The sequence below is a fragment of the Pseudomonas moraviensis genome, from assembly GCF_900105805.1.
GTDB lineage: Bacteria > Pseudomonadota > Gammaproteobacteria > Pseudomonadales > Pseudomonadaceae > Aquipseudomonas > Aquipseudomonas moraviensis_A.
This window is the reverse complement of the sequence record NZ_LT629788.1, coordinates 1,475,840-1,706,525: the sequence shown is the minus strand read 5'-3', so window position 1 is coordinate 1,706,525 and position 230,686 is coordinate 1,475,840. Positions and strand designations below refer to the sequence as shown.

Here is a 230,686-nt window from a genome sequence, read left to right as displayed (position 1 = left end):
ACTGGATGAAACCGACTGCACTGCTGGTCAACACCGCGCGCGGGCCGATCGTCGATGAAGCTGCGCTGATCAAGGCATTGCAGAAACGGCGCATCGCCGGGGCGGCGCTGGATGTATTCGATCAAGAGCCTCTACCGGCCCTGCACCCGTTTCGCACGCTGGACAACGTCCTCGCCACGCCGCATGTGGGCTATGTCAGCCGGCAGAACTATGAGCAGTTTTTCCGGCAGATGATCGAGGATATTCAGGGTTGGGCGGAGGGAGAGCCGCTCCGTCTGTTGAACTGATATCAGCTCCAAGCCACCCGTGACTCGGCCGACGCCATCGCGAGCAGGCTCACTCCTACAATTTGAAATGCGTTCCCCTGTAGGAGTGAGCCTGCTCGCGATATCGTCCTCACTGCCCAAAGAATCAAACTGACTGCACCAGAACAGTGCAGGCACCCCATCCCCTAGCACAAAATCGTGACTACCCAGTCACCGTTTTAGCCCACTCCAGACGAAAAACATGCCCTTCGTCGGAGCATTCCCTCCGCTAAACCCTCACTTACATCCCGACACAACCGATTGTCGAACAATTTACCCATTTGCCCTTACCCGCTCTAGGATCTGGCCTAGACTGATTTTTCAGTGGTTAAACCACTCGGTCATACCGACGAAAAAAAGTCGAAACTTTTGCTTCACGCCACAGGTCATCAGAACAACTGGGCGAAAGCGACTGGTGTAATCCTTGCAACGGCCTCACCACCCATTCTGCTTGCGCGTGTTGGGTCAGCATTTGCTCACCGATGCGTGGCGCCTTTGCGCCCGGCCACAGGACTTGGCCACGAAACAGCTTGTTCGAGACAAGAATCAGATCACACACGGGAGATACATATGATCAGTGCGGCATTGGATATTCAGGGAGAGCGTGCTCACCAGTCGCTTGGAGAATCGAGCACCGTCAGTGTTCCCGGCAGCCGACAGATCAACGTACCCGGCACCAAAGCGCTTGCTCCGGTAGCAAGCCAGAACCCCAACAAGAAGAAAGTGTTGTTCGTCACGTCCGAAATCGCCGATCTGGTCAAGACCGGCGGTCTCGGTGACGTCTCCGCTGCCCTGCCCCGGGCCATGGCTCATCTGCATGACGTGCGTGTGCTGATCCCTGGTTACCCGCAGGTGGTGCACAGCGAAAACCCGATTCACATCATCGGCGAACTGGGTGGCCACGCCGCGCTGCCACCTTGCAAGATCGGGCGCATGGACATGCCCGATGGCCTGGTGATCTACGTGTTGATCTGCCCTGAATTGTACGAACGTGAAGGTGGCCCATACGGCGCCAACAACGGCCGCGACTGGCCGGACAACCATATTCGCTTCGCCCGTCTGGGTCTGGCCGCTGCCGACATCGCCGCCAACCTCGCACAAATCCACTGGCGCCCGGATCTGGTGCACGCCCACGACTGGCCTGCTGGCCTCGCGCCCGCTTACATGCACTGGCGCGGGCAGCGCACCCCGACCCTGTTCACTATTCACAACCTTGCCTATCAGGGCGTGACCAGCCTCGGTTCCTGCCCGGAGCTTGGGATTCCCGCCCACGCACTGCAACAGGAAGGCATGGAGTTCTACGGCAAGATGTCGTTCCTCAAGGCCGGCATGGCCTATTCGAGCCACATCACCACCGTCAGCGCCACGTATGCCCAGGAAATCACCACCCCGGACTTCGGCTGCGGCCTCGACGGTTTCCTCGCTGCCAAGACTCAGCAAGGTCTGCTCAGCGGCATTCCTAACGGCATTGACGAGAGCTGGGACTCGGCGACTGACCCGCACCTGTTCGCCCCGTTTGCCATCGGCGACTGGGAAGGCAAAGCGGTCAATGCCGCCCACGTCCGTGAGCTGTTTGGCCTGCACGATTCCACCGGTCCACTGTTCGCCGTGGTCTCGCGTCTGGTCTATCAGAAAGGCCTTGACCTCACCGAAGCGGTGTCCGAGTTCATCGTGCAGAACGGTGGCCAGATCGCGATCATCGGTCGCGGCGAGCCGGAAGAAGAACAAGCCATGCGCGAATTGGCCCTGCGTTTCCCAGGCCAGATCGGCGTGCGCATCGGCTTCAATGAAACCGATGCCCGGCGCATGTTCGCCGGCAGCGATTTCCTCCTGATGCCATCGCGTTACGAGCCGTGCGGCTTGAGCCAGATGTACGCCCAGCGTTTCGGCTCGTTGCCGGTCGCGCGCAACACTGGCGGTCTGGCCGACACCATTGAAAACGGCGTCACCGGCTTCCTTTTCGATGAATCCACGGTTGATAGCTATAAAGAAGCCCTGAGCCGCGCGTTCAAGGTCTTCGCCTTCCCGGAACTGCTCAATGCCATGCGTTGCCGGGCCATGGCCGCACCGTTCAACTGGAGCAAAGCAGTTGAACCCTACGCCGAACTTTACGAACAACTGGTCGCCAAGGCGTTGGGTAAAGCCGGCCACAAATAACCAGGGAGTTGCAGAAAATGCCGTCAAGGACCCAAGAAACCTGGCCCCACGGCGCGATCATGCTGGATGCCGAGCACACGCAATTTGCGTTGTGGGCGCCTGACGCGTTCTACGTCAGTGTGGAACTGGAAGATGGAAAATCGTTGCCGATGCTGCCACAGGGCGACGGTTGGTTTGTGATCAAGGCCAGCTGCCCGGCGGGCAACCGCTACCGCTACTGCATCGATGGCGAGCTGGAGGTGCCGGACCCGGCCTCCAGAGCGCAGGATGGTGACCTTGACCGCCACAGTGTGGTGGTCGACCCGCATGCCTATCAATGGCGGCACACGACCTGGAATGGTCGGCCATGGAGCGAAGCGGTGATCTACGAGTTGCACGTCGGTGCGCTCGGTGGTTTTGCCGAAGTCGAACAGCATCTCGCGCGGCTGGTGGCACTGGGTATTACCGCGATTGAACTGATGCCGCTGGCGCAATTCCCCGGTGATCGCAACTGGGGCTATGACGGGGTGCTGCCCTATGCGCCTCAAGCCTCCTATGGCACGCCCGAACAACTCAAACACCTGATCGACACCGCCCACGGCCATGGCCTGGCGGTGATTCTCGACGTCGTCTACAACCACTTCGGGCCTGACGGCAACTATCTGCATCGCTACGCCAAGAGCTTTTTCCGCGAGGACAAGCACACGCCCTGGGGTGCGGCGATCGACTTCCGCCGCCCGGAAGTGCGTGAGTTCTTTATTGAAAACGCCTTGATGTGGTTGCTCGAATACCGTTTCGACGGCCTGCGTCTGGACGCGGTGCACGCGATTGAAGACCCGGACTTTCTCAGCGATCTGGCCCGGCGTATTCGCCAGCAGATCGACCCGACCCGCCACGTCTGGCTGACCGTCGAGAACGAACTGAACCAGTCGAGCCTGTTGGAAACCGATTACGACGCGCAATGGAACGATGACGGTCATAACGCCTTGCACGTGCTACTGACCGGTGAAACCGATGCCTATTACGCCGACTATGCCGCGCAACCTACCGAGCAACTGGTTCGCTGCCTGAGTCAGGGCTTCGTATTCCAGGGCCACATCACCCGTCATGGCGAACCGCGCGGCGAGCCGAGCGAACATCTGCCCTCCACCGCGTTCGTGCTGTTTTTGCAGAACCATGACCAGATCGGCAATCGCGCTTTTGGCGAGCGTCTGCATCAACTCGCCGATCCGCGTGCGGTGCAAGCGGCCACCGTGTTGTTGCTGCTGTCGCCAATGATTCCGCTGATCTTCATGGGCGATGAATTCGCCGCCGAGCAACCGTTTCTGTTTTTCACCAGCCACCACGGTGAACTGGCGGAACTGGTGCGTGAAGGCCGGCGCAACGAATTCGCCGCGTTCAGCGCGTTTACCGATCCGCACAAGCGCGAGCAGATCCCCGATCCGAATGCCGAGAACACCTTCCACGCCTCGCAGCCGCGACTGGTCGGCAGCGGCACACCGTTACAACAGCAGACCCAGGAGCTTTACCGGCAACTGCTGAAGTTGCGTCACCAGTACATCATTCCAAATCTCTCCGGGACCCAGGCGCTGGGTGCGCAAATGCTCGGCTACGGCGCAGTAAGCGCACGCTGGCGGCTGGGCGATGGCAGTGAGCTGCGAATTGACCTGAACCTCAGCGATACGCCAGTGGTCAACCCTGCACAGACCGATACCGAGTGGTTGTTTCAACAGCCAGCCGCCATCGAACTGTCGGACCCGAACCAACTGCCGGCGTACACCGCGCTCGTCAGCCTCACGGCCGCACCCCCTTTGCCCCCCCTGAACGGAGAGCGCCTATGAGCGATGCGCAACTGGAAATACTCGCCAGCCGAGCCGGCCTCGCCGTCGACTGGATCGACGCCAACGGGCGTCAACAGAAAGTCGCTCCTGCTGTGCTGCGTAATGTCCTGATCGGACTCGGCCACCCGGCCAGCACTGCGCAAGAAATCGATGCCAGCCTGCTGGAATTGCAAGAGGTCCAGCAGGACCGCCATTTGCCGCCCCTGTTGACTTGCGACGTGGGCGTTGCCTTGAATCTGAGTCGCTATTTCTCACCGGAGACGCCCTGCGAGATTCATCTTGAAGATGGCTCGCAGATGAACCTCAAGCTGGATAACGAAGCGATGCTGCCCGGTCTGATTCCGGTCGGTTACCAGCAAGTGCACATCGGCGATCAGTATTTCACCCTGGCCGTGGCGCCCGAGCGTTGCTTCAGCGTCGGCGATGCCGTCGATAGTCCTATCCCCCGCGCCTGGGGTCTGAGCGCGCAGTTGTATGCCTTGCGTCGTCCCGGCGATGGTGGTTTCGGCGACACGCAGGCACTGGAAGAACTGGTGCGTGTGGCCGGCGAACGTGGTGCCGATGCCCTGGCGATCAGCCCGATGCATGCGATGTTCAGCGCCGATACTGGCCGCTACAGCCCCTACTCGCCCTCCAGTCGCCTGTTTCTCAATTCACTGTACGCCGCGCCGGGGAGCATTCTCGGCGAACGCGCCTTGCGTGACGCGATCGACGCCAGCGGCCTGGCCGCGCAGTTCGAGCAGCTTGAAAATCTCAAGCTGATCGACTGGCCCGCTGCCGCCGAAGCCAAGCAGAAGCTGCTGCAAGCCTTGTATGACGGTTTTGTCGCTGGGGAGCATCCGCTGCACGCCGACTTCGCCAGTTTTCGCCACGCCGGCGGCGAAGCGCTGGAAAACCATTGCCGCTTCGAAGCGATTCAGGAAATGCGCGCCGCCCGTGGCGAAAGCCTCGACTGGCGCGAATGGCCCGAGCACTGGCACGACCCGCGCGGCTCTGCGCTGGCAGCTTTCGCCGAGGAATACGCCGAGCGCATCGGCTATTTCGCGTTCTGCCAATGGCTGATCCATCGTTGTCTGGAACGCGCGCAAACGGCCGCGCGCAGTGCCGGCATGGGCATCGGCCTGATCGCCGACCTCGCTGTCGGTGCTGACGGCGCTGGCAGTCAGGCCTGGAGTTTTCAGGACGAACTGCTCGCCTCGCTGACCGTGGGGGCGCCGCCGGACATCCTCAATCGCAGCGGCCAGGGTTGGGGCATTTCCGCGTTTTCGCCCGAAGGCCTGATCCGTAACGGTTTCCGCGCCTTCATCGACATGCTGCGCGCCAACTTCGCCCACGCCGGTGGTCTGCGCATCGACCATGTCATGGGGCTGCAGCGTCTGTGGGTGATCCCCAACGGCGCTCATCCGGCCGACGGTGCCTATCTGTATTACCCGTTCGACGACATGCTGCGCCTGCTGACTCTCGAGTCGCATCGTCATCAGGCCATCGTGCTCGGCGAAGACCTTGGCACCGTGCCGGAAGGCCTGCGGGAAAAACTCGCCGCACGTTCGATTCTCGGCATGCGCGTGCTGTTGTTCGAACAGGACAACACTCGCTTCAAACCGATCCTCGACTGGCCGGATGACGCGCTGGCCACCACCAGCACCCATGACCTGCCGACGCTCAACGGCTGGTGGCATGGTCGCGATATCGACTGGAATGCGCGCCTTGGACTGGTCGATGCCAACGGCGAAATCGACTGGCGCCGGCACCGCGAGCGCGAACGCGAAGGCCTGCGCGATGCGCTGCGCCAGGACCCGCAGAATTTCCGCGAAGAGTCCCACGAAGCCGATCAAGTGGTCGATGCCAGCGTGCGTTTCCTCGGCCACACCCGCGCGCCGCTGGTGCTGTTGCCGCTGGAAGATGCCCTGGGGATCGATGAACAGGCGAATCTGCCCGGCACTACCGATTCACACCCGAACTGGTCGCGACGCTTGCCCGGTCCCAGCGAAGCGTTGCTGGACGGCCCCGATGCCGCCCGCCGCCTGGAACTGCTGGCCTGCGCGCGCCTTCAAGCCACTGAGCGTGACCAATGAATCAACAGCAAATCCAGCCCCTGCGCGCCACCTTGCGCCTGCAATTTCACAAAGGATTTACCCTCGAACAAGCGGTGCCACTGGTGCCGTACTTCGCCCGACTCGGCATCAGCCATATCTACGCTTCGCCGCTGCTGGCGGCGCGAGCCGGTTCGATGCACGGCTACGACGTGGTCGACCCGACCCAGGTCAACCCTGAGCTGGGCGGCGAGCCGGCATTGCGCCGACTGGTCAGCACCCTGCGCGAGCACAACATGGGGCTGATCCTCGACATCGTTTCCAACCACATGGCCGTGGGTGGCAACGACAACCCGTGGTGGCTCGACTTGCTGGAATGGGGACGCCTGAGCCCGTACGGCGAATTCTTCGACATCCAGTGGCACTCGCCGGATCCGTTGATGGAGGGCCAGTTGCTGTTGCCGTTCCTCGGTAGCGACTACGGCGTGGCGTTACAGGACGGCACGCTCAAGCTCAAATTCAACCCGCAGGCCGGCAGTTTCTACGTCGAACATTACGACCATCACTTCCCGATCTGCCCGAACAATTATGGCGAGTTGCTCAAATCCGACGACACGCTCAAGTCCCTGGCCGATCGCTTCAGTACGCTCAGTTACCAGACCGATGCCCACTCACTGGCGATCCCGCTGAAGCAGGAGCTGCGCGAGCTGGCAAGCGATCCGCGTGTTCTGGCCACCATCGAAAGCAACCTCGCTCAGTACGATTCCACCCGCGAAGAAGGCTTCCAGAAGCTTCACGAACTGCTTGAACGGCAAAGCTATCGCCTCGCCAGTTGGCGCACGGCGGCGGACGACATCAACTGGCGGCGTTTCTTCGACATCAATGAACTTGGCGGCCTGCGCGTCGAGCGTCCGGCGGTGTTCGAAGCGACCCACGGCAAAATCTTCCAATTGGTTGAAGAAGGTTTGGTCGACGGCTTGCGCATCGACCACATCGACGGCCTCGCCGACCCGCGCGGCTATTGCCGCAAATTGCGTCGGCGCCTTGATCATCTGGCACCGGGACGTCATCTGCCCATCTATGTCGAGAAGATCCTCGGCGAGGGCGAAACCCTGCGCCGGGACTGGAGCGTTGACGGCACCACCGGTTACGAGTTCATGAATCAGCTGTCGCTGCTGCAACACGACCCGGACGGCGAACATGTACTCGGCGAACTCTGGCAGCGCCGCACCGAGCGCCCCGCCGCGTTCATCGAAGAAGCGCAACTGGCCCGTCAGCAGATCCTCAACGGTTCGCTGGCCAGCGATTTCGAAAGTGTCGCCCAGGCGCTGCACCAGGTCGCCCGTGATGACTTGATGACTCGCGATCTGACCCTGGGCGCGATCCGCCGCGTGCTGCACGCACTGATCGTGCACTTCCCGGTTTACCGCACCTACATCAGCGCCCTCGGCCGCTCGGAACAGGACGAAGCGATTTTCCAGCACGCCATGGACGGTGCGCGGCAGACCCTCAGCGAGGCCGACTGGCCGGTGCTCGATTCGGTCGCCAGTTGGCTTGGCGGCACGCCGTGGCGGCGTAAGCCGCGCGGACGGTCGCGCAAGATCCTCAAGCATGCCTGCGTGCGCTTCCAGCAGTTGACCTCGCCGGCAGCGGCCAAGGCCGTGGAAGACACCGCGCTGTATCGCTCGGCGGTGCTGCTGTCGCGCAATGATGTCGGCTACAACACCGAACAATTCAGCGCGCCGGTCAGCGAGTTCCATGAAGTGAATCAGCAGCGCATGGCGGAGTTTCCCGACAACCTGCTGGCCACCGCCACTCACGACCACAAGCGCGGCGAAGACACTCGCGCGCGGCTCGCCGTGCTCAGCGAGCGCAGCCATTGGTACGCCGATCAGGTCGAACTGTGGCGCGCCCTCGCCCGTCCGGTACGTATCGAAGATGACGCGCCGTCCGCAGGCGACGAACTGATCCTCTATCAGGCATTGCTCGGCAGTTGGCCGCTGGATCTGCAGGACGATGACAAGGCAGGTTTCGCCGAGTACGCCAAGCGCATCTGGCAATGGCAACAGAAAGCACTGCGCGAAGCCAAGTTGCAAAGCAGCTGGAGCGCGCCGAACGAAGCCTATGAAAACGCCGCGCAAGCCTTCACGGAAAAACTGTTGACCGGCGACGAAGGCGAGTTGCTGCGCGCGGCGCTGAGCAAGACGGTCAACAGCATCGCCGCTGCCGGCGCGCTCAACGGGCTGGCGCAAACCTTGCTGCGCATGACCGTACCGGGGGTACCGGATCTGTATCAGGGCAACGAGTACTGGGATTTCAGTCTGGTCGATCCGGACAACCGTCGGCCGGTGGATTACGCCGCCCGTGAGCAGTCTTTGCAGGCATCAGTGCCGAATGCGCAACTGCTGAAAGAGTGGCGCGACGGACGCGTCAAGCAAGCCCTGATCGGCGAAGTACTGAACCTGCGCAGGGACCACAGCGAGCTGTTCCGCCGTGGCGACTACCAGCCACTGCAAGTGCTGGGCAGTCAGGCGCACAACGTGCTGGCGTTCGCGCGTGAGCACGAGGGCGTGCGGGCCATTGTAGTGGTGCCGGTGCGCTGCGCGACGTTGCTGGAAAACAGTGCCATCCCGCAGGTCGATGCGCTGCGCTGGGGCGATACGCGGGTGGTTTTACCGTCTGCCGCTCCGGATGCAAACCTGAAGGGACTTTTTGCCAGCAGCGTAGTCACACAAAACAGGGAGCTGAATGTCAGCGAAGCGCTGGGGGATGTCCCGGTCAATCTCTTTATCCAACACTTAACACAAGCATGAGTTCAGTTCAGGAGCATTGCGATGAGCACCGACGATAAACGCATTCGCGAATTCGCCTATCAGATCTGGGAGTCGGAAGGTAAGCCTGAAGGCCAGGAAGAACGTCATTGGGAGATGGCGCGCAAACTGGCCGAGGCCGAGGCGCTTGCACCGAAGAAGCCACCGAAAGCGGCTGGCAGCAAGGTTGCCGGCAAGACCCCAGCGGCGAAGAACACCGAGGCCAAAGCGCTCGACGGCAAAACGCCGGCTACCGCCAAAGCCAAACCAGCGGCGAAAGCCAAGTCTGCGGCGACGCCCAAGGTAGTCCCGCCGGGCGAAAAGGCTGCCGAGAAAAAGCCGCGAGTTGCGAAGAAGCCTCCGGCGAACTGACCTAGACCCGATTATTGAACTGAACAGCTGTGTGGCGAGCTTGCTCGCCATAAGGGGTCTTTGCGCCCCGAGAAAAGCCCCTCTGGGGAAACACAACACATAACCCTGTAGGAGTGAGCCTGCTCGCGATTGCGGTATGTCTGTCGACATCCATGTTTAATCCGAAATAGCAATCGCGAGCAGGCTCACTCCTACAGGGGAACGTAGCCCACCAGAATTCCCGTTTTTTTGCAGGAGCAATCATGACCCGTCCAAAGAAAGCCGAACCCGTTGCGCACGCCGAGCCGTCGAGAATCCGTGAAGGCCTGCCCTTCCCGCTCGGTGCGACCTGGGATGGTCTGGGGGTGAACTTTGCTCTGTTTTCCGCCAATGCCACCAAGGTCGAGCTGTGCATTTTCGACGACGCCGGCGAAGTCGAACTCGAGCGCATCGAGCTGCCGGAATACACCGATGAGATCTACCACGGCTACCTGCCGGACGCGCATCCGGGGCTGATCTATGGCTACCGCGTCTACGGGCCGTATGACCCGGCCAACGGCCATCGCTTCAACCACAACAAGCTGCTGATCGACCCGTATGCCAAGCAGTTGGTGGGTGAGCTGAAATGGTCCGAAGCGCTGTTCGGCTACACCATCGGCCACCCCGACGCCGACCTCAGTTTCGACGAACGCGACAGCGCGCCATTCGTGCCCAAGTGCAAGGTCATCGACCCGGCGCACACCTGGGGCAACGACCACCGGGTCAGCGTGCCGTGGGACAAGACCATCATTTATGAAACCCACGTGCGCGGCATCAGCATGCGTCACCCGTCGGTACCGGAAAACCTGCGCGGCACTTTCGGCGGCCTGATGGTCGATGACGTGCTTGAGCACATCCGCAAACTTGGCGTGTCCTCCGTCGAGCTGCTGCCGATCCATGCCTTCGTCAACGATCAGCACCTGCTGCAAAAAGGCATGACGAACTATTGGGGCTACAACAGCATCGCGTTCTTCGCTCCGGACCCACGCTATCTGGCCAGTGGCAAGATCGCCGAATTCAAGGAGATGGTCGCGCATCTGCACGATGCCAACCTCGAGGTCATTCTCGACGTGGTGTACAACCACACGGCCGAAGGCAACGAGCAAGGCCCGACCCTGTCGATGCGCGGTATCGACAACGCCTCGTACTACCGCTTGATGCCGGACGACAAGCGCTACTACATCAACGACTCCGGCACCGGTAACACCCTGGACCTGAGTCACCCGTGCGTACTGCAAATGGTCACCGACTCCCTGCGCTATTGGGCCAGTGAGATGCACGTCGACGGGTTCCGCTTCGACCTGGCGACCATTCTTGGCCGTTACCACGATGGCTTCGACGAACGCCACAGCTTCCTCGTCGCCTGCCGTCAGGACCCGGTGTTGCGTCAGGTGAAGATGATCGCCGAGCCGTGGGACTGCGGCCCCGGCGGCTATCAGGTAGGCAACTTCCCGCCGGGCTGGGTCGAGTGGAACGACAAGTTCCGTGACACCGTGCGCGCCTTCTGGAAGGGTGACGACGCCCAGCTCGCTGATTTCGCCAGCCGCATGACGGCCTCGGGAGAGATGTTCAACCAGCGCGGGCGCCGGCCGTATTCGTCGGTGAATTTCATCACTGCCCACGACGGTTTCACTCTCAACGATCTGGTCTCGTACAACGACAAGCACAACGAAGCCAACGACGAGAACAATCAGGACGGCAGCAACAACAACCTGTCGTGGAACCACGGCGTCGAAGGCCCGACCGACGACCCGGAAATCAATGCGCTGCGCCACCGGCAGATGCGCAACTTCTTCGCCACCCTGCTGCTCGCTCAGGGCACGCCGATGATCGTTGCCGGTGACGAGTTCGCGCGTACCCAAGACGGCAACAACAACGCCTATTGCCAGGACAGCGAAATCGGCTGGGTCAACTGGGATCTGAGCGAGGACGGCAAGGCCCTGCTCAAGTTCGTCAAGCGCCTGATCAAGCTGCGCCTGACTTATCCGATCCTGCGTCGCGGCCGCTTCCTGGTCGGCGAATACAACGAAGACATCGGCGTCAAGGACGTCACCTGGCTGGCACCGGACGCCACCGAGATGACCACCGAGCATTGGCACGACGCGCACAACCGTTGCCTCGGCATGCTCCTCGATGGCCGCGCGCAGGAAACCGGGATTCGTCGCAAGGGCGCTGATGCGACCCTGTTGCTGGTGGTCAACGCGCATCACGACATCGTCAACTTCACACTGCCGGAAGTGCCGGACGGCGGCTTCTGGACCTGCATGATCGACACCAATCAACCGTCGATTCGCGGCCAGGAACGCTTCGACTTCGGCCATGAATATTCGGTGACCGGGCGTTCGTTGCTGTTGTTCGAACTGCAACGTGACGAAGAAGATTGATATGGACTTTCAACATTATCTGGCCCGCCGTCCGCCAGATTACGCCGACACCAACGCCCTCGGCCGTTGCCTGAGGGCAATGGTCGAGGCCGGCCTCGACCGCTTGCCGTTACCCGGCAGCGGTCACACGCTGGAGCGTTTTCAGCGTCTGTCGGAAGTGGGCGGACACGATCTGGGGCTGTGCAAACTTTACGAGGGTCACACCGACGCGCTGGCGATCATCGAGCAATTGGGCGGAACGCCAACGCCCGGCAGCACGTGGGGAATGTGGGCTGCCGAACCGCCGCAAGCGCGGGTGAGAGTCACGCCGGCCGGGCATATGGTCGCGCTGAATGGGCGCAAGGCCTGGTGTTCTGGTGCGGCGGTGCTTAGTCACGCCTTGCTCACTGCGTGGGACGCTGATGATCAACAGCAACTGGTTGCAGTCGCGCTCGATCAACCGGGCGTGACAATTACCGATCAAGGCTGGCAAGCCGTGGGCATGGCAGCCACCGGCAGCGTCGAAGTGCTGTTCGACAACGCCGAAGCGCAGGCCATCGGCAATCCCGGTGATTACCTGCAACGGCCGGGTTTCTGGCAAGGCGGCATCGGCATCGCCGCGTGCTGGTATGGCGCTTCGCGACGGATTGCCGAAGCGCTGCGTCAGCATTGCGCCCAACGCGACGAACCCCATGCCCTCGCCCACCTCGGCGCCACTGACACAGCACTGCAAGCGGCTGCCGATGTGTTGCGCTTCAGCGCGCTGCAAATCGATGCGCAACCCGAGGCCGACGCTGAATTGCTTGCTCGTCGCGCCCGCGCGGTGGTCGAACAGTCTGCCGAACAGGTCATGCGCGAAGTCGGTCGGGCGCTGGGGGCCGGGCCGTTTTGTCAGGATCGGCATTTTGCGCGATTGAGTGCGGACTTGCCGGTGTTCTTGCGCCAGAGTCACGCCGAACGCGACCTTGCTGCGCTGGGCCAGCAGATTGCCGGTCAATCCCGCGAGGTCTGGGCGTTATGAAGGACAACCCGATCGTCGGCCAGGGCACTTCGCTGCAGCAATGGCAGGGTTCGCGGCGCCTGGCCGAGTTGCCCGCCATCGACATCCTTGACCTCGTACCGCTGGGATCGCGGGCGGTGATCGTCGCACCGCATCCGGATGACGAAGTGCTCGGTTGCGGCGGCATCATGCAGTTGCTGGCGGCAGCCGGACGTCCTTTGCAGTTGATCTCGGTCACCGATGGCAGCGCCAGTCACCCCGGCTCGCAACGCTGGCCGGTCGAGCGTTTGAGCGTTGTGCGTCCGCAGGAATCGGCCGAAGCCCTGCGTCGCCTCGGTTTGCCGATGCACAGTCTGAAATGGCTGCGCGGCGGTTTTACCGACACCCAAGTGGCGGCTCAGGAAACCGGATTGAGCGACTTCATCGCCAGTTATCTGCATGCCAGTGACGTGGTCTTCACCACCTGGCGCGAGGATGGCCACAGCGATCACGAGGCCGTAGGTCGCGCCAGTGTCGAAGCGGCGCGCCGCGTCGGGGCTGCCTGTCATGAACTGCCGGTCTGGACGTGGCACTGGGCGACCCCGGAGGACGCCTCGGTGCCTTGGGATCGGGCGCGCAAGATTCTGCTGTCACCGACGCACATCGCCCGCAAACGCCACGCGGCGCATGCGTTCGCCAGCCAGTTGGAAGGTGATCGCGACGTCGGGCTCGGGCCAGTGCTGGCGCCTTATGTGCTCGATCGTTTGTTGCAACCTTTTGAAGTGGTGTTCCTGTGAGCGTCGATGACCGCTATTTCGATGGACTGTTCGCCGGCAATGACGACCCTTGGGCATTCCGTCAGCGCTGGTACGAGCAGCGCAAACGCGCGATAACCCTCGCTGCCCTGCCCCGTCCGCGCTACCGGGCGGTGTTCGAACCGGGTTGCGCCAATGGCGAACTGAGTGCGGAACTGGCACCACGTTGCGACCGCCTGCTGTGCTGCGACACTGCAAGCGCGGCAGTGAAGCTCGCGCGTACTCGCTTGAGTGTCTTCGAGCATGCCGAAGTCCGCCTGGGCCGTCTTCCGGGTGACTGGCCGGAGGAAAAATTCGATCTGATTGTATTTAGCGAAATCGGCTACTACCTCGATGAGAACGATCTGACAGAAATGATCCGCCGCATCCGTGAATCGCTGACGGCCGACGGCCAATTGCTGGCCTGCCACTGGCGCCCGCCGATTGATGGCTGCCCGCTGAATGCGCGTCAGGTACACGATCAGATCCACGATCAATTGGCATTGCCGCGTCTGGTACTGCATCAGGAAGCGGATTTCATTCTCGAACTGTGGAGCCGCGAGCCACGCTCGGTGGCGGCGCTGGAGGGCTTGCGTTGATCGGTATTGTGATTCCCGCGCACAACGAAGAGGCGCTGCTCGATGAATGTCTGCGCGCCGCCCTGCGGGCTGGCGAACATGCGCAACTGGCCGGCGAGCCGGTGGAAATCCTCGTGGTGCTCGACAGTTGCAGCGATGGTTCGGCGCAGATCGTCAGTGCTTATCCGGTGCTGAGCCTGCAGATCGAAGCACGCAACGTTGGCGAAGCCCGGGCCGCCGGTGCGCGCCTGCTGCTTGAACGCGGTGCACGCTGGATCGCCTGCACCGACGCCGACAGCCGCGTCGCCGATGACTGGCTGGCGGCGCAACTGGGGCTGGAGGCTGACGCGGTGTGCGGCACGGTCACGGTCGAGCATTGGCATGAGTCGTTCGATGAAGCGGCGCAGATTCGCTACCACCGCCACTATCAGGCTCGCGATGGCCATCGACATATTCATGGAGCCAACCTCGGCGTCAGTGCCGAGGCCTATCGTCTGGTGGGTGGCTTCAAACCGCTGACCTGTGACGAGGACGTGCAACTGGTGCGCGCGCTGGAGCGCAGCGGTGCCAATATCGCCTGGAGTCACCGCCCACAGGTGCACACCAGCGCCCGTCTCGACAGTCGGGCCAAGGGCGGATTCGGTGACTTTCTGCGCAATCTGGCACAGCTGGAATAAAAAAATACGGTTCAGATTGATCTGTGACGCGACGAATCCGCTGTCTTGAGCAATACTCTGCCTCGCAGTAATCCAAGGGTTGGAGCACTGCACCGTTGCTATTCTTTTGCCTTCACGGGCCGCGACCAGCATTGGCTGCTCACGACTGAGGGCGAGACACTACAAGGACGTCGCACTCATGAAACCGTCATTGCTCAACGAACACGGGCTGCCAGCACAGATCTGGAACAGCGCCCCGCAACTCGACAATATTCCCGTCATCAATACCCACAGTCTGGTACCCGCCGGTGCCCGCGCCGTGGTCATCGCCCCGCATCCGGGTGATGAAGTCGTCACCTGCGGCGGTTTGCTGCAGTTACTCTCCAGTCTTGGCCACCCGCTGCAATTGCTCTCCATCACCGACGGCAGCGCCAGCCATCCCGGCTCGCGGCAATGGTCGGAACAACGCCTGAGCGTCTTCCGCCCGCAGGAAAGCGTCGAAGCCCTGCGCCGCCTCGGTTTGCCGATGCACAGCCTGAAGTGGGTGCGCGGCGGATTTACCGACAACGCGCTGAGTGATCAGCAAAGCCAGCTGACTGAATTCATCGGCCGCTACTTGCGGCCGGGCGACGTGGTGTTCAGCACCTGGCGCGAGGATGGTCCGGCGGATCATGAGGTGGTTGGCCGGGCCAGTTTCGACGCGGCACTCAAAGCCGGGGCGACCTATCACGACGTGCCGGTGTGGGCCTGGCACTGGCCGGAACGCGAGCAACGCATGATCCCGTGGGAGCGTGCACGCAAGCTGCGCCTCGACACCTGGACCGTGGCGCGCAAGAGCCACGCCACTCATGCCTATGCCAGCCAGCTCAAGGGCGAACCGGCCATCGGCATTGCGCCGCTGCTGCCGCCGGTGCTGCTGGAGCGGATGCGCTTGCCGTATGAAATCGTCTTTGTCTAGACACCACATCCCCCCTGTAGGAGTGAGCCTGCTCGCGATAGCAGTCTGTCAGTTGAAGCAGGGTTGACTGACACTGCGCCATCGCGAGCAGGCTCACTCCTACATTGCCTGGCGTCGCTCAGGAAACGGAACTGCCACCCCCTCCAACCAGTCGCATGAACAGGCATGGCCCAATTCAGAGGAGTGAACGTGTCCAGCGATCCCAAGCGTCAAGCGGTCGACGCGCCAGTCATTCATCGCCTGCGGGTACTCACGGTCAACACCCACAAAGGCTTCACCGCATTGAATAGGCGGTTCGTCCTCCCGGAGCTGCGCGAAGCGATGCGCAGTACCTCGGCCGACCTGGTGTTTCTGCAGGAAGTGGTGGGTGAACACGAACGTCATTCGAGTCGCTACAACGACTGGCCGCAGACCTCGCAATACGAATTCCTCGCCGACAGCATGTGGAGCGATTTTGCCTACGGGCGCAACGCCGTTTATCCCGATGGTCATCACGGCAATGCACTGCTGTCGAAATACCCGATCCGCGAATATCGCAATCTCGATGTCTCGATCACCGGCCCGGAACGTCGCGGGTTGTTGCACTGCATCCTCGATGTGCCCGGGCATGCCGAGGTGCATGCGATCTGTGTGCATTTGAGCTTGCTGGAAAGCCATCGGCAGTTGCAGTTGCAGCTGCTTTGCCAGTTGCTCGAATCACTGCCGGACGACGCGCCGGTGATCATTGCCGGCGATTTCAATGACTGGCAGTTGCAGGGCAACGCTGCCCTCGCCCGTCGCGACTATTTGCACGAAGCCTTCGAGCGTCATCATGGGCGTCCGGCGAAAACCTATCCCGCACGTTTTCCACTACTGCGCCTGGACCGGATTTATCTGCGCAATGCCAGCAGCCATGATCCAAGGATTCTCGGCAACAAACCATGGACGCATCTCTCGGATCACCTTCCTCTGGCGGTTGAAGTGCATCTTTAGGTGCGTTTTTGACAGCAGGAAACTGACAGTTCCTTCCGGCTATCCCCGGTCGGGATGACCTTTCGTCGGCGGCAGAAAACCGTCAGCCGACCACTTCGCAAGCGTTTTTCCATGCAAACAATCACTTAGTTATGTGCAGAAAAACAAACGCTTGCGAAGGCTGATTTATGCACGCCATTCATCGTGCATTTTCTTGACGCGCAGGCGTCACTCTTCTTATCTCTACCTTACTACCCCCGGAATCACTACTGGGGCTGACCTTCCGGCACTCGCGAAATCGAGCAGCCGCGGTTCGCCCCGCTCTATTCGGTCGCCCCTCGTTCGGGGTAGGAGAGACGCCAGACTCGAGATGACGCATGCGCTTGCAAGGTAGACCCCCATGAAAACTTCACTGACCCCACACGAATTGAAAATCACCTTTTGCACAGTGTCAGGTTCGCTGTTGCTGTGCTCGTCCATGGAGGCGCATGCGGGATCTGCGGCGGATGAAACCACGTGGTATCGCGCCGATATGCCTGTGATGACGTTGCCGGTAACCGTGATAACGCCCGGACCACTGCCGTTGCGTCAGCAAAGTTCACGCCTGATCACCGAAGATCTGGCGCCCTCCGCGTGGGATGAACTGTACGGCAGAAGCGCTCGCCGCGCGCAGACCGATGCGCTGGCCTCTGGCTACGCGATGCCCGGCGGCGAGTTCAAAGGTCCGGCGGTGATCACCTTGAAAAGCGCCAATGGCGCGACCCAGACCCTGGGCCTGATCGGCGGTGACGATCAGATTCAACTGACTGCCGGTGGTGCATTGAACCGCCGCGCCCTCGCGGACCGCAGCACCGACAGCCTGAGCCTGCAAGGTCAGAGCCTGGGCGCCTATTACAGTCTTGTGGGCGCGCAGGGTTGGCACGTCGACCTGTCGGCCAGCGGCGGTCGCGTCAGCGGTTTCAGTCGTACGCCGCAAGGTAATCGGCAGGCCGCCGAAGGCAGTGCGATGACGTTTTCGGTCGAGGGTGGCTATCCGATTGGTTTGAGTGAGAACTGGGTGGTAGAACCGCAGGCGCAATTGATCAACCAACGCATCAGCCTCGATGCTCCGTATGCAGGCGCGGGCAATGCCTCTTCGACCGACCTGACCGCGTGGAGTGGCCGCGTCGGTGCGCGATTGAAAGGCAGTTATGACTTGAATGGCTTACCGGTGGAGCCGTATGTGCGCACCAACCTTTGGCACACTGTGTACACCGGCAGCACGGTGACGCTGGACCAGGTCGACAAGATCAGCAGCAGCCGCAAGTCTTCAACAGTGGAATTGGGTTTGGGACTGGTGGCGCGGGTCACACCGGCAGTAAGCCTGTACATGAGCGCCGATTACAGCAGCGATGTGGATGACAATGACCTGAACGGCATCATCGGCAGCCTTGGGGTGCGGATGCGCTGGTGATCTGCTGATCACTGAAAAACCTTGTGGGAGCGAGCCTGCTCGCGAAAGCGGTGCCACCTTCAACATCATCGTTGACTGACATGGCGCCTTCGCGAGCAGGCTCGCTCCCACAGGTGCTAGCCCTGCGGCTTGAGGATCAACACCGCCAACGGTGGCAGATTCAGTTCCAGCGACAACGATTGACCATGGCTAGGCACTTCTTCGGTCAGTGCCCCGCCGCCATTGCCGTAGTTGGAACCGGCATAAATATCGGCGTCACTGTTGAACAACTCGGTCCAGCGCCCGGCAAACGGTACCCCGACACGATACGACTGGCGCGGTACCGGTGTGAAGTTGGCAACCACCAGCACTGGCGAGCCGTCCTTGCTCCAGCGCAGCCAGGCGTAGACGCTGTTGATCGCATCATCACCAATCAACCACTGGAAGCCCTGCGGCGCGTCGTCCTGATCGTGCAACGCCGGCTCTTCGCGATACAGCCGATTGAGATCGCCGACCAGTTTCTGCACACCTTTGTGCTCGGAGTACTGCAGCAGGTACCAGTCCAGCTGCTGATCGTGGTTCCACTCGCGCCATTGGCCAAACTCACAGCCCATGAACAACAACTTCTTGCCCGGATGAGTCCACATGAAGCTCAGATAGGCGCGCAGGTTGGCAAATTTCTGCCAGCGATCACCGGGCATCTTGTCGATCAGCGAGTGCTTGCCGTGCACCACTTCGTCGTGGGAGATCGGCAGGATGAAGCGTTCGGACCAGGCGTAGACCAGACCAAAGCTCAACTCGTTGTGGTGATGGGCGCGATACACAGGATCCTGCTGAATGTAGTGCAGCGAATCGTGCATCCAGCCCATGTTCCATTTGTAGGAGAAGCCGAGGCCGCCCTGCTGGGTGCTTTGGCTGACCCCGGGCCATGCGGTGGACTCTTCGGCAATCACCAGCGCACCGGGCGCTTCCAGCTCGACCACATCATTCAAATGACGCAGGAAGTCGATGGCTTCGAGGTTCTCGCGCCCACCGTGACGGTTCGGTACCCATTCGCCAGCCTTGCGCGAATAGTCGCGATACAGCATCGACGCCACCGCATCGACACGCAGGCCATCGATATGGAAGTGCTTCAGCCAGTGCAGCGCCGAGGCGAGCATGTAGCCGTGCACTTCAGTGCGACCGAGGTTGTAGATCAGCGTGTCCCAATCCTGGTGGAAGCCTTCCAGCGGGTTGCCGTACTCGTACAGCGCGGTGCCGTCGAACTGCGCCAGACCGTGGGTATCAGTCGGGAAATGCGCCGGCACCCAGTCGAGAATCACACCGATGTCGGCCTGGTGACAGGCATTGACGAAAGCGGCGAACTGATCCGGCGTGCCGTAACGCGCGCTCGGGGCAAATTGCGAGAGCAACTGATAGCCCCAGGAACCGCCGAACGGGTGCTCCATGATCGGCATCAATTCGATGTGAGTGAAGCCCAGCTCTTTGACGTAAGGAATCAGCCGCTCAGCCAGTTCCGGCCAGGTGTACTGACGCGCCACTTCACCCAGATCATCCAGTTCGCACTGCCAGGAACCGGCGTGCAACTCGTAGATCGACAGAGGCCTGGAGCGCTGCTGGCGATCCTGGCGGGCATTCATCCAGTCGTGATCCTGCCAGTCGATCTGCAGCGGCGCGGCGACTTTTGACGCGGTGTCCGGCGGCAGGCTGGTAGCCAGCGCCATCGGGTCGGCCTTGAGCGGCAGAATGCCGTGGGCACCGAGAATTTCGTACTTGTACAACTCCCCCGCTTGGAGGCGCGGGAGGAACAACTCCCAGACGCCGGAAGGATGGCGCAAGCGCATCGGGTGACGGCGCCCGTCCCAGACGTTGAAATCACCGACCACCGACACCCGGCGGGCATTCGGCGCCCACACGGCAAAACGCACACCGTCAACACCATCAATGGTTTTCAGTTGCGCACCGAGGCAGGCGCTGAGGTCGCGGTGATTGCCTTCGGCGAACAGATACAAATCCATCTCGCCGAGCAACTGGCCAAAGCTGTACGGATCTTCGGCAACCTGCTCGCCACCGGCCCAGCGCGTGCGCAACAGGTACCGGCGCGCCTTATCGAAATGGCCGACAAACAGCCCCGGCGTTTCGGTCATCTGCAGCGGACCGATTTCCTCCCCGCTGTCCTTGTCCAGCACCGCGACACTCAGCGCGCCCGGCAGATAAGCCCGGATGAACTGCCCGCCGGCGCCATCGCCGTGCGGGCCGAGGATCGAAAACGGGTCGTGATGTTCAGCGCGCACCAAGGCATCGATGTCGCGTGCCGAGGGTAACAATGCTTCCTTTACCACACCCTGTTCCTTGTTCGAGAAACTCATGACTACTCTCCACCAAGATCGGAAAAGGGTTTAAGCCCATTCAATAATCCATACAAGCCGTGCAACGGCACGGGCAGCCACGTTGGGCGGTTTTCCGCTTCGTAGGCCACTTCATAAGCGGCTTTTTCCAGGCCGAACAACGCCAGCGCGGCGTCGGCGCCTTGAGGATCCTGCCAGGCATGCTCAAGACTAGCTGCCGCCTCGCGATATGCCTGCACAAATGCCTCGCGTGCCTCGCGCAGATAACGCTCAGCGACGCGTTTGCGCGCTGTTTCAGCTTCAGTGCTGTTATCAACGTTGTGCACGTTGATGGTCATCGCCGCTGCATAATCGAACGAACGCAATACACCGCTGACGTCCTTGTATGGGCTGTGCTTGCCGCGACGCTCGCTCAACGGCCGCGCCGGTTCGCCCTCGAAGTCGATCAGGTAGGCATCGCCCTTGATCACCAGTACCTGACCCAAATGCAAGTCGCCGTGCACGCGAATGCGCAAACCACCGGTGGCTTTCTTCGCCAGGTCATGCACATGGGCAAGGATGGTTTTCTTCTCATCGAGCAGACGCTTGACCAGTTTCTGATCCGCGGCGTTCAACTCGCCTTGATGCTGCTTAAGCAATTTCAAGGCATGTTCAACCTGCGCGGTGACGTCCTTGCTTGTCGCGGCCATGTCCTTGCTCGACGACACCTGCGGAGCAAAGTCGGCGTTGTCGGTTGGTGCAGCAAGCACCTGATGCATCTCGCCAAGACGCTGGCCGAGCATGCCGGCGAAGTCCTTGAGCTCGCCCAGGGCGTTGTAATGCTGCTCCTGCTCGGACATGGCGTCGGCCAGTTCGTCGCGCAGCGCCCGCTCGAGGTTGTTTTGCGTCCATTCCCACGCGTCGCCCTGATTGCTCAAATAGCCCTGGGCGATCATCAGCAGGTTATCTTCGCCCTGTGCGTCACGGCGAATCACCGAACCGAGCAGTGGAGAGATATTGGCAAACCCGGCCTCGGTCAGGTAAGCGCTCATCTCCAGTTCCGGGTGTACGCCAGAAGCGACTTTGCGTATCAGCTTAAGCACCAGGCTGTTGCCGATCACCACCGAACTGTTCGATTGCTCGGCGGACAGGTAGCGCACATCCGACTCGGCGCCAAGGCCAAGTTTTTCCAGATGCGGGGTCTGTTCAAAGCGGATTTCGCCTTCGATCGACTCCAATACCGTGTTGTTCTGCATGCCTTGCAGCACCGCGCGGACAAAGGTTTCCAGACTGAATGCATCAGTGATCAAGCCAACCTGACGCACACGGCGTACACGCGACAGCGCCAATTGCTGCGGCAACGGCGGGCCGACGTGGTCTTCGGCAATGAAGCCGAACGGCAGTTGATAACGATTGGTCTGGCCGCCACTGGTGACCTCGATTTCGCTGAGCAGCACCGGATGCTGGGCGTCGCCGAAGCGCACACCGTAAGCCAGATTGACCTTTTCGATGGCCGCGTCCTTGCCGGCGAACCAGCGACGGTTCTGCAGCCAGCTCGGCAGGATGCTTTGCTCCAGCGTCGTACGCGACGGCGCTTCGAGCAGTTCTTCCATGCGTTTTTTCAGCACCAGCGTAGTGAAGTCCGGCAGGCTCTGCGCCGGCTCGACGTGCCAGCTCGGCATCTGGTTTTCCGCTGCCAGGGCGAACCAATAGAAGCCGTACGGCGCCAAGGTCAGGAGGAAATTCAACTGGCCGATCGGCGGGAACGCGTTACCGCCAAGCATTTCCACCGGCACCATGCCGACGTAAGCCGACAGATCCAGTTCGACCGCTTGCGCACTGCGCGAGACGTTGGCCACGCACAGAATGATCTCGTGCTTGCCGTCGGTGTCCGTGTATTCGCGGGTGTAAGCCAGCACGCGACGGTTGCTCGGCGAGAGCATTTTCAACGTGCCACGGCCGAACGCCTTCGACTGCTTGCGCACCGCCAGCAGACGTCGCGTCCAGTTCAACAGCGAATGCGGATCGCCGGACTGGGTTTCGACGTTGACTGACTGATAGCCATACTGCGGATCCATGATCGGCGGCAGCACCAGACTCGCCGGATCAGCGCGGGAGAAACCACCGTTGCGGTCGATCGACCATTGCATCGGCGTCCGCACACCGTCGCGGTCGCCGAGGTAGATGTTGTCGCCCATACCGATTTCGTCGCCGTAATACAGGGTCGGCGTGCCGGGCATCGACAGCAGCAGGCTGTTGAGCAGCTCAATACGGCGACGGTCGCGCTCCATCAACGGCGCGAGACGACGGCGAATGCCGAGGTTGATCCGCGCGCGACGGTCAGCCGCGTAGTAATTCCACAGATAATCGCGCTCGCGATCGGTGACCATTTCCAGGGTCAGCTCATCGTGGTTGCGCAGGAAAATCGCCCATTGGCAGTTCGCTGGGATTTCCGGGGTCTGGCGGAGGATGTCGGTGATCGGGAAACGGTCTTCCTGGGCCAGTGCCATGTACATGCGCGGCATCAGCGGGAAGTGGAACGCCATGTGGCATTCGTCGCCATTCAACCCAGCAGCATCGGTGTCACCGAAATACAGCTGAGTGTCTTCCGGCCATTGGTTGGCCTCGGCCAGCAGCATGCGATCGGGGTAGTTGGCGTCGATCTCGGCACGGATCTGCTTGAGGACGTCGTGGGTCTCGGGCAGGTTTTCGTTGTTGGTGCCGTCGCGCTCGATCAGGTACGGAATCGCGTCGAGGCGCAGACCGTCGATGCCCATGTCCAGCCAGTAACGCATCACCGACAGCACGGCTTTCATTACTTGCGGGTTGTCGAAGTTCAGATCCGGCTGGTGGGAATAGAAACGGTGCCAGAAATATTGGCCGGCTACCGGATCCCAGGTCCAGTTGGACTTCTCGGTGTCGAGGAAGATGATCCGCGTGCCGTCGTATTTCTGGTCGTCATCCGACCAGACATAGAAGTCCCGCGCCGCTGAACCGGGCTTGGCTTTGCGTGCACGCTGGAACCACGGGTGCTGGTCGGAAGTGTGGTTGATGACCAGCTCGGTGATCACCCGCAGCCCGCGCTTGTGCGCTTCGGCGATGAAACGCTTGGCGTCGGCCATCGTCCCGTAGTCGCTGTGCACACCACGGTATTCGGCGATGTCGTAGCCGTCGTCGCGGCGTGGCGAGGGATAGAACGGCAGCAACCAGATGGTGTTGACGCCGAGGTCGGCAATGTAATCGAGTTTGGCGATAAGCCCGGGAAAGTCGCCGATCCCGTCATTGTTGGAGTCGAAAAACGATTTGACGTGAACCTGATAGATCACCGCGTCCTTGTACCAGAGCGGGTCTTTGATGAAGGCGGCTGCCTTGGGTTTCTTCGCCATGTGGAACTCCTGTTGAATTCTGAAAGCCACAGCAGAAACCCTGTGGCGAGGGAGCTTGCTCCCGCTGGGTTGCGAAGCAACCCCCAATGCATTGATACGAACTTACGGCGCCTGCGGGCTTTGCGACTGCTGTGCAGTCGAGCGGGAGCAACTCCCTCGCCACAGGTGCGCCATTTACTACGTAGCGCTGATCCGCCAAATCCCGAACGGCTGATACGCCGGGTCGATGCGCATGAACTGGTACTTGCCGTGCCAGTCCCAGCGATGGCCGTTCATCAGGTCTTCGCCGTGGGTGGTGGCGTCGTCCGGCAGGCCCATTTCCCACAACGGCAGTTCGAAATTCGCTTCCTGCACGTTATGCGGGTCGAGGCTCACTGCGACCAGAATGAAGTTGCTGCCATCAGCGCTGCGCTTGCCGAAGTACAGAATGTTGTCGTTCCAGGCGTTGTAGATTTTCAGGCCCAGATGCGTATGCAGCGCCGGGTTCTGCCGACGAATACGGTTGAGCTGGGCGATCTCGGCAATGATGTTGCCCGGGGCGGTGAAATCGCGGACGCGGATTTCATACTTCTCCGAATCCAGATATTCCTCTTTGCCCGGCACCGGCGCCGATTCGCACAGCTCAAAACCCGAATACATACCCCACAGCCCCGAGCCCATCGTTGCCAAGGCCGCACGGATGAGGAAACCGGGACGGCCTGACTCGTGCAGGAACGCCGGGTTGATGTCCGGGGTGTTGACGAAGAAATTCGGCCGGTAGCATTCGCGCCACGGCGACTGATTCAGCTCGGTGAAATACTCCGCCAGTTCGGCCTTAGTATTGCGCCAGGTGAAATAGGTGTAGCTCTGCGAGTAACCGACCTTGCCCAGACGCGCCATCATCGCCGGCGTGGTGAAGGCCTCGGCGAGGAAGATCACTTCCGGATACAGCGTGCGCACATCGGCAATCAGCCATTGCCAGAACGGCAGCGGTTTGGTGTGCGGGTTGTCGACGCGGAAGATTTTTACGCCCTCCTTGACCCAGCCGACGACAATGTCGCGCAACTCGACCCACAGGCTCGGAATCGCATCCGGCGCGTAGAAGTCGACGTTGACGATGTCCTGGTATTTCTTCGGCGGGTTTTCGGCGTATTTGATCGTGCCGTCCGGGCGCCAGTTGAACCATCCCGGATGTTCCTTGAGCCACGGGTGATCCTGGGAACACTGGATGGCGAAGTCGAGAGCGATTTCCAGCCCATGATCGGCAGCAGCAGCCACCAACCGGCGGAAATCTTCACGGGTGCCGAGCTGCGAGTGAATCGCCTCGTGACCGCCCTCCTCGCTGCCGATCGCGTACGGGCTGCCTGGATCGTCCGGCCCGGCGGTGAGGGAGTTGTTGCGGCCCTTGCGGTGGGCGCGGCCGATGGGGTGGATAGGCGTGAAATAAAGCACGTCGAAGCCCATGTCCTGAATCATCGGCAGGCGCGAGTGGACGTCGTTGAACGTGCCGTGTCGCTTGGGATCGTCGGTAATCGAGCGCGGAAACAGCTCGTACCAACTAGCGAACTCGGCGAGTTCGCGCTCGACGTCCATGGGAAATTCTGCGCTGATGCTCAGATAGGCGCGGTGGTCGGCCTGAGCCATCAAATCCGCACTGCGCGAGTGCAGAAACAGCGCGACCTGCTCGGTTTCGAGCAGGCCGGACAATTCATGGTGCAGCGCCGCCAGCTGCTCGCTGAGCTGACCTTCGCTGCGCTCGGCGGCCTGTTGCACCATGGTCCGGCCTTCCTGCAGCTCCAGAGACACCGGCACCGCAGCGTTGTGCTTCTTCTCCAGTTCGTACTGGAAGCTGGCGAAATGGTCGATCCACGCTTCGATGCAATATAGATAGCGGCCCTGCTCCTCGGGACGGAACTGGCCTTGCCAGGTGTTGTTGCCCTGATCGGACATGACCTCGGTCTGCCAGGTTTCCTGGCCTTCCTCGCGCCAGCGGATGCGAACGGCGAGCTTGTCATGGCCGTCGGCAAACACCTTGCTGGTCACCACCACTTCGCGCCCGGCAATCGACTTGACGGCAAACTGGCCGCCGTCGAGGGTCGGCATGGTGTTTTCGATAACGATACGTGGCAGCAGTAATGCCTGCGACAGCGGCATGTGCGGGTTGTAACTCAGCTCTGAAGGTCTTTCAGCAGTCATTGAGCATCTCTCCTTAACGCCCCAAGGACGCTCTTGTGCCGGAACAGTATTCGCGACAAAGCGCCGGCCCTGTCATGAACTCACTTAGGTTCCGAGCAACCGGCGCGGGGAAAAGTTCAGATGAAATTAACAAGACAAAGCTGCGGATCGAATTTGCCGTGGCCGGGTCAACTCACTTAAGCACGTCTCACGCCATGTGCCATAAGGAGGTCACCAGATGAGCATCCCGATCCCGGCCCACACGCCCGATCCGAACATCGACAAACCCACCCTGCCCGAGACCGAGCCGCCACCGGTGCCCGAGCAAGAACCGCCCGGCACCACGCCACCGCCTAAGGAAGAACCGCCGAGCACCATGCCACCGGTGATCCTCTGACCCCTGCACGTCTCTCTGCCATCCCTGTAGGAGCTGCCGAAGGCTGCGATCTATTTTTGCCGCGCTGCAAATCAAAAGATCGCCGCCTTCGGCAGCTCCTACACGGGACCGAGCGATTGGCTAGAGGTGGTCGTTCTTGTCGACATCCTTTTCGAACACTCTCACCACGTGCGGCATCACATTGAAGATCGCCAGCGCCAGGATGGTGCTGAGCAATGCCGTCGCTTCCTTGCCCAGCCCCGCCGCCACGCCGATCGCCGCCGTCATCCATAAACCGGCAGCTGTGGTCAGGCCTTTGACATGAGCTTCATCGCCCTGCTGATTTTTCAGAATCGTGCCGGCGCCGAGGAAGCCGATCCCGGCAATCACACCCTGCAACACGCGACTCATCGCATCGGATTCCGCGCCCGAGGTCTGCGGCACCAGAACAAACAGCGCTGCCCCCAAGGCCACCAGCATGTGCGTGCGCACCCCGGCGGCCTTGCCTTTATGTTCACGCTCAAATCCGAGAATCCCACCGAGTAATGCCGCCATCACCAGACGTACGGTGATCCGCGTCAATTGCGAGGCATCACCGATGTCGGCAAATTCGGCTTGCATCGTTGCCCACACTTCATCCCACCAGTCTTCCATCGTGCTTCCCTTGTTATTGGTTCGATAAGCGATGGACAACGGCGACCATTAATCGGTTGCGCAGAACGATCGGCACGCTGCGCGTCCTAATGTGCAGACCTCCCTGCAAAAAAGGACTGCCGACATGCCCGTGCGAATCGATGAATCCAACCCTGAGCAGAAAGTGTGTTTTTTCACCGTCGAACACGGCGAGGAAATCCGCATCTGCGACACCCTCGAAGTCATGACCGATAGCGAAAAAGCCATGTCGTACGTGGACATCGAGGGTAAACGCACCTACATCACTGAAGCCGAGGCTGACGCCTTGACCGTCGCCGGGGCCAAGGACGGGCGCAAACACCTGAAGGCTGATGACACTGATTCGGTGGTTTGACTGATCTCGCTCAATACTCGGCGCAAATGCCTGCGTCAGGCGTTTGCGCCGCGCCCGGCCTGATGCTTCAAGTTGTCGCAGGCCTTGTACCAAAACTCATCTGATCCGCTTTTTATTGCCAGACCTGAATCTGTTCTGCGAACAGATCGGCGCCCATAGTGCATCGGCCTGATGGAGGCTGATGAGCGAACGACCATGAGCGAGCAAATCCCCGTCCGAACCGTAGAAGCATCGCCGACGATAAAAAACGTCCCCGCGCGCCCGCTGAGGGCAATTGCCCAATCCAGCGACAAGCAGATCCACACCCGCAGTTTCACCGGTCTGTTCCGCAACTTGCGCATCAGCGGCGCCGGGTTTCTGTTTGCGTTGTTCTTCGGCACTGTCTGGCTCAACTGGGGCGGCCGCCAGGCGGTGCTGTGGGATTTGTCGGAAAGCAAATTCCACATCTTCGGCGCGACATTCTGGCCGCAGGATTTCATTCTGCTTTCGGCGCTGCTGATCATCGCCGCGTTCGGTCTGTTCGCGATTACCGTGTTCGCCGGGCGGGTATGGTGCGGTTACACCTGCCCGCAGAGTTCGTGGACCTGGATCTTCATGTGGTGCGAGAAGATCACCGAAGGCGAGCGCAACCAGCGGATCAAACTGCAAGCCGCGCCGTGGGGTCTCAACAAACTGGCGCGCCGCGCGGCCAAGCACACGCTGTGGCTGGCAATCAGCGTGATGACCGGCCTGACCTTCGTGGGTTACTTCACTCCTATCCGGCCATTGGCCGAAGAACTGCTGACCCTGCAAATCGGTGGCGTCAGCCTGTTCTGGGTGCTGTTTTTCGCTGCCGCCACCTACATCAACGCCGGTTGGCTGCGCGAAGCGGTGTGCATGCACATGTGTCCGTATGCGCGATTCCAGAGTGTGATGTTCGACAAGGACACGCTGACCATTGCCTACGACGCCGCCCGTGGCGAAAACCGTGGCCCGCGCAAGCGTGACGTGCGCCCGGTGGAAGCAGGCCTGGGCGACTGCATCGACTGCCAGTTGTGCGTGCAGGTCTGCCCTACCGGCATCGACATCCGCGACGGTTTGCAAATGGAATGCATCGGCTGCGCGGCGTGCATCGATGCCTGCGACTCGATCATGGACAAAATGCATTACCCGCGCGGCTTGATCCGCTACAGTTCCGAGCGCGAACTGCAGGGCGGCAAGACCCATCTGCTGCGTCCGCGTCTGATTGGCTACACGGCGGTGCTGGTGGTGATGATTGGAGCGTTGGTGCTGGCCTTGATCGAGCGTCCGATGGTGTCACTGGACGTGACCAAGGATCGCGGGTTGTTTCGTGAGAATGCTCAGGGGCAGATCGAGAATATCTACTCGCTCAAGGTGATCAACAAGACTCAGCAGCGCCAGGAGTACCGGTTGAGTCTGGTGGATAGCGATGGGTTTGAATTGCAGGGCAAAACGCAACTGAGCCTGGCGCCGGGAGAGATTGTCGATGTGCCGGTGTCGGTGGCGATGACTTCAGAGCGCCCGTCCAGTAGTTCGCAGACGTTGAGTTTCAGGATTGAAGACAGTGACCAGCCGCAGGTTTACAGCGTGGCGAAGAGCCGGTTTGTGGCGCCGATGAATCGTTGAGGAGCCGGCATTGCTGCCCTCACCCCAGCCCTCTCCCGGAGGGAGAGGGAGCCGACCTAAGTGTCTGTCGCTATGCATCGACCTGAAAGACCGAGTCGATTATGGATTCGGCAAAGCACTGTCAGGTCTCGGCGTATTTCATCAGCATCCCCCAATCAGTCCCCTCTCCCTCTGGGAGAGGGCTAGGGTGAGGGCTCTTTCCCTGACACCCCACAAAATGAAGTCCACCAAGGCCCACCGATGAAACGCTACGAAAAATTCGCCGATGACATCGCTGAACTGATTCGCTCCGGCGTGCTCGGTCCCGGCCAGCGCGTACCGTCGGTGCGCTATGCCAGCCAGACTTACGGGGTCAGCCCGTCGACGGTGTTCCAGGCCTATTACCTGCTCGAACGCCGCGGCCTGATCCGCGCCCGGCCGCGTTCCGGGTACTTCGTCAACGCCCATACGCCGAACACGTTCTCCGAGCCGGTCATCAGCAGCCAGGTCAACGAATCCACCGAAGTCGACGTCAGCGAACTGGTGTTCTCGGTACTCGACTCGATCAAGGACCCGAATACCGTGCCGTTCGGCTCGGCATTCCCCAGTCCGACCCTGTTCCCGCTGCAGCGTCTGTCGCGCTCCCTGGCGAGCGCCGCGCGGGAGATGGATCCGCGCATGGTCGTCACCGATATGTCGCCGGGCAACCCGCAACTGCGCCGGCAGATTGCCCTGCGCTACATGGTCGGCGGGCTGATGCTGCCGATGGAAGAATTGCTCATCACCAACGGCGCGCTCGAAGCGCTGAACCTGTGCCTGCAAGCGGTGACCGAACCCGGTGATCTGGTGGCCATCGAGGCCCCGGCGTTCTACGCCAGCCTGCAAGTGCTCGAGCGTCTGAAGCTCAAAGCGGTGGAAATCCCCGTGCACCCGCGTGACGGCATCGACCTTGGCGTGCTCGCGCAAACCCTGGAACGTCATCCGATCAAGGCCTGCTGGTGCATGACCAGTTTCCAGAATCCGATGGGCGCGAGCATGCCCGAGGCGAAAAAACAGGAACTGGTCGAACTGCTGCGTCAGCATCAGGTGCCGTTGATCGAGGACGATGTCTACGCCGAACTCTATTACGGTCAGCAGGCGCCGAAACCGGCCAAGGCCTTCGACACCGAAGGACTGGTCATGCATTGCGGCTCGTTCGCCAAGAGCCTCGCCCCCGGCTATCGCGTTGGCTGGGTCGCCGCCGGGCGTTATGCGCAGAAAGTCGAACGGCTGAAGTTGATGACCTCGCTGTGCGCGTCGATGCCGGCGCAAGCGGCGATCGCCGACTATCTGCAACACGGCGGCTACGATCGGCACCTGCGCAAGCTGCGTTATGCCCTGGAAGAACAGCAGCGCGCGATGCTCGCAGCGATTGCCCGTTACTTCCCGGCGCAGACCCGTGTCAGCCAACCGGCGGGCGGCTATTTTCTGTGGCTGGAATTACCGGAGCAGATGGATTCGCTGAAATTGTTTCAAATGGCGTTGGCACAAGGCATCAGCATCGCGCCGGGGCCGATTTTCTCGCCGACCCAGCGCTTCAGGAATTGTATTCGCTTGAACTACGGCAGCCCGTGGACCGAGGAATCGGAGAAGGCCATGGAGACGTTGGGGCGGATTGTGCGGTCGTTTTGATGATTATGTGTTGGCCGGGCCATCGCTATCGCGAGCAGGCTCACTCCTACATTTGAAATGCGATTCCCTTGTAGGAGTGAGCCTGCTCGCGATGGCGCCAAACCAGACAACACAAACCCAAAGCCCTAGCGCCCACCCCCCAAATCAACAAACGTCCCGGTCGCATACGAAGCCTTGTCCGACAGCAACCAGACAATCGCCTCGGCCACTTCATCCGGCCGCCCGCCCCGGGCCATGGGAATCGCCGACTCAAGCTTGCTGACCCGATCCGGATCGCCGCTCAAGGCATGGAAGTCGGTATAGATGTAGCCCGGACGCACGGCATTAACGCGAATCCCCTCGCCGGCGACTTCCTTGGACAGACCCACCGTGAACGTGTCCAGCGCACCTTTGGACGCGGCGTAATCGACGTACTCGTTCGGCGAACCGAGCCGTGCGGCGACTGAGGAGACGTTGACGATACTCCCGCCCTGCCCGCCATGTTTGGGCGACATGCGCAGGATCGCGTGTTTGGCGCAGAGGATCGGCGCCAGGACGTTGGTTTTCATGATTTTGAGGATGCGGAATTCGGACATTTCGTCGACCCGCGACTTCTGGCCCACGGTGCCGGCGTTGTTGACCAGTGCGGTGACCCGGCCCAGCTCACTGTCGACGCGCTGAAACATCGCGATCACTTCGTCTTCGATACTGACATCGGCGCGAACCGCAATGGCCTGGGCACCCAAGGCTCGAACCTGCTCGAGCACGCTGTGTGCGGCCTGTTCATCCGACTGATAGTTGATGCAGATCCGGTAGCCCTGTGCGGCTGCCAACAAAGCCGTGGCAGCGCCGATTCCGCGCCCGCCACCGGTGATGACAATGACTTTATCCATGCTGGCCTTCTCCCACGTGCACACGTAACAGTCGAGGCCAAGAATAACTGCGAATGACGGGTTTTGCATGGGCTGTGCCAATGGACCGAATCTTGATCCCGTCTGCAGGTTCACGACATTGTGGCGAGGGAGCTTGCTCCCGCTTGAGTGCGCAGCGCTCACAAAATTCTGAGGGCGCTACGCACCCAGCGGGAGCAAGCTCCCCCGCCACAAACAGTCTTGTCGGCAGATCTGTCTGTGGTCTCAGACCACCGCCAGCCTTTGCCCGCGCACGACGTCCTGCATGAAGCGCTCCGCCGGCATCGGGTGGCCGAGCAGATAGCCCTGCAGCGAATCACAGCCCAATTTGGTCAGGAAATCCTGCTGCGCGCCGGTCTCGACGCCCTCGGCGACAATCCGCAAGTCCAAGGCCTGTCCCAGCGCGACGATCGCCGAAACGATCGCAGCGTCATCGCTGTCGTGCTCCAGATCCCGGACGAAACCACGGTCGATCTTCAACTCATTGGCTGGCAGGCGTTTGAGGTACATAAGGCTGGAATAACCGGTGCCGAAGTCGTCGATCGACAGGTCGACGCCCATGTCCGACAGCTCTTGCAGCACGGTCATGCTCGCGTCAGCGTCGCTCATGGCGGTGGTTTCAGTGATTTCCAGGGTCAGGCTGTTAGCCGGCAAATGGTGGGTCGCCAAGGCTTTGGCCACACTTTGCACCAGCCCGGCATGGCAGAACTGCAATGCCGAGAGGTTCACGGCAATGCGCCAGTCGGTGTAACCGAGCACGTACCACTCGCGCATCTGTCGGCAGGCTTCGTTGAGCACCCATTCGCCCATCGGGATGATCAGCCCGGTTTTCTCCGCCAGATCGATGAACTTGTCCGGCATCAACATGCCATGCAGTGGATGCGCCCAGCGCAGCAGCGCTTCGGCACCGACCGGGCGACCGTTGGCGGCGTCGAATTTCGGCTGGTAATGCAGGCAGAACTGGTTGTGCTCGATGGCCGCGCGCAGGTCCTGCAACAGTTGCAATTGTTTGCGCGCGTTGGTGTTCATCGACGCATCGAAGAAGCTGTAGCCGTTCTTGCCGCCGCCCTTGGCGTGGTACATCGCCGCGTCGGCGTTCATCAGCAACTCTTGAGCGTTGTCACCGTTGCCCGGATACAAAGCAATGCCGACACTGGCGGAAATCTGCAGGTCATGTTCGGCAACGCGGAACGTGCGGCCGATCAGGCCCACCTGGCGTGCGGCCAGACCCAGAGCATCGTTGCGCTCGCTCAGCCGCACGAGCAGGACAAATTCATCGCCACCGATCCGCGCCAAAGTGTCCTGGCTGCGCAAGTCTTCACGCAGGCGCACGCCGACTTCGCGCAGCAACTGGTCGCCCATGTGATGGCCGAACGCGTCGTTGACCGGTTTGAAGCCGTCGAGATCAATGAACATCAAGGCGAAGCAGCCGCCTTGTTCCTCGACTTTTCTGATCGCCTGATTGATCCGGTCATCGAGCAGCATGCGGTTCGGCAGGCCGGTGAGCGGATCGTGCAAGGCCAATTGGGTGAGTTCGCGGTTGGCTACGGTCAGGGAGTGCGCCAGATCAGCGGTGCGCGCTTCGAGACGGGCGTCGAGAATCGAGGTCAGCAAGGCAATCGACAGCACCGCCAGCGTAGTGACCACCACCAGACTGTCGAGACCGTTGCCCTTCAAACCATTGAGCGTCGCGCCGCAGAAACTGCCATCGGGAAATTGCGCCGCCGCCATGCCGGTGTAATGCATGCCGACAATCGCCACACCCATGATCACCGCCGCGCCGGCGCGAATCAGTCGCACATAGGGCGACTGCTGACGCAACCGAAAGGCAATCCACAACGCCGCTGCCGAAGCGCCGACGGCAATCAGCAAAGAGGCACTGAACAACGTCGGGTCGTAATCGATGCCCGGGGCCATGCGCAGCGCGGCCATGCCGGTGTAATGCATGGCGCTGATGCCCGCCCCCATGATCAAGGCGCCGAAAGCCAGTTGCGCCAGTGGCAGCTTCGGCTGGCTGACCAGCCATAAGGCAAAGCCGCAAGAGAGCACCGCAATCAATAACGACAACGCGGTCAGGGCGAAGTCATAGCCCAGGTCGATCGGTAATTTGAAGGCGAGCATGCCGATGAAATGCATCGACCACACGCCAACGCCCATCGCCAACGCCCCGCCCGCCGTCCAGAAATGCACGGCCCGGCCTTTCGCCGTGGCGATGCGCCCGGTGAGATCGAGCGCCGTGTAGGAAGCCAGAATGGCCACGCACAACGAGATGAGAACCAGAGTGAAGGAGTAACTGCCGATGAGCATGGACGTTCTCGTAACGAGCCGAAACCGTACTGCTTCCATTCTCGGTCGGGCAAATGCGGCGATTGTACTGATTGCGCAGAAGAACGCACTGACAAAGTAACCAAATTGCCATCAAGCCGATGAAACGCTTGTTCGATCGGCCTACAAGGCTCTGGGGTGGGCTTTAAGCTCACCCCTGTGGGAGCGAGCCTGCTCGCGAAGCCGGTGGGTCAGTCAATGATGTGCTGGCTGACTTACCGCTATCGCGAGCAGGCTCACTCCTACATTGGCCTGTGTTACCGGTAATCCCGCGCCAGGCACAGATCCCCTGTAGGAGCGAGCCTGCTCGCGATGACGTCAGCACATCCAACATCTCACTCGACTGACCCACCGCTTTCGCGAGCAGGCTCCCTCCTACACGTTCAGCGGTTGTCGCTGACGTCGAGTTGGCCGTCCCAACCGCCGCCGAGAGCGGCAATCAGTTGCACGCTGGCGATCAGTCGGTTCTGCAGGATATTCAGCACACTGCGTTCGTTGCTCAGCGCCGTGGCCTGCACCACCACCACGTCGATATAGGCGATCAGGCCGGCCTTGTACTGGTTTTCGGTGAGGCGCAGGGAATCGCGCGCGGCGTCCAGTGCTTCCTGGCGCACCGCTGCTTCGTCTTCATACACCTTGAGCTGGACCAGGTAGTTTTCCACCTCTCGGAAGCCGTCGAGCACGGTCTGGCGGTAGCGGGCGACCGTTTCGTCATAGGCCGCTTCGCTGCGGTCGACCTCGGCGGAACGAATGCCGCCGTCGAACAACGGCAACGACAGCTGCGGGCCGACCGACCAGAAACGGTTCGGCAGGCTGATCAGGTTTTTCGACGTGCTGCTGCTGTAGCCGCCGCTCAGACTCAGGGTCAGGTCCGGGTAATACGCAGCTTTCGCCACGCCGACGTTGGCGTTGGCGGCGATCACCGAGCGCTCGGCCGCAGCGATGTCGGGACGGCGTTCCAGCAGCTGCGAAGGCAGGCTCAGCGGTACTTGCGGCAGGTTCGGGATGCTCTGGCTTTCGGCGATGCTGAAGTTCGCTGGCGCTTCGCCGGTGAGCACCGCGATGGCGTTTTCAAACTGTGCGCGCTGCCAGATCAGATCGACCAGATCAGCCTGGGTGCTTTTCAACTGGGTTTGCGCCTGCGCCACCGCATCGCGCCCGGAAACCCCGGCGCGATACTGGTTCTGGGTCATTTTCAGCGAGCGTTCGTACGCGGCCACGGTGGCCTCGAGCAGGCGCTTCTGCTGATCGATGACCCGCAGTTGCAGGTAATTCTGCACCAGTTCCGATTGCTGGCTCAGACGCATCGCCGCCAGATCGGCAAAACTCGCCTGGGCATTGGCCTCATCGGCCTCCAGCCCACGGCGCAGCTTGCCCCACACGTCGGCTTCCCAACTGACGCCCAGTTGCGCGTTATAAGTGTCACGAATACCGCTTGAGGAACTGCTCAGGCTCGAACTGCTGCTGCCGGTGCCCTGACTCGAACGGTTCTTGCCCAGACTCAGGTCGACGCTCGGGTAAAACGCCCCGCGCGCACTGCGCACCAGAGCCTGCGCCTGACGGAACTGCGCTTCGGACTGGGCGACGGTCTGGTTGGCGCTGTTGAGTTTCTCGATCAAGGCGTTGAGCTGCTGATCGCCGTACAACTCCCACCAGGCACCGCGAGCCAGCGAGTCGCTCGGGTTGGCCTGACGCCAGCCTTCGGCTTCCTTGAACTGAGCGATTTCGGCGGTTTGCGGACGCTGGTAGTCCGGGCCGACGGCGCAAGCGCTGAGCAGCGCCACGCACAACGACAGGCTCAACAGGCGCGAGCCGCGTGCGGTGGCCAATTGGATAAGCGAACGGTCAGTCATAGCGGAGTTTCCAGAGCGGCATCAGTGCGCACGCCACGCCATTTGTTGAAGCGATGGCGCAGCTTGTCGAGATAGAGGTAAACCACCGGGGTGGTGTAAAGGGTCAGGACCTGGCTGAACACCAGGCCGCCAATGATGGTCAGGCCCAGCGGCTGGCGCATTTCCGCCCCCTCGGCGCGGCCGAGCAGCAGCGGCAAGGCGCCGAGGATCGCCGCCAGCGTAGTCATCAGGATCGGCCGCAGGCGTTGCAGGCAGGCGCTGCGAATCGAATCCAGGGGCGACAGGCCCTGATGCCGCTCCAGTTGCAGCGCGAGGTCGATCATCAGAATGGCGTTTTTCTTCACCACGCCGATCAGCAGGAATATTCCCAGCAGGGAAATCAGGCTGAACTCGCCACCGAGTGCATAGATAGACAGCAACGCGCCGACGCCGGCCGAGGGCAAGGTCGAGAGAATGGTCAGCGGATGAATGTAACTTTCATACAGCACACCGAGCACCAGATACACCGCCAGCAACGCACCAAGGATCATGAACGGCTGGCTCTTCTGTGTGGCCGCAAAGGCATCAGCGGTGCCGGCCATTTTCGCGATGACATCTTCCGGCAGGCCGACTTTGGCGATCGCACGTTCGATGGCAGCACTGCCCTGCTCCACGGTCACGCCTTCGGCCATATCAAAGGAAATGCTCTCGGAAGCAAACTGGCCTTCGTGGCTGACCCGGTCGTTTTCCAGACTGTTTTCGTAATGGGCGAACGTCGACAGCGGCACCCGCGCGCCGTCAGCGGTAATCACCTCGACCTGCTTGAGTGTCACCGGATCCTGGGCGTATTTCGGGTTGACCTCCATCACCACCTGATACTGGTTGAGGCTGTCGTAGATCGTCGAAATCTGCCGCTGGCTGTAGGCGTTGTTGAGCACGGCGGTGACCATGTTCATATCGACCCCGAGGCGTTTGGCCTGATCCCGGTCAACAATCAACGTCACCTGCTGCGCCCCGGCACCTTCGCGGGCATCGATGGCGGTCAGCTCGGGCAAGGCTCGCAACGCGGTGACTACTTTCGGAAACCACTTGCGCAGCTCGGCGAGGTCGCCGCTTTGCAGGATATAGGTGTACTGCGAACTGGTCTGCTCGCGGCCGCCGCCAAATTGCAGGTCCTGGTCGGCCATCAGCATCAACTGCGCCCCGGGCACCTTGGGCATTTCCTTGCGCAGACGCTCGATGACTTTCTGCGCCGACAGCTGGCGCTCCTTGATCGGTTTCAGGCGCACGATCATGAAAGCGTTGTTGGTGCCGTTGTTGCCGCCAATGAACCCGGCCACGCTTTCCACCGCTTCATCCTTGAGCACGGCGCGGCGGAAGGTTTCCATTTTTGGCTGCATGACGTTGAACGACAAACCGTCGTCGCCGCGCACAAATCCGATCAACTGGCCGGTGTCCTGCTGCGGCAGAAAGGTTTTCGGCACCACGATATAAAGCGCAACGTTGACGCCAACGGTGAGCAGCAGGCTGAGCAAGGTCAGACGCCGATGACGCAACACCCAGTCGAGGCTGGTGGCGTATTTGCCGACCATCCAGTCGTTGGTCTTCTGACTCCAGCGTTGCAGACGGTTTTCCTGCCCTGGCGTGTGTGGCTTGAGCCAGCGCGCGCAGAGCATCGGAGTCAGTGTGAGGGAAACCACCAGCGACACCACAATTGCCGCCGCCAGGGTGATGGAGAATTCGCGAAACAGGCTTTCGACCAGCCCGCCCATGAACAGGATCGACAGAAACACCGCCACCAGCGAGACGTTCATCGACAACAGGGTGAAGCCGACTTCCTTGGCGCCGAGATACGCGGCCTGCATCGGTTTCACGCCTTCGTCGATGTGCCGGGAAATGTTTTCCAGCACCACAATGGCGTCGTCCACCACCAGACCGGTGGCCAGAATCAGGGCCATCAGCGACAGGTTGTTCAGCGAGAAACCGTAGAGGTACATCACTGCAAACGTGCCGACCAGTGACACCGGCACCGCCAGGGTCGGGATCAGCGAGGCGCGGAAGTTACCGAGAAACAGGTACACCACCAACACCACCAGGGCGACGGCGATCAGCAAGGTCATCTCGGCTTCGTGCAGCGTGGCCTTGATCACCGGCGAGCGATCCATGGCCAGATTGAGTTTGACGCTGGCCGGCAGCACCGCTTGCAGGGCGGGCAATTGCGCCTTGATCTCGTTGACCGTCTCGATGATGTTGGCGCCGGCCTGACGGTTGATCACCAACAAAACCGCCGCGTCATCGTTGAAGAAACCGCTGTTGTAACGGTCTTCGACGCCATCGCTGACTTTCGCCACGTCCTTGAGACGCAGCGCGGCGCCGTCGGCGTAGTGAATGATCAGCGACTCGTAATCCTTGGCTTTCTCCAACTGGTCGTTGGCCTGGATCTGCCACAAACGCTGACCGTCCTCGACCGAGCCCTTGGGCCGGCGCACGTTGGCGTCAGCGATGGTCTTGCGCACATCGTCGAGGGCCACGCCGTACTGGTTCAGCGCCTGCGGCTCAAGTTCGATGCGCACCGCCGGCAGCGAACTGCCGCCGATCTGCACTTCACCGACACCCTGCACCTGTGAAAGGCTTTGCGAAAGAATGGTCGAGGCCAGGTCGTAGAGCTGGCCCTTTTCCAGCACATCCGAAGTCAGCGACAGCACCATGATTGGCGCCTGCGACGGGTTGACCTTTTTATAGGTCGGCATGCTGCGCATCCCGCTTGGCAGCAGATTGCGCGAGGCATTGATCGCCGCCTGCACTTCCCGCGCCGCGCCATTGATGTCGCGGTCGAGGTCGAATTGCAGAATGACCCGCGTCGAACCCTGACTGGAGCGGCTACTCATGGTGTTGACGCCGGCAATCGCACCGAACGACCGCTCCAGCGGCGTCGCCACCGTCGAAGCCATCACCTCGGGACTGGCGCCCGGCAGACTGGCCTGAACGACGATCACCGGGAAATCCATCTGCGGCAAAGGCGATACCGGCAAGAGACCGAAACTGACACCGCCGAGCAACATGATTGCCAGGGAGAGCAGCATGGTTGCCACGGGGCGTTTGATGAAAGGGCCTGAAAGATTCATCGAACGCGATCCCCAACTTCACGCGAATCCCCTGTAGGAGTGAGCCTGCTCGCGATAGCGGTGTGTCTGTCTACCGTGATGGTGCAGGTGCCGGCCTCATCGCGAGCAGGCTCACTCCTACACAAGTTTTGCGTTCCGCCAGTCATACCGCGACCTCTTCACCATCAGCCTTGGCCTTGCCAAAGCGCCTTCCGAGGCGGTCGAAGTACAGGTAGATCACTGGCGTGGTGAACAGCGTCAACACCTGGCTCACCAGCAAACCGCCAACCATCACCAGACCCAACGGCTGACGCAACTCAGCCCCGGAACCGGTGGCCAGCATCAGTGGCACCGCGCCAAACAACGCCGCCAGTGTGGTCATCAGGATTGGCCGGAAGCGCAGCAGCGCCGCTTGATAGATCGCCTCCGCCGGGGCCATGCCCTGGGTACGTTCGGCGTCGAGGGCGAAGTCGATCATCATGATCGCGTTCTTCTTGACGATACCGATCAGCAGGATGATGCCGATGATCGCGATCATCCCCAGATCGTTGCCGCTGAGCAGCAACGCCAGCAAGGCACCCACCGCGGCGGACGGCAAGGTCGAGAGAATGGTGATCGGATGGATATAGCTCTCGTAGAGCACGCCAAGCACGATGTACATGGTCACCACCGCCGCCAGAATCAGCAGCAAGGTGCTCGACAGCGACGCCTGGAACGCCTGCGCCGCGCCCTGAAACTGAGTCTGCACGCCGACCGGCATGCCGATGTCCTGCTGCACCTGCTCGATGATGTCTACGGCATGCCCCAACGCCACGCCGGGTGCGAGGTTGAACGACATCATCACCGCCGGGAACTGGCCGATGTGAGTGATCGCCAATTGCGCCTGACGCTCTTCGACGTGCGCCAGACTCGACAGGCGTACCTGCGCGCCATCGGTGGTCTTGACGTGAATCTGATCCAGCGCCTGCGGGCCGATCTTCTCCCCCGCCTGGGCTTGCAGCACCACGCGGTACTGGCTGGCCTGAGTGTAAATGGTCGAAATCTGTCGTTGGCCAAACGCGTCGTACAGCGCATCGGTGATGTTCGCCACCGACACGCCAAGGCGCGAAGCGGCGTCGCGGTCGATCACCAGATAGACCTGCAAGCCTTTGTCCTGCAGATCACTGGCAACGTCGGTCAACTCCGGCCGCTGCGCCAACGCCTCGACCAGACGACCGCTCCACTGGCTGAGCAGTTCGGAATCCGGCGACGACATGCTGAACTGGTACTGGGTGCGGCTGACCCGATCCTCGATGGTCAGGTCCTGTACCGGCTGCATGAACAGCCGAATGCCGACCAGTTTGTCCAGTTGCGGTTGCAGGCGCGTGATCACTTCACCGGCGCTCAGATCACGTTCGCTATGGGGCTTGAGGTTGATCAGCAAACGGCCGCTATTGAGCGTAGCGTTGTCGCCGTCGACACCAATGTAGGACGACAGACTCTGCACCGCAGGATCTTCGAGAATGATCTTCGCCAGTTGCTGCTGGCGCTCGCCCATCGCCGCGAAGGATATCGACTGCGGTGCTTCGGAAATGCCCTGAATCACCCCGGTGTCCTGCACCGGAAAAAAGCCCTTCGGCACGATCACATAAAGAAACACGGTCAACGCCAGTGTGCCGATCGCGACCAGCAAGGTCAGCGGCTGATGCTTGAGCACCCAGCGCAGCATCCGTCCGTATTCGTTGATCATCCAGTCGATGAACGCACCGCTGGCACGATAGAACCGGCCCTGCTCGTGTTCTTGCGGTTCACGCTTGAGCAGGCGCGCGCACATCATCGGCGTCAGGGTCAGCGACACGACCAGGGAGATCAGGATCGCCACGGCCAGGGTGATGGCGAATTCGCGGAACAGGCGCCCCACCACGTCGGCCATGAACAGCAGCGGAATCAGTACGGCGATCAGCGACAGGGTCAGGGAAATCAGAGTGAAACCGATCTGTTTCGCGCCCTTGAGCGCGGCCTGCATCGGACTGTCGCCCTCCTCGATGAAGCGCGAAATATTCTCGAGCATGACGATGGCGTCGTCGACCACGAAACCGGTGGCAATGGTCAGCGCCATCAGGGTCAGGTTGTTCACCGAGAACCCGGCGAGGTACATCACGCCGAAGGTGCCGATCAGCGACAGCGGCACGGCCACTGACGGGATGATCGTCGCACTGGCGCGGCGCAGAAACAGGAACGTGACCATGACCACCAGCGCGATGGCGATCAGCAGTTCGTGTTGCACATCGGTGACCGAGGCGCGGATGGTCTGGGTGCGATCCGTCAGCACAGTGACATCGAGGCCGGCCGGCAGGTTGTCGGTGATGCTCGGCAGCAAGGCCTTGATGCGGTCGACCACTTCGATGACGTTGGCACCGGGCTGACGCTGGATGTTCAGCAGCACCGCCTGATTCTGGTTGGCCCACGCGGCGAGACGTTCGTTTTCAGCACCATCGACGATTTCCGCGACGTCCTTGAGCCGCAACGGCGCGCCGTTTTTGTAGGTCAGGATCAGGTTGGCGTAGTCCTCGGGCGAGGTCAGCTGGTCGTTGGCATCGAGCATCGACACCCGGGTCGGGCCATCGAAGTTGCCTTTCGGCTGGTTGACGTTGGAAGCGCCGATCAGCGTGCGCACGTCCGACAGATTGAGGCTGTTGGCCGCCAGCGCTTCGGGGTTGACCTTGATCCGCACGGCCTGACGCTGACCGCCGGCAATGCTGACCATGCCGACGCCGCTGATCTGGGCGATTTTCTGCGCCATGCGCGTATCGACCAGATCGTTGAGCTTGGGCAGCAACATGGTTTTCGAGGTGATGGCCAGGGTCAGCACCGGGGTGTCCGCCGGGTTGACCTTGTTGTACACCGGCGGCGCCGGCAGGTCGGTCGGCAGCAGGTTGGTCGCAGCGTTGATCGCGGCCTGCACCTGCTGTTCGGCGACGTCCATGTTGATGTCGAGGCTGAAACGCAGGGTCAGCACCGAAGCGCCGCCGGAGCTGGTCGAAGCCATTTGCGTGAGACCGGGCATTTGCCCGAACTGGCGTTCAAGCGGCGCGGTGACGGCGCTGGTCATGACGTCAGGGCTGGCGCCCGGGTACAGGGTCATGACGCGGATGGTTGGGTAATCGACCTGCGGCAAGGCCGAAACCGGCAGCAGGCGATAAGCGATCAGGCCGGCCAGAACAATGGCCAGCATGCTCAGGGTGGTGGCTACCGGACGGAGGATGAACAGCCGCGAGATGTTCATGCGCCCTTCTTGGCCTTGTCAGCGCTGGTCGCGTCCGGATTGGCGGCGGACTTGCCTTGCAGGTGTTCGGTCGGCGAGGTCGGCACTTCGCTGCTGTCATTGACCACTTCGACTTCGCTGCCCTCCTTCAGGCGGTCGGTGCCTTCGAGCACCACGCGATCGCCAGCGGCGAGACCTTCGGTGACCACAGTATTGTCACCGTCGCTGGCACCGATTTTCAGTTGGCGAATGGTGACTTTCTTGTCGCCGTCCAGCGCATAGACAAAGGTGCCGTTGGTGCCGAACTGAATCGCTGCCGACGGTGCCAGCACCACGCCTTTCAGCGTGTCAGCGAGCAGGTGGACGTTGACGAACTGGTTGGGAAACAGCGACTGGTCGCGGTTATCGTAGCGGGCCTTGAACTTGAGCGTGCCGGTAGCCACGTCGATCTGGTTGTCGAGGCTTTGCAGCACGCCGGTGGCCTGCAACTTGGTGTCGCCACGGTCCCAGGCTTCGGCAGGCAGCCTGGCGCCGCTGCGGTAACGGGCCAGCACGGTGTCGAGGCTGTTTTCCGGCAAGGTGAAGGCAACGCTGATCGGTTGCGTCTGGGTGATCACTGCGAGGAAGGTGGTGTCGTTGGCCGCGACGAGGTTGCCGACGTCGACCTGACGCAGACCGACGCGGCCGGCAATCGGCGCGCGGATCTTGGTGAATTCGAGATTGAGCTTGGCGTCGTTGACCGCCGCCTGATTGGTCTTGACCGTGCCCAGGTACTGGCCGACCAGCGCTTCGGCGGTGTCGAGGGTCTGTTTGGCGATGCTGTCTTCTTTATACAGACCGCGATAGCGCTCGACGTCGACCTGAGCGTTTTTCAGCTGGGCCTGGTTCTGCAGCAGCGTGCCTTCAGCCTGGAGCAAGGCGTTCTGGTAAGGACGCGGATCGATCTCGGCCAGCAAGTCGCCCGCCTTGACCATCTGGCCTTCTTCGAAATGGATCTTGACCAGTTCACCGCCCACCCGGCTGCGAACATTGATGGTGTTCAGCGCCGTGACCGTGCCCAGCGCCTTGTAATACAGCGGAAAGTCGCCTTTCACCGCCGGCGCCACGCGCACTGGAATCGGCCCGGTACCCCCGCTGAAACCTGGGCGCGCCATCCCCGAGCGCCCGGTATGCCCGGCCGTCGCCTTGTCGCCGCCCGCCTTGTCAGCAGAGCCGGCGGGCCAGAATTTCCAGCACAGGACGGCGATCACCAACAGGACAAGCAGGCTGATCAGCCAGCGACGGGACTTGCGGGGGGACGATTGCATGGAGTTATTGACCATTGGGCGCGTGGGCTTCTATTACGGGAGGCTGAACGATAAGCACTGAGTGGATTTAAGCAAAGCAGCTTTACCGGCAATTTACCTTCCACTTACGTTTCAAGGTGTAAGGCAAAACCCTGATACACAAATGAAAACGGCCTGGACAGGGCCAGGCCGTTAACAATTGTAAAAGCCTTACTTGAGAACGGACAGTGCCGCTTCGTAGTTAGGCTCTTCAGCGATTTCCTTGACCAGCTCGCTGTGCAGGACGTTGTCGTTTTCATCCAGCACCACAACCGCGCGAGCGGTCAGGCCTTTCAGCGGGCCGTCAGCAATGGCGACGCCGTAGTTTTCGATGAACTCGCGGCCGCGCAGGGTCGACAGGTTCTGTACGTTTTCCAGACCCTCGGCGCCGCAGAAGCGTGCCTGGGCGAACGGCAGGTCAGCGGAAATGCACAGCACCACGGTGTTGCTGATGTCGTTGGCCTGAGCGTTGAACTTGCGCACGGAAGTGGCGCAGGTCGGGGTGTCGACGCTTGGGAAGATGTTGAGGATTTTGCGCTTGCCGGCGAAGTCTTGCAGGGTGACGTCGGACAGATTGCCGGCTACCAGGGAAAAGGCTGGCGCCTTGGAACCGGCTTGTGGCAACTGGCCGTTGACTTGAACCGGATTGCCTTTGAGGGTGACTTGAGCCATGACTTGAGTCCTTCTGATGGGTGATTGGAAAGCGTGCAAGAAGCGGAAGTTAACCACGAAATCGGCTGACGACCTATGCCCTGTTGGAAATTGTTGGGTGCTGGCCCACACGATTGTATACAACCCGCTAGAGATCCCCTGTAGGAGTGAGCCTGCTCGCGATAGCGGTCTATCAGTGCCATCTACATTGGCTGACACGACGCTATCGCGAGCAGGCTCACTCCTACAGAAAAGCGGATTTATATTTCGGCTGAGGATTTTGGCGAGTTACTGACGCCGGAGTTGCACGAGCAGGAAGATCGGATTCGCGAGCAGGCGAAAAAAAGCTGAAATGGTTGATGCATGACAAGCCTCCTTCGCGAGCAGGCTCGCTCCCACACTGTCCGGTGTCGTACCGATAGTCCCGACCCCGGCACCAATCCCTGTGGGAGTGAGCCTGCTCACGAAGAGGCCATCAGCCCCGCGGCATCATTTGGCTTCCGACTTCAGTTTCAAATACGACTGGTGCAGGTCGCTCGCCCAGCCATCGATCACCGCTTTCATGTCATCGGCTTTCATCACCTGGGAAGCGTTTTCCAGCGGTTTGCCGGTGCCCTTGCGCACCACCTGCGCGATGACCTGATTGGTCGCGCCGTCCATGAACACCGCCTCGGTCGCCAGCGTGGTTTCCTGGTCGCGGATACCGCTGGCCGTGCTCACCGCTGCGGCCACCAGTGCAATCGGGATCACCTCATAGACTTGCAGCCCCTCGGTCTTGCTGCTGACCGCGGTAATCGCCGGCCGTACCACGATCACACCCGGCCCGGGGCCTGCGGCCAACGGCAGCGACTCGCCGAGTTCGCGCTTGAGCGCCTGATCGTAATAACTCGTGATGCCATTGAGCGTCTGCTGGGGGATTTTCTCGGTGGCTTGCGGCTTTGGATACAGCTGGCTCGGTTCCACGTAAACGCTGGTGAATTTGTTGATGTCGAGTTTCGGGTCCATCCAGCGCATCACCTCGGCACCTGAAGGTGACTTGGCCTCCTTCAGTTGGCTGTAATCCTTGAGAAAGCCGGAATACTGGTCAGGCTCGACGGTTTTGCTGGAGCAACCCACCACGCCGAGGGTGGCAATGCACAGCGTGCCCATCATGACGGCTAGCTTCATGCTGTAATTCCTTTGAGAAGGCCAAGACATTTTGCATAGGGGAGATACAGGTATAGCCAAAACCCCGGCAAATGCGATGGCCAATTACAAAGTTCACATCCGACAGCGCGAGTGCCTCGCCAACCGGTATTACCAGGACGATGTCTCTCCACTGCGCAGCGCCATCTCCCGCCGGCTGTTGGCGCGCATCGCTTTGACCAGCGACACCGTCCCTGCCAGCAAAATCGCCGCACCGAACAGAAAGTCGATGTTGTACAGCTGGAAATCCTCCACCGGCCCGATCAGCAATGTGCGCACCACCGCAATTCCCACCAGCGTCGCGAGAAAGTCGATTCCCGGCTCATCGCGGTAGAACACCAGCATCAGCGGTAGGCACAGCACCAGCAGCAGCAACAACACCACGACCTTGAACGAACCTTTGCGCTCGACGCTGAACGCGCATTCGTGCGCCCCGTAAGGTTTGTAATCCTCGTCGCGGATCATCGAGTTTTTTTCGTTGATGTAATCGGCGCGGTTGTACTTCTGGATCGGCGTGAAGGTGTTGGACATCTCCATCAGGGTGGTGATGTTCTTGAAGCGCAGGTCGACGCGCTCGCTGCCCTTGAGGTAATACAGCACCGGTTTGTAACCGTAGCGATAGGTGTCGAACGGGAAGGCGGCGGTCTGGGCGTGCACGCCGATCGGCCGTGGCTCAAGCTCGGCGAATGCGCTTTTGTTGGTGGACGAGAGGTTGCGGCTCAGCGGCTGCACCTTGACCTGCTCAAGGAAGATTGGCGTGACGCCGAAGGACCATTGCAGCGGCTCCAGACGCAGGCGCAGTTCGTTGCGGCCCAGGTCGTAGCGGTTGAAGGTGCGTTCGGAGACCACCACCGAACCGCCGACCATGAATTCGCCACGCAGGTTGTTGGTGACGCGCAAGGTCAGTTGATCCTTGCCCAGCAACGCCGCTTCGCTGGTCGGAGGTGTGCCGCACCACGCGGTGCTTTCGCCGACACTGCCGAGCTGGCCGTTGCGGTTTTCCTTGAATACATAAAAGTAACTGGCCCACAGCGTCAGCAGCAAAAGCGACGCCGTGAGACCGAGGATTTTTTTGCCCGGACTCACTGATAAGACTCCCTTCTTCGGTTCCATCGTCCAGCCGAAAACCCGCTGGCGACGGCGACTCTACCAAAAGGCCATCAGTGACCCAAGGAGAAATGCCGCATTAGCAGCGAACCTAAGGGTTTCCCCGGTATTCGCGTCAATCCGTGTAGGAGTGAGCCTGCTCGCGAAAGCGGCGTCGGAGGAAGTGAAGCCGGGGTGGGTGAATCCGGATATGTGAGGTGTGTCAGTGGACTGCCCTCACCCTAGCCCTCTCCCAGAGGGAGAGGGGACTGACCCGGGTGTTTGTTCGAGTTACATCGACTTGGGATATCGCGTCGAACTCTGGTTTTGAACAGCACTCGGTCTGCCCCCTTTCCCCCTCGCCCCCTTGGGGGAGAGGGGGCGAGGGGGTAAAGCTCTTGATCTTAACCGCGATCCCGAGGAATCAACCCCTGCAATTGCTGGGCAAGGAAATTGGCGTCGAAGGCAAACGTATCCGGATCCTTGAGCCCATTGGTCTTGCGCCACTGCCACGCGCCATCCGCCAAACCGACCAGCGAAATACTCCCGTACCGCGCCGCCGTGAGCCCCATCACCGCCAGCGAAATCTGCCCGCCGCTGCCCATCACATCCGGCACGAACTCCACCGGCTTACCGGCAATCACGATGCTCAGCTTCTCTGTCATGAAGGTCGAGGTCTCCACTGGCACGCTCGGCCCGGACGCGACGTAGGTCTCGCGGCTCACCTCCAGCAGATTCGGCGCCTTGACCGGCTCAAGCCATTGCTCGATCTGGTCGAACAACGCACCAATCCGTGTGGCCCACGCGGCCGATTGCGTAGTGAACAGTTGCTTCTTGTGCGCTTCGCTCTCGGCATAGTGACGAAGCATTTCGCCCAGTTGCTGTACGTCGTTCATGGCGGTGTTCCTTGAAGAGTGCTGCGGACACCGAGCATGGCAGATGCGTGGCAACGGCAGGCGTAAATTTTTGATGGATCAAATTCCCGATCCAAACGACACTCACCGCAAAGCCCCATCAACACAGGAGCACCGCATGCGCACCATCGGCCTTATCGGCGGCATGAGCTGGGAATCCAGCGCCGAATATTATCGACTCATCAATCAGCAAGTCCGTGATCGTCTCGGCCCTTTGCGCTCTGCGCAGCTGTTGATGTACAGCGTCGACTTCGGCCCGGTCGAACAGGCCCAGCACGCCGGACGCTGGGACGATGCGGCAGCAATTCTGGTGGATGCCGCGCGCAGGCTTGAAGCCGGTGGCGCCGAATGCGTGGTGCTGTGTACCAACACCATGCACAAGGTCGCCGAGCAGATTCAGGCGGCGATCAGCATTCCGTTCCTGCACATCGCCGAACCGGCTGCACAGGCTGCACTCGAAATCGATGCGCGCACGGTCGGGCTGCTCGGCACCGCGTTCACCATGGAACAGGACTTCCTCAAGCAGCGTTTGATTGCCCAAGGCTTGACCGTTTTGGTGCCGGACGAAACAGAGCGCAAGGATGTGCACCGGATCATCTACGACGAACTCTGTGTTGGCGTGATCAATGAACAGTCGCGGCAAATCTATCAGCGGGTGATCGAATCCCTCACCAAGCGCGGTGCGCAGGCCATCATTCTCGGTTGCACGGAAATCGGCCTGTTGATTAAACCCGAACACAGCGCCCTGCCCCTGCTCGACACCACCGAACTGCATGCACAGTCGGCGGTGGCGTTCGCCTTGGGCGACTGAGTCAGTCTTTCGAACGACTGCGCAAACGGGCCATGCTCAGGGTGTCTACCCATTGCCCATCGCGCACGGCGTAGTCGCGGAACAGGCCTTCGGTCTCGAAACCGAATTTGCGGTAGAGACCGATGGCCGCTTCGTTGTCGGCATACACGGTCAGTTCGACGCGGTGCAGATTCATCCAGTTATCGGCAACATCCAGCGCCGCCGCCAACAGCTGCGAACCGACACCCTTGCCCTGCCATGCCACTGCGACGGCCATGCCGATGCTGCCGGCGTGGGCGCGGCGCATCCTTGAATAGGCCTCCAGGCCAAGATTGCCGATCACCACGCCCTGTTGCAGCGCCACCAGCTTCAGTGCGCGCTCGTTGTCGGCCTGCAATCGCTGGCGCCAGACCTCAACCGACTGAAACGGCATCTGCAGCACCTGCCGCGCGACGGCGGGGTCGTTGTAGAGCGCGGTGATGCCTTCGAGGTGGAAATCGCTGGAGCGTTCGAGGTGGACGGTGGGGGTCGGGTCTGCCATGGGATCGGTCCGTGATCAAGGTATGGCTGGTCACTCTAAACCGCTGATCCGGAATCTGGCGAGATGAAATTTTGGTAGCGAGCCTGCTCGCGATAGCGGCCTCACCACCAACGCCTCTTGCCCGGCAGAAACCGTCTGCCGTACGGTCGCCAATTTTTTCCTCTTAAACTCCGATGTTCAAAGACACCTGCCGACTCGCCTTTCAGGCTACACAACCTTGCTCGGGACAGGCGCCGAGTAAGTCGCTGCAACCGCCCATGCCTTCGCAGGCGAGCCTGCTCGATAAGTGCACCACCCGTCGGATTTCCGCCCGCACCTGTCAGATCTGACAGGTGCGCAATCTCCCTTTTAGCCGTTCAATCACTCCATCGCTCAAGTCCACGGAGTGGCCAGCATGTCCGACAACGACTCAATCAACGACGCTCCGCAGCTGCTACAGGAACTCAAAATCCCCGGCCGTACGGGTCCAGTGTCGTCGACGCCCCTGAGGTGGGGCATCAATCTCGCCGCGGCGAAGCTCAACTTCCCTCGTCAGGGCCTGCTCTGCCAGGCCGGGCCTTGGGGGACGATGGGTAACCGCGACTCGTTGCGCATCTTGCGGGACTCCGATCTGCAGATAGCGCTGGAAATCGTTGATGAGGATGCGGTCGGCACCGAGCTGCAAATGTTCGTGGAGGCCAGACACCTTACCGAAGGAATGCACACGCTCTCCTACACCGTCACCCGCCTCGGCGGTACGCCCGAACCCTCGGAAGTGATGCAGGTGCTGGTCAAACTCACCCTCCCCGGTGGTCCTGACCATAGCGAGGGGCCGGGGCATCCGGGACTGGTGATGAGCATTCCCGAGGATATTTTGAAGGACGGTGTCCACCAGGGTAACGTCGATGCTGGCGTATCGATCACTCTCGGAAAAGCTGATGGCTCGCCGCCTTATCCGTTCGCCGCCGCTGGCGATACGCCTCAGTTCAGCTGGGGCGGAATGTTCTTTTCTGGCCCTGCACTGACCCAGGAACAGGCTGACGGTGAGACGCCGGTTATCGTGACCATTCCAAAGGAAACCATCGTAGACGCCGGCGACTCTGGCGAGGCAGGGCTGGCCGTGGCCTTCGAAGTTTATGACCTGGTCGACAATCGCTCCGACGGCTGGAGCGTCGAGCAACGGGTAGTCGTGACGCTTGACAAAACCCGGCTGGGCGCGCCTTTGCTCAAGGAGGCTATCAACAACGTACTGGACGTCGACAACCTGGGCGACGCCGACGGTACGGTTCAAGTTATGGCCGTAAACCCTCCCCCACCTTCGCCCCCTCCAGTCCCTCCACAACCGATAGACTTCGAGGTAGGTGACACCATTTTTGTCCGAATCAAAGGCACCCCGAAAGAAGGTCCGCCGATCAACATTGAATTACCGGGAAAAGTCTTGATCAGCGTGCCCAGCATTCCTGAGATCATCGTGTCCAACGCCGTGCTGCGCCAGCTGGCTCAGGCTCAGATCGCCCTGTCTTATCGCCTGGAGAAGGCCGACGGCAGCGCACAACGGGATGCCAAAACCCAGTTCATCAGCGCCATCGGCGAGATTCACCGGCTCCCCGCTCCCGTGGCACTGGAGGCCAGACAAGGCGCCATCGATCCGCTGGATCCGGACCTGAAACAGGTCACCATCGAAATTGCCTTCGGCCCCTACTTCGCCGTCGGCCAAGCGATCGAGCTGTTTTGGCTCGGCACTCGCCCCGACCTGACCCCCTACCTGCCGAACCTGAACCTGCGACCGATTACCCAAGGCGATATGGACGCCCAACTTCCGCTGCAGATCATCGTCGACAAGCAGCACCTGACACCGATCATTGGGAAAGAGCTGGAGCTGTATTACCAGTTGCTGATCGAGGACTCGGTGCTCGGCACCATGAGCAAACTCAACCAGACCCACGCGATCCGCGAATCGATCCACGCCGATATCCTGCAGATCGGCGAACCACGCCAGGAATTGCCCGAGCCGGCAGTCGACGGCGTGGTCAGCGGCGTCCTGCCATCCGATACCAACGGCACCACGCTGACCGTGAACTACCTCAAGACCGTGAAGGGCGACATCGTCACGCGGGCCTGGGAAGGCTCCATTACCGGCGTAAACAGCGACCGGGTCGAACTGAGCTCCATCACCGCCGGCCAGCCTGTGGCGTTCCCGATCAAGGCCGAACTGATCAAGGGCAACGAAGGAGGAACGGTGAAGGCGTACTACGACATCAAGCGCGCAGCGGGTGGAACGAGTTATTCGGATACGCTGGCGTTCAGTGTCGGCGTGGCGCTGGATCTGAAAGAGCCGAAAATCAAGCAAGCCCCGAACGACACCAGCCTTGACCCGCTGGAGGCCCAGAACGCCCTGACCTCGGTGATCAACTATGATGGCATGCTCGTCGGCGACAAGATTATCGTCCGCTGGACCGGCGCCCCCGGAACGCCGGCTGCGGGTTCGCACACCACCGAGCCATGGCCCGTCACCACCGTCGGCCCGCAGGAAATACCGCTGGCTGTCTCGGTGATCGCCTTCAACCTCGCCAAGTCCATCACGCTGGATTACACGGTAACGCGCGGCACCCAGGATCCGAAAGAGTCGCGGATTCGTGCGCTGGCGGTGTCGCCCATTGCGCAAAGCGATTTGCCCAGGCCGCTGATCACGCAGGCCTCCGAACAAGGCGAAGGGCCGGAGTTGGACGTCAGTCAATTGACCACCAACGCCACCCTTCGCGCGAACAGTTATCCGCACATTGCGCTGAAACAATATGTCTGGCTGAAAGCGAAAGGGACATTGAAAGGCGGGGGCGACTACTTGAAAACCTTCTGGCAACCGCCGGGTTCGCAAACCAATGCGACGTGGATCGACCAGGGTTTTCACACCCACGACGGCTTTCCACTCCCCGACTTGCAAAGCCTGGAAGATGGCAGTGACCTGAAATTGGAGTTCAAGGCAGGCTTTGGCGGCAGTCAAGTCGAGACAGAGGCCGTGACGTTTGCCCTACGGACTTACAGGATCAAGGCCTACGAAAACGTTGTGCCGACCCTCGGCTCGGTAACAGGCTCACCCAGCGGGGAAGAAATCCCTCACGGCAGCTCTACCGTAGAAACAGCCGTCACGCTGAGTGGCAAAGCCACGCCCGACACAAAGATTGATCTGGCCAATAACGGCATACTAATGCCGAATACGGAAATTCAAGTAGATTTAAAGGGGGAATGGTCTTTCCAACTGACCGGACTGGTTACCGAGAACACCTACAAACTGAGCGCCCGACGCAAGGACGGCACACTCTCAAATGCCCGCGATGTAGTTGTGGTCGCACTGGTAGCGCCGACGCTGGACAGTGTATTTGACGACAAAGGGGTGGAGGTGCCAAAGAACACAAACACTCTTAGTACATCTCTAACACTCAAAGGCAGCGCCAGCATAGGTCAGAAAGTCGAAATATTTGACGATACATTTCCCAAGGGTGAAGTCACTGCTACATCGGGAACTTGGGAACGGTTGATGACGGGCCTGAGCTTAACTTCGCACAGTTTCACAGCCAAAGCATTGTATGGTACCGGGAGTTCTTCGAAGCCATATGAAATTAACATTGTAAATTATGATACTGAAGATTTTGAAACTTGCGCAGAGGGAGTCATTCCTCAAGACACTCCATATTCAACTGCGCTTATCAAGTTAACGTGGTCCGAACCAACCTACGTTACTAGCGCACGCATTTACACCGCCCTAGATCCTAAAATCAAAAAAGCCCTTCGCTTTGACTCGGAGGGAGACATCATGCAAACACCGTTTAAAGCCCAGGTATCACTCAGCAAACCTTATTCACAATTACAGATGTACATAAACTTTACCAACCCACGCTCTGGCAACGCACAAATTGATTTTTACAGCACCCAAGAAACTCACCTAGGCAACCGCGTGATACCGGACGGCCGCACAAACTTGGAATTTTCCAGTTTAGATATAAAACGATTTGAAATAAGCGCAAACTCTTTCGCAGCTATAACAATTGACAATATAAAAATGCACAACTAAATCACCAGACAAAAGAACCACAAGAATAACTATGTTTTTTATAGCGCGCTATTTTGACAGAAAAAAAGCGCATTGCCCGGGACAGACCACGTTTTACCCCTGATCTTCGCCCGACTTTTAGAAAAGGGGACTAGAGAATACTAGAAGTGGACAGATTCATTTAACCACTGATTTAAACAGCGAGGCTTGCCCGAGATTTTTCTGCTGGCCGGGCGATCGGGTTCGGCGAAGCTCTTCGATTTAAACGAAGGCGTTTAAAAGACACCTTCAGACACGCCTTTCAGGCTACAAATTCTTGCGCCATTGCCTACAGCCAAGCCAGAATCCGCCGGCTTGTGCGCCTTGGGGGCGGGTTCTATTGTGGTGCGGTCGCTGAATGTTCAGTGATCGGGTTTAGCAGCTCGGCAAATTTCAAGGCACGCGAGTACTGCCATCACGTTATGGCGGCTTTCCGTGGGGCACTTCGGTGCGCCGGGATCCTTGAGCCTGGTCTGCTAACCCGCGTAAAGCCGCCACCCTCTTCGTTTAGCAGCGAAGGCTGACGGCTCCATCTCTCAAGGAGCTTTACCATGATCAAACCCACACCCAACCCACCCGAAACCGACCCCACCTCCCCCTACGAATCCCTCGATTCCAAAAAACTCCACCAAGCCGCCGACCGCGCCCTCGACCATTACCTCTGCCCACCCGGCTCCACTCCACCGCCCTTTAGCCCCCGCGCCATGTACGCGTCACCGCCGACACCAAAAACGAAGACCTGCTGGCCAACGCCTGCGAAACCCTCGCCTCGGCCAAAACCATCGCCCAGGAATTCGCCGGGCTGGTCAAACCATCGCAGCGGCGGACGCTGATGGGCATCGCGCAGTTGATCATGCTCGGAGAACTGGCGGTGAATCGGGTGCTGGATAATCTGGAATTGCCGGGGTAATGCGGGCCGGCTGAGTTATGCGATGCCCGTGCCGGCCTCTTCGCGAGCAGGCTCGCTCCCACAGTTTGAGCGCATTTCCTCTGGGAGCGGGCCGGTTCGCGACGACAACCGCTCGTCGGATATCACCGCACACCTGTCAAGTCTGACAGGTGTGCAATCACGCCAGTGCGCGTTAACTCGTTCCGTCACTTCCCGTCGGAGCCGTTTCCATGTCCACCCCCCAAAAGCCCCTGCTACTCGCAGAACTCGGCATTCCTGGTCGCAGCAAGGACCCGGTGTCGAAGGATCCCGATGTCTGGGGTATCAACATCGCCGCCGCGTTGGACAACTTTCCGTATCACGGCCTGCGGTGCGAGGCGGGGCCGTGGGGAAATATGGCGAGTGGCGACAGGCTGACAATATTTTGGGGCACCGGGCACAACGTGCTGACCCAGACCGTCCTCAAGGATGAGGTCGATACGCAACTGCGCATGTTCGTGCCTTCGCGGCACATGGTCGACGGCGAGTTTGCGGTGTCCTATTCCGTCAAGCCGCTGGGCGGCACAGATCAACCGTCCGAAGTCATGCAGGTACTGGTCAAGCTGACGCGCCCGGGTGGCCACGATAACAACGGTGACGACGGCCATTCCAGGCTGATCATGATCATTGCGCAGGAGATTCTTGACGGCGGCATCCACGAGGGCAACGTGGCCGCTGGCGTGGACATCAGCATTGGCAAGGCCGACGGCACACCGCCCTATCCCTTCGCCGCGGCCGGCGATATTTGCCGCGTGAGTTGGGGTGGAATCTTCGTGCTCAGTGCTCCACTGACCCAGGACCAGGCCGAAGGCACGGCGCCGATCATCGTGAAAATCAAAGAAGATATCATCCGTGACGCGGGTGATGCCGGTGGTCCAGGGATCCCCGGAGTGGCCGTGGTGTTCGAGGTGTACGACAAGGTTTTCAACCGTTCCGAGGACTGGAGTCCTGAACAGCGTGTGGTGGTGGCCGTTCATGCGACCCGGCTGGGCGCGCCGTTGCTCAAGGAGGCAGTAAACGACGTGCTGGACGTCGACCAATTGGGCGACGCCGATGGCACCGTGCAAGTGGTCGCCACAGACAATGCCCACTTCAAAATCGGTGACATCCCGTTCATCAAGATCAAGGGCACGCCGGTCGAAGGTCCACCGATTGATCTGGAAATAGAAGGCCTCCCGTTGATCAGCGTGCCGAGCGTTGTTGAAACCAAGGCCCCCAATGCCGTGCTGCGTCAGTTGGCCAAGTCCCAGATCACCGTGTCTTACCGCCTGAAAAAAGCCGATGGCAGCGCCGACCTGATATCCAACGGCCAATTCATCCGCGCCATCGGCGAAGTCCAGCGCCTGGCCGAACCGATCATGCTGGACGAGGATTCCGGTGCCCTGAACCCACCGCTGGACGTGGTACTCATGGACATTCCATTCGATACCTCCTTCGTCGAAGGTTATGTCCTGCAGCCGATCATGCTCGGCACCACCTCCGGCCTGAAGCCGTACCTGCCTGCTCTGCCAACGCGCCCCATCACCCACAACGACATCGTCGCAGCCAAACCGCTGTCGTACAGCATTGACGGCAACCACCTGACCCCGGTCAACGGCGGCACGGCGGAGTTCTACTACCAACTCCTGATCCCGAGCGCGGCGTTCGCCAAGCTGGACGCGTACCAGGCCTCCCACGCCATTCGCGAGTCGATCCACACCGACATCCTGCGAGTCGGCAAACCACGCCGGGAACTGCCCGAACCGGTGGTGGCCGGCGTGGTGGACGGCGTCCTGCCCGCCGACACCCCCGGCACCACCGCGACGATCATCTACACGGAAACGGTCAAAGGCGATGAAGCGTTCATGTTCTGGGTCGGCTCGATCACCGGTGAGTATCCCGACTCGATCAAGCTGAACGAATTTACCGCCGGTAAGGAAATACCGTTCACCATCCCGGCCGCGATGATCAAGGACAACGAAGGCGGGACGGTGGTGGCCAGGTACGAAATCAAGCGTGCGGATGGGAGGACCAGTTATGCCGAGCCGCTGGAGTTTCGTGTCGGCGTGGCGCTGGATCTGAAAGAGCCGAAAATCAAGCAAGCCCCGAACGACACCAGCCTTGACCCACTGGAGGCCCAGAACGCACTGACCTCCGTGATCAACTATGACGGCATGCTGGTCGGCGACAGGATTATCGTCCGCTTGACCGGCGCCGCCGGAACGCCGGCTGCCGGTTCGCACACCACCGAGCCATGGCCCGTCACCACCGTCGGCCCGCAGGAAATACCGCTGGCTGTCTCGGTGATCGCCTTCAACCTCGCCAAGTCCATCACGCTGGATTACACGGTAACGCGCGGCACCCAGGATCCGAAAGAGTCGCGGATTCGTGCACTGGCGGTGTCGCCCATTGCGCAAAGCGATTTGCCCGGGCCGTTGATCACGCAGGCCTCCGAACAAGGCGAAGGGCCGGAATTGGACGTCAGTCAATTGACCACCAACGCCACCCTTCGCGCGAACAGTTACCCGCATATTGCGTTGAGACAATATGTCTGGCTGAAAGCGAAAGGGACATTAAAAGGCGGGGGCGACTACTCGAAAACCTTCTGGCAACCGCCGGGTTCGCAAACCAATGCGACGTGGATCAACCAGGGTTTTTACACCCACACATTTCCGCTGCCGGACTTGCAAAGCCTGGAAGATGGCAGAGACCTGGAACTGGAGTTCAAGGCAGGCTTTGGTGGTACTCAGGTTGAGAGTGAGGCCGTTACGTTTGCGCTACGGACTTACAGGATCAAGGCCTACGAAAACGTTGTGCCGACCCTCGGCTCGGTAACAGGCTCACCCAGCGGGGATGAAATCCCTCACGGCGGCCTTACGGTGGAAACTGCCGTGACCCTGAGCGGCGTCGCGGCCAAAGGCCAGAAGGTCGAAATCTTTGACGGCACGGTCTCCAAAGATCAGGCAACGGCACATGCCACAACCGGTGTCTGGACGCTGCTCATCAGTGCCCTGGCTGTGGCAGCGCACAGCTTTACCGTCAAGGCTTTGTACGGCTCCGGCGCCGTGTCGGCAGCCAGAACACTGACCGTCATAGCCGACACCGCCCCGACTTTGACATCGGTCAAAGGCTCACCCAGCGGGGATGAAATCCCTCACGGCGGCCTTACGGTGGAAACTGCCGTGACCCTGAGCGGCGTCGCGGCGAAAGGCCAGAAGGTCGAAATCTATGACGGCACGGTCTCCAAAGATCAGGCAACGGCACATGCCACAACCGGTGTCTGGACGCTGCTCGTCAGTGCCCTGGCTGTGGCAGCGCACAGCTTTACCGTCAAGGCTTTGTACGGCTCCGGCGCCGTGTCGGCAGCCAGAACACTGACCGTGACGGCGGTTGTCGTCCCTACGCTGAGCAACGTGCTTGACGACAAGAACGTTGAAATCCCCGAGGGACAAACTACCGTCAGCACCGCCCTGAAGCTCATAGGCACCGCGAGCAAGGGCCAGAGGGTCGAAATTTTTGAAGGAAACGGCTCGAACCACACCTCCAAAGGGGTGGCCACAGCCTCGACGACAACAGGCACATGGGAGTTGTCGATTACTGTTGCAGTGGGTGCCCGGAGGTTATACGCAGGATCGCTGTATACATCGTCCCCGCAATGGTCAAATGTGCGCACACTGACTGTGACGGCGGCTACCGCGCCAACGTTGACATCGGTCAAAGGCTCTCCCAGCGGGGATGAAATCCCTCAAGGCGGGAGCACAGTGGAAACGGCTGTCACCCTGAGCGGCGTTGCCGCCAAAGGCCAGAAGGTCGAAATCTTTGACGGCACGGTCTCCAAAGGTCAGGCAACGGCACATGCCACAACCGGTGTCTGGACGTTGCTCGTCAGTGCCCTGGCTGTGGCAGCGCACAGCTTTACCGTCAAGGCCTTGTACGGCTCCGGCGCCGTGTCGGCCACTCGCACCTTTACCGTAATTGCGGTAGGAGGGTATGAAAATTGGGATAGAGAACCCGCTCAACGCTTCCATGTAAACGTGACTAAAAAGTTAAATAGTGGACTGGAAGTAACCACTCTAGAAGATGATGAGCCAGGGGTATTGATAAGCGGGACCCCACCTGACTTTCCTGGCATTACTGGACAGATGATGAACATTAATTTTATTGCCAAGGTTCAATTCAAATGGGCAGGCACTGTAACTAGAGTTTCATTAAATGTTGGGTACATCACTGAGCATGTTCATAAAATCTGTTTTTTTGATCTCAGTGGAACTCTTATAGAAGAACGTAATCTTCCGTTAAGCGGCTTGAGCTCTACATCATTCACCTACCAGGCCTCTTCCGGTAGAAAAATCTCATATTTCGAAATATTGACCGGATTCGACTCAGCTACCGGACGGATGGTTATCGACGAAATAAAGTGGTTTAACTAACAGCGCAACTTGGGGACGACTAACTTGGGTGACGGATTATTTAATCAGTGGTTTAAACAGCGGGGCTTGGACCACCGGGGGGGGGGGGGGACAGATTTATTTAACCATTGATTTAAACAGTGAGGCTTGACCGGAATTTTTCTGCTGACCGGGATGGCCCCTTCGCGAGCAGGCTCGCTCCCACAGGGAAACGCATTCCAAATGTGGGAGCGAGCTTGCTCGCGAAGGGGCGGCTGAAGTCAGCGCAAATCGCCTTTTAAACTCAGGTGTTTAAAAGACACCTTCAGACACGCCTTTCAGGCTACAAATTCTTGCGCCATTGCCTACAGCTACGCCAGAATCCGCCGGCTTGTGCGCCTTGGGGTCGGGTTCTATTGTGGTGCGGTCGCTGCCGATCAGCGATCGGGTTTAGCGACCCGGATCTTAATTAGGTGCATCAGCGGTCCATGCTTCGTCGCAGGTTCAATTCTGCGACTGCGCTATGGTGGCTGTATGCGGGAGACCTTCGGGTCTGCCGGGTGCCTATAACCGGTTCGCTAACCTGCGTACAGCCGCCACCTACTGTTTAGCGACAGTGCCTGACGGCTCCACTTAATAGGAGCTTCACCATGATCAAACCAACACCCAATCCACCCGAAACCGACCCCACCTCCCCCTACGAATCCCTCGATTCCAAAAAACTCCACCAAGCCGCCGACCGCGCCCTCGATCACTACCTCTGCCCACCCGGCTCTACGCCACCACCCTTCAGCCCTCGCGCCATGTACGCGGTCACCGCCGACACCAAAAACGAAGACCTGCTGGCCAACGCTTGCGAAACCCTCGCCTCGGCCAAAACCATCGCCCAGGAATTCGCCGGGCTGGTCAAACCATCGCAGCGGCGGACGCTGATGGGCATCGCGCAGTTGATCATGCTCGGCGAATTGGCGGTGAATCGGGTGCTGGATAATCTGGAGTTGCCGCATTAGCACTGCGCCACGAAGATCGTTCCCACGCTCTGCGTGGGAACGATCAACCAAGCCGCCGATCGCGCCCTCGATAAGTAAAGGGGCCAGACTACGTTTCTCCGGCATTCAGAATCAAAAGATCGCAGCCTTCGGCAGCTCCTACGAATCGGTGGAGGAGCTGCCGAAGGCTGCGATCTTTTGCTTTTGAAAACTGGCGGAAGGCAGCCGGAGTCGAACCTGCCCGGGAACGGATGCCGTCCCCAACCGGGTTTGAAGCCCGGCCGCGCCACCGGGCGCGATTGCCTTCCTTGAACTCATTGCGCGTCGGCGTGAGCCAGCGCGTTGTCGCGGCGGATCTGGCGGGATTCGCCGAGGCGACGGGTCAGGCCGAGTCGGTCGAAATACTCCAGATACTGAATGCAGCGTTTGCGTCCCAAGCCTAGCGCATCGCGGAAGGTTGTCACCTGGATCGACGGATTTTCTTCAGCGAGTTTCAGCAACAACGCCGCCATTTGCCGCACGGCGATGTCGCTGATGAACAGGTCGCGCACCACTTGGTGCATCAGGCCCAGCCGTGCCAGTTTGCGCAGCAGCAGGCGGACGCTGGCGTCTTCTTCGCCGAGCATTTTCGCCGCGTCGCGCACCCATGGCGGGTCGAAACCGGCCTGTTCGAATAACGGTTGTAATTGCTGCCAGAGGACTTCGTCGTCGACATTCAGGCGCACCTGATGATCGGGCAGATGCAACCACGGACCACTGGCGAGGATCGAGCCGGCGCTAAGCAATTCATCCAGCAAACTGACAAACGTCGAGCGTTCCAGTGCCAGGGCGCTGAAGCGTCGCAGGCGATCGCGGTCAGGGCCCATTTGGTCGGGTTCTTGTTCGTGGAATCGCGCCAATTGTTCGAGCAAGTTGAATTTCAACTGGCCCCAGCGCTGGACGTTGAACAGCAGCGGCCCTTGGCGGGTGTCGATAAGGCGGATGTTTTCCGCCAGCGTCCACTGCGCGCGCGGGCGATTGAACTGGCGTTCGAGGCGCTGCGGGTCGAGGCCGCCGGGGCTGTGGTTGAGCAGCGCTGGCAAGGCTTGTTCGAGACCGACGCTGAGGGCGAGGGTTTGCAGTTGCGCCAGACGTTCGGGGCTGCGGCGTTGGCGGGCCGGGGCGAACGGGTCGAGGACGACGCCGCCGCCCAGGGTGCGCTGGGCACTGGCGTCGCGCAGGATCAATCGATCGCCCTTCACCGCGTGTACCGGCGCGTTGATCAGCAGTTGCGCGAACATGCGCTCGCCGGGGCTCAGGCGTGGGCCTTGCAACAAGGCGACGCGGGCGATGACGTCCTGGGTGCCGAGGTGCAGATGCACCGGGTGAAAGTGTTCAAAGGTGCGCTCGCCGGGCAACAGCTGAAAGTCGATGTCGATGCGCTGGGTCGGGGCGTGCAGCCAGTCCGCCAGCAGCCATTGACCACGGTGGATCTGCGCCAGCTCCAGACGATCGCCGCTGAGGTTCAACGCCACGCGTTGGCCGGCAAAGGCCCGTTCAGCGGCCTGGTTTTGCGCGTGCAGGCCCCGGATGCGCACCGATTTGCCGGCAGGCGCCAGAACCAGTCTGTCGCCTACCGCGACAGTCCCCGACAGCGCCGTGCCCGTGACCACAATCCCCGCGCCAGCCACGCTGAACGCGCGATCAATCGCCAAACGAAACCCGCCCTCACAACTGCGCGCCAGCACGTCTTTTTGCGCCTGCAACAAAGCCGCGCGCAGTTCGTCGACACCCTGCCCGCTCACACTCGACACGGTAAAGATCGGCGCATCAGCAAAAGGCCCGGGCGCGAGCAGGTCGAGTACCTGACGCTGCACCTCTTCCACCCTGCCTGTCCCGGCCCGGTCGCATTTTGTGATCGCCACTAACGCGCGGGGAATGCCGAGCAGCTCGACGATCGCCAGATGCTCGCAGGTCTGCGGCATCACGCCGTCGTCCGCCGCGACCACCAGCAACGCCAGATCGATGCCCTGCGCGCCGGCGAGCATGTTGTGGGTGAATTTCTCGTGGCCGGGGACGTCGATGAACCCGGTGAGCCCCGCGCCAGGTTCAAGTTCGGCATAGAGATACCCCAGGTCGATGGTCATGCCGCGTTCGCGCTCCTGCGGGCGGCGGTCGCCGGTCTGGCCGGTCAGCGCCTGCAACAGCGAGGTCTTGCCGTGGTCGATGTGCCCCGCCGTGCCGACGATCACCGGTCGACCTGCAATTGCGGCAACTGCGCCAGCCACGCCGGCTCATCGTCGAGCTGACGCAGATCGAGCCAAAGCGCATCGTCGTCGATACGCCCAAGCACCGGAATCGGCAACGCGCGCAACGCCGCTTCCAGATTCAACAGATAGCGCCCGCGCCAGCGCTTGGACACCTGCGGGCGGCAACACAGTGCCGCACTCGGCAGGCGCGCCACCGGTTGGCTGCCGCTGCCGATCATGCCCAGGGCCTCGACCGCGCTGACCTGCCAGACCGACCCCAGGATTTCAGCCAGCAAGGGCTGCAAACGTGACGCCTGAGCGCAGATGTCGGCCTGCGGACGGGTCAACAGGCGCAGACTCGGCAGACGTTCAGCGAGGCGATCCGGATCGCGATACAAACCCAGCACCGCCTCCAGCGCCGCCAAGGTCAACTTGTCGACGCGCAGCGCACGCTTCAATGGGTTCTTCTTGATCTTCGCGACCAGCTCTTTGCGCCCGACGATCAACCCGGCCTGCGGGCCGCCAAGCAATTTGTCGCCGCTAAAGGTGACGATATCCGCACCGTCCAGCAGCGCTTGGCGTACCGTCGGTTCTGCCGGCAAGCCCCAGCGGGTCAGGTCGAGCAGGCTGCCGCTACCCAGGTCCTCCAGCAATGGCAAGCCATGGGCGTGCGCCAACGCGGCCAATTCAGCGGTGGGCACCCGCGCGGTGAAACCTTCGATGCTGTAATTGCTGGCATGCACGCGCATGATCAAACCGCTGCGCGGGCCAATGGCGGCCTCGTAGTCACGGGCGTGGGTGCGATTGGTGGTGCCGACTTCGTGCAGGCGCACACCGGCGCGGGCCATGATGTCGGGGATGCGGAACGCGCCGCCGATCTCGATCAGTTCACCGCGGGAGATGATGCCTTCCTTGCGCGCGCCGAGGCTGTTGAGGGTCAGCAGCACCGCGGCGGCATTGTTGTTGACCACGGTAACGGCCTCGGCACCGGTCAGTTCGCGGATCAGGCCTTCGATCAGATCATCGCGATCACCGCGCTTGCCGCTGGCCAGATCGAACTCCAGATTGAGCGGATATCGTGCGGCCATTTGCACCGCTTCGATGGCCTCTTCGGGCAGCAAGGCGCGGCCGAGGTTGGTGTGCAGCACCGTGCCGGTGAGATTGAATACCCGGCGCACCTGACTGCGCTGCTGTTGCGCCAAGCGTTCGCCGACGCGACCGGCGAGGACTTCGGCACCGATTTCAACGGCGGACAATTGCCCGCTCAACACGCCGGGACGCAGCTCATCGAGCAACTGACGCAGCCCCGTCAGCAACGAATCCCGGCCGTAACGCTCGGCCAACGGCGCGCACGCCGGGTGACGCAATAACCCGTCAATGGACGGCAACCGCAGGGCAACGCTGGAAGACATCAGCCACTCCTGATTCGACTGAAACAGCCCCTTGGGGAACAAGCTCCCTCCCACAAGGGTTTCAGAAGTGTAGACGCACTGTGGGAGTGAGCCTGCTCGCGAATGCGGTGTGTCAGTTAGTGTGGAGGTGGCTGACCTGCTCGCGAAAACGGAGTGTCAGTTGTGTGGAGGTGGCTGACCTGACGCCTTCGCGAGCAGGCTCGCTCCCACAGGGGATTTGTGGCTGACCGGAATTTGTGGTCCGGCGCAACATCTGTGGGAGCTGGCAAGCCAGCTCCCACAGAGATTCGGCGTGGAATGAGGATAGTTGGTCTCCGTCAATCCCTGTAGGAGTGAGCCTGCTCGCGAAATCGGTGTGTCAGCTAGGGTGGATGTGGCTGACCTGACGCCTTCGCGAGCAGGCTCGCTCCTACGGGATTTGTGGCTGACCGGGCTTTGTGGTCCGGCACAACATCTGTGGGACCAGGCTTGAACTCCCACAGTTTCTGCACTCGTCATTCGTCTCCCGGCGCCAGCAGCAGATTGGGTGCCAGACGCTGATAACCGTCTTGGGCCAGACGCATGTCCAGCAGCAAACTGCCGAGATCCGCCGACAACGCCTCGGCTTCGGCGTCGTTCTCCAGATAAAGCAATTTCAGGTAGCTGTTGCAGCTCGGGCAGACTTCGGCGCGCAGTGGCGCCTGCTCGGCGCTGTGCCGGTCGTCTTCCTGGCTCAGGTACTCGAGGCCCTTGCTCTGCTCGCAATACACGCACTTGACCCGCACCACGTGCCATTCGCAGGCACACAGCGAACACACCAGATAACGCAAGCCGTTGTGCTTGCCGCGATGACGAATCACCCCGGCCATGGCCGGCGAACCGCAGGCCGGGCATTGGCTGAGGCTGTCGCCGGGTTTGAGTTGCAGATTCGGCACGCTGAGCAACCAGTGGCTCCACGCGGTTTGCAGGGCCGCGCCGAGAAACGGCACCAGCGCCGCCGGCACCAGCGAATACTGGCCGCTGACCAGCGCCACCGCCCACGCGCGCAACTGGCCGGGACTGGCGGCGCGCAGGCTGTCCAGCGCGTCGATCACCGCAGGCTGATCCGCGGGCGCGTAGCGCTGCAGTAAGGCGTTGAGCCACGGCTGCCAGGCCTCTTCGCGCACCAAGGTATCTGCCGCGAATGGTGGCAGACCGTGTTGCTGACAGGCTTCGAAACGCTGCGCATCAAACGGCGCGGTGAGCGGCGGATCGTCGAAGACCTGCTGCTGTGCCCGGCATAATCCGGCCATCAACCGCAGATAATCCGCCAACCCGTTGCCCTCGGCCAGACGCTCAAGGCGCTCAGCGCGCAGGGCAAACAGGTCACGCGGCGGCAGATACAGAAACGGCGGCGAACTGGCCGCCGCCTCGATTTCCCCAGGTTCAAGAATGCTTGGCAAAAGTCAGCCCTTTTTCGTCAGCGGTCGCTCGGGCAGGTCCCGAGGCTGTTCGTCGCGGGTCACCTCGCGGTACCACAGTTCATGGTGTTTTTTCGCCCACGGCCGGCTGACCCAGCCATGCAGCATGGCGTCGACCGAACCCTTGATCCACAAACCGGCGTAGATGTGCACGATGATGCTCAGCACCAGCACGAACCCGGCCAGCGCATGCAACAACATGGCCCAGCGGATCGTGGTGATGCCGAAATACGCACTGAACCACGCGCGCCAGATCACCAGGCCGGTGAACAACAACGCGAGCATGCACAACAGTAAAGTCCAGAACAGCAGCTTCTGCCCGGCGTTGTACTTGCCCACCGGCGGCACGCTTTCTTCGTCGTTGACCATCACCCGGTTGATCCGCCGCAGCCACCGGCGGTCATTGGCGATGAAGAAATTGCTGCGCCAGAAGCTGAACACCAGACCGAGGAACAGCACGAACATGGCGATGCCCATGTACGGGTGCAGGATCCGCGTCCAGGTGCCGCCGCCGAACAGATTACTCAGCCAGAACAGCGACGGATGAAACAACGCCAGCCCCGACAACCCGGCCAGGAAGAACAGGATCGCCACCAGCCAGTGATTCGTGCGCTGGTTGGCGCTGTAACGCAGGATAGTCTTGTTGCTCATGGCCGCTCCTCCCCGCGTGGATCGAAGGTGTGCACCGCCGGGTCGACCACGTGCACCGAGGTGTCAGGCGCTGGCGGCTGTTCATCTTCCTCGACACGATTCGGGCCGATGCGCACGTAGTGGAAGAACCCGGCCAGCACCGCCGCCCCCATCGCCAACAGACCGAGGGGTTTGCTGATGCCTTTCCACAAATCCACCAGCGGACTGATCGCCGGGTGATCAGGCAGGCCGGCATAGATTTTCGGCATGTCGGCGTGGTGCAGCACATACATCACATGGGTGCCGCCGACCCCGGCTGGATCATACAAACCAGCGTTTTCAAAACCACGGCTTTTCAGGTCGACGATGCGTTCAGCGGCGTGTTCCTTCATGTCTTCCTTGGTGCCGAAAACGATGGCGCCGGTCGGGCAGGTTTTCACGCAGGCCGGCTCCAGCCCCACCGCCACCCGGTCGGAACACAGCGTGCATTTGTAGGCCTTGTGATCTTTCTGCGAAATGCGCGGAATGTTGAACGGGCAACCGGTGATGCAATAGCCGCAACCGATGCAGTGATCCTGATCGAAATCGACGATGCCGTTGGCATGCTGAATGATCGCGCCGGGGCTCGGGCACGCGGCCAGACAACCGGGCTCGGCGCAGTGCATGCAGCCGTCCTTGCGGATCAGCCATTCAAGGTTGCCGGCGTCGGTTTCGTGCTCGGTGAAGCGCATCAGCGTCCATGAGTCCGCCGTCAGGTCCTGCGGATTGTCGTAGGTGCCGTGGTTGTGACCCACCTCGTCGCGCAGCTCGTTCCATTCCGAGCAGGCGACCTGGCAAGCCTTGCAGCCGATGCATTTGGTGGTGTCGATCAGCTTGGCAACGCCCTGCTGGGTTCTCACCGACGGCGGCACCGTGGTAGTGGCCGAGCGGGCAATGATGTCTTGGCTGGCCATTTACAGTTTCTCCACGTTGACCAGGAATGACTTGGATTCCGGGGTCTGAGTGTTGCCATCGCCGAGGAACGGCACCAGGGTGTTGGTCAGGTAGCCGTGACGCGTCAGGCCGGTGAATCCCCAGTGCAGCGGGATGCCGATCTGATGCACGACCTGGCCGTTGACCTGCAGCGGCCGGATGCGTTTGGTCACCACCGCGACCGCTTCGATAAAGCCGCGTTTGCAACTGACCCGCACACGATCACCGGCCGCAATACCCTTCTCGTTCGCCAGCACTTCGCCGATTTCCACGAACTGCTCGGGCTGGGCAATCGCGTTCAACTTGCAGTGCTTGCTCCAGAAGTGGAAATGTTCGGTGAGCCGGTAGCTGGTGCCGGCGTACGGGTAGTCCTTGGCCTCACCGAGGGTTTCCCAGACCGAATCGAAGATCCGCGCCGCCGGATTACTGGTGGCGTTCTTGTTCTGCGAATGCAGCGGGTTGATGCCAATCGGCGTCTCGAACGGCTCGTAGTGCTCGGGGAAAGGCCCTTCGTTCATCTTGTCGACGGCGAAGAACCGCGCCACGCCTTCGGGGTTCATGATGAACGGATTCATCCCGGCTTCCGGCGGCACGTCGGCCTTGTAGTCCGGCACGTCGGTGCCGGTCCAGGTCTTGCCGTTCCACCACACCAGACGCTTTTTCGGATCCCACGGCTTGCCCGCCGGGTCCGATGAGGCGCGGTTGTAGAGAATCCGCCGATTGGCCGGCCACGCCCAGGCCCAGCCCTGATGCTGGTGCATGCCGAACGGGTCGGCATTGTCGCGGCGGGCCATCTGGTTGCCAGCCTCGGTCCAGCTGCCGGCGAAGATCCAGCAACCGGACGCGGTGCTGCCGTCGTCCTTGAGCAAGCCGAAGCCGGCCAGTTGCGTGCCGGCCTTGACCGTGACGCCGCTGGCATCGGTGAAATCGCTGACGGCGGCGCCGTTGATTTCCCGCGCCAGTTCTTCCGGCGAAGGCTCGTCGGGAATCTTGTATGGCCACGACAGCTTGAGCAGCGGATCGGGAAACTTGCCGCCCTCGGTCTGATAGCGCTGGCGCAGACGCAGGAACAGTTCGCTCATGATGCGGATGTCGGTCTGCGCTTCGCCGGGGCCGTCGGCGCCTTTCCAGTGCCATTGCAGCCAGCGACTGCTGTTGACCAGCGAGCCATCCTCCTCGGCGAAGCAGGTGGTCGGCAGGCGAATCACTTCGGTCTGGATTTTCTCGGTTTTGACGTCGTTGTACGGCCCGACGTTTTGCCAGAACTCCGAGGTTTCCGTGGCCAGCGGGTCCATCACCACTAGCCATTTGAGCTTGGCCAGTGCGCCCATCACCCGGTTCTTGTCCGGCAGTGCGGCGATCGGGTTGAAGCCTTGGCAGAAGTAGCCGTTGACCTTGCCCTGGCTCATCAGGTCGAACATTTTCAGCACGTCGTAGTTGGGGATGTCGAGCTTCGGCAAATGGTCGAACAGCCAGTTGTTCTCGGCGGTGGCGTTGGCGCCGTACCAGGACTTCATCAGGCTGACGTGGAATTTGCTGTAGTTCTGCCAGTACGAGAGCTGCCCCGGTCTCAGCGGCACCTGCGTGCGTTTGAAGATGAACTGGCCGTAGTCCTGCTCACTGTCGCTGGCCAGAGTGAGGTAGCCGGGCAATGCGTTGGACAGCAGGCCGAGGTCGGTCAGGCCCTGAATGTTCGAATGCCCGCGCAAGGCATTGACTCCGCCGCCGGGCATGCCGACGTTGCCCAGCAACAGTTGCACCATCGCCGCGCTGCGGATGATCTGCGCGCCGATCGAGTGCTGCGTCCAGCCGAGCGCATAGAGAATCGTCATGGTCTTGCCCGGTGTCGAGCAGGTGGCGATTTCTTCCCAGATTTTCTGCATGGCGTCGACGGGCATGCCGCAGATCTGGCTCGCCAGATCGATGTTGTAGCGGCTGTAATGCTGCTTCATCAGCTGATAGACGCAGCGCGGGTCTTGCAGGGTCGGGTCGACGCGGACGAAACCGTCCTCGGCGAACTCGTAGCCCCAGCCGGACTTGTCGATATAGCTGCGCTTCTTCGCGTCATAACCGCTGAACAAGCCGTCTTCGAAGCCATAGCCGGCCTTGACGATGAACGACACGTCGGTGTAGTTGCGCACGTATTCGTGCTGGATCTTGTCCTCGGTCAGCAGGTAATTGATCAACCCGCCCATGAAGGCAATGTCGGTGCCGGTGCGGATCGGCGCGTAATAGTCGGCCACCGAAGCAGTCCGGGTAAAACGCGGATCGACCACGATCAGCCGCGCGGCGTTATGCGCCTTGGCCTCGGTCACCCATTTGAAGCCGCACGGATGCGCTTCTGCTGCGTTGCCACCCATCACCAGGATCAGATTCGCGTTGGCGATATCGGTCCAGGTATTGGTCATGGCGCCACGGCCGTACGTCGGGGCAAGACTTGCCACCGTCGGGCCGTGTCAGACACGCGCCTGGTTATCGAACCCCAGCAGGCCGAGGCTGCGAATCACCTTTTGGGTGATATAGCCGGCTTCGTTGGAGGCCGCCGACGCCGCGAGAAAACCGGTGGTCAGCCAGCGATTCACCGTTTGCCCGTCGGCATTTTTCTCGATGAAATTGGCGTCGCGGTCGGCCTTCATCAGGTCGGCGATACGATCAAGAGCTTCGTCCCAGCCGATGCGCGTCCATTCATTGCTGCCGGGCTTGCGCACCTGCGGGTACTGCAAGCGGCCGGGGCTGTGAATGAAGTCGAGCAGGCCCGCGCCTTTCGGGCACAGGGTGCCGCGATTGACCGGGTGGTCGGCGTCGCCTTCGATGTGAATGATGTTTTGCGCCACGTTCTTGCCGGCATCGCCCTGGCTGTACATGATCAAACCGCAACCGACCGAGCAATACGGGCAGGTGTTGCGGGTTTCACGGGTGTGGGCGAGCTTGAAGTGACGCACCTGCTCGGCGAAGGCCGCCGTCGGGGCCATGCCCAACGCGCCCAGGCTTGAGCCTGCAAGGCCGATACCGGCGACCTTGAAGAACTGACGACGGCTGAGATCCATCGTGCACTCCTGATCAGGTGGAACCCGGTACTTGCGCCGGGCTTTATCTGGACAATCACGGTTGCGACGCCTTGGCGCCGACATTTTCACTGTAGACAAAGACCTTGCCGATTGTGTGAAAACCGACCGTCGGGAGTCTGGCCCGGATTTCCAGCCAGTACACAACCCCTGTGGGAGCGAGCCTGCTCGCGAAAGCGGTGGGTCATTCAACTCGATCCTGCCTGACCCGACGTATTCGCGAGCAGGCTCGCTCCCACACAGATGGCGTTGCGCATAGAATGTCCGCCAGGACCAATCCCGCCTTGACGAGACCGCGCATGACTTTCGATTTTGATCAGCTGTTCGACCGCCACCACACCGGCAGCACCAAGTGGAGCCGCTACCCGGCCGATGTGTTGCCGATGTGGGTCGCTGATATGGATTTCGCCGCGCCACCGGTCATCATCGAAGCCTTGCAGCAGCGCCTGCTGCACCCGCTGCTCGGGTACAGCGTGGCGCAGGACAACCTGCGTGAAGCCATCGTCGCCGACCTCTGGAACAAGTACGCATGGCGGGTCAAACCGCAGGAACTGATTTTCCTGCCGGGCGTGGAGTCGGGCTTCAACATGGCGCTCAAGGCTCTTGTGCAGGCACAGCAGAATGTCGTCGTGCAAACGCCGAACTATCCGCCGCTGCGCCATGCGCCGGTACATTGGGGTCTGAACAAGGTCGAGCTGGAATTCGACGCCCAAGCCGATGGCACTTACGCCACGCCGCTGGAATCTTTGCGTGAGGCGCTCGAGGGCGGTGGCGCCCTGCTGCTGAGCAACCCGCACAACCCGATCGGCAAGGTCTTCGACCGCGCAGAGTTGCAGGCAGTGGCGGACATTTGTGCAGCGCAGAGCGCGTGGATCATCTCCGACGAAATCCACGCCGAACTGTGCTTCGACGGCCGCGTACACATTCCCACCGCGTCGCTGAGTCCGGAAATTTCCAAACGCACGATCACCCTGATGTCGGCGAGCAAGGCGTACAACATCGCCGGTCTCAAGACCTCGTTCATGATCATCCAGGACGCCACCCTGCGCGAACGCGTCAACCACGCCCGCTGTGGCATGGTCGACAGCGTCAATCCGCTGGGCATGGAAGCCACCCGTGTCGCCTACAGCGAAGCCGGGCCGTGGCTCGCTGAAATGAAAACCTACCTGCAGGCCAACCGCGACTGGCTGGTGGACGCCGTGCGCACGCGCCTGCCGGGCGTGACCATCAATGTGCCGCAGGGCACGTATCTGGCGTGGCTCGATTGCACGGCGCTGGACCTGCGGGATCCGCAGCGGTTCTTCCTTGAACAGGGCAAGGTCGGGCTGAGTGCCGGACTGGATTTTGGCGACGCTCATCAGCAGTTCGTACGCTTGAATTTCGGCTGCCCGCGGGCATTGCTCGAAGAAGGGATTGCGCGGATGGAGCGGGCGCTGTCCAACCGCAATCTCTGACTTCAAACAGATCCCCTGTAGGAGTGAGCCTGCTCGCGATAGCGGTCTGTCAGTCACCTAATCCTGGCTGACAGACCGCTATCGCGAGCAGGCTCACTCCTACAAGGGGACCGGTGTTCAGCAGAAATCCAGCGCAAATCCGATCGAACTCAAGGCAAACCCACCGGGTCAACCCGGAACACTGGCCTTGAAATCAGGAGACCCTGCGATGACTGACTATCCAAAACCACCCTTCCCGAAACAAGCCCAACCGGTGCCCGGCTCGCAACGCAAGATGGAACCGTATCCAGACTGCGGAGAGCAAAGCTACGTCGGTTCCGGCCGCCTCGCCGGCAAGATCGCGCTGATCACCGGCGCTGACAGCGGCATTGGTCGCGCGGTGGCGATTGCTTTTGCCCGTGAAGGTGCCGACGTCGCCGTGGCGTACTTGAATGAACACGAGGACGCCAAGGAAACCGCACGCTGGGTCGAACAGGCCGGGCGTCAGTGCATCCTTCTGCCGGGCGACATTGCCGAGAAGGCTCAATGCCAGGCGCTGGTCGACCAGACCGTCGAGCGCTTCGGTCGCATCGACATACTGGTCAACAACGCCGCATTCCAGATGACCCACGAGAACTTCGAAGAAATCCCCGATGACGAATGGGTGATGACCTTCGACGTCAACATCACTGCCATGTTCAGGATCTGCCAGGCGGCGATCAAACACATGCGTCCCGGCTCGTCGATCATCAACACCAGCTCGGTCAACTCAGATATGCCCAAGCCGACCCTGCTGGCCTATGCCACCACTAAAGGCGCTATCGCTAACTTCACCGGCGGCCTGGCGCAAATGCTCGGGCCCAAGGAAATTCGCGTCAACAGCGTCGCGCCCGGCCCGATCTGGACACCGCTGATCGTCTCGACCATGCCCGATGAAGAAGTACAGAACTTCGGCGGCAGCACCCCGCTCGGCCGTCCTGGCCAGCCGGTGGAAGTCGCACCGATCTACGTGCTGTTGGCCTCTGACGAAGCCAGCTACATCACCGGCCAGCGCTATGGCGTGACCGGCGGCAAACCGATGCTGTAACCGTGCAGCAGAAAAACTGAACCCGAGCGGCATGACATCCCTCCATACCTGTAAGCGCCTACGGGCCATCAGGAACAGGAGGTTGTCATGTCCGCCCCCCTTGTCAGACTCTTCACCCAACCCAACTTCGCCTGGACCGATATCCGCCGCGAAGAAGAAACCCATCCCCGCCATTACCTCGCCCATTTGCTGTTGCTCGCGTTGATACCGGCCGTGTGCCTGTTCATCGGCACGACCTATGTCGGCTGGAGCCTCGCCGTGGGTGAAAACGTGCGCCTGAGCACGGCCAGCGCCCTGCAATTGAGCGTGCTCCTGTACGTGACGATTGTTGCCGGCGTGGCGATCATGGGCGGCTTCATTCGCTGGATGTCGCGTTCATTCGATGCGCGCCCGACGCTGAATCAATGCATCGGTTTTGCGGCTTACACAGTGACGCCGTTTTTCATCGCCGGGATCGCCGGGCTGTACCCGAGTCGCTGGCTGGCGATTCTGGTGCTTGGCGCGGCTTCGATCTATTCGACGTTCCTGCTGTTCGTCGGCCTGCCGACGTTCATGCATGAGCGCAAGGAACAGGGCCTGTTGTATTCGGCGTGCGTGTGGGGCGTTGGCCTGCTGGTGCTGGTGACCATGCTGGTGTCGATGATCCTGCTGTGGTTCAACGTGCTCATCCCCGAGTACCTGCGCACGACCGTGAGCTGACCCGGTGCGCCTGTCCTTGAACACCCATTGCAGTGAGCGGTCATGAGTTTCGGCGTATGGGTTGCGGTGCTCGGCGCCGTGCTGCTGATGCTGGCCCTGACGTCGTCGTGGTTGCGCTGGATGCCGGTCACCACCTCAGCGGTGTGCCTGCTGCTGGGCATCGCCATCGGTCCGAGCGGCCTCGACCTGCTGAAACTGTCGCTGGAAGAATCGTCGTTGTGGATGGAGCACCTGACGGAAGTCGCGGTGCTCTTTTCCTTGTTCGTCTGCGGGCTGAAGCTGCGTTTGCCACTGACCAACAAAACCTGGCGCATTGCGTTCGGCCTGGCGGGTCCGGTGATGATCCTGACGATCATCGGCGTCTGCCTGTTGCTGCACTGGGGCCTGCAATTGGCATGGGGACCTTCGCTGCTGATCGGCGCGATGCTGGCGCCGACCGATCCGGTGCTAGCGGCGCTGGTGCAGGTCAACGATGCGCAGGACGTCGACAGCGTGCGTTTCGGCCTGTCCGGTGAGGCGGGTCTCAACGATGGCGTGGCCTTCCCTTTCGTGATTCTCGGCTTGCTGTTGCTCCATGGTGATGGCAGTGCCGGCGAGTGGCAGCACTGGGTGATCCGCAGTCTGTTGTGGGCGGTGCCGGCGGGTCTGCTCACCGGTTACTGGATGGGCCGCGGCATCGGCCGCATCGCGCTGTCACTGCGCATCCACAACGAGGACAGCACCCTCGGCCCCAACGATTACCTGACCCTCGCGCTGATCGCGCTGTCCTACGTGGTCGCCGATGCGATTGGCGGCTACGGCTTCCTTGCAGTGTTCGCCGCCGGCCTCGGCCTGCGTCAGGAAGAAGTGAAATCCACCGGCATTACCGAAGTACCGGCCGAACATCTGGTGCAGCCGGTGGTCGGCCATCAGAACGTCGAACCGGAGAACGCTGTGCATGGCGACACCGAACAGCTGGAAGACAGCCAGGTCGCGGCGGGGATCATGATGGGCGACATGCTCGCTTTTGGCAGTCTGGTCGAGCGGGCGATGGAGGTGTTTCTGGTGACCTTGCTCGGCGTCGTGCTGATTGCCCACTGGGACTGGCGGGCGCTGTGGATCGGCGCCGTGCTGTTTTGCCTGATCCGTCCGTTAAGCGTGGCGCTGATGCCGTGGGGCAAGCTGCTCAGCGGGCCGCAGCGTTTGTTGATCGGCTGGTTCGGCATACGTGGCATCGGCAGCCTGTTTTATCTGTTCTTCGCGCTGAACCATGGACTGGATTCCGACGTGGCCAAGGTCTGCACCGACCTCACCCTGTCGGTGGTGGCCTTGAGCATCCTGCTGCATGGCATCAGTACACAGCCGATGCTGGCGCGGTATGAAAGCTTGAAGCAACGAAAAAGCTGATTCTTCTGGCGCTGCGGTTTGCCGGAAATCATCGAAGATTTTTCTGCAAAAAAATGGATCGCCGAGCGCGCCCCAAGGGTCACAACTTTAACCGCGCCAATCATCCAGCGCGGCCCGCCAGGTTCGGTTCCCCTGCGGTGCATAGCCTGTCAACGGAACCCCGACACAAACAAGGTTACAGTCATGAACGAATGCTCGACTCCTGCGCAAATCAAGGCTTGCAGAGCACTGGCTCTGGAACGCAATCGTCAACTGTTCGAAGAAGCCCACGAACTGAACCGAGCGGCCAACGCGCTGCTGGAACAGACACCGACCGACTTCGAACGCTTTGAGCAATACCGGGCACTGCGCAAGAAAGCCGACGCGAAATTTGAAGATGCGATTGATCATCTGTGTGTGCTGAACGAGGATTTCCCGCCGATTCCGGCGGCGTTGCAGAATGCTGTTACTGCGCGGCGTGAGCTGGAAACGGCGTGATAAAAGTCAAAAGCCCCTCACCCTAGCCCTCTCTCGGAGGGAGAGGGGACTGACCGGGGTGTTCTTGCGTATTGCACCGACCTGAAATACCGCGTCGACTAGAAGTTTTGAAAAGCGTGAAAATCGGCTCCCTTTCCCCCTCGCCCCCCTGGGGGAGAGGGCTGGGGTTGTTCTGGTCAAACGATACTGGACACGGTTATAGGGTTTAGGTCATTTCTCATGCTGCCAAGGCTTCCATTGCTACCGGAGTCCGATATCCGTTGTGACTGTGCAGCCTGATCCGATTGTAATAATGGGTCAGGTAGCGCAACACATCGGTACTAGCCTCATCTTCGTTTCGGTAGCCAGCCTTGGGTATCCATTCAGATTTCAAACTGCCAAAGAAACGCTCCATCGGGGCGTTATCCCAGCAGTTTCCTCGTCGACTCATGCTTTGTTTTATGCGCATGTCCGCCAGCATTTCACGAAATACTTTACTGCTGTAATGACAGCCCTGATCCGAATGGAACATTAGGTTTTCAGGGCGTCCTCGCGACTCGAAAGCCATCTTTAACGCTCGACAGGTCAGAGCTGAATCCGGGCTTCTGGACATCGCCCAGCCGACGATACGCCGGGCATGCAGATCAAGTACAGCAGCCAGATAAACCCAGTAAGTACCGGCCCAAATGTAAGTCACGTCGCCACACCACACTCGATTGGGGATCTCGACATTGAATTTACGCTCCAAATGATTGGGGGCGTATTGCGCCTCCGCACCGCTGGGTTTGTAACGATGCCTGCGCCGTTGCTGACTCTTCAACCCGAGCTCGCGCATCAGGCTACGAGCCATGTAACGACCCACCGACTCTTTTTCGTTACATAGCGCCTTTGACAGGCTGCGCGCGCCCATTGAGCCGCGACTTTGCTCATGTAATTCAGCAGCTTTGATCTTTAGGCGATTGCGCCCGTCATCTACTTTCGCCCGCTGTTTCAGACGCTCGTAATAACTGCTGCGGTTGATTCCAAATACAACGCACAACTCGGATCTTGAATATTGCTCGCTTAACTCCTCGACCAGCCTTACCGATCGAGGGAATCCGACATCAAGAGAGCTGTAGCCTTTTTTAAAATTTCCTTCTCGCGCTCAATCCGTCGAATTGTTGCTTCCAGTTCCTGGATGCGTTGTTGGTCAACGGTCATGGCCTTGGACTTCTCAGGCGTCTTGCCGCTGCGCTCCGCACGCAGTTGCTCAACCCAGCGACGCAGAGCTGTAGGGCCCACGCCCATTGCTTCGCAGGCTTCACTCACCGAATAGTCTTTATCCAAAACCAGGCAAGCCGCATCCCGTTTGAAATCTGTCGAAAAATATCGTCTGGTCAAATCACACCTCGTCTATGGGCGTAGATTACCGCCCTTTAGGGGTGTCCAGAATCATTAAGCCAGATCAGGTGAGGGGGTAAGATCTCACAGACACCACAAAATCCAGCACCTGTCCCCTGCCCCCGACCAACCCACCTCAAGGATTGGTCACCTGAATAAACACCGCATACACCCCCAACATCACCCAGAACGTCGCAAAGATCCAAGGCGTGCGCACCGAGAACAGCAGCGACTTGCGATAGCCCTTGTGGCTCGATTCCATTTCACTGAATAGCGGTGATTCGTCATACGCCGCGCCCATCACCGGCTCGCTGTGCAGTAACTGGCTCTGCTTGAAGTGCCAGTGATCGATGATGTCGTACGCCGCGCGAATCCCCGGCCAGGCATTCAGTGAACTGAGCACGCCAAGCAGTGCCAGAAACGGCGGCACGACGAGGGTGAACATCTTGCCCCACTCCGGATTGAGGTTGGCCATGCACGAGGCGAAGGCGATCACCAGAAACGACTGCGCTGCCAGGTAGGCGTCGGTGCGGTTGGCGAGGATGCTGGTTTCGTACTGGATTTCCCGGCGATAGAAATCCAGCCGCTCCTTGGGTGAGCCAAACATCTTGGCGTCGTGTTCGGCCAAGGCTTCTTCAACAGCGCTTGGCTGGGTCAATATGCGAGGCAAGAGACGTGCCCTCCAAAAGTGAACAAGATCTTTTGGAAAGGCACGCGTCCAGACTAGTTCAGCCGGATCGACCAGCGCGTCACTTCATCGACTCGGCGATGATCTGCACCAGATTCAACTGGGTGAACGGTTTCGGCAGGCGCGGCAGTTCGGCGGCGAAACCTTCGAGGCGTTCGGCGTAACCGGTGGCGAGAATGATCGGCAGATCCGGCTTGAGCAGGCGCAACGCGTGGGCCAGTTGCGCGCCGCTCATGTGCGGCATGGCCATGTCGGTGATCACCAGATCGATCACCTCGCCTTGATCGAACATCGCCAGCGCCTTGGCACCGGAGGTCGCACCGATGACGCGATGGCCGAGGTCTTCGAGGAGCAGGCTGGTGCTGGTCAGCACCAGTGAGTCGTCGTCGACCACCAGCACACTGAGCCTTGGCACCGCAATGGGCGCCGCGTTGCTATAGACCGGTCGGCTGACTGGACGCTCAAGCGCCACCGGAATCCACAGCTCGGCGGAGGTGCCCCGACCCTTCTCGCTCTTGAGAATAAAGCGCCCGCCCAACTGCTCGATAAAGCCATGCACCATCGACAAGCCCAGCCCGGTGCCCTTACCCAAACCCTTGGTGGTGAAGAACGGGTCGCGGGCGCAGGCCAGCGTGGCTTCGTCCATGCCTTCGCCGCTGTCGATGAGGCTCAGGCAGACGTAACGGCCCGCCGCTAAAGTCGAATGAGTTTGCTCAAGCACCACTTCCGCCTGCGCCTGGATGACCACCGTGCCGCCATCGGGCATGGCGTCGCGGGCATTGGTCGCCAGATTGAGAATCGCCAGTTCCAGCTGATTGCTGTCGGCCAGCACGGGCTGAAGATCTGCGGGGAAGCGCGTTTCGATGCGAATCCCCGGCCCCAGCGAGCTGCGCAGGAGCCCGGTGATGCCTTGCACCAATTGCGGGATATCCACCGATTCGGTCTGCAGTTCCTGGCGGCGGGCAAAGGCCAGCATGCGCTGGGTCAGCGAGACACCGCGCAAGGCACCTTGGGTGGCGTTCTCCAGCAGTCGAGCGATTTTCGGCGCGTCGCCGATGCGCTTCTGCACGATCTCGAGGTTGCCGAGAATCACCGTCAGCAGGTTGTTGAAGTCATGGGCGATACCGCCGCTGAGTTGGCCGATCGCCTGCATCTTCTGCGCCTGGAACAACGCCTCGCGGGTCTTTTCCAGGGCTTGCTGCGCTTCGTGCGCCTCGGTCACATCGCGGGTGATCTTGGCAAAGCCGAGCAGCGTGCCGGTGTCGCCACGAATCGCATCGACCACCACGTGAGCGAGAAAGCGCGTGCCATCCTTGCGCATCCGCCAGCTGCGGTTCTCGAACCGGCCCTCGCGGGTGGCAATTGCCAATGAACGCTGGGGCTCGCCGAGTTCGCGGTCTTCGGGGGTGTAGAAAATCGAAAAATGCTGGCCGATGATTTCTTCCGGCAGGTAACCCTTGATGCGCTGCGCGCCCTGGTTCCAGTTACTGACGCAACCTTCAGGACTGAGCATATAGATCGCATAGTCGGTGACGCCCTGCACCAGCAGGCGGAACTGCTGTTCGCTTCGCTTGAGGGTTTCCTCGGCCATTTTACGGTCGGTGAGGTCGCGGGTGATCTTGGCGAACCCGAGCAATTTACCGCTGGGATCGATGATCGGGTCGATCACCACGTGCGACCAGAAATGCGTGCCGTCCTTGCGCACACGCCAGCCCTCGCCTTCGAAGCGTCCTTCATGGATCGCGGTGTCCAGCGCCCGTTGCGGCATGCCGTTGGCACGGTCTTCAGGGGTATAGAAGCGCGAAAAGTGTTCGCCGATGATTTCCGCTTCTTCGTAACCCTTGAAACGCTTGGCGCCGGAGTTCCAACTGGTGATGGTACCGTCGGGATCGATCATGTAGATCGCGTAGTCGACAACCGCATCGATCAGCAGCCGGAAACGGCTGTCGTCGATCGCTGCGGTTCTGTTGTTCTCACTCATCACACTCACCAGCCACTGTCATGGGCTGAAGTATGCGTGAATCCGCCGATTTGAAAAGTGCCGGCTCGCTTTTGATCGCCCACCAGCGCGGCAACAACTGCTTGATGCGGCTTTCGGCAAAGCGATCGTCGATGAGCATCACCGTGCCGCGATCCTCGCGGGTGCGAATCACCCGCCCGGCGGCCTGTACGACTTTCTGCATCCCCGGGTACAGATAGGTGTAGTCGTAACCGGCGCCAAAAATGGCGGCCATGCGCCGCTTCATCTGCTCGTTGACCGGGTTGAGCTGCGCCAGTCCCAGCGTGGCGATGAACGCACCGATCAGCCGCGCCCCAGGCAGATCGATGCCCTCGCCGAATGCCCCGCCCAGCACCGCAAACCCGACGCCCTGGCTGTCGGCGCTGAACTGGTCGAGAAACGCCTGCCGCGCGCCCTCGGCCATGCCCCGCGACTGCAGCCACTGAGTGATCTGCGGGTGGCGCTCAGCCAGTAATGTCGCCACCTGTTGCAGGTAATCGAAACTGCTGAAGAACGCCAGATAGTTGCCCGGGCGCTCGCTGAACTGGCGGGCGATCAACTCGACAATCGGTTCCAGCGAGGCTTGGCGATGGTTAAACCGGGTGGAGATCTGGCTGACGATGTGCACCTGCAACTGCTCGGCACTGAACGGCGATTCGACGTCGATGCACACCGTGTCGGCAGGCGTGCCGAGCAGGTCAGCGTAATAGTTGCGCGGGCTCAGCGTGGCCGAGAACAGCACGCTGCTGCGCGCCGCAGTCAGGCGCGGGCCGATGAACGCCGCCGGCACTACGTTGCGCAAGCACAGTTGCGACAGCGGACGCTTGCGGTCGAGGTCGCGTTTGCTGATATCGAACAGGTAATGCTCGTCGTACAGCTCGGCGACCCGGGCGAATTGCAGCAGATCGAAATAGAAGTTCTGCAAACCGCTGTCGAGGCCTTGCGGATGCTCGTTGAGGTAATCGCCGATGGCCGCGCAGCACAGGGAAATGGCTTGCAGGAGTTTGTCCGGGGCTTTGTCGTAGGCCTGATAAGCCGCCAATTGCGGCGCATGCAGCGCGTTCCATTCGCGGTTGACCCGTTGCAGGGAATTCTTCAGCGCTGCCGGCGCGGTTTTGCGCACGCTGGCGAGGGTGAACTGGTCGAGACTGGCGCTGTACATCTGCCGGCCACGCTCGACGAGGTTGTGGGCCTCGTCGGCGAGCACCGCGACTTTCCACTGATTGAGCTGGGCGAGACCGAACAGCAGCGCACTGAAATCGAAGTAATAGTTGTAGTCGGCAACCACGACGTCCGCCCAGCGGGCCATTTCCTGGCTCAGATAATAAGGACACACGCTGTGCTGCCCGGCGACTTCACGCATCGCTGCCTGATCCAGCAGGTTGATCTGGCTGGCGGCTTCGCGGGCGGCCGGCAAGCGATCATAAAAACCTTGGGCCAACGGACAGGATTCGCCATGACAGGCTTTGTCCGGGTGTTCGCAGGCCTTGTCGCGGGCGACCATTTCCATCACCCGCAACGGCAGATCAGGTGTTTGTCTGAACAACACCTGACTGGCATCCAGCGCCAGTTTGCGCCCCGGGGTCTTGGCGGTGAGAAAGAACACCTTGTCCAGCTGCTGCGGCGCCAGCGCCTTGAGCATCGGAAACAGCGTGCCGAGGGTTTTGCCAATGCCCGTCGGCGCCTGGGCCATCAGGCAGCGCCCGGTGCTGACGGCTTTGAACACCGACTCGGCCAGATGCCGCTGGCCAGGACGAAAATCCGCGTGCGGGAACGCCAGTTGCTGCGCGGCCAGATTGCGCGCCTCGCGGTGGGCCATTTCCTGCTCGGCCCATTGCAAAAACAAAGCGCACTGCTGCGCGAAAAACGTCTTCAACGCTTCAGCGCTGTGGGCTTCGACCAGGCAGGTTTCCTTTTCACTGACGATGTCGAAATACACCAGCGCCAGATTGATCTGCTCCAGTTGCAGTTTCTCGCACATCAACCAGCCGTAGACCTTCGCCTGCGCCCAGTGCAGCTGGCGATGATTGGCCGGTTGCTTGCTCAGGTCGCCGCGGTAGGTTTTGACTTCCTCCAGGCAGTTTTGCGCCGGGTCGTAGCCGTCCGCCCTGCCCTTGACCCGCAATTCGCCGAACTCGCCTTGCAGCGCCACTTCGCTCAGGTACTGCTCGCTGCGCCGCGAAGCCACGGTGCGATGCCCGACGATGCCTTCCAGCGCCGTCGGCGAGGGGGTGAAGCGCAGGTCGAGGTCGCCGGTCTTGGCGGTGAACTCGCAGAGGGCGCGGACGGCGACGCTGTAACTCAAGCGCTCTGCTCCGCCCATTGCACGTAACACACGGCCACCGGCATCTGGTGCTCGTGGCAGAACTCCAGCCAGCGTAGTTGATTGTCCTGCAAGCGGTCGCCGGGGCCTTTGACTTCGATCATCCGGTAGGTCTTGTGCTGCGGCCAGAACTGGATCAGGTCCGGCATGCCTGCGCGGTTGGCCTTGATGTCGAGCAGCAGGCGTTTGAACCAGTGCTTGAGGTGGTCAGCGGGAAGGCAGGCCAGCGCCTGTTCAAGCAATGCTTCATTGAGCGCGCCCCAGAACACGAACGGCGACTGAATCCCCCATTTGTCGACAAAGCGCTGGCGGATCGTCTCGGCATAGCGGCCGTCGTCGAGCTCGCCCAGACACGCCTGAAACAGCTCGGCGCGGCGCTCGAGGAAATCTTCGCTGAGCAGATCGACCGGGCCGCGCTGGAACGGGTGAAAAAACGCACCCGGCAACGGCGCGAAAATCGCCGGCCAGCACAACAGGCCGAACAGCGAGTTGATCAGGCTGTTCTCGACGTAATGCACCGGGCCGTCATCGGCATGCAAGTGCGCTTGCACATGGAATTCCACCGAGCGCGCCGGATCGACGCGTGGCAAGTGCAAGTCCAGGCGCTCGACCTCTCTCGCCTTGGCTCGCTTGAGCGGCGGGCCACCGAGTTTGCGCCGCAGACGCGGGACGATGCGTTGCAAGCCCTGCTGCTCGGCGGCACTTTGCGGCGCCTGTTCGGCCAGCGTGCCGAGCTCCAGCGCCAGCGCATATTCGCCGCAGCGTTCGAGCACGCGGATCATCCGCAATCGCGCGCCCGGATAAGCGCAGTCGCGGTAAACGCTCAAAGCCAGGGCGAAATCGCCGATGCGCTCGCCATACTGGCCGATCTGGAACAACGCCTTGGCTTGCCGGCGGCGCAGCCACGGGTTGTCGAAGTGCACGGCGTTGATCTGTTCGACGATCTCCTCCAGCGGCTCACTCGCCTCGAAACGCAGTTGGCACTGATGCAGGAACAGGCAGGCGTCGACGTCTTCGCGACTGCGCAGGCCTCGGGAATCAGCGCAGAACTCGACTTTTTCATAGGTGAAGATGCCAAGGTCGGCGAGCACGAATTCCGACCAGTCCTGATACAGATTGCCGAAGAACATCAGCCGCAGGCGATCGCAAAGATCCATCAGGGTCAGGCTGAACAGGCGATCCGCCAGTTGCGGCGCCCAGGCGCGCAGGGTTTGCGCTTCGGTGAACTGGTCAGCCAGCAAGGGCAGCCATTCATCCTTGCGCCCTTTCGGCTGTTCTATGAAGGCGCCGAATGCCTGCAGCAGCTCGGCCTTGAGCAAAACATCGAACAGTTCTGCGAGGGTCAGCGCCGCGCGTTCGTCGAGCCAGCCGTGGTCGAGCAATGGCTGCGCCGCCTCAGCGATGTCGCCGATTTCCACATAGTTGAGTTTGCTCGCGCGAAAATGAATGCCCTTGCGCATGACCATGCGCACCAGCAATCCCTGCGAAGCTTGCGGCAGCGTGTTGAAGTCGCGGATGAAGCCGTGTTCGCGTGCGCTCATCACATCAGCGTAGCGAAGTCCAAGCCAATCAAGCACTTGCCGGAAGTTGTTGAGGTAATAGAACGGATCGTCGAGAGGGTTGGAGGTCACGGGAATTCAAAGCCACGGCAAGCGAACACTGGTTATGCGTACAGATACCAGCTCAGCCGTCTCCGGCGCAAACGGAAAAAGATCAATGGCGTTTTTTTCGCGCTGTGATCGAACTTTTCCGCCGATGCTGGCACCAACCGCGTTAGAGGGCCGACAATGCCCGCAATCACATTCAAGCAAGGAGTCAGAGGTGGGTATGAAAATCAAGATGCTGGGCATTCCTGTAGCGGTCGCAGCCCTGTTGGCGCTGGGCGGCTGTTCGACCCAGACCGTGGTGACGCTGCAGAACGGCACCCAATACCTGACCGAGGACATGCCCAAGACCAAGACCGAAGACGGGTTCTATGAGTTCGAGGATATTTCCGGAGCCAAGGTCAAGGTTCGCGCTGATGAAGTAGCGACCGTTCGCAAGGAAGATTGATACACGCCGATCGTTTTTCGCGAGCAGGCTCGCTCCCACACTGGATGTGCGTAGTCCACAAATCCCCTGTAGGAGCGAGCCTGCTCGCGAAGGGGCCGGCACAGGCCCCGCACCAACATCAGGCAATAACAACCCCGTCAGCGCTCAGACTGCCCAGCGCCACCCCCACCAACGTCACCGAATCCCCACCAAACGTCAGCACTGTGTCCTGCCCAACTGCCGACGCATGTGCGCGGAAATCTTCCCCCGGCAACACACCCTGCACGCCAAGAAACACCAGTTTGTCATCGGCCGTATAGCCAACCACCCGATCCTGGCCAAACGCGCCATTGAACAGAAACGTATCCGCCCCGCCGCCCGATTCCATCAGGTCATTGCCCGCGCCACCGACAAACACGTCATTGCCCGCGCCGCCGAGCAAATGGTCATTACCCTCCAGCCCGAACAGCCAGTCGCCGCCAGCGTGCACCTTTAGCGTGTCAGCGCCGGCCGAGCCTTTCACGCTCGATTCATAAGCGGTGAGGTTGCTGCCGACTTTCAACCCCGTGGCAGTGACACTGTGCACCACGTCATCCTTGAAAACGCCCCAGAGAAAGCCCGGCTCTTTGGTCACGATGCTGCCAATGTCGCGGGTGATGCTGATTGCGCCGTTGGCATCGCGGATGTACAGGTTGCCGGCGCCGTCATTGGCGAAATCAAAGTTCTTCACCGTCTGCTGCAAGTCGAGCGTGTTGCTGCCCTGCCCGCCCAGAATGATGTTGTAGCCACCGCTGTCGCGGAAGCTGTCATTGCCGGCGCGCCCTTCAAGGTAGTCATTGCCATTGCCGCCCTGGATCAGGTCGTTGCCGTCACTGCCGATGATGAAGGTGCTGCCCTTGTGGGTTTCGGCGTTGCGGTTGAGGTCTTGCACCCACGTGTTGGCCCGGGCCGGGTCGGACAGGTTGGCGACGATGATCGTCGAGTCGCGGCTGGTCAGGTCGTAGAACTTCGATTCCAGCACGCGGGTCATGCCGTCGCCATAACCGGTCGGGAGGTGCGAAATCCACGTCGGAATGTTCAGGATCGAATACGGCAGCACGTTCCACGCGCTCGAGGCGTAGTGGTCGTTGAAGCTGACGATGTTGTCGGTGGTCGATACGTGCGGCGCGTCGTGCACGCCCAGCGAAGCACTGCTGAAGGTGGAACCGTCGAGGGCGCGAAACACCGGGTCGTTTTCGTAGCCGATATTCAGCACCTTGTCGCCGCTGCTCTGGGTCGGCGAGGCGTAGGCGATGTAATTGGAATCGGCGAAGAATCCATCCCACTTGCCGCCACTCAAGTCGGCCATGCTGTTCACTGCCAGGCCGCCAAGGCTATGGCCGCTGACCAGCACGTCCTTGCCGCTGAGGCCGTTGGCCCGGGCGAATGCGACGACATCGTTGAGCAGGTTGCCGAAGGCTTCGCCGACGTAGTTCTTCGCGTAATCGGCCGGGCCGAACGCTGCGAGCAGATCGCTGATCACGTCGCCAATCGAATCGCCAATGAGGATCTCCCGCGGGCCGCTGGTGCCACGAAAGGCAATGCCCAGTTCGGTGAGGTGACCCTGGGCGTCGTATTTGCCGAGGATTTCCACCTGCGCGCTGGTATAGCCGGCCTTCTCGCCGAAGAACGTTCCGCGTGCATCGGTCTTGCCGTCGTAGCCCAACTGCGCGGCGCTGATTGGCGTCCAGCCGGCCTTTTGCACGGCCTCGAGGGCGAGCTTTTCCGAGTCCGGATTCCACGGGATACCGGGGATCACCCCTTGCGAATCGGTGCCGCCAATCAACGCGGTGACCAGCGTCGCCGGCAGGCCGACGCCGAAGCCGTTGTGCTGGTAGCCGGCGGCGAAACCATTATCGAGGTTGTGATAGGAATACAGCGTGATCGCCATGGCATCGCTGAACAGCGCCTTGGAATCGGCCGTCGTGAGGTTCTTGTAGTCGTATACACCCATTGCCATTGCCTCTCTTCTTGTTGGAATTGTCAGAGATAGCTCACAGCCAGAGCGCAGGGCTCCGGAGCATTCATTACATTTCGCACATTTCCCTTTGTAGGAGTGAGCCTGCTCGCGATAGCGGTGTGTCAGTTGAGAAATTTTTATCTGAAACACCGCTATCGCGAGCAGGCTCACTCCTACAGTTGAATGCGTTTCGTCAGCAAAACCGCTTCCAATTCAGGATCGCCCACCTATTGGGAATCAGGCGAAGACGAAGCTCGAGTCAGACAGGTTAGCCACGCCCACGCCAATCAGCGTGACGGCAAAATCGCCAATCTTCAGCACGGTGTCGGCGCCGGACTGCGCGGCATGCTGCTTGTAGTCATAGCCCTGCCCCGCGCCCTCGACGCCCATGAACAGCAATTTGTCGCTGCCCTGATAACCATTGATCGCATCAAAACCGAACGCGCCGCTGAACAGGTAGGTGTTGTTGCCACCCACCGCCGTCATCACGTCGTTGCCGGCGCCGCCAACGAAGGTCACCTGCGCCTTGTCGCTGATCAGTTGGTCATCGCCACCGAGGCCGAACAGCCAGTCGCCGTCCGCCGTGGCGTGCAGCGCGTTGCCGTAGCCATCACCGCTGAGCGAATGGTTGTACCGGGTCAGTTCGCTGCCGTTGCTCAAGCCCTTGGCGGTGACGCCCCAAGTGAGCTCCTTGCTGCCCCACCATGAACCGGCCTCCTTGCTGACCAGCGCGCCGATGTCGCGGGTCAGGCTGATGCCGCCATAGGCGTCGCGCACGTACAGCGTGCCGTCGCCGTCGTTGGCGAAGCTGAAGTTCTGCAGCGGTTTCTGCAGATCGAAAGTGTTGTGGCCTTGCCCGCCCAAAATCACGTTGTAGCCGCCGTCATCGCGGAAACGGTCATCGCCGCCCAACCCTTCCAGAAAATCGTTGCCCGCCCCGCCCTTGAGCCAGTCGCCGCTCTGCGAGCCAATGATGAAAGTGCTGCCGGTGTGCGGCTCGCCGCTGCGGCCCAGGTCCTCGACCCAGGTCTTGCCCCGCGACGCTTCTTCAAGATTGGCGACGATGATCGTCGAGTCTCGCTCGGTCAGGTTGTAGAACGCCGAATCGATCACTCGATTCAAGCCATCGGCATAGCCCAGCGAACTGTGCGCCGACCAGTTCAGCGGGTTGACGATGCTGAACGGCACCAGGTTCTGCGCCGTGGAGGCGTAGTTGTCGGTGAAGTTGACGAGGTTATCGGTGGTCGATTCGTGCGGCTTGTCGTGCTTGCCCATCGACGCCGTGCTGAACGTGGTGCCGTCGAGCACGCGGAACACTGGATCGTTCTCGAAACCGATATTGAGCACCTGGCTGCCGACGCTGCTCTGGGTCGGCGAGGCGAACGCAATGTAATTGGCGTGCTGGTAGAAGCCACCCCAGTTGTCCGCGCTCAACTCGGCGACGCTGTTGACCCCGAGGCCACCGAGGCTGTGGCCGCTGATCAGCACGTCCCCGGCAGCAATGCCGTTGCCAATCGCGAAAGCGGCGACGGCCTCAAGCAGTTTGTCGAAGGCGTTTTTCGCGTAGTTGCTCGCATAATCCGATGGCCCGACCGCTGCCAGCAGATTGTTTTTCAGATCGCCGAAAGTGTCGCTGTAACCCAGCCCGCCGGTGCCGCGAAAGGCAATGCCGAGGCCGATCAGTTTGCCAGCGGCGTCGTATCTGCCGAGCACTTCGGCTTCAGCGCTGGTGAAACCGTCCTTTTCACCGAAAAACGTACCTTGCGCGCCGACCTTGCCCTGATAGCCCAGCGCCGTCGCAGTGACCGGCGCCCACGCGGTGGCGGGCAACGGTTTGCCGGTGGGCGTGTAGGCATACAGCGTCAGTGCGATGGCGTCGCTGTACAAGCCTTTGCCGTCGGCATTTTTGTAATCGAACAGTCCCATGTGCAGCGCTCCCTTTTCGTGAAAAACCGGCAGCCCGTGAAGCGCTGCCGGTTACGCCTCAGAACTGCCAGTCGAGGGTCAGACCAACGCCGTGATCCTTCTCGCTGGAACCGATCAGGCCGTTGTAATCGAGGTTGACCCGCACGTCGCGATTGAGCGCCAGACCGGCACGTACACCGACCACGGCGGCATCGCGATCCATCGACACGCTCTGCACGGTGAACGCGCTGTTGCCGTTGGCGAAGGCCAGGTGGCTGTCGGCATCGACGCTGCTCAGGTTGTGCTGCCAGCCGAGGCTCGCGCCCAGCTCCAGTTGATGCTGGTCCGACAGGGCAAAGCTGCGCTTGGCACGCACGCCGAGGGTCGACAGCACCACGTCGCGGTTGTCTTCACCACCCTTGAGCGCGGCGGCGTCACCCTTCTCGGTGAAACTGTCGGTGTTGAGGTGGACGTAGGACAGATTGGCGAACGGCTCGAGGTTCATCGGTTGCAGGCCCAGATCGTAGGCGGCCTCGGTGAACAGTTGCGCGGTGGTCGCGTCACGCTTGGTTTTCTGTTTGCCGCTGACGTCGCCGAACTGCAGATCACGTTTCACATCGATGCGATGCCAGCTGTAGGCGCCGCCGACGGTCAGGCGCAACGCGTCGATTTGATGGCCCAGATACGCGCCCAAGTGGTAGCTGTCGACCGACGCGGAGGAATGCGTGCCGCTGCCCATGCTCAACGAACTGTCGCTGTAACCGGTGACGAAACCGAGACGGGTATCTTCAGCAATCAGACCGTCGACACCGGCCAGCAGCCCACCGATGGAGCTGTTGGAATCGGCATTCTCATGTCCGCCATCACTCTCGCCCCACGATCCGAGGACCTTGACCCAGACGTTACTGCGATCATCCGTCGGCGCATCGGCATTGAACAGATCACGCTCACGCAGACGCTCGCCGACCGCTTCGCGCAGGTAACGGCTGTCGTTGATCAGCAGCGTGCCAATGGCCGGGTGGATTTCACCCGACAACTGTTGAAAAGCCTGCTGCGCCGACGCCGCGTTTGGCGACAGCAACAGGGTTTCGAACAGCGCATTGCCTGCGCCCAGACGCTCGGCGGCGGCACCGACGGCGCGCTGGTTGGGCGTCAGACCGACGCTGGCAAACGATGCCTCATTCCGCCCGACCGCCAGTTGAATGCCGCCCGCCGAGTAATCGAGGGTGCCGCCGAGGAAGGCGTAATTCGGCAAGACCTGACCGAAGCGCCCTTCAATGCCACCCGCTGCTTGCAGGATGTTGTAACGGGTGCCGAGCAGGCTTTGCACTTCGCCGGTGCTGAGCAAGGTCGGGCTGTTTTCCAGTGACAGGCTCACCGTGGCGCCTTCGACGACCGCTTTGCCGCTCGCAACGATCTCGTCGCTGCTGGTTGGCGACAGCTCTACGGCGTAGGTCGAACCCGGCGCGAAGGTCACGTCACCGGCCACATTCAGAGTGCCGATGGAATTGCCCGGTGCCACCGTACCGCCGCTATTTACCGCCAGTGCGCCGATGCGGCCGTTGCCGCCGAGAACACCACCATCATTCACCGTGACCGCCGATTGCAGCGAGCCATTGATTGCCAGTCGCCCCTGATTGACCAGGGTCGGGCCGCTGTAAGTGTTGTTGCCGGTCAGCACCAGGGTGCCGATGCCTTGCTTGGTCAGACCGCCATGGCCGCCGATGTCGTTGCGCCAGGTGTCGAGGCCGCAAGTGATGTCGCTGCAGACCCGCTCGGTCGGTTTGCCCTGATCGATGATCGCGCCGATGCCCGGCAAGTCAGCAACAAACTGGCCGGAGCCGTAAGCGCCCTGCACGCGGAATTCCTCGGGAATATCCTGCTCGGTCACGAACATCGCCGGGCCGTCGATGGCTTTGCGCAGATTGATCATGCCCCAACCGTACAAGGCGTCGATGCCCGGCGCGCCGAGGTCGGTCGCCGTAGTGCGCAACACGCTGGCGACCTGATCGCCGCTCATGTACGGAAAGCGCTCCATCAGCACCGCGATGGAACCGGCGACGTGCGGTGCCGCCATCGACGTGCCGTTGTAGTTGGCGTAGCCGGTGGTCAGGTTGCCGGCGTTGGTGCCTTCGATGATCGAGCTGTAGATCTTCGTGCCCGGCGCCGAGACGCAGTAACTCGCCGTGTAGCCGCAACGCGAGGAGAACGTGCTGATCACGTAGGGGTTGGCGCTGGCCGCGTCCGGGTTCTGCTGCAACGCGGCGACGGTGATCCAGTTCGGCGCGATGTCCGGGACGAAATAGCCGAGACCGGCGATGGCATCCGGGTTGTTGAGGTTGTAGTCGTTGCCGGCGGCGAAAATGGTGACGATGCCGCTGCGTGCGGCGGCAATCGCACCGTCGTAGGCGCCGCCCGGTTTGGTGCCGAGCAAGGTGCGGATTTCGTTGAATTGCAATTGCGCGTCGTTGACGGTGAAATGCGGGTACGCCGGATCGCGGCCGCCGAGGTCGAAGCGGTCGGTGATGCCGATGCCCCAGCTGTTGTTGATGATCCGCGCCCCACTGGCGATCAGCGCATCCCAACCGGCCTTGTACACCGCACCATCGTTGCCGCGAACGATGCCGTCCTCCGGCCCCGGGTCGCCGTTGTCGGCGCTGATGATCTGCGCGCCGAACGCGACGCCATGCATCACCCCGCCGTCGCGACTGCCCGCCGCGATGCCGCCAACGTGAGTGCCGTGGGCGCCGAGTTTGCCGTTGGAGCCGACCGAGGGTGAACCGTCATACAGGAACGCATCGCCGGCCTTCACCGGAATGTACGGGTCGGTGTATTCGCGGATACCGCTGGTGACCAGGGTCACCACTTTGTTGCTACCGGAGAACTCCGGATGCGCGGCGTACACCGGCTGATCGAAGATCCCCAGTTTCACGCCTTTGCCGGTGTAGCCGGCGGCGTAAGCGTAATCCGCGCCGATCGCGCCCAGGCCCCAGTCAGCCTTGAATTCATTGCTGCGCCAACTCGACGGATCGCCGTTGCGGCCGTTTTCCACGTAAGGCGCTGCCTGCGCCATCGCACTGGCACAAAGCATTGCGACTGTCAGGGTTTTCAGGGCAAAGCGGCCACCCGATTGCGCGGGGGTATTGTTGTTATCCATCCACGACCTTCCTTAGTGATGTTGCGAAAAATCCTGTTGTCTGTGCTGCCGTGCACGCGATTTGTGGCGAGGGAGCTTGCTCCCGCTCGGCTGCGCAGCAGCCGTAAAATCAGTCACCGCGATCTACCTGACGCAAGGCGGGGGCCGCTTTGCGCCCCAGCGGGAGCAAGCTCCCTCGCCACAGGAAAGCGCTCGGTCAGAACTGCCAGTTCAGACTCAGCCCAACGCCATGCAGCTTCTCGCGGCTGGCCAGTTGGCCGTTGTAATCGAGGTTGACCCGCCCGTCCTTGCTCAACGCAAGACTGGCCTGCACGCCGACCAGCGCCGCATCGCGTACCAGCGCCGAGCTCTCCACCGCGTACGGCGTGCCGCCATTGGCAAAGCGCACATGTTGCTCGGAATCGATATCGCTGAGGCTGTGCTGCCAGCCGAGACGAGCGCTGACGTCCAGCGCTTGCTGGTTCGAAAGGTTGAAGGTTTTGCTCGCCCGTACGCCCAGAGTGCTCAGCACCACATCGCGCTGATCGCCCGAGCTTTTCAGCGCAGCCGCATCGCCCTTTTCGGTGAAGCCTTCGGTGTCCAGATGCAGGTAAGTCAGGTTGGCGAACGGTTCCAGCGCCAACGGTTGCAGCTGCAAGCGATACGCTGCCTCGCCGAAGACCTGGGTGGTGGTCGCATCAAGCTTGGCTTTCTGCTTGGCGCTGACTTCGGCGTATTGCAGATCGCGCTTCACATCGCCGCGATGCCAGCTATACGCCGCGCCGGTGCTCAAGCGCCACGGGCCGAGGTCGTGGCCGGCGTAAGCGCCGAGGTGATAGCTGTCGACTTTCGCCGAAGAGTGTGTGCCCGAGCCCATGCTCAGTGAACTGTCGCTGTAGCCGGTGACCAGACCGATGCGGGTCTGCTCGTCAAGCGCGCCGTCGACACCGGCCAGCAGGCCGCCGATCGAGGTGCTGTAGCCTGCGGTGTCGTGGCCCGAATCGGTGCTGCCCCACGCGCCAAGGGCTTTGATCCAGCCGTTGCCGCGGGTCGCGGACTCATCGTGCAGGCGCTCGCCGACTGCATCACGCAACTGGCGGCTGTCATTGATCAGCATCGTGCCGAGCGCCGGATAAATCTCGCCGCTCAGCTGTTGAAAGGCTTGCTGCGCCGAGGCTTGGGTGGGTGCACGCAACACACTTTCGTAGACGGAATTACCGGCGCCCAAAGCTTCGACGGCCGCCGCCACCGAACGCTGGTTGGGCGTTTGCCCGACGCTGGCGAAGCTGGTCGTGTTGCGTTCGATGTTCAACTGAATGCCGCTTGCGGCGTAATCGAGGGCGCCGCCGATGAACAGGTAGTTCGGTACTACCGCAGCGAACTGTCCCTGAACGCCGCCGGCCGCTTGCAGGATGTTGTACTGACGGCCGAGCAGGCTTTGCGCTTCGGCGCTGCTGAGCAGTGTCGGGCTATCTTCCAGCGCGAGACTGACGCTGGCGCCGCTGACGGTTGCCGTACCGCCAGCAACGATACGGTCGCTGCTGCCTGGCGATAGCTCTACGGCGTAAGTCGAGCCCGGTGCGAATGTCACATCACCGGCGACGTTCAAGGTGCCGATGGAATTGCCCGGCGCGACCCGGCCGCCGCGGTTGGCGGTCAACCCGGCAATGCGTCCGGAGCCGCCGAGGGTCCCGCTGTCGTTGACGGTGACCGCTGAGGTCAGCGAACCGTTCACGGTCAGCAGCCCGCCGTTTACGGTGGTCGGGCCACGGTAGGTGTTTGCGCCGCTGAGCAGCAATTGACCGGCGCCGGACTTGATCAGGCTGCCCTGATACACCCGGTTCGCCGCTGCTGCATCGCGGAGCATGCCGACCGCGTAATCGGTCTGATCCTGCTGGCTGGCGCCGGCCGCAACGCCGTTCTGCCAGCCTTTATCCTGCAGGGTTTGCTGCCAGGCGCTGTGCTCGGCGAGGTCTTCGCTCTGACGCTGGATCAGCGCCTTGTCGGAGATGTCATTGCTCCAGACATCGCGCTGCCCTGCCTCAAGATTGGCATCGAACGCGCCGAGCAATTGCCCCGGCCCGCGCATGGCCCGGTTGAGGTTGGCGACGCCCCAGCCGACGCGCTCGTTCGGTGCGTCGGTGACCGAGCCATCGAGCTGGGTGGCGGTGGTCAGCAGCACTTCCAGCGCCTGCTGGTTGTTCATGTACGGATAGCGTTCCATCACCAGCGCCAGGGCACCGGTCGCGTGCGGTGCGGCCATCGAGGTGCCGGACTTGATCCCGTAACCGCCACCGGGAATGGTGCTGTCAATCTTCGCCCCCGGTGTGGTGATGCACCAGTATTTGGCGATGCCGCACTGGTTGTACTTCTGCTGATTGCTCTGATCGAGCCCGGACACCGCCAGCCAGTGGCCTTCCAGATCGGGCTGAAAGTACGGCAGCGCTGAGCGTACGCTGGCATTCGGGTACCCGCTGTTTCCAGCGCTGAACACATTGATCACGCCGCGCCGCGACACATCGGCAGCGGCGTCGAGCCATGTGCCCTTGTTCCAGTGTTGCGCGTAGGCGGCGTGCAGATCCGCCAGCGTGCGGTAGCTGACATCCGGCGGCTGACTGCCCCAGCTGTTGTTGATCGCCCGCACGCCGGCGTCGGCCAGGCTGTCGTAGACCGCTTTGAAATAGCGCGGATCAGGGCCGGGACCGAAGAGGAAACTGTCGTTCTTGTTGGTATTGCCGACGTAGATTTGCGCGTTATACGCCACGCCATGCATGCCGCTGCCGTCACGCGACGCGCCCATGGTGCCGACCACGTGGGTGCCGTGGGAGTCGTTGTTCGGGTTGAGCGTGCCGTCGACGTTGAACACTGAGCCATCGACGTAGCTGTCGCTGGCGGTTACCGGGTGATAACGGTCGGCGGAGAATTCGGGGTGGGCGGCATCGAAACCGGAATCGAGCGCGCCGATTTTTACGCCCTTGCCGGTGATGCCGGCGGCGTAGGCTTGATCGGCCTGCATGCGCTCCAGACCCCAGTCACGCAGAAACTCGGCGCTGCGCCAACTGGCCGGATCGCCGGGCTGGCCGGATTCCAGGTATTGGGCCTGAACCTGGTTTGCAGAAATCACAAGCAACAGCGTGCCGACCGAGATCGGCTTGATGCGTACGTCCATGTTGATCACTCTCGTTTTTTGTTTTTTTGTACAAGGCTGACTGCGGTGTCGCCCGTTCCCCTCACCCCAGCCCTCTCCCCGAGGAGAGGGAGCCGATTTGTGTTGTCTTCAGTCATCATCGACCTGGAAAAATAGCCGACTATGGATTCAGTGCCGCTCGTTCAAGTCGGTGTATCTCTTCAATCTCCCCGAATCGGTCCCCTCTCCCTCTGGGAGAGGGTTAGGGTGAGGGCTGTTGCGCGACCACAAATGCCTCATCCACCCGGGCCAGATCCTGCTCGTTCAGGGTGCCGGCGTAGTAATGCAATTTGGTCCAGGCCATCAGGTAGTCGTAACGCGCCTGGGCCAGATCCCGGCGGGTGGTGAACAGTTGCTGCTCGGCGTTCAATGCGTCGAGATTGGTCCGTTCGCCGCCCAGAATGCTTTGTCTGGTCGACACCACCAGCGCTTCCGCCGACTTCAAGGCCTTCTGATAAGCGCGCAATTTGTTCACGCCCGATAGACAGGCGCTGAATTGTCGGCGCAGTTCGATCAAGGTCTCGCGGGTCTTGCCATCCAGTTCGTATTCGGCCTGTTCCATGGTGCGGCTGGCTTGACGGGTCGAAGCCGATACCCCGCCCCCGGCGTACAGCGGCACGCTGACTTCCAGGCCGATGGTGTTGGTTTCGTAGCGCTGGTTGTAGGTATTGCCGCTCTCCGACTCGTTGTCGCGCATCGAGGCGTAGGCGCTCACCTTCGGCAGGTGCCCGGCGCGGTTGCGCTCGACTTCATAGCGCGCCACCTCGACAGCCTGGCGTTGCGAAGCCAGGTTCGGGTTGTTGCTGATCGCCAGTTCATGCCAAGTGTCGAAATTGGCCGGTTGCAGCGTGAAGGTCTGAAACTGCTGACCGAGCGGGGCCAGGTCGGCGATGTCCACCGCTGGCACGCCGACCAGCGCCCCCAGTTCGCGCAAGGCAGCATCCTGCTCGTTGCGCGCTTCGATCTCCTCGGCAGTCGCCAATTCATAACGCGACTCGGCTTCGAGAATATCGGTGCGGGTGCCCTCGCCCTGCTTGAACATGTGTTCGTTCTGCTGGAACTGTTGCTCGTAGGCCTTCTTCTTCGCCTGGGCGATGTCGATCTGATCCTGGGCAAACAGGGCTTTGGTGTAGTTATCCAGCACTCGCACCAACAGCTCCTGACTCTTGCCGCGAAACGCTTCGTCGGCGAACAGCGACTGGGCGACACCCTTGCGATACGCCGCGTAAGCCTCGTAATCGAGCAGCGGTTGTTGCACGGTCAGCGCCGAACCGTAACTGCTGTAGTTGCGCTCGTCGGTGCGGTTGCGCGCACGATCATCAAGCGACGTAGCCTTCGAAGAGTTGCGCCCCTTGTTGTAGGTGTAGCCGATGCGAGGCAGCAGCCCGGCGCGGCCGATGGCGCGGTTTTCCAGGCCGGCATCGCGCTCCTTGATCGCGCCAAGGAACACCGGGTCGTTACGCAATGCCTGTTCGTAGATCTCGAACGGCCCCATGGCCGCGACTGCCGAGTGACTGGCCAACAACATGACTGCTGCCAGCATTGAAAGCTTATTCATACAGCCGAACATCCTTATTCCTCGGTCAACGCGGAACCGGCGCGATCGAGCAGCGGTTTGAACAGGTAGTTGAGGAGTGAACGCTCACCAGTGCGCACGAACATTTCCGCTGGCATGCCCGGTTTGATCACCAGGCCGTTGAGTTTTTCCATCGCCTGATCGCTGACGCTGCTGCGCAGCACGTAATAGGGCACGCCGGTTTTCTCATCGACCATCTGGTCGGCGGAGATCAGGCTGACTTCGCCGGGCACGCGCGGGGTCTTGCTCTGGTTGAAGGCGGTAAACAGAATGTCCACCGGCAGATGCGTGCCGACCTTGTCGATCAGATTGATTGGCAAATGCCCTTCCACTTCCAGGGTGGTGCCTTGCGGAACGATCTCCAGCAGCGTTTCGCCCTGACGCACCACGGCGCCTTCGGTGTGCACGCCGAGATTGACCGCTACGCCATCGGCAGTCGCCAGGATCTCGCTGTGCTGCAAATCGAAACCGGCGGAGGTCAGTTGCTCGGACAGGGTCACGCTCTTCAACTGCGCGTCGGCCAGTTGCGTGCGGACCTCCTTCTGGTATTCCTCGCCGTGCTGTTGCAATTTCAGGCGCGACTCAAGGATGCCCTGCTCGACACGACCGCTTTCGCCGGTGTTTTCCGCCAGTTGCTGTTGCACTTGCGACAATTGCCGCTGGTAGTCCATCAAGCGGTTGCGCGGAATGTAGCCGTTGTCGGCCAGCGGTTGCAGGTTGCTCAATTGTTGCTGCAAAGAGCTGGCCTGGGCATTGAGGTCGCTGCGCGCGCGGCGCATCCCGGCCAGTTGCGCAGTGGCGCCTTCGATATTGGCGCGCAGTGCCGCCTGCTCCCGCGAGAACGCTTCGCGGCGGCTGCTGAACAGTTGCCGCTGGCCTTCCAGCACCAGCGCCAGACGCGGATCCGGGTCGTCGCTCAATTCGGGCGGAAAGGTCACTTGTTTGAGGTTGTCGCGCTCGGCCTGCCAGCGCGCAAGGCTGGCCCAGGCCATGCGGTATTGCGCCTGCAGCGATTGCACATCGGCCGCCACTTGCGTCTGGTCGAGGCGGAACAGCGGCTGGCCCTGCTTCACGATTTCGCCTTCGCGCACCAGAATCCGGCTGACCACGCCGCTGCTCATCGATTGCACGGCCTTGCGCTTGCCCGAAACCACCACCGTGCCCTGCACCGGAATGCCCTGATCCAGCGGCGCCAGTGCCGCCCAGGTGAAGAAACTGCCAGCGCCGACGATGGCCAGAATCCAGCCCATGCGCGCGAAAAATTTCGCATCGCGTTCCGGACGCTCAGTGAGATAGGCGTGTTCCATGTTCGCTTCGTTTTCAGTGTTCATGCTGGCGCTGCTCATACACCCGAATTCCTGGTCGTGGGCTGATACTGCCGGCTCATGCTGAGCCCGCCCGGTGCTTGTGCAGCTTTTTCGCGGTGCTGTTCCTGTTGCCCGGACAGTGCCTTGAGCACATCCTGACTCGGGCCGAACGCCTGCAGACGACCCTCGTTGAGTACCAACAGCTTGTCAGCCTGGGCCAGTACCGAAGAGCGGTGCGTAACCAGAATCACGGTGGTGCCCTGGGCCTTGAGTTGTGCGATGGCACTGGCCAGTGCAGCCTCGCCGACCGTATCGAGATTGGAGTTGGGCTCATCCAGCACCACCAGACTCGGCGTGCCATACAGCGCACGGGCCAGCGCCACGCGTTGCTTCTGGCCACCGGACAAGCCACTGCCGTCCTCGCCCAGCTTCGTGTCGTAGCCCTGCGGCAGGCGCAGGATCATCTCGTGGACGCCGGCCTGTTGCGCGGCGGTGACGACTTTTTGCGAGTCGGTTTCACTGAATCGCGCAATGTTTTCCGCGATGGTGCCGCTGAACAGCTCGATGTCCTGCGGCAGGTAGCCGATGTAAGGGCCAAGCTGATCGCGATTCCAGCGGTGGATATCGGCGCCATCCAGACGCACGGTGCCGCCCAGTACTGGCCACACGCCGACCAGCACGCGGGCCAGCGTCGATTTGCCGGAGCCGGAAGCGCCGAGCACACCGAGTACTTCACCGGCACCGAGGTTGAAATTGACCATATGCAACGTCGCGGAACGTTGTCCCGGTGGGCCGGCGCTGACCTGTTCGAAGGCAATCTGGCCCTTCGGTGCTGGCAGCGCCATGGCCTCGTCGCTTGGCGGGAACGCCTGCAACAGCGCATCCAGACGGCGGTAAGCCAGCTTCGCCCCGCTCCACTGTTTCCATACGGCGATCAACTGGTCGATCGGGCTGAGCACGCGGCCCATGAGGATCGAACCGGCGATCATCATCCCGGCGGTCATGTCGCCTTTGATCACCAGCAAAGCGCCCAGGCCCAGCACCAAGGATTGCAGGCACAGACGCAGGGTTTTGCTCAACGAGCTGATCACCGCGCCGGTGTCGCTGGCCTGGTTCTGCAAGCCGAGAAAGCGCGAATGCACCCCGAACCAGCGTTTGCGCAGCGACCCGAGCATGCCCATGGCCTGAATGGTTTCGGCGTTGTGCAAATGGCTGGTAGCCAACTGACTGGACTGCTGGGAAAACCCGGCGGCCTCGCCCAGCGGCTTCTTGGTCATGTATTCGTTGAGGCACGCCAGTGCAATCAGCAGCAACGCACCCGCCGTGGCCAGCACGCCGAGCCAGACGTTGAACAGGTAGATGACAAACAGATAGACCGGAAACCACGGCGCATCGAAGAAGGCGAACAATGCAGGACCGGTGACGAACTGACGGATGTGGGTCAGGTCGCCCAGCGACTGCCCGGCATTGCCCTCGCCCTTGAACAGGTTGCGCTCGAATGCAGCCTGATAGACCCGCAGGTTGAAACGGCGCTCCAGCTGGCTGCCGATGCGGATGACGATAAAGCTGCGGATGACTTCCAGCAGCCCGATAAAGGCGAAGAAACCGACGACCATCAGCGACAGCATCGCCAGGGTGGTTTCGTTCTGCGACGACAGCACCCGATCGTAGACTTGCAGCATGTAGATGGACGGCACCAGCATCAGCACGTTGATCAGCGCGGTAAAACAACCGACGCTGATCAAGATGCTCTTATAGTCACCCAATGCCTTGATTAACGGAGCGGTGGCTGGGGCCTTCGCCATCTTCATTGATTATTCCTGAACATTATTCATCGCCCCTGCGAGGCGACACTTCAATTAATTAAGCGAGCCATCCGCGGATACACTTGCGCGGCGGCCACTTACACTTTCATAACAACTAACGCCGAATATTGCGGCGCAGTTGCCTTTATTGACCTTGCTTATAACCGTGTGACCAATCGCTATAGCTGTATTGGTTTGTAAAAAGGCCGATCAGTTATCGGGCGCCGTACGTTCCAGCGTGACGATCAGCCCGGACTTCAAAGTCGCCAGATACAACCCATCACGTTGTCGGCTGAAAAACTGGATTCTTGAGCCTTCGTTACCGGTGATCGACAAGCCGTCAGGATCAGGAAACCAGCCGATCGGAGCTTGCTCGAGCCACGCACCCAGACAGTCTGCTCCCTGGCCAACGGTCTTGTTGGCGAGCAGTTCGACGCTACAGGTATTGGAGGGTTTGTCCTGCAGCTTTTGCGTCCGCAGGTCCTCGACTGTGCTGGACAGTGTTGCCTGCCACTTTCCGGCAAACACGGAGGGTTCTTCGAGTCTGAGGCTGCTTGCCATCGCTGTTGCTCCTGAAATCGTAACGAGCGCCACTGAAAGCCACGCCGATGCCTTGTAGGTAAAAGCTCTGTAGATCATGGGAAATTTCGCTCCAGCCCTAAGCGTTGCGTACAGCGCCTACCGATGCAAGTAAAGAAAGCGACGCCTTGGGCGCCGCTTTCCCTTCACATCACGCCACGATGTCGCTGGTCGCTGCCTGGCCAACGGTGCTGACGATGAAGTCCGCCACGCCGTGCCCGGAGAAATCAACCGACAACAGGCTGTTGCCGCCCGACGAGGTCAGCACTGCATCGCCAGCGGAACCGGTGAAGCTGCTGACGAAGTGCAGGCCCGCCCCGTTGGTGATGCCGGTCAGGTCGATTTTGTCCAGACCGCTGACGAAATCGAGGATCTGATCGATCGCACCCGGCTTGGAGTCCGAGCTGGCAGCGAACACGAAAGTGTCCGAACCGGCGCCGCCCCACAGCTTGTCGGCACCGCCCGCGCCGTAGAGGATGTCGTTGCCGGCACCGCCCTTCAGCTCGTTGGCCACACTGTTACCGATCAACAGATCGCTGCCCGAACCGCCAATGGCGTTTTCGATGATCGCGCCCTTGGCAATCGACACGTTGCCGACCAGCCCGCCCACGTCGGAGAACGAAGCGTCATTGAGGTTGATCTTCTGGTTCTGGGTGAAGCCAGAGAAATCCAGAGTGTCCTTGCCGCCGGCGTCCCACACCGAGAACACCACTTTGTCACTCGACGACGAAGCGCTGAGGAAATCGCGGCCGGCGTTGGAATTGAAGCCGTAGGTGGTGTCGCCGGTGCGGGTGCTGGTGTTGGCACCGTAGAGTTTCTGGATGGCGGCGATATCGTCCATCAGCGGGCCGGACGAATAGGCTTCGACGCCGCCCTTGCTGAAGTTCTGGTTGGTGTTGCTCTCGCTCCAGTAACTCATGACGCTGTAGCCGCGGGTGTCCTGGCCGTAAGTCGCGTCGTTGTAGGTCGGGTTGCCATTGCCGGCGTTGTAGTCGCCAGGGTGAGCCAGGCCCAGGGTGTGGCCGATTTCGTGGGTCAGGGTCTGACGACCGTAGTTGTTCAGATCCGGGTTCTTGTTCTGCGTGTAGCCGCTGTTGATCAAGTACCACGAAGTACCGTCATAACCGGCGCCGGTACCTGGCAGGTAGGCGAACGCCGCCGCGCCATCCTGGCCGCCACTGTAGTTACCGAACGTCATGTGGCCGTCGCCGCCCGAAGCTTTCTCGGTGAACGTGACATTGGCCACGTCGGCCCAGGATTGCATGGCGAGCTTGGCCTGCGCCTGCTGCTGCGCGCTGAACTGACTGAACCCACTGATCCCGTGCTTGTTCATCGTGCTGTTCGATGCCGACGTCAGGAACGTATAGGTGAGTTCGATTTTGCCGCTGCCGTCCTTGTCCTGGTAGGCAGCGCCATCACGCAGCAATTGCGTAGCCGCCTGATCGACGGTGTACGAGGGTTTGCCATTGACCGTGAGGTTGCCGCCACGATCGTATTGATGGCTGAAGCTATTGATCTGGTTGTACGCCGAGCTGAAGGCGGCCAATTGGAAAGCCTGTTCGGCGGAATCAACAGCGTTGGTTTTAACTTTTGACATAAACACACTTCCTTGTTTAGCAATGGAACAGTTTTTGTCCGACAGGACGATCTTTGGCGAGATCGTCCTATCACTCGCCCAATGAAGGCGTAACGAACCTGACACAATTTGAAATCTGTCGTAAAGGATTTTTTTGCGATCCAATTTCGCTATATCAGGAAACTGCCGTAAACAAAGCGCGCGGGGAGGAAAGATTGTTGTTAGTTGCTGGGGACAGGGCAAATCGTCTGACGATTTTCTATTTAAATATTAAATATCGGTAAGTTTGGATTTGTTGGGCAAGTCACACTTTCAGACAGCGGTGCCAGTGCTTTGATATCAACTACTGGCTTCACGCAATATCATTGTGGGAGCGAGCCTGCTCGCGAAGGCGCCTGCCCAGTCAACATAATTGTTGAATGACAGACCGCTTTCGCGAGCAGGCTCGCTCCCACAGGGGTCTTGTGTGTTCGTCCTGGAAAACTCAGCTACCGGTGCGGATCTTGTTCCAGACCCGCGTACGAATCCGGTCGATATTCAGCGGCATCGCCTCCAGAGCGAACAGCTTGCCCATCATTTCCGGGCTCGGGTACACCTTGGTGTCGTTCTTGATCGCCGGATCGATCAGGCCGTCCGCCTGTTCATTGCCATTGGCGTAATGCACGTAGTTGGTAATCCCGGCCATGACGTCGGGGCGCAGGAGGTAGTTCATGAAGGCGTAGCCGGCCTTCTCGTCCGGGGCGTCGGCGGGCATGGCGACCATGTCGAACCAGATTGCCGCGCCTTCCCTGGGAATCGCATAACCGATCTCGACGCCGTTTTTCGCTTCCCTGGCGCGGTTCTCGGCTTGCAGGATGTCCCCGGAAAACCCGACCGCTACGCAAATATCACCGTTGGCCAGGTCGCTGGTGTATTTCGATGAATGAAAGTAGCTGACATAGGGCCGGACTTTCATCAGCAGCGCTTCGGCTTTCTTGTAGTCCTCGGGATTCTTGCTGTGGTGCGGCAGACCGAGATAGTTGAGCGCCGCCGGGAGCAATTCCGGGCCGTTGTCGAGAATCGCCACCCCGCACTTCTGCAGCTTTTCCATGTATTCGGGCTTGAAAATCAGGTCCCAGGAATCCACCGGCGCGTTGTCGCCCAGCACCGCTTTGACTTTGGCGATGTTGTAGCCGATACCGGTGCTGCCCCACAGGTATGGAAAGCCGTGCTCGTTGTTCGGGTCGTTGGTCTGCAAAGCCTTGAGCAACGCCGGATTGAGATTCTTCCAGTTCGGTAGCTGACTTTTGTCGAGCTTTTTCAGTGCCCCGCCCTGAATCTGCCGCGCCATGAAATGGTTCGACGGGAAGACCACGTCGTATCCGGATTTGCCGGTCATCAACTTGCCGTCGAGGGTTTCGTTGCTGTCGTAGACGTCATAGGTGACGCCGATGCCCGTGTCTTTCTGGAAATTCTTGGTGGTGTCCGGGGCGATGTAATCGGACCAGTTGTAGACCTTGACCGTCTCGGCCGCGTGACTGACGGAAACGGCCAGCAGCAGCGGAGCCAATGCGAGGGTTTTCTGGATCATGGGGCGATTCCTGTATGGGCTTTTTTTGTTGGCAGGCAATCAAACGATCGAACAATCAGAAAATCAGCACGTAGCTCTTGCGCACGGTTTCCTGGATATCCCAGATCCCGAGCGTGTTGGCTGGCAACATCAGTGCGTCGCCGCCTTGTATGTGCAGGGTTTCGGCGCCACCGTCGGGGGTGAACGTGCAGCGCCCGGAAATGAAATGGCAGAACTCCTGCGCAGTGATCTGCCGCCGCCAGCGCCCTGGGGTGCACTCCCAGACGCCGGTTTCAACCCCGTCGTCGCGCTCGACACTGGTGGTCGAGGCGATTGCGACGGGCTCGCCGAGGGGCACGGCGACCGGGCTGGATTCTTCGAGCGCCAGCGTGGCGGTGTTCTTGAATTGGGTGATGCTCATGGCGTGACCTGTTTATTGAGGGAAACGGCGTTTAGTGCATGAAACCTTCCATGAAGCCGGCGACCCGGCTGGCCAGCTTGCGCCGCCAGGGTGCAGTGGCCGGGTTGGCCAGGGTCTGGTCTTCGTGCACGAAGCTTTTGATGATCGCGTTGTAGCCCAACCAGCGGCACGGCTCCGGCTCCCAGGCGCGCAGCGCATGAATGCCGCCATCGGGCAGTACCCACGGCTGCCGGGTCAGTTCGCTGTCGCGTTCGAGAATCAGATCGGCCAGGGTGCGTCCGCCGAGATTGCTGGCACCGACACCTTCCCCGCCGTAACCGCCGGACAGCGCGATGCCATTGGCGCGGTCGCAGAGCATGTGCGGCTTGAAGTGCCGCGACATGCCGAGGTTGCCGCCCCAGGCGTGGGTGATCTGCACGTTTTTCAGTTGCGGAAACAGTTCGCCGAACAGATAGCGGCGCAGTTCGACCTCGTCGCGGGTCAGGTTGAAGTCATGACGCAGCTTGCCGGCGAACTGATAACCGCCACGGGCGCCGAAAATCAGGCGGTTATCGGCACTGCGCTGGCCATAGGTGACCTGACGGCTGAATTCACTGAACGCCTGGCCGCGATTCAGGCCGATTTCATCCCAGGTCGCAGCCGACAGCGGCTCGGTGGCGACGATCAGGCTTTGCACCGGCAACTGATAGCGGCCCAACGGCGGCAACGTCACCGAATAACCTTCCACAGCCGGGACAATCCAGCGGCCGCGCACGCTGGCTTTGGCGGTGCGCAAACTGCCTGACTGCCAGTGGGTCACCGGGCTGTTTTCATAGATCTTCACGCCCATGTTCTGCACGGTCTGCGCCAGACCGCGCACCAGTTTCGCCGGGTGAATGGTCGCAACGTGAGGGGCGAAGATGCCGCCGTAAGGTTTCGCCACGCGGAGCTGCTGAGCCAGTTGCTCGGGGCTGAGCCAGCGGTAATCGTCGTCCGTCAGCCCTTGAGCTTGCAGCTTGCTCAGGTAATCGCGCAGCACAGTTTCCTGTTCGGGATAGCGCGCGGCGCAATAAAGCACCCCACCCTTGCGGTAATCGCAGTCGATGCCTTCACGTTCGATGACGATTTCCACTTCATCAGGAATGCTGTGCAGCAGATCGTAAGAAGCCCGGCGTTGTTCTGGCGACAACCCTGCCAGCAGACGATCCTCGCCGAGCAGGTTGCCCATCAGCCAGCCGCCATTGCGGCCGGAAGCACCGAATCCGGCGGTTTGCGCTTCGATGATGGCGATATCCAGGCCGGGCGCGTGTTTCTTCAGGTAGTACGCCGTCCACAGTCCGGTGTAACCGGCGCCGATGATTGCCACGTCGACGTCCAGATCCCGCTCCAGCGCAGGCCGGGCCACCAGCGGCTCTTCGAGCTGATCCATCCACAAACTGATCGTGCGCCACGCCGACATGCCAGACTCCGCCACTGAAAACCTCAATGGCGTCGATCCTAGTGGTTGCCTTCAGTGGCTGTCTTGCGCGCGTGCCCGCAGAGAAATTTGTCTGGCGTAGGCCTTGGGTGACTGGCCTGTGTGCTCGCGAAAGCATTTGTAGAACGCTGACAGCGAATTGAAGCCGGCGGCGAACGCCAGCTCATCGATACGCAACGGCGGCGCGGCGCTGTCGAGGGCGCGCAGCAAATGCTGCAGGCGCGCCTGATTGACGTAGCGATAGAAGCTTTGCCCAAGCACTTGGTTGAGCAGATAGGAGATCTGATTGCGGCTGTACCCGCACTCCTTCGCCACCCGTTGCAGGTCGAGCTCAGGATCCAGATATGGTTGCTGGTTTTCGAAATACTGCTGCAGGTCTTCGGCCATGAAACTCAATTGCCGCGGTGACAGCCCGAGACGACTGACCGCCGGGCGCTGGCTGGGTGCCGAAGTGCCGTCGGCTTGCGTACGCACCAGCGAGGCGTACTCGTTGACGCGCCAGATCAAACCGTCCTTGACCGTGATCGCTTCGCTGGAACGGAACGACACCAGGCCATCGCCACCGCGCAAAGTCACCTCGTACTGAATGAACGCCGTGTTGCCGTCCACCCGGATGCGGTCGCAATGTTCGAGCAGTTCGTCGGATTCTCGCGGCATGCTGACGCGCACGTATTCGCGCAACTCGTCCAGAGCAAGCACGCGATTCTGAAAGAAATCGTTGTACTGGATATCAGCGTGATAAAGCGCCATGACGCTGTCCAGATCCCGGTGCTTCCAGCTCAGGTGATAGCGCATGACCGTCGCGGCAGTGGCCTGGGTCTGTTCTGGGCCGTCGTCATCGGCGTGCATAAGCGGCTCGGCGAAAAAGAACCGAGCTTGCCCAACTTCCTCTGCCGCTTCAATGAAAAATCCATGGTGGCGTTTTGGCGATAATCGATGAGCCAGTGACTTACATCAAAAAATGCGAATCAATCGCTAAACGGACTGAAAAAACTCACAGTTTTTTCACACACGGATGCTACTTTTAAAGCTCAAGCACTGGTTGAGCCAATGAAGGCTCTTCCCACCTAACATGAGCAAAAGGAAGCGCTCGATGAAGCAGGCGGGCAACACCATGAATAAAGGGTCCAGCAAAGTAACTTTTCCCAACGCTTGCCAGTTGATGCGCTGGCATTTTCATCCCATGGGATTCGAAGCGACGATGGATGCACCGGGCAGCCTGATCGCCCGTCTGTTCGATCGTGCCAGCGGCGAAACCATGATCGCCATTGCCGGCATTCCCTGTGCGACGGTGATGAACGCGGCGGACGTCGAACGAATCATTGAAGCCATCGAGGATGAACTGGAAGCGTTCACTCCTCCGGAATCCCTGAAGAACTACGCATAACCGACTGATTCAAAAAGAAAAGCCCGCAGCAATGCGGGCTTTTTTATGCTTAGGCGGTGGTCTTCTCCGCGCGATGATCGACGAAGAATGGCTTGCCCCTGGCGACTCGATCCGACGCTCTCGGCATGTTCACCGCTTGGGGTTCTTGCGGTTCGACGTACCAGTAGCAATGGCTGACGGCCCGGGTAATGCCCACGTAGGCCAGACGCAGGATCTCGTCTTTTTGCGCACTGTCGTACGGCTCGCTGTCGCCGGTTTTGCCCAGTCCGGCCATGCGGTAGACCTGATTCTTGTACGGCGAACTGGTCAGGTGCTGGCAGTCGCCAAGCAGAAACACTGCATCAGCCTGCAAACCCTTGGCACTGTGATAGGTCAGTTGTTTCAGCCGTCGCGCTTCGTAGGGCAAGTTCGAATCTACATTAACTACCGGCTGAATATGCTCTTCTATCAATAACTTATCGCTGCTTTTTCGATAGAGCATCAAGATCGAATCGCCGCGGCGGTAATGTTCCGCCAGTCGTTGACCCAGCGCCTCGTCATTCCGCTCAAGCACGTTGACCGGCTGCAATGGTTTGGGCTCACCACTGGCCCTGGCCTTCTTGCCTGCGATGGCCGGCGCTGCGCGGACAATGTGCTCGGCGGCATCGATGATGTGTTGATGACTGCGGTAGTTGTCACTGAGCATCACCCGCGTGGTGCTCGGCGAAGGAAACTCCTTGTTGAACTCCATGAAGTAGCTCGGCGAACTGCCGCGCCAGCCGTAAATGGATTGCCAGTCATCGCCGACGCACAACAGCGACGAACGCTGCGCACCGCGCCCGACGTGCATGGCCGGGCCACGGCTGCGGATTTCGTTAAGGCTGGCGCGAATCCACGAAACGATCTGCGGCGAAACGTCCTGAAACTCGTCGATCATCAAATGCGACATCGGTCGCAGCAGTTCATCGCTGAGCAACTTGAGGTTTTCCGGTGAATGCTCACTGAACAGGGCGAACATGCGGTTGTAGGTCATCACTGGCGGTTTCTGGTCCAGCAAGTGATCCTCGAACGCGCGCCAGAACAGGCTCAGGGCTTCGAAGAAAAACCGATCGGGATCGTCCTTGGCAAAGCTCATGCGACTGACCGCGTCGGGTACATCCAGGCCAAGGTTTTCGATAAAGCCTGCCGCGCCGACAAAACAATCGAGCAGCGGCGCCGATGCCAACTCGCCTTTAACCTTGTAGTCGAAGCCGGGACCGGCGCTGGCATCGCCGGCCAAGGTGGCCAGAACACGCCTTGACGACTCGTAACTATCCAGCCATATCAATGGTTTACGACAGAAAGCTTGAAACAGTGTGCGCTTGACCGCCCATTCTGCGCGGACGCTCAGTTTGGCGTTTGGCCGACATAGCTGGGCGTTTTCTTTGGAGTCAAAGCCGAGCACCACCCAGGCATCGAGGCTCGGGATATAGCCGTGACAGTGGAACGTTGAACCGTTGATCTCGAACGTTTGCCGACTGGGTTCGATCCCCTTGATGGGCCACGCACCCGCGCGAAACCACAGATCCTCAATGACGTCGCACAGCTCTTCATCGCGCTTGGCCGCAAGCTCGGTGACCGCCATGCGCTTCTGCACATCGGGGTGATCGCGTTCCAGCTCCTTCAACTGCAGCCCGGCGCGGGACAGCGGCTGGATCAACCGGCGGAAACGCTCATCTTCGTTGAACAAGCGGTGATAGCAGGCATTCAGTTGCTGTCGCTGCGCGTCATTGATGCGCAGGTCGAACGGATTACTGTCGACCTCTTCCGCGCTGCTCTGCGGACGATCACTGAGATTCTCGAAGGCCTGCAGGCGCTCGAACCCAGGCAGACTGCGGACCATGGGCAAGATGCGCGAGTGGAAGGTTCGCACCAGCTCACGGGCCTGTTTGAGGTTCAGCGGCTGGCCCCACAGCGTGAAGATTTCAATCAGTTTGTTGATGAAATCCTTGCGCGATTCGCGGGTGAAGGTCACCACAGTCATCGAATCCAGCTCAAAACCCAGGTAGTGGCTGAGCAAAAGTATGCGGAGCACCAGCGTAGTGGACTTGCCCGCGCCAGCACCGGCCACCACCGAGGTGGACGGCGTGTCGCTGAAGATCATCTTCCACTGCGCGGCGCTGGGCTGGGCGTGGGCTGGCAGCAAACGGGCAACATCGGCCTTCATGCGTTTTTTCAGTTCCGCCGTCAGCGGCAGGCGCCAGTCGTCGAACAGGTTGTTATCGACGCCGGGCGGCCGATGCTCGGTGTTACGGCTGTCGCGAATCAGCAGGACCTGACGGCCCTCTTCCAGCCCCTCGAGCTTGCCTTCCCTGAAGCCGTATTCAACGCCAGCAGTGTGCCCGCTGCGAAACCCGTCGGCTTGCCCGTGCAGCCACGAGGCGCGGTGCTGGGCGCGCAGTTTTGTCAGGCCGTGGCCGAAGAAACGCGCGGCCAGACGCTTGAACCAGGGCATCTCGGCCAGTGGACGAAGTTCAGGAGGAAGATCGGGAATGTGTTGCACCACGCTGACGGACTCCAGGGTGTGAGGCTGTGGCGGCTATGGTGTCTGGATTTACTCTGCAGTTCTAGCGAAATGCTTACAGGTCATCGGTTTAGGCGACGAATTGAAAGTCAGATGAAACGATTTCGAGGCTGAATTCCATCTAATAACCTGATCATGATGCGGCAGTTTTTGCGCTTTTTATCGATGATTGCCTGATAGATGATCGTCGTCATCAACCACGGGCCCCGCCCCCTGACGAACCTTATTGAGGAGACGATCATGCTTGAACTCAGACCCTTCAGCTCGCTGGGCGGCGCCCATCATGGCTGGCTGGACGCGCATCACCACTTTTCGTTTGCCGAGTACTACGACCCGCAGCGGATGAGCTGGGGCAATCTGCGCGTATGGAACGACGACATCATCGCTGCTGGCACAGGTTTTCCGCAGCATCCGCACCGCGACATGGAAATCATCACCTACGTACGTGAAGGCGCGATCACTCACCAGGACAATCTCGGCAACAAGGGCCGTACGGAAGCCGGCGACGTCCAAGTGATGAGCGCCGGCACCGGCATCGCCCACAGCGAGTACAACCTGGAAGACAAGGAAACCAAGATCTTCCAGATCTGGATTCTGCCGACCGAAACCGGTGCCCCTCCATCCTGGGGAGCCAAGCCGTTTCCCAAAGGCGAGCGCGAAGGTTTTGTCACTTTGGCCAGCGGTAAGGCTGGCGACGATGAAAGCCTGCGCATCCGCGCCAACGCACGTCTGGTGGCGGCGAACATCAAGGCTGGTGAAACTGCCGAATACCGTTTGGACGAGGGACGTCGCGCTTATCTGGTCCCCGCCACTGGCGTGATCGAGGTCAATGGCTTGCGTGCGCAAGCGCGTGACGGTGTCGCAGTGGCACACGAGCAAGTGCTGACGGTCACGGCGATCGAAGACAGCGAGATCGTACTGGTAGACCTGGCCTGATCCGCAGGCAATAAAAAAGGGCAACCCTGACGGTTGCCCTTTTTCATGTGCCCATCATTTAGTGGAAATAGCGCCATCCACCAAAGTTTGCGCTTCGGCCACCAATTGCTTGAGGTGGTCGTCGCCGAGGAAGCTTTCGGCGTAGATCTTGTAGATGTCTTCGGTGCCCGACGGACGCGCCGCGAACCAGCCGTTTTCGGTCATGACTTTCAGGCCGCCAATGGCCTGATCGTTGCCCGGTGCGTGGCTGAGAATGCTCTGGATTTTCTCGCCCGCCAGCTCGGTCGAAGTGACCTGCTCCGGCGACAGCTTGCTCAACAGAGCCTTCTGCTCAGGATTGGCCTTGGCGTCAACGCGCACCGAGAACGGTTCGCCCAGCTCATCGGTCAATGCGCGGTAGGCCTGGCTTGGATCGCGCCCGGTGCGCGCGGTCATTTCAGCGGCGAGCAACGCAGGAATCAGACCGTCCTTGTCGGTGCTCCAAACGCCGCCATCCTTGCGCAGGAACGAGGCGCCGGCGCTCTCTTCACCGCCAAAACCCAACGAACCGTCGAACAGACCATCAGCGAACCACTTGAAGCCGACCGGCACTTCGTAAAGGCGACGACCCAGGCGCCTGGCCACACGATCGATCAGACCACTGCTGACCACGGTTTTGCCCACGGCGGCATCTGCGCGCCATTGCGGACGGTTCTGGAACAGGTAATCGATCGCCACCGCCAGATAATTGTTCGGTGCGAGCAAACCACCGGACGGCGTGACGATACCGTGGCGGTCGTGATCCGGATCACAGGCGAATGCCACGTCAAAACGTTCTTTCAGACCGATCAGGCCCTGCATCGCGTGGCTGGACGATGGGTCCATGCGGATCTGGCCATCCCAATCGACGGTCATGAAACGGAAAGTCGAATCGACCTGTTTATTCACCACTTCCAGGTCGAGACGGTAATGCTCGGCAATAGCCGACCAGTAGCGCACCCCTGCTCCGCCCAGCGGATCGACACCCAAACGCAGCTGGGCGTCGCGGATGGCATTGAAGTCGATGACGTTGATCAGGTCGGCGACATAGGTGTTGAGGTAATCGTGACGATGGGTCGTGCTGGCCTTGAGCGCTTGCTCGTAGCTGATGCGTTTGACCCCGGCCAGCTTGTTCGCCAGCAGTTCGTTGGCCTTGGCTTCGATCCACTTGGTGATGTGGGTGTCGGCCGGGCCACCGTTGGTAGGGTTGTATTTGTAGCCACCGCTCTGTGGCGGGTTGTGCGACGGGGTGATGACGATCCCGTCTGCCAGGCCAGAGGTACGGCCGCGGTTGTAGCAGAGAATGGCATGGGAAATCGCCGGCGTCGGCGTGTACTCATCACCTTCGGCGATCATCACCGTCACGCCATTGGCGGCGAGGACTTCCAGTGCGCTGGCGCCGGCCGGGGTCGACAAGGCATGGGTGTCGATGCCGACAAACAGCGGGCCGGTGATGCCTTGGGCTTCGCGATACAGGCAGATCGCCTGGCTGATGGCCAGAACGTGCCATTCGTTGAAACTCAAATCAAAGGAGCTGCCGCGGTGGCCGGAGGTGCCGAACGCCACTCGCTGGGTAGAAATCGATGCATCAGGCTGGCCGGTGTAATAGGCCGTAACCAGTCGCGGGATATCGACCAACAGTTCCGCCGGTGCCGGTTTGCCCGCAAAAGGACTGAGTGTCATGCAAAAACCTCTGAAATCGGAGTGGTTCAGGAAATGCTGCGCAGTTTACTGGCAGTTTGACCACTGTGCGACGGGATGTATCCAACCCTCGCCCGATGTTTTTTAACGTTATTTGCCGGGCGACAAACGCAGTGCATCGCCGAGAAGTCCGATCACGCCTGGCAAATCCCGATCGCCCTGGTTCAGCGCGCTCAAACGCAGTGAGTCCGCATGCAGGCCTTGCAGGCTGAACAGCTCCCCCGGCGCCACGATGACCTGTTGCTTGAGCAATCGATGAAACACATTCGGCATGTCGACGGGGCGTAACGAGCGCACCCACACCGTCGCGCCGCCCCGAGGCTCGACAATCTGCAGCGTATCGCCCAAACGCTCGCGCAACGCCTGTATCAACAGCGTACGGCGCTCACTGAGCATTCGCCGTAACACGCATAAGTGCTGATCAAGCCGTCCGCCGCTCAACAGCCTGGCAATCGCCTTCTGGCGTATGGGCGAGAGGCGAAACGCGCGTAACAGGAAATGACGTTGCAACTCGTCACGCCAATGCCGCGACAGCACAAAGCCGAAAGGCGCTTCGGCACCGATGAACTTCTCAAAGGTGGAAAACACCAGCAAGCGCTGAGGGTCGAGCCAGTTCCGCAGTCGCTGTGAATCACTGCACTCGTCAAGCTCGCTGTAGCAGTCATTCTCCAGCACCCAGACCCCATGTCGCTCCAGCATCCTGGCGATGGCCTGCTGCTGCTCATCACTGAAGCCACGGCCCAGAGGCATGCTCAACACCGATGACAACAGGATCAAACGTACCGGCTCGTTCTTCAAAAGCGATTCCAGTGCCGGCAGATCGAGCGCGCCCTCAGCCTGCGAGGCCCACTCGATCACCCGCACGCCGGACGATTCGAGCAGGCGCAAGATCGCCCAGTCACAGGGCGATTCGACAACGACAGCGGCGTGACGCAATTCCAGTACCGAAATCAGAATCTCCAGTATTCCCCGCAAATCAGCACCGATATAGACGTCATCGGCATGCCAGTAATGCTCCGTCGAACAGGTATAACGCGCCGCCAGAGCGACCCGCAGCTCCAGCTCACCGCAAGGCTGCGCCAATGTCTGGGGCTGACGCGGGTATTGACGCAACAGCTCCCGCTCCAGCGTCAATAACGGGCTGTCCAGCGGTTGCAGCGACGCCGGCTCGTCGGCGCTCAAAACACACATGCCGGGACGTCTCGCATTGACGTAAACGGTTTCCAGCAGATCACTGCCATTGCCGAGCGAGTCCACGCTGAACAGCGCGTTCGCGTAATACCCTGATTTGGCTATGGAATAGACCCGACCTTCTTTTTCCAGGAGCGAATACGCGTATTGCACTGTCGAAATGGACACGTTCAACCGGTCAGCCAGTTGGCGCAACGAGGGCATGCGTACCGCCGTGCTCCCAGTGGCATCATCAATCAGCGTCGTCAGATATCGATAAACTGCCTGATAAACAAAATCATTGTCCCGCGCGCCCTTCACAACCTCGTTTCCGTAGACATTGGTTCACAACCCAACTCTTGGTTCACCGTCAGCGTTCCGTAGACCGCTCGACTCGCGAAACTGGCTCTGTCTCTCCCGGATCTGCATTTTCGCAGGCAAATTCTTCGGGCGCACAAAGCTGCACAGGTCCCATCGCATAGAGACGGATAACCAGTCTGACTGGCAACCCACTGACCTCCATGATCCATTTCAACACTTGCTCAGGGGCATGCAGGCCTTGCAGGGCGCGGTGCAGGTCTGGCATCGCAACCAGCATGCCGGGGTGACAGTTGCGCAGGAACCGCTCGAGGCCTCTACCGCTGTCGATGAACGGTGCAAACAACAGGCACACCAACTGCGTTTCGTTCAGTCCGAAACCGTGCAAAAGGTAATCCTCCGCATGCATTCGCAGATGCTCGGGCTGCCGAACGTTGTCAAAGCACGACAGCAAATGCTCGCAGACGGACTCCGCCACCTGCTGTCGGCGCATGTCGGCCAGGGTGTTACGCAGGTAATCGTCGATACCTGCCTCATAGGTGCGCCCCTCGATGAACCGTGCGTACAGACCTTGCACATGCGCCGAGATCAGGGGGTCGGCAAACACCGCTTCGCCTTGATACAGCGCCCGGTCATCCGGTTCAAAGCCGAGGAATTCGCCCAACAGGGGCCAGCGGTCCTCCAGCTTGCCTACCATCATGTCGTTGATGTCGATAAAACTGGTGCGCCGGCAGGCTTCGAACTCACCTTCAGGTCGCCAGGCAGTCCGGTCATCTTCAGCCCGCAGTTCGCGATAGAAATCGTCGCCCAGCCCGTCCAGCAGCGGAAACAGCGCCTCGAATCCGCTGTGGACCAGTCCGGGACCTGCGATCGCCACTCGCTGCATCGCACGGTTGAGACATTCGAGGAAATGCTGCTGACTGCTCTTGGTTTCGGTACTGATCATGGCGTCGACACCATTGTTCCAGCGGGCGATCTGGCTGTAGTACTCGGCGGTGGCGAGGTAGGCGTCATCCCACAATTGGGGCGCTTCGATCCAGGTCCGACAATGCCCGACCAGCAGCAGATTGATTCGACTGGCTTCACGACCGTCGTCGCTGACAGGCGTGCGGTGATCGAAGGCCAGCACCTCGCGGTTATCGACCATCAGCAACTCGACCCGAGGATCGTCATATAGAAACAGTGCACTGTAGCTGCGGTGCAGGTTGTGCAGGGCAACGGGACTGTCGCCATTCCAGCGCAAGGCGGCGACGCGCAACTGGAACGTCGCAGGCGCACGGCTGGCAATCGTCAGTTGCGCTGCACGGAGCAAAGCCAGGGTGTAGCAGCTGTCACGCGAGCCGGACTGATGCACCAGCACCTTGAACTGCCCGATGTTGTCCATTCCGCCAGCAGCCACCACCAGGCGCTGAATCAGTAACTGCAACGCCGTGCGCTCGGCTCGGGAAAAGAAACTCAGCAAACGCTGCAATACTTGCTGATAGACATAGTTCATTGCCTGATCATGGATCGTGCTCATCGGTATTTACCCGGTATCAAAAGATTCATGCCACGCAAACATCACAGTGAGCGCAACAATTGGATCAATAAGTAATAGACGCTGAAATGCTAACACTTACAAAGTTGTAGTTATTTGAAACACTTCACCTGAAAAAACTGTCATGAAGGCCCGCCGGCGCGCTCAACCGCCCGTATTTGCTGGCCTTTCTCGAGTCGAAAATAATCTGAGGAAACTTCCCACAGCGTCCCACGACGATTCATTACAAGAAATAGAGAAGCAACTTCCGAATCGCCCTACAGCAATTAAACAGAAATTGACGAAGCCAGCCGAGCTAGCCGTTTGATATTGCCCCGGACAAATTGAATGCACAGCCATAGCTCATTCCTTGAGATGAAAGTAATCATTCAATTATCAGCGCTTAGAGTGTGATTAGAAGATACAGATGAACAGCAAAAACCAGTTCAGTTGCTGAAATGGTCGGAGGTGCGGGATGGGGAAAGGTCTGCTGACAGGGGGAAACATAAACAAAAAAAGAGTCCGTGAGGCCACGGACTCTGATCTCCGGATCTACGCCGGCTCGACTTGCAGTGCCACCCGTTCGCGGCATGGGCATTCGTCCATGTAGCGGTGTGCTTCGACGAACTCGTTGAACGGGAATACACGGGTTTTGAGCGGAAGCAACACACGGTCAGCGGTCAATTGGTTGATGTCGCGCAAGGCACGTTGCAACGCGACGTGGTCCTGGACAATGCCCAGCTCGGGTTTGCCGGTGAAGTTGCCGATGCAGTGGACGAAGAACTGGATGTTCTTCTGAAACGCTGCGCAAGCCGGGAACGGGGTCTGATTACCGCCCTGCAGGCCATACAGGACCAGACTGCCGCGTGGCGCCAGGACATCACCAAGCAACGACATCTGCGGGCCGCCCAGGCCATCGAAAACCACATCGACGCCACGGTTGTCGGTGATCTTGTTGATGCGCATCAACAGATCTTCCTCTTCGGTGACGATGACTTTTTCCGCACCGAGGGACAGCAGGTACTCGCGTTCCTCCGCCGACTTGGTCGCCGCGATCACTCGCACACCCAGCGCTTTACCGAGCTGGACAAACGAGGGGCCGGCGCAGTGACTGGCATCCGTCACCAGGGCAAACTGCCCGGGTTTGACCCGCGCCAGATCGGCATAGGCAAAGTAGGCAATCAGCAGCGGCGTGTAATGCACGCTGGCTTCGATCGGGCTGAGCACATCCGGGTAACGGGTCAGCGCCGTACGCGGCAGGACGATGGACTCGCCGTACACCGGATAGTCGTTCGGGCTTTCCGCCGGAAAACTGGCCACTTTGTCACCGACGGACAGGTCGTCTACATCAGCGCCCACGGCAGTGACCACACCGGCCATTTCGTGACCGAGGCCCGATGGCAGACGTGCCTGGGACGACGCCAGATTCTGACGCCACAGGGTGTCGTACCAACTGATGCCGATCGCCTCGACACGCACCTGCACTTCGCCAGGACCTGGCTGAGCGGCCGCATGCTCTTCGCATTTGAGCACCTCGGCCGGACCAAACTTGTGAAAACGGATCGTGCGGGACATCGCAAACCTCGTCAAAGTAACCTCTAATGCCATGAACTCTATCTGGGCTTTTGACCCAAGACCATCAGTGACTATTAATAGTCGACATGCCTGTCATTGATTCCGCAGCAGGAGCGGCATTGGCAAAATCCATGAAAAAAGGCCTGCCACCGTCGCAGTAAAGCTGAATTTTCCGGTGCAGAGTACCAGCCTTTCCCCGTAAGATTCATGCCGGCCATTGTTCTCATATGGCCGCCCTCGTCAAGTTTGATGACTCTGCCAGGACTCCAGATGAATCGTAATGACCTGCGTCGTGTCGACCTGAACCTGCTGATCGTGTTCGAAACATTGATGCACGAACGCAGTGTGACTCGGGCCGCGGAAAAATTGTTCCTCGGCCAACCCGCCATCAGCGCGGCGTTATCGCGCCTGCGCAGCCTGTTTGACGATCCATTGTTTGTCCGCACCGGCCGCAGCATGGAACCGTCCGCGCGCGCCGTGGAAATCTTCGCCCTGCTCTCTCCTGCACTTGATTCGATCTCGACCGCCGTCAGTCGTGCCGCCGAATTTGACCCGGCGACCAGCACGTCAGTGTTTCGCATCGGCTTGTCCGACGATGTTGAGTTCGCGCTGCTGCCGATGCTGCTCAAGCGCCTGCGCGCCGAAGCACCGGGCATCGTCCTGGTGGTGCGCCGCGTCAACTACATATTGATGCCGGGCCTGCTGGCCTCCGGCGAGATTTCGATCGGCGTCAGCTACACCACCGACCTGCCGGCCAATGCCAAGCGCAAAGTCCTGCGCCGCAGCGCACCGAAGCTGCTGCGTGCCGACACCGTTCCGGGGCCGCTGAGCCTCGACGACTACTGCGCCCGACCGCACGCACTGGTGTCGTTCGCTGGCGACCTCAGTGGTTTTGTCGATGAAGAACTGGAAAAGCTGGGGCGCAAACGCCATGTGGTGCTGGCGGTGCCTCAGTTCAACGGATTGGGCACGCTGCTGGCGGGAACCGATATCGTCGCGACCGTCCCCGATTACACGGCTGAGGCACTGACGGCAGCTGGCGGTCTGCGTGCTGAGGATCCGCCACTGCCGACGCGTACGTTTGAATTGCACATGGCCTGGCGCGGGTCGCAGGATAACGACCCGGGAGAGCGGTGGTTAAGGTCGCGGATTCAGATGTTTTTTGGCGATCCGGATAGCCTGTAGCCGGATCTACTTGCCACCCGTCACATCCAGAAATGTCCCGGTGACAAACGAGGCCTCCGCGCTGGCCAGCCACAAGATGGCCCGCGCTACCTCTTCCGGCTGTCCGCCCCGACCCATCGGGATCGAATCCTTCACGCGATCAACCCGACCCGGTTCGCCGCCGCTGGCGTGCATGTCGGTATAGATGTGCCCCGGGCGAATGCAGTTGACCCGAATTCCTTCCCGCGCGACTTCCTTGGCAAAGCCGATGGTGAAGGTTTCCAGCGCGCCTTTGGATGCTGCGTAGTCGACGTATTCATTCGGACTGCCCAGCCGGGCCGAGGCAGACGAAATGTTGATCACCACGCCGCCCGCTCCGCCGTGGCGCTGAGACATGCGCTTCACCGCCTGCTGCGCGCACAGGATCGGTCCCAGAGCATTAACCGCGAAAATGCGCTGCATGCGTTCGAGGCTCAGGTCTTCCATACGTGACTGTTTCGCCAGCACACCAGCGTTATTCACCAGAACGTCGATGCGCCCGAATGAACGATCGATGGCCGAGAACAGGTCAGCGACCTGCTGCGGGTCAGCACTGTCAGCACGCACGGCCAGCGCCTTGCGCCCCAATGCTTCAACATCGGCCACCACCGCCAGCGCGGCGGACTCGTTGGCGACGTAGCTGATGGCAACGTCGTAGCCTTGTGCTGCGGCGAGTCTGGCGGTGGCGGCGCCCACTCCGCGACTGCCGCCGGTGATCAGAATCAGCGGTACTTGCGAAGCCTTATCCATGTGACGTTCTCCTGAACAGTTGGGCTGTGTCAGCCGATGATGATGGCGCCGCAGGCGATGACCACGCACGCCAGCATTCGGCGGACGGTGAGCTTTTCGCCGAGGAACAAATAGCCGAGCAACGCAGCGAACAGCACGCTGGTTTCGCGCAGCGCCGATACCGCGCCCAGTGGCGCTTCGTTCATGGCGTAGATGACGATTGCGTAAGCCAGCAGCGAGACCAGTCCGCCGACCACCGCGGTGAGCATTCCGGGCCGCACGGAAAACAGGCTACGGGCGTCGCGCAGGGCGATATAGACCACCGGCATCAACACGCCCCACAGGGCACTCATCCACACCGTGTACGCGAGTGGCGCTCCGGAAAGCCTGGCGCCAATGCCATCGACGACGCTGTAGGCGGCAATGAAGCACCCGGTGCCCAGTGCATAAGGCAAGCTCGGCACCGACAGGCTGCGTCCCCGGAACGCCAACGAAATAATCCCGCCGGACACCAGGCCAATGCCGAGCAGCTCAGCGGGAGTGATGGTTTCGCCGGCAAACAGCGCGGCGCCGAGGGTAATCAGCGCCGGCGATGAACCGCGGGAAATCGGGTAGATCTGCCCTAGATCGCCAACCCGATAACTGCGCACCAGAAACAGGTTGTAGCCGACATGCAGCAGTGCCGAGAGCAGCGCATAACCCCAGCTCTCAGGTGCAGGCGGGGCCATGAAAACGGCGGCGACGGCGCAGACGATGGCGATGGCGACGCACATCATTGTCATCGACCAGAGCCGATCGGCGCCGCCGCGCAGCAGCGCGTTCCAGCTGGCGTGCAGGAGCGCGGCGAACAGGACGAGGAGTACGAGATGGATAGGCATGGCGCATTCTAGGCATCCCCGGCGCCGGTGTTACAGAGAAGTCTGCTCATTGCACCATGAGCAGAAGCTCATACTTCACAGTTGTGCGCTCTGCACCTTCAACGCTTCCCCAAGCAACCATTGGCGAAATCTGAGGATGTGCGGCTGGGCTTCGATGCCTTTGGGGCAGACGAAATAGTAGGCAAGCGGCGATGGGAACGGCACGTCGAACAGCCTCACCAGGCGACCGTCGCCGATTTCATTCTCGACATGGCCGCTGCGCACCAGCGCCACGCCCTGGCCGAGCAACGCGGCTTCCACAGTCATGTTGGTGTCGCCGAACCTGACGCTCTCGCGCAGCGGCGAAAACCCGAGACCGATGGATTGAAACCACACCTCCCATTTCGGCACCAGCTCGGCGCCGTCGCGGGTCAGCAAGGGCATTTGCAGCAACTCTGCGGGACTGCCCGGCATGCCGACGCGCTGCAGCAGCTCGGGGCTCGCCACGGGAAACACCTGCTCGCCAAACAGGAACTCCGTGTACAGACCGGGATAATTGCCTTTGCCCAAGCGGATCGCGACGTCGGCTTCACCGTTGGCGAAGTGGATGATCTTGTCCGTGGTGTCCAGTGACACCAGCAATTCCGGATGCTGGCGTGACAGGCTCGGCAAGCGTGGCAGCAACCACTTCAAGGCAAAGGAGTAGGTGGTGCTGACGCGCAGCCGCACCCTGCCCTTTTGTTCGCGCAAATCGTCCAGCGTCGCCTCCAGACTGATGAAAAACTCGCGCACGATCGGCGCCAGCGTAGCGCCCGCTGCCGTGAGGCGTAACGCCTTGCCGCGTTCGAACAACTGCAGCCCCCACAAATCCTCCAGATGTCGCAGCTGATGACTGACTGCGCTCTGGGTCACGTGCAGTTCCTGCGCGGCCGCGGTGAACGTCGGGTGTCGGGTGGCGACTTCAAAAGCGCGCAGCGTCGCGGTCGGGGGCAGGTCTCGCATACAGAAGGGTTCCGGAGATGGGCGAAGGATCGAAGCATGAGTCTCCACTCATGTTAGAGCGAAACGCCACTGTTTTCAGGCAGACGTACCTGGTCACACTGCCATAACGCGATGATGGCAAAGAGCCGTGACAAATCGCGCGATAGAGATTAAATTACCGCCGCCCCGCCGATGGAGGGTCGGGCATTCGCATTCAGTTAAGGAAAACGATGGCAATGGTCTATTGTCGTGCTTGCGCCAAGGAGCTCCATGAGACGGCGCTCACCTGCCCCCAATGCGGGGCGAGCCAACAGGCCTTTGTGCCATCTTCGCAAGCCGGGATTCCCTGGCTGGCCATCGTTTCGCTGATCTTCGGAATTATCTGCGCTATCACTCTGTTTGATGATTCCGATTGGGACTTCGAAACGATCCTCGGCGTCGGACTGTTCAGCGTCGCAGGTCTGGCTTGCGGCATCATCTGCATCAACGAAAAACACCCCGGAAGAAACCTCGCGATCGCCGGCATCATATTGTCAGGCCTGACCGCGCTGGTTCTTTTCTGTCTATCGATCCAATAATTTTAGGGAAAAAATATGAGCATGGTTTACTGCCGCGGTTGCGCCAAGGAAATCAGTACGCTGGCGCTGGCGTGCCCCCAGTGCGGCGCGCCTCAGGCGGCTCCGCAGGCCTACCCAAGTGGCCCTGCCATCACGACAGGCAACCCTTACCTTGAGGCGCTGAAGAATTACGCCGTGTTCAACGGTCGCGCCACGCGCCGTGAATACTGGTTGTTCTTCCTGATCAACATGGGCGTCGCCTTCGTGGTGGGCTTCATTGACGGCTTTGCCAACACTGGTGGCGTGCTGCAAGGCCTTTATAATCTGGCGCTGCTGATCCCGAGCATTGCTGTCGGCGTGCGCCGTATGCACGACACGGATCGCAGTGGCTGGTGGTTGCTGCTGCCGATCGTCAACATCGTTTTCCTGGCGCAGGACAGCCAGCCTGGGCCGAACCGTTTCGGTGCCAACCGCAAAGGCATCAACTGACACAACGGCAACACGCTGACCGGAACGGCCTTCATGGCCGTTTCTTCATTTATGGTCGAGGATTTTCAATTGCGGTGAATCATTGCGAATCGCGCAACACAGAATTGCCTTGAAGCCGATTGATAGGCACCTAACGAAAGGTGCATGCTAGAGGGCTGTCTCGGCGCTTATATCATTCCGAATGATAGTTACCTTCGCTTCATTCGATTCGTGCCATCACACCCCCGCCGAGCATCATCCGCCCATCTTCAATACTTCGGCGGATTGCATCCATGGAACAATCACTCAAACATTTGCGCTTCCCGTTGGCCATGCTGGCCGTACTGGTGATGAGCGCCTGCGGCAAAACTCCGGAGACTGCCGGCGCCCCGCCCGCTGCCAAAGTCAGCGTAGCCAAGGTGCTGGAACAACCGGTCAACGAGTGGGATGAATTTACCGGGCGTCTCGAAGCGCCGGAAACCGTAGAGATCCGGCCACGGGTTTCGGGCCAGATCGATCAGGTCGCCTTCACCGAAGGCGCACTGGTCAAGAAAGGTGACCTGCTGTTCCAGATCGACCCGCGTCCGTTCCAGGCCGAGGTACGCCGCCTCGAAGCCTTGGTCGCCCAAGCCCGCGCCACCGCCACTCGCAGCGAAAACGAAGCAGCTCGCGGTGAACGCCTGCGCACCAGCAACGCCATTTCCGCTGAACTGGCCGACTCGCGCACCAGCGCCGCCCAAGAGGCCCGCGCCGCCGTCGGTGCTCTGCAGGCACAACTGGACCTGGCCAAACTGAACCTGAGCTTCACCCGCGTTACCGCACCGATCGGTGGCCGCGTCAGCCGCGCCGAAATCACTGCCGGCAACCTGGTGACCGCCGACACCACTGCGCTGACCAGCGTCGTCTCCACCGACAAGGTCTACGCCTACTTCGACGCCGACGAACGCGTGTTCCTCAAATACACCCAACTGGCCCGCAACGGCCAGCGCGGCGCAACCACGCCGGTGTACATGGGCCTGTCCAACGAGGACGGCAACCCGCACCTGGGCCAGATGAACTTCGTCGACAATCAGGTCAATCCGAAAACCGGCACCATCCGTGGTCGCGCCGTGTTCGACAACGCTGACGGCACCTACACCCCGGGCCTCTATGCACGACTGAAACTGGTCGGCAGCGGCACCTATAACGCCATGTTGATCAACGACGAAGCCGTTGGCACTGACCTGGGCAAGAAGTTCGTGCTGGTGATGGATGGCGACAACAAGACCGCCTACCGCGCCGTCGAGCTCGGTCCGAAGATCGAAGGCCTGCGCATCGTTCGCAACGGTCTGAACAAGGACGACACCATCATCGTCAAGGGGCTGCAGCGGGTTCGTCCCGGCTCTCCGGTTACCCCTGAAGTGATTCCGATGGCCAGCGAGCAGACCCTCGCCGCCCTTGCTCAACAACGTCAAGCGCTGGAAGCCAGCAACCTGCCCAAAGTTGCCCCTGCCAAGGGCGCATCGGGTTCGGCTGCGAAGCTGGCTGCTACGACCCCACGCGGTTAAGGGACGACAACTCCGATGAATTTTTCCCAATTCTTCATTTCCCGGCCGATCTTCGCAGCGGTGCTGTCGCTGTTGATCCTGATCGCCGGTGCGATCTCGCTGTTCCAGTTGCCGATCAGTGAATACCCGGAAGTCGTGCCGCCGACCGTGGTCGTGCGCGCCAACTTCCCGGGCGCCAACCCAAAGGTCATCGGTGAAACCGTGGCCGCTCCGCTGGAGCAGGCGATCACGGGTGTCGAGAACATGCTGTACATGTCCTCGCAATCGACCGCTGACGGCAAGATCACCCTGACCATCACCTTCGCCCTGGGCACTGACCTGGACAACGCGCAGGTGCAGGTGCAGAACCGGGTGACCCGAACCGAGCCGAAGCTTCCCGAGGAAGTGACGCGCATCGGTATCACCGTCGACAAGGCTTCGCCCGACCTGACCATGGTTGTGCACTTGACCTCGCCGGACAAGCGCTACGACATGCTCTATCTGTCCAACTACGCGATCCTCAACATCAAGGACGAGCTCGCTCGCCTGGGTGGTGTCGGTGACGTGCAGTTGTTCGGTATGGGTGACTACTCGCTGCGAGTCTGGCTCGACCCGAACAAGACCGCTTCGCGCAATCTGACCGCGACCGATGTGGTGACCGCGATTCGCGAGCAAAACCGTCAGGTCGCCGCCGGTCAACTGGGCGCGCCCCCTGCTCCGACCGCGCAAAGCTTTCAGCTGTCGGTCAACACTCAGGGCCGTCTGGTCTCCGAGGAAGAGTTCGAGAACATCGTCATTCGCTCTGGCGACGACGGGGAGATCACCCGCCTCAAAGACATCGCTCGTGTCGAACTCGGCTCCAGTCAATACGCCCTGCGTTCGTTGCTGAACAACCAGCCAGCCGTAGCGATCCCGATCTTCCAGCGTCCGGGCTCCAATGCCATCGACATTTCCAACGAAGTGCGCGGCAAGATGGAAGAGCTGAAGAAAGGCTTCCCGCAGGGCATGGACTACAGCATCGTTTATGACCCGACGATCTTCGTCCGCGGTTCGATCGAGGCAGTGGTTCACACTCTGTTCGAAGCACTGATCCTCGTAGTACTGGTGGTGATTCTGTTCCTGCAGACCTGGCGCGCTTCGATCATTCCGTTGGTCGCGGTGCCGGTATCGTTGATCGGTACGTTTGCGGTCATGCACCTGTTCGGATTTTCGCTCAACGCCCTATCGCTGTTTGGCCTGGTACTGGCCATCGGTATCGTGGTCGACGACGCCATCGTGGTGGTGGAGAACGTCGAACGGAACATCGAACTCGGACTGACGCCGGTCGAAGCCACCAAACGTGCCATGCGCGAAGTGACCGGGCCGATCATCGCAACGGCACTGGTGTTATGTGCGGTGTTTGTTCCGGCGGCGTTCATTTCCGGCCTCACCGGGCAGTTCTACAAACAGTTCGCACTGACCATCGCCATCTCGACCGTGATCTCGGCGTTCAACTCGCTGACCCTGTCGCCCGCGCTGGCCGCTGTGTTGCTGAAAAGCCACGACGCGCCGAAAGACCGCTTCTCGAAGGTGCTCGACAAGATCTTCGGGGGCTGGCTGTTCCGTCCGTTCAACCGCTTCTTCGACCGCGCCAGCCATGGCTACGTCGGCACCGTGCGCCGGGTCATCCGCGGCAGCGGCATCGCTCTGCTGCTGTACGCAGGCCTGATGGTGCTGACCTTCTTCGGTTTCTCCAGCACGCCGACCGGTTTCGTACCGGGCCAGGACAAGCAATACCTGGTGGCCTTCGCGCAATTGCCGGACGCCGCGAGCCTGGATCGCACCGAAGACGTGATCAAGCGCATGTCCGACCTCGCGCTGAAACAGCCAGGCGTGGAAAGCGCCGTAGCGTTCCCGGGCCTGTCGATCAACGGCTTCACCAACAGCCCGAACGCCGGCATCGTCTTCGTGACCCTGAAACCGTTCGACGAGCGTAAAGACCCGAGCATGTCCGCCGGCGCGATTGCCGGTGCCTTGAACGGCCAGTACGCGAACATTCAGGAAGCGTACATGGCGATCTTCCCGCCACCGCCGGTACAGGGCCTGGGCACCATTGGTGGTTTCCGCCTGCAAATCGAAGACCGGGGCAACCTGGGCTACGACGAGCTGTACAAAGAAACCATGAACATCATCAACAAGAGCCACAACGTGCCGGAACTGGCCGGTCTGTTCACCAGCTACACGGTGAACGTGCCGCAGGTCGATGCCGCCATCGACCGGGAAAAAGCCAAGACCCACGGCGTGGCCGTCAGCGACATCTTCGACACCCTGCAGATCTACCTGGGTTCGCTGTATGCCAACGACTTCAACCGCTTCGGGCGTACCTATCAGGTCAACGTTCAGGCCGAACAACAGTTCCGTCTTGAATCCGATCAGATCGGTCAACTGAAAGTACGCAACAACAAAGGCGAAATGATCCCGCTGGCGACCTTCATCAAGGTCAGCGACACCTCCGGCCCGGATCGGGTAATGCACTACAACGGCTTCATCACCGCGGAAATCAACGGTGCCGCAGCCCCCGGCTACAGCTCGGGCCAGGCGGAAAAAGCCATCGAGAAACTGCTCAAGGAAGAACTTCCGAACGGCATGACCTACGAATGGACCGACCTGACCTACCAGCAGATTCTGTCCGGCAACACCGCGCTGTTCGTGTTCCCGCTCTGCGTACTGCTGGCGTTCCTGGTACTCGCCGCGCAATACGAAAGCTGGAGCCTGCCACTGGCAGTGATCCTGATCGTACCGATGACCCTGCTGTCGGCCATCACCGGTGTGATCATTTCCGGCGGTGACAACAACATCTTCACCCAGATCGGATTGATCGTACTGGTGGGACTTGCCTGCAAGAACGCGATTCTGATCGTCGAGTTCGCCAAGGACAAACAGGAAGAAGGCCTCGACCCGCTCGCCGCGGTACTGGAAGCCTGCCGCCTGCGTCTGCGGCCGATCCTGATGACCTCCTTCGCATTCATCATGGGGGTGGTGCCACTGGTGTTCTCCAGCGGTGCCGGTGCCGAGATGCGTCACGCCATGGGTGTGGCGGTGTTCTCCGGGATGCTTGGGGTGACCTTCTTCGGTCTGCTGCTGACGCCGGTGTTCTACGTGCTGATCCGTAACTTCGTTGAACGCAGTGAGCAGCGCAAAGCGGCCAAGGCACACACTCTTCAAAAGCCACTGGAGGCGCACCAATGAGTCTGAAAGTCTTCCTGCCGAGTCTGCTGGTGCTGGCCCTCAGCGCCTGCGCCGTCGGCCCCGACTACAAGACCCCAGCCACGGAGGCGGCCAATATTACGACCGCCACCGACGGCGCCGCCGGACAAAAGAACTTCGACCGTTCGAAATTCGAAGGCATCTGGTGGCAGCAATTCGACGATCCGACCCTCAACCAGTTGGTGAGTCAGTCGCTGCAAGGCAACCGTGAACTGCGCGTGGCGTTCGCCCGCTGGAAAGCCGCCCGGGCGATCCGCGACGACGCCAGCAACGATGCGATGCCGACCATCACCAGCCGCGCCAGCAGTGACTTGGGCAAAGGCCAGATTCCCGGCCAGACCACCGACCGGGTCAATAGCGAACGCTATGACCTGGGTCTGGACATGGCCTGGGAGCTCGACCTGTTCGGGCGCATCCAGCGCAATCTGGAAGCCAGCGACGCCGACCAGCAGGCTGCCGAAGCCGATCTGTACCAGTTGCAAGTCACTATGATTGCCGAACTGGTCGACGCCTACGGTCAACTGCGCGGCGCCCAGCTGCGGGAAAAAATCGCCGTGGCCAACCTCAACAACCAGGAGGAGTCGCGCAAGATCACCATCAGCCTGCGTGATGCCGGTGTCGGTGATCAGCTCGATGTCGAGCGCGCCGATGCGCGTCTGGCCAACGTCGAAGCCAGCGTGCCGCAGTTGCAAGCGGAACAGGTCCGGCAGAAAAACCGTATTGCCACCCTGCTCGGTGAACGCCCGGACAAACTGACCGTGGATCTGAGTCCGAAAGACTTGCCGGCGATTGCCAAAGCGCTGCCGATCGGTGATCCGGGTGAACTGCTGCAACGTCGTCCCGACATCCTCAGCGCCGAGCGGCAACTGGCTTCGGCCACTGCGCGCATCGGCGTGGCCAAAGCCGACCTGTTTCCCCGGGTCAGCCTCAGCGGCTTCCTCGGCTGGACGGCGGGGCGCGGCTCGCAGATCGGTTCCTCGGCGGCCAACGCCTGGGCGCTCGGCCCGAGTATTACCTGGGCTGCGTTTGACCTCGGCAGCGTCCGCGCTCGTCTGCGTGGCGCTGACGCCGATGCCGAAGGCGCACTGGCCAACTACGAGCAACAAGTGCTGCTGGCTCTGGAAGAATCGGAAAACGCTTTCAGTGATTACGGCAAACGTCAGCAACGCTTGATTTCGCTCATTCGTCAGAGCGAATCGAGTCGCAAGGCCGCTGATCTGGCGGAAATCCGCTACCGCGAAGGCACCACCGATTTCCTCGTCCTGCTCGACGCCCAACGTGAGCGCCTGAACGCCGAAGACAGTCAGGCCCAGGCCGAAGTCGATCTGTATCGCGGCATCGTCGCGATCTACAAGGCCCTCGGCGGTGGCTGGCAACCGGAGACAGTCGCCAGCAAGTAAAGGTTGTTAAAGAGCTCCTTTGGTTGGCCGCAACCAACCAATTTTTTTGCCCCGCGTATCATTCGGTCGCGGGGTTTTTTTATGCCCTTGAGCAGCGCTTGAATTCCTTGTAGGAGCGAGGCTGCTCGCTCCCACAGTGGTTCATGGGCGGTCTTGAAATTTGTGATCCTCCAGGACCGTCACTGTGGCCGTCGTGCCCGCGCGCAGGCGGTTCTTGCCGGCAAAATCACCATCAATGCCAATGCGCACCGGCACCCGCTGCGCCAGTTTCACCCAGGTGTAGCTCGGGTTGATGTTCGCCAGCAGTCGACTGCCCGGCGCGTTCTCGCGGTCGGCAATGGCGAAGGCGATGCTTTCTACCGTGCCGCCGAAGCTCTCGCCGCTCATCAACTGAATGCGCACCCGGTCGCCCTCCTCGATTCGCGGCAGCTTGGTTTCTTCGAAATAACCGCTGACGTAGAACGAATCACTGTCGACCAGCGCCAGCAGTGCTCCGCCTGCCTGCGCGTAGTCACCCTGGCGGGTCAGCAGGTTGGTCACGTAACCGCTGACCGGCGATTCGACACGGGTGCGCTGCAGATCCAGTTCGGCTTGAGTCAGCGCGGCAATCGCCAGTTGCACATTGGCCTCAGCCAGCCCGAGGTTGGCCTGATTGCGCAACAGATCCGCCTGGGCAACCGCCACGTCGGTGCTGGATTTCTCCCACTCCTCACCGGAAATCGCGAAGCCTTGCTTCAGCGTGCGTCGCCGACGTTCTTCGCTCTGGCGTTGTTTGAGCAGGGCTTCACTGGCGACGATCGCCGCTTGCGATTGCCCTAGCGAAGCCTTGGACACTTCCACCGAACGCCGGGCATGCTCGACCGCCAATTGATAGCGCGCCGGATCGATCTCCAGCAGCAATTGGCCCTTGTCGACATGCTGGTTGTCCTGCACCGCCAGTTTGACGATACGCCCCGAAACATCTGCCGACAGCGTCACCACATCCGCCCTCACCCGGGCATCCCGCGTCCACGGCGCGCGGGTGTAATACTCCCAGGCGAACCAGCCAAGGACGATCGCCAGGATCACCACGGCCACGGTCATCATTCGTGCAACTAGCGCTTTCAAGACATCAGGCTCCCATCAACAGAATCAGCGTGGCACAGACACAGGCGTACAGCGCGCCCTCGAACAGCGCTTCATGCCAGACCAGGCGCAGTACGCCCAGGCGCCGCAGGCACCAGTCCAGCAACATGAAAATCGGAATCGCCAGTAACAGCGCTTGGGCAATCGGCGGCAGATAGACGCCGCCAATCTCGAAATCAATGGGCAAGTTGCGGTTCTCCTTGCAGGACTTGAGGTTGCAGATGCTCGCCGTGGCGCTCGAGGAACGACACCACAATCAGCAGCGCCACGCGCATACGGAACACCGACCATAAATGTTCGTGACTGTCGGCGTGCAGCTCGTCCAGCTCATCTCCGAGTTGGTGCAGCGTGGCAAGCAGTGCGGCGAGTTGCACATCACCGCGTCCGGCAACCAGGCGACCGGTTTTGCGTAACGCCGACGCCAGGCGCTGGCCGAACGCGTCGGTGAGCAATCCATTGTTCAAAGCCTGCTGCCGCAGTTGATGCATGGCGACGCCCACGGCCACGCAAGCCAGACTGATTTCGTACAGGCGCTGCATGGCGCGGTCGTTCGCCGCTGGGAGCAGGCCGAGCATGCTGGTCAGGCGATCGGTCATCCGACTCTCGAAGGCGAATTGTTGTTCATCGGTCGCCGGCATTTTGCTGAGCTGGTACACCTGCTCCCGCGCTTCGCCGTACAAACGGCGAATGCGCAAGTCCGGGCGGAAGGGAAAGATCAGTGCATAGACGATCAGGGCCAGCATCGCTGCACTGACATAAGCGCCGGCAAATTCGAACCATTGGATCGCCGTGTTCTGCCCGGTGCCGGTATTTTGCGGTCCGAGCATGAGAAAGCTCGACAGGCCGAGGCCCATGCCTATCCCGGCGGTGGCCGGACTGGAAATGCCCACGGCAATGGCATACAGCAGCGGCGCGAGCAGCAAGGCGAGCATCTCGAAATCACTGATCGCCGGCACCAGCATGAACTGGTAGAACGCCGATACCACCAGCGCCAGGCCCAGGCCCCGCGCATAGCTTTGCGCAGCCATCAGCGGACGCGGGAAGGTCGCCATCAGCGAGCAGAGAATCCCCACCAGAATCATCCCGCCGCGCGCTCCGTCCCACGCCGTTTCAATCCAGATCAAGCCGCTGACCAACAGCGCGGTGAAGGCGCGAATCGCGTTCATCGAGGCCAGGGTGAAATCCAGGTGCAACGGACTGCTCTGGCCGCGATACAGACAACTGGCCGGGCGCCCTTCCTGTATGGCGTCGCTCAGTTCGAGAATCTGGTCGAGTTGCTGCAGCAGCCGCGCCTGCTCCCAACGCAACGCCCACGCCAGTGAACGCAGGGTCGCGCTCATGTTCTCGGTCTGCTGCTCGGCCTTGTAGGCCAAGGCTTCGAACTGTTGCTGCAACGTGACGAAGCGCTGCCGATCGGCGCCAGACAGCGCGCGACCCTGTTGCGCCAATTGCTCCAGCAATGCCAGTTCCTCGGCCCGCAGTTGCTGAACCTCCAGCGGCAGATCGCCCTCCCAGCGCTCAATGAGCAATTCGCGTTGATGACGCAGCGCGGTCAGTCGCGACGTGAGCAACGTCAGCTGATTGCCGAGCAGCAATACCAGGTTGTCGGCACTGCGCAGACGCGGCGCATCGAAATACAAATGGCGCCGCAACCCTTCCAGTGCGCTGATTTCACCGAGCAGTTGCATCTGCCGACGCTGGAACTCGGCTTCGCTTTCTTCCGTGCGAAGCACCTCGGCGGCGTGGCTGGCCGCCAGTTTGATCACCTGATCGATTTTGGCGAAATAGCCCTTGGCGACCGCTTCAGGCCGGGCCGTCAGCAAGCTGACCACGCACACGCAGGCCACCGCCAGCAGGGTTTCGGTGACTCGGGTGACGGCGAGCAAAAAGGTGCCGTCCTGATCTGGAATCGCCAGCAACGCCACAACCACTGCGGTGTAGCCACTGAGCACGAACGCCTGGGAGCTGGTGTAGCGCAACAACGTGCCGCCGGCCGTGCACAGCGCCAGCCACAACGCCAATGTGGTAATGAACGGCAGCGGCGCCTGAGGAAATATCGCCATGATCAGCACTGCCACCGCCGCACCCACGGTGGTGCCGATCACCTGACCGAAACTGCGCGCCAGCGCCATCCCCGCCAGTGGCTGGCTGACAATCACCACGGCCATGATCGACCATTTCGGCTGTTCGAGATCGAAAATGAACGCCAGATAAAGGGTCAACAGCCCGGCGGCGATGGTCCGCAGGGCAAACAGCAAAACAGCCTGACCGGGATGGATCAAAGCCTTGAAATAGGTGAACAGCGCTGACATGGGCACACTCTTTAAAACGACTTCTGCAAGCGTAGACACTGCCACAAAAGCCTGACGGATTTCACAGTCGACACGTGTCGTAGGACGTTTCGCTGGCAAGGGTTTGACTCACGCGCCAAGCTGACCGAAGCTTGCCGCTCTGCTCAAGTTCGAAGCTTTCGGAAACCCGCATGACTCAGTCCCGCCGCAACCTGCTGATCGGCCTAGGCCTCGTACTGATCCTCGGCGTCATCTGGCTGTCCTTGCGCAGCAGCACACCGACCATTCCCGATGCTATCAAACATGGCTACAGCGAAGCGCTCAACGCCGCCCGCACCGGTGAACCCGGAGCGGCGCGCCAGTTGTACCAGCAATTGGGCCGCCCGGACATCTCGGTCAAGCGCCGGGTCTGGCTGCATGGCGAGCTGCCCAATTATCCGAGTCCGCAGGCACTGAAACTCGCTGATATCGACTTGCACCACGAAGCGCCACAAGTGCGCGTCGCGGCGATCAAAAGCATCGTCGGCCTCGTACCCGGCGGGCAGCGCAGTCTGTTGCTCGGGCCGTTGCTCGACGATGAAGTACAAACGGTCCGTTTCGCCGCAATCAACGCCCTGCTCGGCCTGACGCCTGACGAGCTGGGCCTGTATTTCGCGCCGCTGCAGCAGGCCATCGATGGCTGGCAGCAGAATCTCGAAAGCCAGCCGGAAAGCGCCGCCCATTATGCGCAATTGGCCCGCCTGTATATTCACAACGCCGAGTACAAACGGGCTCAAGAGGCCTTGGACAATACCTTGCGCCTGGAGCCCGGCAACCTGCCGGCGCTGGTCATGCAGATCGATGTACTCGATCGCCAGGGGCAAAGCGATGCCGCTCGCCAGTTGCTCGCCCGCCAGCTCAAGGCGCAGCCTGATTCGGCCTATCTGCAGCACGCCCTAGGTCTGTGGCTGCTGCATCACGGCCAGCGCGAATACGCCCTGCTTGGCCTGTCCAAAGCCGTCGAGCTGGAGCCCGACAACAAGGATTATCGCTACGACCTTGCCACCACTCTGCACAGCGCAGAAGAGCTGGAAGCGGCGCAGAAACAATTGCAGGAAATCGTCCAGCGCCACCCCGCCGACCGCAAGGCGCGGGTGCTGCTGATCAATTACTGGAAGGAAAGCGGCCAGTTGCAGAATGTACAGATTCTGCTGGCGCAACTCGAACAACTGAATCCAGACGACCCGGCCCTGCAACAAGGTCTTTAATCAAGCTATAGCGGGTGCAATCGGCCACCTGTCCAAAGAAAAAGCGGAACCGTGAACACGCCCTGAGGTCAAGTTACTCAGGCGGCTCACCTAAGCCAGCCGCCGATTACCCTAGTCATAAGAGGGCATTTTTTGACTACATCAAACGAGTTGATCAGTGCGAAAGCTGCCGTCGGCATCGCAGGTCTGGATGACATCCTCGCCGGTGGCCTGTCTCGCGGTCATGTGTTTTTGCTCGAGGGTGAACCCGGGACCGGCAAAACCACGGTAGCTCTGCATTTCCTCCGCGCCGGAGCGCTGGCGGGGGAACGCTGCCTGTACATCACTCTCTCGGAAACCGAGAAAGAACTGCGTCAAGGTGCACTCTCCCATGGCTGGGAGCTGAACGAGAACATCCAGATCTTCGAACTGACGCCGCCGGAAAGCCTGCTGAACGCCGAGCACCAGCAAAGTCTGCTGTACTCCTCGGACCTTGAGCTGGGTGAGGCGACCAAGCAGATTTTCGAAGTGGTCGAGCGCTTCAAACCGACCCGCGTGGTGCTCGACAGCCTCTCGGAAATCCGTCTGCTGGCGCAAAGCTCCTTGCGCTATCGTCGGCAGATCCTGGCGATCAAGCACTACTTTGTGCGCTACGACGCCACCGTCCTGTTGCTCGATGACCTGACCACTGAGTCCCTCGACAAAACCGTGCACAGTGTCGCCCACGGCGTCATCCGCCTTGAAGAGCTGACACCGAGCTACGGCGCCGAGCGTCGTCGAGTACGAGTGGTCAAGTATCGCGGACAGAAATACCGTGGAGGTTTCCATGACTTCACCATCATGGGCGACGGCGTCCACGTCTTTCCACGCCTGGTGGCGGCCGAACATCGCGGCGATTACGCACGTCTGCAGTTGTCCAGCGGTATCCCGCAAATGGACGCCCTGCTCGGTGGCGGTATCGAAACCGGCTCAAGCACGCTGATTCTCGGCCCGGCCGGTACCGGCAAATCACTGATTTCGATGATCTTCGCTGCCGCTGCGGTGGCTCGCGGCGAGAAAGCCGCGCTGTTCATTTTCGATGAAGAGCTGGGCTTGCTGTTCGAGCGTATGCGCCATATCGGCATCGACCTTAAAGCCTTGCAGGCGACTGGCAATCTGCTGATCGAGCAAGTGGACGCCGCTGAGCTGTCGCCCGGTGAGTTGTCGCATCGCGTGCGCCGTTGCGTTGACGAGCGCGACATCAAGACCGTCGTTATCGACAGCATCAACGGTTATCAAGCGGCGATGCCGGAAGAAAATGCGCTGGTGCTGCACATGCATGAGCTGCTGCTGTACCTCAACCGTAAAGGCGCAGCGACCTTCATGACTGTTGCCCAGCACGGTCTGGTCGGCGACATGCAGGCGCCGGTGGATATCACCTACCTGGCCGACACGGTGATTCTGTTGCGTTACTTCGAAGCCCTGGGCAAGGTCCGTCGGGCCATTTCGATTATCAAAAAACGCACCGGTAGCCACGAATCGACCATTCGCGAATACCGGATTTCCTCGCGCGGCATGACCATCGGTCAACCGCTGGAATCCTTCCAGGGCGTGCTGCGTGGCGTGCCGACCTACATCGGAGCGGGTAATCCGCTGCTCGAGGATGAAAGCTTGTGACGGTCAATACCCCGTTGGCCGAACGGGTGCTGATTCTGGCGCCCATGGGTCGCGACAGTCAGATTGCGCTGATGATCCTCAATGAGGCCGGATACGGTGGCCTGATTGCGCCGGATCTTGGCGCCCTGCGGACCGAGCTGGAACTCGGCGCAGGGCTGCTGCTGATTGCCGCCGAAGCGCTGCGCGGGCCGGAACTCGGTGATCTGATCGAATACCTCGATCAGCAACCCGCATGGTCGGATCTGCCAATCGTCCTGCTGACTCATCACGGCGGCGAGGAACAGGGGCCGCCGTCGCGACTGAGCGCACTGCTGGGCAACGTGACGTTTCTCGAACGACCTTTCCATCCCGCGACGCTGGTCAGTCTGGTCTCCGCCGCCCTGCGCGGGCGGCGACGACAATATGAAGCGCGCGATCGTCTGATCGACCTGAGTGAAAGCGAACGACGCCTGCAATCGACCCTGGAAACCCTCGAGCAGCAGGTCGAAGAACGCACCGCGCAACTTCGCCACAATGAAGAAGCCCTGCGCCAATCGCAGAAAATGGAAGCGGTCGGCCAACTCACCGGCGGTATCGCCCATGACTTCAACAACATGCTCACCGGCATTATCGGTAGCCTCGAACTGCTGCGCCGACGTCTGGCCAGGGGGCGTACCGAGGATCTCGACAGCCTGATCGATCTCGGCGTGACGTCCGCCAACCGCGCCGCCGGCTTGACCCATCGCCTGCTGGCGTTCTCGCGCCGTCAGTCACTCGACCCGAAAGCCGTGCAAATGAACACGCTGGTGCTGTCGATGGGCGAGCTGCTGCAACGCAGCCTCAATGAAAGCATTCATCTGGAAATGCGCCTGGACGACAACCTCTGGGTGGCCGAAGCCGATCCCAATCAACTGGAAAGCGCCCTGCTCAACCTGGTAATCAACGCCCGTGATGCGATGCCCGAGGGCGGCAAACTGGTGGTGGAGACCAGCAATCAGGTTCTGCATCGCGACTTTACGGCGGCCTACAGCAATCTGGAACCGGGCGATTACGTGATGCTCAGCGTCACTGACAACGGCAGCGGCATGCCGCAGAGCGTGGTCAGCCGTGCGTTCGATCCGTTCTTCACCACCAAGCCGATCGGCCAGGGCACCGGGTTGGGCCTGTCGATGATCTATGGCTTTAGCAAGCAATCACGCGGGCATGTGTCGATCGACAGTGAAGTCGATCAAGGCACCACTGTCAGACTGTATCTGCCGCGTTTTCGCGGTGAGGAAGCCGAGCAACCGGTCTCGGATTCACAACAGGCGCCCTACGCGATGGACGGCGAAACCGTGTTGATCGTCGAAGACGACCCGGCAGTGCGGGTGTTGGTCAGCGCCGTGCTCAGTGAGTTGGGTTACGCGTTCGTAGAGGCCAGTGACGCCGATGGCGCGGTACCGATCCTCAACTCGACGCAGCGTATCGATCTGCTGATCAGCGACGTCGGTCTGCCGGGCATGAATGGTCGGCAACTGGCGGAGGTCGGTCGGCAATATCGACCGGGTCTGAAAGTCTTGTTCATTACCGGTTATGCCGAGCACGCGGCGGTGCGTGGTGGCTTCCTCGACTCGGGGATGCAGATGATCACCAAGCCCTTCACCTTTGATCTGCTCACCGCAAAGGTGCGCGAGATGATCAATAGCTAAAACAACGGGCGCCGTGATGACGGATTACGGCGCCCGTCGTATTAATCAGGCCAGCAATTCCTGAATCTTTTCCTGCAACACATCCAGATCGAACGGTTTTTCGAGAATCGGTGCCTTGTTCGTGATCGGACTGCCAGTCTCGCGGATTTCCTGCGGGTAGCCGCTGATAAAGATCACCTTGAGGTCCGGTCGCAATTTGACGGCCGGCTCGGCGATCTGCACGCCGGAGATTCCCCCCGGCAGGCGAAAATCGGTAATCAGCATGTCCAGGTGAGGTTTGCTGGCGAGGATCTCGAAAGCCTGCTCGCCATTTTCCGCTTGCAACACGCGATAGCCCTGCCCTGACAGGTAATCCGTCAGGACCATCAAGATAACCGGTTCGTCTTCGACGACGAGTACTACATCTTGCGCATCTACGCTCATGGGAAGCCTATGTTCGGTCAATAGCTGCTGATACGACCGTGTGGTCACTCAGAGGTTGCGTCGGATATGCCGTTTTCCTGGATCGGCAGACAAACGCGAAACAGGGCGCCCTCGTTGATTTCACTCTCGACGACGATGGAGCCGCCATGGGCGGCGACGATCTGCTCGGAAATGAACAGACCCAGCCCGAGCCCGGCCACCACCGTCTTGGCGGACACCCGTTCGAACTGCTGAAAAATACGCTTCTGATTCTCGGCGCTGATACCGATGCCGTGGTCCTGAACTTCGACCCGTGCCTCTTCACCTTCGCGATAAACGCGCACCTGAATCGGGCTCCGCCCGCCATAACGCAAGGCATTGGTCAGCAGATTGGACACCACTTGCTCGATGCGGAACTCGTCCCAGCAACCTTCGACCGGCGCCGCCGCTTCGAAGGACACACTGGTTTCCGCCGCTTCCATTTGCGGGGCAAAGTTCTGTAGCAGATTGCTCACCAGTTGCACCAGATCGAAACGACTCGGGCGGATCGACAGTTTGCCGGTGCGGATCCGCGAGACATCGAGCATGTCTTCGATCAGGCGGATCAGGCTTTTGATCTGTCGCTCATCGCGGTCAACCATCGCCTGCATCTTGTCGAGGGTGAACGCCGAGGCGTTGTCCCGGGCCAGGTGCATCTTGCGCAGCTGGGTTTCGAGAATCAGGCCATTGAGTGGTGTGCGTACTTCGTGGGCAACGATGGACATGAAGTCATCGCGCATGCGCACCGCTTGCTCGAGCTCAAGCTGAGTGCTTTGCAGCTGTTGCAGCAGCGCTTCCTGCTCACGGCGGGCCTGCTCCAGCGCCTCGACCTGCTGCTTCATGGCTTTGCTCTGGCGATACAGATCGACGAAAACGTTGACCTTGCTCTTCACCGCGTGGATATCCAGCGGCTTGTGCAGGAAGTCCACCGCACCGCTTTCGTAGCCTTTGAACGCGTAGTTCAATTCACGGCCGGCGGCGCTGACGAAAATGATCGGGATGTTCTTGGTCTTCTCGGTGCCACGCATCAACTCGGCCAGTTCGAAGCCATTCATGCCGGGCATCTGCACGTCGAGAATGGCCATGGCGAATTCGTGTTGCAGCAGCAGCGACAGCGCTTCGTCCGCCGACAGAGCCTTGTAGACCGTGCGATCCTCGCGCTTGATCAGCGCTTCCAGCGCCAACAGGTTTTCTGGCAGATCGTCGACGATCAACAGTTTGGCTTGGATATTACTCAGCATGCGATTCGTTCCAGCTCGACTAGCAGACGGCCGATGCCGTGAATGGGTAGGACATGATCCGGCTGCAGAACGTTCAGTGCAGCCTGGGGCATGGTGGCGACTTGTGCATCCTTGGGATCTTGAACAATGCTCAGGCCGCCGCAGCGCTTGACGCAGGCCAACCCGAGCGCGCCATCCTGATTGGCGCCGGTCAGCAGTATGGCGGCGAGTGTCGGGCCGTAAACGTCGGCGGCGGACTCGAACAGGTAATCGATTGAAGGCCGCGAATGGTGCACGCGATCCTCGAGACTCAGCGACAGGCTGCGATCCGCTTCGATCGACAAGTGATAACCGGGCGTGGCGAAGTACACCGTGCCGGCTTCGATATCCTGCTTGTCTTCGGCTTCTCTGACCGGCATCGCCAGGCGCCGGGAAAACACTTCAGCCAGATGACTGCGGCGCTCTTCCGGCAGATGCAGGACGATGATGATCGGCAGCACATAGCCTTTGCGCAGCGGCCCGAGCAGGGTCAGCAAGGCTTCGACACCGCCTGCGGAGGCGCCGATCACGACAGCCTCGATGCGAGGCAGGCTCGGGGTGTCGTTCATAGTTTGCGGTAGATCCGTTCTTGTTTGACCAACGCCTCGAACTGGTTCGAGTAGTTGGAAAAATCCAGGGTTTCCTTGCTGCCCAGCACCAGAAAGCCGCGATGCGACAGCGATTCATGAAACAGCCCGAACGCCCGGTCCTGCAGCTTCTTGTTGAAGTAGATCAGCACGTTGCGGCAAGAGATCAACTGGGTTTCGGAAAACACGCTGTCGGTCGCCAGGCTGTGGTCGGCGAACGTCACGTTCTCGCACAGGCTCTTGTCGAAAATCGCGTAGCCATAGGCTGCCGTGTAGTAATCGGCAAAGGAGCGCTGGCCGCCCGCCTGCTGGTAATTGGCGGTGTAGGCGCGGACATTTTCCATGGAGAAAATCCCTTGCTTGGCCTTTTCCAGCGAGCGCGGATTGATGTCGGTGGCGTAGATGATCGTGCGGTCGAGCAGGCCTTCTTCGCGCAGCAGAATCGCCATCGAGTAGACCTCCTCGCCCGTGCTGCAGCCGGCGATCCAGATCTTCAGCGACGGATAGGTACGCAGCAGCGGCACCACTTCGTTGCGGATCGCCAGAAAGTGCGAGGGATCGCGGAACATCTCGCTGACCGGGATCGTCAGCAGTTGCAGCAGTTGCATGAACGCCGTCGGGTCGTGCAGGACTTTCTCCTGCAGGGCCGAGATGGTCGCGCATTCGAACTGACTCAGCGCGTGCTGCACCCGGCGCTTGATCGAAGCGCCGGAGTAGTCGCGAAAGTCATAGCTGTATTTCAGGTAAATCGCCTCGATCAACAAGCGTAATTCGATTTCGCTGTTGCGCTCGGCTGAACTGCTGCGTTCCACTAGATGCGTTCCATTTTCGGTAACCACACACGTATCAGCGAGAACAGACGATCCAGGTCGATGGGCTTGGCCAGGTAATCGTTGGCGCCTGCCTGCAGGCAGCGCTCCTGATCGTCCTTCATGGCCTTGGCCGTCACCGCGATGATCGGCAGCTTGCGCCAGCGCGGATCCTTGCGGATTTCCATGGTGGCTTCGAAGCCATCCATTTCCGGCATCATCACGTCCATCAGCACCAGGTCGATGTCCTCGACTTCGTGAAGTTTCTCGATCGCTTCGCGGCCATTACGGCCGATCACCACGACCGCGCCCTTGTGTTCCAGTGCGCTGGTCAGGGCGAAGATGTTGCGCACATCGTCGTCCACCAGCAGCACTTTGCGACCTTCGAAGACCTTGTCGCGGCTGCGCGCGGTCTTGAGCATCTTCTGCCGTTCATGGGACAGCTGCGATTCGACTTTGTGCAGAAAGAGTGTGACCTCGTCCAGCAGCCGCTCCGGCGAGCGCGCGCCCTTGATGATGATCGAACGCGAATACTTGCGCAGTTCGGCCTCTTCATCGCGGGTCAGGTTGCGTCCGGTGTAGACAATGACCGGCGGGAACGAGCAGATGTCCTCGGTGGACATGCGCTTGAGTAGATCGTTGCCGAGCATGTCCGGCAGCTTCAGGTCGATGACCATGCAGTCGTAGATGGTCGTGCGCAGCAGCTCCAGCGCGTCCTGTGCCAGACCGACCGCGGTGATTTCGATGTCTTCATCGCCGATCAGCCGCGCGATGCTTTCGCGTTGCAGATCGTCATCCTCGACCAACAGCACGCGCTTGACCTTCTGCGTCAGCTTGGCTTCGAGACGGGCGAACACGTCCTTGAGCTCTTCGCGGGTGGTCGGCTTCACCGCGTAGCCGATGGCGCCCATGTGCATGGCGGCCTCGACGCGGTCTTCAACGGAAATCACATGCACCGGAATGTGCCGGGTTTCAGCGCGTTCCTTCAGGCGTTGCAGCACGGTGAGGCCAGAGTGATCCGGCAGGCGCATGTCGAGCAGGATCGCATCCGGCACGAACTCGCGGGCCAGGTCGTAGCCTTCGTCGGCGCCGTGGGCAACCAGGCACATGTAGCCCAACTCATGGGCCAGGTCATAGAGGATACGAGCGAAATTCGGCTCGTCTTCCACCACCAGAATGCAGCGGGTGGCGAACGGCGCCTTGTTGCGGTCATCGGCGAAGCGCGGGATGACCGCCGGAATTGCCGATGCCACCGGCGCCGCAACGGCAAGCGGTGTCGGCGTCGCAGGTGCCGGGTGGAAGGTCAGCGGCGCCGCCGGCGAGTCACCGAATTCGTGGTACTGACGCGGCAACACCAGGGTGAATGTACTGCCCTGCCCCGGTACGCTGTCGACGCTGATCGAACCGCCCAGCAGTGTCGCCAGATCCCGCGAGATCGACAGGCCCAGACCGGTGCCGCCGTACTTGCGGTTGGTGGTGCCATCCGCCTGACGGAACGCCTCGAAGATACTTTCCTGCTGATCGGCGGCGATGCCGATCCCGGAATCCTTTACGCTGAAGGCAATGTGGTCGTTCGGCTGCGCGGTGATGGTCAGACTGACTGCGCCGTGTTCGGTGAACTTGATCGCGTTGGACAGCAGGTTCTTGATGACCTGTTCCAGGCGCTGGCGGTCGGTGAACAGCAAGGCTGGCGCGTCCGGCTGAACCTCGACGCTGAAGGCCAGTTTCTTATCGGCGGCCAACGGCTCGAACATCGAGCGCAAGCCGTCGACCAGACGATCGACGCGGGTGTTTTCGGCCAGCACTTCGAGCTTGCCGGCCTCGACCTTGGAAATATCCAGAATGTCGTTGATCAGGTTGAGCAGATCGTTGCCGGCCGAATAGATCGATTCGGCAAACTTGACCTGTTCCGCCGACAGATTCTGCTGCGGGTTTTCCGCCAGCAGCTTGGCCAGAATCAGCGAACTGTTCAGCGGCGTGCGCAGTTCGTGGGACATGTTGGCAAGGAACTCGGATTTGTACTTGCTCGAGCGTTGCAGCTCTTCGGCACGCTCTTCGAGCTGGATCTGCGCCTGATTCAGTTCGGTATTTTTCTTGTCCATCGCATCGCGCTGTTCGGCGAGCTGCTCGTTGGTCTGCTCCAGCTCCACCTGCTGGGTTTCCAGATGCGCCTGGGATTCCTTGAGAATCCGCGACTGCTCTTCCAGCTCTTCGTTGGCAGTCTTCAGCTCTTCCTGCTGCACTTGCAGCTCTTCATTGAGCTGCTGGGTTTCGGCCAACACTTCCTGCAAACGTTGACGGTAGCGTGCTGCTTCGATCGAGGTGCCGATGTTGCCGGCAATCAGCTCCAGCAGCTCGATGTCGCGCTCGCTCAGCGGACGCAGGAAACCCAGTTCGATCACACCGTTGACCCGGTCGTCATCGCTGGTCGGCACCACCAGCACACTGTGCGGCAGGCCGGCGCCGAGGCCGGAGCTGACTTTGAAATAGTCGGCCGGGACCGAATCGAGACGGATCAAGCGTGCTTGTTCTGCGACCTGGCCGACGATGCCCTCGCCACTGTAAATCGTTTGATTCAGCTCTTCCTGCTCGCGGGAGAAGCCGTAAGTAGCGACGCGCTTGAGGCCGCCATGCTCTTCGCGCACATAGAGAGCGGCGACGGCGGTGCCGAGGTATTGCGCACAGAATTGCAGGATGTTGCGCCCCAGCAGATTGAGCGTCAGTTGCCCCAGCACCTGCTCGGCCAATTGTGTCTGGCCGTTGCGCAGCCACGCCTGTTTCTCCAGGCGCTCGGCGCTGGCCTGTTGCGCAGCGAGGTTGGCGCTGTAATTGGTCGAGAGATTGACCAGGTCCCGTCGACCGATGTAAGCCAGCAACCCGCTGATACCAACGATGAAGATCAGGTAAAGCGTGATGCTCCAGATCGTGGTGCGGCGCACGTCTTCATTGCGTGTGGCACGCAGCACCTGCTCGGTCTCGATGACGTCTTCGAACTGCTTGCGAATTTCATCGGTCAGGCGCTTGCCCCGCCCGGCCTTGACCGCACCGCGATAATCGCCGCTGCTGCGCTGCAGATCGATCATCGACTGCGCGTAATTGGCCCACTCCACCTGCAACGCCTGCAAACGCCGCAGACGATCGGTCTGCACCGGATTGTCGGCGGTCAGCTCCAGCAACGTATGGAGGGCGACATCGATACGCGGTTTGGCGATTTCATACGGGTCGAGGAAGTGCTCGTCACCGCTGAGCAGATAACCGCGCATGCCGGTTTCCAGATCGACAGTGAGTTTCACCGCCTCATTGGCGTTATTGATCACCCGGTCGGTGTGCTCGACCCATTGGATGACGGACAGCAAATAAGTGATCAGCGAGACGAAAAACACCGCACTGAGCACGCCGACGCCCAGCGGCAGGCTGACGTTGCGACTCAGGAGTTTGCGGAACCGTTGTTCATCAACCGAGGACGGAGAGGACATGGGGCAGCCTTGTCGAACTGTTGAAAACCCGAGAGTTTGCCCCAAAACCCTGGCATGGATCCATTTTTCTCACACATTTGATGGCATTTTCCTACGCACGCCTGCGCATTGGACGACGCCAACGGTTATCCTTGCCGCACCGCACGTACGTGTTCTTTTTTGTATCAGCCTGGGAACTTGTGGCTATGCGCCACTTACTCATGCAAGAGTCCGGCAATTTCGATCACCCGGTATCCCCCGATTTCATTTTTTGAGAGTCCCGCCATGTCTGCCAATGCCCCCACCATCCTTGTCGTAGAAGATGACAACATCGTGCGCATGCTCATCGTGGATGTGCTTGAGGAGCTGGGATTCACTGTGCTGGAGGCTGAAGACGGTAACGCGGCACTCAAGATTCTCGCGAAGGCTGGCGAGCAGATCGATTTGATGATGACCGACCATGGCCTGCCTGGCATGGATGGCCGCGAACTCGCTGACAGGGCGCGGGACCTGCGCCCTGCTCTGCCCATCCTGTTTGCCAGCGGTTATGCCGAAAATATTCCGGTGCCCGCCGACATGCATGCCATCGGCAAACCGTTTTCCATCGATCAATTGCGCGACAAAGTCAAAAGCATCCTGAAAAAATCCTGATAGTTGTTTCACTGGAAGCAACTTGTCATATCCGATAACACCCGGTAATCAACTATCACCGCCATTATCCGAGCTGCATCTCTATCCTGAATGAACTTTGGCCACGTTAATAAATAACGAATACCGCCAAGGAACTTTCCATATTCATTCAGGATAGAGCCATGCAGTTCATCTCATCCGACGTGCCTGCCGCCGTCGATCGCTCCGCATACAACAAACAGGAACGCGCCCTTATTGCCGGGGCGCTTGCCAAAGCTCTTGAAGCGAGTGAATTCAGTGTCTCTGCCGGTGATTACTCGGCAAGCGCCTCCCTGCCTTCCAGCAGCGTATTCAATGTGCAGGATCGTTTCATACCCAGGGTTATCGGCAGCAGTTTTGATGAACGCTGTGAGCCGGCACGCAATGCCTTTGAAACAATGATCGAGGCCCCCGAGTTTGCTCAGCTATTACGCAAACACTCGTATGCCGCTGATATCCAGCTAGGGGTTGACGCCAACGCCAGCATTTTCATTGTTTATGCTTCGGAGTTTGAATCCCATCGGTTCAGCGTTGCATTCGATAGCGCGCAAACGTCAATCTTTTCCGAAGAAGTCAACATGCTTGCCGATCTGGCAAAAAGCATTGGCGGGGTGGTTTATTCCGGCCAAGTGATCGGCATAGTGCAGTGGTTGAGTTTCCACGGTTATAACGTGCCGACCACTATTGGCGAGACCAGGTCATTGATCGAATGGCTGGCCTTCGAACTGCCCGAGCCACCCATCCTGGGCGATTACCACGAACTGCTCCACGCCGATCAATCCTCGCCGTTTCATTTATCGATCACAGACCGCCACGTCATCACCCATACCGTGCATGAGTTGACCCGAGGTGCGACTAGCCTGTTGCAGGCACTGGCGTTCGCCAACTTCAACCTGATCCCGGCGCCGGACATACGCGAGCACGCAGACAAGTTTCTGCAAAACTTCCTGCGTGGCAAGACCGCGCGCGCACTCGGAGCCACGTTGCATGAGCGGCTCGGCTGGCATCTGGAAGCCGATGACCCGGACGTCCGCGATCGCCAGCTCGACGAGTTGGTGCTGGCGGCGCTGATCGTCGACATGCAATTGCGCTCCGATCAACCCCTTGTCGCGGGTTATGACTTCTATCAGCCAGCGAATGCCGGACGAAGCGCCGCGCAAGTACGCGTCTTGTTCGAACAGCATCTGGTTGACCAGGGCCTGAGCGAAGCGCACAACGCCCCACTGGCAGCGCATCTGTTACTGGCGGGCGGAGCTCCGGAGCTGCTGATCGGACAGATCCCGCCCGGGCTGACGCTGGACAAGCCTGGCTGGGTAACTGTTCGCCAGACCGTCGCGGTCATCGAACACGCCGCCCCTGGCAGCACGCGCGCCATGACATTTGCGCAACTCAAGACGTTTTCCGAACTGACTCCGGCCTCCCCCGAGCTCGACAAGCTGTACGAAACGGCAGCGATCGCGGCGGTGGTGGACTGGGCGGTACTGACCGGGGTTATCCCCTACCGCAGTGCCAAGGACTACGACAAGGCAGCGGTGATCAAGGCCAGCGCGTATTTTTCGCGCTACATGGGAGCCCTTGCCCAATCTGAGACCGGGTTGTCCAGCGCGCCCCCCGACCGGCGCAAAATCGCCTTGCGGGCACTGGAGGAAGTGATGCCCGCCGGCCCCTATCTCGAACAGCAGGCCTTCGAAATAAAGTACCTGGACAGTTTCGGCGAACGAAGCTGGCTGGAAGGTCTCAAGGCTGCGCATCCAGCGGGAATCCTCAGCGAGTTCTGGGACTTCCTCGCCAGTGCCACTGACAACAACGAATACGCAATCAATGGTCTGCTGCGCATGCGCCTGTCGATTCTCGATCTGTATCTTTCCGGGGATCTGGTTGAGGACGGACAGCTGTCGGACAAATTCAAGACCCGCGATAACTTCCACCCCCCAGCCGATGCTTTCGCCCGCCTGGCCGAACTGCAATCGCCGTTGCCATTGTTTGAACAGGCGTTTGCTCGTTACTACCAGAATGTGCGCGAGGGCTTGTCGTCGCTGATCAAAATGGCGATCACGCAAATGCCGGAGCGCGATCGTCTCGCCTTGACCCGCGGAAAAATGACTCTTTACACCGTCAGGAAAGAAGTCAATCCACTCAATCCGAATCAGGAAACACAAATCCAGCGGGACGAAGCCAACGGGCGTTACGGGATCATTCTGTGCTGCACCCACGGCGATCAGGTCCGCGCCTACGAACTGTTCACGCTGCGCGGCCTCTGCTGCGAGCGTCCCGATCTGGCGGTCCGGTTGCAAGACAGCGGCCTGCTCAACCAGCGTCCGACCCTCTCGTATACCGGCAGCAAATACGATTTCCAGGACAAAAACAAAGCCAGCGAGTGGCCCTTGGATTACGCCGCCTACCGCGAGGGCAGCGAACCACGTCAGGGCGTGACATCCAGAGTGGTGGTTGAAAAGCTCTGGCAGTTGCAACTTGAAGCGACCGATGTGCGCGCGGTTCCGCTGTTCTTCTCAGCGCAACTGGATGAGATCGCCGAGTGCGTGCTGGACAACCATCCGGTTGCCCGCCGCGAAGAGCTGTATGCCGCTCTGGATGTACGCAACGGCCTGGAAGAATGGCGCGACACCAGGGAAACCGTCGAGAACCTGGCAGTCAATGTCATCGTGCCGTTCAAACAGTGCATTGAAGACATTCGTTCCGGACGCACCGATCGTGTGGCCGAAGGCATCGGTGGCTGCGTTCTGGACGGCCTGTCGGTCATCGGTCTGTTGGTCGGTCTTGGCGCGTCGGCAGCGAGCATCATCGCCAAGACCGGGTCGACCACCCTCAAACTGCTGAAGGTCGCCAAAGCCGTGGCCCGAGCGGCCGTATCGTTGATCAACCCGCTCGACGGCTTGCCCACCCTCGCCCGCAAGGGCTTGCGTCTGGTCAAGCGCGGAGTCGTATTTGCCGGGGAAAACGCGCTCGACGCCGCGCACAGCGCCGGCGTGCAATTGAGACGATTGATGCATGGCACTGAGGGTCGTGACTGGATCAAGCTTTCCCACACCCGCGATGTGCGTCAGGCGACCTGGCGAGGGGCCGACGCGCTTGGCGAGGCGATCGACATCGCAGTGCTCGAGCGCAACCACGATTGGCACGCGCTGAACATCCGCACCGGCGGCGCCTGGGGGCCGCGCCTGAAAATACTCGACCTCGGGAATTTCTCCCCGCTGCGGCGCCTGTTCGGCCGCTTCAAGCCGTTCAGTTACACCCGGGGCTATCTGAAAAAAGCCATTCCCCGTGCCCGGACCAAACTGGACAACGCCATCAGCGCGCTGTCGCAGCGGTCATCCAACGACGACATCAGCGCGGTGCTCAAGCATGTATTCGGCAACGATTCCGATGAAGTGGTCCAACATCTGTCAAAACACTTGAGCACCATGCGCACGGATCTCGAATCGATCAGCTTCAGTAACGTAACGTTCCGCCCCCATCAGCCGGACGTGATCGCCTCGCTGTCGCCTGCGGCGTACAAGCGCTGGAAGACGGCGCTGCGCACCGGCGAGAAAATCGACGAATCGGCCGTCAGGTTTCTGTCGATCTATCCGGACAATCTCAACGAGTTCTACAAGTCGTCACGCTACGACGTCGGTTGCGTCGCCGACGTTTTGATTCATGAGATGTCCCACGGTGGGCCGGACACCCTCGATCTGTATTACGGCAAGGTCTACCCCGAGTTGTATCACGCAGAATTCGATGCCGTCGGATTGCTCGAGCTGGCCCGTGATGCGCGCAAGGCACATCCGGACAACCTGATCAATCCACATCATGCAAGTGCGCACCGGGAGGGATTCGTCGAGTACGACCGGGTGAAGGCCAGTCTGCCGAAACTGGTGCAGAAACACCCTGCGCTGGCCAACGCCGAGTCCTACATGCTCGCGGTGTCCCTGCTCGATCAAGCGCAAACCCGTCCGGCCATCTTGAGCTTCAATATGAAGACCATCGATGAGGCCGTGAGGAACACCGCTGCTGGCAAGTTCCTGCAGGGGCCGCTGCTGCTCAATCTCGCCAAACCCGTCAGCTAAGCACTGAAACGGCCTGGCGGTGAACAGGGTGCAATCCGATCACCTCGCTGTGATTTAATTGCACCCTTTTCCATGGGTCAGAGGATCAGTCGTGAGCCATTCGCATAACACCAAAGTTCTGGTCATCGGCTACGTCTGGCCCGAGCCCCGATCCTCAGCGGCCAGCGGGCATGTCATGCAGATCCTCGAGACGTTCCTCGAGCAAGGATGGAAAGTCACCTTCAGCAGCCCGGCCGGCCCGGGTGAGCACAAGGCTGACCTGACAGCGATGGGCATTGAGGAAGTGCCGATTCAGCTCAACAACGGCAGTTTCGACGCGTTCATCAGCGCGCTGGCGCCGGATATCGTGTTGTTCGATCAGTTCATGATGGAAGAACAGTTTGGCTGGCGCGTGGAGAAACACTGTCCGGACGCCCTGCGTATCCTGGAAACTTCTGATCTGCAAAGCCTGCGTCATGCGCGTCATCAGCGCCTCAAGGACCGGCTGAAAAGCAACGACGAGCAGACTGATTTCACCGGGCTGTTTGCACCGGCATTGCACGAAGAATTCCAGTTGATGGCCGGCACCGATCTGGCCAAACGGGAAATCGCTGCGCTGTATCGGTGTGACTTGAATCTGATGATTTCCGAAGTCGAAATCGACTTGCTCGCAGGGCAATTCGGCCTGCCACGGCAAATCCTGCACTGGTGTCCGCTGATGATCGATCTTCCGGACACCGCCCTGCCAGGCTTCGCCGAACGCGCGCATTTCCTCAGCATTGGCAACTTCCGCCACGCGCCGAACTGGGACGCCGTGCTCTGGATGAAAACCACCCTGTGGCCGCTGATCCGCGCGCGGCTGCCTCGCGCGCAACTGCATGTCTATGGTGCCTATACGCCGCCCAAGGCCACAGCGCTGCACAATCCCGCGCAAGGCTTTCACATCATGGACTGGGCCGAAGATGCCCTCGAGGTGATGTCTGCAGCCCGAGTCTGCCTGGCACCGTTGCGCTTTGGCGCCGGCATCAAGGGCAAACTGCTTGATGCCATGCTGTGCGGCACGCCCAGTGTCACCACGCCGATTGGCGCCGAAGCCATGCATGGCGACACGCCGTGGCCGGGAGCCGTTGCCCTCGACGCGAACACCTTTGCCGAACAGGCCGTGCAACTACACGAAAACCCGCTGCGCTGGCAGCAAGCGCAGCTTGAGGCGTCGACACTTTTGCAGCAGCGTTATCAGCGCAGCGTGCACGGCCCTCGTCTGATCGACAGGATCAACGGTTGCCGACAAAACCTGGCACAACTTAGAAACAATAACTTTACTGGTGCCATGTTACGACACCACACACTGAAAAGTACCCAGTACATGGCTCAATGGATTGAGGCCAAGAACCAATTACATCCAGCGGATTGATAATTGCTCCAACTACATCACTTGCATTAAAAGCACACTTTCTCGACCCATTGAATATGCTTATAAACATCCTGCGCGCAACTTTTTCATTAACTTCATTCGCAGGATATGCAACATGGAAAACTTCGACAACATTCAAACCTATCAGTGGATGGCTGACGCTCCAGACATTGACAATCTTTCACTCTTCGAAATGACTTTGCCCGGTGCGCATAACGCCGGTTGTGACTGGGATGCCTCTTACGCGCTGATTCCCGGAAAAAACTGGCTTGCCTGTCAGGACGTTTCCTTTTATTCGCAGTTGAATCGCGGCGCTCGCGCACTCGACGTGCGCCTCGTTTACGACAACAAAGCAAACCAACTGGCCAAATTCCGTTTCCACCACAATGGATATACCTCTTCACGAACTCTCGAAGACCTTATACGGGACGTGAAGGGATTTTATGAAAGAAGTCCGGATGAGTTCATCATCCTCGACTTTCATGAACTTTCCGGCGCTAAAGATCCATTCAATCACGCGGAATTCAAAGCGGCGTTAGTGGAAAACCTTGGTGAGCGACTGATTCCCACCGACAATCTGCATCTGACGCTGGGCCAACTAAAAGCCATCAATCCGTTGCAACGCATCATGGTGGCCGCGCCGATGACCTGGGACACGCGGGACTATCGTTTCTACAGCCAGATCAATCACAAATGGATCGGTCAATCGCACGTCAGTACCTCGGATCTGCATGGCTATATCACCAACGTATTGAGCACAGCCATCAGTACGCTTCGCCCGTGGTCGCTGTCGGCAACCAGTTACACCCTCGGCGGCCCGCAGCGAATCCTCGACAGTCTCGACAGTTGGTTCGACCCGGCTCAGTCGGATTGGGCGCGCAAGTGCAACATCATCAATTTCGACTTCATCAAAAACTCGCACATCGTGCGTTTCTGCCAGATGGCCAACCTGCAAAAGGCTCGCGCCAAGCTCAACCAAGCGGCGTAAACGGGCGACCGTGCAGAAGTGGCACAAATGTCGAAAAACGAGGCATGATCGCGCAGCGATAATAAAAAAGTGCCCGTCATGACCCGAACCGCTCGCGTGACCGATCCTTCCTACGAGTTGATGGACGACCATAACGGTTTGTCCATCATCTATCGCCAGCACGGCTTCCCCTGCCCGCTGGTGCGCTGGCATTTTCACAAGGAATACGAACTGCACCTGATCGTCGCCAGTTCCGGCAAGGTGTTCATCGGCGACTACATCGGCAACTTCTATCCGGAAACCCTGTTTCTCACCGGGCCCAACCTGCCGCACAACTGGATCAGCCAGGTCGCCGAAGATGAAGTGGTCGAGAAACGCGACATGCTCGTCAACTTTACCGACGAATTATTCGAAAGCGGGCACCAGGTTTTCGCTGAACTGAAAAGTCTCGCGCCGCTGCTTGAGCGTGCGCAATACGGCATCGAGTTCCGCTGCAAACGCACGATCCGCCAGGCCATGACGCTGATGCAACGCATCGCCGACAGCAGCGGCATCACCCGCCTCGGGCACTTTTTCATCCTGATGGAACTGCTCGCGGCCAGTGACGACTTCCAGTTGCTGTCCGGCGCCACCACGCCGCAATTGGCCGACGAACACAATATCGACCGCACCAACCGTGCGGTCGATTACATCTTCAGTCACTACGCCCGAGATATTTCATTGGAAGAGGTGGCGGAGCACTTGGGCATGACGCCGACCTATTTCAGTCGAGTGTTCAAACAGGCCACCGGACGCAATTTCATCGAGTTCGTCAATCGCCTGCGCATCAGCAAATCCTGTGAACTGCTGGCCGACGGCGACAAACCGGTGACTGAGGTGTGCTTCGAGTCGGGCTTCAACAATATTTCCAACTTCAATCGGCGCTTTCAGCAGCTCAAGGGCATGACGCCTACGCACTATCGACGGCTGGCGGTGCAGCGCCTGACAGAACAAAACCACGGCTGATAAACAAAGCCCCTGTAGGAGTGAGCCTGCTCGCGATGGCGCTGAGTCAGCCAACACATTTGCAATGTGAAACACCGCTATCGCGAGCAGGCTCACTCCTACAGGGGCTGTGTTGGCATCAGAAATCTGTACGCATTCGCTAACGCTCCATCGCGCAAAACCCCTTCCCTGCGTTCCCCCAAGCAAACCCCAGTGCAAAAAAGTATCAACAAAAGTGCTAGGGATGATTTGTCAGTCCTGCCATTGAAGGCTGTAATCAGCGCAGATTCTTCCTGCATTCGGAAGACACAAAAACAATAACTGTCCTTCTGCCCCGACGGGTGTCAGAAAAGGAGTGCACGATGCAACCCACTGCAAAAGCTCTGCTCGCTCTCACCTGCATGACCCTCAGCAGCGTCAGCCTTGGCGCCCAGACCCTGACCATCGCCACCGTCAACAACAGCGACATGATCCGCATGCAAAAACTCTCGAAGACCTTCGAGAGCGAGCACCCGGACATCAAGCTCAATTGGGTGGTGCTGGAAGAAAACGTCCTGCGTCAGCGTCTGACCACTGACATCGCCACCCAGGGCGGACAGTTCGACGTGTTGACCATCGGCATGTACGAAGCGGCACTCTGGGGCGGCAAGGGCTGGCTCGAGCCGATGAAGGATCTGCCGGCCAGTTACGCTCTGGACGACGTGTTCCCCTCGGTGCGCGAAGGCCTGTCGGTGAAAGGTTCGCTGTATGCGCTGCCGTTCTACGCAGAGAGTTCGATCACCTACTACCGCACCGACCTGTTCAAGGACGCCGGGCTGACCATGCCGGAGCGTCCGACCTGGGAAGAGATCGCCGGTTTCGCGGAAAAACTCACCCAGAAAGACAAAGAGCAATACGGCATCTGCCTGCGTGGCAAGGCCGGCTGGGGCGAAAACATGGCGTTGGTCACCACGGTCGCCAACGCCTACGGCGCGCGCTGGTTCGATGAGCAGTGGAAACCGGAATTCAGCGGGCCGGAATGGAAAAATGCGCTGAATTTCTACGTCAACACCATGAAGAAATCCGGCCCGCCGGGCGCATCCAGCAACGGTTTCAACGAAAACCTCGCCCTGTTCAACAGTGGCAAATGCGCGATCTGGGTCGATGCCAGCGTCGCCGGCTCGTTCGTCACCGACAAGACCCAGAGCAAGGTCGCCGATCACGTCGGCTTCACCTTCGCCCCGCATCAGGTCACCGACAAAGGCTCGGCGTGGCTGTATTCGTGGGCGCTGGCGATTCCGACCAGCTCCAAGGCCAAGGACGCGGCGAAAACCTTCAGCGCGTGGGCCACTTCCAAAGAGTACGGCGAACTGGTTGCCAAGACCGATGGCATCGCCAACGTGCCACCGGGCACCCGCGCTTCGACCTACAGCGACGCGTACATGAGCGCCGCGCCGTTTGCCAAAGTGACGCTGGAGTCGCTGAAGGCCGCCGACCCGAGCAAGCCGACGCTCAAACCAGTGCCGTACATTGGCATTCAGCTGGTGACCATTCCTGAATTCCAGGCCGTGGGCACCCAGGTCGGCAAGCTGTTCTCGGCCGCGCTGATCGGCCAGACCACGGTGGATCAGGCGCTGGCAGCGGCGCAGCAGACCACGGAACGTGAGATGAAGCGCGCGGGTTATCCGAAGTAATCCGCAAAGCTTGCTCCTGCTTTTGTAGGAGTGAGCCTGCTCGCGATTAGGCCGTGTCAGTCGACATCAACGTTGAATGATATTGCGCTATCGCGAGCAGGCTCACTCCTACAGGGGATCTTCATTCGCCTGTCGAATCGGTTACTGCCATGAATACTTCAACTGCCAAAGCCCACATCGACCTGTCGCCACCCCAGCGCAAGCTGCGGGTGCGCAACCCAGGCTGGTTTCTGGTCAGTCCTTCGGTGGCACTCTTGCTGCTGTGGATGATCGTGCCGCTGGGCATGACCCTGTACTTTTCGATGATCCGCTACAACCTGCTCTACCCCGGTGAAAACGAATTTGTCGGGCTGGAGAACTTCACCTATTTCCTCACTGATTCGGGTTTCATGCCCGGCGCGACCAACACGTTGTTGCTGGTTGGCAGCGTGTTGCTGATCAGCGTGGTCTTCGGCGTGCTGATCAGCGCGTTGCTGGAGGCCAGCGAATTTCTGGGTCGCGGTCTGGTGCGAGTGATGCTGATTTCGCCGTTCTTCATCATGCCCACGGTCGGTGCGCTGATCTGGAAGAACCTGATCTTCCACCCGGTTTCGGGGATCCTCGCCTACATCTGGAAGCTGTTCGGCGCGCAACCGGTCGACTGGCTGGCGCACTACCCGCTGCTGTCGATCATCATCATCGTTTCGTGGCAATGGCTGCCCTTCGCGATCCTGATTCTGATGACGGCGATGCAGTCGCTGGATCAGGAACAGAAGGAAGCCGCACGCCTGGACGGTGCCGGCCCGATCGCGATCTTCTGGCATCTGACGCTGCCGCATCTGGCACGGCCGATCGCCGTGGTCGTGATGATCGAAACGATCTTCCTTCTCTCGGTATTCGCGGAAATCTTCACCACCACCAATGGCGGCCCCGGCTACGCCTCGACCAACCTCGCCTACCTGATCTACAACCAGGCGCTGGTGCAGTTCGACGTCGGCATGGCTTCGGCGGGCGGTTTGATTGCCGTGGTCATCGCCAACATCGCCGCGATCATTCTGGTGCGGATGATCGGCAAAAACCTGACTGACAAAGCGTGAGGCCTGCCATGACGCTCCAACAATCCCGCCGCCTGCAAAGCCTGCTGCTCGGCACGCTGGCCTGGGCCATCGCGATCGTGATTTTCTTCCCGATCTTCTGGATGGTGATGACCAGTTTCAAGAGCGAAATCGACGCTTTCGCCACGCCGCCGCAGTTCATCTTCACACCGACGCTGGAGAACTACCTGCACATCAACGAGCGCAGCGACTATTTCAGTTTCGCCTGGAATTCGGTGGTGATCTCCTTCAGCGCCACCGCCCTGTGTCTGTTGATCGCGGTGCCGGCGGCCTACTCGATGGCGTTCTACGAAACCCAGCGCACCAAAGGCACGCTGCTGTGGATGCTCTCGACCAAGATGCTGCCGCCGGTGGGCGTGCTGATGCCGATTTATCTGTTGGCCAAGAGCTTTGGCCTGCTCGACACGCGCATTGCGCTGATCGTGATCTACACGCTGATCAACCTGCCGATCGTGGTCTGGATGGTTTACACCTACTTCAAGGACATTCCCAAAGACATCCTCGAAGCCGCCCGGCTTGACGGCGCGACGCTGTGGCAGGAAATGGTGCGCGTGCTGCTGCCGATCGCCAAGGGCGGCCTCGCCTCGACCGTGCTGCTGTCGCTGATCCTGTGCTGGAACGAGGCGTTCTGGTCGCTGAACCTGACCTCGTCGAATGCCGCGCCACTGACTGCGTTGATCGCCTCGTACTCAAGCCCCGAAGGTCTGTTCTGGGCCAAGTTGTCGGCAGTCTCGACCCTCGCCTGCGCGCCGATTCTGATCTTTGGCTGGATCAGCCAGAAACAACTGGTGCGCGGGCTGTCGTTTGGTGCCGTGAAATGAATACCCCTGAGCGAACACATTCCCCTGTAGGAGTGAGCCTGCTCGCGATTCGGCCGTGTCAGTCGACATCAATGTTGAAGGACATTCCGCTATCGCGAGCAGGCTCACTCCTACAGAAAAGCGCGTCCGGCTTAACAGAATGAAAACCACGGAGGCCCATCTCATGGCCAACCTGAAAATCAAGAATCTGCAAAAAGGCTTCGAAGGCTTTTCCATCATCAAGGGCATTGACCTGGAAGTGAACGACAAGGAATTCGTGGTCTTCGTCGGCCCGTCGGGCTGCGGCAAGTCCACCCTGCTGCGGCTGATCGCCGGGCTGGAAGAAGTCAGCGGCGGCACCATCGAACTCGACGGCCGCGACATTACTGAAGTCAGCCCGGCCAAGCGTGATCTGGCGATGGTGTTCCAGACCTACGCGCTGTATCCGCACATGACCGTGAAGAAGAACATGTCCTTCGCCCTCGATCTGGCCGGCGTGCCGAAAGCCGAGGTCGAGCGCAAGGTCGGCGAAGCGGCGCGCATTCTCGAACTCGGGCCGATGCTCGAGCGCAAACCGAAACAGCTGTCCGGCGGCCAGCGCCAGCGCGTGGCGATCGGCCGTGCCATCGTGCGCAACCCGAAGATTTTCCTTTTCGATGAGCCGCTGTCCAACCTCGACGCGGCGCTGCGCGTGCAGATGCGTCTGGAGCTGCTGCGCCTGCACAAAGACCTGCAAGCAACGATGATCTACGTGACCCACGATCAGGTCGAAGCGATGACCATGGCCGACAAGGTCGTGGTGCTCAACGGCGGCAGGATCGAACAGGTCGGCTCGCCGCTGGACCTCTATCACCACCCGGCCAACCTGTTTGTCGCCGGCTTTCTCGGCACGCCGAAGATGGGTTTCCTCAAAGGCAAGATCGCGCGCATCGACGGCGCCAGCTGCGAAGTTGCGCTGGACGCCGGCACCCGCATCACCCTGCCGTTCAATGCCGCCAACCTCAGCGTCGGCAGCGCGGTGACGCTGGGCATTCGCCCGGAACACTTAGAGCTGGCGCAAACCGGCGACTGCACGTTGCAGGTGACTGCCGACGTCAGCGAACGCTTGGGCAGCGACACCTTCTGCCACGTCACCACCAGCGCCGGCGAAGCCCTGACCATGCGCGTGCGCGGCGATCTGGCCAGCCGTTATGGCGAACAATTGAACCTGCGCCTGGACCCGACTCACTGCCATCTGTTCGACGCCGACGGTGTGGCGCTGACCCGCCCACTGCGCGCTGCCGCCTGATTTCGAGACTATCCGATGAAACTCAACCAACAGAACCTCAATCGCCTCGCCGCCGAAGTGCAACTCCCCGGCTACGACCTCGGCGACACACGCCAGGGCATCGCCCATATTGGCGTCGGTGGCTTCCACCGCGCGCATCAGGCCTATTACACCGATGCCTTGATGAACACTGGCGAAGCGCTCGACTGGGCCATCTGTGGCGTCGGCCTGCGCCCGGAAGATCGTCGCGCTCGCGATGATCTGCGCGAGCAGGATTATCTGTTCACTCTGTTCGAACTGGGCGACAGCGACGACACCGAAGTGCGCGTCATCGGCGCCATCCGCGACATGCTGCTCGCCGAAGATGGCGCACAGGCGCTGATCGACAAACTGGCCGAACCGCAGATCCGCATCGTCTCCCTGACCATCACCGAGGGCGGTTACTGTATCGACGACAGCAACGGCGAGTTCATGGCGCATCTGCCGCAGATTCAACACGACCTGGCCCATCCCGAAGCGCCGGGCACCGTGTTCGGTTTCCTCTGCGCCGCACTGGCCAAACGCCGAGCGGCGGGCGTTCCGGCGTTCACGGTGATGTCCTGCGATAACCTGCCGCACAACGGCGCGGTCGCTCGCAAGGCACTGCTGGCATTCGCCGCCCTGCGTGATCCGCAACTGCGCGAGTGGATCGAGCAGAACGTCAGTTTCCCCAACGCCATGGTCGACCGCATCACACCGATGACCAGCACCGCACATCGCCTGCAACTGGCCGACAAACACGCCGTTGACGATGCCTGGCCGGTGGTCTGCGAACCGTTTGTGCAGTGGGTGCTGGAGGACAAATTCGGTAACGGCCGCCCCGCATGGGAAAAGGTCGGGGTGCAGTTCACCGACGATGTTTCGCCGTATGAAGAAATGAAAATCAAGCTGCTCAACGGCAGTCACTTGGCGCTGACGTATCTGGGCTTTCTCAAGGGTTATCGCTTCGTCCACGAGACCATGAACGACCTGCTGTTCGTCCGGTATATGCGCGCCTATATGGACCTCGACGTCACGCCGCAACTGGCACCGGTACCGGGCATCGATCTGAGCGAGTACAAGGACACGCTGGTGGCGCGATTTTCCAATCAGGCGATTGCCGATCAGCTTGAGCGGGTGTGTTCGGATGGCTCGTCGAAGTTTCCCAAATTCACCGTGCCGACGATCAATCGGTTGATTGCCGATGGCAAAGAGACCAAACGCGCGGCACTGGTCGTCGCGGCGTGGGCCTTGTATTTGAAGGGCGTGGACGAGAACGGCGATACGTATTCGATTCCGGATCCGCGAGCGGCTTTCGTTCAGGGACTGGTAGCGGACGATGAGTTGATCACGGAGCGGTTACTGGGCGTTGAAGAGATTTTCGGCACGGCGATCGCGAATTCGGCGGAGTTTGTTGCGGCGTTCGAATGGTGCTGCCAGAGTCTGCGCGAGGTTGGGGTTTCGCGGACTCTGGAACGGGTGCTCGGCTGAAAAGCCCCTCACCCTAGCCCTCTCCCGGGGGAGAGGGAACCGACCGCGGAGTTCTTCCGTTATTCATCGACCTGAAATTCCGAGTCGAATACAAAGCTTGAAAAGCATGAAAATCTGCTCCCTTTCCCCCTCGCCCCCCTGGGGGAGAGGGAACCGACCGCGGGGTTCTTCCGTTATTCATCGACCTGAAATTTCGAGTCGAATACAAAGCTTGAAAAGCATGAAAATCTGCTCCCTTTCCCCCTCGCCCCCTTGGGGGAGAGGGAACCGACCACGGGGTTCTTCCGTTATTCATCGACCTGAAATTCCGAGTCGAATAAGAGTTTGAAAAGCATGAAAATCTGCTCCCTTTCCCCCTCGCCCCCCCCTGGGGGAGAGGGCTGGGGTGAGGGGGTAGCTCTTGATCTTCAGCGCAATCTGACAGGCCCATACATGACAACAACAAAGCTCTTCCTGGGTATCGACTGCGGCACCCAAGGCACCAAAGCGATCATCCTCGATGCCGACAGCGGTCAGGTGCTCGGTCTGGGCGCGGCGCCCCATACGATGATCAGCGGCGCCAATGGCCGCCGCGAACAAGACGTCCAGCAGTGGCTCGACGCTTTCGTCAGCGCCACTCGCCAGGCCTTGCAGGCGGCCAATGTCAACGGTCAGGCGATTCTCGGCGTCGGCGTCTCCGGGCAGCAACACGGTCTGGTTCTGCTCGACGAGAAAGGGGCAGTGCTGCGCCCGGCCAAGCTCTGGTGCGATACCGAAACCACGCCGGAAAACGACCGCTTGCTCGCGCAACTGGGCGGTGAGCAAGGTTCGCTGGAACGCCTCGGCGTGGTCATTGCGCCGGGCTATACAGTGTCGAAACTGCTCTGGACCAAAGAGCAGCATCCGGAAGTTTTCTCACGTATCGCGCGCATTCTGTTGCCCCACGACTACCTCAACTACTGGCTTACCGGCCGCGCCTGCAGCGAATACGGCGACGCGTCCGGCACCGGTTATTTCAACGTACGCACGCGTCAGTGGGATTTGCAGATCCTGCGCGACATCGACGCCAGCGGCCGTTTGCAAACCGCGCTGCCGGAGCTGATCGACGCGCACGCCGCCGTGGGCACCCTCCTGCCAGCGATTGCCGAGCAACTCGGCATCAACCCCAACGCAGTCGTTTCGAGCGGCGGTGGCGACAACATGATGGGCGCCATCGGCACCGGCAATATCCAGCCCGGGGCGATCACCATGAGCCTCGGATCGTCCGGCACGGTCTACGCCTTTTCCGACGCGCCGAAGGTCAGCGCCGATGCCTCGGTCGCCACCTTCTGCTCGTCCAGCGGCGGCTGGCTGCCGCTGATCTGCACCATGAACCTGACCAACGCCACCGGCGCGATTCGTGAATTGTTCAAGCTCGATCTGCCGACCTTCAATGAATTGGTCGCGCAGTCGCCGATCGGCGCCGAAGGCGTGAGCATGCTGCCGTTTCTCAACGGCGAACGCGTCCCAGCCCTGCCCCACGCGACCGGCAGCCTGCACGGGCTGACCATGGACAATCTGACCCAGGCCAATCTGTGCCGCGCCGCCGTCGAAGGCACCACCTTCGGTTTGCGCTACGGGCTGGATTTGCTCCGTCAGAATGGTTTACAAAGCCTGCGCATCTGCCTGATCGGCGGCGGCTCGAAGAGCGCAGTGTGGCGGCAGATCGTCGCCGACATCATGAACGCCCCGGTGATCTGCACCGAACAAAGCGAAGCCGCCGCACTGGGCGCAGCGATTCAGGCAGCGTGGTGCGCGTTGCGTTTGAAGGGTGACGATGTCTCCCTGGCCGCTCTGTGCGAACGCTGCGTGAATCTCGACGCGCGCAGTGAAACCCTGCCGATTGCCGCCAATGTCGCGGCGTTCCAGCAGGCCTACGAACGCTATCAACAGCATGTCGCAACCCTATAACGAGCAAACAACTATGTACCTGGTGTGTGGCGAAGCCCTGTTTGATTTCTTCAGCGAAAACGATGCCAGCGGTCTGGCCTCGAAAGTCAATTTCAAAGCGATTGCCGGCGGCTCGCCGTTCAACGTTGCCGTCGGTTTGCGCCGTTTGGGCGTGGACTCGGCGTTGTTCGGCGGCCTGTCCACTGACTACCTCGGCCGCCGACTGCAGCAAGTGCTGCAGGACGAAGGCGTGCGCCCGGACTATCTGGTGGATTTCGCCGCGCCGACCACCCTGGCAATGGTCGCCGTGGGCGCCAACGGTTCGCCGCATTACAGCTTCCGTGGCGAGGGTTGTGCCGACCGGCAGTTGAGCGAGGCGCATCTGCCGACACTCAGCGACGAGGTTCGCGGCCTGCACATTGGCTCGTTTTCGCTGGTGGTGCAGCCGATTGGCGACACGCTGCTGAGACTGGTCCAGCGTGAAAGCGGCAAACGCCTGATCAGCCTCGATCCCAATGTGCGCCTCAATCCCGAGCCGAACATCGATCTATGGCGCGAGCGCATCGCCACGCTGGTGCGACTGGCCGATCTGATCAAAGTCAGCGACGAAGACCTGAGCCTGCTTTATCCCGAGCAGGATCCGCAGCAGGTGATTGAAGGCTGGCTCGAACATCGCTGCCAGATCGTCTTCCTGACGCGCGGCGGCGACGGCGCGACCGTGTTCAGTCGCGCCCACGGCTCATGGTCGGTGCCGGCCAACCCGGTAACGATTGCCGATACCGTCGGCGCCGGTGATACCTTCCAGGCAGCGCTGATCACTTGGCTGACCGAGCACTCGCTGGACTCGGTCGCAGGCGTGCAGCAGCTCAGTCGCAAGCAAATTGACGGCATGCTCAGGTTCGCCGTGCAAGCCGCCGCGCTGACGTGTAGCAAAACCGGTCCGGATCTGCCCTATCGTCATCAATTGAGCTGAGCGCGTAGACTGTCGGCCTTTTTGCGCACGACGGAAACCAGCTTTTGAACCGCAGGCACATCTTCGCCCTCCTGACCCTGGCCACCCTGCTGAGCGGTTGCGGCACCTCGCCGCCCCGCTCGCCGGAAGACATCTGCGCAATCTTCCGCGAGAAAAGCGACTGGTACGACGCCGCGCAAGTCACGCAGAAACGCTGGGGCGTGCCAATCCAGGTGCCCTTTGCGATCATGTATCAGGAATCCGGCTATCGCTACGACGCCAAGACGCCGCGCAAATACCTGCTCTGGGTGATTCCGTGGGGCCGCGTGTCGACCGCGTCCGGCTACGCGCAAGCCAAGGACGAAGTCTGGGCCGACTACCAGAAAAGCACCGGTCGCAACTGGGCCGACCGCGAAGACTTCGACGACGCCATCGACTTCGTCGGCTGGTACATGGACAAGACCACCTCGATCAACGGCGTGTACAAATACGACGCCTACAACCAGTACCTGAACTACCACGAAGGCTGGGGCGGCTTTCGCAACAAGACCTACGCGAGCAAAGCGTGGCTACTGCCGACCGCACGCAAGGTGCAGAACCGCTCGGATCTGTACGCGCAGCAATATGCCGGGTGCAAGGAAGACCTCAATCGCGGGTTCTGGAGCCGGTTCTGGCATTGGTTGTAGGGTGATCCGAACGCCTCATCGCGAGCAGGCTCACTCCTACAAGAGATCTTCGGTGGACGCGGTAATCATGCCCGCCACCCATCCAATGCAGGAGTGAGCCTGCTCGCGATAGCGCCCGATCAGACACTAAAAATCCATTCACTGCCCGGCTTCACTGGCCGAAACCGCCCTCCTAAGGGTTTTCCCTATGGCACTGAGGCCTCACGCCTACGCCATTTGCGCCTTGAATGAGGCCGTCTAATCCTGCAACATCCATCACCTGCTTATTCAACGGACGGAATTCAAGGCATGCTGGACGCCAACGCAACCCACATCACCCTCTCGATCGAAGACGCCAACGCCGACCTGCAAGTCCTCAGCTTCACCGGTCGCGAAGCCCTCAACGAACCGTTCCGTTTCGACCTCGAACTGGTCAGCGCCCGCCCCGATCTGAAGCTCGAAGAGCTGCTGCACAAGCGCGCCTGCCTGACGTTCGGCGCCACCGGCGAAGGCAAGATTCACGGCCAGGTCTATCGCATCGAGCAGGGCGACTCCGGCAAGACCCTGACCCGCTACAGCATCAGCCTGATGCCACAATTGGCCTATCTGCAGCACAACCATGATCAGCAGATCTTCCAGCAACTGACGGTGCCGAAAATCATCGCTCAGGTGCTGGAAGATCGCGGCATTCTCTCCGACGCCTATAGCTTCCAGCTTGGCGCCGAGTACCCGGAACGCGATTATTGCGTGCAATACGACGAGTCCGACCTGCATTTCATCCAGCGTCTGTGCGAAGAGGAAGGCATTCACTTCCACTTCCAGCACAGCAGCAGCGGCCACAAACTGGTGTTCGGCGACGACCAGACCGTATTCCGCAAACTGAAACCGGTCAGCTACCAGCAGGACTCCGGCATGGCCGCCGAGAAGCCGGTGATCAAGCGCTTCAACCTGCGCCTGGAAACCCGCACCACCCGCGTCAGCCGCCGCGACTACGATTTCGAAAAACCCAAGTTGCTGCCGGAAGGCGCGGTCAAATCCGAATTCGCCCCGGATCTGGAAGACTACGATTACCCCGGCCGCTTCACGACTCGCGAGCGCGGCAAGTTCCTCTCGACCCGCGCCCTGGAGCGCCATCGCAGCGACTACAAACTCGCCGAAGGCAAAGGTGACGAACCGACCCTCACCAGCGGCCATTTCCTCACGCTCGCCGAACACCCGCGCGCCGAGTGGAACGACCTGTGGCTGCTGCTGGAAGTCTTCCACGAAGGCAAACAGCCGCAGGTGCTCGGAGAAAACGTCACCAGCGACGTCACCGACAACAAAAGCGATTTCCACCAGGGCTACCGCAACAGCTTCCTTGCCACCCCGTGGGACGCGCACTACCGCCCTGCCCTCGAACACCCGAAACCGAAAGTCCTCGGCAGCCAGACCGCCGTCGTCACCGGCCCGCCCGGTGAAGAAATCCACTGCGATCAGTACGGCCGCATCAAAGTGCAATTCCACTGGGACCGCGACGGCCAGTCCGACGACAAAACCACCTGCTGGATGCGCGTCGCCAGCGGCTGGGCAGGCAGCGCCTACGGCGGCATCGCCATCCCGCGCATCGGCATGGAAGTGCTCGTCACCTTCCTCGAAGGCGACCCCGACCAGCCCCTCGTCACCGGCTGCCTGTACCACAAGGAAAACGTCGTCCCCTACGACCTCCCGGCCAACAAGACCCGCAGCACCTTCAAAACCCTCAGCTCCCCGGGCGGCAAGGGCTACAACGAATTCCGCATCGAAGACAAGAAAGGCGCCGAACAGATCTACATCCACGCCCAGCGCGACTGGGACGAAAACATCGAACACGACCAGAAAATCCGCATCGGCAACGAACGGCATGACACCGTTGAAGCTAATGTGTTGAGCGAATTCAAGGTTGAAGAGCACCGGATTACCCATCTGGATCGCATCAGTGAGATGCGCGCGGATGATCACCTGACGGTCGGTGTGACGCAGCATGTGAAGGTTGGGACTGGGCAGTTTGTGGAGGCCGGGACCGAGATTCACTATCACGCTGGTGAGAAGGTTGTGGTTGAGGGCGGCATGGAGCTCACGGCCAAGGCTGGCGGGAGTTTTGTGAAGGTTGATGCCGGTGGTGTGACGATTAGTGGGGCTGAGGTGAAGGTGAATACCGGTGGTGCGCCTGGATCAGGTACAGGTATTCAGATACTTGCACCATTCATTCCGGGCCTCGCAGCCGTTGATAACGCCGGACGCCTGATGCAAACCCGCGCTAACCAAATGATGCAAGCGGAGTCCCTCGCCGTGACGCCGAAACTCAAAGCACCTACCGGCATCTGCGTCGAATGCCTGAAAAAAGCCATGCGCGAAAAACTTGCCCTGCAATCGGGGGCCAATTGATGACGAAGAGTGGCGCAGCGAAAGCCTGGAGCGAAGCGCAAAAGAACGCTCAGTCGATATTTGCGATCGTTGAGACCGGTCTGTTGCCGGAACCCGCTCGATTGCAGTTCGTCAGAGCTGACCCGTCTCGACGGCCGTTGATGGTGCAACCGGAATTCTCCGAACTGCGCAACTACGGTCCTTGGCTGGTCGACGTTAGCCACATGGAATTCGAGGCCTTTCTCGCTCACGAACACTTCACCGGCTGCACCGCGATGGCCAGTTGGATTCGTACCGACTGCCCAGCCGACAAGCTCGCTGCTCACCTGAGTGATGCGTTGCTGGCAAAAAATGAAGCTGGCGAAGTCCTGATGATCCGTAGCTACGCGCCAGAAGTGGTGCCGATGCTGCACGCACGCGATGATCTGTCTTGGCATGCGTGGCTGTTTGGCCCACTGCAGGAATGGTGGGTGCCAGCAGAGGAAGATCAATGGCAGTGTCTGAAGGGGCTCAACCTCGAAAAGCCCGGAAGATACGAGCCTATTTTCCTCGACGGAAAGCTGTGGACGGACATGGAGATCGATCCTCTGCCCTACAGCCTCACCACTGAACTGGAAAAAGAAGCGCCTGAAGTGTTTGCCAGCACCTGCCACGGTGCACGGTTGAAGCAAGTGAAAGAAGCGCTGGACTCTGGCCGCAGTGAAGGTTTAACGGATGCGGAAGACGTCACGCTATTTGCCAGCCTGCGATTGATGGACCGCGAATTTCCGGCGAATTGGCCGATGTGGGAAAAGGCAAAAGAACGGGCAATTGGAGAAAAGTTGCCGCTTGGCGTGGTGATGCGAGAGTTCTCGGAATGAGTGTCGTGATGAACATGTTGATCAGCGCTATCTGTCTGTCTCAAAGTTTTCTGGATATTCAAAATGCATTGCTGGATAAGGAATTTACGTAAATGACCGTGGCCACGAATACTGAGCGGCAAAAAATCTGGCGTCGCCGCAATCTTGTCATCGGGGTATTCGTTTTACTGCTGCCTTTCATTGGATCGTATCTTTATAACCAGTTTCGTACGCCGGGTGCGATGTTGACGTCTGAAAATTATATGGAGAGACCCATTTTTAGTTTTTGGGTGAATGATTTCTGGGGGGGAACTTAGCAGCAATGGGTAGCGGTGGCATTACGTGTTGCCAGGCCATCAAAGGCCCCACCGTAAAGGTGTCTTGGATCCTAAGCATTACAGAAGAACAATCAGAACAAGGTCTAAAACAAGAAACTCATGAGACAACGTTGACGCTACCAGAACAGCGTCGAATTGATCGTTATCTCCATGTGCGCTTTCTTCCTGGGAACATAGTGGAAATTAAATGGAGTCCAAATCTCGACAACCCTTTTAATACTGCCCCAGTCTCTGGACCGATTAGCAAACAAGGACGTTTACAATGACCAGCATAACGAATCTGGATCGAGCTCAATCAGTTAGTTCGAAGACATGCGCTAACAAAGGCACCGAAAAGAATCCGGTTTTGCCCTGCGAATCCACGCTTCACGTTGGATTCTTTTTTGACGGATTTAGTCGAAACTTGATGGACGACATTAAGGAAAGCCGTCTAACCAATGTGGCGAGACTATTTCTTGCGTACGCCATCGACCAAACCAGGTCAACTGAACAGCCTAGCGCGCACTATCGAAAATTCTACATATCAGGCTTAGGTTCAAAATTCGACGAAACCTTAGGCGGCGTTACTGAACTGAGCAATACGGGGTTAGACGGTGCCCTAAACAGAGCCAAAGACAGCGCCATAAAATCACCTGAAGACACGATAAAAAACAGCCCGCTCGACGCTGTCAAGGATGTTATTACGGGTAAAAAATGGTGGGAGAGCGCAATCAGCAATTTGAAAGGTGGTAGTTTTGCATCTAGCATCGCCAAAGCCGTGGCTCCAGCAACACTGGATATTTTTGGAGTTACTCGCGATAACGAAGCTGCAGCAACCTTCTTCAAAACCGGCGTTGATACAAGACTCGAAGCCGCATTCAAAGTTTTGGAGGAAGCATTAACCAATATCAAAGGCAAATCCGGCGCACCGGTAAAACGCATTTCGATTTCTGTTTATGGCTTTGATTTTGGCGCAACACTAGCTCGGGCTTTTGCTCACAAGCTATTTGAAGAATGTGATCCAGCGACAACAAACTTTAAGGGCGCAAAGCTCGAAGTTAATTTCGCCGGCCTCTTCGATTCAGTGGATCGCAGTGGTGAAAACTCCATCATCCTCGAATACTTGATTCCTTTCGTAAACGTTGTCGATGACGGAGAGTGTCTGCCGGGCCCAGTAAGATCTGCTCTTCATCTCGTCGCGGCTCATGAATGTCAAGACTCTAGGCGTTCGAGATTGATTGGGACTGGGGCATCAACTCCAAAATGGGAAGAGCGCTTAGTTCCGGGCACCTCTTATGATGTTGGTGGAGGCTTGAGAAAGGATGACGTACCACATAGCACTGAACTCCACTTAGCAAGCCTTCACGAAATGTACCAAGCGTCGCTTCGTGCTGGAGTGCCCTTCCCCACTCTCAATGAATTGAGAAAAATCGACCTTGGCGTCGCAAAACTATTCACTTTGAATGATCATATAAATGGCACTAGTGCTATCGGGGCCAGCAATAATTACATGAGTAAAGCTGGCAATAAAAAACTATCTGCGGAAGCCTTTCTTGCTCACCGACGTTTATATATCCAACGTTTACGTGGTCTATGGGAGCTTTATCGGGGGCAACACAAAGCCTACGACGACGAGGAAGAGCGCCTTCAACGCCCTATCCTCGGCAAACAAGGCTCAATCGCACGAGCCCTTGGAATGAGCAGCGAAAGCGATGCTCAAGCTGCTAAACGCGATCAAGCACTCAAGCAAACACAACAAGGTAAGGCTGCCCTTCGCTCCGAACTCAGTTGGCTTGAGGACGTAGACCGCGAAGCCTGGAGGTTGAAAACCAGCTTTCCCTCTGCCCCCGTAAAAGCGCTGTTGGACGAGTGGTTTGCTCCAGTTCCCAAAGGCCTTGATTTCGACGTTGAAGATCTACTCGAATTTTACGTAAACGATCAATACATGATCCAACAGATACCTCGGGGCACAGGTATTCCGATACCTAAATACTTTCGCGTTCGAGAGTTCGATATGCCGAGCCTGAATAAAACCAAAGGGATGGCCCCAGACTATCTGGAACAGATGATGCGGAAACCTTCAGCAGAGGTTCCCGGTACATCAACCTAAAGTCAGGAAGATTCATTTCAGTCTCAAAGACTGAATATTGCTTTTCTAGTTTGGATTTCATGCGCTTGATAGATATTGCTGCGGACGCACGTCGAAAACGAACATGGCGAAGAAGGCGAATAGCCCTGGCTGTACTGGTCTTGCTGCTTAGCTACGCCACCCCAAAAATCATTGATCTATTTCGTACGCCCGGCGCCATGCTGACATCAGAAAATTACACAGATCGGCCAATATTCAGCTTTTGGATAAATGACTTTTGGGGTGGCAATCTGTTCGCAATGGGCGGCGGTGGAATAATGTGCTGCTCCAAATTTGAGGGAGACACAGCTAAAGTTACCTGGATATTGGACATGACCCAACAGCAGCAAATACAGGGCTCGGTAGAAGAGCGCCATGAAATTCAGCTTTCGCTTCCCCAGCGCGGCCCGCACGATCAGTACCTGCATGTGCGCTTTGATCCGGGTAATAAAGTACGGCTCGGATGGAGTCCTGACTTGTTTAGCCCATTTGAATCCCGACCAACCAAAGCTGTTTCGGAAAGCAGTGAGGCGCAGTAAGGATATGCGATTCAGTCAGACGCCCATGTCCAGTCGCTCGAAGATATTGATCTGCGCGACAGTGCTGCTGGCCGCTTTTTGTGACATCTCTAATTCATGACCGTGTTCGTACGCCCGGGGCTGCCCTTACATCCCACAACTACACTGATCGTCCCATCGGCAGCTATTGGGTAAATGGTCACTGGGGCGGTAACGGAGGCGTGACCTGCTGTTGGAGCATCGATGGCAACACCGCTAAAGTTGTGTGGATTCTGAGCATGTCTAAAGCTCAAGAGGATCAGGGGATGAAGATCGAAAGACACGAAGTGCAAGTGCACTTGCCTTCACGCAACCGTGGCGATGACACGTTGCATGTCTATTTTCTACCGAACAATCGTATCGAGTTGATGTGGGCATCGACGGTGCTGGATCCGCGTCATCACTCAACGGAATCCTTGCCACGCTGAAACACGGGTCGTTTCTCACTCCGTCCCGTGGTTGCGTCCTTTCAATTCCTCATCGAACCGGCGCCTTCCAACTCAACATCTGCTGCTGCGCCACCTGCAGCAAATCATTGGCATCCTGCGTCAGTAGGTAAAGCGCATGGGTGATGTGTGGAATGTCCTGCACGTCGGCGTGCTTGAAGCATAGGCAATGCAAGGTTTCGAGCAGATCGGCAGAGGCACGGATGCGTTGAACGGCAGCTTCGAGGATGTCTTTCGGGTGCGCTTGGGTGTCGAGAGCAGCGTCGGGGTTTCGGTGACGTTGGTGCTGGGGGGAGATAGCGGCTTTGTAGCGGCTTAATTATTGGCATTTTGATTACTCAACTGTATTAGAAGGTAACCGCCATAGCCGTGACCAAACGTTGGGAGGCGCCCGTGTACAGGCTTGGTCAACCGAGAACAGTTCAAAACTCAGCTCGCCCGAACGCGTCCTTCACACAGCCGCGACAGCAGTGCACTTCGCGAACCAGAAGATCCGCGCAGGGCAAATGATGGGACATATGCAACGAACTTTTCTCAGGTGACCCAACCCGAACCACTGATTTTGCAGCGGCACCGGACAATAACCCTCCCTTCCACCTGCCGAAAGCAGACTAGCTCTTGTAGGAATTCGCCAAACCTTCTAAAGAAAACCGCCGCAATCCCTAACAGCCGGCGTTCAGCTCGGTTATCCATCCCTTATCGCCGTATTCAAAAACTCTACTGAACCGCACGCCCTCAGCCATTCTGGCTGGCGCCCAGTGCGGCAGGTTCGAGTGAATCACGCCGAATTCTAGAACCGCCACACGGGAGTCCTCTCATGAACATTCGCGCTTTATCGCTCAGCGTCGCCCTCGCCTGCATCGCATTTGCCGGGCTGGCCCAGGCCAATGACACCTCTGCCACATCCAAGGTGGTGTCGTTGACTGAGCCACCAACGCAATTGTGCAAAGTGGTTACGGCCGATATGAAGTACATCGACAAAGCCGGTAAGCCCGAGGAAATCAGCTACCGGAAATTGTCTGACGCGTGCAAATTCCAGAACTGACAGAAACGTCTGATTTGCGGGTTTGCGGTAGGCGTGGAGTGGTTTCGGCGGGTATGCTCGGGGCCTTCCCTACTGCCGCAAGGACTGGCCATGCAGTTGTCGTTTCGCACGCTGTCGAGCTTCACTTCCATCCTGTGTTTTCTGCTGGCGCTGGTCTGGGGATTTTTTCCGGAGGTGTTGCTGGCGATCTGGAGCATCGGATATTCGGAGGGTACCGGCGTAGTCGCTCGGCGCAGTGCGGTGCTGTTTGCGGCGTTGGGGGTGATGTTTTATTTGCTGCGCAATGCTCCGCCGTCAGTGACACGCAGTGCACTGAGCAATGGTTTCATCGTCGGCTGTTTCGGTTTGTCGGCGTTGGGTTTTGGCGAGTGGCTCAATGGCCACGCCGGCCCCGGGATTTTGCTCGCGGTGCTGGTCGAGTTCGCGCTGGGCCTTGGTTTTGTGCAGGCCCGGCGCGTGACGGTCGAACTGGGTGAAACGGTGGGTTAAACGGCTCGAGAACGAGCGCTGGTTTGATGTGTCGCGGTTTGCTGTGCGAGATCGGAACGCAGGCCAGCGACCAGGTTGTTGATTTCACGGCAGCTGTTCAGGCGGCTGGCGTCGATTCCGCTGACGTAGAGATCGGCTTGGTCAGTCCGATGATCGCCAAATACTTTGACGGACATCGACAAATCGGGTGACAGCGTGCACTGGCAGCGTTTCGGCAGGAAGCTGCTTTCAATGATATTGCGTAATTCCAAGGCAGATAAAAACATGGCGAACCCTCTCCTTTCTGTACGATTGCCAATCAAGTATTCACGCTGACCCTTTGCTGCGCCTTCACGGGTGTGCCCCCGCTGTTTCCCTGGTGCGGCAAGTGGTGGTACTGCGAAATGCCTATTGGAGTGTAGGCGCCCAAATCCTGTGCGCCGCACTTGAATAACGCATAAAACGTGCCTTTGGTCGGCCCGTTTCGCCTCTAGCTAAATCAAGCACTTGGAAGCGTCGCCAGCATTTTGCTATTTGCAAAATGCATGAATCGACCACCCATCCCCTGCAATATGCAATCCCGGGTGAATTTGCTTTCGAAGACCATGGCGGCAAGAATGTCTTCCATTCCAGTTCAACCCGCACGGAGGCTTCCATGAATTCCTTACGCATTTTCGCGATCACTGGCCTGTGTATCGCCAGCCTGTCCACGCTTGCCCATGCCGCCAAGCTCGAAGACGTCGCGCCTTATCCCAAAGCCGAAGCCGGGTTCACCCGACAGGTCATCCATCTGCCCAAGCAAGAGCAGGAGGAGAATTTTCAGGTTGAAATTCTCGCCGGCAAAACCCTCGAAGTGGACTGCAACCGCCAGCGTCTGGGCGGTGTGCTCGATGAAAAGAATCTGCAAGGCTGGGGCTATCCGTTCTACCGTCTGGAAAAAGTCATTGGCCCGATGAGCACGCTGATGGCCTGCCCGCCCGGCAGCCAGAAAAAGCGCGCTTTCGTTCCGGTGGTCGGTGACGGTTTCATGTTGCGCTACAACAGCAAGTTGCCAGTCGTGGTGTACGCGCCCTCGGACGTCGAAGTGCGTTATCGCATCTGGTCGGCGTCGGACAAAGTCGGCACCGCTCTGCAGGAATAACCGCTGGGCACCATCACGCCGGCACGCTGCAAGCAGCGGCGCGCTCGGCGACATGGCGCAGGCTGTCAAAGTTGATATTGGCCCCTGAATCGATGGCGACGAAGGTCTGGCCACTGGCGCCATTGCGCGCCACGTACTGCTTGATCCCCGCAACAGCCAGGGCGCCGGATGGCTCGGTGATCGAGCGAGTGTCGTCGTAAATGTTCTTGATCGCCGCGCAGAGCTCGTCATTGCTGACCTTGATTACCTCATCTACACAAAAACGGCAGATCTCGAAGCCATATGCACCGATCTGCGCCACCGCCACGCCATCGGCGAAGGTTCCGACGCTCGGTAGAACCACACGCTCCCCCGCGCGCAAAGCGGCTTGCAGGCAGGCCGAATGTTCGGACTCGACGCCAACGATCCGTACTTCCGGACGCAGGTATTTTACGTACGCCGCGATGCCGGCGACCAAGCCTCCGCCGCCGACCGGGACAAAAATCGCATCCAGCGCGCCTTGATGCTGGCGCAGGATTTCCATTGCCACGGTGCCCTGTCCGGCGATCACATCTGGGTCATCGAAGGGTGAAACGAACGTGCATCCGGTCTGCTCGGCCAATTGCAGCGCATGAGCCAATGCAAAGGGGAAACTCTCGCCGTGCAGCAACGTTTCGGCACCGCGACTGCGCACGCCGAGCACTTTGAGCTCAGGAGTGGTAGACGGTATGACGATCGTCGCAGCGATGCCCAACTCCCGCGCCGCCAGCGCTACACCTTGGGCATGATTGCCCGCCGATGCAGTGATCACACCTCGCGCTTTCTGCTCATCTCTCAGTTGCACGAGTTTGTTGTACGCACCACGGATCTTGAAAGAAAACGTCGGTTGCAGATCTTCGCGCTTGAGCAGGACCCGATTGCCCAGCGCTTCCGACAACGCCGGAGCTGACTGCAACGGCGTGCGCACCGCAATATCGTACACCGGCGCGGCCAGAATCTTTTTCACGTAGTGCTCAAGCAGGGCTTGCTGGTCGGGGCTGTGCGGCATGGTCGTCTCCTGACATTTTTCAGAACCCCGGAGACAGAAAGTAAAAACCCGCCTCTAGGGCGGGTTGGGTGCTGCAGTCGTGAGCTAGCCCGCCAAATGAGGAATGGCGGTAATAATCATTGGCTGGCAGCGCGATACGGTGAAAGTCATAGGCTGGAAATTAGCCTGCGCGGTGCTGGCAAGTCAATGGCCAATTCCTGGCGGCGGCGTTAGTCTGGCGACTCTCTCATCACACCAAGGAAGGATTGCATGATGTCTATCGCCCTGCCCCTCACGGCTTTGCTCGCTTTTACCGGTTACACCGTTTCTGTGATGCTCAAGGCCGAACAGTCGTTGATCGACTTCGGTATCAGCCTGATGTCGCGGCCCGATACCGCGCAGGTGGTGATTGATCTGTACCTGCTGGCCACGCTGGCGGGCGTGTGGATGGTCAAGGACGCGCGGTCGCGTGGGCAGTCGGTTTGGTCGGTACTGCCGTATTTGTTGCTGACCGCGGTTTTCGTGTCGATCGGGCCGTTGTTGTATCTGGTGGTGCGTGGGGTTCGCGAGCGGCGCAAGGCAGTGGAAAAGTGCAGCCAGATACTATGAACACCTGAAAACCCTGTAGGAGTGAGCCTGCTCGCGATGGCGGAGTGTCAGCCAAAGATGAGGTGACTGACGCTCCGTTATCGCGAACAGGCTCACTCCTACACTGGAATGTCATGGGATTCAGCCTTTTTTACTGCGACGAACGCGGCGGTTTCATAAGGCACTGTCACCGTGTCCCTGCCGCGCAATTCTGGTTCTGCGGCAATCAACGCACGAATCTGCTCATCAACCTGCGCCCGCTGCGCCTCCGGCAGCGCGGCGATGAAACTGGTCGAGCGCACTCGATTGAAGATCACGTCTTCCGGCGAGCCGGTATGACCATGGTGAAACCGCTCAACCTGCAAGGGCGCGAATGCAGGGTGCGGAAACGCTTCGCGCCAGACGCCGGTGTAATAGCGCGGTGTGTCACCTTCCAGCGCATTGACGATGGCATCCAGTTTCGGCACCCAACTGACTTCAGTGTCACGCAGGTTCCAGATCAGCCCCAACTTGCCATCTGGCTTGAGCACCCGGGCGATTTCGCTCAGCGCCTCGGCGCTGGCAAACCAGTGAAACGCTTGCGCACAGATCACCACATCCACTGAGGCGTCGGGCAACGGCAGGTCGGTTGCGGTGCCGCTCACCGCCAAGACCTGGGGCCATGCGTCAGAGAGTTTTTCCAGCATCTGTGCCACCGGTTCGACGGCGATGACTTGCGCGCCGGTCGCCAGCAGCCGGCCAGTGAATTTGCCGGTTCCGGCACCCAGATCAATCACGGTTTTATGTCCATCCAGGCCCAGCGTCGCGGTCAACCATTGACTGACCTGCGGCGGATAGTCCGGCCGCCCTTTGACGTAGGTGTCGGCAGCGCTTTTGTAGCCGGCAGCGGCTGAGTGATGGACCTGATCGTTCATGACAATGCTCCTTCAGGCAAAACATCGGATCAACGGCAGACGCTTCCGAGCATAGCGCTTGAATTTACGCTGAACTTGAACAGTCACTGATAAAGCAATGAATAAAAATTCACCCTGTGGGTGTTCAAAGTGAAACACAACCTTCTGTGGAGCCTTCCATGAATATCCGTCCCGTTATGTTCGCCGCCCCGTTTCTGCTGGTCGCGGCGATGTCCAGCCAATTGGTCGTGGCCAGTGGTGGCGAAAAAGACCCCGTCCAGAAACCCGAATGCCCGAAAGGCCAGGTCTGGGACAGCAAAACGCAGAAATGCGTGCTGCAAACCAGCAGCCTGCTGCCGGACGCCGACCGTACTATTTATGCCTATCGCCTAGCAGATGGCAACGCTGTTGAAATCGCGGTTCATCGGTTAGTGCCCTGAGGGAATCAGGCATCCACTTTGAAAGTGTCGAGGGAAAACCAGTCCGGCGTCGGCATGTGGAACTCCAGGCGTGCGATCCCCGGTGCATCAAAGGCAACATTGACCGGTTTGCCGTACGACATGCCTAACGTCCGACGCCCCAGGAGCATCCCATTGCTGGCGAAGTAAGCCACGGTGCTGTCCTCATAGTTCACGCTTAAATGAAAGAAGCTGATTCGCGAGCATGTATTTTTCAGCTTTATTTCTACGACTTGCGCAGCCTGGCCAAACGCGTCGCGACCGATGCTCAGTACCTGACCTTCGATTTGGCCGGGAAAGGATTCGCCGATGTCGGAACGCGGCATGATCGCGCATTCGCCGTCACCGGATTTGAACGTGATCTGCATAGTGGGCGTTTCCATGATTGCGCCCTGCCGTGCCGTCTGATTCGGTACCCCGGTGAAATCTTCCATTAGTGTCGCTGGAGAATTCAGCACGGTAAATGTCGGCGCGTTGAACACCACCGCCGTGGTTTCATCATCGAGCCCGTCATAGGCAACTTTCAATTCCATGCGCAGGGGCGTACCTGGCTTGAGCTTCAGAAGTTCGCTGCGAGGCAGCGCATTATCCAGCCCACTGTCTTTCTCCGGCGCTGTCACTGGAGCAGCCTTGGCGATGACAATCGGGTGATCGTCACCGTTGATACCGGTGCCGTACAAGCGGAACCAACGCAACTGCCCCACCGCCATCGATGGCCACACCGCACATTGCGCCTGCGCACCACCGCTAAAATCAGCCAGATCAAGTATCCCGTTGCGGGCCTGAGGAATATCGGGTGTCGGCAGCCGTCGATCCCGATCCTCGATCCGCTTGAGCACCACGTCACGGTGCATGGAGGGTTGAGGGGCCGCACCACGCAGCAGCTCCCATGACAGCTGGATTGTCTTGCCATGACTGGCCGCCAGCACTGGAGACTCGATCAGAAAGTTGGCCCGGTGATTCTTGTTGAATGCGGTTGGAGCAAAGACCGGCGAGACGGGCCCGGCTGCGCCCTGGATCAACAATCGCGCTTCGTCACCCGGTTGATCCTCCAGATACTCGACTCGGGCTGTCACGCCGTTGGGCACATCCAGAGGGTCGATCAGGTAACCGGAGCCCACCAATGCAGGTGGCGGAAGTGTCACAGCGGGTTCGCCAGTGATGCTGGCTTTCAGGGCGTAGGACCGATCGAGCTCGGCCCCTTGGCTGACGCGCCTATAGGTAAACACTGCATGGCCCTTCGCGGCGGCGGCAAACGCTGCGTAAGGCACAGGGATCGAGTAGGAAAACGGCGCATTCTTCACTTTTTCGCTCAGCGTCAAATGGTCCAGTAACACTCCGTCCTCAGCGTAGAAGCGCCCCGTCAAACGGATTTCATCGTCTCTGAGCCAACTGCGCGATACATAGATTTGTGCAATCGCTGGTCCACCAGCCAGCTTGTTCAGGTCGATGATCCTGACGTCATCGTCAGGATCATCGGGCTTCTCGCTGAGGATCGGCGGGTCATACCAATTGCCCTTCCGATTGACATAAAGGTACTGGCTGGCCGAGGCAGGACTGTTGACATCCGGACTGTTGCCCACGCGATCAAGTACCGTGAAACGCACTTCGAAGCGCGGACTGTCACCCGCCTCGTCGAAGGTTGCCTCATCGATGATCATCTGGATGGGCTGCTGTCGATTCGCCTCTTCCTCACTGACCGGGTGGCGCAAGGTTTTACCATTGCAATACAACACGATGGTGTCGAACGCTCTCATCAACGGGTAGGCCACCCTGGCGCTTACACCTGCAAGCGCGCGCTCAGCGTCGATACCTTCATCCACTGCATCCTGATCCACTTCAAGCACCAATTCGGAATGGCCTGCCTCCTCAGGAAAACGGTCCACGTTACCCGGACGCTTGTCGTGATAAATGACCGTCAAAGGCGCCGAAGTTTCGAGCTCCATGCCTCCTCGCTCCAACCCGTACTCGAGAACGTTCAGCGGACTCTTCCATTTATCCGCAGCCACATAAACGATTACCTGTTGAGTCGTCTCGCCGATGGCGATGGTTTTGTCAGCAACCCGCTCTCCGTTCAAGCGCACGACATAGGTGTCATCGTCCTGCGCGGTAGTGGCGGGTTCGATGAACACCTTCACCCCCTCGGGGTACAGATAAGTGAGTGCCAGAGGCAGCCCGGCGTCTGCATTTTCCGGTCCGAGGACTGGCTGACTCATGCCAGGGATTCGTGGTTTTTCGAGGGTTTTGACGTTCATGGTGGTCATCCTTTTCCAATCGGGATCCGATGCGATGGGTGGCGAAGAGGCATGTCCTGCGCATGAGACACCCATCGGCTGCGGTTGCCTACTGTCAAACCTGACAGGTACCCCTATGAAACCGGTGCAAAACGTTTCCATTGGTCGGAAAACACAATCCCACTGTGAAGCGAGCCTGCTCGCGATGACGGTATATCAGCTGAATATGCGCTGACTGACCCGACGCCTTCGCGAGCAAGCCAGCTCCCCCACGTCACTACTCAGAGACATGAATCTCAGGCGTTGGTGGGCAACCACAACCGGAACCGTGCGCCCCCCAACGGCGAGGGCTCCACGGTCAACACGCCCCCCTGCGCTTCCAGTGCCCGGCGGCTGATCGCCAGGCCCAGACCAAAACCACCGGTGGCGCGATCACGGCTGCGGTCGAGTCGATAGAACGGCTCGAATATCCGCTCTCGCTCGTCGTCGGGAATCCCGATGCCGTCGTCATCGACCCAGATCTCGCAGCCCTCGGCATTCACCTGCACGCCAATCTGGATGCGCTTCCCGCAATAGCGCATGGCGTTGCGCAGCAGGTTCTGGATCGCCCGCGCCGTCAGGCGTGGATCGAGCGAAAAACGCTCCAACTGACCGTGCAGCAACACATCAATAACGATCTCCGGCGACTCCAGCTCTTCATCGACGCTCCCGAGAATGCTGTCGATGAACTCGTCCAGCGAAACCTCGATACGCTCGGGCGATTGCGCGGGGTTCTGCAAGCGGCTGTAGGAAAGCAATTCCAGCACCAGTTCATCCAGCTCACGAATATGCGCGACCAGGCTCTGCAAGCGCTCGCGGCTGGCGGCCGGCAAGTCTTCGGAGAGCGCCAGCGCCAGGCCGAAATCCAGACGCGTCAGCGGCGTACGCAGTTCGTGGGAAACAGCGTTGAGCAGGTCGCGTTGCTGGTTGAGCAGGTTTTCGATATCACCGGCCATGGTGTCGAACACGTTGGCGAGGCTGCCGATGTTCGAACTGGGCGCGATTTTGGTCCGTTCGCTCAAATGGCCTTTGCCGAAGCGCTCAGCGGTGCCTTTCAAGCGTTCCAGATCGCGCCAGTGCGGGCGCAGCCAAAGCAGCAGGCAGCCGAGCAACATCGCGCCGATCAGCACGTTGATGCTCCAGTACAACAGGTCAACGTCGACCGGATCCGGCGGCACGACCATACGCACGGCCATTTCTGCATTCAGCGGAGTGACCGCCAGCGTCCGCCAGCCCCAGTCGCCGATACGCACAACGTTTTCACCACGGTGTAATCGTTCCTGCTCAATGGGCGTGAATACCGGGTCGTCGATTGGCGTCAGGACGATGTGCAAAGGCTGGAACTCCTTGTCCATCGACGCAGCAATCGCCGGCCACTGTTCTTGCGGCGCGGCATGAAACTGACGGGTGATCAGTGATTGCAGGCCTCGGGAGAACTCCAGGTTGTAGGTGACGAAGCGATCCCGAAAAACCATCACCACCAGATCCGGCACCAGATAGATCGCCGCGCTATAGGAGACGATCGTCACCAGATACAGGCGAAACAGGATGCGAAACATCAGTTCAGCATTCCCATTCCGAGCGGCTGAACAGATAGCCCTTGCCCCACACGGTCTTGATCTTGCGCGCCTCGCCGGCGTGATCATCGAATTTGCGCCGCAGCTTGGAAATTGCCACGTCCACCGAGCGGTCGGTGCCGTTGAATTCGATACCGCGCAGTCGCTGCAGAATCTGATCGCGACTCAGCACTTCGCCGGCGTGCCGCGCCAGCACCACCAGCAAATTGTATTCGCCGCTGGACAGCTCAACCGCTTGATCGCGCCAGGTCACGGTGCGTTCGGAGAGGTCAATGCACAGATTGCCCATGACGATCCGGTCATTGACCGCCAGCGGTTCGCCGAGGCTGCTGCGTCGCAGCAACGTGCGCACCCGCGCCAGCAGCACCCGTGGCTCGCAGGGTTTGGTCACGTAGTCGTCAGCGCCCATTTCCAGGCCCAGCACCTGATCATGACTGTCATCGCGGGCCGTGAGCATGAGGATTGGCAGCGTCGCCGAATCGGCGCGCAACAAACGGCAGACTTGCAGGCCATCGAGGCCCGGCAGCATGAGGTCGAGGATCACCAGATCCGGCGGACTGATCCGCGCCCGCTCGCGCACATGGTCGCCACGGCCAATGACGCTGACGGAATAACCGTTGCGTTCCAGGTAGCTGGAAATCAGTTCGGCGAGGGCGGTGTCGTCTTCGACCAGGAGGATGTTGGGCATGGGGTGTTCCAGAAAAATGCTGGGGCGACAGTCAGGGCTCATTCGCTCGCACATTGAAATGTGCGAAAGCGATCGAACTGTCGCAATAAATTTCAAGGCCTGCAGGATATACGCCCTCAACCGCCACTGAGCAAAACCCTTACACAATTTCACACAGCAACTACAAAGCTTCACCGCTAACCTCCCCGTCTGGCCGTAGGATGCGGCCTTCAATATTGGGGGTTGTACATGTCTGGAAAACTGCTGGCCGGGCTCGGCCTGATCGCATTGGCGCTGACGCTGAGCGCTTGTGATTCGTCCTCGAATGCCGAAGAGCAAGCGCCACCAGCCACGGTACGCATCGAGACCATCAAAACCCAGCCACTATCGATCAGCAGCGAATTGAGCGGGCGCATCGCCGCGCCACGGATTGCCGAAGTGCGTGCGCGAGTGGCCGGCGTGGTGTTGCAGCGCACTTATCGCGAAGGCAGCGACGTGAAAAAGGGTGATGTGCTGTTCCGCATCGACCCGGCGCCGTTCAAGGCCGATCTCGACAGTGCCGAAGCCGCACTGCGCAAAGCCGAGGCCAATGCCTTTCAGGCCAGATTGCAAGAACAACGCTACGGGCAATTGATCGAAGACAAGGCCATCAGCGGTCAGGACTACGACAACGCCCGCGCCGCTGCCCGGCAAACGGCAGCTGATGTCGCGGCCAGCAAGGCAGCGCTTGAACGGGCGAAACTGAACCTCGGCTACGCCACTGTCACCGCGCCGATTTCCGGGCGTATCGGCCGCGCGCTGGTCACCGAAGGTGCGCTGGTCGGGCAGAACGAAACCACGCCGCTGGCGCTGATTCAGCAACTCAACCCGATCCACGCCGACCTGACCCAGTCGACCCGCGAGCTCAACGAACTGCGTCGCGCATTCCGTTCCGGGCAGTTGCAGGAAGTCGGTCAGGATCAGGTCAAGGCCACACTGATTCAAGATGACGGCAGCCTGTACCCGCTGCCCGGCAAACTGTTATTCAGCGACATCACAGTCGATCCGGGCACTGGTCAGATCATCCTGCGCAGCGAATTCCCCAACCCCGATCTCGACTTGCTGCCGGGCAGCTTCATCCGCGTACGCCTTGAACAGGCGACCATCCAGAACGGCATCACCGTGCCGCAACGCGCGGTGCAGCGTGACAGCGCCGGCATTGCCCAAGTGCTGACCGTCGACGAACAGATGCGCGTTGCCGAGCAACCGGTGCAACTGGGTGCGGTGCAGAACAATCGCTGGATCGTCACCGGCGGCCTCAAGCCCGGCGACCGTATTGTCATCGAAGGCCTGCAACACGCCCGTCCCGGGGAAAAAGTACAGATCGACGAAACCCCTCTTCCACTTGCCCAGACCTCTGGTCAGTAAGCAGGACGCTTTTCTATGCCGCAGTTCTTTATCGACCGCCCGGTATTCGCCTGGGTGGTCGCGTTGTTCATCCTGTTGGCCGGTGCGCTGGCCATCCCACAGTTGCCGGTGGCGCAATACCCCGACGTCGCGCCGCCGCAGATCGAAATCTACGCCGTCTACCCTGGCGCCTCGGCGCAAACCGTCGATGAAAGCGTGGTCAGCCTGATCGAGGAAGAGCTTAACGGTGCCGATCACCTGCTCTATTTCGAATCGCAGAGCAGCCTTGGCAGCGCGACGATCAAAGCCACGTTCCAGCCAGGCACCAACCCGGAGCTGGCGCAGGTCGACGTGCAAAACCGCCTGAAGGTTGTCGAGTCGCGTCTACCGCAAGCGGTCAACCAGCAAGGTCTGCAGGTGGAGAAGGTTTCTTCCGGTTTTCTGTTGCTGATCACCCTGACCTCCAGCGACGGTAAGCTCGATGACGTCGCGCTCAGCGATTACCTGGCGCGCAACGTGATGAACGAGATCAAGCGTCTGGACGGGGTCGGCAAGGCGCAGCTGTACGGCGCCGAACGGGCCATGCGCATCTGGATCGATCCGCAGAAGCTGATCGCGTTCAATCTGACACCGGCAGACGTCAACTCAGCCATCGTGGCGCAGAATGCCCAGGTGTCCGCCGGCAGCATCGGTGATCTGCCGTCACCTTCAACGCAGGAAATCACCGCGACGATTCTGGTCAAAGGGCAATTGTCGACACCCCAGGAATTCGCCGACATCGTGCTCAAGGCCAATCGCGATGGCTCCACGGTGCGCATCGGTGACGTCGCGCGGGTGGAGATCGGCAGTCAGGAATACCAGTTCGGCACACGCCTGAACGGTAAACCGTCCACCGCCGTCGGCGTGCAACTGTCACCAGGTGCCAACGCGCTGAACACCGCGACGCTGGTGCGGGCGAAGATGGACGAGCTGGCGCGCTACTTCCCGGTCGGCGTGGAATACAAGATTCCTTACGACACATCGCCCTTCGTCAAGGTCTCGATCACCAAAGTGATCTATACCCTCGGCGAAGCGATGCTGCTGGTGTTTGCGGTGATGTTCCTGTTCCTGCAGAACGTGCGCTACACGCTGATCCCGACGCTGGTGGTGCCCGTGGCGCTGATGGGCACGTTCGCGACCATGCTGGCGCTGGGGTTCTCGATCAACGTGCTGACCATGTTCGGTATGGTGCTGGCCATCGGCATTCTGGTCGACGATGCCATCGTCGTGGTGGAAAACGTCGAACGGATCATGGCCACCGAGGGCTTGTCACCCAAGGAAGCCACGCGCAAGGCCATGACGCAGATCACCGGGGCGATCATCGGCATTACTCTGGTGTTGGTCGCAGTGTTTATTCCGATGGCGTTCATGCAAGGGTCGGTCGGGGTGATCTACCAGCAGTTCTCGCTATCGATGGCCACCTCGATCCTGTTCTCGGCGTTCCTCGCCCTGACGCTGACGCCGGCCTTGTGCGCGACCTTGCTCAAGCCTGTTGGCAAGGGCGAACATCACGAGAAATCGGGCTTCTTTGGCTGGTTCAATCGTCGTTTCGAGCAATTGACCGATCGCTATCAGGGCTGGGTCGGCTATGCGCTGAAGCGCACCGGTCGCTACCTGTTGATCTACGTCGTCCTGCTGATCGGGCTCGGGATATGTTTTGCGCGCCTGCCCTCCTCTTTTCTGCCGACCGAGGATCAGGGCTACACCATTACCGATATCCAGCTGCCACCGGGGGCGACGAAGAACCGCACGGTGCAAGTGGCCGAACAGCTCGAAGCGCACAACGCGGGTGAGCCGGGGATCAGTGACAGTGTGGTGATTCTCGGTTTCAGCTTCTCCGGTAGCGGACAGAACGCAGCGCTGGCGTTTTCGACCCTCAAGGATTGGTCGGAACGCGGCAGTGAGGATGCCGCCAGTTCGATCGCTGACCGGGCGAACGCTGCCCTCAGCCAGATCAAGGACGCCATGGCGTTCTCGGTACTGCCGCCGCCGGTGGATGGGCTCGGCACGTCCAGCGGTTTCGAGTTCCGCTTGCAGGATCGTGGTGGGCTCGGGCATGCGACGTTGATGCAGGCGCGTACGGAACTGCTCGCCGCGGCCGAGAAAAGTCCGGTACTGATGAACGTGCGCGAAAGTGCGCTGGCCGAAGCGCCGCAAGTGCAGCTGATCGTCGACCGTAAACAGGCGAATGCCCTGGGCGTTTCGTTTGCCGACATTGGTAACGTGTTATCCACCGCAGTGGGGTCCAGCTACATCAACGATTTCCCCAATCAGGGCCGCATGCAGCGGGTGGTGGTGCAAGCTGAAGGTGATCAGCGCAGTCAGGTGGATGATTTGCTGAAAATGCACGTGCGCAACAACGCCGGGAGCATGGTGCCGCTGTCGGCGTTCGTCCAGGCCAACTGGATTCAAGGCCCGGCGCAGCTGACCCGCTACAACGGTTACCCGGCCATTGCTATTTCCGGCGAACCGTCAGCGGGGCACAGTACCGGTGAGGCCATGGCGGAAATCGAACGGCTGGTGGCGCAAGGGCCGAAAGGTCTGGGCCAGGAATGGACCGGCCTGTCGTTGCAGGAACGCTTGTCCGGCAATCAGGCGCCGATCCTGCTCGGTTTGTCGTTGCTGGTGGTGTTCCTGTGTCTGGCGGCGCTGTATGAGAGCTGGTCGATTCCAACCTCGGTGTTGCTGGTCGTGCCGCTGGGTGTTCTCGGTGCGGTGTTGGCTGTAACGTTGCGTGGGATGCCTAATGATGTGTTCTTCAAAGTTGGTTTGATCACGATCATCGGTCTGTCGGCGAAGAACGCGATCCTGATCATCGAGTTCGCCAAGAGCCTGTATGACGAAGGTCATGACCTGATCGATGCGACGTTGCAGGCAGCGCGTCTGCGTCTGCGACCGATCGTGATGACGTCGCTGGCGTTCATTCTTGGCGTGGTGCCGTTGGCGATTGCCACGGGTGCCAGTTCGGCCAGCCAGCAGGCGATCGGCACTGGCGTGATCGGCGGGATGATTACTGCGACGCTGGCGGTGATCTTCGTACCCGTATTCTTCGTCGTAGTGATGAAACTCGTACAACGATTCACCAAACCCCACTGATCCAAATGTAGGAGCTGTCGAGTGCAACGAGGCTGCGATCTTTTGATCTTGAAAAGCTAAAACCAAAAGATCGTCCGATCGCGGCCCGAGCCATCGGCAGCTCCTACAAAAGCAGTGTTGCGTACGCTATGGTGCAGAGACCATTCTCCAACGTGAGTCTCCATGCGCTTCCTCGCCCGCACCCACCCTCGCCTCTCCGCCGCCGCTCTGCTCGGACTCGCCACCGGCCTGCTGTTCCCCGCCGATTCGATCGTCAGCAAAATCCTCATCGGCTGGAACGCCGGTGTCTGGACTTACCTGATCCTGATGTTCTGGCTGACCGTGCGCGCCAAGGCCCCGGACGTCAAACGCATCGCTGAAGTCGAAGACGAAAACGCCGGCCTGGTGTTGTTCGTGGTGTGCATTGCCGCGCTGGCGAGTCTGGCCACCATCACCTTCGAACTGGCCGGCAGCAAGGATCTGGATAGCACCCACAAACTGCTCCATTACGCGTTCACAGCACTCACGGTAATCGGTTCATGGCTGCTGATCGGGGTGATTTTCTGTGTGCACTACGCCAGGCTGTTTTACACCTGGGACGGCAAGGACCCGGCCCTGCGTTTCGCCGAAGGTCTGACCACCCCTAATTATTGGGATTTTCTGTACTTCTCGTTCACTGTCGGCGTCGCGGTCCAAACGTCGGATGTGGGCGTAGCGACGCGGGGCATCCGCAAAATCGTACTGGCGCAGTCCCTGATCGGCTTTGTGTTCAACACTGCGATTCTGGGTTTTTCGATCAACATCGCCGCCGGATTATTCGGGTAGGCAGCGCCCGCCCGTCGGTATCAGCGGGCAATCTCACGATCATTCACTTGACGCCCTATTTGTTTCTGGTGTTTCCTGAAACCGGTTTCAGGGCATCTTTCCGCCTTGGGCCTATAAATCCAATAACAAGGTTTAAGACCGTGCACGACTTTTCCGCCGCCCAGCGCAGCCGCGTCACCATGCTCGATGTCGCCGAACGCGCAGGCGTGTCCAAGGCCAGCGTATCGCGCTTCATCGGTGATGACCGCGCCCTGCTCTCCGAAGCAATCGCCCTGCGCATCGAGCAGGCCATCAGCGAACTTGGCTACCGCCCGAACCAGATGGCCCGTGGGCTCAAACGCGGGCGCACTCGCCTGATCGGCATGCTCGTCGCCGATATCCGTAACCCTTATTCAATTGCCGTGATGCACGGGGTGGAAACCGCCTGCCGTGCGCACGGTTACAGCCTGGTGGTGTGCAACACCGACCGCGATGACGAGCAGGAACGCCAGCATCTGGCGCTGTTGCGCTCGTACAACATAGAAGGGCTGATCGTGAACACGCTTGGCCACCACCGTGACGAATTGCACGAACTGCGCCGCGAGATGCCGCTGGTGCTGGTGGATCGCAAGGTGGACGGCCTCGACAGCGACATGGTCGGGCTGAATAACCCGCAAGCGGTGGAGATGGCGCTCGCGCACCTCGGGCAGCGAGGGTATCGCGATGTTCTATTAATCACCGAACCGTTTGATGGCACCAGTTCGCGGATCGAACGGGTCAGCAGTTTCCAGGCGCAGATCGCGCAGCGCTCGGGGTTAACCGGGGCAGTTGTTGAAACCGGTGAGGGTCTGGCGAGCCAACTTCAGCAGTTCATGAACACGACCAATGCAGGGCCGAAAGCACTGTTTTGCGCCAATGGTGTGGCAGCGTTAGCCGCGACTACAGCGTTGCGCCAAATCGGTTGCCGGTTGTTCGAGGATGTGGGGCTTATCGCCCTGGATGATCTGGATTGGTATCCGTTGGTGGGCAGCGGGATTACTGCGCTGGCGCAGCCGACGCAAGAGATTGGTGCGTGGGCGTTTGAGTGTCTGCTCAGGCGCCTGCGCGGGGATAACGAGGTGGCGCGGGTGATGGATTTTGCGCCGGAGCTGATTGAGCGGGGGTCTACTCTTGGGATTTGTGGTGTTTGAGCTGACGCTATCGCGAGCAGGCTCACTCCTACAGGGGAATGCATTGCAAACGTAGGAGTGAGCCTGCTCGCGATAGCGTCCGAGAGAACAACGCAGAAACACCCGATATTTTTTTGAACAAAAATGAAACCGGTTTCAGAGGTCAATAACAATGAACAAACCAGCCGTTTCCATCAGTCTGTCCAGCTACGGTGCCGATCTTGTGCGCCAGCGTGGCCAGGATTCCTTCATCGATATTCTCGCGGCGGCCGGGGCCAATCGCATCGAGTGGCGTGAAGAGCTGTTGACCCGTGAGGATCCGGCGCAACTGGCCCAGGCCACGCAAGCGCAAGGCCTGCAAAGCATTTATTCCTCGCCCACCGAACTGTGGCTCGCAGGGCAAGCGCAGCCGAATCCCGAATTGATTACTGCGCTGCAACAGGCCCAAGCGTTCGGGTCGAAATGGCTGAAAGTGTCGCTCGGCTACTTCACCGACAACTCTGATTTGCAGGCGCTGGCCGAGCGACTCCAGCAAAGCCCGGTGCAATTGCTGGTAGAGAACGACCAGACCTTGCATGGCGGGCGCATTGAGCCGTTTCAGCGTTTCTTCGCCGCCGTCGAACAGCACCACCTGCCGATCAAAATGACCTTCGACATTGGCAACTGGCATTGGCAGGACCAGTCCGCCGCCAGTGCCGCCCGCGCGCTGGGGCGACATGTCGGTTATGTGCATTGCAAGGCCGTTGCGCGCCGAGCCGACGGCAAACTGGTCGCCGTACCGCCAGCCATCAGCGACCTGCATCTGTGGGAACAACTGCTGCGGCACATGGACCAAGGCGTTATGCGCGCCGCCGAATACCCGTTGCAAGGCGATGACCTGGTGCAACTGACCCGCGAACACGTCGCCGCCCTCGCCCGCCTGGGGCAATCGCGCCTGGAGCCAGCTCATGTCTGAGATCGATATTCTTTCTTTCGGTGAAACCATGGCGATGCTGGTTGCCGAGCAGACCGGTGATCTGGCGAAGGTCGAGCAGTTTCATAAACGTATTGCCGGGGCCGACAGCAATGTCGCGATCGGCTTGTCGCGGCTGGGTTTCAATGTCGCGTGGCTGAGCCGCGTCGGTAATGATTCACTCGGGCGCTTTGTGGTCGAGACGCTGATCAAGGAAGGTCTGGATTGCAGCCACGTTGAAATCGATAAAACCCATCCGACCGGGTTCCAGTTCAAATCGCGCAATGACGATGGCAGCGACCCGCAAGTCGAGTATTTCCGCCGTGGCTCCGCGGCCAGTCATCTGTCGCCGCGCTCCGTCACCGACAACCTGCTCAGCGCCCGCCATCTGCACGCCACCGGCATTCCGCCGGCGCTGTCGGCTTCGGCGCGGGAAATGTCCTTCGAACTGATGACCCGCATGCGCAACGCCGGACGCAGTGTGTCGTTCGATCCGAACCTGCGCCCGAGCCTTTGGGCCAGCGAGGGCGAGATGATCCGCGAGATCAACCGCCTCGCCGCCCTTGCCCATTGGGTGCTGCCGGGTTTGAGCGAAGGTCGTTTGCTCACCGGTTTTGACGACCCGGCGGACATCGCTGCGTTTTATCTTGATCAAGGTGCGGAAGCGGTGGCGATCAAGCTCGGGCCTGAAGGCGCTTACTACCGGACGCAGCTGGATCAGGGTTTTGTCGCCGGCGTGCCGGTGATCAACGTGGTCGATACGGTGGGTGCCGGAGATGGCTTTGCGGTGGGGATGATCAGCGCCCTTCTCGAGCATCAAAGTTTTGCCGAGGCGGTGCAGCGGGCGAACTGGATTGGCAGTCGCGCGGTGCAGAGTCGCGGGGATATGGAGGGCCTTCCAACCCGTCTGGAGTTATCGATTGAATTTGAATCCGCCTTCGCGAGCAGGCTCGCTCCCACAGGGCAACGCGTATCAAATGTGGGAGCGAGCCTGCTCGCGAAGAGGCCTGCCTAGGCAACGCAAATTTTTGAACCTGCTGCGACAAAAACAACAAGCTCAGGAGTCACACCGATGAAAACCGCAACCCTCGCCACCCGCCGCTGGTGGTACATCATGCCGATCGTGTTCATCACATACAGCCTGGCCTATCTCGATCGCGCCAACTACGGCTTCGCCGCTGCGTCGGGCATGGCCGAAGACCTGATGATCACACCGGGCCTGTCCTCGCTGCTCGGTGCGTTGTTCTTTCTCGGTTACTTTTTCTTCCAGGTACCGGGCGCGATCTACGCGCAAAAGCACAGTGTGAAGAAGCTGATTTTCGTCAGCCTGATCCTCTGGGGCGGTCTCGCCACGTTGACCGGCGTGGTCTCCAACGCCTATTGGCTGATCGTCATCCGCTTCATGCTCGGCGTGGTCGAAGCGGCGGTGATGCCGGCGATGCTGGTCTATCTCTGCCACTGGTTCACCCGGGCCGAACGCTCGCGCGCCAATACCTTTCTGATCCTCGGCAACCCGGTGACCATGCTGTGGATGTCAGTGGTCTCCGGTTATCTGGTGCAGCATTTCAGCTGGCGCTGGATGTTCATCATTGAAGGTCTGCCGGCGGTTCTGTGGGCCTTTATCTGGTGGCGACTGGCCGATGATCGTCCGGCCCAGGCCAAGTGGCTCAACGATCAGGAAAAACACGATCTGGAAAGCGCCCTCGCCGCCGAGCAGGTCGGTATCAAAGCGGTGAAGAATTACGCTGAGGCATTCCGTTCGCCGAAGGTGATCATCCTGGCGCTGCAGTTCTTCTGCTGGAGCATCGGCGTTTACGGCTTCGTTTTGTGGCTGCCGTCGATCCTCAAGGCAGGCGCGCAGATGGACATGATCGAGGCTGGCTGGCTGTCGGCGCTGCCGTATCTGGCGGCGGTGATCGGCATGCTCGCGGTGTCGTGGGGCTCGGACAAATTGCAGAAGCGCAAACGCTTCGTCTGGCCGCCGCTGCTGATCGCCTCGATTGCGTTCTACGGCTCCTATGCCTTGGGCGCCGAACATTTCTGGTGGTCGTACACACTGCTGGTGATCGCCGGCGCCTGCATGTACGCGCCGTACGGGCCGTTCTTCGCCATTGTTCCGGAAATCCTGCCGGCCAACGTCGCGGGCGGTGCCATGGCGCTGATCAACAGCATGGGCGCGCTCGGCTCGTTCGGCGGTTCATATCTGGTCGGTTATCTGAACAGCTCCACCGGTTCGCCCGGCGCTTCCTATCTGTTGATGAGCGGCGCGTTGCTGCTGTCGGTGGTGCTGACGATTTTCCTCAAGCCCGGCGCCAGTGATCGCGTCGTCGCCAAAGCCGTCGCCACACCGCGTGTGCCGGCGCATTCCTGAAAGGATTTTTGCCATGAAAAAACAGGTCGTGCTGTACAAGAAACTCTCGCCCGCGCTGATGGCGCGCCTGCAAGCGCAGTTTGACGTGACGCAGATCGAAAGCCTCGACGCCGATGGCCTCATGCAGTTGCGCGATGCCCTGCCCCGCGCCCACGGTTTGCTCGGCGCCAGCCTCAAACTCGATGCGGCGCTGCTGGATCTGGCGCCGCAGCTGGAGGCGATTGCCAGCGTTTCCGTCGGTGTCGATAACTACGATATTGATTATCTGAGCCGGCGCGGGATTCTGCTGACCAACACGCCGGATGTGCTCACCGAAACCACTGCCGACACCGGTTTCGCGCTGATCCTCGCCGCTGCCCGGCGCGTGGTCGAACTGGCGAACATGGTCCGTGGCGGCCAATGGAGTCGCAACATCGGCCCGGCGCATTTCGGCACCGATGTGCATGGCAAGACCTTGGGCATTATCGGCATGGGCCGTATCGGCGAAGCGCTGGCGCAGCGTGGGCATTTCGGCTTTGGCATGCCGGTGATCTATCACAGCCAGTCGCGCAAGCCGGCGGTCGAGGCGCGTTTTGATGCGCAGTATCGAAGCCTCGAAGAATTGTTACAGCAGGCTGATTTCATTTGCCTGACCTTGCCGCTGACGGCGCAGACCGAACGCTTGATCGGCACCGAACAGTTTGCGCTGATGCGCCCGGAGAGCATTTTCATCAATATCTCTCGCGGCAAAGTGGTCGATGAAGCAGCGATGGTCGAGGCATTGCGCAACAAGCGTATTCGCGCGGCGGGGCTGGATGTGTTCGAGCGCGAGCCGTTGAATCATGATTCACCATTGTTGCAGTTGAGCAATGTGGTGGCGACGCCGCACATGGGCTCGGCGACCCATGAGACGCGCGAGGCGATGGCGCGGTGTGCGGTGGAGAATCTGTTGGCGGCGCTGGGTGGGCAGCGGCCGGCGAATCTGGTGAATGCCTCTACTTGGCAAAACTGAGATCTCTGGTGTCAGTAAAGCCGCCTTCGCGAGCAGGCTCGCTCCTACATTTGAAATGCGTCCCCTTGTAGGAGTGAGCCTGCTCGCGATGAGGCAGGAACAGGCAACCCAAAACATCAGGCACTGCGCGCCTGCAGAAGCTGCACCGCACACAACGCAATCCGCGCGCAGGCATCCGCCAGTTTCACCCGATCCACCACCAGCCCTATGCGGATATGCCCCGCCGCGCTCGGCCCGAACGCCTCGCCTGCCAACACCGACACCCCGTAACCTTCCAGCAACCGCTCGGCAAACGCCTGTGCGCCGAGGCCAGTCTGGCGCACGTCGACCATCACGAACATGCCGCCATCCGGGCGGATCGGCTGCAAACCGGGGCAACCCTGCAACCGTTCGCACACCAGATCCCGGCGCAAGCGGTACTCCTCGCGCATCTGCGTGACTTCCGGCAGATCGGTTTGCAGCGCCACTTGCGCGGCCTTCTGGACGAAATCCGGCAGACCGAAGAGCATGCTCAGTGACAGGTTCACCAGATGTTCCGCCAAGGGTTTCGGGCCGATCATCCAGCCGATGCGCCAACCGGTCATCGCGTGGGATTTCGACAGACTGTTGATCGTCGCGGTGCGCTCGGCCATGCCCGGCAGGCTCGCCGGACTGATGTGCTCGCCTTCATATAACAGCTCGCTGTACACCTCGTCGCTGATCAGCCACAGGTCATGCCGAATGCACAGCGCCGCCAGTTCCTGCCAGATCAGCAGGGACAAGCTGGCGCCGCTGGGATTGTTCGGGCTGTTGAGCAGCATGGCGCGGGTTCGCGGGGTGATGCGCGCGGCGACATCGGCCGGGTCGACTCGAAAACCGTTTTCCGAGCGCACCGGCACAGGCACAACCGTCGCCCCGCAAGCGCCAAACACGCCTTCGTAGGTGACGTACATCGGTTCGGCGACGATCACTTCATCGCCCGGATCGAGCAGACATTGCGCCACCGAATAAACTGCGCATTGCGCGCCGGGCAGGACGATCACCTGATCAGGATCCACCCGTTGACCACTGCGCTGGCGATGACGCTCGGCAATCAGCCTGCGCAACTCGAATCGACCACGCACGTCGGCATAGTGCGTATCGCCGGCCAGCAGGCTGTCGATCGCGCCATGGACGATCGGTAACGGTGTATCGAAATCCGGATCGCCGACACTCAACAGCAAAACGTCGACGCCCTCGGCGCGCAGTTCCAGCGCTCGGTCGTGAATCTGCCAGGCGGCGGCTCCCTCCCCGGCGATTCGTTGGGTCAAGGCTGAATAGCGCATGTACGTCTCCTGAGGGCGCGGTCTCCAGCCTTCACCGTATCTCAAATCACGAAACGCGCCAGCCGTTTTGTCCCCAGGATGAATCTGAGGAGAAACTTCGCAGGATGCTCGATCACCGGTCCGGTGCCTACCTGTCAGAGTTGACAGTAGACCGATTGCAAGAATATTCCTCTAATGAACCCGCGGCAAAATGTTCAACCGTTTCTCATCAAAACAACGGAGTGTTAAAACGATGACAATTAATGAAAATATTCTCGATCTGGACCCACCGCGGATTCCTGATGCGTTACCAAATTTTCCTGACAGTCAAGTTAACTTGTTGCCATTGACTGCGCTGGAGTCGCCCTTGCTGGTGTTAATTCCAGAATGGTCGGATTTACCAACAACTCCAGGCATGCAAGTCGTGGTGAGTCTGTTGTTCAATGAGCAGCAAGTGGCGCAGTACCAGTACACGACGCCTATTAACCCAGCGCTTTTCCCACTGAACGTGCATATTCCTAAGCATCATTTAGTAGAGGGCGCACACCGGGTTTCATACATCATGACAGTTTTCGAACGCCCAATGCCGTCGGCGAGCACGCCGATCACCGTCGATACAAGCGCTCCAAACCGCGGCAACCCGGGACACGCTCCGAACTTTCCGCTAGATGTCATCCGTGATGGGATTACACAGAGCTATCTAGACGAGAACGGTGATGAAGTTCTGGTAACTATTCCCCGGTATCTGCAGCAACAAGCCTGCGACAGCATCGAGCTTCACTATGGTTCACTAACAGATAAACCTGTCATCGTTAAAACGGTGCATGACTCGATCTCCCCTACCAAAATCAAACTGAGTGGCGAGATTATCCGTAGATACGGCTCCGGCATGATGCTCGCCTTCTACACGCTGGGCGATCGTGCAGGAAACCGGGGAAGTTTTTCTGAATTCGTGCAGATCAAGGTGAACCTTTCTTGAACGGTGATTGCCTGACGTGGGCCGGATGAAAACTGTTTCAGCCCACTTCAGGCAATTCCGTATTTCTCAAATCACAAAACGCGCCACCATAGCGTTCAAATCCACCGCCAGTCGTGACAGTTCATGGGTCGCGGCGCTGGTCTGGTTGGCGCCGGCGGCCGATTGTGTGGCCAGATCGCGGATGTTGACCAGGTTGCGATCGACTTCCCGCGAGACCTGCGCCTGCTCTTCTGACGCACTGGCGATGACCAGGTTGCGTTCGTTGATCTGATGAATCGATTGAGTGATCTGCTCCAGCGCCACGCCGGCCGCGCGGGCCATTTCCAGGGTGGACTGGGTGCGCTGATTGCTTTGCTGCATCGATGAGACCGCTTCACCCGTGCCGTTCTGGATGCCTGCGACCATTTTTTCGATTTCCTGAGTCGACTGCGCGGTGCGATGGGCCAGTGCCCGTACCTCGTCCGCCACCACGGCGAAGCCACGCCCGGCTTCCCCGGCACGGGCCGCTTCGATGGCCGCGTTGAGTGCCAACAGGTTGGTCTGCTCGGCGATGGCGCGAATCACGTCCAGCACTTTGCCAATGTCGCGACCTTGCGCGGCGAGACCTTCGATCATCTGCGCGGTGTTCTGCACGTCGTGGGTCATGGTCTGGATCGCGTCGACGGTTTTCACCACTTGATCGCGCCCTTCGCGGGCGGCGTGGGTCGACTGATTGGAGGCTTCGGAAGTCGACACGGCGTTGCGCGCGACTTCTTCCACCGCAGCGGTCATCTCGTTGACGGCAGTGGCGGCTTGTTCGATTTCATTATTCTGCTGCTGCAAGCCACGGGAAGCTTCTTCGGTGACGGCACTGAGCTCCTCGGCAGCGGCGCCCAGTTGCGTGGCAGAGCCGGCAATCTGTTCGATGGTTTTGCGCAGGTTGGTCTGCATCGCGGCCAAGGCTTCGAGCAGACGCGCCGGTTCATCCTTGCCGTCGACTTCGATGGCTTTGCTCAGGTTGCCGCCGGCAATTGTCTGCGCGGCGAGCACTGCGCGGTTGAGTGGCGTGACGATGCTGCGGGTCAGCAACCAGGCGAGCAGCACGGTGGCCAGCGCGGCGATCACGGCAACGATGATGATCCCGGTGATGGCGCTGTCATAGTTCTCACCGGCCTGGATGGCCGCCGCTCTGGCCCCGGCCGTATTCATGCCGATCAATTTGTTGAGCTGCTCGCCCATTTGATCGGTGCCTTCCTTGATGCGCGTGTTGATCAACGCACGCATCGCTTCCAGATCGCCCTGGCGCGACAGCTCAAGCATCCGGTTCTGCGCTTGCAGGTAATTATCGAGGGTGGTCGAAAACGTCTGGAAGACTGCGCGCTCGTCAGGGCCTGCCGGCAGCGCGGCGTAGCTGGCCTGGGCTTTGCGCACCTTGTCGACCAGCACAGCGATGCGGGTTTCTGCTTCTTGCAAGCTGGCCGGTTCGCGATTGACCAGCACACGGAACGAGAGAATGCGCATGCGCAGGACGTTTTCCGTGACCACGCTGAGGTGGGTCACGCTGGGCAATTGGTTGGTGTCCATATCGATCGACGCCTGACGAATGACCGTCATGCGGCTGACGGCGAACACGCCGAGGACGATCACCAGCAAGGCGATAAAGGCAAAACCGAGGAACGCACGGGGCGCGATATTGAGGTTACGCAGGGACATGGTCGGACTCTCGATAGAAAGAAACTGCGAGCGTCCATGCCGTGAGCACTGGCCCTTGGCGGGCGGCAGTCCGGCGTCACTGGGTTATGGTTTTGTGCGCGCCTGACCGTTGTATCGGCCAGGCTTGAGGAAGGTTTCGGGTTCGCAGCAAATATTTTTCCGGACGTTACAACAATCAAACACTGCTGCGATCCTTTGACTTTTAAAAGCAGGATCAAAAGATCGCAGCCTCGTTGCACTCGACAGCTCCTACATAGGCAAGCCGATCAGCGGTGGGTGGCGAGTTGCCAGACCCGAGCAATATCGGTGGCACGCTCACTCAGCAGCCGTGGGGCTTCGGCGCAGGCCTGTTCCAGAGTCATCGGCCCGCTGGTCACGGCGAACGCGGCGTCGATTCCATGTTGATAGAGTTCCTGATAGCCCTCGCCCAAGGTTCCGGCAATCACAATCACCGGCACGGCATGCTGTCTGGCTATCCGCGCAACACCGAACGGCGTCTTGCCGCGCAGGGTCTGCGCGTCGAACCGACCTTCCCCGGTGATCACCAGATCGGCGCCATTGACCGCCTCAGCAAGCCCGACCAATTCCGCCACCACCTCGACGCCCGCCTGAAACTGCGCGCCGAGAAAAGCCTTGGCCGCAAACCCCAGGCCACCCGCCGCGCCGCTGCCCGGCTCATCGCGCACATCCTTGCCCAACGCCTGCGCGCAGAGTTCGGCGAAGTGCCCCAGTGCCTGATCCAGTTGCTCAACCTGCACAGGCGACGCGCCCTTCTGCGGACCGAAAATGGCCGAGGCACCCTGCGGGCCGCAGAGCGGATTGTTGACATCAGCGGCGATGTCGAAATGCACCTGCGCGAGACGCGGATCGACTTCGCTCAAGTCCAGCTTCGCCAATTGCGCCAAGGCCAGCCCACCGGGCACCAGCGGCTGATCCTGCGCATCCAGCCACTTCACGCCCAAGGCCTGCATCGCCCCGGCCCCGCCGTCGTTGGTCGCGCTGCCGCCAATCGCCAGAATCACCCGTTGCGCCCCCGCATCCAGCGCAGCACGAATCAATTCGCCGGTGCCGAAGGTGCTGCTGATGCAGGCATCGCGCTGTCCCGGCGACACCAACTGCAGGCCGCTGGCCTCGGCCATTTCGATGATTGCCGTGTGACTGTGCGGCAACCAGCCCCACGCCGCGTCGACCGGCGTACCCAACGGGCCGCGCACGCGGGTGCGGCGCAGTTCGCCTTCGCAGGCCGCGAGAACCGACTCGACCGTCCCTTCGCCACCATCGGCCATCGGGCACTTGATCAGTGTCGCCTGCGGCCAGACCTGAGCCAATCCGCGGGCGATGGCTTCGGCAACGCCTTGGGCACTCAGGCTGTCCTTGAACGAATCGGGGGCGATGACGATCTTCATGGGAATTCTCCGGTTGCATTGGCGTTCATGCTGCCAGTCGCCATGGGCGTTGACGCCGGTCGGGTGCACAAGGGCTGGAGGTGATTGTTGTTCATTTTCACAAAAGGCTCTGCGGTGAATGTACCGCCGCCATCGCGAGCAGGCTCACTCCTACAGGGGAATGCATTCTGCTCGCGATGGCGTCTTTGAAGACGCCCAATTAACCCGGATCTGTCTGCGGCAGTAGCTGCACCCCAAGATACAACGCCAGCATCCCGTCCAGCTTCAACGGATCAACCCCGCTCAACTCGGCAATCCGCTCCATCCGATAACGCAAACTGTTGCGATGAATCCCCAGGGCATCGGCACACGCCTGACTCTGACCATCGTGCTCGCACCAACTGCGCAAGGTCGCGAGCAACTGGCCGTTGCTGTCCTTGGCAATGACCTTGCGCAGCGGCTTGAGCAACTCGTCCAGCGCATCATCGTTGCGATGGCGCCACAGCATGACCGGCAAGCGGTAACGATTGAGCGTCAGCAGCCTCGAATTCGGCAGCACATCACGTCCATAAGCAAGCAAATCGCCGACTCGTCGATAGCAGCGACGCAACCCGGCCAGACCATCCGCCTGCCCGCCGACGGCGATACGCAGAATCTTCCAGCCAAGGCCGTCGAGTTTTTCCAGCAGGCGATCATGCTCGACGTGCTGGCTCGCCGGGCGACACCAGAGCAGCGACGACTTCGCCGAACTCACGCACCAACTGTCGGGATAACGCGATATCAGCCATGCGCTCAACGCCTCGACGGTTTGCCCGGGGCCGTGTTCGAGGCCCAGCTCGAACAGATAGGGCACCCGCGTCAATTGTGGTTTCAGCCCGAGCTGCTGCGCCTCGTCGACCAGACGCGGCGAATCCCCCGCCTCGCTCAACAACAGCGCCAGCAGATCATCACAACGCTGGCGCCGCCACTGCTGCTCGACCTGCTGATTGCGCTGGCCGACGAGCATTTCGGCGGTCATGCGCACCAGTTCGGCGTAGGTGCGCAATTGTTCCGGCTCGCCGGTGATGCCGAGCACGCCGATCAGGCGCTGGTCGAGCAGCAGCGGCAGATTGATCCCCGGCTGCACGCCTTTGAGATGCACCGCCGTCTGCGCATCGATTTCCACTACACGCCCGTTGGCCAGCACCAGTTGCGCGCCTTCATGACGGGTGTTGATCCGCTCCGGTTCGCCGCTGCCGAGGATCAGGCCCTGACTGTCCATGACGTTGACGTTGTACGGCAAAATGGCCATGGCCCGGTCGACGATGTCCTGGGCAAGGTCGTGATCGAGTTCGAACATAGCGGCGACAATCCTTCATTTCAGGCACAAGCGGTTGTTCAGCCGCACAGGGTCTGGCGACAAACCCTGTGCTCAGGCACAAAGACAATCCGGCCAAAGGTGGCCGAGACTCTCAGGGCGATCAACGTTACCCTTTGCATCGCAAAAAATCATAATAAAGAGAGAGCCGCTATGTCGCAGAGCGCCGCAGCTACCCAGACCATCGACGACGGTAAAAACGCCGTCTACAAACGCATCACCCTGCGTTTGATTCCCTTCATTTTCATCTGCTACCTGTTCAACTACCTCGACCGGGTCAACGTTGGTTTCGCCAAGTTGCAGATGCTCGATGCACTGAAGTTCAGCGAAACCGTGTACGGCCTCGGCGCCGGGATTTTCTTCATCGGATACGTGCTGTGCGGCGTGCCGAGCAACCTGGCACTGACCCGTTTCGGCCCACGGCGCTGGATTGCGCTGATGATGATCACCTGGGGCACGCTGTCGACTTGCCTGTTGTTCGTCACCACACCCACCGAGTTCTACACCCTGCGCTTCTTCACCGGTGCGGCTGAAGCCGGTTTCTTCCCGGGCGTCGTGCTGTATCTCTCGCAGTGGTTCCCGACCTTCCGCCGTGGGCGGATCATGGCGCTGTTCATGTCGGCAATTCCGGTCTCAGGTTTGCTCGGAAGCCCGTTTTCCGGGTGGATCCTCAACCACTTCGCCGCTGGCCAGGGTGGCCTGGCCGGCTGGCAATGGATGTTTCTGCTGCAAGGCATTCCGACCGTGATCCTCGGCGCGCTGGCGTATTTCCTGTTGAGCGACAGTTTCGCCAACGCCAAATGGCTGACCGCCCACGAACGTTCGGTGCTCGAAGCCGACCACGCCGAAGATCTCGCCAACAAACCGAAGACCGCGACCGACTCGCTGCTCGCGGTGTTCAAGAACCCGGCGATCTGGGCGTTCGGCCTCATCTACTTCTGCATCCAGAGCGGCGTCTACGCGATCAACTTCTGGCTGCCTTCGATCATCAAGAACCTCGGCTTCAGCGATAACCTGGTGATCGGCTGGCTGAGTGCGATTCCGTATCTGCTGGCGGCAGTGTTCATGCTGGTGGTCGGGCGTTCGGCAGACTTGCGCAAGGAGCGTCGCTGGCATTTGGTGGTACCGATGCTGATGGGGGCGGTCGGGCTGGTGATTGCAGTGAATTTTGCAGCGAATCCGGCGATTGCGATTCTCGGCCTGACCATTGCGACGATGGGAGCGCTGACCGGCCTGCCGATGTTCTGGCCAGTACCAACGGCCATGTTGAGCGCGGGTGCGGCGGCCGGTGGCCTGGCGTTGATCAACTCGATGGGGCAGATGGCGGGGTTCCTCAGTCCGTACCTGGTCGGTTGGGTCAAGGACAGCACCGGTTCGACGGATGCGGCGTTGTATGTGCTGGCGGCGGTGATTGTCGGCGGGAGTCTGTTGGCCTTGCGGATGACGCGGGCGTTGCGGGCCTAATCAGACGCGCAGATCAAAAGATCGCAGCCATCGGCAGCTCCTTCTCTGGAATGCGTTCCCTGTAGGAGCTGCCGAAGGCTGCGATCTTTTGCGTTTAACCGGTGCAATAATTCACTTTGCGGGCTCTGACGCTTCTGGTATTTGATTAACCCCTTCCCACCGACAAAAGGATTTCGGCATGAGCTTCCGCACACTGGGCCACTCGGGCTTGCAGGTCTCTACCCTCACCCTCGGCACGATGATGTTCGGCGAACAGACCAGCACGGAAGATTCGCTGCGCATCATCGACAAGGCATGGGATCAGGGGATCAATTTCATCGACACCGCCGACGTCTACACCAACGGCCGTTCCGAAGAGATCGTCGGGGAGGCGATTGCCCGGCATCGGCATGAATGGGTACTGGCCACCAAGGTCGGTTTCGGCCCAGTGGACGGTGTGCCGAACCGCAGCGGTCTGAGCCGCAAACACATCTTCAACGGGCTTGAAGCCAGCCTCACGCGGCTGGGAACTGACTACGTCGACATCTATTACCTGCACCGCGAAGACCACAACACCCCGCTTGAAGTCAGCGTGTCGGCGATTGGCGACCTGATTCGCCAAGGCAAGATTCGTTATTGGGGCTTGTCGAATTACCGAGGCTGGCGGATTGCCGAGGTGATTCGCATTGCCGACAAACTGGGCGTGGATCGGCCGGTAATCAGCCAGCCGCTGTACAACATCGTCAACCGCCAGGCCGAGACCGAGCAGATCACCGCTGCGCAAACCTACGGCCTCGGTGTGGTGCCTTACAGCCCGCTGGCCCGTGGCGTGCTCAGCGGCAAGTACGCACCCGATGTGACCCCAGACGCCAACAGCCGCGCCGGGCGTCAGGACAAGCGCATTCTGGAAACCGAATGGCGCGTGGAGTCGCTGCGCATTGCCCAGCAGATTCAGCAATACACCGAGCAACGCGGCGTCGGCATGGTCGAGTTCGCGATTGCCTGGGTATTGAACAACCGCGCGGTGACCTCGGCGATCGTCGGTCCACGCACTGAACAGCAGTGGGACGCCTACACGCTGGCGCAGGCGGTGCAGATCACCGCCGAAGACGAGGCGTTCATTGATTCGCTGGTGACACCGGGGCATGCCTCGACACCGGGTTTCAACGATGTGAGCCATTTTGTGTCGGGACGCAAACCGATTCAGTCCTGACATTGCCCCGGCCCTCTCCCGAAAGAGAGGGCTGGCCGGTGGAAACGAAACAAGGCCTTTGTAACAAAACCTATATACTCGGCCGCTTTATGGAACCGAGCTTCAGCAGCCACGACCTACGGTTGCTCGCTCGAAAAGTCAGCCAGGATAGTCAATGTTCAATCGGCCTCTCGAGTTTGCCTGCAAGCCTCTGCGCGCGATGTTCAAAGCGTTCGATAACAAAAAGGCATACGACACCTCCCCTTCTGCGCCGCCAACCAGCGCCAACCCGCGGATTGCCGCCCTTGAATACCGTGCGGACATCGACGGGCTGCGGGCAATCGCAGTTCTGCTCGTTCTCGTCTTCCACGGCGGCCTGACGCTGTTTCCGTCGGGCTTTATCGGCGTGGACATCTTCTTCGTGGTTTCGGGATATCTGACCACCTCGATCATCATGAAAGCGCTGGAGAACGGCACGTTCAGCTTCACCGGGTTCTACACCCGGCGAATCTGGCGCCTGCAACCGGCAGTCATTGCATTGCTGGTAGTGACGTTAGTCGTCAGCACGCTGCTGTATTTGCCCGATGACTACATCGACTTTCTGAAAAGCGGGAAATACACCTCGCTGCTCATCTCCAATCAGTACTTTTCCAAAGTGACTACGGGTTATGCGACGCCCGACGCGGCGAGTCTGCCGCTGTTGCACACCTGGTCGCTGGCCATTGAATGGCAGTGGTACCTGCTACTGCCATTGGGCATCTGGCTGCTTGATCGCTATGTGCCGGGAAAAGCGTTCAAAGCCGTCGTGCTAGGTTTGACTGTGGCCGCCACGGCGCTCGCGCTGTACCTGTCGCGGGCCTATCCCGACCTGAACTACTACTTCTTCACCGCGCGAATCTTTGAATTGATGATCGGCTCGTGTGCGGTCATTTTCAGCTCGGACAGATTTCGCCTGGGCCGTTTGAGCGCTTCTCTGGTTTGCGCGCTTGCACTGGCAACAATTTTCTACTGTGCGATTCAGGATGACATCCTCGGTGGCTTCCCCGGTCCCCATGCTGTCGCGGTGTGCATTGCCACCGCGGTGCTGCTGTTTCGCGGTATCGGTGACGTCAGCATCACCTCGAATGCCCTGGCATTTAAACCGTTGGTATTTATCGGCACCCTCTCCTACTCGCTGTATCTGTGGCACTGGCCGATTCTCGCGGTGCTCGCTTATCTGGGCATCGCGCTGACGCCAAGCGTGACGGTCGTGTACTTCATCGCCACGTTCGTGATCGGTTACCTGTCGTTTGTGCTTGTTGAAAACCGCTTTCGCAAGGCGCGAGCCGGTTTCGCCAAAACCCTGCTGTTGATGATGGTACTGCCCGCGATCTGCCTGTCGCTGCTGCACGCGGCGGGTAGAAACCATGAGGGCTGGCCTAACCGGTTTGGTGAAGACTCTGTCGCTATGTTCAGCACGTTGAAAGCCTATGTACCGCTCAACCGCGAGGATTGCCTGGGCACCAGTGATGGCACCAATCCGGGTTGCATCATGGGCGCGACACAGGCGAAACCGCAGGTGATGCTGATCGGCGATTCTTACTCGAACCACTATTGGGGCTTTGTCGAAACACTCGCCAAGGATGCTGGGCTGTCGGTGCTGGCGCAGGGATATCCCGCCTGCCTCGCACTGCCCCGGATTTATCTCTACAACTGGTACAAAGCCAAAAATGCGCTGTATGAGAAATGTCACGCCGCGGCGCAACGCTACTACGACCTCATCGCCAGCAATCGTTTTCAGTACGTGATCATCGGCCAGTTCTGGGAGGCTTACCTCACCGATTCCATCGTCACGAAACTCGATGACCCGCGCAGCCTGGCGTTGTCCCAGCAACGACTGGGGATGGCGCTTCGAGAGGCGCTGGACATCATCGTCAAATCCGGTGCGCGGCCGATCCTGCTGATGAATACCCTGCCCATGCCCGCGAGAATCAACGAGTGCCTGCTCCGACAGGTCAAGCTGCGCGGGATGATGGGCAGCGCTGAACAGAGCCGTCTGTGTGCTGCCGTGCCATGGTCAGGCCTGGAGGATCCGTTCATGGCGAAGCTGTTCACCGAACTGCAGACGGACTATCCACAATTGATGGTGCTTGATCCAAAAACCGTGCAATGCAAAGACGGCACCTGCATGACCACGGTCGATGACGTGCCGGTGTACCGCGACATCGGTCATGTGTCCGATTACGCCTCGTACAAGTTTGGGGAGCTGTACCTCAAACGCTTCGGCAATCCGTTGAAGGCTGATTGATAACGGGCGCTAACCAACCAGAGCTCGCCAAGGCAGATTCGCCAACTATGCTGAATCTGCCAACAGGTCCGGCGCCCGCGCGCCTGCTTTGCGTTTGAAATAATGAGCACTTGCTCAATATTCGCCACGAAAAACCCGTATCCTGCGCACCCGTTCAACCCTCAACACGCGAGGACAGTTTGTCTAAAGGTATCGCTTTATCAGTGTCAGCCTCGGTGCTGTTTGCCGTCATGTATTACTACACGTCGCTGCTTACGCCTCTGAGCGGTGTGGAAATTTTCGGCTGGCGGATGCTCCTGACCGTGCCGTGCATGACCTTGTTCATGCTGGTATCCGGGGAATGGCGTCGGGTAGTGGAGCTGATCCGGTTGATGGCGGCCAGGCCGAAACTGATCGCCGGGCTGCTTGTTTCGTCGGCGCTGCTTGGCGTGCAGCTATGGCTGTTCATGTGGGCGCCGCTCAATGGCTACAGCCTCGATGTATCGCTGGGTTATTTCCTGCTGCCACTGGCAATGGTGCTGACCGGGCGGATTACCTACGGCGAAAGCCTGTCTTACCTGCAAAAAATCGCAGTGTTCTTTGCCTGCCTCGGCGTGGTGAACGAGCTGTATCAGGTCGGTGGATTGTCCTGGGCGACGCTGGTCGTCGTGGTCGGCTATCCGCTGTACTTCGTCCTGCGCAAATACCTGAAGACCGACAATCTTGGCGGCCTGTGGGTCGACATGACCTTGATGCTGCCGATTGCTTACTGGTTTGTGCAGGGCGGCGAACAAGGTCTGGGAGTATTCGATCAGTATCCGGGCCTGATGTGGCTGATTCCGCTGCTCGGCCTGATCAGTGCTTCCGCGCTGGTGGTGTACATCATTGCCAGCCGCCTCCTGCCTTTCAGTCTGTTTGGCTTGTTGAGTTATGTTGAGCCGGTGTTGTTGCTTGCAGTGGCGTTGTTGCTGGGAGAAAGCATCAAGCCGGGCGAGTGGCTGACTTACATCCCGATCTGGCTGGCGGTGGTGGTACTGGTTTTCGAGGGCTTCAAGCATTTGACGCGCCAACGCCGCTCCTGAAAGCAAAAGATCGCCGCCTTCGGCAGCTCCTGCATTTGGAATGCGTTTTTCCTCTAGGAGCTGCCGAAGGCGGCGATCTTTTGAACCTGAAAAAAATCCCGGCCCTGCATCTCTGCAGGCCGGGATTTTTCATTTCAGGTGCGGATTACTCAGTGGTCAGCACACCACGACGCACCTGGTCACGCTCGATCGATTCGAACAATGCCTTGAAGTTGCCTTCGCCGAAACCATCGTCACCTTTACGCTGGATGAACTCGAAGAACACCGGGCCCATCAGGGTCTCCGAGAAGATCTGCAACAGCAGACGCTTGTCGCCCTGCTCCGACGCACCGTCGAGCAGAATGCCGCGTGATTGCAGTTGATCGACCGGCTCGCCGTGATTCGGCAGACGTCCTTCAAGCATTTCGTAGTAAGTGTCCGGCGGCGCAGTCATGAAGCGCATGCCAATCTTCTTCAACTGATCCCAGGACTTGATCAGGTCGTCGGTGAGGAAGGCAACGTGCTGGATGCCCTCGCCGTTGAACTGCATCAGGAACTCTTCGATCTGCCCGGCGCCTTTGGACGACTCTTCGTTCAACGGGATGCGGATCATGCCGTCCGGTGCGGTCATGGCTTTCGAGGTCAGGCCGGTGTACTCGCCCTTGATGTCGAAGTAACGGATCTCGCGGAAGTTGAACAGCTTCTCGTAGAAGTTCGCCCAGTAGGCCATGCGACCGCGATAAACGTTGTGGGTCAGGTGGTCGATGATCTTCAGGCCGGCCCCGACCGGGTTGCGATCAACGCCTTCGATAAACACGAAGTCGATGTCGTAGATCGAACTGCCTTCGCCAAACCGGTCGATCAGGTACAGCGGCGCGCCGCCAATGCCTTTGATCGCTGGCAGATTGAGCTCCATCGGACCGGTTTCGATATGGATCGGCTGAGCGCCGAGTTCCAGTGCACGGCTGTAGGCTTTCTGCGAATCCTTGACGCGGAACGCCATGCCGCAAACGGACGGGCCGTGTTCGGCAGCGAAGTACGAGGCGACGCTGTTGGGTTCGTTGTTGAGGATCAGGTTGATCGCGCCCTGACGATACAGGTGCACGTTCTTGGAACGGTGGGTCGCGACCTTGGTGAAGCCCATGATCTCGAAGATCGGCTCAAGCGTGCCAGGAGTCGGCGCTGCGAACTCGATGAACTCGAAGCCCATCAGGCCCATTGGGTTTTCGTATAAATCTGCCATGGTGACGCCTCATCATTTCTTATCAATTAACCAGGGTTATTTGTCAGGAACGCGAGGCAGAGGGAGGCGCACAGGAGATGCCACGCACGCTGCGGGCGAGGAAGTCTCCGTAGATCAGTTGAAACCCGAATATCTTCATTGTCGACCCAAGGCTCTTGTGGGCGAGGCTTCTGCTGCCAGAAGACGATTATTATTGTATGCGTAACCCGATTCTACACAGCGTAACCTGGCTTGTCTGCCCTCCCTTTAGAATCCGCTTTTTTGCCTACTGTACAAGAGCCATCTGCCATCTATTCTCCCCTCTGGCTCAATTGTTTACCGGGCCCGACTCCAAGCCACAGGATGTGCCCATGCCGTTGACCCGCAGACCCCGCCGCAAACGCAGCACCCGCATTGCAGTAACGCTGCTCAGCGGTTTGCTGCCCATCGCGCTGGGCAGTGTGATCCTCTATATGCAGGCAGAACGCACGCTGCAGCAAAGCGCCGGGGAAACTGCCGAACAAGCGTTGCGCCAGTTCGACCTGATGCTCGATAACACCGCAGAAGCCGCCCGGGCTTTGCTTCCGCTTGCCGGAAAAAACTGCGAAGAGGTGAAGCTGGCCCTGCGCGAACAAGTGACCCGCCGGCCATTCGTGCGCTCGACCAATCTGGTCTGGGATAACAATCTTTACTGCAGCTCGCTGTTCGGTCAGTTCGAGGAAGCCGTGAATGCCGGGGATTATCATCAGGGCCGGCTGTGGTTGATGAATGGTAACCCTGTGACACCCGATACGGCGCTGCTGGTCTATCGCCTCAGCGACGGTCGCGGCGGCGCGCTGACCACGCTCGATGGTTATCACCTGAGCAATATTCTGCGCCTGATCGGTCGCCAGACATTGCTGATGCTGCAAGTGGGCGATAACTGGTTGTCCGCCGACGGCAAAGTGCATCAGGGGTCGCTGCCGACCTTGCCGGTCGCGCAGAGCATGCTTGAGTCCCGGCAATATGGTTTCAGAGTTACGGCGGGTTTCCCTCGAGGCGAAACCTGGCGGTACATGGCGGCTGAGTATCCGCCACTGTTCAGTCTGCTGATCTTTTTCGGCGTGGTCTCCGGCGCGATCGGACACTTCGTACAAAAACGCTCGAGCTCCCCCAGTCACGAAATGCTCCGTGCGCTGGAAGCCGGTGAATTCATTCCATACTTCCAGCCCGTGGTTAACGGCGACAGCCAGCAATGGTCAGGTGCCGAAGTATTGATGCGCTGGAACCACCCGAAAGAAGGGCTGGTGCGTCCGGATCTGTTTATCCCGTTTGCCGAACACTCGGGCCTGATCGTACCCATGACCCGCGCCCTGATGCAGCAGACAGCCCTGCTGCTAGGGCCTCACGCGGCGACCTTCGCCAAGCCGTTTCACCTGGGGATCAACATCACCGCCAGCCATTGCCGGGACCTGGAACTGGTGGAAGATTGTCGCGAGCTCCTTTCTGCATTCGCGCCGGGTAGCGTGCAACTCATACTGGAACTGACGGAGCGCGAGCTGATCGAGCCGACCGACATCACATTGCAGCTGTTTGAGCAGTTGCGTGCGTTGGGCGTAAAAATCGCGATCGACGACTTCGGCACCGGCCACTCCAGTCTCGGTTACCTGCGTACTTTCAATGTCGACTTTCTCAAGATCGACCAGAGTTTCGTGGCTATGGTCGGCATCGATGCCTTATCGCGGCACATACTCGATTCCATCATTGAGCTTGCGGCCAAGCTGGAGCTGGGTATTGTTGCCGAAGGTGTCGAAACCCAGGCTCAGGCCGATTACCTGACCGAACATCACGTTAACTTTCTGCAGGGTTATTTTTACGCTAAACCAATGCCAGCCGCAGATTTCATCGACGCATTAACTCATCATTAACTCCCCCGACCATCCTGCCGAACAGGCGCACCAATTTGATACAAAAAATCATTGTTGTTACATGACGACAACATCAGGATTTACTCTTGTCGCATTAACTACTACAATTTTTTCAACCTCAGCCGGATTGGCAGGTGAGCCATTTATCACCGAGTCGCTTCAAGGCTCTTGGCTTATAGCTTTGTTTGCGGTTGGTATCAGCCAAACACACTATTGGAGTAAAGATATTGTCCAGACTCGCTGAATTTCGTGCAGCTGAAAAGGCCCTTCAGGAACAGCTCAAACAGCTGGAATCGCTGAAGAACGATGCCGGGCTCAAGAAAGAAATCGAATTCGAAGAGAAGCTCCAGGGACTGATGAAAAGCTACGGCAAAGGCCTGAAAGACATCATCGCCATTCTCGATCCGAACCCGGCAAAGTCCGGCCTGCAAGCGCCTGCAGCGCCCAAGACCCGCCGCGCTCGCGTGGTCAAGGTTTACCAGAACCCACACACTGGCGAACTGATCGAAACCAAGGGCGGCAATCATCGCGGCCTGAAAGCCTGGAAAGAACAGTACGGTGCATCCACCGTTGATTCCTGGTTGCGCGGTTAATCTGACGCCAGCAAAAAGCCCTGCTCGATGCAGGGCTTTTTTATTGACAATATCTAACAAATGAAATGATTTTCATCAAATAAGTTAGAATTTTGTGTAACGTTAGTGAGTCAGTCGCTTAAACATCCTGCTGCGCGATGTTGCCGTGAGTACCTGATAAAACTTTGTGCTTAATCCTTTCCGGTATTCAATTTTCAGTGACTTAGTACGAACGTCTATAGTTTCAGGCTGTTGCGAGCAGCCACTATTTCGTCCTCGCTCGCCTTATAAACCTCTGCCTGGCCGGCGTATGAAAGTACATAAGCCTTGTCCGATTGCACAGCTGCCACCAACGTTTGTGATAATACGTGCCGGCCATTTTCGGTTACCGTGCAGGTCGTCTCCAGCCCGGTCAATGAACCCAGTGCTGCGGGATGAATCCTGTTGCACACGCTTTGATAACCACTGCGGAAAAAATCCTTCTGAATGGATTTGCGCATCTCCAGCAGCACACCCTGCAAATTGACCTGATGTCCCGCCTCCACCTGGCTCATGGTCAACTCCATCACCATCACCTGGTTACCATCGGCATCGTGCTTCACCGCCCTTTGTCGCGAGACCGGCGCCGCGGTGTCCGGCAAGGCTTCAACTTCCCAGCCTGCCGGCCAGGTGATGGCTGGTTCGGCCACCGCCGGAAAAACCACGGTCGACGACAAGACAAAAAAAACAAACACGGATTTGAACAGTCGGATCATTGCCGGACGCACTCGTAGGTAGAAGACAAAGTCTGAGCCCCGCCTTCGTGCAGGGCAAGCCCGCCTTGCATTTGGCGATGCCGGCCGGCATGCGTATCATTGCGCCCATACACTTGCCCATTGTTATTGGAGGGCCCATGAGCCTCAACGAACTGAACACTTTTCCCGGCGTGACTGCTACGCCAGACAGCGCAACCCGCAACTTCGTGTTCAACCACACCATGCTGCGCGTCAAGGACATCACCAAGTCGCTGGATTTCTACACCCGCGTGCTGGGTTTTTCGCTGGTCGAGAAACGTGATTTCCCGGAGGCCGAGTTCAGCCTGTACTTTCTCGCGCTGGTCGACAAAGCACAGATCCCGGCTGACGCCGCTGCACGCACCGAGTGGATGAAATCGATCCCGGGCATTCTCGAACTGACCCACAACCACGGCACCGAAAACGATGCCGACTTCGCCTATCACAACGGCAACACCGACCCACGCGGCTTCGGCCACATCTGCATTTCGGTGCCGGATATCGTCGCGGCATGTGCACGTTTTGAAGAACTGGGTTGCGATTTCCAGAAGCGCTTGACCGATGGCCGCATGAAGAGCCTGGCGTTCATCAAGGATCCGGATGGTTACTGGGTCGAGATCATTCAGCCTGCGCCGCTGTAAAAGCTGAAAGCCCCTCACCCTAGCCCTCTCCCAGAGGGAGAGGGGACTGATTGGGGATGTTGGAGAATTACACCGACCTGAACGATTGGCGGTGAACCCATAATCGACTGGATCTTTCCGGTTGACAGAAAACGCCAGACCGCTCGGTCGGCTCCCTCTCCCTCGGGAGAGGGCTGGGGTGAGGGGCAGCTTTACGCGCGCATAAAAAAACCCATGATCACTCATGGGTTTTTTCGTTTTCGAGGTGGCAATTACGCCGGTGCCGAAGTCCGGATCAAGTGATCGAACGCACTCAGCGAAGCCTTGGCGCCCTCGCCTACCGCAATCACGATCTGCTTGTAAGGCACAGTCGTCACATCACCGGCTGCGAAGATCCCCGGGATCGAAGTCTCGCCACGGTTATCGACAATAATCTCGCCACGCGGCGACAGCTCGATGGTGCCCTTCAGCCAATCGGTGTTGGGCAGCAGACCGATCTGCACGAAGATGCCTTCCAGTTCGACCGTGCGCAGCTCATCAGCGCTGCGATCCTTGTAGCGCAGGCCGTTGACCTTCTCGCCGTTGCCGGTGACTTCAGTGGTTTGCGCACTGGTGATCACGGTGACGTTCGGCAGGCTGTGCAGTTTGCGTTGCAATACGGCGTCGGCGCGCAGTTGCACGTCGAACTCCAGCAGCGTGACGTGCGAGACGATACCGGCCAGATCGATGGCTGCTTCAACGCCGGAGTTACCGCCGCCGATCACCGCCACACGCTTGCCCTTGAACAGCGGGCCGTCGCAGTGCGGGCAGTACGCCACACCTTTGTTGCGGTATTCCTGCTCGCCCGGGACGTTCATTTCGCGCCAGCGTGCGCCGGTCGCGAGGATTACGCTCTTGGCTTTGAGGGTTGCACCGCTGGCGAAGCGGACTTCGTGCAGCTCGCCATTCTTGCCCGGGATCAGCTTGTCGGCACGTTGCAGGTTCATGATGTCGACGTCGTACTGCTTGACGTGTTCTTCCAGCGCCGTGGCCAGTTTCGGGCCTTCGGTTTCCTGTACGGAAATGAAGTTTTCGATGGCCATGGTGTCCAGTACCTGACCGCCGAAGCGCTCAGCGGCGACACCGGTGCGGATGCCTTTGCGTGCGGCATAGATCGCGGCCGAAGCGCCGGCCGGGCCCCCGCCGACGACCAGTACATCAAAGGCTTCCTTGGCGCTGATCTTCTCGGCCTGACGCACGATGGCGCCGGTGTCGAGTTTGGCGAGGATTTCTTCCAGACCCATGCGGCCCTGGCCGAAGTTTTCGCCGTTCAGGTAGATGCTCGGCACAGCCATGATCTTGCGATCGTTGACTTCGTCCTGGAACAACGCGCCGTCGATGGCGACGTGGTGGATGTTCGGGTTGAGCACGGCCATCAGGTTCAACGCCTGGACGACGTCCGGGCAGTTCTGGCAGGACAGCGAGAAATACGTCTCGAAGCTGAACTCGCCTTTGAGCGAGCGGATCTGCTCGATCACTTCAACGCTGGCCTTCGACGGATGGCCGCCGACTTGCAGCAGGGCCAACACCAGGGAAGTGAATTCGTGGCCCATCGGGATACCGGCAAAACGCAGGCTGATGTCGGCTCCGGGGCGGTTGATCGAGAACGATGGCTTGCGCGCGTCGTCACCGCTGTCGATCAAGGTAATCTGGCTCGAAAGACTGGCAACGTCTTTCAGCAGGTCAAGCATTTCACGGGATTTCGCACCGTCGTCGAGGGATGCAACGATCTCGATCGGTTGGGTGACCCGTTCCAGGTACGATTTCAACTGGGCTTTAAGATTGGCGTCCAACATACGGGCGATTTCCTTTGTTTGAGGCGAAAAAAAGCCCGAGCGAATCTCGCCCGGGCATTTTTATTGGGCGGTGCAGCTAACTTAAGAAGGTGCGGCGTACCGCCCTGCGTTGCATGTCACAGACTCAGATCTTGCCAACCAGGTCCAGGGACGGAGCCAGAGTGGCCTCGCCTTCTTTCCACTTGGCCGGGCAAACTTCGCCTGGGTGTGCAGCGACGTACTGAGCAGCCTTGATCTTGCGCAGCAGCTCGGAAGCGTCACGGCCAACGCCGCCATCGTTCAGTTCAACGATTTTGATCTGGCCTTCAGGGTTGATCACGAAAGTGCCACGGTCAGCCAGGCCAGCTTCTTCGATCAGCACGTCGAAGTTGCGGGAGATGACGTGGGTCGGGTCGCCGATCATGGTGTATTCGATTTTGCCGATGGCTGGCGAAGTGTTGTGCCAGGCAGCGTGAGCAAAGTGGGTGTCGGTCGAAACACTGTAGATTTCCACGCCCAGCTTCTTGAACTCAGCGTAGTTGTCGGCCAGGTCTTCCAGCTCGGTCGGGCACACGAAGGTGAAGTCGGCTGGGTAGAAGAACACTACGGACCACTTGCCTTTCAAGTCAGCATCCGAGACTTGAACGAAGTCGCCGTTTTTGAACGCGGTAGCTTTGAACGGTTTTACTTGGCTGTTGATGATAGGCATCGATGACTCTCCGTCAGGGGTTATGAAGTTGATGGGTGAATCCTACCCACTCACTCGACGGAAGGCTCATTGGCAAACCTGATACTGCTGATTTGTTTTCGCTATTAGCTGACTGTATTAATAGAAGAAAACGATCTCTACGGTTGATCCGGCTTATCCATAATCCGAGCCATTCCCTGGAATGGGCTGACCTCAACATAGCGCATGGCGGATTTCATGTCCTTCCAGCCGACGTAACTCATCAGCGATTTCAGATCCCAACCGCTTTGATGCGCCCAAGTTGCAAAGCCGCGTCGTAACGAGTGACTGGTATAACCGGCGGCGGCAATCCCGGCTCGCTGCAAGGCCTGACGCAGCAGAGGAATGATGCTGTTGGCGTGCAGGCCCTCTTCGCTCAGATTGCCCCAGCGATCAATGCTGCGGAAAACCGCGCCGCGCACCAGCGCTGCCTCTGTGATCCAGTCGATATAGGCCTGCACCGGGCACAGCTTCAACAAGGCCGGGGCTTGATAGGTCTGTCCGAGATTTTCCCGATCACCCTTACTGCGCGGCAGATACAACGTGATTCCCTTGCCGGCACTCGCCTGCACATGCTCGACCTGCAAGCGGCACAACTCGTCGCTGCGGAAGCCCCGCCAGAAACCCAGCAGAATCAGCGCACGATCACGATGGGCCTTGAGCAATGTCGGGCGGTCCTGCTCTTGCCGGGCGGTCTGCGCCTCGTGCTCCAGCCAATCGATCACTCGCTGCAGATCCTGCAGCTGCAACGGCTCGGCCTGTTTTTCCTGCGCTGGATGCAACGCGCGAATCCCCTTGAACACCTTGCGCACCACTGGCGCCTTGGTCGGGTCGGCAAACCCTTGGCTGTTGTGCCACTGCGCCAGCGCCGACAGACGCAATTTCAGCGTATTGATCGACAACACGCCGGCGTGCTCCACCAGATAACGCGCAACGCTGTCGGCGGTGGCCGGCAAGAAACCGCCCCACGACACCTCGAAATGCTCGATGGCCATGCGATAGCTGCGGCGGGTGTTGTCACGGGTGGCGGCTTGCAGATAGCGATCGATGTCACTCATGGGCGGTTTTCTCGCTGGTGTACTGGATCAGGCATGCAGATGCGCATTTTGCCGTCTGACATTGGGTAATACCAGTATATCCCGCCTGTTTTATTTCAATGATTTACCTCTATTCTCAGCGTGGTACACTCCGTACTTTAGTGGCATGTACCACAGTACGTAACCGTAGGAGTTCACATGGCCCGTGGCGGCATTACCAAAGCACTGGTGCAAATCGCGCGCACTGCGATTCTGGCTCGCGGCGAACACCCGAGCATCGATGCAGTACGCATCGAAATGGGCAACACCGGCTCGAAAACCACGATCCATCGCTATCTGAAAGAATTGGACGATGGTGCCCAGCCGACGGAAGCGTCGGCAGAACCAATCGATGATGAGCTGACCGCCCTCGTCTCTCGCCTCGCCCAGCGCCTCAAAGAGCAGGCGCAAGAGCCCATCGAGCAAGCACGCGAGCAGTTCGAAGAGCAACGCGAAGCACTGGAAGCCGAGCTGAAACAGGCTCGCCAGGCGCTGGAAAAACTCGAACACGACCACGATATTCAGGGTGCCGCGCTGCAACGCGAATCCGAAGCGCTGACCAGCACCCGCTCGATGCTGCAAACCGAACAGACGCGCAACGCTGGCCTGAATCAGGCATTGGCCGACTTTGAATTGCGCTTGCAGGATAAGGACGAGCAGATTCGCTCACTGGAAGAAAAACACCTGCACGCCCGCGATGCGCTGGAGCATTACCGCAATGCGACCAAGGAACAGCGCGAGCAGGAGCAGGCCCGCCATGAAGGGCAGCTCCAGCAGATACAGGCAGAATTGCGTCAAGCCCAGCAGAGCGCGCTGGTGCGTCAGGATGAGATCACACAGCTGCACCGCGACAACGAACGTCTGCTCACCGAGAACCGTGGCACCCAGCGTGAGCTGAACCTGCTGCAGGACCAGCTCAAGCAGAGCAATCAGCGTCAGGATCAATTGCTCGAGCAGGCCACGCGCATGGACAGCGAGCGCACCCTGCTCCAGGAACGTCTACGCGTGGCGACACTGGAAAGCCAGGCGCTCAAACAGAGCGTCGACGAGCAGACGCAGCTCAATCAGTCACTGGAAAAGGAATTGCTCAAGGCTCAGGCAAGCCTGGAAGACAGCCAGCGTCTGGCGGCTGCCGTTGCAGCAGCGCCAGACTCGGCCAAAGCGAAGGATGTTTAAGCGCTGACCGGTGTGCGCATGGTGACGAACTCTTCGGCGGCCGTCGGGTGCACCCCGATGGTGTCGTCGAAGTCGCGCTTGGTCGCGCCGGCCTTCAAGGCAATCGCCAGGCCCTGCACGATCTCGCCAGCGTCCGGGCCGACCATATGGCAGCCAAGCACCTTGTCAGTCCTGGCGTCGACCACCAGTTTCATCAGGGTTTTCTCCTGACAGTCAGTCAGGGTCAGCTTCATCGGCCGGAAGCGGCTTTCGAAAATCACCACCTCATGGCCGCATTCGCGCGCTTCCTCTTCGCTCAGACCGACCGTGCCGATGTTCGGCAGGCTGAACACCGCCGTCGGGATCATCTTGTAATCCACCGGGCGATATTGCTCTGGCTTGAACAAGCGTCGAGCCACGGCCATGCCTTCAGCCAGTGCGACCGGGGTCAATTGCACGCGACCGATGACATCGCCCAGCGCGAGAATTGACGGCTCGGTGGTTTGATACTCGTCGTCGACTTTGATGAAGCCCTTGTCGTCGAGCTGCACATCGGTGTTTTCCAGGCCAAGGTTGTCCAGCATCGGACGTCGGCCGGTGGCGTAGAACACGCAATCGGCTTCGAGTACACGACCATCCTTGAGCGTTGCTTTCAAGCTACCGTCGGCCTGCTTGTCAATGCGTGCGATGTCGGCATTGAATTGCAGATCGAGACCGCGCTTGGTCAACTCTTCCTGCAGATGCTTGCGTACCGAGCCGTCGAAACCACGCAGGAACAGATCGCCGCGATACAGCAGCGTCGTGTTGGCACCGAGGCCGTGGAAGATTCCGGCGAACTCGACGGCGATATAACCGCCACCCACCACCAGCACCCGCTTGGGCAGCTCTTTGAGGAAGAACGCCTCGTTCGAACCGATCGCGTGTTCATGCCCTGGGATCTCAGGGATCTGCGGCCAGCCGCCGGTGGCGATCAGAATGTTCTTCGCGGTGAAGCGCTCACCATTGACCTCGACCTCGTGCGGCCCGACGATTTTGGCGTGCGCCTCGTGCAGGGTCACGCCACTGTTGACCAGAAGATTGCGGTAAATGCCGTTGAGGCGATTGATCTCGCGATCCTTGTTGGCGATCAGCGTGGCCCAGTCGAAGTTCGCTTCGCCCAGGCTCCAGCCAAAACCGGACGCCTGCTCGAAGTCCTCGGCAAAGTGCGCGCCGTAAACCAGCAGCTTTTTCGGCACGCAGCCGACGTTGACGCAGGTCCCGCCCAGATAACGACTCTCGGCCACCGCCACTTTCGCCCCGAAACCGGCAGCAAACCGCGCAGCCCGCACACCGCCGGAACCGGCACCAATCACATAAAGGTCAAAATCGTAGGCCATTTCTATCTCCTCGGCAGGCCATCAGCATACCCGCAGTCATCCATTGGGCAAGCACTGCCGTTTATATAAGGACGGAAAATGAAAAAGCCACCCGAAGGTGGCTTTATCTTGCAGACGGGGCAAAAGCTTTTAGTAGGCCTTGCCAGTCTTGTAGAAGTTTTCGAAGCAGAAGTTGGTCGCGTCGATGTAGCCTTCAGCGCCACCGCAGTCGAAACGCTTGCCCTTGAACTTGTAGGCCATGACGCAGCCGTTCTGGGCCTGTTTCATCAGGGCGTCGGTGATCTGGATTTCACCGCCCTTGCCTGGCTCGGTCTGTTCGATCAGGTCGAAGATGTCCGGGGTCAGGATGTAACGACCGATGATCGCCAGGTTCGACGGCGCGTCTTCCGGCTTCGGCTTCTCGACCATGCTGTGCACGCGATAGATGTCGTCGCGGATCATTTCGCCAGCAATCACACCGTACTTGTTGGTTTCTTGCGGATCGACTTCCTGGATGGCGACGATCGAGCAGCGGAATTGTTTGTACAGCTTGACCATCTGGGTCAGCACGCCGTCGCCGTCGATGTTGACGCACAGATCGTCCGCCAGTACCACGGCGAACGGTTCGTCACCGATCAGCGGGCGGCCAGTCAGGATCGCGTGGCCCAGACCCTTCATTTCGGTCTGACGGGTGTAGGAGAACGAGCACTCGTCCAGCAGCTTGCGGATGCCGACCAGGTATTTTTCCTTGTCGGTGCCCTTGATCTGGTTTTCCAGCTCGTAGCTGATGTCGAAGTGGTCTTCCAGAGCACGCTTGCCACGACCGGTAACGATGGAGATTTCAGTCAGGCCCGCGTCCAGTGCTTCTTCAACGCCGTACTGGATCAGTGGCTTGTTTACCACCGGCAGCATTTCTTTAGGCATGGCTTTGGTCGCTGGGAGGAAGCGAGTGCCGTAACCGGCTGCTGGAAACAAGCATTTCTTGATCATATAAGTCCTTGAAAAGGCTGTGTGTACGAGTTTCGAGGCAGTCTAATCAGGCGGCGTGCGCCTTACAATGCCCCGCGCTGGCTAACCGATGCCAACATAGAGAAATATTCGCGCGGATAGTTCCGTCGAGGTTTTTCAGCGGCGAATTCAGCGTAGCCCAGGATCGTGAGCATCGGGGTCACCATACGCTTATCAGCTCCCAATGCGAGCATTTGCCGCTATCATGACGCCTTTGAACCAGCGAATGAGACAGACTAGATGGCCGCGGTAAAAATCATCAACGGGTATGTGATCGACAAGAAAGACGGCAAGTGGACGCTGACCACCACCAATGGCGAACACATCGCCGGGCCTTTCGACAGTGAACAGATGGCGACGGATGTGGCCTCGGTATTCACCGATACGCCTGCATCATCCAAGCGTCGTGGCAAAGATCAGGACTGATCCCGTTGCCGCACGCCCCAGGCCCTGCCAGCACGCAGGGCTTTTTTGTGCCTTGTTGGCAAACAAGTGGCCAATCGCTATAACCTTTTCATCGCGGCGCTGTCAGAGCCTCCAGTCCCCCACTTGAAGACCACGCAACCATGAACCTGAACAAACTGCAGCCGCTCTTCGCGGCATTGGTACTGAGCGGCTGTGCCACCTCGCAGCCGACCTATCTGAACAATGGCGAACAGGGCCTGAGCATCGATTGCTCCGGCGAAGCCAACTCCTGGGCAATGTGCTACGAGAAAGCCGACGCTTCTTGCGCAGGCACCGGCTATCGCATCGTCGGCACCGACGGCACACCGGCGCCAAAGGAAGATGATAAAACCCTCGGCGTCGACGTCGGCAATTACAAGACCCGCAACGTCGTGGTCGTATGCAAATAGTCGCTACATGTGGATTTCGGCGAACTTGATCCCGAGGCCACGGACGACCTCGATCAACTCGTCGAGCCGACTGAAAGACTCGACTTCATCATTGTCGTCCACCAAGAAGTAGCTGCGCCCTGCACTCTTCTTGAAAAACACGATCCATTCACCGGGATTCGCCGGGTTCTGGATGATATGGGTGGCAGAGACAAGGCCCTCTGCATGGCGCTCGCGCACGTGCTCTCGCTTCATCGCAACTCCAAAAATGACAATGCCGTCACAGCAGGACTGTGACGGCATCGGATGCTGATGTTCAGTAGTCTATCAGCCGGAAATACAGGCGTTCGCGGCTTTCTGCACATCGTGGGGGCGAACCGGCACATTGGACATTCGCTCGTGCAGTTTGATGCTGCTGCCGCCAGCACGATCTTCGATATCAAACACCGCTGCCGGGCCTGAAGACAGTTTGCCCGGGACGATCACCCGAACCCCATCCTTCTGCGGCTGGACCTGCAGCGCACCACGGCTGTCAGCAAGCTTGTCGGTCAGGCACTGCGCGTACTCCTGAGGCTTTTTGCCGGAGATCACGCTCATGGTTGGCAGCGTTTCATTGATTTCGGAAACATTTGCACAACCGGCCATCGCCAGAATCAACGGCACACACGCCACACCCCACTTCATATAAATCCTCCGTTAAAGACCGTCCGACAGCATGAATGCCGCTTTTCTCCGGGGCCTTGCGCATTTAACCCGCATGCCATTGCGAATATCTGTTCAAAATTTGTCAAAGCATCGCCCGACGGCCAGATAATAACCCGTGCGGGCTGATAAACTGCGTCCATCGACAAGCTATCGTTTTGATTTAGTAGAAAAAGCCCTTCTGGAGGCGCCCATGAAATTCATTCACCAGCGCGAGCACCTCAACGAAGACGACATCGTCGTCATTCAATGCTCGCAGATGTGCAACATCCGTTTGATGAACGACGCCAACTTCCGCAGCTTCAAAAACGGCGGCCGTCATACCTATCACGGCGGCGCGTTCGACACCTTCCCGGCGCGCATCACCGCGCCGAGCACCGGCTTCTGGAACATCACCATCGACACCGTCAATCGCCGCGCAATCAGCGTGACGCGCAAGCCGACGCTGACCCATTCGATCAAGATCATCCGTCGCTCCAGCACCAAACTGAGCTGAGACGCGCAGCCTATTCTGAAAGGAAACCACCACCGTGGCGCAAACAACCAAATATGTGATCAAGTACAAACTGGACGGCGAGCAGCGTTTCGACTTCGCAGAACTCAAAAACGGCACTGACGAGGAAGCGAAAGCGGCGCTGAAAAAAATGCACGCTGATGAAGAGCTCAGTGACATCAAGGTCAGCAAAGCGCTGTAACCGACACCATGCAACCGACCACCTTTGACCTGTTCGCCGACAACGAACCCGTACAGCAACCCCGCGCCGAGCAGATTGGCGAGCAATCGTGGGTGCTGCGCGGGTTCGCCTCGCCTCGGGTCGAGCAACTGCTGACGGCGCTCGAGGCCATTCTTGCTGCCGCTCCGCTCCGCCACATGGTGACGCCGGGTGGGTTCAGCATGTCGGTCGGCACCAGCAGTTGCGGGCAACTGGGCTGGATCACCGATCGCAGCGGTTACCGCTATTCCAGCGTCGATCCACTCAGCGGCTTGCCCTGGCCGTCGATGCCGGCGGTGTTTGCCGATCTGGCGCACGAGGCGGCAGCGCAAGCCGGCTTCAAGGATTTCCATGCCGATTCCTGCCTGATCAACCAGTATGTCCCCGGCGCCAAGATGTCATTGCATCAGGACAAAGACGAAAAGGGCTTTGCTGCGCCCATCGTTTCATTGTCGCTGGGTCTGCCGGCGATGTTTTTGTTTGGCGGCTTCGAGCGCAGCGATAAAAGCCAGCGCATCCCGCTGCTGCATGGCGACATGGTGGTCTGGGGCGGCGCGGATCGCCTGCGCTATCACGGCGTGCTGCCGGTCAAACCCGGCCATCACCCACGCTTGGGCGAACGACGTATCAACATCACCTTCCGCGTCGCCGGGGATCAGTAAAAGTTTGACCGCAAGGCGCGGAGTGTTGCGAGCTACGATGCTGGTTAACCTGAGCCAAACAGGTCAACGGATTACTCGTCATGGAAACGCTTTCGAACACCATCAACATTGAAGACGATCCACGTTGGGCCGCCGTGGTTGCCCGCGACCCGAGTGCTGACGGGCAATTTGTCTACGCGGTAAAGACCACCGGCGTCTATTGCCGTCCGAGCAGCCTTGCGCGCTTGCCCAAACCGCAGAACGTCGAGTTTTTCGATACCCCTGAACTGGCCGAAGCTGCCGGGTATCGTCCAAGCAAACGCGCCAGCAAGGTCCAGAATGACGCGCAGCAAGCAGCGATCATTGCTGCGGCCTGTCGGCAGATCGAGGCGTCCGAGACGTTGCCGGCGCTCGACAACCTAGCGGCCAGCGCCGGGCTCAGCCCTTTTCATTTCCATCGAATATTCAGAGCTGCGACAGGCCTGACGCCCAAGGCTTACGCCACGGCGCAACGCTCGCGCAAGCTGCGTGCACGACTGGCGGACGGCGGTTCGGTGACCGATGCGCTGTATGACGCGGGCTTCAATTCCAACAGCCGTTTCTACGCAGCAGCCGATCAACTGCTGGGCATGAAGCCGACTGACTACCGCGGCGCCGGACAGAACAACGACATTCGCTTTGCCGTCGGCCAATGTTCGCTTGGGGCGATTCTGGTGGCGCAGAGTGAACGGGGGATTTGCGCGATTCTGCTGGGCGACGATCCACATAAGTTGGTCTGCGACCTGCAGGATCAATTTCGCAACGCCAACCTGATCGGTGCCGACCGTGATTTCGAACAGTTGATCGCCAGCGTCGTCGGCTTTGTCGAAGCACCGGCGACGGGCCTGACCTTGCCGCTGGATATACGCGGCACCGCGTTTCAGGAGCGCGTCTGGCAGGCGCTGCGCGAGATCCCCGCAGGCAGCACCGCCAGTTACGCCGAGATCGCGCAACGCATCGGCGCACCGACTTCGATGCGCGCGGTGGCTCAGGCGTGCGGCGCCAACCGCTTGGCGGTGGCGATTCCCTGCCACCGCGTGGTGCGCAGCGACGGCAATCTTTCCGGCTACCGCTGGGGCGTCGAGCGCAAGCGTCAGTTACTGGCGCGCGAACTCAACGATTGACGTCGACCACCACCCTGCCCCGCAGTTGCCCGGCAAGCAGTCTGGGCGCGGCCTCAAGTGCCTCGCGCAAACTGATTTCGTGACTGATCAGCTTTAGCAAGGAGAAATCCAGATCCCTGGCCAGTCGGTCCCAGGCCTCGATACGGCGCGCCTTGGGCTGAGTCACGCTGTTGATCCCGGCCAGCGTCACACCGCGCAGAATGAACGGCGCTACCGAGGCCGGAAAATCCATGCCCTGAGCCAGTCCGCACGCCGCGACCACACCTTCGGAGCGTGTGCTGGCGCAAGCATTCGCCAGCGTGTGACTACCGACCGAATCGACCACCGCCGCCCAGCGCTCCTTGGCCAACGGCTTGCCCGGCTCGGACAAGGTGGCCCGATCGATGATTTCAGCAGCGCCCAGTTGCTGCAGATATTCATGCTCGGACACCCGGCCCGTTGAGGCCACCACTCGGTATCCCAACGTGCTGAGCAAGGCAATGGCAAAGCTGCCGACCCCGCCATTGGCGCCAGTGACCAGCACTTCGCCTTGATCCGGTTTTACCCCATGACGCTCCAGCGCCAGAATGCACAGCATCGCCGTATAACCTGCCGTGCCAACGGCCATCGCTTGCGCCGGCGTAAAGGCCTTGGGCAGCGGAATAAGCCAGTCGCCATTGAGGCGGGCTTTCTGCGCCAGTCCGCCCCAGTGGTTTTCACCGACGCCCCAACCGTTGAGCAGCACCTGATCGCCGGCCTTGAAATCCGGGTGCGAACTGGACTCGACCGTTCCCGCCAGATCGATCCCCGGCACCATGGGAAACTTGCGCACCACCGGACTGCTGCCGGTGATCGCCAGCCCATCCTTGAAATTCAGCGTGCTGTACGCCACGTTCACGCTGACGTTGCCTTCGGGTAACTGTTGCTCATCGATTTGCTGCAGGTTGGCGCGATAACCGTTGTCGTCTTTGTCGATCAGAATGGCGTTGAACATGACGGCCTCTCGAAGATGATTTGAAAGAAAGCATGCCTTGAAATAGCACATCGCAACACATTGCCACACTCGACTTTGCGCTAACCGCTCAATCAGCCGGGTGAATCCATGGCGGGCGGCTATGCTTTTTCGACGGTTGTGTTTTTCCGGTTTCGCCTTGCAAACCGGCCTGTCGATGGAGCTGACGATGCTTTTCCTGCGCGCTTTACCCACGTTGCTGATGTTGTGTCTGCTGACGCTTGGCAATGCTTGGGCAGCCGCCCCTGCAGCAAAGCCGGATGCGGCGCCAAGCGAGCCGACCTGGCCGCAAGTGATCAGCAGCGGCAAGAGCAAGCTGACGGTGTATCAGCCGCAGCTCGACAACTGGGACGGCTACACACTCAATGCCCGCGCGGCCGTCGAAGCCACGGCCGCCGACGGCAAATCCACCTATGGCATCGTCGAGTTCAGCGCTCACACTCTCGTAGACAAGGCCACTCGCTGGGTCGCGCTCGATCAGTACCAGATCCTCAAAGCCGAGTTTCCCGCCGATGCCAAACAGGCCAATACATGGCTCTCAATCCTGAAAAAAGATGCCGAGAGCCGCAAGAAAACCATCTCCCTCGATCAACTGGAAGCGGCAGTCGGCGTGCTGAACGCCGAACGGAAAGCCGACGGCGCACCACTGGAAAACACTCCGCCGACCATCGTCAGCTCCGACAGCCCGGCAATCCTCGTGTACATCGACGGTGAGGCGGCTTATCGGCCAGTGGAAGGTACCGAGCTGCAACGGGTGATCAACACGCGCCCATTGCTGCTCAAGGATGCACAAGGCAAACACTACCTGCATGTATTCGACGGCTGGCTGGTTGCAGATAAATTGAACGGCGATTACACGCGCCTTGCTGCGCCGCCGGCCAATCTGGAAAAAGCCAGACAGGCGGCGATCAACAGTCGCCAGGTGGACCTGCTCACCGGGCAAAGCGATCCGAAGGACAAGGTCCCCAGCCTTGCCAAGCCGCCACAGCCGAAAATCTTCATCGCCACTACGCCAACGGAACTGCTGGTCACCGACGGCGCCGCGCAATGGCAACCGATTCAGGGCACCAGCCTGTTGTACGTGAGCAACACCACCGGGCACATCTTCAAGGAAATCGGGGATCAGAACAGTTACGTGCTGATTTCCGGGCGCTGGTTTCGCGCCAGCGACATGAACGGACCATGGACCTTTGTCCCGGCAGACAAACTGCCGGCCGACTTTGCCAATATTCCTGACGACAGCGCGAAAGAGAACGTCAAGGCTTCGGTCGCCGGTACGCCACAGGCTCAGGAGGCTGCGATTGCCGCCACCATCCCGCAGACCTCGGCGATCAGGAAAAGCGCGGTGAAGATGACCACACCGCAATTTGACGGCGAGCCGCAGCTCAAAGCGATCAGCAATACGCCACTGCAATACGTGATCAACAGCGCCACGCCGATCATTCGTGTCGACAACGACAGTTGGTGGGCCGTGGAGAATGGCATCTGGTTCAGCGCCACCTCGGTGGACGGCCCCTGGAGCGTGGCTACTTCAGTCCCAGCGGTGATTTATTCGATCCCGCCCGGTTCACCGATGCATTACCTCACCTACGTGAAGGTTTACGAGTCCAGTGGCGATACCGTGGTGGTCGGCTACACCCCAGGTTATCAAGGCTCGACGCTGGACCCGGCGACCGGCGTCGTGGTGTATGGCACCGGTTATCCGTACACGCCGTGGGTCGGCAGTGTCTGGTACGGGCCGCCGGTGACCTATGGTTTCGGCGTCGCGATCCGCTACACGCCGTGGACCGGCTGGACCTTCGGCTTCGGTTTCGGCTGGAGCTGGGGCGGCAGCACGAACGCGATGGGCTGGGGTTGGGGCGCGTATCCGTGGTGGGGAAATTACGGCTGGGGTTACGCATGGGGTCCGCGTCTGTACCCGGCGCCGCTGGCCTGGGGCGGCGCGGCCTACGGTTATCGCGGCGGTGCCGTGGCATGGGGCCCGGGTGGCTGGGCCGGGACCACCGGCAATCTTTATCATCAGTGGGGCGACCGCGCGACCGTCAGCCGTCACGGCGCTGGCTACAACGCCTGGACCGGCAATCGCTGGGCCGGTGAGGTCGGTGCCTCGTACAACTCGCGCACCGGTATTGCCGCCGCTGGCCAGCGTGGCGCGGTGCACAACGCCTATACCGGGAATTACGCCGGCGGACGCAGCGGCGTAGCGGCCGGACCGAACGGCGGCGCGATCGTTGGCGAACGGGTGACGGCCGGCAACGTCCGCACCGGAACTAAAGTCAGCGCCAATCGCGGCGCGGTCTACAACCCCAATACTGGCAACACCACGCAATACGGCGGCATTCACGGCCGCAACGGCGGCGCCGCCCGCGTCGGTGACAACGTTTATGCCGGGCGCGACGGCAACGTTTACAAGAAAACCGACAATGGGTGGCAGTCCGTGGCCGGCGGCGGTGCCAACCGAACCCAACCCGCGAACAACAATGCGCAGCTACAAAACCTCAATCGCGAATCCGCCGCGCGCAATCTCGGCAACCAGCGCACGCACAACTACAACCGGTCCTCGCAAATGATGAACCGCTCGTTTGGCGGCGGTGGAGGTGGCGGACTGCATCGACGCTGAAAAACTGCACGTGATGTTCAGAATTTCAGACTGGCCCCGCAGCCGGTTTTGCTGCTAAAACCGGTTGCCGTCCCTGCCCGTTTCATCGTTCGGAGAATTGCTATATGAGTCAGTGGCCAGACACCCGCATCCTTGATCTTCTCGGTATCGAACTGCCGATCATCCAGGGCCCGATGGCCGGCGCGACCAACTCTTCGATGGTGATTGCCGTGTGCAACGCTGGCGGCCTCGGTTCAATGCCGGCAGCGATGCTGAGCATCGAGCAACTGCGCGAAGAACTGAAAACCATCCGCCAGCACACCAGCAAGCCGTTCAACGTCAATTTCTTCTGCCATCAACCACCGACGCCCGATGACCAGCGAGCCCGTGACTGGAAAAACCTCCTCGAACCCTACTACCGCGAACTGGGCGCCGATTTCGAGGCCCCGACGCCGGTGTCCAACCGTGCACCTTTCGATGAAGCCGCGTGCGCTGTGCTCGAAGAATTCCGGCCCGAGGTGGTGAGTTTTCATTTCGGTCTGCCGGAGAAAAACCTGCTCGATCGGGTCAAGGCCACCGGGGCGAAAATCCTCTCGTCTGCCACCACGGTCGAAGAAGCAATCTGGCTGGAGCAGCACGGCTGCGACGCGATCATCGCCATGGGTTATGAGGCGGGTGGGCATCGGGGGATGTTCCTCAGCGAGGATCTGAGCACGCAGGTCGGCACTTTCGCGCTGGTGCCGCAGGTGGTCGACGCGGTGAAAGTGCCGGTGATAGCGGCTGGCGCAGTCAGCGATGCCCGGGGCGTTGCAGCAGCGTTCATGCTCGGCGCCTCGGCAGTGCAAGTCGGCACGGCGTACCTGTTTACCCCGGAAGCGAAAGTCAGCGCCTCGCATCACAAGGCTCTGCGGACTGCAAAAGACAGCGAGACCGCCATCACCAATATTTTCACCGGGCGTCCGGCACGGGGCATTGTCAATCGGGCGATGCGCGAACTCGGCCCGATGTCCGCGCAGGCGCCAGCCTTTCCGTTGGCCGGCGGTGCACTCATGCCACTGCGAGCCAAGGATGACGCGGACTTCGCCAATCTTTGGGCCGGTCAGGCGCTCACGCTGGGCAAGGACATCGGCAGCGCCGAACTCACCCGGCAACTCGCCGAAGGCGGATTGGCGAAACTCAATCGTCAATGAATTCATGCGGCGAGCGGATTTAATCCCTCGCCACTTGGCGGCGTCTCGCTATATATTTCTTTATATAGCGATAGCGCCCGTGTATCGGCGTTATCACAAACAGAGCACTAACCGCCGATCACGGAGCTTTCTACATGACCCTGGCTGCCACACGCGTTGCCCCTGCCTGCCTCGCTTCACTCCTAGCACTCTTCAGCATCGGCGCCGCGCAGGCTGACGAAGTGCAAGTGGCAGTTGCCGCCAATTTCACCGCGCCCATCCAGGCCATTGCTGCCGACTTCGAAAAAGACACTGGCCACAAACTGGTTGCTGCTTATGGCGCGACCGGGCAGTTCTACACCCAGATCAAGAACGGCGCGCCCTTCCAGGTGTTCCTCGCCGCTGACGACACGACCCCGGAAAAACTTGAACAGGAAGGCGAAACCGTCAAAGGTTCACGCTTCACCTACGCCATCGGCACGCTGGCGCTGTGGTCGGCGAAGGAAGGTTATGTGGACTCGAAAGGCGAGGTGCTGAAAACCAGCCAATACCAGCACCTGTCCATCGCCAATCCGAAAGCCGCGCCTTACGGCCTGGCCGCCACACAGGTGCTGGAGAAACTCCAACTGACCGACGCTACCAAAGCAAAAATCGTCGAAGGTCAGAACATCACTCAGGCTTATCAGTTCGTCTCCACCGGCAACGCCGAACTGGGCTTTGTCGCCCTGTCGCAAATCTACAAGGACGGCAAAGTCAGCAGCGGTTCGGCGTGGATAGTCCCGGCCACCCTGCATGATCCGATCAAACAGGATGCGGTGATCTTGAACAAAGGCAAGGACAGCGTCGCCGCCAAGGCCCTGGTGGATTATCTCAAGGGCCCGAAAGCCGCTGCGGTGATCAAGTCCTACGGATATCAACTGTAAATGTCATTGACCAGTGCCGATTTCGCCGCCATCTGGCTGACCCTGAAACTGGCGTCGCTGACCACCGTGATCCTGCTGGTAATTGGCACGCCGATCGCCTTATGGCTGTCGCGCACATCGTCATGGTTGCGCGGCCCGATTGGCGCCATCGTCGCCCTGCCGCTGGTGCTGCCGCCGACGGTGATCGGCTTTTATCTGTTGCTGGCGCTGGGGCCACACGGTTTTCTCGGGCAGTTCACCCAATGGCTGGGGCTGGGTACGCTGACGTTCAGTTTCACCGGGCTGGTAATCGGCTCGGTGATCTACTCCCTGCCGTTCGTGGTGCAGCCGTTGCAGAATGCCTTTTCGGCGATCGGCACTCGCCCGCTGGAAGTGGCCGCAACGTTGCGTGCCAATCCCTGGGACACGTTCTTCAGCGTGATCCTGCCGCTGGCGCGCCCCGGTTTTGTCACCGCAGCGATTCTCGGCTTCGCCCACACCGTCGGTGAATTCGGTGTGGTGCTGATGATCGGCGGCAACATTCCCGACAAGACCCGGGTGGTCTCGGTGCAGATCTACGACCACGTTGAAGCGCTGGAGTATGCTCAGGCGCACTGGCTGTCCGGGGCGATGCTGGTGTTCTCGTTTCTGGTGTTGCTGGCGCTGTATTCCAGCCGCAAGACCCGCGCAGGCTGGAGCTGATCGATGATTGACGTACGTCTGAAACGCGCTTATTCCGGGTTCGAGCTGGATGTCGATCTGCAGGTGCCGGGCCGCGGCGTCACCGCGCTGTTTGGTGATTCCGGCTCCGGCAAAACCACCTGCCTGCGCTGCATTGCCGGGCTGGAACGCGCAGAACAGGGCTTCGTGCAGATCAACGGCGAGGTCTGGCAGGACAGCGCCAAGGGCATTTTCGTAGCGCCGCATAAACGGGCGCTCGGCTACGTGTTTCAGGAAGCCAGCCTGTTTCCGCACCTGTCGGTACTGGCCAATCTGGAGTTTGGCCGCAAACGCATTGCCAGGTCGCAACGCCGGGTCGACATGAACCAGGCCACCGAACTGCTCGGCATCGGCCATTTGCTCGAGCGTCATCCGCAGCATCTGTCCGGTGGCGAGCGGCAACGCGTCGGCATCGCCCGCGCTCTGCTGACCAGCCCGAAACTGCTGCTGATGGACGAACCACTGGCGGCTCTCGACAGCCGGCGCAAAAGCGAAATCCTGCCGTACCTGCAACGCCTGCATGACGAACTGGATATTCCGCTGCTGTACGTCAGCCATGCGCAGGATGAAGTCGCGCGGCTGGCCGATCATCTGGTGTTGCTCAGCGATGGCAAAGCCCTCGCCAGCGGCCCGATCGGCGAAACCCTCGCGCGTCTGGACCTGCCCTTGGCGATGGGCGATGACGCCGGGGTCATCATCGAAGGCCAGGTCAGCGCCTACGATGCCACCTATCAATTGCTCAGCCTGCAATTGCCGGCCACGGAAATGAACATTCGCGTCACCCATGCGCCGATGGCCGTGGGCCAGGCCTTGCGCTGCAAAGTGCACGCCCGCGACATCAGTCTAGCGCTGCACAACGATGCCGCCAGCAGCATTCTTAATCGTCTGCCGGTGACGGTGGTCAGTGAACAGGCGGCTGACAACAGTGCCCATGTGCTGATCCGACTGGACGCTGGAGGCACGCCGTTGCTGGCGCGGATCACGCGGTTTTCCAAGGATCAATTGAACGTGCATGCGGGCCAGCGGCTATGGGCGCAGATCAAGGCGGTGGCGGTGCTCGCGTAAATCATTCGGCACGACGGCCAGCGCCTGCGGTCAATCCTGTTACAGACTGCCGTATGACCGAAGGAAACCGCCATGCCCGATACCGTGCTGACAGATGCCCTGCCCGCCGATCTGCATTACGTCGATGACACTCAGCCTGGTATCACCCGGAAAAAACTGCGCGGCAAGTTCGTCTATTTCGAACCGTCGGGGCAGCGCATCACCGACCCGGACGAAATCAAACGCATCAACGCCCTCGCGGTGCCGCCGGCGTATACCGATGTGTGGATCTGCGCCGATCCCTGCGGGCATTTGCAAGCCACCGGCCGCGATGCGCGCGGGCGCAAGCAGTACCGTTACCACGCACGCTGGCGCGAAGTACGCGACGCCGACAAATACTCGCGTCTGCGCGACTTCGGCCTGGCCCTGCCAAAACTGCGGCGCCAGCTTGAAGCGCTGCTCGATGCGCCGGGCTTCAGCCGTGACAAGGTCATGGCAACAGTGATCACCTTGCTCGACGCCACGCTGATCCGCGTCGGCAATACCCAATATGCGCGGGACAATCGCTCCTATGGCCTGACCACGTTGCGCAGCCGCCACGTCGAGGTCAACGGCAGCGCGATCCTGTTCCAGTTCCGTGGCAAGAGCGGCATCGAGCACCAGATCACGGTCAAGGATCGCCGCCTGGCGCGAATCATCAAGCGCTGTCTGGAAATTCCCGGGCAGAACCTTTTTCAGTACCTCGATGAACACGGCGAGCGGCATACCGTTACCTCGTCCGACGTCAACGCCTATCTGCAGAAACTGACCGGCGCTGCGTTCACCGCCAAGGACTACCGCACATGGGCGGGCAGCGCCCTGGCCTTGTCGGTGCTGCGCGAGTTGCAGCATGAGTCGGAAACCGAAGCCAAGCGCCACGTGGTCGAAGCCGTAAAGAACGTCGCCAAACAGTTGGGTAACACCCCCGCGGTGTGCCGCAAGTGCTACATCCACCCCGCCGTGGTCGAGCATTTCATGCTCGGCGCCCTCGCCGAACTGCCCCGCCCACGAGTACGCAAAGGCTTGCGCGCCGAGGAAGTGGCTTTGGCGATGTTTCTCGAACGCATGTGCGAAGTAACCGAGGCGTCCTGAGTCGCACGTACCCCCTTGTAGGAGTGAGCCTGCTCGCGATAGCGGTCTGTCAGCTGATGAAGATGTCGACTGACACACCGCTATCGCGAGCAGGCTCACTCCTACAATGAGTTTCGCCGTCGAGCTGAGCCGGGTATTTTTTGCACGATCGCGCAGGTCTTCTATAGTTGATCTGAAGGTTTGCGACACGCGGGCTTTGTGTTGCAACTCAGCCGTTTCAGCGAACGGAGGTGTTCCATGTCCGAGAAAGAGTCCATCACCACCCTCCTCACCCTGCTCGACGCCCGCCAGGCGCGCCTCGCAGCCGCCTGCAAAGAGATTGCCGACTGGGTTGATCATCAAGGCGGGCATCCGACGGCCCTGCGCATCCGCGATCGACTGCACGATATTGAAAAGGATGCGCCGCTGATCCGCGACACGCTGTCGACACTCAAGCCGATCGACCGGCCGTTGCCGCGGTTCAGGTAGTTTCGGTTCAAGCAACTTCAACCAACTGCTTAACCAACTGCGCGGCATCGGTGTAATTACAATTCTTTATTATTCATTGCGATTGAACATAGCTGCTTTAGTTATATCGCGATAAATGACTAGATCAAGTTCACGTAGAGAAATACCGCTCATCGGATCAGTTAAAAATAATCAAAACACCGTGAACCGATACGTAATCGAAGTAAGTGTCCATCGCGACAACGGACATCACTAGCGAAACGTTAAGAGATATCGGAGAGCTATCATGACCACCGGAAATAAAAATACAGGCAAGGCCGGCAACGATCGTGACAAGACGCAAGAGTCCGGGAAAAAAGGCGGACAGTCTGGCGGTAACTTCGCCAACGATCGTGAAAAAGCATCCGAGGCTGGTCGCAAAGGCGGACAATCCAGCCACAGTGGAGGTCGCAAATCGTAAATGAGCGGTACAAGGGCAGCTTTGCTGCCCTTTGTAATATTCGATGGAGCGCAATGATGACGACCGCCATTGATATTGTTCCAGGCAAGCTACACCGGCACGAAGGCGCTGAAGGCGTTCCAGAGGCAACGCGCAGTTCCTCCGAGAAACTACCGGACCCCTCGGTGTCACCGTGCATTGAAAGAAAACCTGGCCACCCGCAGCACGGCGATCGTGCCCAACATGCGTGTTACGAGCGCAGGCAGTTGATCGTTAACGCTGAAAACTCTCGAGAAACGGAAACGGCGCCAACCTATGAACGCTGCTCCTGACTGAGCTTACCAGTCCTGCGCAAGGAGCCCGTTCGCAGCGCAGCCGGCCCGTCGAGGAAATCGCCATGCCTGTCCACGTCATCAACTTTACCGGTCCGATCAATGCATCAACCTGTGGTCAACTGATTGACAAAGCCTCGTTGGCGGTAAAGGAAGATGCTCCCAGATTGATTCTGAACATCGCCACCATGGGTGGCGAATGCAGTTACGGCTTCACGATGTACAACTTTCTGATAGCGCTGCCCGTCCCGGTACACACCCATAACCTGGGCACGGTCGAGTCGATGGGCAATATCGTTTTCCTTGCTGGCCAACGCCGAACCGCCTGTACTCATAGCAAGTTTCTGTTTCACCCTTTTCATTGGCACCTGCAGGGAGCGGTCGATCATTCACGCATGTCGGAATATGCCATGAGCCTGGATTATGACTTGCACCTGTACGCGCAAATTGTCGCCGAGCGCACAAGTAACGGAAAAAACGCGCTGGAGACGGAGAAGTATCTGACGGCAGCGCCGCGCATCATCAATCCTGAAGAAGCCTTGCATGCAGGTCTGATCACGGCGGTTGAAGATACCGAGGTTCATGCGGACTTCGTCTGTTCGTGTATTTATTCGTAAGTTTGCAACTTACTGACGCGCCGTGGCAGTCGCGTTTGCCTTGCCCTGCAAGACGAATTTGTACTCCGCACACTCGCCATACAAACTCTAATCCCAACTAACAACCGATCGTCCCGGCAGCGTGCATTTTCTCTGAATTATTCATTTCCTCAGATATCCCTGTTCATAAGCATGGGGAGGAAATGTATGAGCGGAGCAGATCTGTACGTGATCGATTACCTGCTGCACGGAAAGCCCAGGTCATTCGTCATTCGCACAAAAAACATGAACAATGCCGAAGCCTGGCAGTGGGCAAGTTGTGACGCGGGTATAGCGCCCATTCCCCGCCCTGGTCGGCTGCCGTTGAAACGTTTTTCCAAACCGATGGCGGAACGCTTCGGCGTGACCGAAGTGCAATGGCGAGAATCGGTGTCTCTGGTCTGGGAGGAGGATCACGTGAAATGACAGAACACACCTTGAAATTCGATTTCGGCCGCTCCTGGGACGACGAGATGGCCGACAATGTCGCGATGTTCCGTGAGGCCGATCTGCTGGAAGAAGCGGCCTACAGAATCATCGAGCATGACACCGAAAGCCCTGAGGCCTGGGCTCGCTTCAGCGAAGCAAAGGCCTTGGCCGACGCCAAGCGAACGGCGGCCTATCAGGACTGGATGCGCATCAAGCGCGCGATGAGCAAGCCGCGCTCCAAATAGCAACCTGACAGGTCATGGTTTAAGGATCAGCAGCGGCTCGCCCTTGGGCACGATATAAGTCGCCAGTTCCACGCCCTTCTCGCTGCCAATGTTCTTTGCCACATGCGCCACGCCCGCCGGGATAAACAGCGAATCGCCGGCCTTGAGTGTCACTGGCGCTTGCCCTTCGAGCTGATACTCGAACGTGCCGCTGATGACATAGGCGACTTCAACGCCAGGGTGCGCATGCCGAGGCGCGCTGACGCCGGCATCGAAATCGATTCGCGCCTGAATCACTTCGCGATTGTCAGCGCCGAGATCCTGGCGAACCAGATCGGTGCGGCTCAAACCTTTCTGCCAGCTCGTCGCCGGCGCATCCGCCGCATGAGCGAAACCGGTAAGGGAGGCGAAGACAACGGCAGAAGCCAGAAACAGTGGACGGTACATGGTGGTGCCCTCTCAAACGTAGTGTTGGTGTGAGGGCTACTTTGGGCTCGGCATGTAAGGCGGATGTGTCTCGAAAGCCCGGTTTGGTGTTGCCGTGTGTATCCGCTGAGGGTTGATACACGCTTATACAAACGTATCGCGGGCCACAGCCACAAGCCATTGTCTGAATGCGCTGATCTTTGTCGAGTCAGCGGTTTCATGGGGTGTGACCAGATAGAAGCCGAGATCATCCTGCAGGCGCAGGTCGAACGGTGCGACCAATCGTCCTGCACGCAGATCGTCGTTCACGTAAGTCGAACGCCCGATGCACACGCCCTGCCCGTCAATTGCCGCCTGCACCGCCATCATCGCCAGATCGAAGGTCAGCTTCGCGCCAGCGGCCAACTGCGCAGGCTGGCCTGCGGCGCTGAGCCATGCCTGCCAGTCTTTAGCGGTGACACCACTGACTTGTACAAGGGTGTGGCTGGCCAGATCTTGCGGTGTGTGCAATGTCGTCGCCACTGCTGGACTGCACACAGGAAATACCTTATCCGCCATGAGAAAGTCCGCGCGCAGACCTTTCCATTCGCCCCGCCCGTAGCGAATCGCCGCATCGATACCTCCTCGGCGGAAATCCACCAGGTCGGTTGTGGCGCTGATGCGCACATCGATGTCCGGGAACGCCTGCTGGAATGCCGGCAGGCGCGGCAATAGCCATTTCGACGCAACCGAGACCAGCGTGCTGATGGTCAGCACGCTGGACCCGCGCGATTCGAGCAACTGTTGCGTCGAATGACGCAGCGCATGAAACGCCGAACGCACGCCCGGCAGGTAGGCCTGGCCGTCTTCGCTGAGCGCCAAACCATTCTTTAGTCGCAGGAATAACGTGACACCCAGCTCGGCTTCGAGGCGTCGTATCTGGTGGCTGATTGCTGTCTGGGTGACATTCAACTCGGCTGCAGCCATGGTAAAGCTCATATGCCGCGCGGCCGCTTCGAAAGCACACAAGGCGTTGAGAGAGGGAAGTCTGGCGATCATGGGGCCTGCATTACGCATGAGAATTTGTCATACGCTAGCACCGCAAATGACCTTTGCGGAAGTTTCGCCCGCAGAGGATCGTGGCGCCTCAAACTTCCGGGGACACGCCATGAAACTCTACTTTGCACCGATGACCTGTTCGCTTTCACCGCACATCGTTCTGCGCGAACTCGGCTTGCCGTTCGAGCTGATCCGCGTCAACAACCAGACCAAGCGCACGGCTGAAGGCCTTGACTTTCGCGATATCAACCCGAAAGGCTATGTGGCCGCGCTGCAACTGGATAACGGCGAAGTGCTGACCGAAGGCCCGGCGATCCTGCAATTTCTCGCCGACCAGGTCCCGGGAAACACCTTGGCGCCCGCGGTCGGTACATGGGAGCGCATACGACTGCAGGAGCATCTGAATTTCATCGGCTCGGAGATCCACGGCGCCAGCGCGCCATTGTTCAGCGCCGAAATCCCGGAAGCAGTCAAAGCGATTTTTCGGCAGAAACTGTGCAAGCGGCTGGATTACCTTGAGCGCATTCTGGCGGATCGGAACTATCTGATGGGTAGCTTCGGCGTCGCCGATGCCTACCTGTTCACGGTGCTGACCTGGTTGCCGACATTTGACATCGCTATCGCCGAATGGCCAGCGCTGACCAGCTACATGAAACGCATCGGTGCGCGACCCAGTGTGCTTGCGGCCATCGCGGCGGAAGCAGCAACGCAGCCAGTCTGAACGCGCACGGGCCATCGCCGGAGGGAATCTGTAAACTGGCGCGACCTTCATTCACTCGAACAAGAGATGCCCATGGCCAATCAAGACATCATCTTCACGCCCGATCCGGACACCGATTCGATTTCGTCCGACGTCGCCACCTTCGGCGGGATCATGGTCTCGACGCAGATCCCCACCCGCGCCGATGGCAGTCTGGAACTGGGCGGCATCACCGAGCAAAGCGAGTGCACGCTGCAAGCGCTGAAAGCCGCACTGGAGCGTGCCGGCAGTTCGATGGACCGCGTAATGCACCTGACCATCTACCTCACCGACATGGCTGATCGCGCGGCGTTCAACGAAGTCTATAAACGCTTTTTCGCCAAGCCATGGCCAGTGCGGGCAGCGGTTGGCGTTGCGTCGCTGGCGGTTGAAGGGATGCGTGTGGAAGTGACGGCGATGGCGGCCAAGGGCTGATTGAAATTGCACAGCGTCATTTCAATTACTCTGGAATGACACAACCCCTGTAGGAGTGAGCCTGCTCGCGATAGCGGTGTGTCAGACAAGATGATTTGACTGACCCGACGCTATCGCGAGCAGGCTCACTCCTACAATGGTTTGTGTGTAGCCGCGATTCCGAGTACACCGCGAAAAAATCCTGTGGGAGCGGGCTTGCCCGCGAAGAGGCCGGAACATTCAACACAACAGTCAACCGAACTGACCCGATCGCCAGCCACCATCGGGCAGCACACACGTGCCCGCCGCGCGTTTCACGGGTAGAATGCGCCCCTTGCCCGTGACCGCCTGACTAAAAAAACTATGTCCTTGCCCAAGCATCACCTGGAATTGCTCAGCCCTGCTCGCGATGTCGCCATTGCCCGCGAGGCCATCCTGCATGGCGCCGACGCCGTGTACATCGGCGGCCCGAGCTTCGGTGCGCGCCACAATGCGTGCAACGAAGTCAGCGAAATCGCCGAACTGGTGGAATTCGCCCGTCGTTACCACGCGCGCATTTTCACCACCATCAACACCATCCTGCACGACAATGAACTGGAGCCGGCCCGCAAGCTGATCCATCAGTTGTACGACGCCGGTGTCGATGCGCTGATCGTCCAGGATCTGGGCGTGATGGAGCTGGATATTCCGCCGATCGAGCTGCACGCCTCGACCCAGACCGACATCCGCACCCTGGAGCGAGCGAAGTTCCTCGATCAGGCCGGTTTCTCCCAGTTGGTACTGGCCCGTGAGCTGAACCTGAAAGAAATCCGCGCGATCGCCGATGAAACCGATGCGGCCATCGAGTTCTTCATCCACGGCGCGTTGTGCGTAGCCTTCTCCGGCCAGTGCAATATTTCCCACGCGCAAACCGGCCGCAGCGCCAACCGTGGCGACTGCTCCCAGGCGTGCCGCTTGCCGTACACCCTCAAAGATGAAAAGGGTGGCGTGATCGCCTACGAAAAGCACCTGCTGTCGATGAAAGACAACAACCAGAGCGCCAACATCCGCGCGCTGGTCGAGGCCGGCGTGCGTTCGTTCAAGATCGAAGGTCGCTACAAGGACATGGGCTATGTGAAGAACATCACTGCCTATTACCGCCAGCGTCTGGACGACGTGCTGGAAGACCGCCCGGACCTGGCCCGCGCCTCCAGCGGCCGCACCGTGCATTTCTTCCTGCCCGATCCGGAAAAGACCTTCCACCGTGGCAGCACCGATTATTTCGTTACCGATCGCAAGATCGACATCGGCGCCTTCGATTCGCCGACCTTCACCGGCCTGCCGGTCGGTACCGTGGAAAAAGTCGGCAAGCGTGACATGCAGGTCATCACCCACGAGCCGCTGTCCAACGGCGACGGCCTGAACGTGCTGGTCAAACGCGAAGTGGTCGGTTTCCGCGCCAACATCGCCGAAGCAAAAGGTGAGTTCGAAGAAGACGGCGAGAAGCGCTATCGCTACCGCGTCGAGCCGAACGAAATGCCTGAAGGTCTGTTCAAGCTGCGTCCAAGCCACCCGTTGAATCGCAACCTCGATCACAACTGGCAGCAGGCGTTGCAGAAAACCTCTTCGGAACGTCGCGTGGCCCTGAGCTGGTTCGCCCGTCTGCGCGAAGAACAGCTGGAAGTGACCGCGACCAGCGAAGAAGGCATCAACGCCAGCGTCACACTTAACGGTCCGTTCGGTGTGGCCAACAAGCCGGAACAGGCGCTGGAGCAATTGCGCGACCTGCTCGGCCAGCTCGGCACCACCCAGTACCACGCCACCGACATCAAACTGGATGCGCCACAGGCGTTCTTCATCCCGAATTCGCAGCTCAAGTCGCTGCGCCGCGAAGTCATTGAAGCCCTTACTGCGGCGCGTGTCGCTGCGCATCCGCGTGGCGGCCGTAAAGCCGAAACCACGCCACCGCCGGTGTACCCGGATTCGCACCTGACTTTCCTCGCCAACGTCTACAACCAGAAGGCCCGCGACTTCTACCACCGTCACGGCGTCAAGCTGATCGACGCGGCGTACGAAGCCCACGAAGAGCCGGGCGAAGTGCCGGTAATGATCACCAAGCACTGCCTGCGTTTCTCCTTCAACCTGTGCCCGAAACAGGCCAAAGGCGTGACCGGCGTGCGCACCAAGGTCGCGCCGATGCAATTGATTCACGGCGATGAAGTGCTGACGCTGAAGTTCGATTGCAAGCCGTGCGAGATGCACATCATCGGCAAGATGAAAGGCCACATCCTCAATCTGCCACAGCCGGGCAGCGTGGTCGGCCACATCAGCCCTGAAGACCTGATGAAAACCATCCCGCGCGCACCGCACTGAGTGGGCGGCGTGCGCGGTGCTTCGGCATCGCGTACGCCTGCTTGGCTGACTGGCTCTAGCGCAGCAAATCGCAGGCATAAAAAAACGCCAACTTCTTGCGAAGTTGGCGTTTTTTCGTAGATGGCAGGGGCGGCTGGATTCGAACCAACGCATGGCAGGATCAAAACCTGCTGCCTTACCGCTTGGCGACGCCCCTGTAGCTCTGGTCAGCGGCTCCGTGAGGATCACTGTGAGAACGGGGCGCAATTTATCAACATTCGTTTCGTTTGGGAAGCCCGAGACGAAATATTTTTTGTTTTAAAACAGCCACTTATTATTTTCCCGCGAAAACACTCGGTTTCGTTGCCGTGTATCACAGTGTGTACGCGTCCCGCTGCCATACACGCCCTTGCAAAAACCTCCTATGCCGACACAGAGCGGATACCTCGACACGCTCCAATGCACCCAAGGTTTCAAGGGTTCATCCAGCCCCTTGGCCACAGGCTCGCAAAGGAGACGTCAGCATGAAACAGACTCTGCACACCTCTAAAATCACCCACGCGCTCGGCTTGTCAGTCCTGGCGCTGTCAATGTTCGGCGCCGTCGGCGGCGCTCAGGCGCAAACCACAGAACCCGCCGCCGTCAGCTATTCAGCGCCCTCGCCTTTCGGCGCGCTGAAGCACATCAAGGCTGGCGTACTCGACGTGGCCTACGCCGAAACTGGTCCTGCCGATGGTCCGGTGGTGATTCTGCTGCACGGTTGGCCTTACGACATTCACAGCTATGACGAAGTCGCGCCCCTGCTCGCGGCCAAGGGTTATCGCGTGCTGATGCCGTA

177 protein-coding genes, 2 tRNA genes and 4 pseudogenes (2 of these 183 cut by a window edge) are annotated in these 230,686 nt (G+C 59.9%); 102 read left to right on the top strand and 81 right to left on the bottom strand.

Annotated features, from left to right (window positions below; all coding sequences use genetic code 11):
- The 14 genes from BLU71_RS07880 to BLU71_RS07815 all read left to right on the top strand — a co-directional run.
- On the top strand, window positions 1-287 hold the final stretch of the coding sequence (locus tag BLU71_RS07880) for a D-2-hydroxyacid dehydrogenase family protein (RefSeq protein ID WP_083352739.1). 667 nt of this gene lie to the left of the window's left edge; the window shows 287 of its 954 coding nt (coding positions 668-954); its start codon lies beyond the left edge, outside the window; it ends in the stop codon at window positions 285-287.
- Window positions 288-875: 588 nt separating this feature from the next.
- Window positions 876-2,462 carry a glycogen synthase GlgA gene (glgA, locus tag BLU71_RS07875; RefSeq protein WP_083352738.1) on the top strand — a complete coding sequence of 529 codons (1,587 nt, stop codon included), beginning with the start codon at window positions 876-878 and terminating at the stop codon, window positions 2,460-2,462.
- A gap of 17 nt (window positions 2,463-2,479) precedes the next feature.
- Entirely contained in the window at window positions 2,480-4,282 is a 1,803-nt protein-coding gene (gene treZ, locus BLU71_RS07870) for a malto-oligosyltrehalose trehalohydrolase (protein WP_083352737.1), read from the top strand.
- Window positions 4,279-6,357: a 4-alpha-glucanotransferase gene (gene malQ, locus BLU71_RS07865; protein ID WP_042609872.1), complete on the top strand. Its 2,079-nt coding sequence runs from the start codon at window positions 4,279-4,281 to the stop codon at window positions 6,355-6,357. Before treZ ends, malQ begins: the two co-directional genes overlap by 4 nt.
- Window positions 6,354-9,128, top strand: a complete 2,775-nt coding sequence (locus BLU71_RS07860) for a malto-oligosyltrehalose synthase (RefSeq protein ID WP_064362195.1) — start codon at window positions 6,354-6,356, stop codon at window positions 9,126-9,128. Before malQ ends, BLU71_RS07860 begins: the two co-directional genes overlap by 4 nt.
- Window positions 9,129-9,149: 21 nt before the next feature.
- Window positions 9,150-9,497: a DUF2934 domain-containing protein gene (locus BLU71_RS07855; RefSeq protein ID WP_065617284.1), complete on the top strand. Its 348-nt coding sequence runs from the start codon at window positions 9,150-9,152 to the stop codon at window positions 9,495-9,497.
- A gap of 242 nt (window positions 9,498-9,739) precedes the next feature.
- Window positions 9,740-11,899 (top strand): glycogen debranching protein GlgX, encoded by a 2,160-nt coding sequence (gene glgX, locus BLU71_RS07850; protein WP_042609869.1) that lies wholly within the window; start codon window positions 9,740-9,742, stop codon window positions 11,897-11,899.
- Between the two features lies 1 nt (window position 11,900).
- On the top strand, window positions 11,901-12,899 hold the full coding sequence (locus tag BLU71_RS07845; RefSeq protein ID WP_064362190.1) for an acyl-CoA dehydrogenase: 999 nt from the start codon (window positions 11,901-11,903) through the stop codon (window positions 12,897-12,899).
- On the top strand, window positions 12,896-13,654 hold the full coding sequence (locus BLU71_RS07840) for a PIG-L deacetylase family protein (RefSeq protein WP_042609867.1): 759 nt from the start codon (window positions 12,896-12,898) through the stop codon (window positions 13,652-13,654). Before BLU71_RS07845 ends, BLU71_RS07840 begins: the two co-directional genes overlap by 4 nt.
- The gene (locus tag BLU71_RS07835; RefSeq protein WP_083352736.1) at window positions 13,651-14,250 is read left to right on the top strand and encodes an SAM-dependent methyltransferase; all 600 of its coding nucleotides are present in this window, start codon (window positions 13,651-13,653) and stop codon (window positions 14,248-14,250) included. The genes BLU71_RS07840 and BLU71_RS07835 overlap by 4 nt, the downstream gene beginning before the upstream one ends.
- Window positions 14,247-14,906, top strand: coding sequence for a glycosyltransferase (locus tag BLU71_RS07830; protein WP_042609865.1), 660 nt, complete (start codon window positions 14,247-14,249; stop codon window positions 14,904-14,906). The genes BLU71_RS07835 and BLU71_RS07830 overlap by 4 nt, the downstream gene beginning before the upstream one ends.
- Window positions 14,907-15,084: 178 nt before the next feature.
- On the top strand, window positions 15,085-15,843 hold the full coding sequence (locus tag BLU71_RS07825; RefSeq protein ID WP_042609864.1) for a PIG-L deacetylase family protein: 759 nt from the start codon (window positions 15,085-15,087) through the stop codon (window positions 15,841-15,843).
- 189 nt (window positions 15,844-16,032) lie between these two features.
- The gene (locus tag BLU71_RS07820; RefSeq protein WP_016774637.1) at window positions 16,033-16,815 is read left to right on the top strand and encodes an endonuclease/exonuclease/phosphatase family protein; all 783 of its coding nucleotides are present in this window, start codon (window positions 16,033-16,035) and stop codon (window positions 16,813-16,815) included.
- A gap of 379 nt (window positions 16,816-17,194) precedes the next feature.
- A complete protein-coding gene (locus BLU71_RS07815) occupies window positions 17,195-18,247 on the top strand; it encodes an autotransporter outer membrane beta-barrel domain-containing protein (RefSeq protein ID WP_065617282.1) in 1,053 nt (350 codons plus the stop codon).
- A gap of 116 nt (window positions 18,248-18,363) precedes the next feature.
- Here the strand turns inward: BLU71_RS07815 and glgB are convergent, their stop codons facing one another.
- From glgB to BLU71_RS07800, 3 genes are all read right to left on the bottom strand, one after another.
- Window positions 18,364-20,595 carry a 1,4-alpha-glucan branching protein GlgB gene (glgB, locus tag BLU71_RS07810; RefSeq protein WP_065617281.1) on the bottom strand — a complete coding sequence of 744 codons (2,232 nt, stop codon included), beginning with the start codon at window positions 20,593-20,595 and terminating at the stop codon, window positions 18,364-18,366.
- Between the two features lie 2 nt (window positions 20,596-20,597).
- Window positions 20,598-23,939: a maltose alpha-D-glucosyltransferase gene (treS, locus tag BLU71_RS07805; protein WP_083352735.1), complete on the bottom strand. Its 3,342-nt coding sequence runs from the start codon at window positions 23,937-23,939 to the stop codon at window positions 20,598-20,600.
- Window positions 23,940-24,116: 177 nt separating this feature from the next.
- On the bottom strand, window positions 24,117-26,114 hold the full coding sequence (locus BLU71_RS07800; RefSeq protein ID WP_064362180.1) for an alpha-1,4-glucan--maltose-1-phosphate maltosyltransferase: 1,998 nt from the start codon (window positions 26,112-26,114) through the stop codon (window positions 24,117-24,119).
- A 217-nt stretch (window positions 26,115-26,331) separates the two neighbouring features.
- On the opposite strand from BLU71_RS07800, the gene BLU71_RS27470 reads away from it, so the two are divergent.
- Window positions 26,332-26,490 (top strand): hypothetical protein, encoded by a 159-nt coding sequence (locus BLU71_RS27470; protein WP_165839195.1) that lies wholly within the window; start codon window positions 26,332-26,334, stop codon window positions 26,488-26,490.
- A gap of 120 nt (window positions 26,491-26,610) precedes the next feature.
- Here the strand turns inward: BLU71_RS27470 and BLU71_RS07795 are convergent, their stop codons facing one another.
- On the bottom strand, window positions 26,611-27,123 hold the full coding sequence (locus BLU71_RS07795) for an MgtC/SapB family protein (protein ID WP_042609858.1): 513 nt from the start codon (window positions 27,121-27,123) through the stop codon (window positions 26,611-26,613).
- Between the two features lie 124 nt (window positions 27,124-27,247).
- Between BLU71_RS07795 and BLU71_RS07790 the strand changes: the two genes are divergently transcribed.
- The 3 genes from BLU71_RS07790 (at window position 27,248) to mapR (ending at window position 30,772) form a co-directional block, all read left to right on the top strand.
- Window positions 27,248-27,496 carry a DUF3203 family protein gene (locus BLU71_RS07790; RefSeq protein WP_065617279.1) on the top strand — a complete coding sequence of 83 codons (249 nt, stop codon included), beginning with the start codon at window positions 27,248-27,250 and terminating at the stop codon, window positions 27,494-27,496.
- 195 nt (window positions 27,497-27,691) lie between these two features.
- Window positions 27,692-29,122, top strand: coding sequence for a cytochrome c oxidase accessory protein CcoG (ccoG, locus tag BLU71_RS07785; RefSeq protein ID WP_083352734.1), 1,431 nt, complete (start codon window positions 27,692-27,694; stop codon window positions 29,120-29,122).
- Between the two features lie 240 nt (window positions 29,123-29,362).
- Complete coding sequence (gene mapR, locus BLU71_RS07780; RefSeq protein ID WP_042609855.1) at window positions 29,363-30,772, top strand: GntR family transcriptional regulator MpaR; 1,410 nt, start codon at window positions 29,363-29,365, stop codon at window positions 30,770-30,772.
- 125 nt (window positions 30,773-30,897) lie between these two features.
- Here the strand turns inward: mapR and BLU71_RS07775 are convergent, their stop codons facing one another.
- The 10 genes from BLU71_RS07775 to BLU71_RS07730 all read right to left on the bottom strand — a co-directional run bounded on the left by BLU71_RS07775 (window position 30,898) and on the right by BLU71_RS07730 (window position 47,310).
- Complete coding sequence (locus BLU71_RS07775) at window positions 30,898-31,644, bottom strand: SDR family oxidoreductase (RefSeq protein WP_064362173.1); 747 nt, start codon at window positions 31,642-31,644, stop codon at window positions 30,898-30,900.
- 243 nt (window positions 31,645-31,887) lie between these two features.
- Window positions 31,888-33,969, bottom strand: coding sequence for a putative bifunctional diguanylate cyclase/phosphodiesterase (locus BLU71_RS07770; protein WP_083352733.1), 2,082 nt, complete (start codon window positions 33,967-33,969; stop codon window positions 31,888-31,890).
- Window positions 33,970-34,370: 401 nt separating this feature from the next.
- Window positions 34,371-35,840: an efflux transporter outer membrane subunit gene (locus BLU71_RS07765; RefSeq protein ID WP_083352732.1), complete on the bottom strand. Its 1,470-nt coding sequence runs from the start codon at window positions 35,838-35,840 to the stop codon at window positions 34,371-34,373.
- The gene (locus BLU71_RS07760) at window positions 35,837-38,944 is read right to left on the bottom strand and encodes an efflux RND transporter permease subunit (protein ID WP_083352731.1); all 3,108 of its coding nucleotides are present in this window, start codon (window positions 38,942-38,944) and stop codon (window positions 35,837-35,839) included. The genes BLU71_RS07765 and BLU71_RS07760 overlap by 4 nt, the downstream gene beginning before the upstream one ends.
- A 142-nt stretch (window positions 38,945-39,086) precedes the next feature.
- Window positions 39,087-42,188 (bottom strand): MdtB/MuxB family multidrug efflux RND transporter permease subunit, encoded by a 3,102-nt coding sequence (locus tag BLU71_RS07755; RefSeq protein WP_042609850.1) that lies wholly within the window; start codon window positions 42,186-42,188, stop codon window positions 39,087-39,089.
- Complete coding sequence (locus BLU71_RS07750; RefSeq protein ID WP_083352730.1) at window positions 42,185-43,489, bottom strand: MdtA/MuxA family multidrug efflux RND transporter periplasmic adaptor subunit; 1,305 nt, start codon at window positions 43,487-43,489, stop codon at window positions 42,185-42,187. The genes BLU71_RS07755 and BLU71_RS07750 overlap by 4 nt, the downstream gene beginning before the upstream one ends.
- A 174-nt stretch (window positions 43,490-43,663) precedes the next feature.
- Window positions 43,664-44,164 (bottom strand): thiol peroxidase, encoded by a 501-nt coding sequence (tpx, locus tag BLU71_RS07745; protein ID WP_083352729.1) that lies wholly within the window; start codon window positions 44,162-44,164, stop codon window positions 43,664-43,666.
- 468 nt (window positions 44,165-44,632) lie between these two features.
- The gene (locus BLU71_RS07740) at window positions 44,633-45,310 is read right to left on the bottom strand and encodes a DUF3313 domain-containing protein (RefSeq protein WP_065617273.1); all 678 of its coding nucleotides are present in this window, start codon (window positions 45,308-45,310) and stop codon (window positions 44,633-44,635) included.
- Between the two features lie 129 nt (window positions 45,311-45,439).
- Complete coding sequence (locus BLU71_RS07735; RefSeq protein WP_065617272.1) at window positions 45,440-46,414, bottom strand: hypothetical protein; 975 nt, start codon at window positions 46,412-46,414, stop codon at window positions 45,440-45,442.
- A gap of 404 nt (window positions 46,415-46,818) precedes the next feature.
- Window positions 46,819-47,310 (bottom strand): hypothetical protein, encoded by a 492-nt coding sequence (locus BLU71_RS07730; protein ID WP_042609846.1) that lies wholly within the window; start codon window positions 47,308-47,310, stop codon window positions 46,819-46,821.
- Between the two features lie 136 nt (window positions 47,311-47,446).
- Between BLU71_RS07730 and BLU71_RS07725 the strand changes: the two genes are divergently transcribed.
- Entirely contained in the window at window positions 47,447-48,139 is a 693-nt protein-coding gene (locus BLU71_RS07725) for an aspartate/glutamate racemase family protein (protein WP_042609845.1), read from the top strand.
- A gap of 1 nt (window position 48,140) precedes the next feature.
- Here BLU71_RS07725 and BLU71_RS07720 read toward each other — a convergent pair whose 3' ends face one another.
- Window positions 48,141-48,659, bottom strand: coding sequence for a GNAT family N-acetyltransferase (locus BLU71_RS07720; protein ID WP_083352728.1), 519 nt, complete (start codon window positions 48,657-48,659; stop codon window positions 48,141-48,143).
- A 394-nt stretch (window positions 48,660-49,053) separates the two neighbouring features.
- On the opposite strand from BLU71_RS07720, the gene BLU71_RS07715 reads away from it, so the two are divergent.
- The 4 genes and pseudogenes from BLU71_RS07715 (at window position 49,054) to BLU71_RS07700 (ending at window position 59,030) form a co-directional block, all read left to right on the top strand.
- Window positions 49,054-52,707, top strand: a complete 3,654-nt coding sequence (locus BLU71_RS07715) for a hypothetical protein (protein ID WP_083352727.1) — start codon at window positions 49,054-49,056, stop codon at window positions 52,705-52,707.
- A 569-nt stretch (window positions 52,708-53,276) separates the two neighbouring features.
- Window positions 53,277-53,635 (top strand): annotated as a pseudogene (locus BLU71_RS27710) (DUF6124 family protein).
- Window positions 53,636-53,844: 209 nt separating this feature from the next.
- On the top strand, window positions 53,845-58,062 hold the full coding sequence (locus BLU71_RS27550; RefSeq protein WP_197680935.1) for a hypothetical protein: 4,218 nt from the start codon (window positions 53,845-53,847) through the stop codon (window positions 58,060-58,062).
- A 608-nt stretch (window positions 58,063-58,670) separates the two neighbouring features.
- Entirely contained in the window at window positions 58,671-59,030 is a 360-nt protein-coding gene (locus tag BLU71_RS07700) for a DUF6124 family protein (RefSeq protein ID WP_064364801.1), read from the top strand.
- Window positions 59,031-59,221: 191 nt separating this feature from the next.
- On the opposite strand, the gene BLU71_RS07695 is transcribed toward BLU71_RS07700, so the two are convergent.
- From BLU71_RS07695 to fdnG, 7 genes are all read right to left on the bottom strand, one after another.
- Window positions 59,222-59,317: transfer RNA gene (locus tag BLU71_RS07695), tRNA-Sec, on the bottom strand.
- A 6-nt stretch (window positions 59,318-59,323) separates the two neighbouring features.
- Entirely contained in the window at window positions 59,324-61,240 is a 1,917-nt protein-coding gene (selB, locus tag BLU71_RS07690) for a selenocysteine-specific translation elongation factor (RefSeq protein WP_083352726.1), read from the bottom strand.
- The gene (gene selA / locus BLU71_RS07685) at window positions 61,237-62,649 is read right to left on the bottom strand and encodes an L-seryl-tRNA(Sec) selenium transferase (protein WP_083352725.1); all 1,413 of its coding nucleotides are present in this window, start codon (window positions 62,647-62,649) and stop codon (window positions 61,237-61,239) included. The genes selB and selA overlap by 4 nt, the downstream gene beginning before the upstream one ends.
- Window positions 62,650-63,143: 494 nt before the next feature.
- Window positions 63,144-64,070 carry a formate dehydrogenase accessory protein FdhE gene (gene fdhE / locus BLU71_RS07680; RefSeq protein WP_083352724.1) on the bottom strand — a complete coding sequence of 309 codons (927 nt, stop codon included), beginning with the start codon at window positions 64,068-64,070 and terminating at the stop codon, window positions 63,144-63,146.
- A 3-nt stretch (window positions 64,071-64,073) separates the two neighbouring features.
- The gene (locus BLU71_RS07675) at window positions 64,074-64,739 is read right to left on the bottom strand and encodes a formate dehydrogenase subunit gamma (protein ID WP_083352723.1); all 666 of its coding nucleotides are present in this window, start codon (window positions 64,737-64,739) and stop codon (window positions 64,074-64,076) included.
- The gene (fdxH, locus tag BLU71_RS07670) at window positions 64,736-65,671 is read right to left on the bottom strand and encodes a formate dehydrogenase subunit beta (protein ID WP_083352722.1); all 936 of its coding nucleotides are present in this window, start codon (window positions 65,669-65,671) and stop codon (window positions 64,736-64,738) included. Before fdxH ends, BLU71_RS07675 begins: the two co-directional genes overlap by 4 nt.
- On the bottom strand, window positions 65,672-68,737 hold the full coding sequence (fdnG, locus tag BLU71_RS07665) for a formate dehydrogenase-N subunit alpha (protein ID WP_156889219.1): 3,066 nt from the start codon (window positions 68,735-68,737) through the stop codon (window positions 65,672-65,674).
- A gap of 317 nt (window positions 68,738-69,054) precedes the next feature.
- On the opposite strand from fdnG, the gene BLU71_RS07655 reads away from it, so the two are divergent.
- The 5 genes from BLU71_RS07655 to BLU71_RS07635 all read left to right on the top strand — a co-directional run bounded on the left by BLU71_RS07655 (window position 69,055) and on the right by BLU71_RS07635 (window position 73,837).
- Complete coding sequence (locus tag BLU71_RS07655; protein WP_083352720.1) at window positions 69,055-70,209, top strand: MalY/PatB family protein; 1,155 nt, start codon at window positions 69,055-69,057, stop codon at window positions 70,207-70,209.
- 208 nt (window positions 70,210-70,417) lie between these two features.
- Window positions 70,418-71,275 (top strand): glucose 1-dehydrogenase, encoded by an 858-nt coding sequence (locus BLU71_RS07650; protein WP_042610034.1) that lies wholly within the window; start codon window positions 70,418-70,420, stop codon window positions 71,273-71,275.
- A gap of 87 nt (window positions 71,276-71,362) precedes the next feature.
- On the top strand, window positions 71,363-71,974 hold the full coding sequence (locus BLU71_RS07645; protein ID WP_042610035.1) for a Yip1 family protein: 612 nt from the start codon (window positions 71,363-71,365) through the stop codon (window positions 71,972-71,974).
- 42 nt (window positions 71,975-72,016) lie between these two features.
- Window positions 72,017-73,360, top strand: coding sequence for a cation:proton antiporter (locus tag BLU71_RS07640; RefSeq protein ID WP_064364785.1), 1,344 nt, complete (start codon window positions 72,017-72,019; stop codon window positions 73,358-73,360).
- Between the two features lie 183 nt (window positions 73,361-73,543).
- Window positions 73,544-73,837: a hypothetical protein gene (locus BLU71_RS07635; protein WP_064364783.1), complete on the top strand. Its 294-nt coding sequence runs from the start codon at window positions 73,544-73,546 to the stop codon at window positions 73,835-73,837.
- 217 nt (window positions 73,838-74,054) lie between these two features.
- On the opposite strand, the gene BLU71_RS07630 is transcribed toward BLU71_RS07635, so the two are convergent.
- From BLU71_RS07630 to BLU71_RS07610, 5 genes are all read right to left on the bottom strand, one after another.
- A protein-coding gene (locus BLU71_RS07630) for an IS3 family transposase (protein WP_408980746.1) occupies window positions 74,055-75,196 on the bottom strand; the annotation gives its coding sequence in 2 pieces (ribosomal slippage) (window positions 74,055-74,935 and window positions 74,935-75,196; 1,143 coding nt in all).
- A gap of 136 nt (window positions 75,197-75,332) precedes the next feature.
- On the bottom strand, window positions 75,333-75,866 hold the full coding sequence (locus BLU71_RS07625; protein WP_042610038.1) for a hypothetical protein: 534 nt from the start codon (window positions 75,864-75,866) through the stop codon (window positions 75,333-75,335).
- 79 nt (window positions 75,867-75,945) lie between these two features.
- The gene (locus BLU71_RS07620) at window positions 75,946-77,865 is read right to left on the bottom strand and encodes a hybrid sensor histidine kinase/response regulator (RefSeq protein WP_083352719.1); all 1,920 of its coding nucleotides are present in this window, start codon (window positions 77,863-77,865) and stop codon (window positions 75,946-75,948) included.
- Window positions 77,858-80,188 (bottom strand): ATP-dependent DNA helicase, encoded by a 2,331-nt coding sequence (locus BLU71_RS07615; RefSeq protein ID WP_156889218.1) that lies wholly within the window; start codon window positions 80,186-80,188, stop codon window positions 77,858-77,860. The genes BLU71_RS07620 and BLU71_RS07615 overlap by 8 nt, the downstream gene beginning before the upstream one ends.
- A complete protein-coding gene (locus BLU71_RS07610) occupies window positions 80,185-81,837 on the bottom strand; it encodes a VRR-NUC domain-containing protein (RefSeq protein WP_083352718.1) in 1,653 nt (550 codons plus the stop codon). The genes BLU71_RS07615 and BLU71_RS07610 overlap by 4 nt, the downstream gene beginning before the upstream one ends.
- Before the next feature lie 196 nt (window positions 81,838-82,033).
- Here BLU71_RS07610 and BLU71_RS07605 point away from each other — a divergent pair, with 196 nt between their 5' ends.
- Window positions 82,034-82,258 carry a YgdI/YgdR family lipoprotein gene (locus tag BLU71_RS07605; RefSeq protein WP_042610041.1) on the top strand — a complete coding sequence of 75 codons (225 nt, stop codon included), beginning with the start codon at window positions 82,034-82,036 and terminating at the stop codon, window positions 82,256-82,258.
- Window positions 82,259-82,376: 118 nt separating this feature from the next.
- Here BLU71_RS07605 and BLU71_RS07600 read toward each other — a convergent pair whose 3' ends face one another.
- The 13 genes from BLU71_RS07600 to BLU71_RS07540 form a co-directional block, all read right to left on the bottom strand.
- The gene (locus BLU71_RS07600; RefSeq protein ID WP_083354311.1) at window positions 82,377-84,230 is read right to left on the bottom strand and encodes a polyurethanase; all 1,854 of its coding nucleotides are present in this window, start codon (window positions 84,228-84,230) and stop codon (window positions 82,377-82,379) included.
- A gap of 243 nt (window positions 84,231-84,473) precedes the next feature.
- Window positions 84,474-86,162: a polyurethanase gene (locus BLU71_RS07595; protein WP_083352717.1), complete on the bottom strand. Its 1,689-nt coding sequence runs from the start codon at window positions 86,160-86,162 to the stop codon at window positions 84,474-84,476.
- A gap of 58 nt (window positions 86,163-86,220) precedes the next feature.
- Window positions 86,221-89,298, bottom strand: coding sequence for an autotransporter serine protease (locus BLU71_RS07590; protein ID WP_083352716.1), 3,078 nt, complete (start codon window positions 89,296-89,298; stop codon window positions 86,221-86,223).
- A 196-nt stretch (window positions 89,299-89,494) separates the two neighbouring features.
- Window positions 89,495-92,446: an autotransporter serine protease gene (locus BLU71_RS07585; protein ID WP_083352715.1), complete on the bottom strand. Its 2,952-nt coding sequence runs from the start codon at window positions 92,444-92,446 to the stop codon at window positions 89,495-89,497.
- 220 nt (window positions 92,447-92,666) lie between these two features.
- On the bottom strand, window positions 92,667-94,034 hold the full coding sequence (locus BLU71_RS07580; RefSeq protein WP_083352714.1) for a TolC family outer membrane protein: 1,368 nt from the start codon (window positions 94,032-94,034) through the stop codon (window positions 92,667-92,669).
- A 2-nt stretch (window positions 94,035-94,036) separates the two neighbouring features.
- Window positions 94,037-95,386: an HlyD family type I secretion periplasmic adaptor subunit gene (locus tag BLU71_RS07575; protein ID WP_042610047.1), complete on the bottom strand. Its 1,350-nt coding sequence runs from the start codon at window positions 95,384-95,386 to the stop codon at window positions 94,037-94,039.
- Window positions 95,383-97,158: a type I secretion system permease/ATPase gene (locus BLU71_RS07570; RefSeq protein ID WP_083352713.1), complete on the bottom strand. Its 1,776-nt coding sequence runs from the start codon at window positions 97,156-97,158 to the stop codon at window positions 95,383-95,385. The genes BLU71_RS07575 and BLU71_RS07570 overlap by 4 nt, the downstream gene beginning before the upstream one ends.
- 204 nt (window positions 97,159-97,362) lie before the next feature.
- Window positions 97,363-97,791 (bottom strand): AprI/Inh family metalloprotease inhibitor, encoded by a 429-nt coding sequence (locus BLU71_RS07565; RefSeq protein WP_156889217.1) that lies wholly within the window; start codon window positions 97,789-97,791, stop codon window positions 97,363-97,365.
- Between the two features lie 91 nt (window positions 97,792-97,882).
- Window positions 97,883-99,328 (bottom strand): serralysin family metalloprotease, encoded by a 1,446-nt coding sequence (locus tag BLU71_RS07560; protein ID WP_042610050.1) that lies wholly within the window; start codon window positions 99,326-99,328, stop codon window positions 97,883-97,885.
- A 463-nt stretch (window positions 99,329-99,791) separates the two neighbouring features.
- Window positions 99,792-100,877 carry a polyamine ABC transporter substrate-binding protein gene (locus tag BLU71_RS07555; protein ID WP_042610051.1) on the bottom strand — a complete coding sequence of 362 codons (1,086 nt, stop codon included), beginning with the start codon at window positions 100,875-100,877 and terminating at the stop codon, window positions 99,792-99,794.
- 55 nt (window positions 100,878-100,932) lie between these two features.
- Window positions 100,933-101,277, bottom strand: a complete 345-nt coding sequence (locus BLU71_RS07550; RefSeq protein ID WP_083352711.1) for a cupin domain-containing protein — start codon at window positions 101,275-101,277, stop codon at window positions 100,933-100,935.
- 31 nt (window positions 101,278-101,308) lie between these two features.
- Window positions 101,309-102,715: an NAD(P)/FAD-dependent oxidoreductase gene (locus tag BLU71_RS07545; RefSeq protein WP_083352710.1), complete on the bottom strand. Its 1,407-nt coding sequence runs from the start codon at window positions 102,713-102,715 to the stop codon at window positions 101,309-101,311.
- Between the two features lie 51 nt (window positions 102,716-102,766).
- Complete coding sequence (locus BLU71_RS07540; protein WP_083352709.1) at window positions 102,767-103,582, bottom strand: AraC family transcriptional regulator; 816 nt, start codon at window positions 103,580-103,582, stop codon at window positions 102,767-102,769.
- 265 nt (window positions 103,583-103,847) lie between these two features.
- Here BLU71_RS07540 and BLU71_RS07535 point away from each other — a divergent pair, with 265 nt between their 5' ends.
- Window positions 103,848-104,120, top strand: a complete 273-nt coding sequence (locus tag BLU71_RS07535) for a DUF1652 domain-containing protein (RefSeq protein WP_042610106.1) — start codon at window positions 103,848-103,850, stop codon at window positions 104,118-104,120.
- A 49-nt stretch (window positions 104,121-104,169) separates the two neighbouring features.
- Here BLU71_RS07535 and BLU71_RS07530 read toward each other — a convergent pair whose 3' ends face one another.
- Window positions 104,170-106,644: a UvrD-helicase domain-containing protein gene (locus tag BLU71_RS07530; RefSeq protein ID WP_083352708.1), complete on the bottom strand. Its 2,475-nt coding sequence runs from the start codon at window positions 106,642-106,644 to the stop codon at window positions 104,170-104,172.
- Between the two features lie 258 nt (window positions 106,645-106,902).
- Here BLU71_RS07530 and BLU71_RS07525 point away from each other — a divergent pair, with 258 nt between their 5' ends.
- The gene (locus BLU71_RS07525; RefSeq protein ID WP_042610056.1) at window positions 106,903-107,598 is read left to right on the top strand and encodes a pirin family protein; all 696 of its coding nucleotides are present in this window, start codon (window positions 106,903-106,905) and stop codon (window positions 107,596-107,598) included.
- Window positions 107,599-107,652: 54 nt separating this feature from the next.
- Here the strand turns inward: BLU71_RS07525 and pgm are convergent, their stop codons facing one another.
- From pgm to BLU71_RS07505, 4 genes are all read right to left on the bottom strand, one after another.
- Window positions 107,653-109,299 (bottom strand): phosphoglucomutase (alpha-D-glucose-1,6-bisphosphate-dependent), encoded by a 1,647-nt coding sequence (pgm, locus tag BLU71_RS07520; RefSeq protein ID WP_083352707.1) that lies wholly within the window; start codon window positions 109,297-109,299, stop codon window positions 107,653-107,655.
- Window positions 109,300-109,407: 108 nt separating this feature from the next.
- Window positions 109,408-110,808 (bottom strand): PLP-dependent aminotransferase family protein, encoded by a 1,401-nt coding sequence (locus tag BLU71_RS07515; protein ID WP_083352706.1) that lies wholly within the window; start codon window positions 110,806-110,808, stop codon window positions 109,408-109,410.
- Window positions 110,809-110,857: 49 nt separating this feature from the next.
- On the bottom strand, window positions 110,858-112,324 hold the full coding sequence (locus tag BLU71_RS07510) for a hypothetical protein (protein ID WP_083352705.1): 1,467 nt from the start codon (window positions 112,322-112,324) through the stop codon (window positions 110,858-110,860).
- Between the two features lie 549 nt (window positions 112,325-112,873).
- Window positions 112,874-113,896: a zinc-dependent alcohol dehydrogenase family protein gene (locus BLU71_RS07505; RefSeq protein WP_064362651.1), complete on the bottom strand. Its 1,023-nt coding sequence runs from the start codon at window positions 113,894-113,896 to the stop codon at window positions 112,874-112,876.
- Window positions 113,897-114,166: 270 nt separating this feature from the next.
- Here BLU71_RS07505 and BLU71_RS07500 point away from each other — a divergent pair, with 270 nt between their 5' ends.
- Window positions 114,167-115,081 carry a LysR family transcriptional regulator gene (locus BLU71_RS07500; RefSeq protein WP_042610061.1) on the top strand — a complete coding sequence of 305 codons (915 nt, stop codon included), beginning with the start codon at window positions 114,167-114,169 and terminating at the stop codon, window positions 115,079-115,081.
- 6 nt (window positions 115,082-115,087) lie between these two features.
- Here BLU71_RS07500 and BLU71_RS07495 read toward each other — a convergent pair whose 3' ends face one another.
- The 3 genes from BLU71_RS07495 to gcvA all read right to left on the bottom strand — a co-directional run bounded on the left by BLU71_RS07495 (window position 115,088) and on the right by gcvA (window position 117,687).
- A complete protein-coding gene (locus tag BLU71_RS07495) occupies window positions 115,088-115,849 on the bottom strand; it encodes a glucose 1-dehydrogenase (RefSeq protein WP_083352704.1) in 762 nt (253 codons plus the stop codon).
- A gap of 29 nt (window positions 115,850-115,878) precedes the next feature.
- A complete protein-coding gene (locus tag BLU71_RS07490) occupies window positions 115,879-116,706 on the bottom strand; it encodes a DMT family transporter (RefSeq protein WP_065616296.1) in 828 nt (275 codons plus the stop codon).
- A 75-nt stretch (window positions 116,707-116,781) separates the two neighbouring features.
- Window positions 116,782-117,687 carry a transcriptional regulator GcvA gene (gcvA, locus tag BLU71_RS07485; RefSeq protein ID WP_042610064.1) on the bottom strand — a complete coding sequence of 302 codons (906 nt, stop codon included), beginning with the start codon at window positions 117,685-117,687 and terminating at the stop codon, window positions 116,782-116,784.
- A 209-nt stretch (window positions 117,688-117,896) separates the two neighbouring features.
- Here gcvA and BLU71_RS07480 point away from each other — a divergent pair, with 209 nt between their 5' ends.
- The 5 genes from BLU71_RS07480 (at window position 117,897) to BLU71_RS07460 (ending at window position 124,863) form a co-directional block, all read left to right on the top strand.
- Window positions 117,897-118,244 (top strand): hypothetical protein, encoded by a 348-nt coding sequence (locus BLU71_RS07480; protein ID WP_042610065.1) that lies wholly within the window; start codon window positions 117,897-117,899, stop codon window positions 118,242-118,244.
- A 15-nt stretch (window positions 118,245-118,259) separates the two neighbouring features.
- A complete protein-coding gene (locus BLU71_RS07475) occupies window positions 118,260-118,712 on the top strand; it encodes a DUF805 domain-containing protein (RefSeq protein WP_039761551.1) in 453 nt (150 codons plus the stop codon).
- Between the two features lie 272 nt (window positions 118,713-118,984).
- Window positions 118,985-120,238, top strand: coding sequence for a multidrug efflux RND transporter periplasmic adaptor subunit MexE (mexE, locus tag BLU71_RS07470; RefSeq protein WP_083352703.1), 1,254 nt, complete (start codon window positions 118,985-118,987; stop codon window positions 120,236-120,238).
- A 15-nt stretch (window positions 120,239-120,253) separates the two neighbouring features.
- Window positions 120,254-123,445 carry an efflux RND transporter permease subunit gene (locus tag BLU71_RS07465; RefSeq protein WP_042610067.1) on the top strand — a complete coding sequence of 1,064 codons (3,192 nt, stop codon included), beginning with the start codon at window positions 120,254-120,256 and terminating at the stop codon, window positions 123,443-123,445.
- Window positions 123,442-124,863 (top strand): efflux transporter outer membrane subunit, encoded by a 1,422-nt coding sequence (locus BLU71_RS07460; protein ID WP_083352702.1) that lies wholly within the window; start codon window positions 123,442-123,444, stop codon window positions 124,861-124,863. Before BLU71_RS07465 ends, BLU71_RS07460 begins: the two co-directional genes overlap by 4 nt.
- Window positions 124,864-125,004: 141 nt before the next feature.
- Here BLU71_RS07460 and BLU71_RS07455 read toward each other — a convergent pair whose 3' ends face one another.
- The 3 genes from BLU71_RS07455 to BLU71_RS07445 are packed head-to-tail and all read right to left on the bottom strand — an operon-like array spanning window position 125,005 to window position 128,300.
- Window positions 125,005-125,949, bottom strand: a complete 945-nt coding sequence (locus tag BLU71_RS07455; protein ID WP_371919856.1) for a biotin/lipoyl-binding protein — start codon at window positions 125,947-125,949, stop codon at window positions 125,005-125,007.
- A 25-nt stretch (window positions 125,950-125,974) separates the two neighbouring features.
- Entirely contained in the window at window positions 125,975-126,175 is a 201-nt protein-coding gene (locus tag BLU71_RS07450; protein WP_016774855.1) for a DUF1656 domain-containing protein, read from the bottom strand.
- Complete coding sequence (locus BLU71_RS07445) at window positions 126,165-128,300, bottom strand: FUSC family protein (RefSeq protein ID WP_083352701.1); 2,136 nt, start codon at window positions 128,298-128,300, stop codon at window positions 126,165-126,167. The genes BLU71_RS07450 and BLU71_RS07445 overlap by 11 nt, the downstream gene beginning before the upstream one ends.
- Window positions 128,301-128,470: 170 nt before the next feature.
- On the opposite strand from BLU71_RS07445, the gene BLU71_RS07440 reads away from it, so the two are divergent.
- The 3 genes from BLU71_RS07440 (at window position 128,471) to BLU71_RS07430 (ending at window position 132,828) form a co-directional block, all read left to right on the top strand.
- Complete coding sequence (locus tag BLU71_RS07440; protein WP_083352700.1) at window positions 128,471-129,526, top strand: tetratricopeptide repeat protein; 1,056 nt, start codon at window positions 128,471-128,473, stop codon at window positions 129,524-129,526.
- A 132-nt stretch (window positions 129,527-129,658) separates the two neighbouring features.
- Window positions 129,659-131,161 carry an ATPase domain-containing protein gene (locus tag BLU71_RS07435; protein ID WP_064362665.1) on the top strand — a complete coding sequence of 501 codons (1,503 nt, stop codon included), beginning with the start codon at window positions 129,659-129,661 and terminating at the stop codon, window positions 131,159-131,161.
- On the top strand, window positions 131,158-132,828 hold the full coding sequence (locus BLU71_RS07430; protein WP_065616291.1) for an ATP-binding protein: 1,671 nt from the start codon (window positions 131,158-131,160) through the stop codon (window positions 132,826-132,828). Before BLU71_RS07435 ends, BLU71_RS07430 begins: the two co-directional genes overlap by 4 nt.
- A gap of 45 nt (window positions 132,829-132,873) precedes the next feature.
- Here BLU71_RS07430 and BLU71_RS07425 read toward each other — a convergent pair whose 3' ends face one another.
- The 5 genes from BLU71_RS07425 to BLU71_RS07405 are packed head-to-tail and all read right to left on the bottom strand — an operon-like array spanning window position 132,874 to window position 139,400.
- Complete coding sequence (locus BLU71_RS07425) at window positions 132,874-133,251, bottom strand: response regulator (RefSeq protein ID WP_039761562.1); 378 nt, start codon at window positions 133,249-133,251, stop codon at window positions 132,874-132,876.
- Between the two features lie 44 nt (window positions 133,252-133,295).
- Window positions 133,296-134,510 carry a hybrid sensor histidine kinase/response regulator gene (locus BLU71_RS07420; RefSeq protein WP_065616290.1) on the bottom strand — a complete coding sequence of 405 codons (1,215 nt, stop codon included), beginning with the start codon at window positions 134,508-134,510 and terminating at the stop codon, window positions 133,296-133,298.
- Window positions 134,504-135,097, bottom strand: coding sequence for a chemotaxis protein CheB (locus tag BLU71_RS07415; protein ID WP_083352699.1), 594 nt, complete (start codon window positions 135,095-135,097; stop codon window positions 134,504-134,506). The genes BLU71_RS07420 and BLU71_RS07415 overlap by 7 nt, the downstream gene beginning before the upstream one ends.
- Entirely contained in the window at window positions 135,094-135,927 is an 834-nt protein-coding gene (locus BLU71_RS07410) for a CheR family methyltransferase (RefSeq protein WP_064362669.1), read from the bottom strand. The genes BLU71_RS07415 and BLU71_RS07410 overlap by 4 nt, the downstream gene beginning before the upstream one ends.
- A complete protein-coding gene (locus tag BLU71_RS07405; RefSeq protein ID WP_064362672.1) occupies window positions 135,927-139,400 on the bottom strand; it encodes a response regulator in 3,474 nt (1,157 codons plus the stop codon). Before BLU71_RS07405 ends, BLU71_RS07410 begins: the two co-directional genes overlap by 1 nt.
- A gap of 264 nt (window positions 139,401-139,664) precedes the next feature.
- On the opposite strand from BLU71_RS07405, the gene BLU71_RS07400 reads away from it, so the two are divergent.
- The 19 genes from BLU71_RS07400 to BLU71_RS07310 all read left to right on the top strand — a co-directional run bounded on the left by BLU71_RS07400 (window position 139,665) and on the right by BLU71_RS07310 (window position 163,978).
- A complete protein-coding gene (locus BLU71_RS07400; RefSeq protein ID WP_083352698.1) occupies window positions 139,665-140,030 on the top strand; it encodes a response regulator in 366 nt (121 codons plus the stop codon).
- A 161-nt stretch (window positions 140,031-140,191) separates the two neighbouring features.
- A complete protein-coding gene (locus BLU71_RS07395; RefSeq protein WP_083352697.1) occupies window positions 140,192-144,115 on the top strand; it encodes a hypothetical protein in 3,924 nt (1,307 codons plus the stop codon).
- A gap of 91 nt (window positions 144,116-144,206) precedes the next feature.
- On the top strand, window positions 144,207-145,508 hold the full coding sequence (locus BLU71_RS07390) for a glycosyltransferase (protein ID WP_083352696.1): 1,302 nt from the start codon (window positions 144,207-144,209) through the stop codon (window positions 145,506-145,508).
- A 115-nt stretch (window positions 145,509-145,623) separates the two neighbouring features.
- Complete coding sequence (locus BLU71_RS07385; protein ID WP_064362680.1) at window positions 145,624-146,496, top strand: phospholipase; 873 nt, start codon at window positions 145,624-145,626, stop codon at window positions 146,494-146,496.
- Between the two features lie 78 nt (window positions 146,497-146,574).
- The gene (locus BLU71_RS07380) at window positions 146,575-147,480 is read left to right on the top strand and encodes an AraC family transcriptional regulator (protein ID WP_064362681.1); all 906 of its coding nucleotides are present in this window, start codon (window positions 146,575-146,577) and stop codon (window positions 147,478-147,480) included.
- 341 nt (window positions 147,481-147,821) lie between these two features.
- The gene (locus BLU71_RS07375; RefSeq protein WP_042610085.1) at window positions 147,822-149,132 is read left to right on the top strand and encodes an ABC transporter substrate-binding protein; all 1,311 of its coding nucleotides are present in this window, start codon (window positions 147,822-147,824) and stop codon (window positions 149,130-149,132) included.
- Window positions 149,133-149,281: 149 nt separating this feature from the next.
- Entirely contained in the window at window positions 149,282-150,208 is a 927-nt protein-coding gene (locus BLU71_RS07370) for a carbohydrate ABC transporter permease (RefSeq protein WP_041480415.1), read from the top strand.
- Window positions 150,209-150,216: 8 nt separating this feature from the next.
- Window positions 150,217-151,047, top strand: coding sequence for a carbohydrate ABC transporter permease (locus tag BLU71_RS07365; protein ID WP_016774872.1), 831 nt, complete (start codon window positions 150,217-150,219; stop codon window positions 151,045-151,047).
- Between the two features lie 163 nt (window positions 151,048-151,210).
- Window positions 151,211-152,314, top strand: a complete 1,104-nt coding sequence (locus BLU71_RS07360) for an ABC transporter ATP-binding protein (protein ID WP_083352695.1) — start codon at window positions 151,211-151,213, stop codon at window positions 152,312-152,314.
- Between the two features lie 15 nt (window positions 152,315-152,329).
- Window positions 152,330-153,802 (top strand): mannitol dehydrogenase family protein, encoded by a 1,473-nt coding sequence (locus tag BLU71_RS07355; RefSeq protein ID WP_083352694.1) that lies wholly within the window; start codon window positions 152,330-152,332, stop codon window positions 153,800-153,802.
- A 432-nt stretch (window positions 153,803-154,234) separates the two neighbouring features.
- Window positions 154,235-155,731 carry a xylulokinase gene (xylB, locus tag BLU71_RS07350; protein WP_083352693.1) on the top strand — a complete coding sequence of 499 codons (1,497 nt, stop codon included), beginning with the start codon at window positions 154,235-154,237 and terminating at the stop codon, window positions 155,729-155,731.
- 13 nt (window positions 155,732-155,744) lie between these two features.
- Window positions 155,745-156,683 carry a carbohydrate kinase family protein gene (locus BLU71_RS07345; RefSeq protein ID WP_065616281.1) on the top strand — a complete coding sequence of 313 codons (939 nt, stop codon included), beginning with the start codon at window positions 155,745-155,747 and terminating at the stop codon, window positions 156,681-156,683.
- 44 nt (window positions 156,684-156,727) lie between these two features.
- Window positions 156,728-157,348, top strand: a complete 621-nt coding sequence (locus BLU71_RS07340) for a lipoprotein (RefSeq protein ID WP_042606888.1) — start codon at window positions 156,728-156,730, stop codon at window positions 157,346-157,348.
- Window positions 157,349-157,636: 288 nt separating this feature from the next.
- Entirely contained in the window at window positions 157,637-159,730 is a 2,094-nt protein-coding gene (locus BLU71_RS07335; protein WP_083352692.1) for a type VI secretion system tip protein VgrG, read from the top strand.
- A complete protein-coding gene (locus BLU71_RS07330) occupies window positions 159,730-160,569 on the top strand; it encodes a DUF4123 domain-containing protein (RefSeq protein ID WP_065616280.1) in 840 nt (279 codons plus the stop codon). Before BLU71_RS07335 ends, BLU71_RS07330 begins: the two co-directional genes overlap by 1 nt.
- 92 nt (window positions 160,570-160,661) lie before the next feature.
- On the top strand, window positions 160,662-160,865 hold the full coding sequence (locus tag BLU71_RS27705; protein WP_231982486.1) for a hypothetical protein: 204 nt from the start codon (window positions 160,662-160,664) through the stop codon (window positions 160,863-160,865).
- A gap of 283 nt (window positions 160,866-161,148) precedes the next feature.
- Window positions 161,149-162,975, top strand: coding sequence for a phospholipase effector Tle1 domain-containing protein (locus BLU71_RS07320; RefSeq protein WP_083352691.1), 1,827 nt, complete (start codon window positions 161,149-161,151; stop codon window positions 162,973-162,975).
- A 59-nt stretch (window positions 162,976-163,034) separates the two neighbouring features.
- Window positions 163,035-163,532 (top strand): DUF3304 domain-containing protein, encoded by a 498-nt coding sequence (locus BLU71_RS07315; protein WP_083352690.1) that lies wholly within the window; start codon window positions 163,035-163,037, stop codon window positions 163,530-163,532.
- Window positions 163,533-163,612: 80 nt separating this feature from the next.
- A complete protein-coding gene (locus tag BLU71_RS07310; protein ID WP_083352689.1) occupies window positions 163,613-163,978 on the top strand; it encodes a DUF3304 domain-containing protein in 366 nt (121 codons plus the stop codon).
- A gap of 49 nt (window positions 163,979-164,027) precedes the next feature.
- Here BLU71_RS07310 and BLU71_RS27700 read toward each other — a convergent pair.
- Window positions 164,028-164,325: pseudogene (locus tag BLU71_RS27700) on the bottom strand (hypothetical protein).
- A gap of 488 nt (window positions 164,326-164,813) precedes the next feature.
- Here BLU71_RS27700 and BLU71_RS07295 point away from each other — a divergent pair.
- Entirely contained in the window at window positions 164,814-165,041 is a 228-nt protein-coding gene (locus BLU71_RS07295) for a DUF2790 domain-containing protein (RefSeq protein ID WP_083352688.1), read from the top strand.
- 90 nt (window positions 165,042-165,131) lie between these two features.
- Complete coding sequence (locus tag BLU71_RS07290) at window positions 165,132-165,530, top strand: hypothetical protein (RefSeq protein WP_083352687.1); 399 nt, start codon at window positions 165,132-165,134, stop codon at window positions 165,528-165,530.
- On the opposite strand, the gene BLU71_RS07285 is transcribed toward BLU71_RS07290, so the two are convergent.
- On the bottom strand, window positions 165,527-165,796 hold the full coding sequence (locus tag BLU71_RS07285) for a DUF1652 domain-containing protein (RefSeq protein WP_042606881.1): 270 nt from the start codon (window positions 165,794-165,796) through the stop codon (window positions 165,527-165,529). The two genes, BLU71_RS07290 and BLU71_RS07285, sit on opposite strands and share 4 nt — an antisense overlap.
- A gap of 212 nt (window positions 165,797-166,008) precedes the next feature.
- Window positions 166,009-166,137 carry a hypothetical protein gene (locus BLU71_RS27885; protein WP_268893401.1) on the bottom strand — a complete coding sequence of 43 codons (129 nt, stop codon included), beginning with the start codon at window positions 166,135-166,137 and terminating at the stop codon, window positions 166,009-166,011.
- 27 nt (window positions 166,138-166,164) lie between these two features.
- Between BLU71_RS27885 and eco the strand changes: the two genes are divergently transcribed.
- A complete protein-coding gene (gene eco / locus BLU71_RS07280; protein WP_083352686.1) occupies window positions 166,165-166,650 on the top strand; it encodes a serine protease inhibitor ecotin in 486 nt (161 codons plus the stop codon).
- A 37-nt stretch (window positions 166,651-166,687) separates the two neighbouring features.
- Here the strand turns inward: eco and ilvA are convergent.
- Window positions 166,688-167,677: pseudogene (ilvA, locus tag BLU71_RS07275) on the bottom strand (threonine ammonia-lyase, biosynthetic); the annotation flags it as partial.
- 249 nt (window positions 167,678-167,926) lie between these two features.
- On the opposite strand from ilvA, the gene BLU71_RS07270 reads away from it, so the two are divergent.
- On the top strand, window positions 167,927-168,265 hold the full coding sequence (locus BLU71_RS07270) for a DUF2834 domain-containing protein (RefSeq protein ID WP_083352684.1): 339 nt from the start codon (window positions 167,927-167,929) through the stop codon (window positions 168,263-168,265).
- A gap of 98 nt (window positions 168,266-168,363) precedes the next feature.
- Here BLU71_RS07270 and BLU71_RS07265 read toward each other — a convergent pair whose 3' ends face one another.
- Entirely contained in the window at window positions 168,364-169,158 is a 795-nt protein-coding gene (locus BLU71_RS07265) for a class I SAM-dependent methyltransferase (RefSeq protein ID WP_083352683.1), read from the bottom strand.
- 158 nt (window positions 169,159-169,316) lie between these two features.
- Between BLU71_RS07265 and BLU71_RS07260 the strand changes: the two genes are divergently transcribed.
- Window positions 169,317-169,577, top strand: coding sequence for a hypothetical protein (locus tag BLU71_RS07260; RefSeq protein WP_152972339.1), 261 nt, complete (start codon window positions 169,317-169,319; stop codon window positions 169,575-169,577).
- A gap of 5 nt (window positions 169,578-169,582) precedes the next feature.
- Here the strand turns inward: BLU71_RS07260 and BLU71_RS07255 are convergent, their stop codons facing one another.
- The 3 genes from BLU71_RS07255 to BLU71_RS07245 all read right to left on the bottom strand — a co-directional run bounded on the left by BLU71_RS07255 (window position 169,583) and on the right by BLU71_RS07245 (window position 174,133).
- Window positions 169,583-171,850 carry a hypothetical protein gene (locus tag BLU71_RS07255; RefSeq protein WP_083352682.1) on the bottom strand — a complete coding sequence of 756 codons (2,268 nt, stop codon included), beginning with the start codon at window positions 171,848-171,850 and terminating at the stop codon, window positions 169,583-169,585.
- 275 nt (window positions 171,851-172,125) lie between these two features.
- The gene (locus tag BLU71_RS07250; protein WP_065616269.1) at window positions 172,126-173,427 is read right to left on the bottom strand and encodes an ATP-binding protein; all 1,302 of its coding nucleotides are present in this window, start codon (window positions 173,425-173,427) and stop codon (window positions 172,126-172,128) included.
- A gap of 4 nt (window positions 173,428-173,431) precedes the next feature.
- The gene (locus BLU71_RS07245) at window positions 173,432-174,133 is read right to left on the bottom strand and encodes a response regulator transcription factor (protein WP_016774890.1); all 702 of its coding nucleotides are present in this window, start codon (window positions 174,131-174,133) and stop codon (window positions 173,432-173,434) included.
- Window positions 174,134-174,361: 228 nt separating this feature from the next.
- On the opposite strand from BLU71_RS07245, the gene BLU71_RS07240 reads away from it, so the two are divergent.
- From BLU71_RS07240 to BLU71_RS07205, 8 genes are all read left to right on the top strand, one after another.
- Window positions 174,362-175,519, top strand: coding sequence for an efflux RND transporter periplasmic adaptor subunit (locus tag BLU71_RS07240; RefSeq protein WP_083352681.1), 1,158 nt, complete (start codon window positions 174,362-174,364; stop codon window positions 175,517-175,519).
- 15 nt (window positions 175,520-175,534) lie between these two features.
- Window positions 175,535-178,633, top strand: a complete 3,099-nt coding sequence (locus BLU71_RS07235; RefSeq protein WP_083352680.1) for an efflux RND transporter permease subunit — start codon at window positions 175,535-175,537, stop codon at window positions 178,631-178,633.
- Between the two features lie 162 nt (window positions 178,634-178,795).
- Window positions 178,796-179,437 (top strand): DUF1345 domain-containing protein, encoded by a 642-nt coding sequence (locus tag BLU71_RS07230; protein WP_042606873.1) that lies wholly within the window; start codon window positions 178,796-178,798, stop codon window positions 179,435-179,437.
- Window positions 179,438-179,577: 140 nt separating this feature from the next.
- Window positions 179,578-180,606, top strand: a complete 1,029-nt coding sequence (locus tag BLU71_RS07225; protein WP_083352679.1) for a LacI family DNA-binding transcriptional regulator — start codon at window positions 179,578-179,580, stop codon at window positions 180,604-180,606.
- A 151-nt stretch (window positions 180,607-180,757) separates the two neighbouring features.
- Entirely contained in the window at window positions 180,758-181,540 is a 783-nt protein-coding gene (locus tag BLU71_RS07220; protein WP_083352678.1) for a sugar phosphate isomerase/epimerase family protein, read from the top strand.
- On the top strand, window positions 181,533-182,552 hold the full coding sequence (locus BLU71_RS07215) for a sugar kinase (RefSeq protein ID WP_083352677.1): 1,020 nt from the start codon (window positions 181,533-181,535) through the stop codon (window positions 182,550-182,552). The genes BLU71_RS07220 and BLU71_RS07215 overlap by 8 nt, the downstream gene beginning before the upstream one ends.
- A 57-nt stretch (window positions 182,553-182,609) precedes the next feature.
- A complete protein-coding gene (locus BLU71_RS07210; protein ID WP_042606869.1) occupies window positions 182,610-183,908 on the top strand; it encodes an MFS transporter in 1,299 nt (432 codons plus the stop codon).
- 13 nt (window positions 183,909-183,921) lie between these two features.
- Window positions 183,922-184,899 (top strand): 2-hydroxyacid dehydrogenase, encoded by a 978-nt coding sequence (locus BLU71_RS07205; RefSeq protein WP_064362725.1) that lies wholly within the window; start codon window positions 183,922-183,924, stop codon window positions 184,897-184,899.
- Window positions 184,900-185,015: 116 nt separating this feature from the next.
- Here BLU71_RS07205 and BLU71_RS07200 read toward each other — a convergent pair whose 3' ends face one another.
- Window positions 185,016-186,203, bottom strand: a complete 1,188-nt coding sequence (locus BLU71_RS07200; RefSeq protein WP_064362727.1) for a pyridoxal phosphate-dependent aminotransferase — start codon at window positions 186,201-186,203, stop codon at window positions 185,016-185,018.
- A 190-nt stretch (window positions 186,204-186,393) separates the two neighbouring features.
- On the opposite strand from BLU71_RS07200, the gene BLU71_RS07195 reads away from it, so the two are divergent.
- Window positions 186,394-187,161 (top strand): hypothetical protein, encoded by a 768-nt coding sequence (locus BLU71_RS07195; RefSeq protein WP_152972340.1) that lies wholly within the window; start codon window positions 186,394-186,396, stop codon window positions 187,159-187,161.
- Between the two features lie 66 nt (window positions 187,162-187,227).
- Here the strand turns inward: BLU71_RS07195 and BLU71_RS07190 are convergent, their stop codons facing one another.
- The 3 genes from BLU71_RS07190 to BLU71_RS07180 all read right to left on the bottom strand — a co-directional run bounded on the left by BLU71_RS07190 (window position 187,228) and on the right by BLU71_RS07180 (window position 191,577).
- Window positions 187,228-188,853, bottom strand: a complete 1,626-nt coding sequence (locus BLU71_RS07190; protein WP_083352676.1) for a methyl-accepting chemotaxis protein — start codon at window positions 188,851-188,853, stop codon at window positions 187,228-187,230.
- Window positions 188,854-189,119: 266 nt separating this feature from the next.
- Window positions 189,120-190,259, bottom strand: coding sequence for a glycerate kinase (locus BLU71_RS07185; protein ID WP_083352675.1), 1,140 nt, complete (start codon window positions 190,257-190,259; stop codon window positions 189,120-189,122).
- A 199-nt stretch (window positions 190,260-190,458) separates the two neighbouring features.
- On the bottom strand, window positions 190,459-191,577 hold the full coding sequence (locus tag BLU71_RS07180; RefSeq protein ID WP_083352674.1) for a sugar diacid recognition domain-containing protein: 1,119 nt from the start codon (window positions 191,575-191,577) through the stop codon (window positions 190,459-190,461).
- 171 nt (window positions 191,578-191,748) lie between these two features.
- Here BLU71_RS07180 and BLU71_RS07175 point away from each other — a divergent pair, with 171 nt between their 5' ends.
- From BLU71_RS07175 to rarD, 4 genes are all read left to right on the top strand, one after another.
- Window positions 191,749-193,059, top strand: coding sequence for an MFS transporter (locus BLU71_RS07175; protein WP_042606862.1), 1,311 nt, complete (start codon window positions 191,749-191,751; stop codon window positions 193,057-193,059).
- Between the two features lie 178 nt (window positions 193,060-193,237).
- Complete coding sequence (locus BLU71_RS07170) at window positions 193,238-194,251, top strand: aldo/keto reductase (protein WP_064362739.1); 1,014 nt, start codon at window positions 193,238-193,240, stop codon at window positions 194,249-194,251.
- 154 nt (window positions 194,252-194,405) lie between these two features.
- Window positions 194,406-196,517 carry an acyltransferase family protein gene (locus tag BLU71_RS07165; protein ID WP_083352673.1) on the top strand — a complete coding sequence of 704 codons (2,112 nt, stop codon included), beginning with the start codon at window positions 194,406-194,408 and terminating at the stop codon, window positions 196,515-196,517.
- Between the two features lie 179 nt (window positions 196,518-196,696).
- Entirely contained in the window at window positions 196,697-197,578 is an 882-nt protein-coding gene (gene rarD / locus BLU71_RS07160) for an EamA family transporter RarD (RefSeq protein WP_083352672.1), read from the top strand.
- A 145-nt stretch (window positions 197,579-197,723) separates the two neighbouring features.
- Here the strand turns inward: rarD and hppD are convergent, their stop codons facing one another.
- Entirely contained in the window at window positions 197,724-198,800 is a 1,077-nt protein-coding gene (gene hppD, locus BLU71_RS07155) for a 4-hydroxyphenylpyruvate dioxygenase (protein WP_083352671.1), read from the bottom strand.
- Window positions 198,801-199,150: 350 nt separating this feature from the next.
- On the opposite strand from hppD, the gene BLU71_RS07150 reads away from it, so the two are divergent.
- Entirely contained in the window at window positions 199,151-200,686 is a 1,536-nt protein-coding gene (locus BLU71_RS07150) for an EAL domain-containing protein (protein WP_083352670.1), read from the top strand.
- Window positions 200,687-200,913: 227 nt separating this feature from the next.
- Complete coding sequence (locus BLU71_RS07145; protein WP_042606858.1) at window positions 200,914-201,279, top strand: histone-like nucleoid-structuring protein, MvaT/MvaU family; 366 nt, start codon at window positions 200,914-200,916, stop codon at window positions 201,277-201,279.
- Window positions 201,280-201,494: 215 nt separating this feature from the next.
- On the opposite strand, the gene BLU71_RS07140 is transcribed toward BLU71_RS07145, so the two are convergent.
- On the bottom strand, window positions 201,495-202,013 hold the full coding sequence (locus BLU71_RS07140; RefSeq protein ID WP_083352669.1) for a DUF4946 domain-containing protein: 519 nt from the start codon (window positions 202,011-202,013) through the stop codon (window positions 201,495-201,497).
- 137 nt (window positions 202,014-202,150) lie between these two features.
- Here BLU71_RS07140 and gloA point away from each other — a divergent pair, with 137 nt between their 5' ends.
- Window positions 202,151-202,672, top strand: coding sequence for a lactoylglutathione lyase (gloA, locus tag BLU71_RS07135; protein WP_039762746.1), 522 nt, complete (start codon window positions 202,151-202,153; stop codon window positions 202,670-202,672).
- A 251-nt stretch (window positions 202,673-202,923) separates the two neighbouring features.
- On the opposite strand, the gene ahpF is transcribed toward gloA, so the two are convergent.
- The 3 genes from ahpF to BLU71_RS07120 all read right to left on the bottom strand — a co-directional run bounded on the left by ahpF (window position 202,924) and on the right by BLU71_RS07120 (window position 206,250).
- On the bottom strand, window positions 202,924-204,486 hold the full coding sequence (gene ahpF, locus BLU71_RS07130; protein ID WP_083352668.1) for an alkyl hydroperoxide reductase subunit F: 1,563 nt from the start codon (window positions 204,484-204,486) through the stop codon (window positions 202,924-202,926).
- 124 nt (window positions 204,487-204,610) lie between these two features.
- A complete protein-coding gene (gene ahpC / locus BLU71_RS07125) occupies window positions 204,611-205,174 on the bottom strand; it encodes an alkyl hydroperoxide reductase subunit C (protein WP_016774916.1) in 564 nt (187 codons plus the stop codon).
- A gap of 137 nt (window positions 205,175-205,311) precedes the next feature.
- Window positions 205,312-206,250, bottom strand: a complete 939-nt coding sequence (locus BLU71_RS07120) for a site-specific integrase (protein ID WP_083352667.1) — start codon at window positions 206,248-206,250, stop codon at window positions 205,312-205,314.
- A gap of 177 nt (window positions 206,251-206,427) precedes the next feature.
- Here BLU71_RS07120 and BLU71_RS07115 point away from each other — a divergent pair, with 177 nt between their 5' ends.
- Window positions 206,428-207,444, top strand: coding sequence for a DNA-binding protein (locus BLU71_RS07115; RefSeq protein ID WP_083352666.1), 1,017 nt, complete (start codon window positions 206,428-206,430; stop codon window positions 207,442-207,444).
- Here the strand turns inward: BLU71_RS07115 and gorA are convergent.
- Both gorA and galU read right to left on the bottom strand, forming a co-directional pair.
- Window positions 207,441-208,799, bottom strand: coding sequence for a glutathione-disulfide reductase (gene gorA, locus BLU71_RS07110; protein ID WP_083352665.1), 1,359 nt, complete (start codon window positions 208,797-208,799; stop codon window positions 207,441-207,443). The genes BLU71_RS07115 and gorA overlap by 4 nt on opposite strands.
- A gap of 129 nt (window positions 208,800-208,928) precedes the next feature.
- The gene (galU, locus tag BLU71_RS07105; RefSeq protein WP_024013124.1) at window positions 208,929-209,768 is read right to left on the bottom strand and encodes a UTP--glucose-1-phosphate uridylyltransferase GalU; all 840 of its coding nucleotides are present in this window, start codon (window positions 209,766-209,768) and stop codon (window positions 208,929-208,931) included.
- Between the two features lie 258 nt (window positions 209,769-210,026).
- Between galU and BLU71_RS07100 the strand changes: the two genes are divergently transcribed.
- Both BLU71_RS07100 and BLU71_RS07095 read left to right on the top strand, forming a co-directional pair.
- Window positions 210,027-210,212 (top strand): hypothetical protein, encoded by a 186-nt coding sequence (locus BLU71_RS07100; protein ID WP_016774922.1) that lies wholly within the window; start codon window positions 210,027-210,029, stop codon window positions 210,210-210,212.
- Window positions 210,213-210,352: 140 nt separating this feature from the next.
- Window positions 210,353-210,640 (top strand): hypothetical protein, encoded by a 288-nt coding sequence (locus tag BLU71_RS07095; RefSeq protein WP_042606852.1) that lies wholly within the window; start codon window positions 210,353-210,355, stop codon window positions 210,638-210,640.
- Between the two features lie 3 nt (window positions 210,641-210,643).
- Here BLU71_RS07095 and BLU71_RS07090 read toward each other — a convergent pair whose 3' ends face one another.
- Together BLU71_RS07090 and BLU71_RS07085 are read right to left on the bottom strand one after the other, a co-directional pair.
- Window positions 210,644-210,874 carry a hypothetical protein gene (locus BLU71_RS07090; protein WP_042606851.1) on the bottom strand — a complete coding sequence of 77 codons (231 nt, stop codon included), beginning with the start codon at window positions 210,872-210,874 and terminating at the stop codon, window positions 210,644-210,646.
- Window positions 210,875-210,946: 72 nt separating this feature from the next.
- Window positions 210,947-211,303 carry a hypothetical protein gene (locus BLU71_RS07085; protein ID WP_042606850.1) on the bottom strand — a complete coding sequence of 119 codons (357 nt, stop codon included), beginning with the start codon at window positions 211,301-211,303 and terminating at the stop codon, window positions 210,947-210,949.
- 211 nt (window positions 211,304-211,514) lie between these two features.
- On the opposite strand from BLU71_RS07085, the gene BLU71_RS07080 reads away from it, so the two are divergent.
- The 4 genes from BLU71_RS07080 (at window position 211,515) to ada (ending at window position 213,838) form a co-directional block, all read left to right on the top strand.
- Complete coding sequence (locus BLU71_RS07080) at window positions 211,515-211,817, top strand: DUF1883 domain-containing protein (protein WP_007912251.1); 303 nt, start codon at window positions 211,515-211,517, stop codon at window positions 211,815-211,817.
- Between the two features lie 34 nt (window positions 211,818-211,851).
- Window positions 211,852-212,016, top strand: coding sequence for a hypothetical protein (locus BLU71_RS27465; protein ID WP_165839199.1), 165 nt, complete (start codon window positions 211,852-211,854; stop codon window positions 212,014-212,016).
- Window positions 212,017-212,024: 8 nt separating this feature from the next.
- Window positions 212,025-212,696 (top strand): DNA oxidative demethylase AlkB, encoded by a 672-nt coding sequence (alkB, locus tag BLU71_RS07075; RefSeq protein WP_065616250.1) that lies wholly within the window; start codon window positions 212,025-212,027, stop codon window positions 212,694-212,696.
- Between the two features lie 80 nt (window positions 212,697-212,776).
- Complete coding sequence (ada, locus tag BLU71_RS07070) at window positions 212,777-213,838, top strand: bifunctional DNA-binding transcriptional regulator/O6-methylguanine-DNA methyltransferase Ada (RefSeq protein ID WP_083352664.1); 1,062 nt, start codon at window positions 212,777-212,779, stop codon at window positions 213,836-213,838.
- Here the strand turns inward: ada and BLU71_RS07065 are convergent.
- Window positions 213,828-214,811: an MDR family oxidoreductase gene (locus tag BLU71_RS07065; RefSeq protein WP_042606847.1), complete on the bottom strand. Its 984-nt coding sequence runs from the start codon at window positions 214,809-214,811 to the stop codon at window positions 213,828-213,830. The genes ada and BLU71_RS07065 overlap by 11 nt on opposite strands.
- Before the next feature lie 187 nt (window positions 214,812-214,998).
- Here BLU71_RS07065 and BLU71_RS07060 point away from each other — a divergent pair, with 187 nt between their 5' ends.
- From BLU71_RS07060 to BLU71_RS07010, 11 genes and pseudogenes are all read left to right on the top strand, one after another.
- On the top strand, window positions 214,999-217,449 hold the full coding sequence (locus BLU71_RS07060; RefSeq protein WP_083354310.1) for an autotransporter: 2,451 nt from the start codon (window positions 214,999-215,001) through the stop codon (window positions 217,447-217,449).
- A 104-nt stretch (window positions 217,450-217,553) separates the two neighbouring features.
- Window positions 217,554-218,618, top strand: a complete 1,065-nt coding sequence (locus BLU71_RS07055; RefSeq protein ID WP_083352663.1) for an NAD(P)H-dependent flavin oxidoreductase — start codon at window positions 217,554-217,556, stop codon at window positions 218,616-218,618.
- A gap of 134 nt (window positions 218,619-218,752) precedes the next feature.
- Entirely contained in the window at window positions 218,753-219,520 is a 768-nt protein-coding gene (gene modA, locus BLU71_RS07050) for a molybdate ABC transporter substrate-binding protein (protein WP_083352662.1), read from the top strand.
- Window positions 219,521-220,201, top strand: a complete 681-nt coding sequence (modB, locus tag BLU71_RS07045; protein WP_042606844.1) for a molybdate ABC transporter permease subunit — start codon at window positions 219,521-219,523, stop codon at window positions 220,199-220,201.
- Between the two features lie 3 nt (window positions 220,202-220,204).
- Window positions 220,205-221,284 (top strand): molybdenum ABC transporter ATP-binding protein, encoded by a 1,080-nt coding sequence (gene modC, locus BLU71_RS07040; protein ID WP_042606843.1) that lies wholly within the window; start codon window positions 220,205-220,207, stop codon window positions 221,282-221,284.
- 72 nt (window positions 221,285-221,356) lie between these two features.
- Window positions 221,357-222,394, top strand: a complete 1,038-nt coding sequence (locus BLU71_RS07035) for a DNA topoisomerase IB (RefSeq protein ID WP_064362767.1) — start codon at window positions 221,357-221,359, stop codon at window positions 222,392-222,394.
- A gap of 237 nt (window positions 222,395-222,631) precedes the next feature.
- Window positions 222,632-222,862 (top strand): hypothetical protein, encoded by a 231-nt coding sequence (locus tag BLU71_RS07030; RefSeq protein WP_016774936.1) that lies wholly within the window; start codon window positions 222,632-222,634, stop codon window positions 222,860-222,862.
- A 322-nt stretch (window positions 222,863-223,184) separates the two neighbouring features.
- Window positions 223,185-223,301: pseudogene (locus BLU71_RS07025) on the top strand (general stress protein); the annotation flags it as partial.
- Window positions 223,302-223,677: 376 nt separating this feature from the next.
- Window positions 223,678-224,229 carry an ATP-dependent Clp protease proteolytic subunit gene (locus BLU71_RS07020; protein WP_042606840.1) on the top strand — a complete coding sequence of 184 codons (552 nt, stop codon included), beginning with the start codon at window positions 223,678-223,680 and terminating at the stop codon, window positions 224,227-224,229.
- 186 nt (window positions 224,230-224,415) lie between these two features.
- Window positions 224,416-224,673 (top strand): DUF6555 family protein, encoded by a 258-nt coding sequence (locus BLU71_RS07015; protein ID WP_083352661.1) that lies wholly within the window; start codon window positions 224,416-224,418, stop codon window positions 224,671-224,673.
- Window positions 224,670-224,921, top strand: a complete 252-nt coding sequence (locus BLU71_RS07010; RefSeq protein ID WP_083352660.1) for a hypothetical protein — start codon at window positions 224,670-224,672, stop codon at window positions 224,919-224,921. The genes BLU71_RS07015 and BLU71_RS07010 overlap by 4 nt, the downstream gene beginning before the upstream one ends.
- 12 nt (window positions 224,922-224,933) lie before the next feature.
- Here the strand turns inward: BLU71_RS07010 and BLU71_RS07005 are convergent, their stop codons facing one another.
- Entirely contained in the window at window positions 224,934-225,347 is a 414-nt protein-coding gene (locus BLU71_RS07005) for a cupin domain-containing protein (RefSeq protein WP_065616243.1), read from the bottom strand.
- 123 nt (window positions 225,348-225,470) lie between these two features.
- Entirely contained in the window at window positions 225,471-226,364 is an 894-nt protein-coding gene (locus BLU71_RS07000; protein WP_141681043.1) for a transcriptional regulator GcvA, read from the bottom strand.
- 109 nt (window positions 226,365-226,473) lie between these two features.
- Between BLU71_RS07000 and gstA the strand changes: the two genes are divergently transcribed.
- The 3 genes from gstA to BLU71_RS06985 all read left to right on the top strand — a co-directional run bounded on the left by gstA (window position 226,474) and on the right by BLU71_RS06985 (window position 229,869).
- Window positions 226,474-227,085, top strand: a complete 612-nt coding sequence (gstA, locus tag BLU71_RS06995) for a glutathione transferase GstA (protein ID WP_083352659.1) — start codon at window positions 226,474-226,476, stop codon at window positions 227,083-227,085.
- A 72-nt stretch (window positions 227,086-227,157) separates the two neighbouring features.
- Window positions 227,158-227,538, top strand: a complete 381-nt coding sequence (locus BLU71_RS06990) for a RidA family protein (RefSeq protein WP_065616240.1) — start codon at window positions 227,158-227,160, stop codon at window positions 227,536-227,538.
- A 342-nt stretch (window positions 227,539-227,880) separates the two neighbouring features.
- On the top strand, window positions 227,881-229,869 hold the full coding sequence (locus BLU71_RS06985; RefSeq protein ID WP_083352658.1) for a peptidase U32 family protein: 1,989 nt from the start codon (window positions 227,881-227,883) through the stop codon (window positions 229,867-229,869).
- A 121-nt stretch (window positions 229,870-229,990) separates the two neighbouring features.
- On the opposite strand, the gene BLU71_RS06980 is transcribed toward BLU71_RS06985, so the two are convergent.
- Window positions 229,991-230,065, bottom strand: a tRNA-Gln gene (locus tag BLU71_RS06980).
- Between the two features lie 307 nt (window positions 230,066-230,372).
- On the opposite strand from BLU71_RS06980, the gene BLU71_RS06975 reads away from it, so the two are divergent.
- On the top strand, window positions 230,373-230,686 hold the start of the coding sequence (locus BLU71_RS06975; protein ID WP_083352657.1) for an alpha/beta fold hydrolase. The gene runs 721 nt beyond the window's last position; 314 of the gene's 1,035 nt are visible here — the first part of the coding sequence; it begins with the start codon at window positions 230,373-230,375; the stop codon falls past the right edge of the window.

Excerpts from the sequence above, each read along its gene's own strand:
- glgA (WP_083352738.1), top strand. The coding sequence starts at position 876 with ATGATCAGTGCGGCATTGGATATTCAGGGAGAGCGTGCTCACCAGTCG.
- treZ (WP_083352737.1), top strand. The coding sequence starts at position 2,480 with ATGCCGTCAAGGACCCAAGAAACCTGGCCCCACGGCGCGATCATGCTG.
- malQ (WP_042609872.1), top strand. The coding sequence starts at position 4,279 with ATGAGCGATGCGCAACTGGAAATACTCGCCAGCCGAGCCGGCCTCGCC.
- BLU71_RS07860 (WP_064362195.1), top strand. The coding sequence starts at position 6,354 with ATGAATCAACAGCAAATCCAGCCCCTGCGCGCCACCTTGCGCCTGCAA.
- BLU71_RS07855 (WP_065617284.1), top strand. The coding sequence starts at position 9,150 with ATGAGCACCGACGATAAACGCATTCGCGAATTCGCCTATCAGATCTGG.
- glgX (WP_042609869.1), top strand. The coding sequence starts at position 9,740 with ATGACCCGTCCAAAGAAAGCCGAACCCGTTGCGCACGCCGAGCCGTCG.
- BLU71_RS07845 (WP_064362190.1), top strand. The coding sequence starts at position 11,901 with ATGGACTTTCAACATTATCTGGCCCGCCGTCCGCCAGATTACGCCGAC.
- BLU71_RS07840 (WP_042609867.1), top strand. The coding sequence starts at position 12,896 with ATGAAGGACAACCCGATCGTCGGCCAGGGCACTTCGCTGCAGCAATGG.
- BLU71_RS07825 (WP_042609864.1), top strand. The coding sequence starts at position 15,085 with ATGAAACCGTCATTGCTCAACGAACACGGGCTGCCAGCACAGATCTGG.
- BLU71_RS07815 (WP_065617282.1), top strand. The coding sequence starts at position 17,195 with ATGAAAACTTCACTGACCCCACACGAATTGAAAATCACCTTTTGCACA.
- glgB (WP_065617281.1), bottom strand. The coding sequence starts at position 20,595 with ATGAGTTTCTCGAACAAGGAACAGGGTGTGGTAAAGGAAGCATTGTTA.
- treS (WP_083352735.1), bottom strand. The coding sequence starts at position 23,939 with ATGGCGAAGAAACCCAAGGCAGCCGCCTTCATCAAAGACCCGCTCTGG.
- BLU71_RS07800 (WP_064362180.1), bottom strand. The coding sequence starts at position 26,114 with ATGACTGCTGAAAGACCTTCAGAGCTGAGTTACAACCCGCACATGCCG.
- BLU71_RS27470 (WP_165839195.1), top strand. The coding sequence starts at position 26,332 with ATGAGCATCCCGATCCCGGCCCACACGCCCGATCCGAACATCGACAAA.
- BLU71_RS07795 (WP_042609858.1), bottom strand. The coding sequence starts at position 27,123 with ATGGAAGACTGGTGGGATGAAGTGTGGGCAACGATGCAAGCCGAATTT.
- BLU71_RS07790 (WP_065617279.1), top strand. The coding sequence starts at position 27,248 with ATGCCCGTGCGAATCGATGAATCCAACCCTGAGCAGAAAGTGTGTTTT.
- ccoG (WP_083352734.1), top strand. The coding sequence starts at position 27,692 with ATGAGCGAGCAAATCCCCGTCCGAACCGTAGAAGCATCGCCGACGATA.
- mapR (WP_042609855.1), top strand. The coding sequence starts at position 29,363 with ATGAAACGCTACGAAAAATTCGCCGATGACATCGCTGAACTGATTCGC.
- BLU71_RS07775 (WP_064362173.1), bottom strand. The coding sequence starts at position 31,644 with ATGGATAAAGTCATTGTCATCACCGGTGGCGGGCGCGGAATCGGCGCT.
- BLU71_RS07770 (WP_083352733.1), bottom strand. The coding sequence starts at position 33,969 with ATGCTCATCGGCAGTTACTCCTTCACTCTGGTTCTCATCTCGTTGTGC.
- BLU71_RS07765 (WP_083352732.1), bottom strand. The coding sequence starts at position 35,840 with ATGACTGACCGTTCGCTTATCCAATTGGCCACCGCACGCGGCTCGCGC.
- BLU71_RS07760 (WP_083352731.1), bottom strand. The coding sequence starts at position 38,944 with ATGAATCTTTCAGGCCCTTTCATCAAACGCCCCGTGGCAACCATGCTG.
- BLU71_RS07755 (WP_042609850.1), bottom strand. The coding sequence starts at position 42,188 with ATGAACATCTCGCGGCTGTTCATCCTCCGTCCGGTAGCCACCACCCTG.
- BLU71_RS07750 (WP_083352730.1), bottom strand. The coding sequence starts at position 43,489 with ATGGTCAATAACTCCATGCAATCGTCCCCCCGCAAGTCCCGTCGCTGG.
- tpx (WP_083352729.1), bottom strand. The coding sequence starts at position 44,164 with ATGGCTCAAGTCACCCTCAAAGGCAATCCGGTTCAAGTCAACGGCCAG.
- BLU71_RS07740 (WP_065617273.1), bottom strand. The coding sequence starts at position 45,310 with ATGAAGCTAGCCGTCATGATGGGCACGCTGTGCATTGCCACCCTCGGC.
- BLU71_RS07730 (WP_042609846.1), bottom strand. The coding sequence starts at position 47,310 with ATGAACGACGTACAGCAACTGGGCGAAATGCTTCGTCACTATGCCGAG.
- BLU71_RS07725 (WP_042609845.1), top strand. The coding sequence starts at position 47,447 with ATGCGCACCATCGGCCTTATCGGCGGCATGAGCTGGGAATCCAGCGCC.
- BLU71_RS07720 (WP_083352728.1), bottom strand. The coding sequence starts at position 48,659 with ATGGCAGACCCGACCCCCACCGTCCACCTCGAACGCTCCAGCGATTTC.
- BLU71_RS07715 (WP_083352727.1), top strand. The coding sequence starts at position 49,054 with ATGTCCGACAACGACTCAATCAACGACGCTCCGCAGCTGCTACAGGAA.
- BLU71_RS27550 (WP_197680935.1), top strand. The coding sequence starts at position 53,845 with ATGTCCACCCCCCAAAAGCCCCTGCTACTCGCAGAACTCGGCATTCCT.
- BLU71_RS07700 (WP_064364801.1), top strand. The coding sequence starts at position 58,671 with ATGATCAAACCAACACCCAATCCACCCGAAACCGACCCCACCTCCCCC.
- selA (WP_083352725.1), bottom strand. The coding sequence starts at position 62,649 with ATGTCTTCCAGCGTTGCCCTGCGGTTGCCGTCCATTGACGGGTTATTG.
- BLU71_RS07675 (WP_083352723.1), bottom strand. The coding sequence starts at position 64,739 with ATGAGCAACAAGACTATCCTGCGTTACAGCGCCAACCAGCGCACGAAT.
- fdxH (WP_083352722.1), bottom strand. The coding sequence starts at position 65,671 with ATGGCCAGCCAAGACATCATTGCCCGCTCGGCCACTACCACGGTGCCG.
- BLU71_RS07655 (WP_083352720.1), top strand. The coding sequence starts at position 69,055 with ATGACTTTCGATTTTGATCAGCTGTTCGACCGCCACCACACCGGCAGC.
- BLU71_RS07650 (WP_042610034.1), top strand. The coding sequence starts at position 70,418 with ATGACTGACTATCCAAAACCACCCTTCCCGAAACAAGCCCAACCGGTG.
- BLU71_RS07645 (WP_042610035.1), top strand. The coding sequence starts at position 71,363 with ATGTCCGCCCCCCTTGTCAGACTCTTCACCCAACCCAACTTCGCCTGG.
- BLU71_RS07640 (WP_064364785.1), top strand. The coding sequence starts at position 72,017 with ATGAGTTTCGGCGTATGGGTTGCGGTGCTCGGCGCCGTGCTGCTGATG.
- BLU71_RS07635 (WP_064364783.1), top strand. The coding sequence starts at position 73,544 with ATGAACGAATGCTCGACTCCTGCGCAAATCAAGGCTTGCAGAGCACTG.
- BLU71_RS07620 (WP_083352719.1), bottom strand. The coding sequence starts at position 77,865 with ATGAGTGAGAACAACAGAACCGCAGCGATCGACGACAGCCGTTTCCGG.
- BLU71_RS07605 (WP_042610041.1), top strand. The coding sequence starts at position 82,034 with ATGAAAATCAAGATGCTGGGCATTCCTGTAGCGGTCGCAGCCCTGTTG.
- BLU71_RS07600 (WP_083354311.1), bottom strand. The coding sequence starts at position 84,230 with ATGGGTGTATACGACTACAAGAACCTCACGACGGCCGATTCCAAGGCG.
- BLU71_RS07595 (WP_083352717.1), bottom strand. The coding sequence starts at position 86,162 with ATGGGACTGTTCGATTACAAAAATGCCGACGGCAAAGGCTTGTACAGC.
- BLU71_RS07590 (WP_083352716.1), bottom strand. The coding sequence starts at position 89,298 with ATGGATAACAACAATACCCCCGCGCAATCGGGTGGCCGCTTTGCCCTG.
- BLU71_RS07585 (WP_083352715.1), bottom strand. The coding sequence starts at position 92,446 with ATGGACGTACGCATCAAGCCGATCTCGGTCGGCACGCTGTTGCTTGTG.
- BLU71_RS07580 (WP_083352714.1), bottom strand. The coding sequence starts at position 94,034 with ATGTTCGGCTGTATGAATAAGCTTTCAATGCTGGCAGCAGTCATGTTG.
- BLU71_RS07575 (WP_042610047.1), bottom strand. The coding sequence starts at position 95,386 with ATGAGCAGCGCCAGCATGAACACTGAAAACGAAGCGAACATGGAACAC.
- BLU71_RS07570 (WP_083352713.1), bottom strand. The coding sequence starts at position 97,158 with ATGAAGATGGCGAAGGCCCCAGCCACCGCTCCGTTAATCAAGGCATTG.
- BLU71_RS07565 (WP_156889217.1), bottom strand. The coding sequence starts at position 97,791 with ATGATCTACAGAGCTTTTACCTACAAGGCATCGGCGTGGCTTTCAGTG.
- BLU71_RS07560 (WP_042610050.1), bottom strand. The coding sequence starts at position 99,328 with ATGTCAAAAGTTAAAACCAACGCTGTTGATTCCGCCGAACAGGCTTTC.
- BLU71_RS07555 (WP_042610051.1), bottom strand. The coding sequence starts at position 100,877 with ATGATCCAGAAAACCCTCGCATTGGCTCCGCTGCTGCTGGCCGTTTCC.
- BLU71_RS07550 (WP_083352711.1), bottom strand. The coding sequence starts at position 101,277 with ATGAGCATCACCCAATTCAAGAACACCGCCACGCTGGCGCTCGAAGAA.
- BLU71_RS07545 (WP_083352710.1), bottom strand. The coding sequence starts at position 102,715 with ATGTCGGCGTGGCGCACGATCAGTTTGTGGATGGATCAGCTCGAAGAG.
- BLU71_RS07540 (WP_083352709.1), bottom strand. The coding sequence starts at position 103,582 with ATGCACGCCGATGACGACGGCCCAGAACAGACCCAGGCCACTGCCGCG.
- BLU71_RS07535 (WP_042610106.1), top strand. The coding sequence starts at position 103,848 with ATGAATAAAGGGTCCAGCAAAGTAACTTTTCCCAACGCTTGCCAGTTG.
- BLU71_RS07525 (WP_042610056.1), top strand. The coding sequence starts at position 106,903 with ATGCTTGAACTCAGACCCTTCAGCTCGCTGGGCGGCGCCCATCATGGC.
- pgm (WP_083352707.1), bottom strand. The coding sequence starts at position 109,299 with ATGACACTCAGTCCTTTTGCGGGCAAACCGGCACCGGCGGAACTGTTG.
- BLU71_RS07510 (WP_083352705.1), bottom strand. The coding sequence starts at position 112,324 with ATGAGCACGATCCATGATCAGGCAATGAACTATGTCTATCAGCAAGTA.
- BLU71_RS07505 (WP_064362651.1), bottom strand. The coding sequence starts at position 113,896 with ATGTCCCGCACGATCCGTTTTCACAAGTTTGGTCCGGCCGAGGTGCTC.
- BLU71_RS07500 (WP_042610061.1), top strand. The coding sequence starts at position 114,167 with ATGAATCGTAATGACCTGCGTCGTGTCGACCTGAACCTGCTGATCGTG.
- BLU71_RS07495 (WP_083352704.1), bottom strand. The coding sequence starts at position 115,849 with ATGGATAAGGCTTCGCAAGTACCGCTGATTCTGATCACCGGCGGCAGT.
- BLU71_RS07490 (WP_065616296.1), bottom strand. The coding sequence starts at position 116,706 with ATGCCTATCCATCTCGTACTCCTCGTCCTGTTCGCCGCGCTCCTGCAC.
- gcvA (WP_042610064.1), bottom strand. The coding sequence starts at position 117,687 with ATGCGAGACCTGCCCCCGACCGCGACGCTGCGCGCTTTTGAAGTCGCC.
- BLU71_RS07480 (WP_042610065.1), top strand. The coding sequence starts at position 117,897 with ATGGCAATGGTCTATTGTCGTGCTTGCGCCAAGGAGCTCCATGAGACG.
- BLU71_RS07475 (WP_039761551.1), top strand. The coding sequence starts at position 118,260 with ATGAGCATGGTTTACTGCCGCGGTTGCGCCAAGGAAATCAGTACGCTG.
- mexE (WP_083352703.1), top strand. The coding sequence starts at position 118,985 with ATGGAACAATCACTCAAACATTTGCGCTTCCCGTTGGCCATGCTGGCC.
- BLU71_RS07465 (WP_042610067.1), top strand. The coding sequence starts at position 120,254 with ATGAATTTTTCCCAATTCTTCATTTCCCGGCCGATCTTCGCAGCGGTG.
- BLU71_RS07460 (WP_083352702.1), top strand. The coding sequence starts at position 123,442 with ATGAGTCTGAAAGTCTTCCTGCCGAGTCTGCTGGTGCTGGCCCTCAGC.
- BLU71_RS07455 (WP_371919856.1), bottom strand. The coding sequence starts at position 125,949 with ATGATGACCGTGGCCGTGGTGATCCTGGCGATCGTCCTTGGCTGGTTC.
- BLU71_RS07445 (WP_083352701.1), bottom strand. The coding sequence starts at position 128,300 with ATGTCAGCGCTGTTCACCTATTTCAAGGCTTTGATCCATCCCGGTCAG.
- BLU71_RS07440 (WP_083352700.1), top strand. The coding sequence starts at position 128,471 with ATGACTCAGTCCCGCCGCAACCTGCTGATCGGCCTAGGCCTCGTACTG.
- BLU71_RS07425 (WP_039761562.1), bottom strand. The coding sequence starts at position 133,251 with ATGAGCGTAGATGCGCAAGATGTAGTACTCGTCGTCGAAGACGAACCG.
- BLU71_RS07420 (WP_065616290.1), bottom strand. The coding sequence starts at position 134,510 with ATGCTGAGTAATATCCAAGCCAAACTGTTGATCGTCGACGATCTGCCA.
- BLU71_RS07415 (WP_083352699.1), bottom strand. The coding sequence starts at position 135,097 with ATGAACGACACCCCGAGCCTGCCTCGCATCGAGGCTGTCGTGATCGGC.
- BLU71_RS07405 (WP_064362672.1), bottom strand. The coding sequence starts at position 139,400 with ATGTCCTCTCCGTCCTCGGTTGATGAACAACGGTTCCGCAAACTCCTG.
- BLU71_RS07400 (WP_083352698.1), top strand. The coding sequence starts at position 139,665 with ATGTCTGCCAATGCCCCCACCATCCTTGTCGTAGAAGATGACAACATC.
- BLU71_RS07395 (WP_083352697.1), top strand. The coding sequence starts at position 140,192 with ATGCAGTTCATCTCATCCGACGTGCCTGCCGCCGTCGATCGCTCCGCA.
- BLU71_RS07385 (WP_064362680.1), top strand. The coding sequence starts at position 145,624 with ATGGAAAACTTCGACAACATTCAAACCTATCAGTGGATGGCTGACGCT.
- BLU71_RS07380 (WP_064362681.1), top strand. The coding sequence starts at position 146,575 with ATGACCCGAACCGCTCGCGTGACCGATCCTTCCTACGAGTTGATGGAC.
- BLU71_RS07375 (WP_042610085.1), top strand. The coding sequence starts at position 147,822 with ATGCAACCCACTGCAAAAGCTCTGCTCGCTCTCACCTGCATGACCCTC.
- BLU71_RS07370 (WP_041480415.1), top strand. The coding sequence starts at position 149,282 with ATGAATACTTCAACTGCCAAAGCCCACATCGACCTGTCGCCACCCCAG.
- BLU71_RS07365 (WP_016774872.1), top strand. The coding sequence starts at position 150,217 with ATGACGCTCCAACAATCCCGCCGCCTGCAAAGCCTGCTGCTCGGCACG.
- BLU71_RS07360 (WP_083352695.1), top strand. The coding sequence starts at position 151,211 with ATGGCCAACCTGAAAATCAAGAATCTGCAAAAAGGCTTCGAAGGCTTT.
- BLU71_RS07355 (WP_083352694.1), top strand. The coding sequence starts at position 152,330 with ATGAAACTCAACCAACAGAACCTCAATCGCCTCGCCGCCGAAGTGCAA.
- xylB (WP_083352693.1), top strand. The coding sequence starts at position 154,235 with ATGACAACAACAAAGCTCTTCCTGGGTATCGACTGCGGCACCCAAGGC.
- BLU71_RS07345 (WP_065616281.1), top strand. The coding sequence starts at position 155,745 with ATGTACCTGGTGTGTGGCGAAGCCCTGTTTGATTTCTTCAGCGAAAAC.
- BLU71_RS07335 (WP_083352692.1), top strand. The coding sequence starts at position 157,637 with ATGCTGGACGCCAACGCAACCCACATCACCCTCTCGATCGAAGACGCC.
- BLU71_RS07330 (WP_065616280.1), top strand. The coding sequence starts at position 159,730 with ATGACGAAGAGTGGCGCAGCGAAAGCCTGGAGCGAAGCGCAAAAGAAC.
- BLU71_RS27705 (WP_231982486.1), top strand. The coding sequence starts at position 160,662 with ATGACCGTGGCCACGAATACTGAGCGGCAAAAAATCTGGCGTCGCCGC.
- BLU71_RS07320 (WP_083352691.1), top strand. The coding sequence starts at position 161,149 with ATGACCAGCATAACGAATCTGGATCGAGCTCAATCAGTTAGTTCGAAG.
- BLU71_RS07315 (WP_083352690.1), top strand. The coding sequence starts at position 163,035 with ATGCGCTTGATAGATATTGCTGCGGACGCACGTCGAAAACGAACATGG.
- BLU71_RS07295 (WP_083352688.1), top strand. The coding sequence starts at position 164,814 with ATGAACATTCGCGCTTTATCGCTCAGCGTCGCCCTCGCCTGCATCGCA.
- BLU71_RS07290 (WP_083352687.1), top strand. The coding sequence starts at position 165,132 with ATGCAGTTGTCGTTTCGCACGCTGTCGAGCTTCACTTCCATCCTGTGT.
- BLU71_RS07285 (WP_042606881.1), bottom strand. The coding sequence starts at position 165,796 with ATGTTTTTATCTGCCTTGGAATTACGCAATATCATTGAAAGCAGCTTC.
- BLU71_RS27885 (WP_268893401.1), bottom strand. The coding sequence starts at position 166,137 with ATGGAAGACATTCTTGCCGCCATGGTCTTCGAAAGCAAATTCACCCGG.
- eco (WP_083352686.1), top strand. The coding sequence starts at position 166,165 with ATGAATTCCTTACGCATTTTCGCGATCACTGGCCTGTGTATCGCCAGC.
- BLU71_RS07270 (WP_083352684.1), top strand. The coding sequence starts at position 167,927 with ATGATGTCTATCGCCCTGCCCCTCACGGCTTTGCTCGCTTTTACCGGT.
- BLU71_RS07265 (WP_083352683.1), bottom strand. The coding sequence starts at position 169,158 with ATGAACGATCAGGTCCATCACTCAGCCGCTGCCGGCTACAAAAGCGCT.
- BLU71_RS07260 (WP_152972339.1), top strand. The coding sequence starts at position 169,317 with ATGAATATCCGTCCCGTTATGTTCGCCGCCCCGTTTCTGCTGGTCGCG.
- BLU71_RS07255 (WP_083352682.1), bottom strand. The coding sequence starts at position 171,850 with ATGAACGTCAAAACCCTCGAAAAACCACGAATCCCTGGCATGAGTCAG.
- BLU71_RS07250 (WP_065616269.1), bottom strand. The coding sequence starts at position 173,427 with ATGTTTCGCATCCTGTTTCGCCTGTATCTGGTGACGATCGTCTCCTAT.
- BLU71_RS07245 (WP_016774890.1), bottom strand. The coding sequence starts at position 174,133 with ATGCCCAACATCCTCCTGGTCGAAGACGACACCGCCCTCGCCGAACTG.
- BLU71_RS07240 (WP_083352681.1), top strand. The coding sequence starts at position 174,362 with ATGTCTGGAAAACTGCTGGCCGGGCTCGGCCTGATCGCATTGGCGCTG.
- BLU71_RS07235 (WP_083352680.1), top strand. The coding sequence starts at position 175,535 with ATGCCGCAGTTCTTTATCGACCGCCCGGTATTCGCCTGGGTGGTCGCG.
- BLU71_RS07230 (WP_042606873.1), top strand. The coding sequence starts at position 178,796 with ATGCGCTTCCTCGCCCGCACCCACCCTCGCCTCTCCGCCGCCGCTCTG.
- BLU71_RS07220 (WP_083352678.1), top strand. The coding sequence starts at position 180,758 with ATGAACAAACCAGCCGTTTCCATCAGTCTGTCCAGCTACGGTGCCGAT.
- BLU71_RS07215 (WP_083352677.1), top strand. The coding sequence starts at position 181,533 with ATGTCTGAGATCGATATTCTTTCTTTCGGTGAAACCATGGCGATGCTG.
- BLU71_RS07210 (WP_042606869.1), top strand. The coding sequence starts at position 182,610 with ATGAAAACCGCAACCCTCGCCACCCGCCGCTGGTGGTACATCATGCCG.
- BLU71_RS07205 (WP_064362725.1), top strand. The coding sequence starts at position 183,922 with ATGAAAAAACAGGTCGTGCTGTACAAGAAACTCTCGCCCGCGCTGATG.
- BLU71_RS07200 (WP_064362727.1), bottom strand. The coding sequence starts at position 186,203 with ATGCGCTATTCAGCCTTGACCCAACGAATCGCCGGGGAGGGAGCCGCC.
- BLU71_RS07195 (WP_152972340.1), top strand. The coding sequence starts at position 186,394 with ATGTTCAACCGTTTCTCATCAAAACAACGGAGTGTTAAAACGATGACA.
- BLU71_RS07190 (WP_083352676.1), bottom strand. The coding sequence starts at position 188,853 with ATGTCCCTGCGTAACCTCAATATCGCGCCCCGTGCGTTCCTCGGTTTT.
- BLU71_RS07185 (WP_083352675.1), bottom strand. The coding sequence starts at position 190,259 with ATGAAGATCGTCATCGCCCCCGATTCGTTCAAGGACAGCCTGAGTGCC.
- BLU71_RS07180 (WP_083352674.1), bottom strand. The coding sequence starts at position 191,577 with ATGTTCGAACTCGATCACGACCTTGCCCAGGACATCGTCGACCGGGCC.
- BLU71_RS07175 (WP_042606862.1), top strand. The coding sequence starts at position 191,749 with ATGTCGCAGAGCGCCGCAGCTACCCAGACCATCGACGACGGTAAAAAC.
- BLU71_RS07170 (WP_064362739.1), top strand. The coding sequence starts at position 193,238 with ATGAGCTTCCGCACACTGGGCCACTCGGGCTTGCAGGTCTCTACCCTC.
- BLU71_RS07165 (WP_083352673.1), top strand. The coding sequence starts at position 194,406 with ATGTTCAATCGGCCTCTCGAGTTTGCCTGCAAGCCTCTGCGCGCGATG.
- hppD (WP_083352671.1), bottom strand. The coding sequence starts at position 198,800 with ATGGCAGATTTATACGAAAACCCAATGGGCCTGATGGGCTTCGAGTTC.
- BLU71_RS07150 (WP_083352670.1), top strand. The coding sequence starts at position 199,151 with ATGCCGTTGACCCGCAGACCCCGCCGCAAACGCAGCACCCGCATTGCA.
- BLU71_RS07140 (WP_083352669.1), bottom strand. The coding sequence starts at position 202,013 with ATGATCCGACTGTTCAAATCCGTGTTTGTTTTTTTTGTCTTGTCGTCG.
- gloA (WP_039762746.1), top strand. The coding sequence starts at position 202,151 with ATGAGCCTCAACGAACTGAACACTTTTCCCGGCGTGACTGCTACGCCA.
- ahpF (WP_083352668.1), bottom strand. The coding sequence starts at position 204,486 with ATGTTGGACGCCAATCTTAAAGCCCAGTTGAAATCGTACCTGGAACGG.
- ahpC (WP_016774916.1), bottom strand. The coding sequence starts at position 205,174 with ATGCCTATCATCAACAGCCAAGTAAAACCGTTCAAAGCTACCGCGTTC.
- BLU71_RS07120 (WP_083352667.1), bottom strand. The coding sequence starts at position 206,250 with ATGAGTGACATCGATCGCTATCTGCAAGCCGCCACCCGTGACAACACC.
- BLU71_RS07115 (WP_083352666.1), top strand. The coding sequence starts at position 206,428 with ATGGCCCGTGGCGGCATTACCAAAGCACTGGTGCAAATCGCGCGCACT.
- gorA (WP_083352665.1), bottom strand. The coding sequence starts at position 208,799 with ATGGCCTACGATTTTGACCTTTATGTGATTGGTGCCGGTTCCGGCGGT.
- galU (WP_024013124.1), bottom strand. The coding sequence starts at position 209,768 with ATGATCAAGAAATGCTTGTTTCCAGCAGCCGGTTACGGCACTCGCTTC.
- BLU71_RS07100 (WP_016774922.1), top strand. The coding sequence starts at position 210,027 with ATGGCCGCGGTAAAAATCATCAACGGGTATGTGATCGACAAGAAAGAC.
- BLU71_RS07095 (WP_042606852.1), top strand. The coding sequence starts at position 210,353 with ATGAACCTGAACAAACTGCAGCCGCTCTTCGCGGCATTGGTACTGAGC.
- BLU71_RS07090 (WP_042606851.1), bottom strand. The coding sequence starts at position 210,874 with ATGAAGCGAGAGCACGTGCGCGAGCGCCATGCAGAGGGCCTTGTCTCT.
- BLU71_RS07085 (WP_042606850.1), bottom strand. The coding sequence starts at position 211,303 with ATGAAGTGGGGTGTGGCGTGTGTGCCGTTGATTCTGGCGATGGCCGGT.
- BLU71_RS07080 (WP_007912251.1), top strand. The coding sequence starts at position 211,515 with ATGAAATTCATTCACCAGCGCGAGCACCTCAACGAAGACGACATCGTC.
- alkB (WP_065616250.1), top strand. The coding sequence starts at position 212,025 with ATGCAACCGACCACCTTTGACCTGTTCGCCGACAACGAACCCGTACAG.
- ada (WP_083352664.1), top strand. The coding sequence starts at position 212,777 with ATGGAAACGCTTTCGAACACCATCAACATTGAAGACGATCCACGTTGG.
- BLU71_RS07065 (WP_042606847.1), bottom strand. The coding sequence starts at position 214,811 with ATGTTCAACGCCATTCTGATCGACAAAGACGACAACGGTTATCGCGCC.
- BLU71_RS07060 (WP_083354310.1), top strand. The coding sequence starts at position 214,999 with ATGCTTTTCCTGCGCGCTTTACCCACGTTGCTGATGTTGTGTCTGCTG.
- BLU71_RS07055 (WP_083352663.1), top strand. The coding sequence starts at position 217,554 with ATGAGTCAGTGGCCAGACACCCGCATCCTTGATCTTCTCGGTATCGAA.
- modA (WP_083352662.1), top strand. The coding sequence starts at position 218,753 with ATGACCCTGGCTGCCACACGCGTTGCCCCTGCCTGCCTCGCTTCACTC.
- modB (WP_042606844.1), top strand. The coding sequence starts at position 219,521 with ATGTCATTGACCAGTGCCGATTTCGCCGCCATCTGGCTGACCCTGAAA.
- modC (WP_042606843.1), top strand. The coding sequence starts at position 220,205 with ATGATTGACGTACGTCTGAAACGCGCTTATTCCGGGTTCGAGCTGGAT.
- BLU71_RS07035 (WP_064362767.1), top strand. The coding sequence starts at position 221,357 with ATGCCCGATACCGTGCTGACAGATGCCCTGCCCGCCGATCTGCATTAC.
- BLU71_RS07030 (WP_016774936.1), top strand. The coding sequence starts at position 222,632 with ATGTCCGAGAAAGAGTCCATCACCACCCTCCTCACCCTGCTCGACGCC.
- BLU71_RS07020 (WP_042606840.1), top strand. The coding sequence starts at position 223,678 with ATGCCTGTCCACGTCATCAACTTTACCGGTCCGATCAATGCATCAACC.
- BLU71_RS07015 (WP_083352661.1), top strand. The coding sequence starts at position 224,416 with ATGAGCGGAGCAGATCTGTACGTGATCGATTACCTGCTGCACGGAAAG.
- BLU71_RS07010 (WP_083352660.1), top strand. The coding sequence starts at position 224,670 with ATGACAGAACACACCTTGAAATTCGATTTCGGCCGCTCCTGGGACGAC.
- BLU71_RS07005 (WP_065616243.1), bottom strand. The coding sequence starts at position 225,347 with ATGTACCGTCCACTGTTTCTGGCTTCTGCCGTTGTCTTCGCCTCCCTT.
- BLU71_RS07000 (WP_141681043.1), bottom strand. The coding sequence starts at position 226,364 with ATGATCGCCAGACTTCCCTCTCTCAACGCCTTGTGTGCTTTCGAAGCG.
- gstA (WP_083352659.1), top strand. The coding sequence starts at position 226,474 with ATGAAACTCTACTTTGCACCGATGACCTGTTCGCTTTCACCGCACATC.
- BLU71_RS06990 (WP_065616240.1), top strand. The coding sequence starts at position 227,158 with ATGGCCAATCAAGACATCATCTTCACGCCCGATCCGGACACCGATTCG.
- BLU71_RS06985 (WP_083352658.1), top strand. The coding sequence starts at position 227,881 with ATGTCCTTGCCCAAGCATCACCTGGAATTGCTCAGCCCTGCTCGCGAT.